General features: G+C 62.7%; 226 protein-coding genes, 1 tRNA gene and 3 pseudogenes (2 of these 230 only partly in view). 111 read left to right on the top strand and 119 right to left on the bottom strand.

The annotated features are described in order from the left end of the window. The 10 genes from NKJ57_RS09445 to NKJ57_RS09400 all read right to left on the bottom strand — a co-directional run. Positions 1–568, bottom strand: partial view of a hypothetical protein gene (locus NKJ57_RS09445; protein ID WP_352513275.1) — the 5' portion only. The gene continues 20 nt to the left of window position 1, outside the view; 568 of the gene's 588 nt are visible here — the first part of the coding sequence; it begins with the start codon at positions 566–568; the stop codon falls past the left edge of the window. 154 nt (positions 569–722) lie between these two features. Continuing rightward, on the bottom strand, positions 723–1,316 hold the full coding sequence (locus NKJ57_RS09440; protein ID WP_352513276.1) for a phage tail protein: 594 nt from the start codon (positions 1,314–1,316) through the stop codon (positions 723–725). Between the two features lie 117 nt (positions 1,317–1,433). Continuing rightward, positions 1,434–2,246: a hypothetical protein gene (locus NKJ57_RS09435; RefSeq protein ID WP_352513277.1), complete on the bottom strand. Its 813-nt coding sequence runs from the start codon at positions 2,244–2,246 to the stop codon at positions 1,434–1,436. A gap of 344 nt (positions 2,247–2,590) precedes the next feature. Then, a complete protein-coding gene (locus NKJ57_RS09430; RefSeq protein ID WP_352513278.1) occupies positions 2,591–4,372 on the bottom strand; it encodes a DNA primase family protein in 1,782 nt (593 codons plus the stop codon). Beyond that, positions 4,372–5,397: a DUF7146 domain-containing protein gene (locus NKJ57_RS09425; RefSeq protein WP_352513280.1), complete on the bottom strand. Its 1,026-nt coding sequence runs from the start codon at positions 5,395–5,397 to the stop codon at positions 4,372–4,374. Before NKJ57_RS09425 ends, NKJ57_RS09430 begins: the two co-directional genes overlap by 1 nt. Positions 5,398–5,627: 230 nt before the next feature. Continuing rightward, positions 5,628–6,323 (bottom strand): DNA-methyltransferase, encoded by a 696-nt coding sequence (locus NKJ57_RS09420; protein ID WP_352513281.1) that lies wholly within the window; start codon positions 6,321–6,323, stop codon positions 5,628–5,630. After that, positions 6,320–6,556 (bottom strand): hypothetical protein, encoded by a 237-nt coding sequence (locus tag NKJ57_RS09415; RefSeq protein ID WP_352513282.1) that lies wholly within the window; start codon positions 6,554–6,556, stop codon positions 6,320–6,322. Before NKJ57_RS09415 ends, NKJ57_RS09420 begins: the two co-directional genes overlap by 4 nt. Continuing rightward, the gene (locus NKJ57_RS09410) at positions 6,549–6,842 is read right to left on the bottom strand and encodes a hypothetical protein (RefSeq protein WP_352513284.1); all 294 of its coding nucleotides are present in this window, start codon (positions 6,840–6,842) and stop codon (positions 6,549–6,551) included. Before NKJ57_RS09410 ends, NKJ57_RS09415 begins: the two co-directional genes overlap by 8 nt. Then, on the bottom strand, positions 6,826–7,068 hold the full coding sequence (locus NKJ57_RS09405) for a hypothetical protein (RefSeq protein ID WP_352513286.1): 243 nt from the start codon (positions 7,066–7,068) through the stop codon (positions 6,826–6,828). Before NKJ57_RS09405 ends, NKJ57_RS09410 begins: the two co-directional genes overlap by 17 nt. Beyond that, the gene (locus NKJ57_RS09400) at positions 7,065–7,304 is read right to left on the bottom strand and encodes a YdaS family helix-turn-helix protein (RefSeq protein ID WP_352513288.1); all 240 of its coding nucleotides are present in this window, start codon (positions 7,302–7,304) and stop codon (positions 7,065–7,067) included. Before NKJ57_RS09400 ends, NKJ57_RS09405 begins: the two co-directional genes overlap by 4 nt. A 73-nt stretch (positions 7,305–7,377) precedes the next feature. Here NKJ57_RS09400 and NKJ57_RS09395 point away from each other — a divergent pair, with 73 nt between their 5' ends. The 8 genes from NKJ57_RS09395 (at position 7,378) to NKJ57_RS09360 (ending at position 14,226) form a co-directional block, all read left to right on the top strand. After that, positions 7,378–8,076 carry an XRE family transcriptional regulator gene (locus NKJ57_RS09395; RefSeq protein ID WP_352513289.1) on the top strand — a complete coding sequence of 233 codons (699 nt, stop codon included), beginning with the start codon at positions 7,378–7,380 and terminating at the stop codon, positions 8,074–8,076. Positions 8,077–8,483: 407 nt separating this feature from the next. Continuing rightward, entirely contained in the window at positions 8,484–9,383 is a 900-nt protein-coding gene (locus NKJ57_RS09390; protein ID WP_352513291.1) for an AbiTii domain-containing protein, read from the top strand. A gap of 34 nt (positions 9,384–9,417) precedes the next feature. Next, positions 9,418–9,849: a hypothetical protein gene (locus NKJ57_RS09385; RefSeq protein WP_352513293.1), complete on the top strand. Its 432-nt coding sequence runs from the start codon at positions 9,418–9,420 to the stop codon at positions 9,847–9,849. A 14-nt stretch (positions 9,850–9,863) separates the two neighbouring features. Continuing rightward, positions 9,864–10,349 (top strand): hypothetical protein, encoded by a 486-nt coding sequence (locus tag NKJ57_RS09380; protein WP_352513294.1) that lies wholly within the window; start codon positions 9,864–9,866, stop codon positions 10,347–10,349. Between the two features lie 638 nt (positions 10,350–10,987). After that, entirely contained in the window at positions 10,988–11,350 is a 363-nt protein-coding gene (locus NKJ57_RS09375) for a calcium-binding protein (RefSeq protein WP_352513295.1), read from the top strand. 93 nt (positions 11,351–11,443) lie between these two features. Beyond that, positions 11,444–12,205 (top strand): thermonuclease family protein, encoded by a 762-nt coding sequence (locus NKJ57_RS09370; RefSeq protein ID WP_352513296.1) that lies wholly within the window; start codon positions 11,444–11,446, stop codon positions 12,203–12,205. A gap of 16 nt (positions 12,206–12,221) precedes the next feature. Further along, positions 12,222–13,304, top strand: coding sequence for a DUF4238 domain-containing protein (locus NKJ57_RS09365; protein ID WP_352513298.1), 1,083 nt, complete (start codon positions 12,222–12,224; stop codon positions 13,302–13,304). 319 nt (positions 13,305–13,623) lie between these two features. Further along, the gene (locus tag NKJ57_RS09360) at positions 13,624–14,226 is read left to right on the top strand and encodes a tetratricopeptide repeat protein (protein WP_352573685.1); all 603 of its coding nucleotides are present in this window, start codon (positions 13,624–13,626) and stop codon (positions 14,224–14,226) included. Here the strand turns inward: NKJ57_RS09360 and NKJ57_RS09355 are convergent. The 3 genes from NKJ57_RS09355 to NKJ57_RS09345 are packed head-to-tail and all read right to left on the bottom strand — an operon-like array spanning position 14,124 to position 17,765. Further along, positions 14,124–15,308: an acyltransferase family protein gene (locus tag NKJ57_RS09355; RefSeq protein ID WP_352513300.1), complete on the bottom strand. Its 1,185-nt coding sequence runs from the start codon at positions 15,306–15,308 to the stop codon at positions 14,124–14,126. The genes NKJ57_RS09360 and NKJ57_RS09355 overlap by 103 nt on opposite strands. Positions 15,309–15,342: 34 nt before the next feature. Further along, positions 15,343–16,206, bottom strand: coding sequence for a plasmid partitioning protein RepB C-terminal domain-containing protein (locus NKJ57_RS09350; protein WP_352513302.1), 864 nt, complete (start codon positions 16,204–16,206; stop codon positions 15,343–15,345). Then, positions 16,203–17,765 carry a recombinase family protein gene (locus tag NKJ57_RS09345; protein WP_352513304.1) on the bottom strand — a complete coding sequence of 521 codons (1,563 nt, stop codon included), beginning with the start codon at positions 17,763–17,765 and terminating at the stop codon, positions 16,203–16,205. Before NKJ57_RS09345 ends, NKJ57_RS09350 begins: the two co-directional genes overlap by 4 nt. A gap of 194 nt (positions 17,766–17,959) precedes the next feature. On the opposite strand from NKJ57_RS09345, the gene NKJ57_RS09340 reads away from it, so the two are divergent. Beyond that, positions 17,960–18,277, top strand: coding sequence for a YMGG-like glycine zipper-containing protein (locus tag NKJ57_RS09340; RefSeq protein WP_352513306.1), 318 nt, complete (start codon positions 17,960–17,962; stop codon positions 18,275–18,277). Positions 18,278–18,387: 110 nt separating this feature from the next. Here NKJ57_RS09340 and NKJ57_RS09335 read toward each other — a convergent pair whose 3' ends face one another. The 3 genes from NKJ57_RS09335 to NKJ57_RS09325 all read right to left on the bottom strand — a co-directional run bounded on the left by NKJ57_RS09335 (position 18,388) and on the right by NKJ57_RS09325 (position 20,232). Further along, positions 18,388–18,948 carry a GreA/GreB family elongation factor gene (locus tag NKJ57_RS09335; RefSeq protein WP_352513308.1) on the bottom strand — a complete coding sequence of 187 codons (561 nt, stop codon included), beginning with the start codon at positions 18,946–18,948 and terminating at the stop codon, positions 18,388–18,390. A 162-nt stretch (positions 18,949–19,110) separates the two neighbouring features. Further along, positions 19,111–19,575, bottom strand: coding sequence for a nucleoside diphosphate kinase regulator (rnk, locus tag NKJ57_RS09330; RefSeq protein ID WP_352513310.1), 465 nt, complete (start codon positions 19,573–19,575; stop codon positions 19,111–19,113). A gap of 405 nt (positions 19,576–19,980) precedes the next feature. Next, positions 19,981–20,232 (bottom strand): hypothetical protein, encoded by a 252-nt coding sequence (locus NKJ57_RS09325; protein WP_502902060.1) that lies wholly within the window; start codon positions 20,230–20,232, stop codon positions 19,981–19,983. A gap of 167 nt (positions 20,233–20,399) precedes the next feature. Between NKJ57_RS09325 and NKJ57_RS09320 the strand changes: the two genes are divergently transcribed. The 11 genes from NKJ57_RS09320 (at position 20,400) to NKJ57_RS09270 (ending at position 31,940) form a co-directional block, all read left to right on the top strand. Beyond that, positions 20,400–20,558: a hypothetical protein gene (locus NKJ57_RS09320; RefSeq protein ID WP_352513312.1), complete on the top strand. Its 159-nt coding sequence runs from the start codon at positions 20,400–20,402 to the stop codon at positions 20,556–20,558. A gap of 121 nt (positions 20,559–20,679) precedes the next feature. Then, on the top strand, positions 20,680–21,099 hold the full coding sequence (locus NKJ57_RS09315; protein ID WP_352513313.1) for a hypothetical protein: 420 nt from the start codon (positions 20,680–20,682) through the stop codon (positions 21,097–21,099). A gap of 11 nt (positions 21,100–21,110) precedes the next feature. Then, positions 21,111–21,779, top strand: coding sequence for a hypothetical protein (locus NKJ57_RS09310; protein ID WP_352513314.1), 669 nt, complete (start codon positions 21,111–21,113; stop codon positions 21,777–21,779). Between the two features lie 226 nt (positions 21,780–22,005). Next, entirely contained in the window at positions 22,006–23,088 is a 1,083-nt protein-coding gene (locus NKJ57_RS09305; protein WP_352513315.1) for a tyrosine-type recombinase/integrase, read from the top strand. Positions 23,089–23,133: 45 nt separating this feature from the next. Continuing rightward, a tRNA-Gln gene (locus NKJ57_RS09300) sits at positions 23,134–23,207 on the top strand. Between the two features lie 9 nt (positions 23,208–23,216). Further along, the gene (locus tag NKJ57_RS09295; RefSeq protein WP_031193778.1) at positions 23,217–23,843 is read left to right on the top strand and encodes a hypothetical protein; all 627 of its coding nucleotides are present in this window, start codon (positions 23,217–23,219) and stop codon (positions 23,841–23,843) included. Positions 23,844–24,247: 404 nt separating this feature from the next. Further along, positions 24,248–24,781 carry a hypothetical protein gene (locus tag NKJ57_RS09290; protein ID WP_352513316.1) on the top strand — a complete coding sequence of 178 codons (534 nt, stop codon included), beginning with the start codon at positions 24,248–24,250 and terminating at the stop codon, positions 24,779–24,781. A 259-nt stretch (positions 24,782–25,040) separates the two neighbouring features. Then, positions 25,041–28,382, top strand: coding sequence for a M10 family metallopeptidase C-terminal domain-containing protein (locus NKJ57_RS09285; protein ID WP_352513318.1), 3,342 nt, complete (start codon positions 25,041–25,043; stop codon positions 28,380–28,382). A gap of 72 nt (positions 28,383–28,454) precedes the next feature. Continuing rightward, positions 28,455–28,862, top strand: coding sequence for a hypothetical protein (locus NKJ57_RS09280; RefSeq protein WP_352513320.1), 408 nt, complete (start codon positions 28,455–28,457; stop codon positions 28,860–28,862). Positions 28,863–28,896: 34 nt separating this feature from the next. Then, entirely contained in the window at positions 28,897–30,633 is a 1,737-nt protein-coding gene (locus NKJ57_RS09275) for a type I secretion system permease/ATPase (protein ID WP_352513322.1), read from the top strand. Continuing rightward, positions 30,630–31,940: an HlyD family type I secretion periplasmic adaptor subunit gene (locus tag NKJ57_RS09270; RefSeq protein WP_352513324.1), complete on the top strand. Its 1,311-nt coding sequence runs from the start codon at positions 30,630–30,632 to the stop codon at positions 31,938–31,940. The genes NKJ57_RS09275 and NKJ57_RS09270 overlap by 4 nt, the downstream gene beginning before the upstream one ends. 63 nt (positions 31,941–32,003) lie before the next feature. Here the strand turns inward: NKJ57_RS09270 and NKJ57_RS09265 are convergent, their stop codons facing one another. The 3 genes from NKJ57_RS09265 to NKJ57_RS09255 all read right to left on the bottom strand — a co-directional run bounded on the left by NKJ57_RS09265 (position 32,004) and on the right by NKJ57_RS09255 (position 34,428). Beyond that, a complete protein-coding gene (locus NKJ57_RS09265; RefSeq protein WP_023672552.1) occupies positions 32,004–33,437 on the bottom strand; it encodes an aldehyde dehydrogenase family protein in 1,434 nt (477 codons plus the stop codon). Between the two features lie 122 nt (positions 33,438–33,559). Next, positions 33,560–33,943: an ACT domain-containing protein gene (locus NKJ57_RS09260; protein WP_023700600.1), complete on the bottom strand. Its 384-nt coding sequence runs from the start codon at positions 33,941–33,943 to the stop codon at positions 33,560–33,562. Positions 33,944–33,966: 23 nt separating this feature from the next. Beyond that, positions 33,967–34,428, bottom strand: a complete 462-nt coding sequence (locus NKJ57_RS09255) for a GNAT family N-acetyltransferase (RefSeq protein ID WP_023672550.1) — start codon at positions 34,426–34,428, stop codon at positions 33,967–33,969. 393 nt (positions 34,429–34,821) lie between these two features. On the opposite strand from NKJ57_RS09255, the gene NKJ57_RS09250 reads away from it, so the two are divergent. After that, complete coding sequence (locus tag NKJ57_RS09250) at positions 34,822–35,856, top strand: YeiH family protein (RefSeq protein WP_502902062.1); 1,035 nt, start codon at positions 34,822–34,824, stop codon at positions 35,854–35,856. Here the strand turns inward: NKJ57_RS09250 and msrC are convergent. Then, complete coding sequence (msrC, locus tag NKJ57_RS09245; RefSeq protein WP_023689662.1) at positions 35,853–36,350, bottom strand: free L-methionine (R)-S-oxide reductase MsrC; 498 nt, start codon at positions 36,348–36,350, stop codon at positions 35,853–35,855. The genes NKJ57_RS09250 and msrC overlap by 4 nt on opposite strands. Positions 36,351–36,533: 183 nt before the next feature. Here msrC and NKJ57_RS09240 point away from each other — a divergent pair, with 183 nt between their 5' ends. The 7 genes from NKJ57_RS09240 to NKJ57_RS09210 all read left to right on the top strand — a co-directional run bounded on the left by NKJ57_RS09240 (position 36,534) and on the right by NKJ57_RS09210 (position 44,139). Further along, positions 36,534–37,430 carry a GlxA family transcriptional regulator gene (locus NKJ57_RS09240; protein WP_352513339.1) on the top strand — a complete coding sequence of 299 codons (897 nt, stop codon included), beginning with the start codon at positions 36,534–36,536 and terminating at the stop codon, positions 37,428–37,430. A 302-nt stretch (positions 37,431–37,732) separates the two neighbouring features. Then, complete coding sequence (locus NKJ57_RS09235; RefSeq protein WP_352513327.1) at positions 37,733–39,037, top strand: M24 family metallopeptidase; 1,305 nt, start codon at positions 37,733–37,735, stop codon at positions 39,035–39,037. Between the two features lie 382 nt (positions 39,038–39,419). Continuing rightward, positions 39,420–40,097 (top strand): isochorismatase family protein, encoded by a 678-nt coding sequence (locus NKJ57_RS09230; protein ID WP_023821142.1) that lies wholly within the window; start codon positions 39,420–39,422, stop codon positions 40,095–40,097. A gap of 3 nt (positions 40,098–40,100) precedes the next feature. After that, entirely contained in the window at positions 40,101–41,087 is a 987-nt protein-coding gene (locus NKJ57_RS09225; RefSeq protein ID WP_352513329.1) for an alpha/beta hydrolase, read from the top strand. A gap of 413 nt (positions 41,088–41,500) precedes the next feature. After that, entirely contained in the window at positions 41,501–43,141 is a 1,641-nt protein-coding gene (locus NKJ57_RS09220) for an ABC transporter substrate-binding protein (RefSeq protein ID WP_352573683.1), read from the top strand. A gap of 173 nt (positions 43,142–43,314) precedes the next feature. After that, complete coding sequence (locus NKJ57_RS09215) at positions 43,315–43,719, top strand: hypothetical protein (RefSeq protein ID WP_023742726.1); 405 nt, start codon at positions 43,315–43,317, stop codon at positions 43,717–43,719. Positions 43,720–43,785: 66 nt separating this feature from the next. Continuing rightward, positions 43,786–44,139 carry a tetratricopeptide repeat protein gene (locus NKJ57_RS09210; protein WP_488377242.1) on the top strand — a complete coding sequence of 118 codons (354 nt, stop codon included), beginning with the start codon at positions 43,786–43,788 and terminating at the stop codon, positions 44,137–44,139. 38 nt (positions 44,140–44,177) lie between these two features. Here NKJ57_RS09210 and NKJ57_RS09205 read toward each other — a convergent pair whose 3' ends face one another. The 3 genes from NKJ57_RS09205 to NKJ57_RS09195 all read right to left on the bottom strand — a co-directional run bounded on the left by NKJ57_RS09205 (position 44,178) and on the right by NKJ57_RS09195 (position 45,981). Continuing rightward, positions 44,178–44,831 carry a hypothetical protein gene (locus NKJ57_RS09205; RefSeq protein ID WP_352510751.1) on the bottom strand — a complete coding sequence of 218 codons (654 nt, stop codon included), beginning with the start codon at positions 44,829–44,831 and terminating at the stop codon, positions 44,178–44,180. Beyond that, complete coding sequence (locus tag NKJ57_RS09200; protein ID WP_352510752.1) at positions 44,828–45,046, bottom strand: hypothetical protein; 219 nt, start codon at positions 45,044–45,046, stop codon at positions 44,828–44,830. The genes NKJ57_RS09205 and NKJ57_RS09200 overlap by 4 nt, the downstream gene beginning before the upstream one ends. Positions 45,047–45,123: 77 nt before the next feature. Next, positions 45,124–45,981, bottom strand: coding sequence for a hypothetical protein (locus NKJ57_RS09195; RefSeq protein WP_023672536.1), 858 nt, complete (start codon positions 45,979–45,981; stop codon positions 45,124–45,126). Positions 45,982–46,125: 144 nt separating this feature from the next. Between NKJ57_RS09195 and NKJ57_RS09190 the strand changes: the two genes are divergently transcribed. Genes NKJ57_RS09190 through NKJ57_RS09160 form a run of 7 tightly spaced genes read left to right on the top strand, consistent with a single transcriptional unit; the run spans position 46,126 to position 52,446 of the window. After that, positions 46,126–46,758 (top strand): DUF4129 domain-containing protein, encoded by a 633-nt coding sequence (locus NKJ57_RS09190; protein WP_352510753.1) that lies wholly within the window; start codon positions 46,126–46,128, stop codon positions 46,756–46,758. After that, positions 46,755–47,960, top strand: coding sequence for a DUF4350 domain-containing protein (locus tag NKJ57_RS09185; RefSeq protein ID WP_352510754.1), 1,206 nt, complete (start codon positions 46,755–46,757; stop codon positions 47,958–47,960). The genes NKJ57_RS09190 and NKJ57_RS09185 overlap by 4 nt, the downstream gene beginning before the upstream one ends. Next, on the top strand, positions 47,947–48,903 hold the full coding sequence (locus NKJ57_RS09180) for an AAA family ATPase (RefSeq protein WP_352510755.1): 957 nt from the start codon (positions 47,947–47,949) through the stop codon (positions 48,901–48,903). Before NKJ57_RS09185 ends, NKJ57_RS09180 begins: the two co-directional genes overlap by 14 nt. Beyond that, on the top strand, positions 48,900–50,210 hold the full coding sequence (locus NKJ57_RS09175; RefSeq protein ID WP_352510756.1) for a DUF58 domain-containing protein: 1,311 nt from the start codon (positions 48,900–48,902) through the stop codon (positions 50,208–50,210). The genes NKJ57_RS09180 and NKJ57_RS09175 overlap by 4 nt, the downstream gene beginning before the upstream one ends. After that, positions 50,207–51,226, top strand: a complete 1,020-nt coding sequence (locus NKJ57_RS09170) for a stage II sporulation protein M (RefSeq protein ID WP_023694395.1) — start codon at positions 50,207–50,209, stop codon at positions 51,224–51,226. Before NKJ57_RS09175 ends, NKJ57_RS09170 begins: the two co-directional genes overlap by 4 nt. Next, positions 51,213–52,079, top strand: a complete 867-nt coding sequence (locus NKJ57_RS09165) for an RDD family protein (protein ID WP_352510757.1) — start codon at positions 51,213–51,215, stop codon at positions 52,077–52,079. The genes NKJ57_RS09170 and NKJ57_RS09165 overlap by 14 nt, the downstream gene beginning before the upstream one ends. Before the next feature lie 13 nt (positions 52,080–52,092). Next, positions 52,093–52,446 (top strand): hypothetical protein, encoded by a 354-nt coding sequence (locus tag NKJ57_RS09160; protein WP_023724873.1) that lies wholly within the window; start codon positions 52,093–52,095, stop codon positions 52,444–52,446. Between the two features lie 8 nt (positions 52,447–52,454). Here the strand turns inward: NKJ57_RS09160 and NKJ57_RS09155 are convergent, their stop codons facing one another. Further along, positions 52,455–53,141: a D-lyxose/D-mannose family sugar isomerase gene (locus tag NKJ57_RS09155; protein ID WP_352510758.1), complete on the bottom strand. Its 687-nt coding sequence runs from the start codon at positions 53,139–53,141 to the stop codon at positions 52,455–52,457. A 150-nt stretch (positions 53,142–53,291) separates the two neighbouring features. Between NKJ57_RS09155 and NKJ57_RS09150 the strand changes: the two genes are divergently transcribed. From NKJ57_RS09150 to NKJ57_RS09140, 3 genes are all read left to right on the top strand, one after another. Then, the gene (locus NKJ57_RS09150; protein ID WP_352510759.1) at positions 53,292–54,350 is read left to right on the top strand and encodes a D-TA family PLP-dependent enzyme; all 1,059 of its coding nucleotides are present in this window, start codon (positions 53,292–53,294) and stop codon (positions 54,348–54,350) included. Between the two features lie 104 nt (positions 54,351–54,454). Next, positions 54,455–54,724 carry a type II toxin-antitoxin system RelE/ParE family toxin gene (locus NKJ57_RS09145; protein WP_502904793.1) on the top strand — a complete coding sequence of 90 codons (270 nt, stop codon included), beginning with the start codon at positions 54,455–54,457 and terminating at the stop codon, positions 54,722–54,724. Further along, a complete protein-coding gene (locus NKJ57_RS09140) occupies positions 54,717–55,013 on the top strand; it encodes an addiction module antidote protein (protein ID WP_023672893.1) in 297 nt (98 codons plus the stop codon). Before NKJ57_RS09145 ends, NKJ57_RS09140 begins: the two co-directional genes overlap by 8 nt. 47 nt (positions 55,014–55,060) lie before the next feature. On the opposite strand, the gene NKJ57_RS09135 is transcribed toward NKJ57_RS09140, so the two are convergent. From NKJ57_RS09135 to hutI, 10 genes are all read right to left on the bottom strand, one after another. Beyond that, positions 55,061–56,692, bottom strand: a complete 1,632-nt coding sequence (locus tag NKJ57_RS09135; RefSeq protein ID WP_352510760.1) for a tetratricopeptide repeat-containing sulfotransferase family protein — start codon at positions 56,690–56,692, stop codon at positions 55,061–55,063. Between the two features lie 35 nt (positions 56,693–56,727). Next, positions 56,728–57,399 (bottom strand): outer membrane protein, encoded by a 672-nt coding sequence (locus NKJ57_RS09130; protein ID WP_352510761.1) that lies wholly within the window; start codon positions 57,397–57,399, stop codon positions 56,728–56,730. 191 nt (positions 57,400–57,590) lie between these two features. Next, a complete protein-coding gene (locus NKJ57_RS09125) occupies positions 57,591–58,352 on the bottom strand; it encodes a heme ABC transporter permease (protein ID WP_023715243.1) in 762 nt (253 codons plus the stop codon). Positions 58,353–58,523: 171 nt separating this feature from the next. Further along, a complete protein-coding gene (locus NKJ57_RS09120) occupies positions 58,524–60,296 on the bottom strand; it encodes a glucan ABC transporter ATP-binding protein/ permease (RefSeq protein WP_023672897.1) in 1,773 nt (590 codons plus the stop codon). A 343-nt stretch (positions 60,297–60,639) separates the two neighbouring features. Then, positions 60,640–69,219, bottom strand: a complete 8,580-nt coding sequence (locus tag NKJ57_RS09115) for a glycoside hydrolase family 94 protein (RefSeq protein WP_352510762.1) — start codon at positions 69,217–69,219, stop codon at positions 60,640–60,642. Positions 69,220–69,532: 313 nt separating this feature from the next. Next, positions 69,533–70,111, bottom strand: coding sequence for a HutD/Ves family protein (locus tag NKJ57_RS09110; RefSeq protein ID WP_023715241.1), 579 nt, complete (start codon positions 70,109–70,111; stop codon positions 69,533–69,535). A gap of 12 nt (positions 70,112–70,123) precedes the next feature. After that, on the bottom strand, positions 70,124–71,794 hold the full coding sequence (gene hutU, locus NKJ57_RS09105) for a urocanate hydratase (RefSeq protein WP_352510763.1): 1,671 nt from the start codon (positions 71,792–71,794) through the stop codon (positions 70,124–70,126). 28 nt (positions 71,795–71,822) lie between these two features. Further along, positions 71,823–72,635, bottom strand: coding sequence for an N-formylglutamate deformylase (gene hutG, locus NKJ57_RS09100; protein ID WP_352510764.1), 813 nt, complete (start codon positions 72,633–72,635; stop codon positions 71,823–71,825). 1 nt (position 72,636) lies between these two features. Continuing rightward, positions 72,637–74,175, bottom strand: a complete 1,539-nt coding sequence (gene hutH, locus NKJ57_RS09095; RefSeq protein WP_352510765.1) for a histidine ammonia-lyase — start codon at positions 74,173–74,175, stop codon at positions 72,637–72,639. Further along, on the bottom strand, positions 74,172–75,434 hold the full coding sequence (gene hutI / locus NKJ57_RS09090) for an imidazolonepropionase (protein ID WP_352510766.1): 1,263 nt from the start codon (positions 75,432–75,434) through the stop codon (positions 74,172–74,174). Before hutI ends, hutH begins: the two co-directional genes overlap by 4 nt. Before the next feature lie 88 nt (positions 75,435–75,522). On the opposite strand from hutI, the gene NKJ57_RS09085 reads away from it, so the two are divergent. Both NKJ57_RS09085 and hutC read left to right on the top strand, forming a co-directional pair. Then, entirely contained in the window at positions 75,523–76,875 is a 1,353-nt protein-coding gene (locus NKJ57_RS09085) for a formimidoylglutamate deiminase (RefSeq protein WP_352510767.1), read from the top strand. Then, on the top strand, positions 76,872–77,612 hold the full coding sequence (hutC, locus tag NKJ57_RS09080) for a histidine utilization transcriptional repressor HutC (RefSeq protein WP_023724862.1): 741 nt from the start codon (positions 76,872–76,874) through the stop codon (positions 77,610–77,612). The genes NKJ57_RS09085 and hutC overlap by 4 nt, the downstream gene beginning before the upstream one ends. 171 nt (positions 77,613–77,783) lie before the next feature. On the opposite strand, the gene NKJ57_RS09075 is transcribed toward hutC, so the two are convergent. Next, positions 77,784–78,128, bottom strand: coding sequence for a RidA family protein (locus NKJ57_RS09075; protein ID WP_023672906.1), 345 nt, complete (start codon positions 78,126–78,128; stop codon positions 77,784–77,786). Between the two features lie 207 nt (positions 78,129–78,335). Here NKJ57_RS09075 and NKJ57_RS09070 point away from each other — a divergent pair, with 207 nt between their 5' ends. Then, the gene (locus NKJ57_RS09070; RefSeq protein WP_352510768.1) at positions 78,336–78,674 is read left to right on the top strand and encodes a protein tyrosine phosphatase family protein; all 339 of its coding nucleotides are present in this window, start codon (positions 78,336–78,338) and stop codon (positions 78,672–78,674) included. Positions 78,675–78,897: 223 nt separating this feature from the next. Here NKJ57_RS09070 and NKJ57_RS09065 read toward each other — a convergent pair whose 3' ends face one another. Then, positions 78,898–79,365, bottom strand: a complete 468-nt coding sequence (locus tag NKJ57_RS09065; RefSeq protein ID WP_352510769.1) for an Lrp/AsnC family transcriptional regulator — start codon at positions 79,363–79,365, stop codon at positions 78,898–78,900. A gap of 138 nt (positions 79,366–79,503) precedes the next feature. On the opposite strand from NKJ57_RS09065, the gene hppD reads away from it, so the two are divergent. Continuing rightward, the gene (hppD, locus tag NKJ57_RS09060) at positions 79,504–80,619 is read left to right on the top strand and encodes a 4-hydroxyphenylpyruvate dioxygenase (RefSeq protein ID WP_352510770.1); all 1,116 of its coding nucleotides are present in this window, start codon (positions 79,504–79,506) and stop codon (positions 80,617–80,619) included. Between the two features lie 57 nt (positions 80,620–80,676). After that, a complete protein-coding gene (locus NKJ57_RS09055) occupies positions 80,677–80,877 on the top strand; it encodes a type II toxin-antitoxin system Phd/YefM family antitoxin (RefSeq protein WP_352510771.1) in 201 nt (66 codons plus the stop codon). Between the two features lie 25 nt (positions 80,878–80,902). On the opposite strand, the gene NKJ57_RS09050 is transcribed toward NKJ57_RS09055, so the two are convergent. From NKJ57_RS09050 to hmgA, 5 genes are read right to left on the bottom strand one after another with little or no spacing between them, the layout of a single operon-like run. Further along, positions 80,903–81,439: a DinB family protein gene (locus NKJ57_RS09050; protein ID WP_352510772.1), complete on the bottom strand. Its 537-nt coding sequence runs from the start codon at positions 81,437–81,439 to the stop codon at positions 80,903–80,905. Beyond that, positions 81,436–81,732, bottom strand: coding sequence for a hypothetical protein (locus tag NKJ57_RS09045; protein ID WP_352510773.1), 297 nt, complete (start codon positions 81,730–81,732; stop codon positions 81,436–81,438). Before NKJ57_RS09045 ends, NKJ57_RS09050 begins: the two co-directional genes overlap by 4 nt. Positions 81,733–81,744: 12 nt before the next feature. Then, positions 81,745–82,758 (bottom strand): fumarylacetoacetate hydrolase family protein, encoded by a 1,014-nt coding sequence (locus NKJ57_RS09040; RefSeq protein ID WP_352510774.1) that lies wholly within the window; start codon positions 82,756–82,758, stop codon positions 81,745–81,747. Beyond that, entirely contained in the window at positions 82,755–83,642 is an 888-nt protein-coding gene (locus NKJ57_RS09035; protein WP_352510775.1) for an MBL fold metallo-hydrolase, read from the bottom strand. Before NKJ57_RS09035 ends, NKJ57_RS09040 begins: the two co-directional genes overlap by 4 nt. Positions 83,643–83,652: 10 nt before the next feature. After that, the gene (gene hmgA / locus NKJ57_RS09030; protein WP_352510776.1) at positions 83,653–84,966 is read right to left on the bottom strand and encodes a homogentisate 1,2-dioxygenase; all 1,314 of its coding nucleotides are present in this window, start codon (positions 84,964–84,966) and stop codon (positions 83,653–83,655) included. 122 nt (positions 84,967–85,088) lie between these two features. Here hmgA and NKJ57_RS09025 point away from each other — a divergent pair, with 122 nt between their 5' ends. Continuing rightward, positions 85,089–85,523 (top strand): MarR family winged helix-turn-helix transcriptional regulator, encoded by a 435-nt coding sequence (locus tag NKJ57_RS09025; RefSeq protein ID WP_031203942.1) that lies wholly within the window; start codon positions 85,089–85,091, stop codon positions 85,521–85,523. Positions 85,524–85,749: 226 nt separating this feature from the next. Here NKJ57_RS09025 and tdh read toward each other — a convergent pair whose 3' ends face one another. Both tdh and NKJ57_RS09015 read right to left on the bottom strand, forming a co-directional pair. Beyond that, complete coding sequence (tdh, locus tag NKJ57_RS09020; RefSeq protein WP_352510777.1) at positions 85,750–86,784, bottom strand: L-threonine 3-dehydrogenase; 1,035 nt, start codon at positions 86,782–86,784, stop codon at positions 85,750–85,752. Between the two features lie 44 nt (positions 86,785–86,828). Next, positions 86,829–88,016, bottom strand: coding sequence for a glycine C-acetyltransferase (locus NKJ57_RS09015; RefSeq protein ID WP_352510778.1), 1,188 nt, complete (start codon positions 88,014–88,016; stop codon positions 86,829–86,831). Between the two features lie 309 nt (positions 88,017–88,325). On the opposite strand from NKJ57_RS09015, the gene NKJ57_RS09010 reads away from it, so the two are divergent. Next, on the top strand, positions 88,326–90,392 hold the full coding sequence (locus NKJ57_RS09010) for a putative bifunctional diguanylate cyclase/phosphodiesterase (protein WP_023682927.1): 2,067 nt from the start codon (positions 88,326–88,328) through the stop codon (positions 90,390–90,392). Between the two features lie 21 nt (positions 90,393–90,413). Here the strand turns inward: NKJ57_RS09010 and NKJ57_RS09005 are convergent, their stop codons facing one another. Continuing rightward, positions 90,414–90,818, bottom strand: a complete 405-nt coding sequence (locus NKJ57_RS09005) for a MarR family winged helix-turn-helix transcriptional regulator (protein ID WP_023672921.1) — start codon at positions 90,816–90,818, stop codon at positions 90,414–90,416. A 192-nt stretch (positions 90,819–91,010) separates the two neighbouring features. Between NKJ57_RS09005 and NKJ57_RS09000 the strand changes: the two genes are divergently transcribed. Further along, the gene (locus tag NKJ57_RS09000; RefSeq protein ID WP_352510779.1) at positions 91,011–91,418 is read left to right on the top strand and encodes a hypothetical protein; all 408 of its coding nucleotides are present in this window, start codon (positions 91,011–91,013) and stop codon (positions 91,416–91,418) included. A gap of 220 nt (positions 91,419–91,638) precedes the next feature. Here NKJ57_RS09000 and NKJ57_RS08995 read toward each other — a convergent pair whose 3' ends face one another. Then, positions 91,639–93,684 (bottom strand): oxidoreductase, encoded by a 2,046-nt coding sequence (locus tag NKJ57_RS08995; RefSeq protein ID WP_023835128.1) that lies wholly within the window; start codon positions 93,682–93,684, stop codon positions 91,639–91,641. A 140-nt stretch (positions 93,685–93,824) separates the two neighbouring features. Here NKJ57_RS08995 and queF point away from each other — a divergent pair, with 140 nt between their 5' ends. Continuing rightward, positions 93,825–94,286, top strand: coding sequence for a preQ(1) synthase (gene queF / locus NKJ57_RS08990; protein ID WP_352510780.1), 462 nt, complete (start codon positions 93,825–93,827; stop codon positions 94,284–94,286). A gap of 219 nt (positions 94,287–94,505) precedes the next feature. Here the strand turns inward: queF and NKJ57_RS08985 are convergent, their stop codons facing one another. From NKJ57_RS08985 to NKJ57_RS08970, 4 genes are all read right to left on the bottom strand, one after another. Continuing rightward, entirely contained in the window at positions 94,506–95,117 is a 612-nt protein-coding gene (locus NKJ57_RS08985) for a hypothetical protein (RefSeq protein WP_023682932.1), read from the bottom strand. A gap of 4 nt (positions 95,118–95,121) precedes the next feature. Continuing rightward, positions 95,122–95,601, bottom strand: coding sequence for a DUF3828 domain-containing protein (locus NKJ57_RS08980; protein WP_023671589.1), 480 nt, complete (start codon positions 95,599–95,601; stop codon positions 95,122–95,124). A gap of 93 nt (positions 95,602–95,694) precedes the next feature. Next, positions 95,695–97,344 carry an ABC transporter substrate-binding protein gene (locus NKJ57_RS08975; protein WP_023734228.1) on the bottom strand — a complete coding sequence of 550 codons (1,650 nt, stop codon included), beginning with the start codon at positions 97,342–97,344 and terminating at the stop codon, positions 95,695–95,697. A 62-nt stretch (positions 97,345–97,406) separates the two neighbouring features. Next, positions 97,407–98,957, bottom strand: a complete 1,551-nt coding sequence (locus NKJ57_RS08970) for a trimethylamine methyltransferase family protein (RefSeq protein ID WP_352510781.1) — start codon at positions 98,955–98,957, stop codon at positions 97,407–97,409. Between the two features lie 89 nt (positions 98,958–99,046). On the opposite strand from NKJ57_RS08970, the gene NKJ57_RS08965 reads away from it, so the two are divergent. Beyond that, complete coding sequence (locus tag NKJ57_RS08965; protein ID WP_023671586.1) at positions 99,047–99,949, top strand: LysR substrate-binding domain-containing protein; 903 nt, start codon at positions 99,047–99,049, stop codon at positions 99,947–99,949. A gap of 274 nt (positions 99,950–100,223) precedes the next feature. After that, positions 100,224–102,077 (top strand): DNA mismatch repair endonuclease MutL, encoded by a 1,854-nt coding sequence (gene mutL, locus NKJ57_RS08960; protein WP_023739251.1) that lies wholly within the window; start codon positions 100,224–100,226, stop codon positions 102,075–102,077. A 56-nt stretch (positions 102,078–102,133) separates the two neighbouring features. On the opposite strand, the gene NKJ57_RS08955 is transcribed toward mutL, so the two are convergent. After that, on the bottom strand, positions 102,134–102,865 hold the full coding sequence (locus NKJ57_RS08955; RefSeq protein ID WP_352510782.1) for a hypothetical protein: 732 nt from the start codon (positions 102,863–102,865) through the stop codon (positions 102,134–102,136). A gap of 107 nt (positions 102,866–102,972) precedes the next feature. Further along, a complete protein-coding gene (locus tag NKJ57_RS08950) occupies positions 102,973–103,866 on the bottom strand; it encodes a DMT family transporter (protein ID WP_352510783.1) in 894 nt (297 codons plus the stop codon). 113 nt (positions 103,867–103,979) lie between these two features. On the opposite strand from NKJ57_RS08950, the gene NKJ57_RS08945 reads away from it, so the two are divergent. Beyond that, complete coding sequence (locus tag NKJ57_RS08945; RefSeq protein ID WP_352510931.1) at positions 103,980–104,885, top strand: LysR family transcriptional regulator; 906 nt, start codon at positions 103,980–103,982, stop codon at positions 104,883–104,885. Between the two features lie 17 nt (positions 104,886–104,902). Here NKJ57_RS08945 and NKJ57_RS08940 read toward each other — a convergent pair whose 3' ends face one another. Further along, positions 104,903–105,508 carry a hypothetical protein gene (locus tag NKJ57_RS08940; RefSeq protein WP_352510784.1) on the bottom strand — a complete coding sequence of 202 codons (606 nt, stop codon included), beginning with the start codon at positions 105,506–105,508 and terminating at the stop codon, positions 104,903–104,905. 113 nt (positions 105,509–105,621) lie between these two features. Here NKJ57_RS08940 and NKJ57_RS08935 point away from each other — a divergent pair, with 113 nt between their 5' ends. Beyond that, positions 105,622–105,855 (top strand): DUF2093 domain-containing protein, encoded by a 234-nt coding sequence (locus tag NKJ57_RS08935; RefSeq protein WP_023671580.1) that lies wholly within the window; start codon positions 105,622–105,624, stop codon positions 105,853–105,855. 60 nt (positions 105,856–105,915) lie between these two features. Here NKJ57_RS08935 and NKJ57_RS08930 read toward each other — a convergent pair whose 3' ends face one another. The 8 genes from NKJ57_RS08930 to epmA form a co-directional block, all read right to left on the bottom strand. Further along, the gene (locus NKJ57_RS08930; protein ID WP_155922435.1) at positions 105,916–106,398 is read right to left on the bottom strand and encodes a PM0630 family protein; all 483 of its coding nucleotides are present in this window, start codon (positions 106,396–106,398) and stop codon (positions 105,916–105,918) included. A gap of 89 nt (positions 106,399–106,487) precedes the next feature. Next, positions 106,488–107,516 carry a tetraacyldisaccharide 4'-kinase gene (gene lpxK, locus NKJ57_RS08925; RefSeq protein ID WP_023742950.1) on the bottom strand — a complete coding sequence of 343 codons (1,029 nt, stop codon included), beginning with the start codon at positions 107,514–107,516 and terminating at the stop codon, positions 106,488–106,490. After that, positions 107,517–108,833 (bottom strand): lipid IV(A) 3-deoxy-D-manno-octulosonic acid transferase, encoded by a 1,317-nt coding sequence (gene waaA / locus NKJ57_RS08920; RefSeq protein ID WP_023689593.1) that lies wholly within the window; start codon positions 108,831–108,833, stop codon positions 107,517–107,519. After that, the gene (locus NKJ57_RS08915) at positions 108,830–109,618 is read right to left on the bottom strand and encodes a lysophospholipid acyltransferase family protein (RefSeq protein WP_023682942.1); all 789 of its coding nucleotides are present in this window, start codon (positions 109,616–109,618) and stop codon (positions 108,830–108,832) included. Before NKJ57_RS08915 ends, waaA begins: the two co-directional genes overlap by 4 nt. 5 nt (positions 109,619–109,623) lie before the next feature. Continuing rightward, positions 109,624–109,869 carry a DUF4170 domain-containing protein gene (locus tag NKJ57_RS08910; RefSeq protein WP_023682943.1) on the bottom strand — a complete coding sequence of 82 codons (246 nt, stop codon included), beginning with the start codon at positions 109,867–109,869 and terminating at the stop codon, positions 109,624–109,626. Positions 109,870–109,937: 68 nt separating this feature from the next. After that, positions 109,938–110,744, bottom strand: coding sequence for a 3'(2'),5'-bisphosphate nucleotidase CysQ (locus NKJ57_RS08905; RefSeq protein WP_352510785.1), 807 nt, complete (start codon positions 110,742–110,744; stop codon positions 109,938–109,940). Continuing rightward, positions 110,731–112,074, bottom strand: coding sequence for a TldD/PmbA family protein (locus tag NKJ57_RS08900; RefSeq protein WP_352510786.1), 1,344 nt, complete (start codon positions 112,072–112,074; stop codon positions 110,731–110,733). Before NKJ57_RS08900 ends, NKJ57_RS08905 begins: the two co-directional genes overlap by 14 nt. A 199-nt stretch (positions 112,075–112,273) precedes the next feature. Further along, a complete protein-coding gene (gene epmA / locus NKJ57_RS08895; RefSeq protein ID WP_023697667.1) occupies positions 112,274–113,320 on the bottom strand; it encodes an EF-P lysine aminoacylase EpmA in 1,047 nt (348 codons plus the stop codon). Between the two features lie 129 nt (positions 113,321–113,449). Between epmA and efp the strand changes: the two genes are divergently transcribed. The 3 genes from efp (at position 113,450) to NKJ57_RS08880 (ending at position 116,433) form a co-directional block, all read left to right on the top strand. Continuing rightward, on the top strand, positions 113,450–114,019 hold the full coding sequence (gene efp, locus NKJ57_RS08890; protein ID WP_023682947.1) for an elongation factor P: 570 nt from the start codon (positions 113,450–113,452) through the stop codon (positions 114,017–114,019). Between the two features lie 71 nt (positions 114,020–114,090). After that, positions 114,091–115,551, top strand: coding sequence for a phospholipase D-like domain-containing protein (locus tag NKJ57_RS08885; protein ID WP_352510787.1), 1,461 nt, complete (start codon positions 114,091–114,093; stop codon positions 115,549–115,551). A gap of 81 nt (positions 115,552–115,632) precedes the next feature. Beyond that, positions 115,633–116,433, top strand: coding sequence for an endonuclease/exonuclease/phosphatase family protein (locus NKJ57_RS08880; protein ID WP_023671569.1), 801 nt, complete (start codon positions 115,633–115,635; stop codon positions 116,431–116,433). 1 nt (position 116,434) lies between these two features. On the opposite strand, the gene NKJ57_RS08875 is transcribed toward NKJ57_RS08880, so the two are convergent. The 5 genes from NKJ57_RS08875 to NKJ57_RS08855 all read right to left on the bottom strand — a co-directional run bounded on the left by NKJ57_RS08875 (position 116,435) and on the right by NKJ57_RS08855 (position 122,756). After that, a complete protein-coding gene (locus NKJ57_RS08875) occupies positions 116,435–118,402 on the bottom strand; it encodes a glycoside hydrolase family 127 protein (RefSeq protein ID WP_352510788.1) in 1,968 nt (655 codons plus the stop codon). A gap of 37 nt (positions 118,403–118,439) precedes the next feature. Beyond that, positions 118,440–119,297, bottom strand: coding sequence for a carbohydrate ABC transporter permease (locus NKJ57_RS08870; RefSeq protein WP_023682951.1), 858 nt, complete (start codon positions 119,295–119,297; stop codon positions 118,440–118,442). Beyond that, positions 119,297–120,217, bottom strand: a complete 921-nt coding sequence (locus NKJ57_RS08865; RefSeq protein WP_352510789.1) for a carbohydrate ABC transporter permease — start codon at positions 120,215–120,217, stop codon at positions 119,297–119,299. Before NKJ57_RS08865 ends, NKJ57_RS08870 begins: the two co-directional genes overlap by 1 nt. 175 nt (positions 120,218–120,392) lie before the next feature. Further along, entirely contained in the window at positions 120,393–121,634 is a 1,242-nt protein-coding gene (locus NKJ57_RS08860) for an ABC transporter substrate-binding protein (RefSeq protein WP_023821164.1), read from the bottom strand. Positions 121,635–121,697: 63 nt separating this feature from the next. After that, complete coding sequence (locus tag NKJ57_RS08855; RefSeq protein WP_352510790.1) at positions 121,698–122,756, bottom strand: LacI family DNA-binding transcriptional regulator; 1,059 nt, start codon at positions 122,754–122,756, stop codon at positions 121,698–121,700. A gap of 265 nt (positions 122,757–123,021) precedes the next feature. Here NKJ57_RS08855 and NKJ57_RS08850 point away from each other — a divergent pair, with 265 nt between their 5' ends. Beyond that, positions 123,022–125,166: a nuclease-related domain-containing protein gene (locus tag NKJ57_RS08850; protein WP_352510791.1), complete on the top strand. Its 2,145-nt coding sequence runs from the start codon at positions 123,022–123,024 to the stop codon at positions 125,164–125,166. 216 nt (positions 125,167–125,382) lie between these two features. Here the strand turns inward: NKJ57_RS08850 and NKJ57_RS08845 are convergent, their stop codons facing one another. After that, on the bottom strand, positions 125,383–125,544 hold the full coding sequence (locus NKJ57_RS08845; RefSeq protein WP_352510792.1) for a hypothetical protein: 162 nt from the start codon (positions 125,542–125,544) through the stop codon (positions 125,383–125,385). A 216-nt stretch (positions 125,545–125,760) separates the two neighbouring features. Next, positions 125,761–126,654, bottom strand: coding sequence for a LysR family transcriptional regulator (locus NKJ57_RS08840; protein WP_352510793.1), 894 nt, complete (start codon positions 126,652–126,654; stop codon positions 125,761–125,763). Positions 126,655–126,801: 147 nt separating this feature from the next. Between NKJ57_RS08840 and NKJ57_RS08835 the strand changes: the two genes are divergently transcribed. From NKJ57_RS08835 to NKJ57_RS08790, 10 genes are all read left to right on the top strand, one after another. Beyond that, positions 126,802–127,992 carry an MFS transporter gene (locus tag NKJ57_RS08835; RefSeq protein WP_352510794.1) on the top strand — a complete coding sequence of 397 codons (1,191 nt, stop codon included), beginning with the start codon at positions 126,802–126,804 and terminating at the stop codon, positions 127,990–127,992. Further along, positions 127,989–128,459, top strand: a complete 471-nt coding sequence (locus NKJ57_RS08830; protein ID WP_352460531.1) for a cyclophilin-like fold protein — start codon at positions 127,989–127,991, stop codon at positions 128,457–128,459. The genes NKJ57_RS08835 and NKJ57_RS08830 overlap by 4 nt, the downstream gene beginning before the upstream one ends. A 19-nt stretch (positions 128,460–128,478) precedes the next feature. After that, positions 128,479–128,874: a (R)-mandelonitrile lyase gene (locus NKJ57_RS08825; protein WP_352497283.1), complete on the top strand. Its 396-nt coding sequence runs from the start codon at positions 128,479–128,481 to the stop codon at positions 128,872–128,874. Between the two features lie 25 nt (positions 128,875–128,899). Then, entirely contained in the window at positions 128,900–129,916 is a 1,017-nt protein-coding gene (locus NKJ57_RS08820) for a zinc-dependent alcohol dehydrogenase family protein (RefSeq protein WP_352510795.1), read from the top strand. Between the two features lie 56 nt (positions 129,917–129,972). Then, positions 129,973–130,407, top strand: a complete 435-nt coding sequence (locus NKJ57_RS08815) for a lipocalin-like domain-containing protein (RefSeq protein WP_352510796.1) — start codon at positions 129,973–129,975, stop codon at positions 130,405–130,407. A gap of 29 nt (positions 130,408–130,436) precedes the next feature. Further along, positions 130,437–131,618 (top strand): arabinose transporter, encoded by a 1,182-nt coding sequence (locus tag NKJ57_RS08810; RefSeq protein ID WP_352510797.1) that lies wholly within the window; start codon positions 130,437–130,439, stop codon positions 131,616–131,618. A 308-nt stretch (positions 131,619–131,926) separates the two neighbouring features. After that, on the top strand, positions 131,927–136,015 hold the full coding sequence (locus NKJ57_RS08805) for a Pls/PosA family non-ribosomal peptide synthetase (protein ID WP_352510798.1): 4,089 nt from the start codon (positions 131,927–131,929) through the stop codon (positions 136,013–136,015). Next, positions 136,015–136,473: a GNAT family N-acetyltransferase gene (locus NKJ57_RS08800; protein WP_352510799.1), complete on the top strand. Its 459-nt coding sequence runs from the start codon at positions 136,015–136,017 to the stop codon at positions 136,471–136,473. The genes NKJ57_RS08805 and NKJ57_RS08800 overlap by 1 nt, the downstream gene beginning before the upstream one ends. Next, positions 136,470–137,138, top strand: coding sequence for a 4'-phosphopantetheinyl transferase family protein (locus tag NKJ57_RS08795; protein WP_031198138.1), 669 nt, complete (start codon positions 136,470–136,472; stop codon positions 137,136–137,138). Before NKJ57_RS08800 ends, NKJ57_RS08795 begins: the two co-directional genes overlap by 4 nt. Positions 137,139–137,251: 113 nt before the next feature. Beyond that, positions 137,252–137,788 (top strand): dihydrofolate reductase family protein, encoded by a 537-nt coding sequence (locus NKJ57_RS08790; protein ID WP_023697685.1) that lies wholly within the window; start codon positions 137,252–137,254, stop codon positions 137,786–137,788. A 167-nt stretch (positions 137,789–137,955) separates the two neighbouring features. Here NKJ57_RS08790 and NKJ57_RS08785 read toward each other — a convergent pair whose 3' ends face one another. The 5 genes from NKJ57_RS08785 to NKJ57_RS08765 form a co-directional block, all read right to left on the bottom strand. After that, a complete protein-coding gene (locus tag NKJ57_RS08785) occupies positions 137,956–138,816 on the bottom strand; it encodes a patatin-like phospholipase family protein (protein ID WP_352510800.1) in 861 nt (286 codons plus the stop codon). Next, positions 138,813–140,189: a M16 family metallopeptidase gene (locus NKJ57_RS08780; RefSeq protein WP_352510801.1), complete on the bottom strand. Its 1,377-nt coding sequence runs from the start codon at positions 140,187–140,189 to the stop codon at positions 138,813–138,815. Before NKJ57_RS08780 ends, NKJ57_RS08785 begins: the two co-directional genes overlap by 4 nt. Positions 140,190–140,377: 188 nt before the next feature. Next, a complete protein-coding gene (locus NKJ57_RS08775; protein ID WP_023750501.1) occupies positions 140,378–141,733 on the bottom strand; it encodes a M16 family metallopeptidase in 1,356 nt (451 codons plus the stop codon). Between the two features lie 96 nt (positions 141,734–141,829). Further along, complete coding sequence (rsmD, locus tag NKJ57_RS08770; RefSeq protein ID WP_023697689.1) at positions 141,830–142,384, bottom strand: 16S rRNA (guanine(966)-N(2))-methyltransferase RsmD; 555 nt, start codon at positions 142,382–142,384, stop codon at positions 141,830–141,832. 47 nt (positions 142,385–142,431) lie between these two features. Then, entirely contained in the window at positions 142,432–144,615 is a 2,184-nt protein-coding gene (locus tag NKJ57_RS08765) for a pseudouridine synthase (RefSeq protein ID WP_352510802.1), read from the bottom strand. Positions 144,616–144,795: 180 nt separating this feature from the next. Here NKJ57_RS08765 and NKJ57_RS08760 point away from each other — a divergent pair, with 180 nt between their 5' ends. Next, positions 144,796–145,248, top strand: a complete 453-nt coding sequence (locus NKJ57_RS08760) for a nucleoside deaminase (protein ID WP_023694762.1) — start codon at positions 144,796–144,798, stop codon at positions 145,246–145,248. Between the two features lie 28 nt (positions 145,249–145,276). Here the strand turns inward: NKJ57_RS08760 and NKJ57_RS08755 are convergent, their stop codons facing one another. From NKJ57_RS08755 to NKJ57_RS08745, 3 genes are all read right to left on the bottom strand, one after another. After that, positions 145,277–145,960, bottom strand: coding sequence for a hypothetical protein (locus NKJ57_RS08755; protein WP_023682973.1), 684 nt, complete (start codon positions 145,958–145,960; stop codon positions 145,277–145,279). Positions 145,961–146,161: 201 nt separating this feature from the next. Then, positions 146,162–149,140, bottom strand: a complete 2,979-nt coding sequence (gene ileS / locus NKJ57_RS08750) for an isoleucine--tRNA ligase (RefSeq protein ID WP_352510803.1) — start codon at positions 149,138–149,140, stop codon at positions 146,162–146,164. A 232-nt stretch (positions 149,141–149,372) separates the two neighbouring features. Next, complete coding sequence (locus NKJ57_RS08745; protein ID WP_352510804.1) at positions 149,373–150,179, bottom strand: MipA/OmpV family protein; 807 nt, start codon at positions 150,177–150,179, stop codon at positions 149,373–149,375. Between the two features lie 208 nt (positions 150,180–150,387). On the opposite strand from NKJ57_RS08745, the gene NKJ57_RS08740 reads away from it, so the two are divergent. Further along, entirely contained in the window at positions 150,388–150,942 is a 555-nt protein-coding gene (locus tag NKJ57_RS08740) for an HdeD family acid-resistance protein (protein ID WP_023671535.1), read from the top strand. 29 nt (positions 150,943–150,971) lie between these two features. Here the strand turns inward: NKJ57_RS08740 and NKJ57_RS08735 are convergent, their stop codons facing one another. Both NKJ57_RS08735 and NKJ57_RS08730 read right to left on the bottom strand, forming a co-directional pair. Then, positions 150,972–151,955 carry a bifunctional riboflavin kinase/FAD synthetase gene (locus NKJ57_RS08735; protein ID WP_352510805.1) on the bottom strand — a complete coding sequence of 328 codons (984 nt, stop codon included), beginning with the start codon at positions 151,953–151,955 and terminating at the stop codon, positions 150,972–150,974. A gap of 9 nt (positions 151,956–151,964) precedes the next feature. Next, entirely contained in the window at positions 151,965–152,825 is an 861-nt protein-coding gene (locus NKJ57_RS08730) for a TIGR01459 family HAD-type hydrolase (RefSeq protein WP_023747747.1), read from the bottom strand. Between the two features lie 335 nt (positions 152,826–153,160). On the opposite strand from NKJ57_RS08730, the gene NKJ57_RS08725 reads away from it, so the two are divergent. The 4 genes from NKJ57_RS08725 (at position 153,161) to NKJ57_RS08710 (ending at position 158,694) form a co-directional block, all read left to right on the top strand. Further along, positions 153,161–155,056, top strand: a complete 1,896-nt coding sequence (locus NKJ57_RS08725; RefSeq protein ID WP_023739211.1) for a TadE/TadG family type IV pilus assembly protein — start codon at positions 153,161–153,163, stop codon at positions 155,054–155,056. A 196-nt stretch (positions 155,057–155,252) separates the two neighbouring features. Next, entirely contained in the window at positions 155,253–157,226 is a 1,974-nt protein-coding gene (locus NKJ57_RS08720; RefSeq protein WP_352510806.1) for a pilus assembly protein TadG-related protein, read from the top strand. 158 nt (positions 157,227–157,384) lie between these two features. Continuing rightward, positions 157,385–158,017, top strand: a complete 633-nt coding sequence (locus tag NKJ57_RS08715; protein WP_352510807.1) for a LysE family translocator — start codon at positions 157,385–157,387, stop codon at positions 158,015–158,017. Between the two features lie 242 nt (positions 158,018–158,259). Then, positions 158,260–158,694, top strand: coding sequence for a CAP domain-containing protein (locus NKJ57_RS08710; RefSeq protein ID WP_023700638.1), 435 nt, complete (start codon positions 158,260–158,262; stop codon positions 158,692–158,694). 29 nt (positions 158,695–158,723) lie between these two features. Here NKJ57_RS08710 and NKJ57_RS08705 read toward each other — a convergent pair whose 3' ends face one another. From NKJ57_RS08705 to NKJ57_RS08685, 5 genes and pseudogenes are all read right to left on the bottom strand, one after another. Then, the gene (locus NKJ57_RS08705; protein WP_352510808.1) at positions 158,724–161,342 is read right to left on the bottom strand and encodes an EAL domain-containing protein; all 2,619 of its coding nucleotides are present in this window, start codon (positions 161,340–161,342) and stop codon (positions 158,724–158,726) included. A gap of 334 nt (positions 161,343–161,676) precedes the next feature. Further along, positions 161,677–163,212 (bottom strand): DHA2 family efflux MFS transporter permease subunit, encoded by a 1,536-nt coding sequence (locus tag NKJ57_RS08700; protein WP_023671527.1) that lies wholly within the window; start codon positions 163,210–163,212, stop codon positions 161,677–161,679. Between the two features lie 347 nt (positions 163,213–163,559). Then, positions 163,560–164,753, bottom strand: a complete 1,194-nt coding sequence (locus NKJ57_RS08695) for an HlyD family secretion protein (protein WP_352510809.1) — start codon at positions 164,751–164,753, stop codon at positions 163,560–163,562. After that, entirely contained in the window at positions 164,750–165,220 is a 471-nt protein-coding gene (locus NKJ57_RS08690) for a MarR family winged helix-turn-helix transcriptional regulator (RefSeq protein ID WP_023705728.1), read from the bottom strand. The genes NKJ57_RS08695 and NKJ57_RS08690 overlap by 4 nt, the downstream gene beginning before the upstream one ends. Positions 165,221–165,346: 126 nt before the next feature. Continuing rightward, positions 165,347–165,555 (bottom strand): annotated as a pseudogene (locus NKJ57_RS08685) (iron chelate uptake ABC transporter family permease subunit); the annotation flags it as partial. 129 nt (positions 165,556–165,684) lie between these two features. Between NKJ57_RS08685 and NKJ57_RS08680 the strand changes: the two are divergent. Beyond that, positions 165,685–166,515, top strand: coding sequence for an AraC family transcriptional regulator (locus tag NKJ57_RS08680; RefSeq protein WP_023835101.1), 831 nt, complete (start codon positions 165,685–165,687; stop codon positions 166,513–166,515). A 6-nt stretch (positions 166,516–166,521) separates the two neighbouring features. Here the strand turns inward: NKJ57_RS08680 and NKJ57_RS08675 are convergent, their stop codons facing one another. Then, positions 166,522–167,457: a bifunctional helix-turn-helix transcriptional regulator/GNAT family N-acetyltransferase gene (locus tag NKJ57_RS08675; RefSeq protein WP_352510810.1), complete on the bottom strand. Its 936-nt coding sequence runs from the start codon at positions 167,455–167,457 to the stop codon at positions 166,522–166,524. A 79-nt stretch (positions 167,458–167,536) separates the two neighbouring features. Continuing rightward, on the bottom strand, positions 167,537–168,724 hold the full coding sequence (locus NKJ57_RS08670; protein ID WP_352510811.1) for an MFS transporter: 1,188 nt from the start codon (positions 168,722–168,724) through the stop codon (positions 167,537–167,539). Between the two features lie 170 nt (positions 168,725–168,894). On the opposite strand from NKJ57_RS08670, the gene NKJ57_RS08665 reads away from it, so the two are divergent. Beyond that, the gene (locus NKJ57_RS08665; protein ID WP_352460578.1) at positions 168,895–169,521 is read left to right on the top strand and encodes a TetR/AcrR family transcriptional regulator; all 627 of its coding nucleotides are present in this window, start codon (positions 168,895–168,897) and stop codon (positions 169,519–169,521) included. Here the strand turns inward: NKJ57_RS08665 and NKJ57_RS08660 are convergent. Continuing rightward, positions 169,518–170,387 carry a hypothetical protein gene (locus tag NKJ57_RS08660; protein ID WP_023824503.1) on the bottom strand — a complete coding sequence of 290 codons (870 nt, stop codon included), beginning with the start codon at positions 170,385–170,387 and terminating at the stop codon, positions 169,518–169,520. The two genes, NKJ57_RS08665 and NKJ57_RS08660, sit on opposite strands and share 4 nt — an antisense overlap. Positions 170,388–170,470: 83 nt before the next feature. On the opposite strand from NKJ57_RS08660, the gene NKJ57_RS08655 reads away from it, so the two are divergent. From NKJ57_RS08655 to groL, 3 genes are all read left to right on the top strand, one after another. Continuing rightward, positions 170,471–171,268, top strand: a complete 798-nt coding sequence (locus NKJ57_RS08655) for a class I SAM-dependent methyltransferase (RefSeq protein WP_352510812.1) — start codon at positions 170,471–170,473, stop codon at positions 171,266–171,268. Positions 171,269–171,452: 184 nt separating this feature from the next. Beyond that, positions 171,453–171,749: a co-chaperone GroES gene (gene groES / locus NKJ57_RS08650; protein ID WP_006203049.1), complete on the top strand. Its 297-nt coding sequence runs from the start codon at positions 171,453–171,455 to the stop codon at positions 171,747–171,749. 63 nt (positions 171,750–171,812) lie between these two features. Further along, entirely contained in the window at positions 171,813–173,468 is a 1,656-nt protein-coding gene (gene groL / locus NKJ57_RS08645) for a chaperonin GroEL (RefSeq protein WP_023709705.1), read from the top strand. Positions 173,469–173,540: 72 nt separating this feature from the next. Here groL and NKJ57_RS08640 read toward each other — a convergent pair whose 3' ends face one another. Then, positions 173,541–174,149, bottom strand: a complete 609-nt coding sequence (locus NKJ57_RS08640) for a TetR/AcrR family transcriptional regulator (RefSeq protein ID WP_023684303.1) — start codon at positions 174,147–174,149, stop codon at positions 173,541–173,543. A gap of 102 nt (positions 174,150–174,251) precedes the next feature. Between NKJ57_RS08640 and NKJ57_RS08635 the strand changes: the two genes are divergently transcribed. Genes NKJ57_RS08635 through NKJ57_RS08625 form a run of 3 tightly spaced genes read left to right on the top strand, consistent with a single transcriptional unit; the run spans position 174,252 to position 176,152 of the window. Then, entirely contained in the window at positions 174,252–175,262 is a 1,011-nt protein-coding gene (locus NKJ57_RS08635) for a zinc-dependent alcohol dehydrogenase family protein (RefSeq protein ID WP_023743977.1), read from the top strand. A 41-nt stretch (positions 175,263–175,303) separates the two neighbouring features. Beyond that, positions 175,304–175,750, top strand: a complete 447-nt coding sequence (locus NKJ57_RS08630) for an OsmC family peroxiredoxin (RefSeq protein ID WP_023689922.1) — start codon at positions 175,304–175,306, stop codon at positions 175,748–175,750. Between the two features lie 15 nt (positions 175,751–175,765). After that, positions 175,766–176,152: a nuclear transport factor 2 family protein gene (locus tag NKJ57_RS08625; protein WP_352510813.1), complete on the top strand. Its 387-nt coding sequence runs from the start codon at positions 175,766–175,768 to the stop codon at positions 176,150–176,152. 76 nt (positions 176,153–176,228) lie between these two features. Here NKJ57_RS08625 and NKJ57_RS08620 read toward each other — a convergent pair. Beyond that, positions 176,229–176,743 (bottom strand): annotated as a pseudogene (locus tag NKJ57_RS08620) (OsmC family protein). A 56-nt stretch (positions 176,744–176,799) separates the two neighbouring features. Then, complete coding sequence (locus tag NKJ57_RS08615) at positions 176,800–177,225, bottom strand: GFA family protein (protein ID WP_023715197.1); 426 nt, start codon at positions 177,223–177,225, stop codon at positions 176,800–176,802. A gap of 182 nt (positions 177,226–177,407) precedes the next feature. Here NKJ57_RS08615 and NKJ57_RS08610 point away from each other — a divergent pair, with 182 nt between their 5' ends. Both NKJ57_RS08610 and NKJ57_RS08605 read left to right on the top strand, forming a co-directional pair. After that, on the top strand, positions 177,408–178,112 hold the full coding sequence (locus tag NKJ57_RS08610) for a cupin domain-containing protein (protein WP_352510814.1): 705 nt from the start codon (positions 177,408–177,410) through the stop codon (positions 178,110–178,112). A gap of 16 nt (positions 178,113–178,128) precedes the next feature. Next, complete coding sequence (locus NKJ57_RS08605) at positions 178,129–178,401, top strand: helix-turn-helix domain-containing protein (RefSeq protein WP_352510932.1); 273 nt, start codon at positions 178,129–178,131, stop codon at positions 178,399–178,401. Between the two features lie 23 nt (positions 178,402–178,424). On the opposite strand, the gene NKJ57_RS08600 is transcribed toward NKJ57_RS08605, so the two are convergent. From NKJ57_RS08600 to NKJ57_RS08565, 8 genes are all read right to left on the bottom strand, one after another. Next, positions 178,425–179,036 carry a LysE family translocator gene (locus tag NKJ57_RS08600; RefSeq protein WP_023689918.1) on the bottom strand — a complete coding sequence of 204 codons (612 nt, stop codon included), beginning with the start codon at positions 179,034–179,036 and terminating at the stop codon, positions 178,425–178,427. Positions 179,037–179,105: 69 nt separating this feature from the next. After that, on the bottom strand, positions 179,106–179,438 hold the full coding sequence (locus NKJ57_RS08595) for a YkgJ family cysteine cluster protein (RefSeq protein ID WP_023671506.1): 333 nt from the start codon (positions 179,436–179,438) through the stop codon (positions 179,106–179,108). A 52-nt stretch (positions 179,439–179,490) separates the two neighbouring features. Next, positions 179,491–179,655, bottom strand: coding sequence for a hypothetical protein (locus tag NKJ57_RS08590; RefSeq protein WP_023671505.1), 165 nt, complete (start codon positions 179,653–179,655; stop codon positions 179,491–179,493). Between the two features lies 1 nt (position 179,656). Next, on the bottom strand, positions 179,657–180,064 hold the full coding sequence (locus NKJ57_RS08585; RefSeq protein WP_023671504.1) for a hypothetical protein: 408 nt from the start codon (positions 180,062–180,064) through the stop codon (positions 179,657–179,659). Continuing rightward, on the bottom strand, positions 180,064–180,288 hold the full coding sequence (locus NKJ57_RS08580) for a hypothetical protein (RefSeq protein WP_023689917.1): 225 nt from the start codon (positions 180,286–180,288) through the stop codon (positions 180,064–180,066). Before NKJ57_RS08580 ends, NKJ57_RS08585 begins: the two co-directional genes overlap by 1 nt. A 293-nt stretch (positions 180,289–180,581) precedes the next feature. Further along, positions 180,582–180,791: a cold-shock protein gene (locus NKJ57_RS08575; protein ID WP_023671502.1), complete on the bottom strand. Its 210-nt coding sequence runs from the start codon at positions 180,789–180,791 to the stop codon at positions 180,582–180,584. A 466-nt stretch (positions 180,792–181,257) separates the two neighbouring features. Continuing rightward, on the bottom strand, positions 181,258–181,530 hold the full coding sequence (locus NKJ57_RS08570) for a YciI family protein (protein ID WP_352573690.1): 273 nt from the start codon (positions 181,528–181,530) through the stop codon (positions 181,258–181,260). Between the two features lie 87 nt (positions 181,531–181,617). Next, on the bottom strand, positions 181,618–182,271 hold the full coding sequence (locus NKJ57_RS08565; RefSeq protein ID WP_352510815.1) for a glutathione S-transferase family protein: 654 nt from the start codon (positions 182,269–182,271) through the stop codon (positions 181,618–181,620). 171 nt (positions 182,272–182,442) lie between these two features. Here NKJ57_RS08565 and NKJ57_RS08560 point away from each other — a divergent pair, with 171 nt between their 5' ends. Next, the gene (locus NKJ57_RS08560; protein WP_023671498.1) at positions 182,443–182,622 is read left to right on the top strand and encodes a CsbD family protein; all 180 of its coding nucleotides are present in this window, start codon (positions 182,443–182,445) and stop codon (positions 182,620–182,622) included. A gap of 50 nt (positions 182,623–182,672) precedes the next feature. Here NKJ57_RS08560 and NKJ57_RS08555 read toward each other — a convergent pair whose 3' ends face one another. Next, positions 182,673–183,797, bottom strand: coding sequence for a metallophosphoesterase (locus NKJ57_RS08555; RefSeq protein WP_352510816.1), 1,125 nt, complete (start codon positions 183,795–183,797; stop codon positions 182,673–182,675). Positions 183,798–183,928: 131 nt separating this feature from the next. On the opposite strand from NKJ57_RS08555, the gene NKJ57_RS08550 reads away from it, so the two are divergent. Continuing rightward, positions 183,929–184,522 (top strand): hypothetical protein, encoded by a 594-nt coding sequence (locus NKJ57_RS08550; protein WP_352510817.1) that lies wholly within the window; start codon positions 183,929–183,931, stop codon positions 184,520–184,522. Positions 184,523–184,540: 18 nt separating this feature from the next. Here NKJ57_RS08550 and NKJ57_RS08545 read toward each other — a convergent pair whose 3' ends face one another. Then, the gene (locus tag NKJ57_RS08545) at positions 184,541–185,227 is read right to left on the bottom strand and encodes a TetR/AcrR family transcriptional regulator (RefSeq protein WP_352510818.1); all 687 of its coding nucleotides are present in this window, start codon (positions 185,225–185,227) and stop codon (positions 184,541–184,543) included. Between the two features lie 85 nt (positions 185,228–185,312). Between NKJ57_RS08545 and NKJ57_RS08540 the strand changes: the two genes are divergently transcribed. The 6 genes from NKJ57_RS08540 to NKJ57_RS08515 all read left to right on the top strand — a co-directional run bounded on the left by NKJ57_RS08540 (position 185,313) and on the right by NKJ57_RS08515 (position 191,252). Continuing rightward, positions 185,313–186,074, top strand: coding sequence for an NIPSNAP family protein (locus tag NKJ57_RS08540; protein ID WP_031194063.1), 762 nt, complete (start codon positions 185,313–185,315; stop codon positions 186,072–186,074). Positions 186,075–186,201: 127 nt separating this feature from the next. Beyond that, positions 186,202–186,963, top strand: coding sequence for an SDR family NAD(P)-dependent oxidoreductase (locus NKJ57_RS08535; RefSeq protein ID WP_027049688.1), 762 nt, complete (start codon positions 186,202–186,204; stop codon positions 186,961–186,963). A gap of 103 nt (positions 186,964–187,066) precedes the next feature. After that, entirely contained in the window at positions 187,067–188,053 is a 987-nt protein-coding gene (locus NKJ57_RS08530; protein WP_023697719.1) for a glycosyltransferase family 10 domain-containing protein, read from the top strand. Between the two features lie 577 nt (positions 188,054–188,630). Continuing rightward, positions 188,631–190,028, top strand: coding sequence for a class II fumarate hydratase (gene fumC, locus NKJ57_RS08525; protein WP_023697720.1), 1,398 nt, complete (start codon positions 188,631–188,633; stop codon positions 190,026–190,028). A 255-nt stretch (positions 190,029–190,283) separates the two neighbouring features. Continuing rightward, positions 190,284–190,706 (top strand): DoxX family protein, encoded by a 423-nt coding sequence (locus tag NKJ57_RS08520; protein WP_023697721.1) that lies wholly within the window; start codon positions 190,284–190,286, stop codon positions 190,704–190,706. Between the two features lie 138 nt (positions 190,707–190,844). Further along, positions 190,845–191,252 carry a DoxX family protein gene (locus NKJ57_RS08515; protein ID WP_023734272.1) on the top strand — a complete coding sequence of 136 codons (408 nt, stop codon included), beginning with the start codon at positions 190,845–190,847 and terminating at the stop codon, positions 191,250–191,252. 256 nt (positions 191,253–191,508) lie between these two features. Here the strand turns inward: NKJ57_RS08515 and ppx are convergent, their stop codons facing one another. After that, a complete protein-coding gene (ppx, locus tag NKJ57_RS08510; RefSeq protein WP_023697723.1) occupies positions 191,509–193,041 on the bottom strand; it encodes an exopolyphosphatase in 1,533 nt (510 codons plus the stop codon). Continuing rightward, positions 193,041–195,233 (bottom strand): RNA degradosome polyphosphate kinase, encoded by a 2,193-nt coding sequence (locus NKJ57_RS08505; protein ID WP_023700662.1) that lies wholly within the window; start codon positions 195,231–195,233, stop codon positions 193,041–193,043. Before NKJ57_RS08505 ends, ppx begins: the two co-directional genes overlap by 1 nt. Positions 195,234–195,466: 233 nt before the next feature. On the opposite strand from NKJ57_RS08505, the gene NKJ57_RS08500 reads away from it, so the two are divergent. Together NKJ57_RS08500 and NKJ57_RS08495 are read left to right on the top strand one after the other, a co-directional pair. Next, entirely contained in the window at positions 195,467–195,712 is a 246-nt protein-coding gene (locus tag NKJ57_RS08500) for a zinc-finger domain-containing protein (protein WP_023705697.1), read from the top strand. Between the two features lie 19 nt (positions 195,713–195,731). Next, entirely contained in the window at positions 195,732–196,970 is a 1,239-nt protein-coding gene (locus NKJ57_RS08495; RefSeq protein WP_352510819.1) for an FAD-dependent monooxygenase, read from the top strand. Between the two features lie 219 nt (positions 196,971–197,189). On the opposite strand, the gene NKJ57_RS08490 is transcribed toward NKJ57_RS08495, so the two are convergent. The 6 genes from NKJ57_RS08490 to NKJ57_RS08465 form a co-directional block, all read right to left on the bottom strand. Then, complete coding sequence (locus NKJ57_RS08490; protein WP_352510820.1) at positions 197,190–197,855, bottom strand: TIGR02117 family protein; 666 nt, start codon at positions 197,853–197,855, stop codon at positions 197,190–197,192. A 105-nt stretch (positions 197,856–197,960) separates the two neighbouring features. After that, positions 197,961–198,764, bottom strand: a complete 804-nt coding sequence (locus tag NKJ57_RS08485; protein WP_023671483.1) for an amino acid ABC transporter ATP-binding protein — start codon at positions 198,762–198,764, stop codon at positions 197,961–197,963. Positions 198,765–198,848: 84 nt separating this feature from the next. After that, on the bottom strand, positions 198,849–200,006 hold the full coding sequence (locus tag NKJ57_RS08480) for an amino acid ABC transporter permease (protein ID WP_023684325.1): 1,158 nt from the start codon (positions 200,004–200,006) through the stop codon (positions 198,849–198,851). 4 nt (positions 200,007–200,010) lie between these two features. Further along, a complete protein-coding gene (locus tag NKJ57_RS08475; RefSeq protein WP_023684326.1) occupies positions 200,011–201,198 on the bottom strand; it encodes an amino acid ABC transporter permease in 1,188 nt (395 codons plus the stop codon). A 62-nt stretch (positions 201,199–201,260) separates the two neighbouring features. After that, a complete protein-coding gene (locus NKJ57_RS08470) occupies positions 201,261–202,289 on the bottom strand; it encodes an amino acid ABC transporter substrate-binding protein (RefSeq protein ID WP_023684327.1) in 1,029 nt (342 codons plus the stop codon). Between the two features lie 89 nt (positions 202,290–202,378). Then, positions 202,379–202,570 carry a hypothetical protein gene (locus tag NKJ57_RS08465; RefSeq protein WP_023684328.1) on the bottom strand — a complete coding sequence of 64 codons (192 nt, stop codon included), beginning with the start codon at positions 202,568–202,570 and terminating at the stop codon, positions 202,379–202,381. 178 nt (positions 202,571–202,748) lie between these two features. Between NKJ57_RS08465 and NKJ57_RS08460 the strand changes: the two genes are divergently transcribed. The 5 genes from NKJ57_RS08460 to NKJ57_RS08440 all read left to right on the top strand — a co-directional run bounded on the left by NKJ57_RS08460 (position 202,749) and on the right by NKJ57_RS08440 (position 206,966). Continuing rightward, on the top strand, positions 202,749–203,918 hold the full coding sequence (locus tag NKJ57_RS08460) for a cystathionine beta-lyase (RefSeq protein ID WP_023824488.1): 1,170 nt from the start codon (positions 202,749–202,751) through the stop codon (positions 203,916–203,918). Positions 203,919–204,143: 225 nt separating this feature from the next. After that, positions 204,144–205,232 (top strand): HPP family protein, encoded by a 1,089-nt coding sequence (locus NKJ57_RS08455; protein ID WP_023727878.1) that lies wholly within the window; start codon positions 204,144–204,146, stop codon positions 205,230–205,232. Between the two features lie 103 nt (positions 205,233–205,335). Next, on the top strand, positions 205,336–206,004 hold the full coding sequence (locus NKJ57_RS08450) for an RNA polymerase sigma factor (protein ID WP_050588467.1): 669 nt from the start codon (positions 205,336–205,338) through the stop codon (positions 206,002–206,004). 115 nt (positions 206,005–206,119) lie between these two features. After that, on the top strand, positions 206,120–206,644 hold the full coding sequence (locus tag NKJ57_RS08445; RefSeq protein ID WP_023697729.1) for a DUF4142 domain-containing protein: 525 nt from the start codon (positions 206,120–206,122) through the stop codon (positions 206,642–206,644). A gap of 10 nt (positions 206,645–206,654) precedes the next feature. Continuing rightward, the gene (locus NKJ57_RS08440) at positions 206,655–206,966 is read left to right on the top strand and encodes a cupredoxin domain-containing protein (protein WP_023743015.1); all 312 of its coding nucleotides are present in this window, start codon (positions 206,655–206,657) and stop codon (positions 206,964–206,966) included. Here NKJ57_RS08440 and NKJ57_RS08435 read toward each other — a convergent pair. After that, positions 206,942–207,826, bottom strand: coding sequence for a crotonase/enoyl-CoA hydratase family protein (locus NKJ57_RS08435; RefSeq protein ID WP_023743016.1), 885 nt, complete (start codon positions 207,824–207,826; stop codon positions 206,942–206,944). The genes NKJ57_RS08440 and NKJ57_RS08435 overlap by 25 nt on opposite strands. 83 nt (positions 207,827–207,909) lie before the next feature. On the opposite strand from NKJ57_RS08435, the gene NKJ57_RS08430 reads away from it, so the two are divergent. Then, positions 207,910–208,500 carry a TetR/AcrR family transcriptional regulator gene (locus tag NKJ57_RS08430; protein ID WP_352510821.1) on the top strand — a complete coding sequence of 197 codons (591 nt, stop codon included), beginning with the start codon at positions 207,910–207,912 and terminating at the stop codon, positions 208,498–208,500. A gap of 99 nt (positions 208,501–208,599) precedes the next feature. Here the strand turns inward: NKJ57_RS08430 and NKJ57_RS08425 are convergent, their stop codons facing one another. Together NKJ57_RS08425 and NKJ57_RS08420 are read right to left on the bottom strand one after the other, a co-directional pair. Then, positions 208,600–209,826 carry an anion transporter gene (locus NKJ57_RS08425; protein ID WP_031246522.1) on the bottom strand — a complete coding sequence of 409 codons (1,227 nt, stop codon included), beginning with the start codon at positions 209,824–209,826 and terminating at the stop codon, positions 208,600–208,602. A gap of 765 nt (positions 209,827–210,591) precedes the next feature. Continuing rightward, the gene (locus NKJ57_RS08420; protein WP_023671471.1) at positions 210,592–210,828 is read right to left on the bottom strand and encodes a hypothetical protein; all 237 of its coding nucleotides are present in this window, start codon (positions 210,826–210,828) and stop codon (positions 210,592–210,594) included. A gap of 274 nt (positions 210,829–211,102) precedes the next feature. On the opposite strand from NKJ57_RS08420, the gene NKJ57_RS08415 reads away from it, so the two are divergent. The 5 genes from NKJ57_RS08415 (at position 211,103) to NKJ57_RS08395 (ending at position 213,895) form a co-directional block, all read left to right on the top strand. Next, positions 211,103–211,429: a hypothetical protein gene (locus NKJ57_RS08415; protein ID WP_023712723.1), complete on the top strand. Its 327-nt coding sequence runs from the start codon at positions 211,103–211,105 to the stop codon at positions 211,427–211,429. A 594-nt stretch (positions 211,430–212,023) separates the two neighbouring features. Beyond that, a complete protein-coding gene (locus NKJ57_RS08410) occupies positions 212,024–212,191 on the top strand; it encodes a Thivi_2564 family membrane protein (protein ID WP_023689889.1) in 168 nt (55 codons plus the stop codon). A 13-nt stretch (positions 212,192–212,204) separates the two neighbouring features. After that, the gene (locus NKJ57_RS08405) at positions 212,205–212,498 is read left to right on the top strand and encodes a hypothetical protein (RefSeq protein WP_352510822.1); all 294 of its coding nucleotides are present in this window, start codon (positions 212,205–212,207) and stop codon (positions 212,496–212,498) included. Between the two features lie 160 nt (positions 212,499–212,658). After that, a complete protein-coding gene (locus tag NKJ57_RS08400; protein ID WP_023705683.1) occupies positions 212,659–213,129 on the top strand; it encodes a GFA family protein in 471 nt (156 codons plus the stop codon). Positions 213,130–213,700: 571 nt separating this feature from the next. Further along, complete coding sequence (locus NKJ57_RS08395) at positions 213,701–213,895, top strand: hypothetical protein (RefSeq protein ID WP_352510823.1); 195 nt, start codon at positions 213,701–213,703, stop codon at positions 213,893–213,895. Between the two features lie 83 nt (positions 213,896–213,978). Here the strand turns inward: NKJ57_RS08395 and waaF are convergent, their stop codons facing one another. Beyond that, positions 213,979–215,001 carry a lipopolysaccharide heptosyltransferase II gene (waaF, locus tag NKJ57_RS08390; RefSeq protein ID WP_023824483.1) on the bottom strand — a complete coding sequence of 341 codons (1,023 nt, stop codon included), beginning with the start codon at positions 214,999–215,001 and terminating at the stop codon, positions 213,979–213,981. After that, the gene (locus NKJ57_RS08385; RefSeq protein ID WP_023808296.1) at positions 214,998–215,939 is read right to left on the bottom strand and encodes a glycosyltransferase; all 942 of its coding nucleotides are present in this window, start codon (positions 215,937–215,939) and stop codon (positions 214,998–215,000) included. The genes waaF and NKJ57_RS08385 overlap by 4 nt, the downstream gene beginning before the upstream one ends. Positions 215,940–216,288: 349 nt before the next feature. Here NKJ57_RS08385 and NKJ57_RS08380 point away from each other — a divergent pair, with 349 nt between their 5' ends. Then, the gene (locus NKJ57_RS08380; protein ID WP_352510824.1) at positions 216,289–217,269 is read left to right on the top strand and encodes a glycosyltransferase family 25 protein; all 981 of its coding nucleotides are present in this window, start codon (positions 216,289–216,291) and stop codon (positions 217,267–217,269) included. 19 nt (positions 217,270–217,288) lie between these two features. Here NKJ57_RS08380 and msrA read toward each other — a convergent pair whose 3' ends face one another. The 5 genes from msrA to NKJ57_RS08355 form a co-directional block, all read right to left on the bottom strand. Then, positions 217,289–217,807: a peptide-methionine (S)-S-oxide reductase MsrA gene (gene msrA, locus NKJ57_RS08375; RefSeq protein WP_352510825.1), complete on the bottom strand. Its 519-nt coding sequence runs from the start codon at positions 217,805–217,807 to the stop codon at positions 217,289–217,291. A 1-nt stretch (position 217,808) separates the two neighbouring features. After that, complete coding sequence (locus NKJ57_RS08370; protein ID WP_352510826.1) at positions 217,809–218,015, bottom strand: hypothetical protein; 207 nt, start codon at positions 218,013–218,015, stop codon at positions 217,809–217,811. A gap of 189 nt (positions 218,016–218,204) precedes the next feature. After that, complete coding sequence (locus tag NKJ57_RS08365; RefSeq protein WP_502902022.1) at positions 218,205–218,960, bottom strand: terminase large subunit domain-containing protein; 756 nt, start codon at positions 218,958–218,960, stop codon at positions 218,205–218,207. Continuing rightward, positions 218,860–219,246, bottom strand: a complete 387-nt coding sequence (locus NKJ57_RS08360; RefSeq protein WP_352510827.1) for a hypothetical protein — start codon at positions 219,244–219,246, stop codon at positions 218,860–218,862. The genes NKJ57_RS08365 and NKJ57_RS08360 overlap by 101 nt, the downstream gene beginning before the upstream one ends. Further along, complete coding sequence (locus NKJ57_RS08355; protein ID WP_352510828.1) at positions 219,239–219,646, bottom strand: hypothetical protein; 408 nt, start codon at positions 219,644–219,646, stop codon at positions 219,239–219,241. Before NKJ57_RS08355 ends, NKJ57_RS08360 begins: the two co-directional genes overlap by 8 nt. A 519-nt stretch (positions 219,647–220,165) precedes the next feature. Between NKJ57_RS08355 and NKJ57_RS08350 the strand changes: the two genes are divergently transcribed. After that, entirely contained in the window at positions 220,166–220,483 is a 318-nt protein-coding gene (locus NKJ57_RS08350) for a transposase (RefSeq protein ID WP_352573680.1), read from the top strand. Next, positions 220,480–221,087, top strand: a pseudogene (locus tag NKJ57_RS08345) (IS1595 family transposase). Before NKJ57_RS08350 ends, NKJ57_RS08345 begins: the two are co-directional and overlap by 4 nt. A gap of 44 nt (positions 221,088–221,131) precedes the next feature. Here the strand turns inward: NKJ57_RS08345 and NKJ57_RS08340 are convergent. Then, on the bottom strand, positions 221,132–221,500 hold the full coding sequence (locus NKJ57_RS08340; protein ID WP_023749530.1) for a hypothetical protein: 369 nt from the start codon (positions 221,498–221,500) through the stop codon (positions 221,132–221,134). Positions 221,501–221,513: 13 nt separating this feature from the next. Beyond that, on the bottom strand, positions 221,514–221,972 hold the full coding sequence (locus tag NKJ57_RS08335) for a Panacea domain-containing protein (protein ID WP_023819037.1): 459 nt from the start codon (positions 221,970–221,972) through the stop codon (positions 221,514–221,516). A gap of 200 nt (positions 221,973–222,172) precedes the next feature. Here NKJ57_RS08335 and NKJ57_RS08330 point away from each other — a divergent pair, with 200 nt between their 5' ends. From NKJ57_RS08330 to NKJ57_RS08305, 6 genes are all read left to right on the top strand, one after another. Next, positions 222,173–222,700 (top strand): hypothetical protein, encoded by a 528-nt coding sequence (locus NKJ57_RS08330; RefSeq protein WP_023740019.1) that lies wholly within the window; start codon positions 222,173–222,175, stop codon positions 222,698–222,700. Between the two features lie 195 nt (positions 222,701–222,895). After that, entirely contained in the window at positions 222,896–223,711 is an 816-nt protein-coding gene (locus NKJ57_RS08325; RefSeq protein WP_352510829.1) for a class I SAM-dependent methyltransferase, read from the top strand. Between the two features lie 248 nt (positions 223,712–223,959). Next, complete coding sequence (locus tag NKJ57_RS08320) at positions 223,960–224,403, top strand: Ros/MucR family transcriptional regulator (protein ID WP_023671447.1); 444 nt, start codon at positions 223,960–223,962, stop codon at positions 224,401–224,403. Positions 224,404–224,445: 42 nt separating this feature from the next. Continuing rightward, positions 224,446–224,640, top strand: a complete 195-nt coding sequence (locus NKJ57_RS08315; RefSeq protein ID WP_023689866.1) for a hypothetical protein — start codon at positions 224,446–224,448, stop codon at positions 224,638–224,640. A 136-nt stretch (positions 224,641–224,776) separates the two neighbouring features. Beyond that, the gene (locus NKJ57_RS08310) at positions 224,777–225,046 is read left to right on the top strand and encodes a hypothetical protein (protein ID WP_352510830.1); all 270 of its coding nucleotides are present in this window, start codon (positions 224,777–224,779) and stop codon (positions 225,044–225,046) included. 94 nt (positions 225,047–225,140) lie between these two features. After that, positions 225,141–225,446, top strand: a complete 306-nt coding sequence (locus NKJ57_RS08305) for a hypothetical protein (protein ID WP_023671444.1) — start codon at positions 225,141–225,143, stop codon at positions 225,444–225,446. Positions 225,447–225,468: 22 nt separating this feature from the next. Here the strand turns inward: NKJ57_RS08305 and NKJ57_RS08300 are convergent, their stop codons facing one another. Beyond that, positions 225,469–225,715 carry the 3' portion of a DoxX family protein gene (locus tag NKJ57_RS08300; RefSeq protein ID WP_352510831.1) on the bottom strand. 167 nt of this gene lie beyond the right edge of the window, so only the last 247 of its 414 coding nucleotides appear in the window; its start codon lies off the right edge, out of view — the gene reads right to left on this strand; it ends in the stop codon at positions 225,469–225,471.

Below are 225,715 nucleotides of genomic sequence, written 5' to 3'. Positions count from 1 at the left end.
GCGCCTCGTCGTGCTCCGCCGCATTCTCGACGATGCCGGCCAGGCGATTGGCAATCTCGCTGTTCATCTCGAATGCGATATCGCGCAACAGAACACGCAGCCCGTGCGAGCCTTCCCGCGAAACAGCCATGGCCATCTCGTCGGCTTTGTTCTGAAGGCGGGCGATGCTGGACTGAATCTCACGCCCGCAGACGATCAGGGCTTCGCGCATGCGGTCCGCGCGAACCAGTTGGCCAATGTGTTCCTGACGCCGAAGCTTCTCGCGCCCGACTTTCAGCCAAGCTTCCTGGCGAAGGGCCTCGTCGCGAGATGTGCTGGAATTTTCCGGCTGAGATGACGGGACATCCTTGCGGGCCGCCGCAATCTTCTCAGAGCTGGCGAACTCGCCGCGGTAGTGATCGTAGTGCGCCAGCGAGAACCGTATGATCCGGTCTCGACCGTCGCGCTCGACGGGTAGCCCGTGCTCCTCGACCAGCCGGCGGACCAGTTTCGTCACCGCCTGCTTTGTGACGCCGTCGCGCGCTGCAACATCGGCCGGCGATGCCATCACGATCTCTTCGGGCGGCATCCAGACAACTTCCTTTACGTCGCTGACAACCCTGACAACCCAACTTTTTCAGTGGTGCGACTGGCGGAAATCCGGGGGCCGCTCTGCCCGTTCGGGGTTGAAAGGCGGGTACGGTCCCTAAATGGTCGGCAGGCTGGCTCGCGCGTCGCTGCGATCAGTTGAAGAAGCCGGGCAGCATGAACGTGATCTCATGCATCACACGAGGCGGCAGCTCGCGGTTGGCAAACGATCTGAACTCTTGCGCGGTGTCGCCCTTGACCATCTCCGCTGGGATGATGACGCCCGAATTCATGAACGATACCGGACGTCCCCACCTAGTCGACGACCTGTCCGGTGCATAAACATGGCCGCCAAGACCTTTGGCTGTCACACGCTCAGGAAATCGCCCTGCCTTCGTGAAATCTCCCGAAAACAGTTTGCGATGGCCGAAGGGCGACGCCGACACGCCCGAGCGTGTCTCGCGCGGCTTGAAGTATTTCAGCGAGATGTCGCCGCCCTGCGTACGCATGGCATAGTCGAGCTTGCCATAGTTGGCACGGGTGACCTTTATCGCCCGTCTGATGGTTCGGTACGGCAAGCCGGTCTGGCCGGCCAGCGTGCGCGTCAGATTGGTGCGCAGCCGGTCGCCAACGTGATTGATGGCCCGGCGCAAGGCTTCGCTGCGCTGCGTCTCGCTCAAACGCCCAAGAGCGTTGTCCATGCGCCTGAGCCCGGAGAGATCGGCCCACCTGATTTGCAGGTCGGCCACACATGCCTCCAGAAAGCGAAAGCCCCGGTCGCGTGAGCGCCGGGGCCAGTTCTTTTTTACCGTGTTCAGGTCTATGTCAACCTTCTGCCGCACGTCAACAAGCGGACGCTGTTTTTTTCATCCGGCTCTCGCGGCCGCGTCAACGATGGCGACACCGGGCCGGTCCATCTCGAGCCAAGGGGTCATGGTGCGATCGGAATAGGTCAGCCGATGGCCGGTCAATTGCATGGCGACAGCCGCCTCCAGCCTTCGCAACGCCGCCACCCAGATCTGATAGTCGAGCCGGCCGAGAATATCGCCGCTGGGATCGACCGAGAGTTCGTATTTGCGATAGGCGCCCTTCAGAGGCCGTTGCGAGCGCGGGTTGAAGCCGTCGATCTCCAGATCGTAGACGCGCCCGTCACCGTGAGCGATCCGCTGCATGACGAACCAGGCCGGCTTGCCGCCACGCTCGGCCATCCTGACCCTGGATGGCTCAGCCTGATGGTCGGGCTCGCGACCCAGAATGGCGGTGCCGACCACAAGGCTGATCATGCCTTCGACGCGCTGCTGCCGCGACCTCGCGCGGTAGCGCGCAACGGTGTTATCGACAGCCATGCGCGCCAGGCCGTTGGTCTCAGGCCAGTCGGCCAGCGCGTTCCACCCATCCGGAATGGCGACATCGCATTGCGAAAGCCCGGCCACCGCTCGCCCGATCGCCACCGCATCGTCGTGCGGCTCGCCCTGCTCGATCCAGATGTTCTCTGCGTCGGCCCGCCCTCGGTCGATCAGCGTACCCAGTTCGGCATAGCGCGTGATCTTGCCCCAGGCCGAGGCCTCAAGCGTGCGCCAGGCCGAATTGGCGTTGTCCAGCCCGTCCACCCCACCGCCTTTTGGAAGTTCATGCACAAACGCCCAGGTGAGCAATTCCTCAATGGTCATTGTCCTCATTTGCTCATCCTCTTCTTCAGCAGTTTGCACCAGTTTTGCAGGAGTTTGACGATAGTTTGGATAGAGATATTTCCTTGTGTTATCAGGTCGTTGGCAGGGGTGTGCAGGAGTTGCGGGAGTTTAGCCGCGCCCTAGACACAAAAAAGACCATCCCCTCGCCCCGTCTCCCACCCCTATAGGCGTGGGCAAACTGGTGCGAACTAACGCAAGCCGTTGTTTCCAAAATACTTTCTCCTAAAAACAGACTGCCGCAAACTGTCGCAATCTGTCGCAACTGGTGCATTTCGGGCGACACGCACGGCTGTTTGCAGGCGACTGCGGACCGGCCGAAGGGGTTGCGGGGCTTACCGTGCATCGGCATCACCGGAATTGCCGCCAAGGCTGCCTTGCCTCGACGTCGGCACATCGACCAGCCTCGCCCCGCGATAGGTGACGATGCGGCCGTCGATGCGGTCGTATTTCTTCTTCATGATCAGGCCGAAGGCGGTCAGCGTGATCGGCTTGCCGCCCTCGTCGATCGTGAAGTCGACATAGGCCTGATAGAACTCTTTCGCGGTCACCTGCGCCGTGCTGTCGGGCACGACGCAGCGGGCGCAGAAGGCCGAGGTGCGGTCCATCTCGTCGCGATACTCCTGCGTCTTCGCCCGCACTGCATCGGGAATGACCAGGCCCTCGCGCAGGAAAATCATCACGCCTTCGATCAGCCAGTTCAGTATGCCAGGATATTCCGGCACGAACTCGGCCACGACCTCCTCGAATTCGCGCTGGTCTGCCTCGGCGATGATCTTCGACCAGTGCACCACCGCCATACGCCGCCAGATGCCGTTGTCGGTGCCGGCGATGCGCGGATAGCCATTGCCCGACATGTGCCCGGTGAAAACCGGCTTAAAATCGAAATAGCCTTCGAAGAGATCGCGCACGGTGAAATGCTCGCCGCCGGTCAGGTCCTTAACCAGGTTCTCGCGCAGATCCTCGCCTTCAGGCAATTCCTTGACGCGCAGGAAGCGGCGGCCATAAAGGCGCGCCATGTCGGGGTTGGCAGCGCCGCCGGCCTTGCCCTCGCCGATGAAGGATTCCGACGGCAAGGTGACCGCCACTTCGCCGAGCAAACGGCACAGCGTTTCCATGTAGACGGACTTGCCGTTGGCGCCCTTGCCATAGTGGAAGAACAGGCGCTGTACCGTCAGCCCGACAAGGCCGAGCCCCGACGCCACCTGTACCATGCGGCGCACCTCGTCGACCGGCAGCTTGTCGCGCACGAAGGCATCCCATTTCGGACAGCGCGCGTTTGGATCATAGTCGACCGGGATGCGCTGCGTGATCATGTCCTGGCGACGGTGGCCGGGCAGCACCTTCAACTCGGCATCCGCAATGGTGATGAACTCGGAAATATCTTCGCGATTGTCATCAGGGTCGTCGAAGGCCGGGTTACGCACCGACTTCAGCAGGCGGCGAAAGCAGAGCGTATGACCGGCAAGAGCGACCTTCAGCGGATCCGCGTTGAACTCGTCTGGACCGCGCTGGATGTGCGGCGCCGCGCAAGCCAGCATCGCCTCCAAGCGGCCCTTATTCTTCGACGACACGGCGTGGTTCATGCGCCGGCTGACACGCCTGGCCAGGTTGGCATTGGCGGCCTCGGCCATGCGTGCCAGCCGCTGCTGCCCCTTGGTGCGGTCCTCCTCGGGTATCTTCAGAGCCTCGAGCCCGCGTTCGACCGCCTGCATTTCCGCCGGTGTGTGATCGATGAATTCGATCTCTAACGCGATGCGGCCGCCGACATTCTGCGCCACCGCCAGCGCGCGCGGCTCGCCGGTGTCGATATCCCAATGCGTGCCGGTCCAGACCGCATAGGCTGCCCGCCGCGCCTTGGATTGCGCGCGCACCAGAAGATCCTCGCCGAAATGCGCGAGCAGGCGCTCGGCATTGTCGGTGTCGGAGTGATCGAGCCCGGCACAGGCCTTGACGATCTTGAGATCGACCTTGCTGCCGCGCCGCGGCGCCGTGCTAGGCTCGCCATCCTCCAGCCCGGCCTCGGGCCTGGGCAAACCAGCCGCTTCGGCCTGGCGTGTCGCTTCCGCAAGCAACGCGGCCACTTCGTCCGGCATGGCTGGTTTGCGAGCGCCCATCAGGCCACCGCCTCGGCCGCCATCCCGGCAAAATCGGATCCGGAGCGCGGCCAGATGATGGGAATAATGCGGCCCGGCCTCCCATGCCGAGCCCGGGCGCGTGCCATGGCTGCCGCCGTCATCACCCTTTCGGAATCGCCGTCGGCAAGCAAAACCAGCTCGCCGATATGATCGGCTACCCACATGGCATCATCGGCTTGCGGTTCCGACCTGGGAGTGGGTCCGGCGACCATCACCGGTCGCGCGACGCCCTTTGCGTCCAATTTCAGTAGCGTTGGATGAGCAAAGCGCGATGACGGCTCGGCGGGCCCGGCGAGGTTGCCGAGGTCGCCGGCAGCGAAATAGAAGGTGTCGCGGCGCCACCCTTCCCAATTGGCGAAGGCAGCGCCGTTTTCGATGCCTTCGCCGCCCACCCAACGGGACGCAGCCGAAGGATGGCCGAAGATCGGGATCAGCCCCCCTTTCTTGGACCCGCGCATTTTCTTCGACGGCAGCATCGCGTCGGTGTGCGGATCGAAAAGCAGCGGCCGGAACTTGGGCGGCTGCAGCAGGTCGATCCAGGTGATGTGGCAGCCGATGACCGCGAGGTCGGGGCCGACGAAGGGAGCGACCATCGCAGGGCCGGCATGCAACGCCTGCGCCCGGCCTCGCTCATCATCGCCGTGCCAGTAGGGCAAATTCGACGCGTGGCGCAGCCAGCGCGAGGCGCCGATCCGACCGCAGCCACGGGCCTCAAGATAGTCGATAACCGGCTGTCCGAACCGGCCGACAGCTGCGGCCGCGCGAAGGATGGCGCGCGCTTTCTGTCGCTCCTGTTCGCGGAATTCGATTTGTCGCCCGGAGCGTTCGGCCGCGTGCGCCTGGTTCGCCAACCGGCGCTGTTCCAGGCGTTGACGGCGGGCGGCGCGCTTGTCGGGCGCTTCCCAGTCCGTCTCATTCGGCATCGGCCGGGCTAGAACAATCGAGCAAGCCTCCAGGAAGGCCTCGCGCCGATGCAGGTCCAGCCCCTCGCAATGGGCGGCCATGCCGATGCCGTCCTGGCCGCCAATGGCGCCGGCGCGGCAGTTCCATTTGTTCTTAGCGGTGTTGAAGGCAAAGGTGTCGGTGCCGCCGCAATGCGGGCATGGCTGGGGGTGCTCATGGCGGTGGCCCGTGAAGCAAAGGCCGAGACGCTTCGCGGCATCTTCGATCGACACAGCGCGGGCATCCTCGACGAAGAGTTCGGTGGCGCCATTGCTCTGCAGGAGGTGCTCGCTCAAAACAGCGACTCCTGTTTTGGGTCAGCAGGCCGATGCACGAACATATCCGGCTGGGCGTACGCCTTACGAATTCGTTCACACGCGATTTCGAAATAGCCGGCGTCGATTTCGATGCCGATGAATGGGCGGCCTTGCTTGACACAGGCTACGCCAGTCGTGCCCGACCCCATAAAGGGATCTAGCACCGTCCCTTGGGGCAAAAAGGTCAGGCACCATATCATAAGCTCGACGGGTTTTTGCGTGGGGTGGACCTTGCCGTCCTGAAGCGCTTTAGCGCGGGGGTATGTAAAAATTCGAGCCGCTCGATTTTCGTTCACCCACGCGAACTCGCAATCGGCAAGCGAGAAGCCGCGTTGACCCTTATCCCAGACCAACCACCGCATGGATGGAGGGAGATAGTCCGTAAAATAATTGCCGCCCCAGATGATCTGCCTAGGCGCTATCTTCCGAATCTCTTCGAAGGTGCTGCGGTCGGGCCGTTCCTTGTCGCATTCAGGGGCGTCGTAAGATTTCCAACCGTTCTTGTCCGAACCGCCCTTCCCGTCCCCTTTGCCCTTCAGAAGCCCGCCATAGTCGATGCCATAAGGCGGATCGGTGAGAACGCCGGCAACATTCGGCAGTTGGCGCATCACCGTGAGGCAGTCGCCTAAGATCAAGCGGCAAGCACCTATGATCACCTCCCGGTGGTTCATTCGAAGTCTTTTCCGATCCCTTCACCGCCGCGAGAGAAGATGCCTTCAGCCTCTGCCATCGCCCTCACCTGCCTGGCCGACAAGCCGAGCCGCTGTCGCACCTGGTCGCTCGTCTGGCCCATTTCGAACAGCATCCGCACGCCTTCGGCCTGCATCGGCAGCGGCAGCTTGAACAGCCGCACCGGGTCGATGCTGGCGGGTGAGCCAAAACCTGTTCTGACCGAATTAGGCATCGTGGAGGCTCCCTGTTTCAGTGCTGGTCCCGTGAAACATTGCGCAGCCGTTGGCGCTTGCGGCCCGGCTTCTTGGCGGCAGGTAGAAGGCGCGAAAGGAGAGCTTCAGCCAGTCGCAGACAGCAATGACCTTAGGCGCCGAGACGCTCTGGCCGTTGCAGATGCGCGAGAGGTCCGAGGCGCTCACCCCGATGTCGGCGGCGCACACGCGCCAGCCGCGCCCATCCTCTTCCAGCCGGGCGCGCAGCAGCTTGCCCAGTTCGCGATAATCATAGCCGGCGAGCATGCCTGGCCTCCCTTTTGTGAAACAGCGCCGGCTCCTCGCCGATCCAGGCGCACAGCGCGAGGAACTGCTCGGGGCCGGGATCGCCGCCGCGTGCGGCGCGGATGACGGCGTCGATTTCGACATCGGCTTCCCTGGCGACGCGCGTGGCCGATTTGCCGCGATGGATGCGCCGCGCTTCGAGGAACAGCGCGAACAAGGTGAAGTCGACCGCCGAGGCATGGCTCATGGCGCCGCCCCTTCGCCGGTCCCGGCTTGGGAGGGTGCGGGACCGGCGAGCCGCGCGCCGTAGAGGTCCGGGCGCTGCTGGTGGCGGGAAATGCCTGTGACTCGTTCGAAATCGAGCACCCGCTCCGCCGGCACCCGCTTCCAGGAATAAAAGGCCTGGTGGCGAATGCCGAGATAGGACGCAAGAATGCCCAGCCCGCCAACCTTGGCGGCTCCATCTCTGACGATGTCGATCATGGCGCAATGGTAGGCATTACCTACCTACAATGTCAACAGGTAAGCGCTTGTAAAAAAGTAAGCAACGGTTACTATGCCCGGCATGATCTCGATCCAGAACGATGCAAGCACGCTCGGGCAACGCCTACGCCAGGCCCGCGAAGCCGCAGGGCTGACGCAGGACGACGTCGCCAGCCATTTCAGAATCAAACGCGTCTCTGTCACGCAATGGGAGGCCGACACCACGCGGCCTAACATCACGCGGCTGCCGGAACTGGCAACATTGCTCAACACCGAGGTTTCATGGCTGCTGGAGGCCGCGGGCGCGGCGCCGGTGGCGCGCGAACCGAAGCCGCGCGCGAGCCGGATCATCCCCGGCGACGAACTGGTCGGCGGGCGAGATCTGCCGATCTATGCCGCGGCGATGGGCGGCGAAGGTCATATGATCGTGACCTTCGAGGCGATCGACTGGGTCAAGCGGCCGGCGGTGCTGCAGAACGTAAGGGGCGGCTACGGCATCCTCGTGCGCGGCGAGTCGATGATCCCCGCCTACTGGCCGGGCGACACGGCCCTGGTGAACCCGCATTTGCAGCCCGCGCGCGATTGCGACGCGGTGTTCTTCCACACCCCGCCCAAGGAACGCGGCGACGAGGAAGCCATCATCAAGCGGCTGGTCGGGATGAACGACCGCGAATGGACGCTGGAGCAGTATCGGCCGGCGAAGACGTTTGCGGAGAGCCGGGTTGACTGGCCGATCTGCCACCGGGTGGTGGGTAAGTATAACGCGCGGTAGTTTGCACGCCGCAGGGGACTCGGGGTCCACCGCCCCCGGAAAAGTCGTCATCTGCAGAGTTTTTGTAAACCGGAGGTCGGCGGTTCGATTCCGTCCGGGGGCACCAGTAAAATCAAATAGTTAGATACATAGTTCGGACACTCCTGAATAACCAAAAATCCCTCGGGGTAACGGCTAGGGTAAACTGTGGTGGTGGCTAGCAGCACGTGGAGCTATGGCCAAACCTCGAATTCCGGACTTGATGCGATAGTCCGGTTTTTCGACAGCTCCTCGGGAGCTTGTGAAAGCTCCAACCTAAATTGCCCCTCTCGGATGCGGTGGATGACGGGTCCAGCACCGTAGATGGAAATGCATGGTTGCACTCCCTAAATCTAGAGCGCAAAGAGTTGCGATTAGGGGGCGAACGAATGGCCGGCTTGGTCGAGGAAATCCAGCGAGATGCGCTCAATCCGAATATCCCGGTTTCCAACCTTCTCCGGAAAGTGAAGGTGGCAGCCGCGAAGTTGAAGCTCGACAAAGTAGAAGATTGGGTGGAGCATGAACTAAACGGCTATGGGGGTGTTGAACTCCCGGACTACAGAATACTCTACGGTCGCCCACAGGCGTTCAATCCCTATAACGGTTGGATTCCGATCATTATGGACAACCAAAAAGACAACGACCTTATGTCTAGGTGTGAAACGAGACAGTCCCTTTCGTCGCTTGAGGACACGATTTCTCGTTCGACCGGACATGTTGAGATGCCTTACTCGCCGGATATGATAAGCTCTTTGAATAGGGACATGAGTGTCAAATTTGGACGCATGGCTGTTCATCTCTCAATTAGCCAAGTTCAAAGTGTAGTGGATTCTGTGAGAAATCTCATCCTTGACTGGGCAATCGGTCTGGAGAAAGCAGGAATTTCCGGCGAAGGCTTCTCATTCAACGATAGTGAACGGACTTTGGCGAAAGAGGCGGCAGTGACGTACAACATAAACTCCATAGGAACTTTCGCTGGCAACATGGGCACGGGAAATACGGCTGGTGACATTAGTGTCACGGTCTCTTCAACGAGCCAGATTTTGGAGATCGTTCGCAAGATTCGGGAATCGGTGTCTGATCTAGAGAGGGCCGGCGCTGACGTGCCGAGCTTAAGCAGGGCTCTAGAATCGATCGAGGGTGAGGTCACGAACGAAAGGCGAAACGGCGGACGTTTAAAGGCACTTCTCTCCGATGCACGCGAAGCGCTTGTAGGGGCGGCAGGGAATCTGACAGCCGAGGGTGCTATGTCCCTAATTGCGACCGCATTCAAGCTACTCGGATCGTAAGACTTCCGAGAGAAATTTTGGAGGGGGATATAGAGTGGCTGACGACAAAGAGGACGTGCACGAGGCAACGCATTCCCAAGACGTCGAACGGTCGATAACACTTGGTCTATCGGCAGCGAGTTTTGCCGGCATTCTTGCTGCTTACGCCGGTCCGAGTTTTGACGGGTACGCTTACTACGCAACCGTGTGCTTTTGCATCGTCATGCCAGTGACTCTGACAGTGTTCTTTATCGTCCATCCCGCCAGCAAGGAGCTACAGCTGGCTGACTACGCTCCGCAAGTAACAGCCGGTTCCGTTATTATATGCGCTCTTCTGACGGTGATTGGCTTCGGCCTTCTTGTTGCCCACCTTGCTTGGGGACTGGGCGTTTTTTTCGTCGCTTGGTCGGTAGTTGCACCTGTGGTCATCGTTCTCTCTTGTGTGGCCGTACGCGCTATCATTGAGATGGCTCGTTCGAGCAAATAGCAGGATAGATAGAGATGGTAATTGCTGAAATAGCAACCGGTTACAGTGCTCTTACAACCGCCTACGAGATGGCGAAGGGGCTGAAGAATATTGATGACAGGGTCAAACTCAATGCGGCAGTGATTGACCTGCAAGAGACCATTTTGACCGCGCAGCAAGCAACCGCAGGCGCACGCGATACCATCCGCGAGTTGGAAGCGATCATCGCTTCATATGAGAATTGGGACGCAATTGCGGAGCGCTACCAATTGCGGGATTTCGGCGGCGGGACTTTCGCGTATGACCTTCGCGCCGACCAAACAAACGGCGAGCCGCAGCACCGGATATGCGCCAACTGCTATCAAAAGAGACAGCGGTCGATCCTGCAATTTCTTTATCGAGATAGCGGCCAGGACCATTACAAGTGCCATAGTTGCAGTTCCGAATTTTCGTTTGGCCACGCTCGCGAAGTGGACAGATCGAATCGAGCAGCGGATGATTGGTCGCCGTTCGATCGATAGCTTTGCGGCGAATCTGGAGACCGGAAAACGGTTCGGCGTAGATGGATTGCACTCCGAGAACGGTGCTGACCGGGCTGGAGACGTACTGGCGCAAGGCCGAACTCACCCCTGCGATTACCCTATCCGCAACTCTCGGTGCTAACGGGACCGTTGGTTGTTGCATTCATTGCAAAATTCGCCTGCTGTTTGCTGAGCTAGCGTCTGTTTGAATGTTTGCTGCTCCGTGACTTAGGTTTTTGGCGCGCCGCAGCGTCCCTTAAGAATTGCAATCTCCGTTTCGTGGTCGCCTCCTGACATCGAAGACACGGGCACGCCTATGAGAAAAACCCCCAAGGCGTCGCCGGTCGCGGCCTTGTTTTGCTGGTTTGAAATGACGGCCAACCGCTCTCTGTCAGCCTGCGTACACGGGCCGGCGTTCGGAACTCCTGCGATCCTCTCAGGAGGCGTCGCACACCCTGCCACGCCAGCGAACATCGACATCAATAAGACAAATCGCTTCACAGTTGCCGCCCCAAATTTATTGTTTGCCCATCGGCAACATTGCGTAGTGGAAGACCGCGTGCAAGCCCGTTCGTCGGCAGATTCGACAACAAAATTCAAAAGGTGCATGATCTGGTTGGGTGTCGGGGGATACTTTCATGTATTGGCGTTTGTTTTCGACCGCTACAATTGCAGTGCTAGTTTCGGGATGCGCTGCCGACTATTTGAACCATTACGATACGGTGACACTCGCGGCCGGCGACTCGAACCACGCCAACCAGCTTTTGCAAACCGTCGATCCATTCAATCCGAACAGCCAAAACACGCACATTGAGAGTGACGGCGCGCGGGTTGTAGCAGTCGTCCAGCGCTATCGAGGTACGGCCCCGAGCGGTGGCGGCGACTTGGATTGTGCGGGTGGAAAGGGGAATAGGCCGGTCGTAGTTGGCCCGGTGACGATCAACGGCGCTGATCCTAACAAATTGGACGGCGATCACGACGGTATCGGCTGCGAGAACTGAAAAATGGTAGAGCGATCTCGCTATGAGAACCGGTCCGACAAATGGCGAAAGCGAACCGGAGCGAGGGGGTATCGCCAGAACCGGTTCGCAGGCATGCCTTTGCGCGTGATCTTCGTGACGGTAGCTGCGGCTGCGGCATTGGCGACGCAGTTCGTTATGCAGCACAGCGGCTCATTGCCTGAGATCAACCTACAGAACCTGACCAAGCCGAGTCCCGCGCCGATAACCGGGATGGCTTCGGTTATCGACGGCGACACGATTGAGGTGCACGGCCAACGCATCCGTTTCAACGGAATCGACGCGCCGGAGAGCCGCCAATATTGCGACGATGCAAAGGGCTTCGAGTATCCCTGCGGTCGGCGGTCTGCCGATGCGCTGGACAGCTTCCTAGCCGCCTCCAGGCCGGTTCAATGCTCTTTCGTTACATGGGATCGTTATGGCCGCTACGTGGGCGATTGCCGGCGCGCGGACGGCTCAGGGGTGGCAGAATGGATGGTCGAGCGCGGTCAAGCGCTCGATTGGCCGAAATACAGCAACGGTGCGTATGCCTCGCAACAGGCGAAGGCCAAGGGGTCAAAGGTCGGCTTGTGGGTAGGATCGTTTCAGCCGCCGTGGGACTGGCGAGCACAGCACAGCGACGACGGGCAAACAACGTCGGCACCGCTATTTGCTCTCGGCAGCGACACCAACGGCTGCCTTATCAAAGGGAACATTTCAGCAGAAGGCGAGCGCATCTATCACGTGCCTGGGCAGAAATATTACAGCGCCACCAAAATCACTGAAGCCAAAGGCGAACGATGGTTCTGCTCAGAAGCAGACGCCGTGGCGGCTGGGTGGCGGCGATCAAAGCGATAGCCCGACAGATGGGAATTTGAGCACGGCGGGCAGCTGCACCGCCAGTTCGCTTGATTTGCCCCCTTTTTCCTGCAACTCACCCAACTTCACAACCAGCCCCAAGCTTTGCACCATGAGCCGACCGAAGAAACAGCACTTTGTTCCCCGTTTCTACCTTGCAAATTTTGTCGACCCGGAGGGGAAAGTGTGGACCTACGACAAGCGCGAAGGGAGCGCCCGCGCCGATCGCGCTGAGAATACGGCCGCAGAGACGAATTTTTATTCAATCAAAGGCCTCGATGGAGAATACAACGATCAGCTTGAAGAATGGCTTGGCAAGGTCGAGTCCGCCGCCGCGCCCTTATACCCGAAATTGCTGAGAGGAGAGACACTAAAAGGGCAAGAGCGCTTCGATTTCTCATTGTTTGTCGCGACTCTGTACACACGAAGTCCCGCAATGCTGAATGCTACTGCACGCCTTTATGGAGATATGATCCAGGCTGTTGGAAACGTGGGTTTTAGCGACCGCGGGCGGCTAGATGAAACCTTGGATAGGATGGAAGCAGAGCGAGGGGAAAAGAAAACCACCAAAGAAGAACGTGAGAAACTCTTTGAATTTTTCAATGACAAGACTCGATACACGATGTCGGTTGATAGACGCGCCGGCCTAATGTCGATTTCAGCCGCTGCTCCGTTGACCGATATCCTGAACGATATGAGCTGGATTGTAGTCGAACCAATGCGCCAACTTCTAATCACGAGCGATAGCCCAGTTGTGAGAATTACCCCAACAGAGTACGTGCACCGTTCCTATGGCGACGGAGGATTTGCGCACAAAAAAGCGTTTGTGACCCTCCCGCTTGCCCCCACTAGAATGCTCGAAATGTATTGGGGGGAACAGCGCTCTCCAGGCGTCCAACCAGCGCCGAAGGAACGGGGGAGGCTCTATAATCGCCAGCGGGCTCACTTTTCTGAGCGCTACTTGTATTCTAGCAGGCAGGACGCCGGTATCCTGCGACTAGGCGCCAAACACAAAGCTGCGGGTTTGCGAATTGACGTGGGTCACCCAGGCAAGCGAGTCCCGATCGAAATCAAGCGTAAGTTGGACGGCAGAAGCTAGACGGAGGGCCGCTCCGCCGAGCAGGCCGAAATCACCCTTGCGATTACCCTAGCCGCAGCCATCGGTACTGCGGGGATCGCTGATCGTTGCATTCATTGGGAGTTCGCCCACTGTTTGCCGGGCCGGCGTCTGTTTGGATATTTGATGCTCAATGCGGAGCAAGCTCACTATTGCTTGAGCGTGGGTTCGCGAGCAGCGACCAAGCATCGCGATGGGGATCCAGCCAGCCTGCTCCCCGCCCAATTAAGATCCCCATTTTGTCGTAATCAGGCAGGAACCGCCTAAATGGCGGCCGCCGCACGAACCGCAATTGGCTTGGATGACGGCGACTGGCCATGCGCTGCTCGGAATGGCGCTGATTCTCAAGCGGCAATACGAGTTGGCAGCCTCCCATTTGGAACGAGCCATCAGCCTAAACCCCGCCAATGCCACTGCGATGGCATACCATGCAGAGTTGTTTCTTCGAAACGGTGATTTCGCGCTAGCGCTCAAGACGATGGATGAGTTGCTTCAACGCGATCCAATTCCGGCGACATGGCACTGGGAAATCCGAGGCATGGCTCTGCTAATGCTGCGACAATATCAGGAAGCAATCTTGGCGTTTTCCCGGCAGGCCCACCCGTTTTGGTACATTCATGGCTATCTGGCGATGTGCCAGGCACGCCTTGGGCATCTAGGTGAGGCGAAGGCTGAGATAGAGAAGCTGCGACAAGAATATCCGGGCCCTGCTGCGGCATTGGCTGTCGCTTCGTCGCGCGAGAGAAGGCGTGACCCAGTTCTAGGTGGAGTCAGTTCGAGGAGATCGGCTGGCTTCGCGCCCTACTCCGCCGGCGTTCTCTCCAGCGCGGGCGCGGCCTTTCGGCCAAAGCGCTGGACGACGAAGCGGCCCGCCTTCTGGCCGGGGACCTCGATCAGAGTGTAGGTGATCCAGGACAGCAAGGTCACCGTCGGCAGCACCACGGCAAAGACGATCGCGAAGCGCAGCGGCGCCGCCAGCTCGTTTCGGTATTCGCTGATGACGAAGGCCGCGACGGGCTGCAGCACCAGCAGATGAATTAGGTAGATGCTGAAGGAAAGCTCTCCCATCAGATGAAAGAACCGGTTGCTGAGCGTCACGGCGATCGCCCGCGCCAGCGTTCCCGCCTTTCCCGGCAGCATGCGGTAGAGAACCAAGGCAAAGAAGCCCGCCACCAGCGCTTCGCGCACCAGGAGCTTGCCCAGCCCGTAGTCGCCGCCAAAGGGCAGCGCCGCCAAAAGCATGGCCAATGCCAGATAGAGGAACGGCCTCGGCTGGGTTTGATGCACAACGCCCGCCAGCAGCATCCCGCATAGGAATATCTGCATCTTCAGCGCCAGAAAGGACGGCATCGGAAAATGGACCGACAACAGCCGCATCGCAAACACGATGGCGCAGCCGACGGCCGCGACCAGGATGGCGGTCGTGATCCAGTCCAGCCTGCGCACCAGCAGCATGACGGCCGGGAACACGGCATAAAACTGCATCTCCAGCCCCAAGCTCCAGTCGGGCAGCGGCGTGCGGTAGGCGAGGTTCGGCACCAGTCCGAACAGGAAGGTGAGATGGGCAACGATGTTCTTCAGGCTGCCGTCGAGATAGCGTTCTGGCGCCTGCTGCGATCTCGAGAGGAAATCGTCGATGATGATCCTGCAATCGTAGAGATAGGGGCCAAGCGCCAGCGCCAGGAAAAGCATGACGTAGAACAGCGGCGCGATCCGGAAATAGCGACGCGTCCAGAATTTCAACCAAGTTTCCGGCCTTTGCCAGGGCTCCTTGTCTTGGCGCAGCTGATAGTGGAACACCATCAGGAAGCCGGACAGCATGATGAACAGGTCGACGCCAAGATCCGGCTCGCCGACGATGGGAACCTGCCAGCCGGTCAGAAGCAGGCAGTGCCCGACCAGCACCCAGATCGCCGCAAGCGCGCGAAGCCCGTCCAGGCATTCGATGCGCGATGACCTGATGATGCTGGATTCATAGCTAGCCATGCTGCACTGCAGCATGGCGCTTGCGGAGCAATTGTCAACCCGCCGAGAGATGACGAATTGCCATTGGCGGCGCGCGATTTTTGAAGCCATTGTCTCGGAAGTCGAGCAACTTCTGAAATACCTCGAGTTGCCCGCCGAAATTGCGCGCTAGATACCGCACCATCTTGGGGCTGTTCAGCAGTCGGTCAAAATAGCTTGTAGCGGCGATCAGGTTGAGCATTCTTGCACCGTAGGTGTTGGCAGCGTTCAGATAGTCACGGCTGACCTTGGCAAGGTCGGTTTCCATAGAAGCCATTTGCGAAGGGGAAATACCGTCGAATTGCTTTCTGTCAGCCGATGGACTGGTGAGAAGCGACAGTGGTGTGAGCGCGATCAAGACCCTGGCGCTTCGAAATTGCACGCTGTCCAACGCTATCATGAGCCGAACAATTTCAATCTGCCGGCTCGGTACTGCCTCTCGTAACAAGGCGAAGATCTTCAAAGGCGCGCCAAAATCTTTCATGAGTTCGAGAACTTCGACGCAGATACCTCCGATAAGTTGCGGCTCGGTGCTAGGGGGAAACGTGTTTGGCTGTTTTTCAGCAGCACCGGCATCCGCCTCGCCGCATGGCGCCCTTTGCGTCAACATCGAAGGTAGCGTTGCAAAACCATCCGCCTGCAGCAACGCTCGAAACTCAGCGTCGCGCAAGATCTCGTGAAGGGCAGTGACGGCGCTTTCCATTTGTTGATGGACCGCGCCGGCTTCCTTGATGAAATCCTGCATATCGTCCGATTTGCGCTTGTAGGTCTGCAAGAAGGCAGGGCCAAGCAGCGGGTTCAATGGTCCCTGCAAATCGTCCGTCAGTCGGCTGGCGTGCCGGTTCGTTTGGACGAGGCGGCGAAGTTCAGGCTTCTTCATCTTAAGGCACCTGCCGATATCGGCTCGCGTCTTGCCATCTCCACCACAGGAACAAGCGAAGAGAAGAGGAAGGCATTAAGGCGCACGCCATTTTCGGCCTTCAGCGCGCCGCAGGCAGACTGAGCTTCATGGGCGGGCGCAATCAGGAAGTCGCGAATACTCTGATTGTCGGCCTCCATTCTGATCAAAATCGTCATGTCCGGCCCGATGAGACCCCGCTTCCAGAATGGCCAGCGCGGATATCCGCCGACCATAACCCGGTATTGCGCAATCCAGATGGCCACGGAGAATTCTTGATTGACACGCATAAGCTTTGTTCGGGGATCGTACAGCGCCGACCCACCAACCCTGCCGATGCCCGATATCAAGCTCTCGATCGTTTGCTGCCGGATCTGCTCGAGCCGCCTGCTGATGTCGAGTTTCCGAAAATTCGCCGACCCATCGTATCCGATTAACTGGTAGGCCGCTTTCATGCTTCCAAATCGGTGCATGTAAATGTTGGCTGAACGGCATCCGGGGGCGGCGTCAATAATTGGGCTCGACAGCTTCCCCCGCTCTTTCAGAAGCCTGGTAAGATCGGCCAGCAGTTCCTGATCAGGCGTGAGGTAAGTGCGCGCCTTCTTGATGGCTTGCGCGCGATCAAACAGCGCCCGAGCTACAAGCGGTTCGATAACATTGTCAGCACGGATAAACGCGCTCGGCGGATTCCTTGTGCGGTTGTCCAGAAGCCGATGGGATATCCGGTTCCATACACTGTTGCCGATATATTTCTCGCTGGCCAGGATCGTGCTTACGCACGCTCTCGTCCATGGCCGGCCAAACTCGGTGACCAGGCCGCGCGCGTTTAGAGCAGACGCAATTTCGACGTCCGTCTTTCCCTTTTTCGCGAACTGGTTGAATATCCATCGGACGGTCGAAACTTCACTTTTAGGCCCGGGAACGAGAATGACGCGGTCGCTGGCCAGACCTTTTCGCTCATTGCGATGAAGCATTGCCTTCGGAGTTCCATAGCCGTCGACAAGAAGACGTCTGAGGCCGAAACCGGCGCGACCTCCTCCGCTGAAACCCAGTTTGACTATGCGGCTTTGGCCAGCAAAGACCCGGTTTGACAGCATGCGGCTGTACTCTGCTGCCATGCTGCGCTTGATGGCCTTCAGCACGTCGGAGCCGATACTCCCATCGTTCACGAACAGTTCCGCGCAGAACTCGATCCGCACTCCGGCTCTTTGGCATCGGTATTCATAAGAGGCGCTTTCATCGGTATTCTGAAAGCGTCCCCATCGGCTGACGTCATAGACCACGACTGTTTCGAAATCGGCCTGCCGGCTTTCGATATCTTCGATCAGCCGCCTCAAACCCGGGCGCCCCCAGATGTTGAGCCCGCTTCGGCCAGGATCTTCATATGTGGCAACGATCTCGTATCCCATGACCTCGGCATAGCTGCGGATGGCGTCCCTCTGATTGTCGATGGAGTAGACCTGCCTGTCAGTCGACATGCGCAAATACTGGGCAGCGCGAGCCCTTCGCCTGTCAAAGTCCGGCTCCGCTGCTTTGTCCATCGCCTCGCACCATGGTATTGACCCATCAGTAAAGGCCGGCGCCGCCTGCGATTTGGTTAGGGAAACCTGTCCACTTGTCTTGAGTGACCGGCGACACATTTCGTGAGAAGTCACGCCGCCGTTTGGCCGCAATGCGCCAGCAACTGGCAACCATTCGCTCCAATCCGCGTTTGGGGCTTCAAAGGAGTTCCAAGATGATGATCAGACAAGCCATTGCCGCCGTGCTCATGACTGCCGCTCTGGCAGGCTGCGCGACCCAGACTGAACAGCAGCAGAGGGCGACCACGGGCGCCCTCATCGGCGGCGGCGTTGGTGCCCTCGCCGGTCAGGCGCTGGGTGGCAACACCGAAAGCACGGTCGTCGGCGCCGCCGGCGGCGCCCTGCTCGGCGCCGTCATCGGCCAGTCAACCACGCCACAGCGCCGCGGCGAACAGCTTTGCCGCTACCAGGACCGCCGCGGCCGCATCTACACCGCACCCTGCGACGACCGGTACTACAACAACGACTATTGATCGGTGGACAGGTGGGGATCATTCGATCCCCTCCCCTACACATCCGATTTCAGAAGTGGGCAAAGCTTGTCGCTACGGCCGTTGGCCTCACTGGGCACATCAGGGGTTTCTCAGGCGGCTGATGGACCCGGGTCGTCGAACCCGGTGTCGAAAGCCGCGATGACTTGCTTTGCCGCTGTGTCTTGCGCCTTATCGGAACGATGGACGACGCGCAGAACCGGTCCGTCCGGTCGACACGAACCCGCAGCACTCCCCGCCAACTTCAGTCTCTCGCGCCTTGCGGCTTCTGGCTGATAGACCACTTCATGCACAGTCAGCGTTTCAAGGCCACCGTCCTTTGTTGGAATGGATATGGACTGACCTTCGGCCAGACCAAGCAGCGCAAGGCCGCGCGGATTGGTGATCGGCAAAAGCATGCCAACCAGACCGCGCATCTCGTCATGGGCGACGATGCGGGTTTCGGCAGGGCCGTCGTTCACCCGATAGGCCACGCGGGTACTGAGTGTCACCACGTTTGGCGGGATGTCTTCCCGAAACATTACAACTGCGCTCGAAATCTTCCGTTGAAGTATAGCCGAAAAGGCATCGCCGCGGGCAGATTGGCGCTCCTGCATCACTTCAAGAATGGTGTAGTCCTTGGTGGTCAGATGGCAGCTATCGATAGTGAGCATGGCGCGTCTCCAGCCGGCCCTGTGCAAAGGGATCCGGCATCAAGCAATTGATCGGGTGTGGAAAGTTACCCCTGTGCCGGGCCATGATAGGCCGGCGCAGGGGTCACACTCCCGCGATGAGGCTGCCCGCGTGATTGAAGAGACGGAGGGAAACGCCCATGTCTAGACGCCCTCAGCAATTGTCGAAGACGCTGGCGCGCGCCGATCGGCGACATCGCCTTCCGGAGCGGGCTGGCTCACGTCAAGCACCAACAATTCGTGCCGGCGCCCGGCCCGGGCGGCCCACATGATCGACTGCCCAGCCGAAAGACCGATCAGGGCTGTGCCAATCGGCGTGAGGATCGAAACCTTGCCTTCGGAAATGTCCGCATCGCCAGGGAAAACCAGCGTGACCGTTTTCCGATCGCCGGTGTCGGGCTTGAAGGTCACAGTCGAACCCATACGGACGGTGCCGGCCGAGACCCAGCCATGGGCGACGATGCGCGCGCGCTCGAGTTCGGCGAGCAGCTCATCTGCTGCCTCAGGATTTCGGGCCGCAACGGCGTTAGCGAGGGCCGACAAACGTGCGTGATCCGACTGGGAGATGCGGATGTTCGGCTTGCGCCGGGTTTTCTTGATGTTTTGCATTTGAGAGCTCATGTTTCTGCCTCGCGTCGGGACCCGCCAGGGGTCGTCGACGGTTGTCAGTGCGACGGAAATTTATTGCGGAATGCGCCGATGCTGCAGGGACTGATGCGACCCCGCGCCAATTTCAAATGTCTTTTTAAATATTGACCCCTCGGCTCGGGGCGCATGGCAGCCGAGCCGGGGGTTACGATCCCGCTATGGGGCAAACCCGGAAAAGAAAATCGCGACGGATTTTGGCGACGGTGCTCATACAGCCATAGTTGGGAAATCAATCTACGAAGTCAAGCTGCATCCCGGCGGCCCCTGCACTACAGTGAAGCTCCCGCCTAGTATGCCACTTCGAGATGCGAGAGCATCATTGACCACCGGCGCAATCACTCAGCGTGAGTTTCTCGCGACCCGGAATCAGCAAGCCATCGCCAATTCGGCTTCGAGTGCCGGGACTGCTCCGTTCGCATAGAGAATGACGGCGTCCTCGAATTCACCGGTCGATGGATCCCCGGTTCGGCTGAAAGCAACCACTCCGGCAGAACTCGCCGCCAGTTTCTCGGCCAGGCGGAGAGCGTGCTCCACGCTTTGCACCTCTACGACTTCTCCCGATGTGATCGCCCCTTTGGGCGTCACCTTAAAACTCTGAACCACAAAATACGTGACCAACGCCGCCTCCTTTGCGCGTCAATCTGACTCACTGTGGGGAACAAAACAAGTACAAACAGCAGGCGCGACTGCGACAAATCACAAGCCACCACACTCCTTTCTTACCTACCGTACTTGACAATGTAGGTAGGCACTACCTACCATATCAGCATCTAGGAGACCAGGCGATGTCAGCGATTGAAAAGCAGCTGCGTCAGCAGATCGGGATGTCCCGACAAGCAGAGTATCAGCACCGCCGCTACGGGCGTGAAGCGACGCGCCTTGAGGCTGCGGCCTTCGCCGCAGCCCTGCTGTTCTGCGCCGCCATCACCATCGGTCTTGTCTGAAACGTCCAAACACAAGGAGTCCGCTTTGTTTTCATCCAACCGACCTTCGCCTCAGACCCGCCGCGATCTTCCGGAGACGGCTGTCGATACTCACCCGCGCTGCCTGGAAATGGCGGAAGCCATGCGCGACCTGTTTGCGGTCGCTGGTGGGGTTAGGCCGGAAGACCTCGTGCGGGCCGGCTTCACGACCGCAGAGATCATCGAGTTCCGCGACAGCGCCGCAAATATGGCAGCACTCGCCAGCACCAAGCAGATCACCGTTCGGCCCGATCTCCTGGAGGATATGATCGAGAAAGCCCGGCATGCGGCGCCGAACCGTCCGCCGCTGCCTGGCGATGCGCAGCCTACCCAGAGCCTGTTGCAGGTCTGGGGCGAATATTGCGCCTCGCGCGGCGCCCTGCTTCTCGATCCGTGGTCCGGCCAGCGGGAACGCTGCATTTCGGTGCTGGCGGGCTATCTCGACCGCCTGCCGATCTTCCCGACAATCAGGGCCAACGTCATCAAAGCGGTAGAGGCGGCCATGCCGCAGGTGCACCAATGAGGGCGGTCGGCATGGCCAACCGACCCTCCACTATTCCAACATTCAAGCCTGATGGTTCGGCTTTCGATCTTCTGGATCCGAAGGCATCGGACATCAGCTTCGCGGACATGGCAAACACGCTTTCAAAGCTGGCGCGTTTCAACGGCCTCTATCGCTGCCCGGCCTACCCTGTGGCGCAGCATTGCGTGATGGGTGCCGACGCGATGTTTCGAGAAACAGGCGACGGCGTAGCTGCCGGCTATTTCCTGCTGCATGACGGACACGAATACGTTCTGGGCGACTTCACCAGGCCGGCTGTCGACCTGATCCAGCATCACATCGGCAAGCTTGCCTCAGACGCCGGACTGGATGGCGATGATTTCGTCCAGCGACTGGCCCATCGTGCCATCGCCTCGGTAAAGCGCAGCATCGACGACGCGATCTATCAGGCTGCGGACCTGCCCGACATCGAGTCCGTGCCGACCTACTCCCAAAAAATCCGCGATATGGACGATCGAATGCTGATCGCTGAAGCCGCCGCTCTGTTCGGTGCACGGCCCGACAGCGCCTGCCTGCCACGCATATCGCTGCCGCCGCCGAAGCTCGTCGGGGCGATAGAGCCCTGGGGCGCCATGAAGGCGGAACTCGCTTTCCTCGACCGCCTGCAGCGGTATCTCGGAATATTGGCGAGGCCCACCTGAATGCATGAACGAACCGTTTCTCTACCACCCAGACGCATGCTCTCGGCGGCAGAGGCCGCCGAGTATTGCGGCGGCAAGTCGGTGGAATGGTTGAAGTCGCATGTACGGGTTGCGCCGACCAGGATCGGCAGCCTGGTGCGCTATGATGTGCGGGCGCTTGACAAGTGGTTGGACAGCCGGAACGCTTCGGCGCCGGCGAGTGGGGATGATTGGTTGGGGTTGCTCGATGAGGATTAAGATTACAGGGCTCAAGCGCTACAAGGATCGGCTGGGCATCGAGCGGATCTATCACCGCAAGAGCGGCACGCCGATCGACACCAGACTGACCGGGCAGGCGCTGGCCGCGGAGGTCGATCGGCTCGACAAGCTGCACGCGCCAAAGACGGTCGCCAGTGGGACGCTCGGCGCCCTGCTCGAAAGCTACAAGAAATCGCCGAAGTTCACGGACCTCGCGCCCCGTACCCGCTCCGACTATCAGCAGTACATGGACCATCTGAAGCCGATCGCAGCCACCCCGCTGTCGCTGATCGATACGGCCTTCATGGCCAAGCTTCGCGACAAGACGGTCAAAAAGCGGCGCGGCGCCTTCACCAATCACATGATGGCGATGCTCTCCTCGGCGTTCAAGCACGGCAAGGAATACGGGCTGGTGCCGTCGAACCCCTGCCTCGAGCTTGAGAAGGCCAAGATCGCCGCCGACAGGCGCAAGGAAAACCGGCCTTGGACCAGGACAGAGCGTATCAATGTGCTCGCGGCGGCACCGCTTCATTACAAGGTGCCGATCGCCCTGGCACGCTTTCTCGGCATGCGCCGGGGCGACATTCTGCGCCTGCCACGCATGGCGTATCGCGACGGCTACATCTCCTTCCGCGCCTCGAAGAACGGCAAGCTGATGAAGCTGCCGGCGCTCGGCGAATTGAAACGGATCCTCGACGAGGCGCTGCAAGCTTGGCCGGTCGCCGAAATCGACGTCACGATGCTTTACCTCAATTCGCAACGCAAACCATGGACCGAGATGGGTTTCTCCGCCTCGATCGGCAAATTCTTCGACCAGTGCGTCTCGCGCGGCCTGGCCAGCAAAGGCCTGACCATGCACGGCCTGCGCCATTCCGTGGCCACAGACCTGCGCGAGCTGGGCTACCGGCTGGAGGACATCAAGAACTTCCTCGGCCAGGAGACCGTCGAGATGGCCGAGCATTATTCTTCGAGCGCAGACGTCTCAGGGGTCTTGATCGACATGGCGAATGTGATACAAGCCAGCCCGAAACGAGAACGAGTTCTGTCTAACTCGCGCAGGAAAAGTGTCTAACGGCTTTTCCCTCGTTCGGCCAAAGCCTTGGAAAACAAGGCTTTTTGGGGAATAGGTTAACGGTAGACCCACGGACTCTGACTCCGTTAGTCCTGGTTCGAATCCAGGTTCCCCAGCCAAGGCACGTCATGCCCACTGACAGCCAGTACATCCTCGAACGCATCCGCCAGGGATGCGTGGAGTTGTCCGACGACGAGTTCGCCATCGACAGGCTGGCAAAATATGTCGGCAACGGGAGAATCCGCTGGCATGTCGAGTTCCGTGGGCATCGCATCGAGCTGACAACCGGCCAGATCAAGAAGCAGCCTACCTTTCGCAGGAAAATCCTCGAACAGGCTGGCGTGCTGCCGCCGCAGCGTACCGGTGCCGACTACCGGCGATGGGCACTCGATCTGAGGCGAAATGCCATCGAGCTTCCCTGGCGCGACAGGCCGGTCGATGCGGGTTTTGCCATCGACCGGCTGACCAGCCATGGGGATGGGCGCTGGACGGTGGAATACCAGGGCAAGGCGATAAAGTTCACGACGACCAAACTGCGCCGGCAACTCAGTTTCCGCAAACGCATGCTGGCCAAGGCCAAGGTGCTGCCGCCCGAATTGGCGCCGGCTGCCTATCGCAAGTGGATGGACTCGCTCATGCAAAACGCCACAGAGGCGGTACCGCAGGCCGGCGAAGCTTCGGCGACGGAGAAGAGTTGGCTTGACGACCTGCCGGAGCTGGCCGGCTGGGAAGATGAAGCGCCGCCCGAGAATTGATTGGGTTCCAATGATCATGAAATCGGGCGATGCTTCTCCGGAACTGCGCGATTGGGCAGCGGACGTTCTGGGAATACAGACCGATATCCAAATGCCGGCCAAAACCGCCCAGCGATAACCCTCCCGCCAAGCCTCATATTTCCCCGGCAGGAACTTGGACGCCGCCCAGGCCAGCGGCCGGCGCCGCTCATTCAAGAGCTTGCCTGAGGAGGCGCCGGCCAGGCGGGCATTGGGGTACCCGCCGATGCTACATTAGCATTCGCGCATAGATTCGGTATGGCGCGAACACGGAAGGACGGCTGCCTTCACAGCAGCATTCCGCAATTTTTCCCAAGACCCCGAACCCGCAACGCTGCGATGGTTGAACGCCCAGTGTTTCGGCGCGGCTTGCCCTGGAGACAATCATGACGACGTTTCTCACCGCTCTCGCATCCGAAGGCCCGCCAGCCGACCGGGCGAAAGACATGGACTTCTATGGCTGGTTGATCGGCAGCTGGGACATGGAGACACTCCACCACCGCAACGAGGGCACAATTCAGAAATGGGATGGCGAGTGTCACTTTGGTTGGGTGCTCGAAGGCCGCGCCATTCAGGACATCTGGATCAGGCCCACGCGCCCTGCCCCGTCCACCATGTATGGCACGACCTTGCGCGTCTTCGATCCCGGGATCGGTGGCTGGCACATCATCTGGAGTGATCCGCTCAACCAGGACTATTCGCGCCAGATCGGGCGGGCCGAAGGCAAGGACATCGTCCAGATCGGCGAGGACTCGCGCGGGCTGCAGGCCCGGTGGCGGTTCACCGAGATCACCGCCGACAGCTTTCACTGGATCGGCGAGGAGAGACGAGCGGAGAGCGACCCCTGGCGCGTGACATATGAACATTTCGCGCGCCGGACGGGTTCCTCTAGTGCCCCAGCACCTTGCAAGCTGGGCTAGGTTGGCGAAGTATGGACATAGCCTAGCGCCACCACGATCGACAACAAACGAGTATCTCAAACCCGCCGGTACAAGCGCGCCCAAGAACCTTCACATGTACTGAGCGCGAACAGAGGCTAGACAAGCGAAGATTCCAATAGCATTGTTGGCACTGGGACGGGGCTCGACCGGCAAGCGCAAACGATGCTTGTCGGTGGTTGGCAACTGCTAAACCATACAGCCGTAATTGCCACGGCTGCGAGACCAAGGAGTCCCAAGGATGCCGAACCCAAGCCAAACCAGCGATCAATGGTGGGTCAACGACCAGACGCCGGACAACCCGTACGGCAAAAGCGAAGATTACGGGGCCTTTCTCACCTACCTTGGAGCGCTGGACCGGTCGATAACGCCGGCGATCGCGGCGGGAACGCTGAGGATCAATGTCTCCGAGCTCAATGACCATCCCGAATACAAGGCCGCCGCGATCGGCGCCTTGCAGATGTGGGCCAGTGTCACCCCTTTGAAGTTCGAAATCGTCGACAATGCACCATACAACAGCGCAACGGACTGGATGCAGGTTGTCAGCCCCGAACTGGGCGAAGAGGACGACGGCAGCGCCTATTCCAACGACCGCTATGTCAGCATCGGCCAGCGTTTCCACGACACCGAGGTCAACAAGACGGATATTGGCGGCTATGTCTTCGATTCCTTCATCCATGAATTCGGTCATGAGTTCGGGCTGAACCACCCCGGGCTCTACAATTACAGCGGCCCCGGCGGCGTACAGATCAATTATCTGAACAATGCGACCTGGACCTACGACCGTCAGCAATACAGCGTCATGTCCTATTTCGACGGGATCGATGTCGGTGAAACCAGCCGCTGGTCGGCGTCAACGCCGATGATGGCCGACATCGAGGCGGTCATCCGCCGCTTTTTCTCGACCGTCGACGAGAACGGCGTGCGCACCTATCAGCATATCGATCTCAACACGGGCGACAACGTCTACGGCTTCGGCAGTGCCGTGGACGGCTACCGGCTGACCTCGTCGGGCATGCAGCACGATATCGGTTTTGTCATCCATGACACCGGCGGAACCGACACGATAGACTTCTCCGGCTCGACGGCCGGCACGATCCTCGATTTGCGCGCCGGACAGTTCTCCAGCGTCAACGGCCACAGCAACAATGTGTCGATCTTTGCCGGGCACAACGCCGATGGCACCGATTATTACATCGAGAACGGCATCGGCAGCAGCTATGATGACGTCCTGATCGGCAATGACGGAGCCAACGTGCTGGATGGCCGCGGCGGCGGCGACCGCATGGCCGGCAATGGCGGCGACGACACCTACTTCGTCGATTCTCTCGACGACATCGTGCGCGAGGAAGCGAATGGCGGGAATGACACGGTCGTTCTGCTGAACCGGAACTTGAATATCCGGAAAATCGCCAACGTCGAACACATCATCTACGCCGACGAGTCGACACTCCAGCCTGGAGACGGCGGCACCGAAACCGCACCGACCATCGGCGACAACACGATGACCAGCGTCATCTTCGGCGACAATGGCAACAATACGCTCGACGGCGGCGCCGGCGACGACACGATCTTCGGCCAAGGCGGCGATGATCTCATCATCGGCGGCCGCGACTCGCTCGCCAGCCGCGACATCAACAACACCATCGATGTCGCCGACCTTCCAGACCAGACCGAGAGCGACGACGGCAATGACACGCTCTATGGCGGCCGCGGCAACGATACGATCCTCGGCGGCCAGGGCAATGACATCCTCGACGGCGGCGACGGCGACGATACGCTGAGCGGCCAGGATGGCGTCGATATATTCAGGGGCGGCGCCGGCGTCGACACGGTAGACTTCAGCAAGGAGAGCCCCTTCCAACTGCTCGTCAATCTCGAGACGAACGTTGCCAATGGCGGCACCGCCACCGGCGACACCTTCTACAGCATCGAGAACCTGATCGGCTCCGATGACCGCATCGACCGTTTCATCGGTACGTCGGCGGCAAATCATTTCTGGGGCCGGGGCGGCGGCGACTATTTCAACGGCGGCGGCGGCAACGACATACTGGATGGCGGCAATGACGGCGACATCCTGTACGGTGAAGCCGGCAACGACACGATCATCGGCGGCGCCGGCCAGGACTATCTGGATGGCGGCGCCGGCATTGATACGGTCGTCTACGAAGGCAGTTCCGCCGGCGTGACGATCGACCTCGCCAATGGCACGGCCAATGGCGGCGACGGCGATGGCCCGGTGCAGATCGTCGGGCGCGGCACCGTTATCCGGCACGACATCCTGGTCGGATTCGAAAACGCCGTCGGGTCGTTCTTCGACGACCATCTCATCGGCAACGCCCAGGCCAACAAACTTTCCGGCGGCGCCGGCAACGACACGCTGACCGGCGGTGGCGGCGCCGATATATTGAATGGCGGCGCCGGCAGCGACACGGCGGACTACGCCGACGCGGCCAGCGGGCAAAACCTCAAACTGGGTGGCGGCAAATCCGGCGGCGACACCTATATCTCGATCGAAAATCTGGCTGGCTCGGGCTTCAACGATCACCTGACCGGCGATGGCGCGGCCAATGTGCTGACCGGCCAGGGCGGCGCCGACAAGATCGACGGCGGCGGCGGCGATGACACCCTGCTTGGCGATTTCGCTTATCAGGGCGATGCTCCGCCACGCCCGGGCATGGGCACCGGCTACGCCACGCTCGGACCGGACGCTACCAACAATTCGGTCTCGACCGCCTTCGACATCTCGAACAACTTCTCGCTGACCGCCGACCCCGACATCTTCGATTCGACGACCACCCTTCACACCACCGTCAATGCCACCGGAAACGGCTTGGGCGGATATTACAGCATCAACCTGGCGGCCGGCACGATCATCACTATCGACATCGATGGCATTGCCGACCCCAATGTCCATGACAGCATCGTCAGGGTGCTGGACAGCGATGGCAATATCGTCGCCCAGAACGACGATGGCGGCAACGACCCCGGCTCCAACAACGGCCGCGATTCGAGCACCAGCTTCATCGTTCAGGAAACCGGAACCTACTATATTGTGGAGGGCGAATGGTCGGACTCCGCTCCTGGCGATGGCTGGGTGGAATCCGTGCCGGAGGGCTCGACTTACAAGCTGAACGTATCGGTCGAATTCCCGCCGGCACCAGCTCAGCCGGGCGTTGCGGGCGCCGATACGCTCAATGGCGGCGGCGGCAGCGACCTTTTGGATGGCGGGCTGGCTGCCGATACGCTGACCGGCGGCGCCGGCGACGACTATTTCCGCTTCTCGACAGAACTCGGGAACGGCAATATCGACTGGATCAAGGACTTCAAGGTCGCCGACGATACGATCCTGCTGGACAACCTCATCTTTGCCAGCGTTGGCGGCGACGGCGCCCTCGCTTTGGGCTCATTCTACAAGAGCGCAGCCGGTGTTGCTCATGATGCCGACGACCGCATCATCTACGACACCGACAGTGGAATATTGTCTTACGACGCCGATGGTTCCGGACAGGGAGCAGCCGTTCAGTTTGCACACCTGAACACAAATCTGGATCTTTCGGCTGCAGACTTCATTGTCATCTAACGCGTTGCCGGGAGGGGTGCCGTCAGGCTCCCCTCCCGCATACCCCAGCGCAGTGAAAAGGGAGAGGACGCGATGACCGACCGCCGCACAGTGTTAATGGCCGCCGGAGTTGCGGCAGTCGCCGCGGCCACCGGGGCGGCGGCAGCGCAATCGCCAGATATTCGCGCAACCAATATTCGCGGCGCCGTCACCTTTGTGGGCGGCAAGGCTATCCCGGAAGGTCATCTCGAGATCTATCTTGAGGATCCCGCCATTCAGGACAGTGGGCGACGCCGCGCCGCCAAAACCAGCCTCAAGAGCGAGGGCGGCTCAAAGACGATAGAATTTTCCTTGCCCCTGCCCGCAAGCTCGACCGCTTCACCAACGCTGCAGGTCGTTGCGCGCCTGGAGCGTGCGGACGGCTGGCTGGTGGCGCGGGGCAGCGCGCAGTTCCAGGCCGGCTTGCCCGTCCATGTCACACTCAAGGCAGTTATCTATTGAAGGACGAGATGCCATATCCTGATTGCGAGCCTGCATGCAGCTGACGCCATCGACGCCGCTTACGCTGGTCGGAATCCTGGCGTCCTTTCGACGTGCGTTTTCGGGCATCGTCCTGATGAGCGGGGTCGTCAACGTGCTGACCCTGACCGGCTCGTTCTTCATGTTGCAAGTCTATGACCGCGTCGTTCCGGGTCGCAGCGTGCCGACGCTGGTCGGCCTGGCGGTGCTTGCGGGAACATTGTTCGTGTTTCAGGGAGTGCTGGAGCTGATCCGCTCTCGCCTCATGGTGCGGCTGGGACAGGGGCTGGACGCAAAGCTGAGCCCGTCGGTCTATTCGGCGTTGATGCGCCTGCCGCTGCGCGCCAAGCCTTCCGGCGACGGGCTGCAACCCCTACGGGATCTCGATCAGGTCCGCTCCTTTATCGGCAGTGCCGGACCGACCGCTTTGTTCGACCTGCCATGGATGCCGCTCTATATCGGCATCTGTTTCATTTTTCATTTCTGGATCGGCGTTACCGCGCTTGCCGGCGCCGTTGTCCTGTTTGCACTGACGCTTCTGGCCGAGTTCCGGACCCGCGGCCCGACAAGGATCGCCGGACAGCACGCGGCCGTCCGCAGCACGTTGGCCGAGGCGACAAGGCGCAATGCCGAAGCCATGCAGGCCATGGGTTTTGGCGGGCGTATGGCCGAGCGGTGGTCTGCCGTCAATGCCGAGTACCTGAACGCCCATGCGGCAGCCAGCGATGTCGCGGGAACGCTTGGCACGATTTCCAAGATCCTGCGGTTGATGCTGCAATCGGCAATGCTGGCGATCGGCGCTTATCTGGTCATCAAGCAAGAGGCGACCGGCGGCATCATGATCGCAAGCTCGATCATGATGGGCAGGGCGCTGGCTCCGATCGAACTGGCGATAGCGCATTGGAAGGGTTTCATTTCAGCGCGGCAAAGCTGGGCACGCCTGAAGCAGCTTCTGTCCGCGCTGCCGGAAGGCGCAACCGGCGTGACCCTGCCCGCGCCTGTCAGCGCGCTGGCGGTCGAGAATGTCAGTGTCGCGCCGCCGGGCGAACGCACGCCGGTGGTGTGGGATGCAAGTTTTTCACTGGCCAGGGGAGCGGGCCTGGGGGTCATCGGCCCGAGTGCTTCCGGCAAATCATCGCTGGTGCGTACGCTTGCAGGTGTCTGGCTGCCGGCGCGCGGCGCCGTGCGGCTGGACGGCGCGACGCTTGACCAGTGGCCGGCCGACGAGCTGGGTAAACATATCGGCTATCTGCCGCAGGATGTGCAGTTGTTCGACGGCACGATTGCGCAGAACATCGCCCGCTTCGACCCGGATGCGTCGTCCGACATGGTGCTTGCGGCAGCCAAGGCCGCCGGCGTGCATGATCTCGTCGTGCATCTGGCCGACGGTTACGACACGAAGGTTGGCGAAGCCGGCGCCTCGCTGTCGGCAGGGCAACGGCAGCGTGTCGCCCTTGCCCGCTCTCTTTATGGCGATCCGTTCATGGTCATCCTGGACGAGCCGAATTCCAATCTCGACTCGGAGGGTGAAGTGGCCTTGTCCGCAGCGATCCAGGGCATCAGGGAACGCGGCGGCATCGTTATCGTCGTCGCGCACCGGTCCAGTGTGCTGGCCAATGTCGATACGGTGCTGGTGATGGCCAATGGCCATGTGCAGGCCTTCGGTCCGAAGGACGAGGTGCTGAACAAGGTCTTTCGATCCGCCGCGCCGCTCAAGGTCGTTGCCGCCACGGAGAGAGGCGTTCCGGCATGAGCGAGGACATATCCGCTTTGCATCATCGGCAGGTCCGCCGCTATCTCGTGGCCGGCGTTGCTACCTGTCTGCTGCTTGTCGGCGGTGTCGGCGGCCTGGCGGCAGTGACCAGGATGTCGGGTGCGGTGATCGCAGCCGGCCGGCTGGTGGTCGATTCCAATGTAAAGAAGATTCAGCATCCGACGGGCGGCGTGGTCGGCGAGATCAGGGTGCGTGAAGGCGACCGGGTCAAGGCGGGCGATATTCTGGTGCGGCTGGATGAAACGACAACACGCGCCAATCTGGCGATCGTCTCAAAAGGTCTGGATGAGTTTTATGCACGGTTGGCGCGCCTGGAGGCGGAGCGTGACGGCAAGGACACGATCAGCTTTCCGGACGTTTTGACATCGCGGCGCGACGAAGCCGGTGTCGCCGCATCGATGGCCGGAGAACAATCGCTGTTCGATTTCCGGCACCAGGCGCGGTCTGGCCAGCGATCGCAATTGCGCGAACGGATCGCGCAGTTGAAGCAGGAGAGTGCCGGCCTGACCGAGCAGCTGCAGGCGAAACGCCGCGAGATCGAGCTGATCCAGATCGAGCTGGAAGGTGTGCGGTCGCTCTGGCATCGCAAGCTGATAGGAATCGACCGCATGACGTCGCTGGAACGGGACGCGGTGCGGCTCGAAGGCGAGCATGGCCAGTTGACCGCGGGAATTGCCCAGGTGAAAGGCAAGGCGTCCGAGATCGAACTGCAGATCATCCAGATCGACCAGGATCTTCGCAGCGAGGTCGCGACCGATTTACGCGATACCCAGGGAAAGATCTCCGAGTTCGTCGAACGCAAGGTAGCGGCCGAGGACCAGTTGAAGCGCATCGATCTGCGCAGCCCGCAGGATGGCGTGGTGCTGCAGTTGGCGGTGCATACGATCGGCGGGGTCATCACCCCCGGCGAACAGGTGATGCAGATCGTACCGGTGACGGACGACCTGACCGTTGAAGCGCATATCGCACCGCAGGATATCGACCAGGTGACGATGGGCCAGAATGCGATTTTGCGCCTGTCGGCGTTCAATCGGCAAACCACGCCGGAGCTGACCGGGACGCTGTCGCGGATCTCGGCCGATCTCACCGTCGAAGAGCGCACCGGAGCAGCCTTCTATGTGGCGCGGGTGACGCTGCCGAAAACGGAGGTCGCCAAGCTGCGCGGGCTGGCGCTGGCGCCGGGCATGCCGGCCGAGGTGTTCTTCCCGACGGGCGACCGGACGATGCTTTCCTATCTGGTGAAGCCGCTGTCGGATCAGATCCAGAAAGCTTTCCGGGAAGAGTGAAGCCGCACGTTTGAGAGCTGAAGCCTCGGGACCGGCTGGTTGCCGGTCCCCAAGGGGTAGCCCCTACTCCGCCGCCTCGTAGCCTGCGATGCCCTTGATCTCGAGGAAATCCTCGAGGCCGTATTCGGCGTATTCGCGACCGTTGCCGGATTGCTTGTAGCCGCCGAAGGGCAGGCCGGCGTCCCATTGGGGATAGTTGATGTAGACGTTGCCGGTGCGCATGCGGGCGGCGACTTCGCGGGCCTTCTGAATGTCCTTGGCCTGAATGTAGGAGGCCAGGCCATAGACGGTGTCGTTAGCGGTGCCGATCGCCTCTTCCACTGTGTCGTAAGGCATGATCGCCAGCACCGGTCCGAAGATTTCCTCGCGTGCGATGCGCATGTCGGGCGTGACATCGCCGAACACGGTCGGGCGGACATAGTAGCCGCGGTTGAGTTCGGCCGGACGGCCGGGGCCACCGGCAACGAGCGTCGCGCCTTCATCTATGCCGGCCTGGATCAGGTCCTGGATCTTGTCGAACTGGATCTGGCTGACCACCGGGCCGAGCTTGGTACCGGCCGCATCGGCCGGGCCGACGGTCAATTTTTCGGCCGCCGTCTTGGCGTAGCCGGTCGCCTCATCATGGCGGTCGCGCGGCACGAACATGCGGGTTGGCGCGTTGCAGGACTGGCCTGAGTTGCTGAAGCAGCCGGCGACGCCCTTGCTCACCGCCTTTTCAAGATCGACATCGGGAAACAGGATGTTGGCCGACTTGCCGCCGAGTTCCTGATGCACGCGCTTGACCGTCTCGGCGGCCGCCTTGGCAACCAGGATGCCGGCGCGGGTCGAACCGGTGAACGACATCATGTCGACATCGGGATGGCTGGACAGCGCCTGGCCGACGCCCGGGCCGTCGCCATTGACGAGGTTGAAGGCGCCCTTGGGAACGCCGGCCTCGTCGATGATTTCGGCAAAGATGATGGCGTCGAGCGGCGCGATTTCCGAGGGCTTCAGCACCATGGTGCAGCCGGCGGCGAGCGCAGGACCGACCTTGCAGGTGATCTGGTTCAGCGGCCAGTTCCACGGCGTGATCAGGCCGACGACCCCGATCGGCTCCTTGACGATCAGCGACGAGCCCTTGACTTGGCGAAATTCGAACGACTTCAGCACCTCGGCCATCTTCCGCAGATGTGCCAGGCCGATGCCGACCTGGCTGTCGAGTGCCATCTGGCGCGGCGCGCCCATCTCGCGCGATACGGCCAGCGCCAGATCGGCGCTGCGCTTCTTGTAGACCTCGATTATGCGGTTGAGGATATCCAGGCGCTCCTCGACCGAAGTGAAGCCGAATGTCTCAAAGGCGCGCTTGGCGGCCGCAACCGCCTTGTCGACATCGGCCTTTGAGCCGAGCGAAATCTGCGCGAAAGCATCTTCGTTTGACGGGTCGATGACGTCGAGTGTGCTGGGCACGACAGGATCGACCCACACGCCGTCGATATAGAACTGCAGATTGTGTGACACGGGCTTCTCCTCGGGGGATTTCTGAATTGATGGGGGGCGATCGCCGGATCGTCGTATCGGTTCAGGAATAGCGATGGGGCAAGAGCGATGTCAAACGCAAGGGCGGGCGATTGAGCCTACGGCTACAGAAGCGTGTGCCCCGCCGCGACCAGAAGCCCCCTTGCCGCGGCTTCATCCTTGGCTTTGACGAGCAGATGGTCACCATCGAAGGTGGATACCAGAAAAATGCCGAGTTCGTTTTCCGACAATGGTTTTATCACCGACAGGACGATGCCTGTTTCGTCGAAGGCAAAGGGACCTTGGAGTTTCAGGGCGACCCAGTCCCTGTCATGCTTCACCCCGTCCGGCACCCGATCCTGCAGGCAGACAACCGAAAGCTCGTCGTCGGTCCTGGTAATGCTGACGAAGCCCGGCCCGTCCGCCCAGCCGGGAATGCTGTCTTTTGCTTCGAGGCGCGAAACGGCATACCGCCCCGAGAGCGGCTTCAACCGGACCCTGACTGCCATCCGATCCTCCCTGTTATCGGCCATTACCCCAGTTTCTTGCTCATATAGACCGTGATGCCGTTCATGAACGGCTCCTCCCGGTCGATCGTATAGCCATGCCGTTTGTACAACAACACATTGGCCATGAAGGCGCCATTGGTCAGCAGGCGCAGCTCGAAGCAACTGGCCTCCAGCGCCTTCTGCTCCGCCCGTTCCAGCAGCAGCCGGCCGATTCCCCTGCCCTGCGCCTCTGGCGCGACGCAGACATTCTCGATCCAGAGATGATCGTCGGCCAGCATGGTCTCGATCATGCCGACGATGCGGCCATTTTCGATGGCGAGATCGAACGGATGTTCGGCGACCGCCTTGTCATAGTCGGCGCGCATCGGCAGCGGCTCGCGGCCGATCAGAGGCACCCATTTGGCATAGGCGGCACGCACAATGTCCTTGATGGCAGCAGCGTCCGCCGGTTGGGCCGGCCGAAACAGGATGGAAGAATTGGACATGGCAAAGGCTCCAGACATGAAAACCCCGCCGGCAGACATCGCGGGCGGGGCTGGAACGAACGAACCGATTTAGTGTGCCGGTCTTTGTCGTCGCGCCTTGCCGCTCCGCACTGTGCAGAGGCGACGTCGCTGGGCGATGGCGAGCGAGAAAATGGACATGACGCCACGCTGGAGTGCAAGACGCAGAGCGTCAAGCTGCATAACCGAGCCAGTCATTACGTTGCATGGCACAGGCAAGATTGAAGGCATTGCCGACCGTTCGCAAAAATCGATCATTCCAACAAGAACAATTCGTTGGAAAGATCGATTCTGGAATGACATTCTCCTGAGGTACTTGCCCGGAGAATTGCATTGTCTTCCGCCGCCCAGCTAGCGAACGACATTCCGATCAGCATGATTTCCGCCGACCTGGCCGTGGGCCGGAAGCGGCTCGGTTCCGTGTGGAATGGCGTCATCCCCGGGATCGTGCTGGTGGCGATGATTACGGGGGTGGCCTTCTCGGCCCATAATGTCTCCGGCTTCGCGCTGTTCAGCCCGATGATCCTCGCCGTCGTCGCCGGCATGATCTATTCCAACGTGCTCGGCACGCCCGCCCACGCCAAGGCCGGCATTGCATTCTCGCAGAAGCGCCTGCTGCGCTTTGCCATCGTGCTGCTCGGCTTTCAGCTGACGCTCGGCCAGGTCGTCTCCATCGGCGCCGGCGGCGTCGGCATCGTGGCGCTGACCCTTGGAGCGACCTTCGTCTTCACCATTACGCTTGGCCGGCTGATCGGCGTCGACGCCAAGCTGGCGCAGCTGATTGCCGCCGGCACCTCGATCTGCGGCGCTTCGGCGATCGTTGCCACCAACATCGTCACCGATGCGCGCGACGAGGACGTCACTTATGCCGTCGCCTCGATCACGCTGTTCGGCACCGTCGCCATGCTCGGCTTTCCGCTGCTGGCGCCGGTGCTCGGCCTCGACCAGCACGCATTCGGCCTGTGGGCCGGCGCCTCGATCCACGAGGTGGCACAGGTCATCGGCGCCGGCCTCCAGAACGGCGCCCAGTCCGGCGAGATCGCCACCGTCGCCAAGCTGACCCGCGTCGCCCTGCTGGCGCCGATGGTGATCGCGCTCGGCCTGATGGCGCGCCGCAAGAGCAATGGCGATCGCCCAAGCGACCAATCCGGTGCGCGGCCGCCGATACCGTGGTTCGTCGCCGCTTTCGTCGCCGTCGTGGCGCTGAACAGCCTGGTTGCCGTGCCGGCCGAAGTGAAGTCGGCCATGGCGTTCGCCACCACCATCATGCTGACCATGGGGCTCGCCGCCATGGGTCTGCAGGCCAACATTTCGCAACTGCGCTCGCGCGGCCTTCGCCCGCTGGCGCTCGCCTTCTGCGCCTTCCTGTTCATCGGAGGCTTCAGCCTGATGCTGGTGAAGTTCGCCTAGTCCTCGAACGAACTCGCCGCGACATAGATCGCGGCCAGCGCTTCGATGCCGGCCTGGTCGTCCTTGTCGAAGCGGCCGGGCGTCGGGCTGTCGAGGTCGATCAGGCCGAAGACGCCGTCATTGTCCCTCAGCAGCACGACGAGTTCCGAGCGCGAGTCAGCGTCGCAGGCGATGTGGCCGGCAAATTCATGCACGTCCTTGACCAGCATCGACATTTCGAGATCGATCGCGGTGCCGCACACGCCCTTGCCGACGGCGATGCGCACGCAGGCGGGTTTGCCCTGGAACGGTCCAAGCACCAGCTCCTCGTCGGACGCCAGGAAATAGAAGCCGGCCCAGTTGAGATCGGGCACCATCTGGAAGATCAGCGCCGATGTGTTGGCGGCGTTGGCGACGGAGTCGCTCTCGCCTTCCAGCAGCGCCTTCAACTGGGTGGCCAGTTCGCGGTAGAAAGCCGGCTTGTCGGTGCTGTCGATGGTCTGGGCCGCAAACATGGCGTCGTCTCCATTGCCGGCGGGCCAAAAAGCCCGCTACATTTCCTGTCTGCCACCAATGACGCTCCCGGGAAATACACAATTGTGAATACCGACCGTGCCAGCCAAACACACGACCGGGCGCAACCCGCAGCGAGCGAAGGTCCCCTCACCTTCGCCGTGCTGGTCTTTCCCGGCTTTCCGATGATGGCGTTCAGTTCGGTGATCGAGCCATTGCGCGCCGCCAACGTGCTGGCCAAACGCGATTGTTACCGCTGGGTGATCGTCGGCGCCGACCAGGGAACGGTCGAGGCGTCCAACGGGGTTGTCATACAACCGGGATTCTCAGCGTTCGGCGCGCCGAAGGTCGACCGCATCGTCGTCTGCTCGGGCGGCAATGCGGACTTGCTTGTCGCGGACGATGCGGTTGCCTGGATCCGCAGGAGCCTGCGCACCGGCGCTCACATAGGCGCGGTGGCCGACGCCGCCTTCTTCCTCGCCAGGGCCGGCCTGCTCGACGGCCATGCCTGCACCTTGCACTGGACCAGCCAGGCGGCATTCACCGAGGCCTTCCCGGATATCGAGCTCCGGCGAGATCTCTACGTCATCGACCGCAAGCGCTTCACCTCGGCCGGTGGCGTCGGCAGCCTCGACATGATGCTGGAGATCATCACCAACGATTATGGCGGCGAGCTCGCGGCGGGCGTTGCCGAATGGTTCGTGCACAGCCCCTTGCGCTCGAGCGTCGACCGCAAGCTGATGCCGCTGCGCCTGCGCACCGGCGTCCAGAACGAACTGGTGCTGTCGGCCATCGCCATCATGGAGGATGCGGTGGAAGAGCGGCTTGGGATGACCGAGTTGGCGGCAAGGCTCGGCGTCTCCTCCGACAAGCTGGAGCGTAATTTCCGCAGCGAGCTCAGCATCTCGCCCAATGGATATTACCGACGCCTCCGGCTGCGGCGCGCCGCCGACCTTTTGGCCCATTCGACGCTGATGGTGCGAGACGTGGCGCTGGCCTGCGGCTTTGCGTCCATGTCAAGTTTTGCCCGAGCGTTTCGCGAGGAGCATGGGCACGCGCCGAAGGCGATGCGGCGGCATTAGGGACGCTTATCGGCCACGCCGAGTTCCCGCCCACCCCCCTCTGCCCTGCCGGGCATCTCCCCCGCAAGGGGGGAGATTGGGAGCTCGGCGGTTTTCGCAAATCACCAACGCTGGGGTGCTGACGCGGCCAGCGAAGCTGCTAATCTCCCCCCTTGCGGGGGAGATGGCCGGCAGGCCAGAGGGGGGTGTGACGGATCGTTGCCGAACGACTTCTACTGCGGCATTTCGCACGACATCTGCGGATTCTCGCACAGACATTCTGCGGTTCGTAGCTATGTTCAGGCCTTCAGGAGGCGCACCCAATGAGCATCGTCGTTTTCGACCCCGACAGCACCGTGGATGTGGATTTCAAGGACCGCATGCGCCACCCGGTCGCGGCTGACTCCGCCGGCGGCATGTGGCTGTCGGACACCGAGCCGTCCTTCATCGATGCCGACGCCTTGCGCAAAGGGCGGCTGGCGAAACTGCGCGGCTGGATGCGCGAGGCGGGCTATGGGGGCGTCGTTTTGTTCGACCCCTACAACCAGCGCTACGCCACCGGCTCGCGCAACATGTTCGGCTATTTCCTGCGCAACTCAACGCGCTATTTCTTCATCCCGACCGACGGGCCGATCGTGCTGTTCGAGTACCCGCAGAGCTACCATGTCTCGATGGTGCTCGACACGATCGACGAGGCGCGGTCGTCCAAGCTGGTGTGGTCTTCGGTGTCGGGCCGTGACGACGAGACCGCCGGTCCCTTCGCCGACGAGATCGCCGAGCTTTTGAAGAAGCACGGCGGCGGCTCGATGAAGCTCGGGCTCGACCGCTGCAGCCATTTGCAGGCGCTGGCGCTGGAAAAGCGCGGCTGCGACGTCAGGGATTGCCAGGGCGAAATCCTGGCTGTGCGAGCCGTGAAGACACCTGAGGAAGTAAAATGCCTGCAGGTGTCGATGGCCGGCGCGGAAGCCGCTGTTTATGCCGTGCGCGAGGCGATCAAGCCCGGCGTCTCCGAAAACGATCTGTTCGCCATCATGTATGGCGAGGTGATCCGCCAGGGCGGCGAGTTCATCGAGACGAGGCTCCTCACCTCGGGACAGCGCACCAATCCCTGGTTCAACGAGGCCAGCGGCCGCAAGATCCGGCCGGGCGAGCTTCTGGCGCTCGATACGGACACGATCGGCTGCTATGGCTATTATTCCGATTTTTCGCGCACCTTCCGCTGCGGGCCGGGCAAGCCGACCGACTATCAGAAATCGCTTTACCGCATGGCACACGACCAGGTTCAGCACAACATTTCGATCGTCAGGCCGGGCATGGCTTTTCGCGAGATCGCCGAAAAGGCGTGGAAAATCCCGGACCGCTTCGTCGACCAGCGCTATACCTCGGTGATGCACGGCGTCGGCATGCATGGCGAGACGCCGTTCATAGCGCACGCCATGGACTATGAAACCTACGGCCGCGACGGTGTTGTCGTGCCCGGCATGGTGGTGAGCGTGGAAAGCTATATCGGCGAGAAAGGCGGCCGCGAGGGCGTCAAGCTGGAGGACGAGATCCTGATCACCGACACCGGCACCGAGCTTCTGTCGCGCTTTCCCTACGAGGATGAGTTTCTGGAGAAGCAGGTTTGATGGTCGTTTCGCATCCCTTGGCAACCAGCGTGAACGCCAATCCCGTCGTCATCCTAGGGCGAAGCAAGGAGCGCAGCGACGCGGCGCAGACCCTAGGATCCATGCCGGGACTCCTCCGCGCCGCAACGGAGCAAGTTCTGCTCCGCCGCATTCCTTGGCCAATGTCACGGCATGGACTCCAGAGCGCCGCAAGTGTGCAGATCCTGCACAGTTGCACTCCACGGTCGACGTCACGGAATGGATCCCAGGGTCTCCGCGACGCCGCTGCGCGGCTGCTTCGCCCTGGGATGACGAAGTTCGGAGGACGCCGACCAATCTTCATCGCTTGCGCTGCCCTTGCGAGAAGAACGGCGGCGGCGGTCGCGAACCCAGGCCCGTCCACATGAAAAGCCCCATCTCGATCAAACGCGGCACGGTCGCCGCGGCGTTCATCGACCTCCAGGAAGAGCATCGGCAGGACAAGCGCTATCTGGTCGAAGGTTTTGGCGAGGTGCTTGCCAACGTCCAGCGCCTGCAGGCGGCGGCGCGGCGCAACTTCGTGCCGCTGTATCACTGGGCCTATATCGTCGATACCGCCAAGGCGCGTCCGTTCCATCCGCTCGACGCCGACGGCAAGTCTGCCTTTTCCGACAAGACCGATCCGCTGACGGAGATTTGCCATGAGGTGGCGCCCGCGGCCGGCGAGACGATGCTGGTCAAGACGCAGGCCAGCGCCTTCGGCGCCGGACCTGGCGCAACCGAACTCAAGGCGCGCGGCATCGAATGGCTGATCGTCGCCGGCGTCTGGACCGAGGCCTGCATCGACGCCACCGTGAAGGACGCGGTCGCATCCGGCTTTCGTGTGCTTCTGGTCAAGGATGCCTGCGGCAGCGGCAGTGCCGCCATGCACCAGACCGCCATCCTCAACCTTGCCAACCGGCTCTATGGCGGCGCCGTCACCAACACGATAGACGCGTGCCGGCTGATGGCGGGCGACACCGTCGATGCATGGCGGGTCGAGGGCTCGGTGCCGCTGCGCTTCACCTTTGAAAACGCCGAACGGCTCTACGGCGAGCTCTGAGAGATGGGCACGGTCCACAAGCTCAAGATCGCCAGGCGGGGGAAATACGCCACCCTGCTCGATCCGGCGCTGTGGGAGTATATCGACCTGGTCAATGACTGGTTCCCGCCAGAAATCGCCGAACTTCCGATCGCCGAGCAAAGGTCGGTCTATGATGCGATGTGCCGCGCCTTCCATCAGGGTTATCCCAAAGGGGTTTCGGCCAGCGGCGGCATCATCGCCGCCGATGCAGGGCACGCCATCCCGATCCGCTACTATCGGATGGCGGGCAAGCCCCTGCGCGCCGTCATCGTCTACTATCATGGCGGCGGCTTTGTGCTTGGCGGGCTCGACAGCCATGACGACATCTGCGCCGAGATCTGCGCCGGCACCGGTTTCGACGTTGTCTCGGCCGACTACCGGTTGGCGCCGGAACATCCCCACCCGGCCGCCTTCGACGACGCGCTGACCGTGTTCGAATGGGCGGCGGTGACAACGGACCTGCCGATCGTGCTCGTCGGCGAAAGCGCCGGCGGCAACCTTGCCGCCGCGGTCGCGCACGCGTCTCGCCGCCACCTGCGCCGGGCGGCCGGCCAGGTGCTGATCTATCCCGGCCTCGGCGGCGACGAGAGTGCCGGCTCCTATGTCGAACATGCCGAGGCACCGTTGCTGACGCTGCGCGACATCGCGTTCTACCGCACCATTCGCGCTGCCCCGGCACAGTCGCCCGACGACCCGACTTTTTCTCCGCTGAAAGACAACGACTTCTCCGGCCTGCCGCCGACTGTCATCATCACTGCCCAGTGCGATCCGCTGTCGTCGGACGGCGAGACCTATCGCGACCGTGTCGTTGCCGCCGGCGGCCGCGCCTGGTGGTATGAGGAGAACCGCCTCGTGCACAGTTTTCTGCGCGCCCGCAAAAATGTTCCGCGCGCCGGCGAGGCGTTCGTGTGCACGCTTGCAGCCATCGCCGCCGTCGCCGTGCTCGGCAAGAAGGACTGGCCGTATTGAGGCGGCGAAGCGCTGATCTCCCCCTCGTGGGGGTTGAGGAGTGGTCCGCGTAGCGGATGGAAAGCCAATTGCTTGGCTTTCCGAACGACGAAAGCCGGCAGGCCAGAGGGGGGCGCGAAGGATCGCGGCCCTTCAGTATCCTAAATCAACGCAACGATTATCTGTGAAGATACTCCAGTCGGCAGACGGGATGGCGGGACAGCGCCCCCCTCTGTCCTGCCGGACATCTCCCCCACAAGGGGGGAGATTGGCCGTCTACCTCTGCGGAGTGGCGCACAAGAATTGCGGAAATGAGAACATTTCCCGGGATCGGCCCGCTTTATCATCACCTGCTCAGGCAACGGCGCCCGATGATCGCATCCGCCCCCAGCGGAGGCGGACCGTCGGGGCGCCCGACAAAAGAGGGAACAACGATGAAATTCATGCTGACCGACCGCAATTTGCACCCGCAGGCGAAGCCCGTTGCCGATGATTTCAGGAAAGGCGGCGTCAACCGGCGCGAATATCTCGCCATCATGGCCGGCTTCGGCGTCAGCGCGGCCGGAGCACTGGCATTGGGCGGCCTCAGCGCGTCGCCCGCCCGGGCAGAGGAGCCGAAGCGCGGCGGCACCTTGCGCGTCGCCATGAACGTCAAGGGTTTCAAGGATCCGCGCACCTTCGACGGTGTCGAGATGTCCAATGTGGCGCGCCACTGCAACGAATATCTGGTGCGCTGGAACCGCGACTTCACCTTCGAGCCGTGGCTGCTCGAAAGCTGGGAAACCAGCGACGACGCCAAGACGCTGACGCTGCATGTGCGCAAGGGCATCGCCTGGTCGAATGGCGACACCTTCAACGCCGACGACGTCATCCACAATCTCACCCGCTGGTGCGATGCTTCCGTCGCCGGCAACTCGGTCGCCGCGCGCATGGGTGCGCTGATCAATGCCGACACCAAGAAACCGGTCGACGGCGGCATCGAGAAGGTCGACGACTTCACCGTCAAACTCAATCTGCCGAAGCCCGACATTTCCCTGATCGCCGGTATGGCCGACTATCCGGCTTTGATCATGCACCGCTCCTATGAGGGCGGCGACGATCCGATGAAGGCGCTGGCGATCACCACCGGACCCTGCGAACTGGTCAGCTGGAATGACGAGACAAGTGCTGAGGTGAAGCGCAAGGACAAGCCCTGGTGGAAAGGCGACTTCCATCTCGATGGCATCAAATGGGTCGATTACGGCTCCGACCCCAACGCCATGCTGTCGGCGTTCGAATCCGGTGAGATCGACACCGACCACGAAACCGCGTCCGACGCCGTGTCGCAGACCGAGCAGATGGGCTTGCTGAATTCCGAGATCGCCACCGGATCGACCATCGTTGCCCGTTTCAATGTCGGCAACGCACCCTATGACGACGTCAAGGTGCGCCGCGCCGCCCAGCTTGCCGTCGACAATTCCGCCGTGCTGGCGCTCGGCCTCGGCGGCCGCGGCAAGCCCGCCGACAACCACCATGTCGGTCCGATGCATCCGGAGTACGCCGATATCGGTCCGGCCAAGCGAGATATGGATCAGGCGAAGAAACTGCTCGCCGAGGCCGGCAAGGCCGACCACGAATTCGAGCTCATCTCGGTCGATGTCGAATGGCAAAAAAGCACCGGCGATGCGATCGCCGCGCAGATGCGCGAGGCCGGCCTGAAGATCAAGCGCACCGTGCTGCCGGCGGCGACCTTCTGGAACGACTGGAGCAAATACCCCTTCTCCACCACCGAATGGCTGGGCCGCCCGCTCGGCGTCCAGGTGCTGGCGCTCGCCTATAAATCGGGCGCCGCCTGGAACGAAAGCGCTTACGCCAACAAAGAGTTCGACGAACTCCTCGACAAGGCGCTGGCAACGCCGGATGCTGCCCAGCGCAAGGAGATCATGGCCAAGATCGAGCAGAATCTGCGCGATGCCGGCATCATCATCCAGCCCTACTGGCGCTCGGTCTACCGCACCTACCGCAAGGGCGTGCAAGGCTGCGAACAGCACCAGTCGCTGGAACAGCATTTTGAGAAGGTGTGGCTGGAGGGGTGATCCTTCGGGGACGCCGCATACCGGCTGGCACCTGAGCGGTATGTCGCTCAGGTAGATACCTGCAGCGCACTCCGAGCATTTACGACGGTGTCTGTCTTGACGCGGCGACCGTGGATCGGTCTGGTGTGTCGACGAGGCGCCGCTGTGGGCTCGCGTCATTCCGGAGAATACACATGCGCGCCCGTTGGGCTTTCATTCTTGCACCCATTATTCCGGCGATCCTGCCCGGCTACAATTGGCATGCGAACCACCCTGAGACGGGGCCGTTGTCGGGCTTCATCTTCGTAACCCTTGTTTTCTATGTTGTGGAGGCGGTGGTAGGAATTCCGGCCTTCTATGTCCTGACCCGACGGCGCTGGCAGTTTTTTTGGGTATACGTCGTCGTTGGCTTTCTGGCAGTTTTTGTTCCAGCGTTTGTCTTCGGCCTCAGTAAGTGGAGTCCTCCATTGGGAATCGGCGGAGTTCTCTATGCATGCTCCTTCATAGGGATACTCGGTGGCGCTACAGGGCTGATCTTCTGGCTTTTGGTGCGCCCAGACAAGGACCCTGTCGAACAGATTGCTTCGCACTTTACCTAGGTCAGCACCCCAAGATTGAGTTCAAGGCCTGATACACTTTGGCCGCGATATTTTGCACGAGAACGCATGGACCACTTCGACCTCGGCACCTATCGCCGTCCAATCTCCACCGCCTCGGCCGAGACGCAGCGCTGGTTCGATATCGGGCTGAACTGGTGCTACGGCTTCAACCATGAGGAAGGCATAAAGTGCTTCGAGAAGGCGCTGGAGACAGATCCTGATTGCGCCTTCGTGCATTGGGGCATCGCCTCTGCCGCCGGGCCTTTTTACAACCTCACCTGGAACGAGCACGGCAAGGACGAGGCAGACCGTGCGGCCAAACGCTGCTTCGACCATGTCCAGCTCGCGCGGGATGTGGCGATCACCTCGTCGTGCCTGTGTCGGACGAGCGCGGAGGCGGGGCCAAGCTGTTGTCACTGAAATCCCCGCCGCCCGACCAGCCGAGTTGGCTTCGCCTTCTAAGAGAAAATCTCCGCCAGTTCGTCTACGCTGGTGCCTTCCCTAACCTGGCGCAGTTCAACATAGGCGACCGCAATGGCCACCGATGCCACCGTGGACACGACCGTCGCGATAAGGACGCTTCCGATAGCGCCGAAAATCAGGGCGACCGTCGAGAGGCCGCTGAAGAAAGCGAAAATCAGGCCGATCAGCAAGGCAAACATCATCTGGAAGGCAAGCGCCGCCAAACACAGGATCAGAAAGACACCGAACATCGGCCAGCGGCTGCCCTTTGTCAGAGCACGGCTGCGCGACATCGCGCCAAACATGCCAAGCCGCTCCTGCATCAGCACCGGCACGGAAACCGATATGCCGAGCAGCCACCTGATGCCGGCAACGAGCAACACCACGAAGGCAATGATCGCTCCGAAGATCGGCACCAACATTCCGGCGATGCCCATCACGATGAGGCCAAGGATCATGGCCAAAAAGACAATCAGCCCCACCCCCAGCGTCGGGAATATGCTGCGCAAGGCTATCTGGATGCAGTCGCCGATCGCCGGGCGCTTGCCGTTCAGGTCCTCTACCGTCGCTTGCACCAGCGAGGACTGGAACAACAGCGCGCAAACGAAATAGATCAGGCTTAAAACGAGCGATAAGAACGAGCTGCTCATAATGACCCACTTCGCGCCGAGTGGAGGTGCGGCGATGTAGCCGTTGGGGCCGCCATTCCAGTGGTCGACAGATTGAGCGCAACTGCTGGGAGGACCAGGAAAAGCGCCGCCAAAGCAATCATCAGACCGGGATTGCGGTCGATCACGGCGAAGGTGTTGTTGAAAACCCTGCCGATCTGGAACTTCTCAAGCCGCGCCGACGCCGTCGATGCCACGATTACCCCTTCCGGCCCGAGCTAGATCCCGGCCAATCGCGCCAACATGACTGGCTGTTCTCGGGCCAAAACCTTCGTTACGAGAAGATCTCCGCCAGTTCGTCGACGCTGGTGCCTTCCCTGACCTGGCGCAGCTCGACATAGGTGACGGCAATCGCCACCGAAATCACCGCCGAAACGATTGTCGACAGCAGGCTGCTTCCGATGGCAGCGGCAATGAGACCGGTCGTGCTGATCCCGCCGCTCGCAATAGCAGCCTGAAACAGCAAGGTGAAAACCACTTGTAGCCCTATCGCAACAATGCCGAGGACCAGAAACAGCGCGAATATCCGCCAGCGGCTTCCCTTCGTCAGCGCCCTGCTTCGCGAAATCGAGGCGAAGACGCCAGGCCTTTCCTGAACTGCGACGGGCACAGCCACCGATATGCTGATCAGCCACATGGCTATGGGGATGAGCGACAGAAGTGCAATCACACCGCCGACGATGGGGATGGCCATGGTGATGACCGTTAATATCATCGCCACCAGAAACATTGCCACGATGATCACAAGACCAATTCCGAGCGTGGGGAGGAAGCTGCGCAGGGCTATCTGAATGCAATCGCCAATCGACGGGCGCTTGCCGTTCAAATCTTCGATTGTCGCTCGTACCAGCGCCGCCTGCGCCAGAAAGGCCAAGATCAGGAGCACCAGGCCGGCAATCATCGAAACGGCACCATAGCCCGCCATAGCCGATTGCTCGAAGCTCGCCCCAGGTACTGCTATCTTTGCAATCTGTCTAAAGCTCCAGATGTTGTACAGCAGCGCAGGCAGCGTCGAAAAAAGGCCGACGATGGCGGCAAGTGGGACGAAGCTGCGTCCGATTACCGAAAACGTATTGCTGAAAGCCCTGCCGACGCTGAACCGTTCCGGCCGCTCGCTCGCGATTGACGTCATGTTACATTCCCCCCGACTAATGGATACCCCAAATCAGAAAGTATAAATCACCGATATTGATACTTGCGGTTGCCGCCGCTTGCAATTGCCTTGGCGTATTGCCAGTGTCGGCCCGCGAACCGCAGGTTGCATGGGGGCGAAAAGGTGACTGCTGCACAGCCGGACGCTGCGCAAGCCGAATGGCTGGCCAAACTGCACAAGCAGTTGCTGTCGGACGATTCGATCCAGTTCGACCTGCCGGCCTACGTACAGCCCAAGACGCCTGAGTGGCTAAAGCCGCTGGTCGAATTCCTGGCACAGCTCGGCCCTTACATGATCTATCTGTTCTGGGGGGCCGTGATCACAGGTGCCGCAATCATTCTGCTGCTGATTTTCCTTGAGGTGAAAGGCGTCGCCTGGCGCCTGCCCTGGTGGCGCCAAAAGAGCGTGACCGAGGCGGAAGCGACATGGCACCCCGACGTTGGCGCCGCGCAGGTCCTGCTGTCGGAAGCCGATGCGCTGGCCGCCCGGGGCGAGTATGACGAGGCGGTGCATCTCCTGCTGCGCCGCAGCGTTGCCGACATTGCCGGCCGCCTGCCCGACTTCCTGCGCCCGTCGCTGACCGCGCGCGATATCGCGGGAGCGGCGTCGCTGCCAACGCGGGCGCGTGGCGCCTTTACCCAGATCGCGCGCATCGTCGAGGCGGCGTTGTTCGCGCGCCGGCCGGTCGGGCCCGAGGGCTGGCAGGAGGCGCGCAGCGCCTATGAGCGATTCGTCTTCAGGGATGCCTGGACGTGAGTGACGCGACAGCCGACATCGCCCAGCAGGAGCCGTTCAGCCGCAGGACGCTGTTCTGGGGCATTTTCGCCAGCCTGCTCGCGGCCGCAGGCTTCTTCCTGTTGTCCACCTATGCGCCCGACTTTCGCCAGCCGAGCGTCGGTGGCGCAACCCCGCTGTCGAAGAGCGGCATCGGCTATGCCGGTCTGGCGCAATGGCTGAAGCTGACCGGCGAAGCGCCCGACATGGCGCGGTCCGACAGCGATCTCGAGACCGAAATGCTGCTGATCGTCACCATTTCACCCGACAGCGACCCGGATGCGCTTGCCAACATCATCAAGCTTCGAAAGGGCCTGGATACGCTGTTCGTTCTGCCCAAATGGGCGACCTTGCCGCTGTTCCAGCATGAGGGCTGGGAGATGAAGATCCAGCGACTGCCGGATGTGGTGGTCAACGACTGGCTCGGCCGCATCGCCAAGGCCAAGCTCGGCGAAGGTGAGACCACGGTCAAGCAACTCGACGTCTCAGGGCAAGTGGTCAGCGTTCCCGACCAGTTGCAATGGGTGGCCGACGAACACCCGCTGATTGCCGCCGGCAACGGCAAGGCCGTGCTGACCGAGATCGAAGACGAGCGGTTCTACATTCTGACGGACCCCGATCTCATCAATAACGCTGGCTTGAAATATCCCGACAAGGCGGCGGCGGCGCTCAAGCTGATCGAGCTCCTCCAGCCCGAAAAGGGTGCCGTCATGTTCGACCTGACGCTGCATGGCGTCGGGCGAAAATACGATCTCGCCAAGCTTCTGGTCGAGCCGCCCTTCCTGGCGCTGACGCTGACCATCCTGGCGGCGGCGGCACTTGCCTTCCTGCATGGCCTTGGCCGGTTCGGGCCGCCGCGGGCCGATCAGCGCGCCATCGCCTTCGGCAAGCGCGCGCTGGTCGATACCACGGCGATGCTGTTGCGCCGCGCTGGCCGGCTGGAGGAACTGGGCGACCGCTATGGAGCACTGGCACGCGTGCGCGCCGGCGCGCTGCTCGGCGCGCCGCACGGTTTGCAGGGCGAAGCGCTCGACCGCTGGCTCGATTCCCGCGACAAGGACGAAGCCGGCGGTTTCACGACCCGCCTGCAAGCTGCGAACGCGGCAAAGACCCTGACACAAATGCATGATGCAGCCGAAAAGCTGCACGACTGGACGGCAAGGAGGCTCGGTGAACGTCGATGATGTGAAGGCCCTGGCGACACAGATCAGGGAAGAGGTGGCCAAGGCCATCACCGGGCAACACGATACGGTCGATCTGATGCTGACGGCATTGTTCGCCGGCGGGCATATATTGCTCGAAGGACCGCCGGGCACGGCCAAGACGATGACGGCGCGCTGCTTTGCCCAGGCGCTGGGGGTCGCCTATGGCCGTATCCAGTTCACGCCCGACCTGATGCCCGGCGATATCGTCGGTTCCAACATCTACAATTTCCAGACCGGGCAATTCACGCTGACGCGCGGCCCGATCTTCTGCGACCTTTTGCTCGCCGACGAAATCAACCGCACGCCGCCCAAGACCCAGGCCGCCCTTTTGGAGGCGATGCAGGAACATGCCGTCACCTTCGACGGCACCACCCATGCGCTCGGCCAGAATTTCATGGTGGTGGCGACGCAGAACCCGATCGAGCATCAGGGCGTCTATCCCCTGCCCGAGGCCCAGCTCGACCGTTTCCTGTTCAAGCACCGGGTGAGCTACCCCGGCGCGCAAGAGGAAAAGGCGATCATCATCCACCATGGCGGCGGCACCGCCTCGCACGATATCAAGCAATACGGCATCACCGCCCAGGCCGACCGCAAGACGCTGGAAAAGGCGTTGGCGACCGTCGGCGAGGTCACGCTTGTCGACGACGTCGTGGACTATATCGCAAGGCTGGTGCGGGCCACGCGCGCCAGCCCCGATCTGGAAGTCGGTGCCAGCCCGCGTGCGGGCGCCATGCTGGCGAGAGCCGCACGCGCCCGGGCAGCGCTCGACGGGCGCGCCTATGTCATCCCCGACGACGTCAAGGCGCTTGCGGTGCCGGCGCTGCGCCATCGCGTGATCCTGTCGCCGGCGGCGCAGATCGACGGCCGCCTGGTCGAGCAGATCGTCACCGACTTGGTCGACCAGACGGAAGCGCCACGTTGATCTATCCGAGCGGCCGGTTAGTCTGGGCAGGTGCGGCATGTGCAATACCGGCCTTCCTGATCGCGCTCGCGCTGCCGTCGCTGTGGTATCTCGGCCTGTTGTGGATCTGCGTGCTGCTTGCTTTCCTGGCCGTGGACGCGGCCGCCGGGCGCGGACGCGCTTCCCTGGATGCCAGCATCCATGCCCCGCCGCAAGTCAGCGTCGGCGGCAAGTTCACCGTCCATGTCACCGCCGGGCTCAGGGGACGGTCGCGCGCGGTGCAGGCGCGCCTCGGCCATGACGAGCGGCTGGCCCCGCTGGGCGGCACCGGCGGCGCATGGACCGCCGAGGCCGGCAGCGCATCGCTCGATCTCAATTTTCAGGCGCTGCGGCGCGGCATTGCCAGGTTCGACCGCTTGTGGGTGCGCTGGCCCGGGCCGTTCGGCTTGGTCTGGAACCAGGTCGTACTGCCAATGGACAACAAGGTCGCGATACTGCCCGATATCCGCAGCGCCCGCGACGAGGCAATCACGCTTCTACAGCGCCAGTCGCTGCCCGACGGCCATGCGCAACGCCGCGCCGGCCAGGGCCGCGAGTTCGAGGCGCTGAAGGACTACCAGCCCGGCATGGGCCGGCGGATGATCGACTGGAAGCGCAGCGCCCGCCACGGCAGGCTTCTGGCGCGCGAGTTCCGCATCGAGGAGAACAACAACATCGTGCTGGCCATCGATAGCGGCCGGCTGATGTGCGAGCCCGTCGACGGCGTGCCGAAGGTGGACCGTGCCGTCACCGCCGCCTTGCTGTCGGCGTTCATCGCACTGAAGGGCGGTGACATGGTCTCGCTGTTCGGCTTCGACGCGCGGCCGCGCGTTTCCAGCGGCGCCGTGCGCGGCTCCGCCAGCTTCGCCATGATCCAGAAGCGGGCGGCGGAAATCGACTATTCCACCGAAGAGACCAATTTCACCCTGGCGCTGACGACGCTGGCGGCGCGGCTCGACCGGCGTTCGCTGGTGATCATCTTCACCGACTTCGTCGATCCGATCAGCGCCGAACTGATGCTGCGCACCGTCGGCCGGCTCACCGAACGGCATCTGGTGCTGTTCATGATGATGAAGGATGTCGAACTGGAGACACTGGCCGACATGCCGCCGGACGCACCGGAGGATGTGGCGCGCTCCGTCGTCGCCGGCGGGCTGCTGCGCGAAAGGCAGGTCGTCATCGGCAGGCTCAGGCTGCTCGGCGCGCATGTCATCGAAGCCGACCATCAGAGGCTCGGGCCGGCGCTGGTCGAGCGCTATCTCGAGCTCAAGCGAGAGGATCTGTTGTGAACGCGCTGGTCGGCAAGGATGCGGTGCGCCAGTCGCTGGCGAGCTTCCGTTCGGAGCGCGAGGCCGACTGGAAGGCGTTCGAGGCGCTGCTTGCCCGGGTCGAGAAACGTGCGCCACGCACGCTATCGGAAGACGAACTGCTGTCGCTGCCGCTGCTCTACCGCTCGGCGCTGTCCTCGCTTTCGGTGGCGCGGGCGACGTCGCTCGACAATGCGCTGGTCAGCTATCTCGAAGCGCTTTGCCTGCGCGGCTACTTCTACCTCTATGGCGCACGTCGCGGCTTGCGGCAGCGCATCGGCGACTTCTTCCTGCATGACTGGCCGCATGCCATTCGCGATTTGTGGCGCGAGACCTTGCTGTCGGTCGTCCTGACCTTTGTCGGCGCCGGCGCCGGCTACTGGCTGGTGGCCAAAGACAAGGGCTGGTTCGACGCCATCATTCCGCCGAGCCTGGCCGGCGGGCGCAACCCGGACGCCTCAGTCGAAGTCCTGCGACAGGTGCTTTATGACGGCGCCGACAGCAATTTCCTGTCGGGCTTCGCCGCCTATCTGTTCACGCACAATGTCCAGGTGGCGATCCTGGCCTTCGCGCTGGGCTTTGCCTTCGCGGTGCCGAGCGTGCTCTTGATCCTGATGAATGGCTGCCTGCTTGGCGCGATGTTCCAGATCTACGTCGCCAAGGGGCTTGGGCTGGAGCTGGGCGGATGGCTGTCCATCCATGGCACCACCGAGATGTTCGCGATCGCCTTGGCGGGCGCCGCCGGCATGCGCATCGGCACGCGCATCGCCTTCCCCGGCGAACTGACGCGGATGACGGCTGCTGCCGATGCCGGGCGCGTGGCCGCCACCACCATGGTCGGGGTGACGATCATGCTTTTGTTTGCCGGCCTGCTCGAAGGCATCGGCAGGCAGGTGATCACCAGCGACGTGACACGCTATGCCATTGGCGGCGTCATGCTGACGCTGTGGCTTTGCTATTTCTATGTGTTCAGGGTGGTGCGGCATGGCGACCGCTAGGCGCGCTGCCGTCTCGACGATACGGCCGCTGATCACGCCGGAAGGGGTCGATCTCCGGATCAAGCTCGCCGATGCCGGCACCCGCGCCGCCGCCTTCCTGCTCGACTTTGTCATCATCATCGTCACGGCGATCGTGATCTCGATCGTTGCACTGTTCGGGCTGGCCGGCCTCAAAGGCGAAGGCGCGCAGCCGCTGTTCATCGTCTGGATCATCCTGATCTTCTTCCTGCGCAACGCCTATTTCATCGTCTTCGAAGCCGGCCGCCGCGCCGCCACGCCCGGCAAACGGATGCTCGGCATCCGGGTGGCGTCGCGCAGCGGCGCCGGCCTGTCAGTCGATCAGGTCATTGCCCGCAACCTGATGCGCGAGATCGAGATCTTCCTGCCGCTGTCGATCATCCTCGGCCGCAGCGAGATGGGGCTCGCCGACACGCTGACGACGATCTTCGGACTGGTGTGGACGCTGCTGTTTGCGCTCTTCCCGCTGTTCAACCGCGACCGCATGCGCATCGGCGACCTTTTGGCCGGAACGTGGGTTGTCGAGGCGCCGAAACTGGCGCTGGTCGAAGACCTGTCGCAACGCCAGGACACCACCACCCGCGCATTCCGCTTCACCCAGGCGCAGCTCGATGCCTATGGCATCGCCGAACTGCACAAGCTGGAGGAAGTGCTGCGCCGCGACGACTATTTCGCGCTGAAAGCCGTGGCCGAAACGATCGGACGCAAGATCGGCATGACGATCGAGCCGGTCGATTCCAGGGCCTTCCTCACCGCCTATTACGGCGATCTGCGGGCACAGCTTGAGCGGAAGCTTTTGCTCGGCACCCGCAAGGCAGATAAGTATCAGCTGTAGATCGGAGTTCGGGATGCCGGCTCAAGTTAGCGAAGCGGAAAAAGCCAGAATAGAACGCGCCATTCAGGCGGCAGTCTCCGGATCCTGGAAGGAATTTGCAGAACTCACCGACGAACCGTTTCTAAACGATGCATCGATGAGGAAGCAATTCGGAGATTCTTCTTCCCGACTTCAGCAAGCCGATGGAAATTGGGAAATGACGTCAGGCATAGGTATCGTGCCTGACGGCAGCGCGCGCCTGATCACAGTCTTGAGCAAGGCGCCGCCCACGGTGGATATTGTCCTGACGCTGCACAGCACGAGCGATCGGGATGACAGCACGATCAGCATCTGGACGTTCTTTCAGCAGCTGAATTGGGGCGATTAGGCCCTCGCCTACCCCACCCACTTCTCATAGTCGGACACCAGCAGGTGCACCGGCGCGACATCCTCGTCGATGTTGGAGAAGCGGCCGATCGGCTCGCGGAAGACGTTGTCGGTGAGATCGTCATTGACGGTCGAGACCTCACCGATCAGCACATCCTTGCCCTCGGCCCAGAAGGCGTGCCAGACGCCGGGCAGCAGCGTCACGCTCTGGCCCGGGTCGAGCTTCAGGAGCCCGCCTGCCGGCAACCTGTGGATGGTGCCGTCGACCGGCACCGTCACTTCGGCCTTCGGATCGATGCCGCCGTCGCGATCGTGCATGAACAGTTCCAGCACGAGCTTGCCGCCGCCGCGGTTGATGATGTCCTCGGCCTTGATGTTGTGGCGGTGCATCGGCGACAGCTGATCTTTGCGCGAGATCATGATCTTCTCGGCATAAAGCATGCCCATGCCCTTCTTCATGTCGGCATAGACGCCGTTGCGAACGGTGAACAGGAACAGGCCGAGTTCGTCGAATTTTTCCTGGCCGTAATCGGTGATGTCCCAACCGAGCCGCGAGGTGAAAATGGCGGCGGAGTCGGCCTTGCGCTCCTTCATCTCTTCCGGGCTCCAGTAGGCGAAGGGCGGCATGATGTAGCCGAACGAGCGGATGAAGGCGTCTGCATCGCGGATGATGTCGTTGACGGTGGAGCGTTTCATGATCGTGATCCCTTCGCGTCGCGTTCCCTGGAGTTATCTGAAGCGCATAGCCGAACAGCGCTGCGGTGTCGACGCAAACTGCGTGCTGGCCCCATGACATCCGTGCGGATCGGGGCCATAAGTCAGCCAGATTTCCCAGGGTGATATTTCATGCAAGGCATAGACGACCTCGACACGCCGGCGATCCTCATCGACGCAGCCCGCGCCGAAGCCAACATCGCACGAGCGCAGGCGCATGCCGACCGCCACGGGCTGAAACTCAGGCCGCACATCAAGACGCACAAGCTGCCTTATTGGGCGAAGAAGCAGGTGGCGGCCGGCGCGGTCGGCATCACCTGCCAGAAGATCGGCGAAGCCGAGGTGATGGCCGATGCCGGGCTGACCGATATTTTCCTGCCCTACAACATCCTTGGCCGCGCCAAGCTGGAGCGGCTCAAGGCCCTGCATGGCCGTGTGACACTGTCAGTGACGGCCGACAGCCTCGAAACGCTGGAGGGGCTCGCCGCCACCTTCACCGATGCAGGGCACCCCCTGCCCGTCCTGGTCGAATGCGACACCGGCATGGGCCGTTGTGGTGTGCAAAGCGCCGCCGAGGCGCTGGCAATGGCGAAGTTGATCGACCAAGCCAAGGGGCTCACCTTCGGCGGGCTGATGACCTACCCCGCGGCCGGCCGCGCCGCCGAGGCTGAATCGTGGCTGGCCGGCGCCAAACAAACGCTCGCGGCCTCGGGTCTCGCCTGTGAACGCATCTCCAGCGGCGGCACGCCTGACATGTGGCGCTCGGGCGAGGACAGCGTGGTGACCGAATACCGCCCCGGCACCTACATCTACCTCGACCGCTACCAGGTCGCCAAAGGCGTCGGCACGCTCGACGATTGTGCGCTGACGGTGCTCGCCACCGTGGTCAGCCATCCGACGCCGGCCCGCGCCATCCTGGACAGCGGCAGCAAGGCGCTGTCCAGCGACACGCTGGGGCTCGCCGATTTTGGCGAGCTGCTCGGCATGCCCGGCGCCCGCGTCGCCAGCTTGAGCGAGGAACATGGCACGGTCACGCTTGGAAATGGTGCGAAGCTTCGCATTGGCGAGCGCGTGCGCGTGGTGCCTGATCATTGCTGCGTCGTGACCAACCTGTTCGACCAGGTGCATCTGATCGACGGTGACAAGGTGCTGGAAACGCTGAAGGTGGAAGCGCGTGGGCGGATGGGGTGAGGCTTTTCGTTTTGGAGGCTCGCCCTATTTCGACATTGACGAATTGTAATTTATAACTTACTAGTCCTCATGGCAATCCTGAAGCAGACAGCCACCTTTCGGAGGTGGCACCAAAAGCTGAAAGACGGAAGAGCCAAGGCGGCAATTGCCGTTCGGCTGCACGTTTGATTGTAGGAAATCCCGGCGACGTGGCCCCAGTGGGTGAATGCATCAGTGAATTGCGCATTCACTATGGGCCCGGCTATCGCGTTTATTTTCACAAGCGCGGTGAAACGGTCATCCTGCTCCTGTGCGGCGGGGATAAAAGTTCACAAGAAACCGACATACGGACAGCAAAGCGCCTGGCCGTAGAATGGAGTGACGACAATGGTTGAAAAAATCTATGATTTCGATCCCGCCGAAATGCTCGATTCCGATACGGCAATCGAGGCGTTTCTGGCAGAGGCAATGGAAACCGGAGACGCCAAATTCGTCGCGTCCGCCCTCGGTGTCGTTGCCCGCGCCAAGGGGATGAGCAACATTGCCAGAAAGACCGGCTTGGCTCGCGAGCATCTTTATACCTCGCTCAGCGAAAACGGTAATCCTACGCTGGAAACCACACTGGCGGTCATGAAAGCATTCGGCTTTCATTTGGCCCCAAAGCACGATGCAACTCAGGTCTAATCTACGCCAGCGCGCGTCGAGCGCGAGGTTGTTCGGGCCAACTGAAATCAGGACTGATAAACCGGACCCAGCGCCGCCTTCAGCGGATCCAGCGCGTCGCCATACAGCTTCCAGCGCTCGACCGAGGATGAATAGATCGGCTGGCGCACCTGCCAGCGGCTCGGCGTCCGCACTGTGCGCTCGGTCTCGTTGAAACGCAGGCAGGCATCGTCCCACTCGATGCCGAGGAATCCGATCAATCCGCGGGCGCGATTTTCGAAATCGGCGACCGTTTCTTCGTAGGGCATGTCGTGGATATCCAGCGGGATGACCTTGGCCCAATGGCGCATCAGGCGGTCATACTGCCGGTAATACTGCCCAAGCTTGGTCAGATCGGCATTATAGCCGTGCGCCTCGGAAAAATTATGCATGAAACAGGACGCGCAATTGTCCATCGGGTCACGCCGGCAATGGATGATGCGGGCATTCGGCAAGATCAGGCTGATGAAGGCCAGCAGCTCGAAATTATGCGGCATCTTGTCGACGACAAGCCGCACCGTGTTGTTGCGCTTTTTGAGATCGTCGAGATATTTCGATCCAAGCTCCTTGGCCTTGGCTGCAGTGAGCGCCGCCATGGCCTTGGTGAAAATGGCTGGGTCGAGCTTGTCGAACCCAAGTTCGCCGGCAAGTGAACGAATGGTCGACAACTCCCCGGCGCCATGGATATCGCGATGACTGGCGCATATCTGCTCGGTCAGCGTCGTTCCCGACCGTGGCATGCCGACGATGAAGACCGGGCGTCTGGATGGATTTCCCAAATTGGCTCGCGCCTCGAAGAAGCCGGCGTCGAAAGTGTCGATGAAGCTGTCGTAAAGCTGGGTGTGCCGGTCGATGTCGAAATCATTGCCGGAAATCGCCTTGGCCCTCGCGAAATGGCGGATGGCCGGGCTATACTCGCGCTGATCGTTGAGCATCTTGCCGGCGGCGTGGTGCAGCACTACCCGCTCGCGATCGGTGGTTGTCGGCAATTCCAGGCGTTTCAGCACCAAAGGCAACGTCGGATCGTCCTTGACCGCCCGGCGCGCAAGCGCCATTCCAGCCAGCGCCTCGACATGGCCCGGGTCGATGGCAAGGGCCTTGCTGAAGCATTCGACCGCCTCGGCCGGCCGGCCAATGTCGGTGAGCAAATCGCCCATACCGGCAAGTGCCATCACCGACTGGCCGTCGATAGCCAGCGCCTGGCGATAGAACCCTTCGGCAATGTCGCCCTCGAGCTGGCTGCGGTAGGAGCGGCCGAGATTGCACAGCGCTTCGATGAGCCCTCCGTCGAGCTCGATCGCCTTTCTCAGATGTCTGCGCGCCTTGTCGACGTTGCCGGTGACATTGTAGGCATTGCCGAGATTGTTGCGGAAGATGGCGTTGTCCGGTTCGAGCTTGACCGCCCTTTCCATATAGGCAATGGCGGCGTCATGATGCTCGGCCTCGATGGCGAGCGTGCCCATCAGGTTCAGCGCCATGGCATTTTTGGGCTGCGTGCGAAGCACCGTCTGGTAGCAGAACTCGGCCTCGCGAAAACGCTTGCGCCGTTGCAGGTCGATGCCGCGCTGCAATGTCTTTTCCGCCGGCTCACCGGCGGTCGGCAGCGAGGCTGGGATCATTACCGGCAGGCCCAGGGGTTGCCGGCGTGGCAAGAGCGGCATCCGTCAAATCCCGGTCGCGGCCTGCGACGAACCAATCAGAACTTCAGGGTTACGCCAAGCTGGAGATTGTGGGAGTACAATTTGGCGTTCTCGTATGTGCCGCCGCCATCATTGTCGTCTAGATCCACGCTTGTCACGGCCTTAAAGCGGTAACCGAAATCGAGGTCGACATTCTGCGTTACCGCGTAGGTAACACCGGCGCCCACCTGGCCGGCGAAACCCCAGCCGCCAGGCCCGTATCCAAAGGCGTGGCCATCAAAGTGAGTATCGGCGGTAACATAGGCCGCGCCGACACCGCCGCCGACATAGAGTTTGGCATCACCAAAATGCGCAACATCGGCCCAGACGTTGGCGAGAAGATAGGTGGCCGACAGATTGCCGGAAGCCGGATAGTTGCCGACGCCCGTGTAGCTGTATTCGCTTGCCTTGTAGCGCGCGTAGGACAGTTCGCCTTCGACACGAAACACATCGTTGATGCGCCGACCGACAGCGCCGCCGATTACGAACCCGCTATCAAGATCGACTGAATAGCCAGTACCATTGTAGTCCGTTTTCACATGGTTCGGGAAACTGGCGCCGCCGAAGAGCGTGACGTACCAGAGATCCTCCGCCCTCGGAACGTCGACAATCGCGTCGGCGGCGTAGGCCGAACTCCAACCAAGCACCAATGCCGTTGTCGACACACCAGCCAGTAGAAGCAGTTTCATCGTCGATTCCCTCGTGGCCTTCCAGCTACTTGCTCGCCTGGGTTGGAGCTGTCAATAAGCAGACGCAGTCAGGGCACTCTTTCAGCAATCCTCGTTGCTATACAGCAACATAGCAGCATATTCTAATTTAGACGGAGACAGGCAAAGGCTGCTGTTCGGTTGTCATTCGAGTGGCCGGAAAAGAGAACCGCCTAGTCGCGTTGCTCTGCCTGCCGCGCCGCGATGCGCCGCATGGCGATCACTCGCCGACGGCGGATTTCGGTGCGCATCGCCGTCAAATGCAGCGCGAAGAACAGCACGGTGAAGCCGAGCGCCATCACCAGCAGCGGCCATAGCAGGCTGGGATCGATCGTCGGTCCGCCGAGCCGGAACACCGAGGCCGGCTGGTGCAGCGTGTTCCACCAGTCGACCGAGAATTTGATGATCGGGATGTTGATGAAGCCGACGAGCGTGATGATGGCGGCGGCCCAGGCGGCGCGGCTGGCGTCATCCAGCGCACGCGTCAGCGCGATGATGCCGAGATACATCAGGAACAGGATGAAGACCGAGGTCAGGCGGGCGTCCCAGACCCACCAGGTGCCCCACATCGGCTTGCCCCAGATCGAGCCGGTGACCAGCGCAAGCGCGGTGAAGGTGGCGCCGATCGGGGCTGCCGACTTCAGCGCGACATCGGCCAAGGGATGGCGCCAGACCAGCGTGCCGAGCGCGGCGACGGCCATCACCGTGTAGCACATCATGGCGAGCCAGGCGAAAGGCACGTGGATATACATGATGCGCACCGTGATGCCCTGCTGGAAATCCTCAGGCGCGGCAAAGCTCATATAGAGACCGATGGCGAGCAGGATCGCGGCGATCGACGCCAGCCACGGCACCAGCCTATCGGCCAGCCCGACAAAGCGCGTGGGGTTGGCGAGGTCGGTCCAGCCGGCGAGGCGTGAGGAGGTGTCGCTCATAGGTCTAGATAGACCGGCGGCGCGTTCGGGGCAATCGAGGGAGTGTCGCAGTCTTATTTACCCTCCCCCTCGTGGGGAGGGTCGCTGCGAAGCAGCGGGGTGGGTGGTGGGACACTACCCCCACCCGGACCCTACGGGTCCGACCTCCCCACAAGGGGGAGGTAAAAAAGCTTACGCCGCTTCGATATTCACGGTGCGGCTGAGGCGGCGGACTTCCTCGTCGTTGAGCAGGCCGCCGGCGCGCAGCAGGCTGGCGAAACGGCCATTGCGCAGCGACAGTTCGGCGAAGCCGCCCATCTCGACCACCTTGCCCTTGTCCATGAACACGACCAGGTCGGCGTCGCGGACGGTGGTCAGGCGGTGGGCGATGATGAAGGTGGTGCGGTTGCGCCTCAGTTCGTCGATGGCTTCCTTGACGCGGTCCTCGGTCTCGACATCGAGCGCGCTGGTCGCCTCGTCGAGCACCAGGATCGGTGCGTCCTTGAGCACGGCGCGAGCAATGGCGATGCGCTGACGCTCGCCGCCCGAAAGCTGGCCGCCGCGCTCGCCGACGACGGTGTCGTAACCGGCGCTCTTGGCCAGGATGAAATCCTGCGCGGCAGCCGCATTGGCCGCGGCGTGAACCTCGTCATAAGTCGCCTCGGCACGACCGACGCGGATGTTGTCCTCGATCGAGCGGTTGAGCAGGCCGGCATCCTGGAAGACGGTGGCGATCGAATGACGCAGCGACTTGCGGGTCACCGTGCGGGTGTCGATGCCGTCGATCAGGATACGGCCATGAGACGGCGAGAAGACGCGCTGCAAGAGGTTGATCAGCGTCGTCTTGCCGGCGCCTGTCGGGCCGACGATGGCAACCGTCTGCCCGGCCTGGACCTCGAAGGAAACGTCGTCGACGCCCTGCCTCGAATTGGCAAACTCGAAGCCGACATTCTCGAAGCGGACATGGCCGGTGACGTTGGTGAGGTCGCGCAAGCCGTCCGGCTCGGCGGAGTCGGCGGCCGAATCCTCGAGGTGATAGAAGTCCTCGAGCTTGGCGCGGGCTTCGGAAATCTGGTTGGCGAAAGCCGACATCTGGTCGAGGCGGGCAATCAGCAGCGTGGCAAAGCCGGTGAAGGCGATGACGTCGCCGATCTTGAGCTGGCCATGGGTGACCAGATAGGCGCCGATCAAAAGCACAACCATCATCGAAATGGTCGACGACAGGCGGTGCAACGCATTGGCCATCGCCCACCAGTCGAGCACCGGGTTCTGCGCGTCGAGCAGGTTCTTGACATAGCGGCGCAGCGTATCGGCCTCGTGGCCGAGACGGTTGTAGCTCTGCAGCACGGCCACATTGCTGACCGAGTCGGTCACATGCGCGAACACCTGATGGTAGTGGCGCTCCACGGCGGCCTGGCCCGCCTTGGTGCGCTTCATCACAAGCCGGCCGATGCCGACATAGAGAACGCCCAGCGCCATCAGTACCAGCGACATGCGCAGATCCATGCTTATCGCGGTCGGGATCAGCAGAGCCAGCGCAACCGCCGTCGACAGATGCTGGCGCATGAATTCAAGCCACAGGCTGAACAGCGTCTCGACGGCGCGCAGCAGCGTGTGCAGCGCGTTGGAGGTGCCGCGCTGGTGGTGCCATGCGAGCGGCATGGTGATCACGCGCTCGAACGACTGGCACAGCACCTCGCTGCGACGCTTGTGGGCAAAACGGTCGGCGCCGCGCGCCACCAGCACGAAGGCGACGATGTTAAAGGCGCCGAGACCGGCCCACAGCGCGAGCGTCGAAAACACCGAACCCTTATCGGAGATGGCGTCGATCACCCGGCCGAACATGATCGGCTCGAGGATGGCGATAATGGCGAGCGCGACATTCGCACCGCAGATAAACGCAACGCGCTTCCTGTCGGCTGCGAGATAACCCAGCGCTCTCCAGTAGATTTGCAGAAGTGACACTTCAGCTACTCCGCCAAAAACATTATTGTGCACCGCACCATTTCTTGACACGTACCGGTTAACGGGTCGCAAAACAATGCCCGTCTACCTCTTCCGTTCCCATTCTGCGAACAAAAGATGACGACGTTGCGAAATCTGCCGTGATCACCTAACGGTTTGAGATAAAAGGTGAAATGTCAGTCTTGCGGCAAAATCATGGCAGCAGCTGGCCCTGCCACATTTTTAGTCACTGCACGCTTGGACCGCCGTTATCGGGAAGGCACGCCGTTCTGCGCCAGGAGCATGCCGAAGTAGAAAACGCGCGCCTCGAAAGGCGCGCGTCAATAACCTGAAGCCTTTGATTTTACGAGGGTATCTTGACGACCACCTCGGTCTTGTCGCCGGCTTTCGGCTGAAAACCGGAAGATTTTGTCTTGGTTCCATTGACTTCGAGCGAGATGGATTTGGCCTTTTTGTCGCGGATGACGCGAACCTTGATCTCCGACCCCAGCATCTTCAGCGTGGCAGAATAGCCGTCCCAATGGCTGGGCAGTTTCGGCCGGAACGTGATCTGCTTGCCCCGCCGCTCAATGCCCAGAATGCCTTCGACCGCAGCACGGTAGAGCCATCCCGCTGAGCCCGTATACCAGGTCCAGCCGCCGCGACCGCCCTTGTCCTCACCGGAATAGATGTCGGCGGCGACGACGTACGGCTCGACGCGATAATGCTCGGCCGATGCATCGTCGAGCGCATGGTTGACCGGGTTCAGCATCGAGAAGCAGCGATAGGCATCGTCGGTGCGGCCCATTTCGGCGAGCGCGATCACGAACCAGGTCGCCGCATGGGTGTACTGGCCGCCGTTCTCGCGCACGCCCGGCGGATAACTCTTGATGTAACCAGGGTCCTTTCTCGTGTTCTGGAAGGCCGGGGTAAACAGTTTGACGATCTTGAGCTTGTCGTCGACCAGCAGGTTCGTCGCCTGCTGCATCGCCGTGGTCGAGCGCGCGGGGTCGCCCTCGCCGGAGAGCACGCTCCACGACTGCGCGATGGAGTCGATCTTGCACTCGTCCGAATTGTGCGAGCCAAGCGGCGTGCCGTCATCGTAGCTGCCGCGGCGATACCACTGGCCGTCCCAGGCGGTGCTTTCCAGCGCCCGCTTCAGCACATCGGCGTGTTTTGTCCAGGCCTGCGCCCGCTTGGTGTCGCCCTGCCCCTTGGCCACGGTGGTAAAGTCGCCCAGCGTCTTCAAAAGGAACCAGCCGAGCCAGACACTCTCCCCCTTGCCGGCTTCGCCGACGCGGTTCATGCCGTCGTTCCAGTCGCCGCCGAGGATCAGCGGCAGCCCGGCCGGGCTGCTGCGCTTGACCGCAAGGTCGAGCGCGCGCGCGCAATGGTCGTAAAGCGAAGCGCTCGTCTTGGAGATTTCCGGCGTGAAGAAGGCGTCGTGCTCGCCCTCGCCCAACACCTGCCCGTCGATGAAAGGCAGCTGCTCCTTCAGGATCCCTGTATCGCCGGTCACCTCGATGTAGCGATTGGTGGCATGCGCCAGCCAGACCACATCGTCGGAGATCATAGTGCGCACGCCGGCGTCGGTGCGCGGCAACCACCAATGCTGGACGTCGCCTTCGGGGAACTGCCGGCGCGCCGCATTGAGGATCTGGTTGCGCGCCAGTTTCGGATCATGCGCAAGCAGGGCCAGCGTGTCCTGTAGCTGGTCGCGGAAGCCGAAGGCGCCGCTTGCCTGATAAAAGGCCGAGCGGGCGCGGATGCGGCAGGCCAGGCTCTGATAGGGCAGCCAGTGATTGACCATGGCGTCGAGCGCCTTGTCGGGCGTCTCGACCTGGATGGTGTCGAGGAAGCCGCGCCAGACGCGTTCATTATCGGCCAGCCGCTGGTCGAAATCCTTGCCCGAATGGGTCTGCACCAACGCGCTCGCTTCGGCTGATGTAGCGGCGTCGCCAAGCAGCCAGACCAGCGTGACGTCGCCGCCGGCAGGGATGTCGATGTCGCTGGCGACAGCTGCGCACGGATCGTCGCCGGCCTCGACGCGGCCCGATAGGCCGGCGCCGCTGACGACAGTGTGCGGGAAGGCGCTGGTGCCCTGCCTGCCGATGAACTCGCCACGATCGGCTGTCACCGAATGCACCGGACCGGTGGCGGCCAGGAAGGCCACCCGGTCGCCGAAATCGAGACCGTAGGGGTTTTGCGCCAGAAGCGCGCCGGTCGCTGGATCCCTGGACGGGATGATGGTCGCAGCCGTGCTCGAGCGATGGCTGCCGAGAACCCATTCGGCATAGGCATAGATGCGCAGCCGCGCCGGCGCCGAGCCCGAGTTCTGGATGCGCAGCCGCGTGATCTTCACTGGATCGACGGGATCGACGACGTGCGTCAGATCCATTGACAGCGGGCCGCGTTTGGATCGGAAGGTCGAGAAGCCCTGGCCGTGCCATGTCTCATAGGTCATCGAGGGATCGCGGACCACGGCAGCCAGCGGCGAGAATGCCTTGCCGCTGGCCTGATCGTAGATGTAGATGCCCTCGCCCGGCCGGTTGGTGACCGGATCGTTCGACCATGGCGTCAGTTGGTAATCGCGGCTGTTGCGGCTCCAGGTGAAGGCAGCGCCTTCGGCCGAGACATGGAATCCGAACGAGGCGTTCGAGACGACGTTGATCCAGGGCTGCGGAGTCGTGCGCCGGCCGGTGAGACGCGTGACATAGTGACGGCCATCGCCTTCGAAACCGCCGAAGCCGTTCCACTGGCTGAGGCCGCTGCCGTCGGCGCTGCTGTCGGACGCGGCATGGTATGCAGGCGCCGCCGGCACCGGCAGAGACGGCTCGCGCAGTGACGCGGGGGCCGCCGGCTGCAGGCCATCGCGTGCTTGCAAGGCTGCCGCCTCGGCGCGTTCGATCTGGTCGAAGATGGTGCCGTTGCGCGTGTGCAGAACCACGCGGGCAACCGCCAGCAGCGTCTTGTACGTCGCCTCGTCCATCAGGTCGCGGCGCACGGCGAAGATGTGCTGGCGCGGCCCGAGTTCCTTGCCGCGCAGGCGGCTGTTTTCGCACAGCGTTTCGACCGCGCGCTGCAGGTCCTGGACATAGGACGATGCCTGCTCGTTGACGACCACGAAGTCGATCATCATGCCGCGGGCGCGCATATACTCCTGGAAGCGCAGCGCCTGGGCGACAATTTCGAGGTCGGCCACGTCGCCGATGCGGACCAGGAAGATCGGGAAATCGCCCGAAATGCTGGTCGGCCACAGGCTGGACTGCTTGCCCAGCCCCGAAGCGATGGATTCGCCGGGCAGGCGCAGGAACGGATCGGGATAGATCAGGAAGCGCGCCAGCTTCTGCACGTTGGCGGCGTCGGTCAGGCTGAGACCAAGATGGCGGGTCTGCACCTGCGAACGCGTCCAGGCAAGCATCGCCTGGCGAGCAAAACTTTCGGGATGGTCGAGCCTGGCGATGGCCTCGTCCAGTTCGGCGCGGTTGGCGCCGACGGCGGTCCAGAAGGTCAGCGATATCTTCTTGTTGGCCGGCACCCGCACCTGGCGGCGCAGGGCCGCTACCGGATCGAGGGTGAAGCCGTGGTGACCGCCAAGCTTGGCGCCGGGATCGAAGGCCGCCGCTTCCGCGATGGTACGGCCACGGCCGATGAAGGCACGGCGGTCGGTTTCGGCCTCGGCATCGCGCGCCGACCCGGACGGATCGGTGACGAAATGCACCATGGTGACGTCAGGCTCGTTCTTCTCGCGCTTGCGCCTGGTGGCAAAGATGGCGCCGTTATTGGCAGCGATCTCGGTCTCGATAAACATTTTCGAGAACGCAGGATGGGCATTGTCGGAGGCTTCGTTGCCCAGCACCAGCTCGGCAAAGGAGGTCACCTCGATATGCCGGTCAGTGGCGCCGTCGTTGTAGAGCGTGACGCGCCGTCCCTCGCCATTGCCTTCCGAGATGACGATGCATTCGACCTCCGAACGAAGCGAGCCCACTGTTTTGACGAAGCTCGCCTTGTCGTCGGAAAACAGCGTCTGCACTCTCTCGCCGGTCGCCTGCTTCGGCTCCGCGGTGGCCGACCACCAGTCGCCGCTGCCGGCGTCGCGCAGGAAGATGTAGGAGCCGAGCCGGTCTTCGGTCGGGTCGGGCTGCCAACGGGTGACGGCGAGTTCGCCCCAGCGGCTGTAACCGGAACCGGTGGCCGAGACCATGACGGAGTAGCGGCCATTGGACATGACGCTGGTGGCGCGCAACGCCCTCAGCGGGTCGAGGACGATGCGCGAATCCGGGCTCTCGACCTCGGTCTCGTCCTTCGAGCGCTCGTCGGCTTCGGTCCTGACCGTGGCGGTCGGGATGTCGCGCGGCGCCCTCTCCTGCAGCAGGAGTTCGGCAGACTCGATCACCGGATCGCTGTGGAAGCGGTCGCGCAGCCGGCCCTCGAAGATGGCGTCGGCAACGGCGGCGATCGACATGCCGGAGTGATGCGCCATGTAGTTCAGGACAACAGCGTGGTCGGTGCCTTCCGGCACGCGCTGCGGCGTGAAGTCGACGGCGTCGTAAAAGCCATGCCGGCCGAGAGCGCCGATGGAGCGCAGCCTAGCCAGATTCTGGACGGATTCGCGCGGTGTGAACTGCGCCGCGAGGATCGTGGCGTAAGGGGCGATCACCGTGTTCTGGCCAAGGCCGCGCTTGAGGCCAAGTCCGGGCACGCCGAAATTGGTATACTGGTAGGTCAGTTCGCGGTCGCGGGCATTGTAGGCCGCTTCCGAAATGCCCCAGGGCACGTTCTTCGAACGCGCGTACTGGATCTGACGCTTGATGATCAGCTTGCTGGTCTGGTTGAGGATCGAGCCTTGCGGTTCCTTCATCACCAGTGGCGGCATCAGATACTCGAACATCGAGCCCGACCAGGACATCAGCGCACCCTGGAAGCCGATCTCGACGATCGGCCTTCCAAGCCGGAACCAATGCTCCGTCGGCAGGTCACCCTTGGCGATGGCGAACAGGCTGGTCAGCCGCGCCTCGGAGGCGAGCAGATCGTAGCAGCTCTCATCGAGCTGGTGCTCCTCGACCCGGTAGCCGATCGAGAGCAGTTTGCGCTCCTGACGCATCAGGAAAGAGAAATCCATCTCGAAGGCATAGCGGCGGCAGCGTTCGCGCAGCGCCAGCAGCTTGGCGCGCAAGGCTTCGACGGCGTTTTCGTCGCTGTGCGAGTCATGCACATGCGCCTCGCAGGTCGCTTCCAGCCGTGCCGCCCAGTCGGCGATAATGTCGCTGCGCTGCGATCCGGCCTCGGTGTGGATGGCGGTGGCGAGCTTGCGGATCTCGCCGGCAAGCACGGCCAGGTTAATGGTGCGGATCGAGGCCATCTCCGGCTGCGCCTTGATGGTCATGACGGCGCGCCGCATGCCATCGAGGCGATCGGCCAGACGCTGGCGCAACGGCCGCAGTTGCCGGCGGTCGTCAGGCAATTCCTCGAGGCTCTCGTCGAGGATACTCACCGTGTCGAGGACGCCTTCGAAATCGCCCTGCAGGTGAACGGACGGGGCTTCCGCCCACTCGGCACAGGCCGCCGCCACCGCGACCAGATGTCCGGCCAGATTGCCGCTGTCGACGGCCGAGATGTAGAGCGGATAGAGCGGCTTGAGCGTCGTGGTGTCGTACCAGTTGAAGAGGTGGCCGCGGTTGCGCGGCATGCTCTCGATGGTCGTCATCGTGGCGTCGATGCGAGTGATGGCGTCGGAGAGCGCAATCCAGCCGAAATCGCGTGCCGACACCACCGACAGCAGGTAGACGCCGATATTGGTCGGCGACGTCCGCGGCGCCACAACCGGCGCCGGGCTTTCCTGGAAATTGTCGGGCGGCAGATTGTGGTGCTCGGCCGTGACGAAGGTTTCGAAATAATGCCAGGTGCGGCGCGCCACGGTGCGCAGCGCGTGGATGTCGGCTTGCGATATGCGCAGGCGGTCCTCGGTCTCGGCCGAGCGGCTGATCCAGCAGGCAACCGCCGGCGAACCGATCCAGAACAGAGCGAAGAAGAAGGCGACGAAGGCACCGGTGGAATCGGCCAGCACGGGGATAGCGAGACCGACGACGCCGATGATCACGGCGCCATACATCATGCTGTAATAGGAGCCGATATCGTTGTCGCCGCCCTTGTGCGCCTGCGACGCGGTGCGCCATTCCAGCAGGTTCTGGCGGCTGACGAACAGGCGGTAGAGCGTGCGCACGATGGCGTCGCCCATCATCCAGGCATTGTGCGCCATCAACAGCACTTTCAGCGCCACAAGGGCCGTGCCGAAGACGGTGTCGTGCGCCAGTGCGGAGAAATGGCCGCGCGGCGTCTGGTCGCCGCTCTTGGGCAGGATGGCGTTGACGACATCGAAGGTCGGCGCCATGAACAGCGACAGGATCAGCAGCGCCTGCCACTGCGCGGCCTGCGTGAAGGGCAGCAGCGTCCAGCCGGCGATCGCCGCCATCACCCAGAAGATCGGGGTCAGCGAGCGGCGCAGATTGTCGACCATCTTCCAGCGCGACAGCGCCGGCACGCCGGAACGCGGCGAGAAGATGAAGCGCAGCAGCTGCCAGTCGCCGCGCGCCCAGCGGTGGTGGCGCGAGGCGTCGACCGAGTAGCGGGTAGGATAGTCCTCGACCAGTTCGACGTCGGTGACAAGTGCTGCGCGCGCCAGCGCACCTTCGAGCAGATCGTGGCTGAGGACGGTGTTTTCCTCGATGCGGCCCTGCAGCGCCGCCTCGAAAGCGTCGACGTGATAAAGGCCCTTGCCGGTGAAGGAGCCGTCGCTGAAGACGTCCTGGTAGAGATCCGAGACGGCAAAGACGTAAGGATCGAGACCGCTGTTGGACGAGAAGACGCGCTGGAAGAAAGAAGCGTCGTCGCCGCTGGTGAGCGAGGCTGTGATGCGCGGCTGCAGAATGGTGTAGCCGGCGGTAACGACGCGCTTTGTCGCGTCAAAATGCGGGCGGTTGAGCGGATGGGCGAGCTTGCCGACCAGTGACGACACGGCGTCGCGCGTGGTGCGCGTGTCGGCGTCGAGCGTCATGACATAGACGACCTTTTCCGGCAGCGGCACGTCGAGCGGCAGGAAGGTGGTGTCGCTGTCGCCGCGCAAGAGAAGGTTCAGCTCATGCAGCTTGCCGCGCTTGCGCTCCCAGCCCATCCAGGCGCCCTGCGCCTGGTTGTAGAGCCGGCGGCGATGCAGGATATAGAAACGCGGCGCGCCTTCCGAGGGATAACGGGCATTGAGCCTGGCGATCTCGTCGCTCGCATATTGCAGGATCTCGATGTCGGCGGCGTCGATCTCGGTCTTGGAATCCGGCCAGTCGGACAGCAGCGCGAAATGGATTTCTTCGGCCGTGTTGGCGAGGTGATGCACCTCGATGTTGCGGATGTTTTCCTCGACATCATCGCGCGAGCCGATCAGCGACGGCACCACGACCAAGGTGCGTGATGCCGCCGGAATGCCGTGCTTGTAGTCATAGCCGACGAGCCGCGTCGGCTTCAGGAACAGTGAAACAACGGTGTTGAAGAAGGCGAGCGCGCCTTCGCTGGCAGGCACCGCAAACAGCGCCAGCATCAGCGTGATGGATTCCACCGACAGGCCGAGATGGGCAAGCGCATTGCCGGAGACAACCAGCAGTAGCACCGTCAGCAGGAAGACCGGCACAACGATGCCGAGCCAGCCCGTGGCGGTGAAGGCGCGCTTGAAGGTCACATGGAAGGGCGGCCGATAGCCGATCGCCTTTTCCAGATCCGGCCGGCGCGGGCCGACCAGGAAGAAGCCGACATCGGTATGCATGGCCGGATCGGCTGATGCATCCGGCACGCCGGAGGCATCGGTGACCCCGGGAACATGGCTGGCCAGCTCGATGGCCTTTTCGGCGACACGGAATTCGGACAGGTCGGAGCGCCGCGCCAGTTGCTCGATCGACGTGCGGTACTGGTCGCGCGAAAAGAAATCGAGCGCGGCGAAATCGGTGCGCTCGCGCAACAGCGTGTCGATGCGGCTGACGCCCTCGAACCACACCGTCCAGTCGACGTCGTTGATGAGGCGCAGGCCGCGGATGATGTTGCCGGTGGTGACATTGCCGCTGGACAGCGTGCGATGCTCGGAAATGATGATTTCCTCGGCGTCGGAGCCGGTTTTCTCGAGCTCGACCTCCAGCCATTCCAGCGCCCTGCCGGCATTCTGCGAGCCGTCGCGCAGGCGGTAGAGCAACTGGGTGGCGAAGGTGGTGTCCTGCGCATGCGCGCCGTAGCCCGACAGGATCTTCCGGCGGTCTGCATTGTCGTCGGTCGCCAGCACGCGGTCGGCGACCTCGTTGGCGATATGGCGCATCTGCCTGGTGCGGTCGACGCGCACGGCGATGCGGCGCAGATTCTCGATCAAAACGAAGCGCAGCAGCGACGGCAGCGCCCACAATTCGCCGATCTTGAGCGGCTCGACCGACTGAAAACCCTCGACGATGGATTTGAACATGGTCGCCGAAACCGAACTGTCGGAATGGGCGACATAGCTCCAGGCCAGGGCCAGCGCGCGCGGCACCGCGGCGCGGTTGGCCACTTCCAGGGTCGGCAACTGCCGGTAGAAACGACGCGGCAGGTCGCGCTTCACCTGAAAAATGGTCTCCTCGACGAGATAATTGTTGTCGAGCAGCCATTGCGCGGCAGGCGTGATGGTTTCGCCCTTGGCCTGGGCGGCATTGGTCGAGCGGTAGACTTCGAGGATTTTCTTGGCGCTGTCGCGGATGCGGGCCTGGAAATCGAACTGCGTCAGGCCGAACAGGTCCTTGATGTCGCCCTTGGCGAGGCTTTCGCCCAGCGCGCGCAGCCGCTCTTCGGGCAGGAAATTGGAGCGTATCGGCTCTTCGGTGATGACCGGGAAGCCGGCGCTGGACTTTTCGATATGGGCAGGATTTGTCTGGATATTCATTGAAAATTCCGCATGGGGGACGCGATGCGGCGCCACCGCCACGGCAATGTCCCTAAAACCGATTCAAATGCAATTGGTTGCATGATTACACTGGCCGAAAGTTTTGCTTCTCACCACGCCAGAGGCGTTATCCCTTCGACATTTTAAGTGGGGCTTTCGACAACTCAAGGACGAGCACCCCTGCCCTCCCGTCCGCCTTGGAACGACGGAAGGATTCGGGCTTTTTCGTGATCCAGACAACAGCTTACGCCAGATTTCTCCGGCGTGCGATCATGTTTGGCAACAGGCGTTAATCGTTGTGCTGGCGGTGCGGCTAGCCCAGGCTGGCTATCCGGACGACGAACACGATCGTCGGCCGCACCGGTTCAAGCCGCAGCTTCGCGGCCTGCGGTCCGAGCAACAGCGTGTCGCGAGGTCCAAGGCGCGACGATGTCGCGCCGGTCACGCCGACCTCACCGTCGAACGGCAGGATCAGGGTCATAGCGCTGGTCGGCCGGGTATCGGTCGGAACCGAGATCACCAGGCGCTCGACCGTGTGCATGGCCCGCCCGCGGCGGGTCATGACGTTGAGGTCGGTGATCGGACCGGAGATCAGCGCCGCCGAGGTCGGCACATCGGCCGGGAAGGACAGCGGGGCGGAAGCCGCCGTCACTTCGGCCGGCGGCCGGCCAGCAATGTCGAGGACGATGCCCTCGCCTTCCAGCACGGCCAGCGTGCGGTCGACGCCGGCAAAGCCCGAGAACGGCCCGCTATCCTCGACTCGCGCCATCGAAACGCGCCAGTCGAAATCGTCCAGGCCGGCGCCGTCCGGCGAGACGGCGATCTCGGTGGTCGTGCCGCCGCCATTCTTCCACGGCATGACCCGGTAGTCGGCGGCCCGTAGGATGCGCATCATTTAAGCCAATCAGCCTAAAATACCGGGCAGATTGAGCTGGTGCTCCTTCGCGCACTCGATGGCGATGTCGTAGCCGGCATCGGCGTGGCGCATGACGCCTGTCGCCGGATCGTTCCACAACACGCGCTCCAGGCGCCTTGCGGCGTCCGGCGTGCCGTCGGCGACGATGACCATGCCGGCATGCTGCGAGAAGCCCATGCCGACGCCGCCGCCATGATGCAGCGACACCCAGGTCGCGCCCGACGCGGTGTTGAGCAACGCATTGAGCAGCGGCCAGTCGGAGACGGCGTCGGAGCCGTCCTTCATCGCTTCCGTCTCGCGGTTCGGCGAAGCGACCGAGCCGGAATCGAGGTGGTCGCGGCCGATGACGACGGGCGCCTTGAGTTCGCCCCTGGCCACCATCTCGTTGAAGGCGAGGCCCAGCCTGTGGCGGTCGCCGAGGCCGACCCAGCAGATGCGCGCCGGCAGGCCCTGGAAGGCGATGCGCTCACGTGCCATGTCCAGCCAGTTGTGCAGATGGGTGTTGCCAGGGGTGAGTTCGCGCACCTTGGCGTCGGTCTTGTAGATGTCCTCGGGATCGCCCGAAAGGGCGGCCCAGCGGAACGGGCCGATGCCCCGGCAGAACAGCGGCCTTATATAGGCCGGCACGAAGCCCGGGAAGGCAAAGGCGTTCTCGAAGCCTTCGTCCTTGGCGACCTGGCGGATGTTGTTGCCATAGTCGAGCGTCGGCACGCCGGCATTCCAGAAATCCACCATCGCCTCGACATGCTCGCGCATCGAGGCGCGGGCGGCCTTCTCGACAGCCTTGGGATCGGAGACGCGCTTCTCGCGCCACTCAGCCATCGTCCAGCCCTTGGGCAGATAGCCGTTGATCGGGTCATGCGCCGAGGTCTGGTCGGTGACCATGTCGGGGCGGATGCCCCGCTTGAACATTTCCGGCACGATGTCGGCCGCATTGCCGAGCAGGCCGACCGACTTCGCCTCGCCGGCATTGGTCCAGCGCTCGATCATTTCCATCGCTTCGTCGAGCGTCTCGGCCTTCTCGTCGACATAGCGGGTGCGCAGCCGGAAATCGATCGAGTCCGGATTGCATTCGATGGCCAGGCAGCAAGCGCCGGCCATGACGGCGGCAAGCGGCTGGGCGCCGCCCATGCCGCCGAGGCCGCCGGTCAGGATCCATTTGCCCCTAAGATTGCCATTGTGGTGCTGGCGTCCGGCCTCGACGAAGGTCTCATAAGTGCCCTGCACGATGCCTTGCGTGCCGATGTAGATCCAGGAGCCGGCCGTCATCTGGCCGTACATCATCAGGCCTTTTTTATCGAGCTCGTTGAATTTGTCCCAGGTCGCCCAATGCGGCACCAGGTTGGAGTTGGCGATCAGCACGCGCGGCGCATCGGTGTGCGTCCGGAAGACGCCGACCGGCTTGCCGGACTGGACCAGCAGCGTCTCGTCTTCATTGAGGGTCTTCAACGAGGCGACGATGCTGTCGAAATCGTTCCAGGTGCGCGCGGCCCGGCCGATGCCGCCATAGACGACGAGCTCATTGGGGTTTTCGGCGACATCGGGATCGAGGTTGTTCATCAGCATGCGCAGCGGCGCTTCGGTCGTCCAGTATTTGGCGTTGAGCTTGTCGCCGCGGGGCGCGCGCACTTCGCGGATGTTGTGGCGAGGATTATTCATCATTGTCCCTTTGGAGTAAGGCGGCGTCTCAGCGCCCGGCCCAGTCAATGGCGGATTGGAGGATTTTCGTCAGTATGGCGCGCATCGGCGCGGCGAACTCGGCATCATAAGGCACCGGCCAATTGTCCGGTTCGCCCTTGCCCTCGGGCTCGCGCAAATAGCCGCGATCGGCAAGTTCCATCTGCAGCGCATGGTAGCCGCCTTGCGGATTGCCGAAATAGCGGGTGATCCAGCCACCCTTGAAACGGCCGTTGATGACATTGCTTTCACCGCTCTCGGCCATGATCTGGCCAACCAGCGCCTGCAGCGTAGGATCCGCGGTCTGGCCGTCATTGGTGCCGAGATTGAACACCGGCAGCGTGCCGTAGAACAGGCGCGGCAGCACCGACCGGATCGAGTGGCAATCGTAAATGACGACCTTCTCATGCAGGCCGCGCAGCCTGACGGCCTGGGCCGCCAGCATTTCATGGTAAGGCACGAAATACGCTATGCGGCGTTGGTCTATCTCCGACGGCGTCGGTTCCGCGCCGGGCAGATACAGCGGATCGCCGTCGAAGGTCTCGGTCGGGCATAGCGTCGTTGTCGTCTGCCCGGGATAGAGCGAGGCGCCGGAAGGATCGCGGTTGACGTCGATGACGGTGCGCGAGATCGACGTATGCACAATCGTCGCGCCAAGGCCGGCGGCGAAATCGTAGAGATTGTCGATCCACCAGTCGCAATCGCGGCGGCCGTGCCAGGGCGAGACCAGCCGATTGTCGATGCCGGCGAGATCGATACCCGTGTGCGGGATCGACACCAACAGGGGTGCCGTGCCTTCGGTCACTGTCAGCCAGTCGGTCATGTCAGACTCCCGAGATCGAAGGCAATGTCACCGCGCTCGCAGCCTTGATGGCAGCGCCGCTGCGCACCATGGCGATGGCTTTTTCCATGTCAGGGTGGAAATGCCGGTCATTGTCGAGATGCGGCACCTCGGCGCGGACCAGCTTGCGAACCGCTTCCAGAGCTGCACTCGACGCCAGCGGCGCATGGAAATCGCAGCCTTGCGCGGCGGCCAAGAGTTCGATGCCGATGACGGCCGTGGCGTTTTCGATCATGCCGATCAGCCGGCGAGCGCCGTGTGCGGCCATCGAGACATGGTCTTCCTGGTTGGCCGAGGTCGGGATGGAATCGACACTTGCCGGATAGGCCTTCTGCTTGTTCTCAGAGACGAGCGCCGCCGCCGTCACCTGCGGGATCATGAAGCCGGAGTTCAGGCCGGGCTTCGGCGTCAGGAAGGCCGGCATGCCGGACAGCGCGGGGTCTACCAGCATGGCGATGCGGCGCTCCGACAGCGAGCCGATCTCGCAGACGGCAAGCGCGATCATGTCGGCGGCGAAAGCCACCGGCTCGGCGTGGAAATTGCCGCCTGAAAGCGCAGTATCGTCCTCGGCGAAGATCAGCGGATTGTCGGTGACGCCATTGGCCTCGGTGCCGAGCGTATCGGCGGCCTGGCGCAGCACGCTGAGCGCCGCACCCATCACCTGCGGCTGGCAGCGCAGGCAGTACGGATCCTGCACGCGCTCATCGCCGACGCGGTGCGATTCACGGATGGCGCTGCCGGACATCAGATTGCGCAGCGCTGCCGCCGTCTCGATCTGGCCCGGGTGTTTTCTGAGGAGATGGATGCGCGGATCGAAGGGTGCATCCGAGCCCTTGGCAGCGTCGGTCGACAGCGCCCCGGCGACCAGCGCCGACTGATACAGCACTTCGGCCTCGAACAGAGCGGCCAGCGCGTAGGCGGTGGAAAACTGCGTGCCGTTGAGCAGCGCCAGACCTTCCTTGGCGCCGAGCGTCACGGGCTCCAGGCCGTGCGAGACGAAAGCGACCTTGGCCGGGAAGCGGCCATGCGGTGTAAAGCATTCGCCGACGCCGATCATCACCGCCGTCATGTGCGACAGCGGCGCGAGATCTCCGGAGGCGCCGACCGAGCCCTGCGCCGGCACGACGGGGATGACGTCGTTGGCCAGCATCGCTTCCAGCAATTCGATGGTTTGCGGCCGCACGCCCGACGCGCCCTGCGCCAGGCTGGCCAGCTTCAGCGCCATCATCAACCGAACCACAGCGACCGGCATCGGCTCGCCGACGCCGGCGGCATGCGACAAAACGATGTTGCGTTGCAGGGTCTCTAGATCCTCGGCCGGAATGCGGACGCTGGCCAGTTTGCCAAAGCCGGTGTTGATGCCGTAGACCGGCTCACCCTTGGCGACGATGCGGGCGACAGCCTCGGCGCTGGCCTTGATCTTCGGACGGCAGGCAGCGTCGAGCTTCGGCACGGCGCCACGATAGATAGCGCGCCAGTCGGCCAGCGTCGCATTGCCGGGCTTCAGGTTAAGTTCGGTCATTGTCCTCTCCAGATGCGGGCATGGAGCGGGTTGAAGCCCATGCGGTAGACGAGTTCGGCCGGACGCTCGATGTCCCAGATCGCCAGGTCGGCGGATTTCCCTGCTTCAAGCGTGCCGGTCTGGCCGAGCAATCCCAGCGCACGGGCAGCCTCGCGAGTGGTGCCGGCCAGGCACTCCTCGACGGTCAGGCCGAAAAGCGTCGCGGCCATGTTCATGGTCAGAAGCAGCGAGGTCAGCGGCGACGTCCCGGGATTGTTGTCGGTGGCGACCGCCATCTTGACGCCGTGCTGGCGAAACAGGCCGATCGGCGGCTTCCTGGTTTCGCGGATGAAATAGTAGGCGCCGGGTAGGATCGTCGCCACGGTGCCGGCCTTGGCCATGGCTGCGGCACCTGCTTCATCGGTGTATTCGAGATGGTCGGCCGACAGCGCGCCATAGCGGGCGGCGAGTTCGGCGCCATGCAGGTTCGACAGCTGGTCGGCATGGAGCTTTACCGGCAGGCCAAGCGCCTTGGCCTTGTCGAACACGCGGGCGATTTGCTCCGGCGAGAAGGCAATGCCTTCGCAGAACCCATCAACGGCATCCGCCAGGCCCTCGACGGCGATGGCGGGCAGAATATTGTCGACGATATTGTCGATGTATTCGTCCTTGTCGCGATAGGGCTCCGACGGCACGGAAAGATCGCCCAGATTCTGCGGTAGTGTGTGTGCGCCGAGAAAAGTGGTGACCACGGACACATCCCGCATTGTGCCCAGCCGCCGCGCCGCACGTAGCGACCATCTCTCATGCATATGGCTAAGGCCGTAGCCCGACTTGATTTCGACGGTCGTCACGCCCTCGGCAATCAAAGCGTCGAGGCGCGGCAGGCTCTGCCGGACCAATTCATCCTCGTGCGCTGCACGCGTGGCTTTGACCGTCGAGACGATGCCACCGCCGGCTCTGGCGACCTCTTCATAGGTGGCGCCGGCCAGCCGCATCTCGAACTCGTTGGCACGGTTGCCGGCATGGATGAGATGGGTGTGGCAGTCGATCAGGCCGGGCGTGATCCAGCGGCCTTCGCAATCGGTAGTCTCGCCGCCCTGAGCCAACGCTGACGGCATGTCGGCTTCCGGACCGGCATAGACGATGACGCCGTCACGGGCGACGATCGCGCCCTTTTCGACGAGGCCCAGTCCGGCATCGCCTTCGGCCATGGTTGCCAGGCGCGCATTGCGCCAAAGCTGAAGGCCCCGTGCCCGGCTTTTGTTCTGTGCCGCCATCATCTTTTTCCGTTGCTTGGATGGCGATTATGTATATACATATTGAAACGCACTGCAAGTGCATTGTTCATGGAACGCGGAGAAAAACGTGACGGCGATCTTTGCGGAACAGGCGCTGCTGGCCGATGGCTGGCACGACAAGGTGCGGATTTCGTTGAACGATAGTCGCATCACGGCAGTCGAGCCGGGCTCTTCGCAGCAAGCCGACGACGAACGCCACGCCATTCTGGTCCCCGGCATGCCGAACCTGCACAGCCACGCCTTCCAGCGCGGCATGGCCGGGCTTGCCGAACTGCGCGGTCCCTCCGCCGACAGCTTCTGGAGCTGGCGCGAGGTGATGTACCGCTTTGCGCTGTCGATGACGCCGGACCAGGTCGAGGCGGTCGCCGCACAGCTTTACGTCGAGATGCTGGAGGCCGGATTCTCGCGCGTCGGCGAATTTCATTATCTCCACCACGATCGCGACGGAAAACCCTATGCCAACCTTGCCGAGATGGCCGAACGTATTGCCGCGGCCGCCGGCGAAACCGGGATCGGCCTGACGCTGCTGCCGGTGTTTTATGCCCATTCCTCCTTCGGCGGCGCTGCGCCCAATGAAGGCCAGCGGCGATTCATCAACGATGTAAATCGGTTCGAACGCTTGCTTGAGAAAAGCCGCGAATCGGTTCGTGCGTTGAATCAGGCTGTCGTCGGCGTCGCCCCGCACAGCCTGCGCGCCGCGACGCCGGAGGAACTCAGCGCTGTTGCCGCCATTGCGCCGGACGGACCGATCCACATCCACGTCGCCGAGCAGGTGAAGGAGGCCGAGGATTGCCTGGCGTGGTCGGGTGCGCGACCGGTCGAATGGCTGCTCGCCAATGCCGGGATCGACAAGCGTTGGTGCCTGATCCACGCCACCCACATGACCGAGGCTGAGACAACCGGCATGGCCAGAAGCGGCGCCATTGCCGGGCTTTGCCCGATCACCGAGGCCAATCTCGGCGACGGCACCTTTTCAGCACCTCTGTTCATCGAACATGGCGGCCGCTTCGGCGTCGGCTCGGATTCCAACGTGCTGATCGGCCTGCCGGATGAATTGCGCCAGCTCGAATATTCGCAGCGCCTCGCACACCGCGCCCGCAATGTGCTGGCGGTGGCCGGCGGCTCGACCGGGCGGGCTCTGTTCGACGCCGCCCTCGATGGCGGCAGCACCGCACTCGGCGCCGGCCCGTCGCGGATCGCCGCCGGCGCCGCGGCTGATTTCGTCTCCCTCGACGAAAACCATCCTTCGCTGGCCGGAAAAAGTGGCGATGCGATCCTCGACGCCTGGATCTTTGCCAATGGCGGCAAGGTCGATTGCGTCTGGGTGCACGGAAAAAAACAAGTCAGCGGCGGCCGGCATGCAGCGCGTGAGACGATCGCCGAGCGCTTTCGCCATGTGATGACGGCGCTTTCGGCATGAGCATATCAGAGACAGCGGCGGTGGAAGGCGGCGGTTCGCTGCACCAGCGCATCCTGTCCGACATCAGCGAGAAAATAATGTCCGGCGCCTGGGCGCCGGGTCACCGCATCCCGTTCGAGCACGAGTTGACGGCCGAATACAATTGCTCGCGCATGACGGTGAACAAGGCGCTGTCGCAACTGGCCAAGGCCGGGCTGATCGAGCGCCGCCGCCGTTCGGGCAGCTTTGTCCGCCAGCCGCAGTCGCAGGCCGCGGTGCTGGAAATCCACGACATCAGGATCGAGGTTGAGTCGCTTGGCCTGGCTTATCGTTACGAGCGCTTGGCGCGGCAGAAAAGGCGCAGCAGCGCCGAGGATCGCGCCTTGCTGGAACTGGACGCAGCCGGACAGGTGCTGGCGCTTGAATGCCGGCATTTTGCCGGCAAGCGGCCGTTCGCGCACGAACAGCGGCTGATCAATCTCGCCGCCGTCGCGGAAGCCGCCGAGGAGGAGTTTCTCGACATCGCCCCCGGCCCTTGGCTGATTGGCCGCGTGCCATGGAGCGAGGCAGAGCACCGTATCCGCGCGGTCGCGGCAGACAGACATATTGCCGAAGCGCTCGACATCGCAACCGGCGCGCCCTGCCTGGTGGTCGAGCGCCGAACCTGGAGCGCCGAGCACCCGGTGACGCAGGTGAGGTTCACCTACGCCGCGGAGAGCCACACGTTGGTGGCGAGGTTCAGGCCTTCGCAGGGGTGATTACCCTCCCCCTCGAGGGGAGGGTCGCGGAGCAAGTGCCGCAAAAGGCGGCACTGGTGACGCGGGGTGGGGTCGGTGCAGCCTCGCCGACCCCACCCCGTCTCGCAGTCTCCGCTTCGCTTCGACTACTCGCCGACCCTCCCCTCGAGGGGGAGGGTAAGGCGCCGCGCTCTAAATCGCCGCCGTAACAATAATCTCGACAGTGTATTCCGGCCCTGCAAGCTTGGCCTCACCCGTGGCGCGGGCGGGCGTGTTGCCTTGCGGGACCCACTTGTCCCATTCCTTGTTCATCTCGGCGAAGGTGCCCATATCGGCCAGCCAGATGATCGCCTGCAGGATCTTGGTCTTGTCGGTGCCGGCCTTGGCCAGCAGTTCGTCGATAGATGCGAGGATCGACCTGGTCTGTTCGCCAACGCTGGCGCCGGGCGTTCCGACCTGGCCGGCGAGATAGACGGTGTTGCCGTGGATGACGATCTGGCTCATGCGCGGGCCAACATCGATGCGACGAATGCTCATGGGATGGTTCCTTCGTTTGTCGGTGCGCCTGTTTAGAGTCGCTGCCGCCTCCGGGCAAGGCCAACAGCGCGAAACCTCTTGAGCCTGGGTTGGATCTTGGGCCGCAAATGTCTATCTGCGCCGAGGGATTTCTTTCCGGCGCGGATTGCCGACCTCGTGTGAGAGTGGCAAGACATTGCGCCAAACCAGATTGCGAGGATGAGAGCCATGGAATATCGCGAAATGAGCGAGGACTATTCGGTCTCGGGCCAGATCCAGCCCGAAGACGCCGCCGCCATCAAGGAAGCCGGCTTCAAGAGCGTGATCTGCAACCGGCCGGATGACGAGCAGCCCGGCCAACCCTCAGCCGACAGCGTCAAGGCGGCGGTCGAAGCCGCGGGGCTGGCCTTCCGCTACATCCCGGTGATCAGCGGCCAGATCACGGCCGAGAATGTCGAGGACCAGGCCGAGGCGCTTGACGCGCTTGAGGGACCGGTGTTTGCTTATTGCCGCTCCGGCGCGCGCTGCACCAACCTCTACGGGCTGATTCAGCAGTCCAAGGGGTGAGCATCTGAGGCGCTGGCGATCCCTCACCCCCCCTCTGTCCTGCCGGACATCATCTCCCCCGCAAGGGGGGAGATCGGATGTCGCCTTCGCTTTTCGCCAATCGCCGACGTTGCAGGATGAGCGCTATCGACAAAGCTGCTGATCTCCCTCCTTGCGGGGGAGATGGCCGGCAGGCCAGAGGGGGGTGCTGTCCCGCCGACGTATCAACTGAAACTCTCTCAAACTAGATCGGCAGCGCGCCGGTCTCCTTCAGCGTCTCCAACACGATCGCCGTCTTCACATGCTGCACGGATTCGTGCGGCAGGAGCACGCCGTTGACGAATTCCGACAATGATTTGAGATCGGGGGTCACCACTTTCAAGATGTAGTCCATCTCACCGGTCAGCGCGTGCGCCTCCTGCACTTCCGGCAGCCGCGCCAGCAATTCGCCGAAGCGCCGCGCATTGTCGCGGTTGTGGGTGGCGAGCGTCACCGAGATGACGTTGACCAGCGAGAATCCAAGCTTGTCGCGGTCGAGCACGGCGCGATAGCCCTTGATGAAGCCGTCTTCCTCCAGCCGCTGGCGGCGGCGCGAGCACTGCGATGCCGACAGGTTCACCCTCTCGGACAGATCGTTGTTGGTAAGCCGCGCGTCCCCCTGCAAAAGAGCCATTATCTTGCGGTCGAACTGGTCGATGCGCACGTCATTCATGGATTCACCTCCAATCATGCATGAACTACGCACGAGATGATCATTTCAAGCGTTTGAATGCAAGCACCGTGCGGCCGCTTCGCGCTATGATTGATATGTTGTGGTCCGATGCGGCCACCATCCGTTTGGAGGAATGCCATGGGTCCCTTCCCGCACGACGCCCCGCCCGCAAAGATCAGCAAGGAAAACCCCGCCGGCACCGACGGTTTCGAGTTCGTCGAGTTCGCGCATGCGGAGCCGCAGAAGCTCGCCGAACTGTTCACCCGCATGGGCTATGTCGCGGTGGCCAAGCACCGCAGGAAAGACATCACCGTCTGGCGCCAGGGCGACATCAACTATGTCGTCAATGCCGAGCCCGGCTCGCACGCGATGAAGTTCGTCGACAAGCACGGCCCCTGCGCCGCCTCGATGGCCTGGCGCGTGGTCGATGCAAAGCATGCGTTCGAGCATGCGGTATCGAAAGGCGCCACGCCCTACGACGGCAACGACAAGGCGCTCGACGTGCCGGCCGTTGTCGGCATTGGCGGCTCGCTGCTCTATTTCATCGAAGCCTATGGCAAGAAGGGCCCGGCCTATGATGCCGAGTTCGAGTGGCTGGGCGAACGCGACCCGCGGCCGCAAGGCGTCGGCTTCTATTTCCTCGACCACCTCACCCACAATGTCTATCGCGGCCAGATGGACAAATGGTGGGACTTTTATCGCGAATTGTTCGGCTTCAAGCAGATCCATTTCTTCGACATCGACGGCAAGATCACCGGCCTCGTCAGCCGCGCCATCACCTCGCCCTGCGGCAAGATCCGTATCCCGCTGAACGAGTCCAAGGACGACACCAGCCAGATCGCCGAGTATCTGAAGAAGTACAATGGCGAAGGCATCCAGCATATCGCCGTCGGGACCGACGACATCTACGCCGCCACCGACAAGCTTGCCGACAATGGGCTGAAGTTCATGCCCGGTCCGCCGGAGACCTACTACGACATGTCGTACAACAGGGTGAACGGGCATGACGAGCCGATCGAGCGGATGAAGAAGCACGGCATCCTGATCGACGGTGAAGGCGTGGTCGACGGCGGCATGACCAAGATCCTGCTGCAGATATTCTCCAAAACCGTGATCGGCCCGATCTTCTTCGAATTCATCCAGAGGAAGGGCGACGAAGGTTTTGGCGAAGGCAATTTCCGCGCGCTGTTCGAGTCGATCGAGCAGGACCAGATCAAGCGCGGCGTGATCAAGGTCGACGGCAAGGCGGCCTGAACCCCCGTTTGCGGCTCGATGGGCCTTGATCTAAGTTTCGATAAAAGGGGTCAAGCCGTGAACGTCTCCATAACCGAAGCAAAGGCCAAACTAACGGAACTCGTCGGCCGCGCGGAGGCCGGCGAGGAGATAGTCATCACTCATCACGGCAAGATCGCGGCGCGGCTCGTGCCACCAGTTCGAGAAGACTTGTTGTCGCGCATAGGTGCCCTGAAGGGCAAGATTTGGATTTCTGACGTTCGACAAACTCGGCCCTGAATGGAACGAGTACACCAGATAAAGGTCAGAGGCCCAACCGCTCGACCTCTTCTTTCCTCACCTTCAAATCATAATCGAGCAAAAACTCGTCCAGCTGCGGCGGCGCGACCGAGCTGCCCGAGAGCATCGCGTGAACCTGGCCGCGATGGTGGATGTCGTGCAGGAAGACATGGGCGAGAATGTCGCCGATCTTTTCGGGGATCATGCCGTCCTCGCGCCGGTCCGTGATGACCTGACGGTCGAGATCCGCCTCCGACAGCTTCTCGCAAAAGGCGATCAGGCGCCAGTCGGCCGCGACCTGAGCGGCAAACAGCGCCTGCGGCACATCGAACGGCACGTAGTCGTCATAAGCGGCCGCACCGACGCCGCCTTCTTCGAGAAAATCGAGATAGAGATGATCGACCGCGAGGATGTGGTTGAGCGTCGCCTTGATCGACGGGAAGAAGCTTGTGCGCTCGGCTTCGAATTCGCCGGGCTTCAGCGCAAGCACGGCGCGATAGAGCCGGTCGTTCGACCAGAGATTGTTGCCGGCCATGCGGCTGAAATGCTCTAGCAGGGTCACGCGTTCATTCGTCTGATCAGGCCAATGCCAGCCGCCATCACCGCGAAGCCGGCGACAACGATCAGCAGCAGCCGGTTCATGCGCCGCCGCATCGCCTGCGTCTCCTCGTCCCGCGCCACATTGGTGTTGGTGATGGTGTGGAACATCATCGACTTGCGCGGGTAGCCACTGCGGTTGGTCAGATCGGGCGAGCGCGCCTCGATGCGGTAGCTCAGCCGGATCGCCTGGATGAAGACCACCAGAATGGCCAGCGCCCAGACGCCGGCCAGCAGGTAGAACGCCTCTCCCGTCACTATTGCCCCCTCTTATGCCTGGGACTTCTCGACCTTCTGCTCGATGGCGCCGAAGATCGAGTTTCCGCTTTTATTCTTCATCTCGATACGCACCGTATCGCCAAAGCGTAGGAACGGCGTCTTGGGCTCGCCAGACTCAATGGTCTCGATCATGCGCAGTTCAGCGATGCAGGAATAGCCGGCGCCGCCGGCCGCCACCGGTTTGCCCGGCCCGCCATCCAGCTTGTTGGAGACGGTGCCGGAACCGATGATGGTGCCGGCAACCAGCGGCCGTGTCTTTGCGGCATGGGCAATCAGCGCCGGGAAGTCGAAGGTCATGTCGACGCCGGCATTGGCACGGCCGAACGGCTTGCCGTTGACGTCGGCGAGCAGAGGCAGGTTGACCTTGCCGCCATCCCAGGCGTCGCCGAGTTCGTCCGGCGTCACCGCCACCGGCGAAAAAGCCGAGGACGGCTTCGACTGGAAGAAGCCAAACCCCTTGGCGAGCTCGGGTCCGGTGAGCGCGCGCAGCGTCACATCATTGACCAGCATGACCAGCCGGATGGCGGCGCGCGCCTGGTCGAGGCTGGCGCCCATCGGCACGTCGTCGACGATGACGGCAACTTCCGCCTCCATGTCGATGCCGAAGGCTTCGTCCGCCGCGCGGATCGGATCGCGCGGCGCGATAAAGGAATCCGAGCCGCCCTGGTAGATCAGCGGATCGGTCCAGAAGCTTGCCGGCATCTCGGCGCCGCGGGCTTTGCGCACCAGCTCGACATGGTTCACATAGGCTGAACCATCGGCCCATTGATAGGCGCGCGGCAGCGGCGATTGGGCGTCATGCTCATGGAAGCGTGCCGACGGCACCGCATTGTTCTCCAGCGATTCGGCGATCGTCGCCAGGTGCGGCGAAATCCGCTGCCAGTCGTCGAGTGCGGCCTGCAGCGTGCGCGCCAGGAACGAGGCGTCGGTGAAGCGCGTCAGGTCGCGCGAGACGACGACAAGCTTTCCGTCGCGCGTCCCGTCCCTCAATGTGGCAAGCTTCATGCGGTTTCCTCTCCTGATGCGGCTTTGGCGCCGTCTAAGTTCACAACAAGGCCGTCGCGGGCAATCGTCAAGTCACCCACCCACGATTTCCTAACAGCAGCCTCCCAGTCGGCCTCGCCGATCTCGGGATCATCGGCCGGAATGAGGTGGTTGAGCACCAGCCTCTTCACCCCGGCATCGCTGGCGATGCGGCCTGCCTGCTCGGCAAATGAGTGGCTGGCAAGCAGATGCTCTTTCAGCCGCGCGCCATTGCCGGTCCTGGCGACCAGCCGCTCGATGCCTTCTTCCAGCATGGCCTCATGGACGAGAATGTCGGCATTTCGGGCAAAGCCTGCGAGCGGCGGAAAGAAGGCTGTGTCGGCCGAGAACACGACGCTATTCGCACCATGCTCGAAGCGCAGCGCGAAACAGTCGGTCACCGGCGGATGGTCGACGCGCAGTGCCGAGACCTTCAGGCCGCGCTGCGCAAAAATCTCGCCCTCGCCGAATTCCACGATCGAAACCATTTCGCGAATGTCCGGCCTGCCCTCATCGACGATGCGAATTTCGATGTCGAACTCGATCGCCTGGCAGAAACGGCGCCAGTATTGGCCGGTGCCGGGCGGTCCGAACAGCGTCACCGGGCTGGCGAGCCCGGCGGTCCAGGCGGTGTGGAGCAACGGGCCCAGTTCCAGCACATGGTCGGAATGCAGATGGGTGATGAAGACCAGGTCGAGCGCCTTCAGGCTGACGGCGGAATCGACCAGGCCGCGTGTGACGCCGAGCCCGCAATCGACGACGATGGTTCGCCCGCCCAGTTCCAGCAGCGACGAACTCGGCCACGGCCCGCCCGGCCGCAGCGCAGGGCCGCCCTTGGAGCCGAGAAGCACCAGCCGGTCGTTCATTGGGCTGATCTCAAGACCAGTCGCCCTCCGGCGTGCCGTTGAAACGCATCTTCAGATCGGTCCAGCAATCGATGTAATTGTCCTGCCTCGTTTCAAGCTCGGCGCCGTAGCGGGTGAGCATTTGCGGGAATCGGGTCTCGAACATGAAGGCCATGGTGTTGTCGAGCTTGACCGGTTTCAGCTCCGAGCGCGAGGCCTTTTCGAAGCCAGGCGCGTCTGGGCCGTGGGCCAGCATCAGATTGTGCAGGCTGATGCCGCCCGGGACAAAACCTTCTTCCTTGGCGTCGTACTGGCCGTGGATCAGGCCCATGAACTCGCTCATGATGTTTCGGTGGTACCAGGGCGGGCGGAACGTATCCTCCGCCACCAGCCAGCGCGGCGGGAAGATGACGAAGTCGATGTTGGCGGTGCCCTCCTCGCCGCTCGGCGCCGTCAGCACGGTGAAGATCGACGGATCGGGATGGTCGAACAGGATGGCGCCGACCGGAGAAAACGTCGCCAGATCATATTTGTAGGGCGCATAGTTGCCGTGCCAGGCGACGACGTCGAGCGGCGAATGGCCGATCTCGGTGACGTTGAAATTGCCGCACCATTTCACCGTCAGCCGGCACGGCGTCTCCTTCTCCTCGAACCAGGCGCTGGGCGTCTTGAAGTCGCGTGGGTTGGCCAGGCAGTTGGCGCCGATCGGGCCGCGGTCCGGCAGCGTCAGCTTGGCGCCGTAGTTTTCGCAGATATAGCCGCGCACTTCCTTGTCGATGAGCTCGACCTTGAACACCAGCCCGCGCGGCAGCACGGCGATCTCGCCGGGCCGCAGCTCGATGACACCCATCTCGGTGACGAAGCGCAAGGTGCCGACCTGGGGGACGATCAGCAACTCGCCATCGGCATTGAAGAAATGATCGTCGACCATCGATCGGTTGGCGACATAGACATGCGCGGCCATGCCGCTTTGGCCCAGCACATCTCCGGCAGTGGTGATGGTGCGCATGCCGGCGATGAAGTCGGTCGGCTCACTCGGCATCGGCACCGGGCTCCAGCGATACTGCCCGAGCGCCAGTTCGTGGTCGCCGACATTGGGGGCGGTCTTCCACAAGGGATAGCTCACCGCCTTGAAGCGGCCGGTGTGTTTTACGCTCGGCCGGATGCGATAGAGCCAGGAGCGCTCATTGGTGCCGCGCGGCGCGGTGAAGGGCGAGCCCGAGAGCTGTTCGGCATAGAGCCCGTAAGCCGGCCGTTGCGGCGAGTTCCGCCCCTGCGGCAGCGAGCCGGGCAGCGTCTCGGTTTCGAAGTCGTTGCCGAAGCCCGGCATGTAGGAAAAGCTCATCCGATCCTCCCTGAACCCGGCCCCGCGAAGCGCTGCTTGCCGGCGATGTTGACCAAACTGGTTTCATTTGTAACCATCGAAAATGTAACTATCAACGGGCGAATGCCGCATCCATGGTGCAGATGGAAATCCTCGAACTCGAAAGCTTCCTGCCCTATCGGCTCTACCGGCTGGCCGACGCCGTCAGCCGCGAATTTTCAAAAATCTACCGCGACCGCCACGGCCTGACGCGGCCGGAATGGCGCACGCTGTCAGGGCTCGGACAGCGCGGCACCATGACGGCGACAGCGCTTGGCGAACAGTCGGCCATGCACAAGACCAAGGTGTCGCGCGCCGTGGCCGAGCTCGAGCGGCGACGCTGGCTGGTACGCACAACCGACGAGAATGATCGACGTGTAGAGCATCTGGCGCTGACGAAGGCGGGGCTGGCGGCCTATGGCGAAATGGTGCCGCTGGCGAAGGCGTTTGAACGGGAGTTGCTGGAGAGGCTGAGCACAGAGGAGCGGACAGCGATTGTGAGCGGCGTGGCGGCGCTGGAGGGAGCGTTGGGTGAATAAAGAATCTGCTCCGCCGTGATCCCTCACACCCCCCTCTGTCCTGCCGGACATCTCCCCCGCAAGGGGGGAGATCAGATGTCGCGAAGGCTTTCGCCAATCTCCAATGTTGCAGAGGTTGGCGAGCCGTCAAAGCTGCCAATCTCCCTCCTTGCGGGGGAGATGGCCGGCAGGCCAGAGGGGGGTGCCTCGCGCCGACATTTCCAGCGGATAGCGCTCAGCCGCACCCTCACCAATCCATCACCACCTTACCCGAACTGCCGCTCCTCATCGCATCGAACCCCGCCTGAAAATCATCGATACCGATCCGATGCGTGATCAGGCCGCTGACATCCAGCGGGCCTTGCACCAAGGCGATCATCTTGTACCAAGTCTCGAACATCTCGCGGCCGTAAATGCCCTTCAAGTGCAGCATCTTGAAGATGACCTTGTTCCAGTCGATCTCAAAGCCGGTCGGCGCGATGCCCAGAATGGCGATCTTGCCGCCATTGTTCATGGTGTCGATCATGTCGCGAAAGGCGGGCGCGGCGCCCGACATTTCCAGGCCGACATCAAAACCTTCGGTCATGCCGAGCGCCGGCATGACATCCCTAAGCTTTTCCTTCGAGGCGTCGACGACATGCTGGACGCCGAGCTTTTTGGCCAGCGCCAGCCGCACCGGGTTGATGTCGGTGATGACGACTTTTCGCGCGCCCACACATTGCGCCACCAGCGCGCCCATGATGCCGATCGGACCGGCGCCGGTGACCAGCACGTCCTCGCCGACCAGATCGAAGGACAGAGCGGTGTGGACCGCATTGCCCAAGGGATCGAAGATCGCGGCGATCTCGTCGGGCACATCGCCGGGGATGGGCACGACATTGTGCTGCGGGACCGCCAGATACTCACCGAAGGCGCCGGGACGGTTGACGCCGAGGCCGAGCGTGTTGCGGCACAGATGGCCCCTGCCCGCGCGGCAGTTACGGCAATGGCCGCAAACGATGTGGCCTTCGCCGGAGACGCGCTGGCCGACCTTGTATTCGGTGACCGCAGCACCAAAGTCGGCAACCGTGCCGACGAATTCATGGCCGGTCACCATCGGCACCGGCACCGTCTTCTGCGCCCACTGGTCCCAATTGTAGATGTGCACGTCGGTGCCGCAGATCGCCGTCTTCTTTACCTTGATCAGCACGTCGTTGGGGCCGATCTCCGGCACCGGCACCTCTTCCATCCAGATGCCCGGTTCGGCCTTGGCCTTCACCAGCGCCTTCATCATGTTCGACATGCTTTTGCCCCTTGAATCCCTTGATCCGGAATCGCTTTTGGCGATCAGGAAATGACGCCCAATTCCTTGCCGACCGCCGCGAATGCCGCCACGGCGCGGTCGATGTCGGCGGTGGAATGCGCCGCCGACATCTGGGTGCGGATGCGCGCTTGGCCTTTCGGCACCACCGGGAACGAAAAGCCGATGACATAGATGCCGCGCTTCAGCATGCGCACCCCCATTTCCTGCGCCAGGCTTGCATCGCCCAGCATCACCGGGATGATCGGGTGATCGGCGCCGGCCAACGTGAAGCCGAGCTTGCCCATCTCGGACCGGAAGCGCGCCGCATTGGCATAGAGGCGCTTGCGCAAGGCGTCGCCATTTCGGATCAGCTCGAACACCTTGATCGAGGCGCCGGCGATCGCCGGCATCAGCGTGTTGGAGAAGAGATAGGGCCGCGAGCGCTGGCGCAGCCAGTCGACCACCTGGCTTTTGCCCGAGGTGTAGCCGCCCGACGCGCCGCCCAGCGCCTTGCCGAGCGTGCCGGTGATGACGTCCACCCTGCCCTCGACGCCGCAATGCTCGGCCGAGCCGCGGCCGTTTTTGCCGACGAAGCCGACGGCATGGCTGTCGTCGACCATCACCATGGCGTCGTATTTGTCGGCGAGGTCGCAGACGCCTTTCAGATTGGCGATGATGCCGTCCATGGAGAACACGCCGTCGGTGGCGATCAGCCGGAAGCGGCTGTCTTTCGCCTCCTTCAGCCGGGCTTCGAGATCGGCCATGTCGTTGTTGGCGTAGCGGAAACGCTTGGCCTTCGACAGTCGCACGCCGTCGATGATCGAGGCATGGTTCAGCGCATCGGAAATGATCGCATCCTCCTCGCCGAGCAGTGTCTCGAACAGGCCGCCATTGGCGTCGAAGCAGGAGCCGTAAAGGATGGTGTCGTCCATGCCGAGGAATGATGAAATCGTTGATTCAAGCTGCTTGTGCTCTTCCTGCGTGCCGCAGATGAAACGCACCGAAGCCATGCCGTAGCCATAGCGGTCCAGCGCGCCTTTGGCTGCGTTACGCAATTCGGCGCTGTCGGCGAGGCCGAGATAGTTGTTGGCGCAGAAGTTCAGCACCTTGTCGCCGCCGACTTCGATCTCAGCCGACTGGGTCGAGGTGATCACCCGCTCGGATTTGTAGAGCCCGGCGGATTTCAGCCCTTGCAGTTCGTTGTCGATATGGGAGAGGAATGCCGCGCTCATGATCAAGTCCTGTTGAGATTGGCGCGACTGTCGCGCTACGCGCACTAAAAATCCATCGCAAAAGCGACCGTTTCGGTGGCACGGCGGGCTCAACCCTGGCGCGATCCGATCGCATGGCCAGCATGCTGGAGTAGCAGGCACGCGAATACGGCCGTGCCGCGAAAGAACATGATAACCATTTCAGCAGCTTTCGTTTTCTGCGGAAGCAACAGTTCCGCCGGCTTCCAAACCTGTTAACCCTTTCAAGGCAATGGTGTTCTTGCCACGAATCGGTGGCAGAAATCCGTCGACCGAGGGGTCACCTAGAATATGTCGCAGCAGCCGGCGCAAACCGTCTCGGGCAAACTCATCCTGCTGATCAAGAGCGGCTACTGGCTGGCGCTGCTGATCATCGCCGCCATGGTGATGGCTTCCTTCATCCTGCTGCAGCAGATGATGGCGGCGCAACAGCACAACCATACTCTGCTCGACATCGTCAGCACCCAGAAGGCGCTGTCGCAGCGCATCGTCTTTTTGACCAGCGCAACCGGCTCCGCCGCGCGTGACAAGCAGCCGGCCCTGGTTGCCGCGCTGAAACAGGCGACCGCCGAGTTCGAGGCGAACTACGACCTGCTCCTCAAACAGACGGGAGCCGACCCGCTGTCGCCGGCATTGTCCGACCCAAAGTCGATCGAGAGCGTCCTTTACGGCAAGCCGTTCCACCTCGACTATTTCTCGGTCGGGCTGGTCGCCAATGGCGAAAGGCTGATCTCGTCCTTCGAATCCCAGCTCTCCGGCAATGCCGCCTACAAGGGCGGCGGCGAGCGCGTCAATCTCGATGCTTCCGTCGCCAATGCGACGCTGTCGGGTTATGCCGCGCTCGGCCAACGCATCGCCGCATTCGCAGACGAGCGGTCGGAAAAGCTCCTCGATCTCCATCGCACCTTGTTCTACGCCACCATCGGCGTCATCGTCCTGGTGGCGCTTTTCATCTTCCGGCCGATGTCGAAGGCGATCCTGCGCAAGACGCACGAGCTTGTCGATGCCCGCAACTCGATGGCCTTCATCGCCGTACATGACGGGCTGACCGGCCTGCACAACCGCACCTTCCTGACCGACCACTTCGAAACGCTGATCAAGGGCGCGCATCGCCGGCGCGAGAGGCTGGCGGTCATCCAGCTCGACCTCGACCGGTTCAAGCAGATCAACGACACACTCGGCCACGCCGCCGGCGACTATGTGCTGGTCGTCACCGCGCAGCGCATGCGCGATTCCTGCCGTGCGTCGGATCTCTGCGCGCGCCTTGGCGGCGACGAATTCGTGATGATCCTCAATGGCGCCGGCGGCCCCGAGGACATCAACATGCTGGCCCGGCGCATCCTGGAGGAGATCAACGAGCCGATTACCTTCCAGGGCACGACCATCCTTCCAGGGGCCAGCGCCGGCATTGCCGTCTATCCCATCGACGCCGACAATGCCGAGGATCTGCTCGTCCACGCCGACCTCGCGCTCTATTCCGCCAAAAAGCTCGGCGGCGGCAGCTTCTCGTTCTTCTCCGAGGAACTCAGGCGCGAGCTAGACTACCGCAAGCAACTCGAGCACGACATCAAGGTCGCGATTTCGGAGAACGCCTTCCAAGTCTATTTCCAGCCGCAGGTGTCGCTGAGCAACGGCGCCATCAGCGGCATCGAGGCGCTGGTGCGCTGGAAGCATGCCGAGCGCGGCATGATTGCGCCGGGCGAGTTCATTCCGGTCGCCGAAAAATGCGGCTTCATGCCCGAGATCGGCCGCATCGTCTTTACCAAGGCGATCGAGCAAGCAGCCGAATGGGATCGCGCCGGCATCGCTTTCGGCCGGCTTGCCGTCAACGTGTCCGGCACCGAGCTGCGCGAACCCGACTTCGACCGCTTCCTGTTCGCGACGCTGGAAAAGGCCGGCCTTGCTCCGCAGAAACTGTCGCTGGAAATCGTCGAATCCGTCATTCTCGACGACGAGAAGACGGGCATCGCGGCGAAGCTGCGCCACATCCGCGCTGCCGGCGTCCATCTTGAGCTCGACGATTTCGGCACCGGCTATGCCTCGCTCAGCCACGTCAATCCCAACGAGATCGACCGGCTGAAGATCGACCGCCGCTTCGTCCAGAACATCAACGAGAATGGCGACAACACCAAGATCGTGCGCGCCATCACCGAGCTGGCGCGCGGTCTCGGCATTTCGATCGTCGCCGAGGGCGCGGAAACCGAAGCCGAACTCGATTCGCTGATGGCAATCGGCTGCGATCAGGTGCAGGGCTATTCCATCGCCTTCCCGATGCCGCAGGACAAAGCGCGCGAATGGCTGCTGGCGCGCAGCCCGAAGAAAGCCAAGCTGAAGGTGCTTCAGGGCAATTTAGCCTAGACTATTGCCCACCGGTGCCGGTCATTTGGCCGGCGCGACATTCGCCCGCAATGCCGCCAGCACCTCGGCGAACTCCGCCAGCCTGTCGTCCGGCAATCCCGCGCGCAGCCGCTTGTCGAAGATGAGAGCCGCCGCCCGCAGCTTCAGGAACATCGTTTCGCCCGCCTGCGTCAGCTCGACCAGATGAACCCGGCGGTTGTCCGGATCGCGGCGGCGCGTCAGCAAGCCTTGCGCCTCCATGGCGTTGAGATGGTGGGTGAGCGTGGCGCCCTGGATGCCGATCATGCCGGCAAGTTCGCGCTGGTTGGCAAGCTCGCTCGACTTGACCGAAAGCAAGGTCAGCCACACCGGCAGCGTGCCGCCGGCCTCGACCAAAGCGGCGTCAAAGGCCTGCGCCACCAGCTTGGAGGTGCGCGCGAGATTCATGCCGATTGGCGGACGGTCAAAGGGAGTCATGCGCCGACAGTAGAACAAGGCGCCGAGCGATGGAACGCGGCATTATACATTGACATCGAACCATTTGATACCTAACTATCATGCGTGTCGATCTACCGAGTTCGTATCATCCTGCATTCGACAGGGATCCGAGGACGGGCGGCGGGCAAGGAGGAAGCGGTCATGCAATATGTCTACATCGTCATTATCGGCCTTCACGTCATGGCCGGTGTGTTCTGGGCCGGCACCACCATCACGCTTGCCCGCGACCCCGAGATCAGGGCGGAGCGCTTTATCGGACCGCAAATGGGCTCGGCCGGCATGGTGTTCGTGACCGGCGCCCTGCTCTGGTATTTCTTCCACGGCGCCTATTTCGGCTCGATGGAAATGGTGCTGGCGCTAGGCATCCTGGCCGCCTTCGCCGCTGCCGGCGTTCTCAGCGTCGTCGTCCGCAAGACCAGCCGGCAGCTTGCCGGCGCGGACGTCGCAACGGAAGCGGCGCTGCGCACCAAAATGGCCCGCGGCGAGCGCATCGCCGCCTGGCTGCTGGTGCTCACCGTGCTTTGCATGGCGACCGCCAGGATGATTTGAGCCCTGCCGCACGTCGCCTCCCGGTTGAAGACCATTCCGCATCGTGCGTCGCCTGGCTCTCGGCTGGTGGCGTACGCGGCGCGCAGTTCGGACGGATGTGCAAGGTGGCTCTCCGCACAGAGGTTTGGCTGCGCGCCACCCATCACTTTGATCGATCGAGTTGCGCCCGCCGGAAGGGTGAGATCGAGCTTTGGAACAAGCCGTAGGCCGGCTTGTAGGCTCAAACCCGCAAGCCGAACCTGATGCCGTCATAGATGGCGGCATGGATGTTGCGCGAGGCGACTGCATCGCCGATGCGCAACAGCACGAAGCCGCCTTCGGGATTGCGTGAAGGAAAAATATCGCCGCCGCCGACCAGCCGCTCATAGTCGACCGCGCCACCATTCTTCGACAGCGGTTTCAGCTGGAGATAGAGATCGTCGAGCGGCGCCGTGCCGTGCTCGACCACCACCTGGTCGACCCGCCTCTCGCCGCGCCAGCCGTCGGCAAAGTCGGAGGCGAGTTCGGCGACCAGCTGGTTGCCCTCGCGCCGTACCGAGCGCAGCCTGGTGTTGATGGTGATGGTGACGCCCTTCTCCTGGAAGGCGCGCATATAGGGCACGTGGTTCATGCCGCCCATTTCGGGGGCGAAGAAGCGCTCCGGCGAAACCAGCTCCAGCTTCGAACCGGCATTGGCGATCAGCTCCGCCGCGCCCATGCCCTGATGGCCGCCATTGTCGTCGAAGAGCAGCACGTTCTCCGCCGGCTTGACGCTGCCGGCCATGATGTCCCAGCTCGACGTGACGAGATTGTCGCCTGATGTCAGCGGCGGGTTCTGCGGCAGGCCGCCGGTGGCGATCACCACCACATCGGGCGACAGCGCCAGCACATCGTCCTGCTCGGCCCATGTATCGTAGCGGATCCCGACGCCGAGCCGGTCGAGTTCGGCCAGCCGCCAGTCGATGATGCCGATCAGTTCCTTGCGGCGCGGGTTCTGCGTCGCGAGCCGGACCTGGCCGCCGGCCTGACCGGAGGCTTCAAGCACCGTGACATGATGGCCACGTTCGGCCATGACGCGAGCTGCCTCGAGCCCGCCAGCGCCAGCGCCAACGACGACGACGTTCCGCCTGGGCCCTTCGGTCTTCAGGATGATATGCGGAATCTCGGCCTCGCGGCCGGTCGCGGCATTGTGGACGCACAGCGCCTCGCCGCCTTCATAGATACGATCGAGGCAATAGGTGGCGCCGACGCAAGGCCGGATCTCGTGCTCGCGACCTTCCATGACCTTCTTGATGATGTGCGGGTCGGCGATATGGGCGCGGGTCATGCCGACCATGTCGAGCTTGCCGGTCGCGATGGCGTGGCGCGCCGTGGCGACATCGGAAATCCGCGCCGCATGGAAGGTCGGGAACTTCGTTGCCGCCCTCACCTCGCCGGCGAAATCGAGATGCGGCGAAGAGCGCATGCCGGTCACCGGGATAACCTTGGTGAGCGCCGCGTCGCTTTCGATCGAGCCGCGGATGATGTTCAGGAAATCGACCTTGCCAGAATTGGCTAGCCGTCTCGCGATCTCGACGCCCTCGGCCTTCGACAGGCCTTTGTCAAAGTCCTCATCGGCGACCATGCGGATGCCGACGATGAACTTTTCACCGACGGCAGCCCGCACGGCATCCAGCACCATGTCGGTGAAGCGCAGCCGGTTGTCGAGCGAACCGCCGAACTCGTCGTCGCGATGGTTTGTGGCCGGCGACCAGAAGCCGTCCATCAGATGGCCGTAGGATTCGAACTCGATGCCGTCGAGGCCGGCCGCCTGGCAGCGCTGCGCAGCGGACGCATAGTCGGCCACGATGCGCTCGATGTCCCAGTCCTCGATAGTTTTCGGAAACGCGCGGTGCGCCGGCTCACGCACCGGCGAGGCCGACAGCACCGGCAGCCAGTCGGCCTTGTTCCAGCCGGTGCGGCGACCAAGATGGGTGATCTGGATCATCACCTTGCAGTCATGCTCGTGGCAGGCGTCCGCCAGTTCGGCCAGCCACGGCACGATGCGGTCGTCATAGACATGCAGATTGCCAAAGGCGGCCGGGCTGTCGCGCGAGACGATCGCCGAGCCCGCCGTCATGGTCAGCGCCATGCCGCCCTTGGCCTTTTCGGCATGGTAGAGCCGGTAGCGCTGTTTCGGCATGCCGTCCTCTGAATAGGCCGGCTCGTGGCTGGTCGACATCACCCTGTTCTTCAGCGTCAGGTGTTTGAGCTGGTAAGGCTGGAGAAGCGGGTCGTTGCTGGTCATCATCTTCCTGCCATTCCAGTTTGTGTCGGAGCAGCGCGCGCTGCTCCAGTTCTTGTCTTAAGCATCGAATTTATCCGAAAATCGCTGCACACTTTTCGATCCGATGCTAATGAGCGCGGAAAATCCCCAGGAAAACCGCGATGATCGATACCAAAACCCTCACCCAGCTCGGCGCCCACGTCGAGACGCCACAGAGCCCGGAAACCGCGTTCCTGGAGACCGTGCCGTTCCAGCGCGGCGACGGACCGCCGGCGATCGTGCGCTTCACCTGCCCGGAATTCACCTCGCTCTGCCCGGTAACCGGACAGCCGGATTTCGCTCATATCGTCATCGATTACGCACCCGATGCCACGCTCGTGGAATCGAAGTCGCTCAAACTGTTCATGACCTCGTTTCGCAACCATGGCGCTTTCCATGAAGACTGCACGGTGATGATCGGCCGCCGCATTGTGGCGGCAACGAAGCCGCTGTGGTTGCGCATAGGCGGCTATTGGTATCCGCGCGGCGGCATTCCGATCGACGTCTTCTGGCAGACCGGCGCTCCGCCCGAAGGCGCCTGGTTGCCCGACACCGGCGTTGCCCCCTATCGCGGAAGGGGCTGAAGCTATTTTGCGGAACTTTAGCGGGACAGCGCCCCCCTCTGTCCTGCCGGACATCTCCCCCACACGGGGGGAGATTGGCCGCTACGCCGGCTTTAGCTAATCTCAAATGATGCGGAGCGGGCGAGACGTTGGAACTGCTGATCTCCCCACCCGTGGGGGAGATGTCCGGCAGGACAGAGAGGGGCGCGAAGGATCGCAGGCGCTGATCCTCAATCAACATTATTCGCACTGGTACTGGCTGAGCGCCCATTCACCGGTCACCGAAAGCAGATCGGATATCTTCCAGTCGCCGTCGACCTTCCTGAACTTCCATTCAAGGCGATGTGGATTGCCGGCGACGACGAAGGCGACAATGACCTTGGCCTGGTCGCCATTGATCGCTTCGAGCGTCTTCAGGCTCTTATCGATCTCGGTCTTGTCATAGTCGGCATTGTCGAGCGCCATGTTGGGGTCGAGACATTCTCCCTGCCCGGATGTGCGCAACGCGTCGCTCTTGTCGAGAACGGTTTTTGCCGGGTCGATGAAGTGGCTGCGCTGCGCCGGATCGATCTCCAGTCCCACCTGATCGTAAAATGGCCGCACCACCGCCGTCGGGGATCCCGGCAGAATGGGTGCGGCCGGTGGGGCGTCGGCCGGCGGCCACCCAACCGGCGGTGTCGCCGGTTCCACCGCTGTCCCGGGTGGATTTGCGGGCGGTGCTGCGCCGGCCGGTGCCGTCACGGCCGGCGCATTGGCTGGCGGCGGGCCCAACAGGCCTTGTGCTGCGGCTGCGCTCATACCCACCGACAGCACGCACATGGGCGACAGCGCCAAGGCAAGACGGCGGAGCACGGGATCACTCCGGCGCTTTGTCGGGCATGCATTCCAGCGCGCTCAGCGTCCAGCTGCTGGTCTTGGAGGTGATGTCGGCTACCTTCCATTTGCCGTCGATTTTCTTCAGCGACCACAGCATTTCGCGTTTGGAATCATCGCCTTCCGCAAAAAGGCTGAAGGTGGCGGTGACTTCGGCCGTATCGCCATTGACGGTCTCGGCCAGCTTCAATGTCTTGGCAATCGACTTCTGGTCGAAATCCTGCGCGTCGAGGCCGGGATCGAAGTCGAGGCAGGCGACTTCGTCGGGCTTGTTCTTCGTTGCCTGGTCGTTGAGATCGAACAGCTTGGTCACCGGCTCGGTGAAGCGGTCGCGGTACTTTGCATCTCCCTCGAATTTCACCTCGGGCAGATAAAAGAACTTCACGGCGTTGGAAGCCGGCCCGGCCAGCACCGTCGCAGGCAAGGCAATCGAAAAGACAGCGGCAAGCACTATCGGTTTCATGCAGGATCTCCGGACGTTTGGCGGCAAGGCGGCAATACCAGACATCCTGCATATCGGCTTTTTTGCGGCTCATGAAGCCCCGGCTGCACCGTCTCAGCCATCCAGCCAGACGTTCTGCAGGTCCATCTCGAAGGTCTGGTGGACGCCGTAGTTCTTCACCTTCTTGTTCATGTGGCTGTAGAGCTTCTGCCAGAAGGGTTGAATGATGACGCCGGAATCCTGCAGGATCTGCTCGACATCCTTCATCACCTCACGCCGTTTCTCCACGTCGATCAGCGACAGCGCCTGCTTCAGCTTGGCGTCGAAGTCCGGGTTGGAATAGGCCGATTCATTCCAGGCTTCGCCGGTGCGATAGCCAAGCGCCAGCACCTGGACGCCAAGCGGGCGCATGTACCAGATGGTCATCGAATAGGGATACTTCGTCCAGTCGTTCCAGAAGGTCGAGCCCGGCAGCACCGTGCGCTTCACCTTGATGCCGGCGTCGCGCAGCTGGCCCGCAATCGCGTCGCCGGTGTTCTTCTGCCAATCGTCCTCGACGGTGATCAGCTCGTGCTCGAAATCGGCCTGCCCTGCGTCCGCCATCAGCTTCTTGGCGCCGGCCGCGTCGCGCGTCTTCTTGGGCAGCGCGAAATATTCAGGATGGATAGGGCTGACATGGTGGTTTTCACCGACCGTCCCTCGCCCGGCATAGCCGAGTTCCAGCACCGCATTGTTGTCGACCGCCATCTGCAGCGCGTTGCGCACCCGCTGGTCGTCATAGGGCTTGTGGGTAACGTTCGTGCGGGCAACCAGCGTGGTTGCCGTCGCAACCTCGGACTTCTCCAGCCCCATCTTATCCAGGATGTCGATGAAGTCGGCCGGCGTCTCGAAATTGAGGTCTATCTCGCCGGATTCGAAGGCGTTGATCGAAGCGTTGAAGTCGGTGCCGTAGTCGATGAACTCGACGCTGTCGAGCGGCGCTTCACCACCCCACCACTTGCCGTTTTCACGACGCTTGACCACCGCCTTCTGGCCGACATCGTAGGAGACCAGTTCGAACGGGCCCGTGCCGATCGGCTTCTTGACCGGGTCGGCGCCTTCGGCGTCGAAATTGCGGTGGACGACGAGCGCGGGATAATCGGTGAGGTTCGGGATCAGCGAAATGTCGGGCGCGCTGAGCGTCAGCTTGACCGTATTGTCGTCGACCTTGGCGATCGCGCCTTCCCTAGCCTTGCCCGACTTTTCGTCGATCAGCCCGCCGACGCGAGCGGCCATGGAGTTGCCGGCGACCTTCTTCTCGCACCAGCGGGTAACATTGAAGACCACGTCATCGGCGTTGAAAGCATCGCCATTGTTCCAGGTGATGCCCTTGCGCACATGCAACGTGTATTCCGTGGCGTCGTCATTGATGTCCCAGCTTTCGAGCAGCACTGGCTCGAAGGTGAATTCCCTGGTGTAGCGGACCAGCGGCTCCAGCCAGCAGCGCGAGATGTTGGCGAGTTCCACCCAGTCATAGGTGCGCGGATCTTTTTGGGCCTTGACCGACATCGATATGTGCAGCGTGCCGCCCTTCTTCGGCTCCTCGGCAAAAGCCTGTCCCGGCGCGGCAAGGCCGATCATGCCGTAGGCCAGCGCCGTCGATGCGCCGAACGCACTTGCCAATGCTAGAAACTCGCGCCGGTCCATGCGGCCAGCACGCGTCTCTTGCGCCAGCGCCTCGATGGCGGTTGGCACGCGATCGCCATTGCTTTTGAAAAGTGTCATGTCTTTCTCCCTTGCGGTTCCCATCGGGTCTTCGCCCGTTTATCAACTCATTCGTCGTTCTCTTAGCTAACGCTGTCGGGCAGCCTCTCTTCGCGCTGCGCGATAAAGTCCCTGAGGCCCTCGGCAATGCCCTCATCGAGCTTCGGCTCTTCATAGTCGGCCAGCATGTTGCGGGCTTTCTCGCGGCCGCGCGTATCGTGATCCTTCGCCCCTCCGGCCTTCCATTGTTCGTAGGAGTTGAAGTCCATGATGGTGGGTATGAAGAATGCCGACTCGTAATGATCGAGCGTGTGCTGGGTGCCGAGGAAATGGCCCTGCGGCCCGACCTCGCGGATCGCCGCCATGGCCTCCTTGAAGTCGTCGAACGGCAGGCCGCCGGCATATTTGTACCAGCCGACAAGCTGCTCGCAGTCGGTGGCGAATTTCGAATAGCCGCAGGTCAGCCCGGCCTCCAACCAGCCGGCGGAGTGCCAAATATAATTGGCGCCGGCGAGGATGGCGGCATGCATCAGCATGTTGGATTCATAGCCGGCCTGGGCGTCGTTGAGCTTGGAGCCGACATGGAAGCCGGAGGTTCGCCAGGGCAGTTTGTATTTCCGCGCCAGCGCGCCCATCAGATACATCATCTGGGCGGCTTCCGGTGTGCCGCCCATCGGCGCGCCGGTCTTCATGTCGACCGTCACCATGAACTGGCCGTAGATTTGCGGCGAACCAGGACGCAGCAGCTGGGTGAAAGCGACACCGGCCAATGCTTCGGCATTGACCTGCGCCACCGCGCCGACGGCCGAGGCCGAAGTCGATGCGCCGCACAGCGCAAAGGGCGCCAGGATCAGCGGCTGATTGCTGCGCGCGTAGACCTTCATCGCGTCCAGCATGGTGGCGTCCCACACCAGCGGCGAGTTGCAGTTGGTGATCGACACCAGGACCGGGTTGTCGCGGACGAACTCCTCGCCGAAGACGATGCCCGCCATCGCCATCGTGTCTTCGGCGCGATCTTTGGAAGTAACGATGCCCATGAACGGCTTGTCGGAGTGCTTCAGCGCCGAATGGATGATGTGGAGATGCCGTTTCGGCACCGCGATCTCCATCGGCTCGCAGATGATTGAACTCGACGAATGCAGCGCCGGGGCCATGTAGGCGAGCTTGTGAAAATTGTTGAGGTCTTCAAGCGTGCCATAACGCCGGTTGTTGTCGAGGTCGCGCACGTAAGGCGCGCCATACATCGGCGCGAAGATGGAGTTCTTGCCGCCGACGCTCACGGTGCGCTCGGGATTGCGCGCATTGAGGGTGAACTCGGACGGAACCTTCGCGACCAGTTCCATCAGCAGGCCGCGGTCGATGCGGACGCGTGTCTCGGACACGTCGGCGCCCGCCGCCTTCCACATGGCGATCGCCTCGTCGTCGCGGAACTCGCAACCGACCTCTTCGAGGATGGCGAGTGACTCCTGGTGGATCAGTTCCACCGCCTCGTCCGGGACCATCTGGTAGGTGGGAATCTCGCGGACCAGCGTCGGGAACGAGGTGACGGGGGCGCTCCTCAGCGCCTTGCGTCCGAGGCGACCGCCGCCGCGGCGGTGGGTTTGCTCGGTCAGTTCAGTGGCCGGTGCGTTCATGGAGCCTCCTCATTCCGTCCAACCAAGTTAGCGAGAGGAAATATGGATGTGATGCTGGAAAATCCTGATCTCTTGTATAAGCTCAGCTTATGCGAAGCCTGCGCCACCTCCTGCCCTCGGCCGGCAGCCTGATCGTCTTCGAGGCGGCGGGCCGGCTGTCGAGCTTCACCGCTGCCGGGCGCGAGCTCGGCATGACGCAGGCCGCCGTCTCTTATGCGGTGCGCGGGTTGGAGGAACAGCTTAGCGCGCAGCTGTTCCAGCGCCGCCACCGCCAGGTCGTCCTGACAGAAGCGGGCGAACGCTTCCATGCCGACGTCTCGCTCGGTCTGTCGCATATCCGCAAATCGGCCGAGGATCTGCGCCTGCAGGCGAGCGGCGGCCATGTCACGCTGGCGGCGTCGACCGCCTTCGGCTCGTTCTGGATGATGCCGCGCCTGCAGCAGTTCCGCGACGAACTGCCGGGCATCGACTTGCGCATCCAGACCGCCGACCGTGATCTCGACATCATCGCCGAGGGCATCCCGCTCGCCGTTCGCGGCGGCGAACCGCGCGACTGGGCCGATTATCATTCGCTGCCGCTGGCGGACGAGGAGATTTTTCCGGTGGTTGGCGCCAGCTATCTCGCGAAATTCGGCATGCCAAGGAGCGTCGCGGAGCTGGCGACGCATCGCCTGATCCACCTCGAGGAGCCCTACCGCGAGGCGGCTAGCTGGGACGAATGGTTCCAGTCTGCGGGCGGCAGGCTCGACAACACCGCGCGCGGCCTGCGCATCAACGATTACGGCCTAGTGATCCAGGGCGTCATGGAGGGCCAGGGCATCGCGCTCGGCTGGCGGCATCTGGCCGAACGGCTCCTGGCGTCGGGGCTGCTGGTGCCGGTGACCGACCATGTGCTGAGAACCGGCAAGGCGTTCTATGTGGTTTGGCCGAAGAACCGGGAGTTGAGCGAGAATGCGCGGAAAGTCAGGGACTGGCTGGCGGCGCAGGCTTGAAATCGGTTGCAGCGTAGTCACTATCGCGGAGTTCCTTCACACCCCCCTCTGTCCTGCCGGACATCTCCCCCCCAAGGGGGGAGATTGGCAGTTCATATGTCGCGTCACCCTTCAAGCATTGAAGATTGGCGAAAGCCGTCGTGACATCTGATCTCCCTCCTTGCGGGGGAGATGGCCGGCAGGCCAGAGGGGGGTGCTGTCCCGCTGGCGTCTCCAATGTCCGGCATTCATTGAAGCCTTCCGCACACCCTTCGAATCCGCCTATAATACCCCCATGCCCATTCGCCAGCTTTCCGAAACGATGATCAACCAGATCGCCGCCGGCGAAGTCATCGAGCGTCCGGCGAGCGTGGTGAAGGAACTGGTCGAAAACGCGCTCGACGCCGGCGCCTCCCGCGTCGAGGTCGTCACTGCCGGCGGCGGGCTGAACCTGATCCGCGTCACCGATGACGGCTCCGGTATCCCCGAACAGGAACTGGCGCTGGCCATTGCGCGCCACTGCACCTCGAAACTTGCCGACAACATTCGCGATATCCGCTCGCTCGGGTTCCGTGGCGAGGCATTGCCGTCGATTGGTTCGGTGTCGCGACTGTCGGTTCGCTCGCGCACGGCCGCAGGCGACGCTGCAGCCGAGATCGCCATCGAAGGCGGCCGCGTTTCGGCGGTCAAACCGGCGGCGGCCAACCGCGGCACCACCGTCGAGGTGCGCGACCTGTTCTTCGCCACGCCGGCCCGGCTCAAATTCATGAAGGGCGAGCGCGCCGAAAGCTCCGCCACCAGCGACGTGCTCAAGCGCATCGCTATCGCCTTCCCCGCCGTGCGCTTTACGCTCGCCGGCTCGGACCGCTCGACGCTGGAATTGCCGGCGACCGACGACACGGCGGAAGGCAGCCTGCGCCGCGTCGCGCAAGTCATGGGCGCCGAGTTTCCCGACAATTCCATCGCTATCGACGCCAGCCGGGACGGCGTGCACCTGACCGGCCACGTCTCGATCCCGTCCTTCACCCGCGCCAACGCGTTGCAGCAATATGCCTATGTCAACGGCCGGCCAGTGCGCGACAAGCTGATTGCCGGCGCCATTCGCGGCGCTTTCGCCGATGTGCTGCCGCGCGACCGGCACGCGGTGACCGTGCTGTTCCTGACGCTCGATCCGGCGACCGTCGACGTCAACGTCCACCCAGCCAAGGCCGATGTGCGCTTTCGCGACCCCGGCCTGGTGCGCGGGCTGATCGTCGGCGCCATTCGCGAGGCGCTGGCCAATGCCGGCATCCGCGCCGCCACCAGCGGGGCCGCCGGGATGGTGGCGGCGTTCCGGCCGGGAGCCGCCTCCTACGCCCATGCGGGTCCTGCCAACGGTCATCGCAGTTATGACGCGGCCTACCGGGCCTCGGGCTTTTCGGGCTTTGACCGCTCGCCACAGCGGCCGCTGGATATGGGATTTGACGGCGCCGGCTTCCGCGAAAACGACCAGGCTGCATTCGACGCCGGTCCGCTCGCCAGCGCCGATGCGCGTGCCGGCTTAGCCGAGCCGGCCGAGACGCTGCTCGGCACCGCGCTGGGCGCCGCCCGCGCGCAGGTGCACGAGAACTACATCGTCGCCCAGACCAGGGATTCGCTTGTCATCGTCGACCAGCACGCGGCGCATGAGCGGCTGGTCTACGAGGCGCTGAAGAATGCCCTGCACTCGCGCGCGGTGCCCTCGCAGATGCTGCTTCTGCCGGAGATCGTCGACCTGCCGGAGGAGGACGCCGAGCGGCTGGCCATGCATTCCGAAACGCTGGCCCGGTTCGGCCTCGCCATTGAGCGTTTCGGTCCCGGCGCGGTGGCGGTGCGCGAGACGCCGTCGATGCTCGGCGAAACCAATGTCCAGCAATTGGTGCGTGATCTTGCCGACGAGATCGCCGACAACGACACGATCGAGACGCTGAAGGAACGACTGGACAAGATCGCCGCGACTATGGCCTGCCACGGCTCGGTCCGCTCCGGCCGCCTGCTCAAGCCTGAGGAGATGAACGCGCTGCTGCGCCAGATGGAAGCAACGCCGGGCTCCGGCACCTGCAACCACGGCCGCCCGACCTATATCGAACTCAAGCTCGCCGACATAGAGCGGCTGTTTGGGCGGCGGTGAGCACAAGCCAGGTCAGGCCACACGCTCAATTCACCAACAGGCGATAATCCTTGAACCTATGAGAGAAAACGTAATCCCGTGAGTAACCAGGCGCTACCGCCGCGAAAATTCACGGAGATTGTCTCGAAGCTTCTCCCAACCTGTTTTTGAACATTCATGTAGATGGGAGTCATCAGCATGCCGGCATCGCAATCGTCGTCATCGAAAGCGATCTCCTGAACGACCTTCTTTTTCTTCTTATCGATGACCCGCAGCTTATTCATGCAGACGAGAAAGCCCGCTTTCTCGTAGACCCCGGCAAATCTGTGGGTTGCTGTCTGCGCCCAGAAGGGAATCTCGACGGTGCCGTCAACCTTCGCCTCACCGGTATCGTCGAGGCTTGCGACCTTCTTCAGCGTGATCGGGAACTTGTCCGAGCCCTTGCTCCAAGTCCCTGTTGCGCCGCTTTCGCCAAGGTCGAGAGAAAACGGACATCCGGTGGTGCCAACGGGCGTTTTCGATCCCATGACCAGCACCCGGTCGAACTCCCTGTCGTCCGCAATCTCGCAAAGGAAGACGCTGGTGCCACTGATCTTGCCGTACACCGCTATCGGGCTTTGCTTCGCGTCGTAGAAATAGCTTCCTTCGACCGTAATCCCGCTGCCGAAACTGCCATATCTCTGCAGTGACAGATGGACTGGATTAGGCCCGATGGACCCTTCGTAGTTTTCGACCTGGTACCAGCCAGCGACGGCTTTCCCGGTCAGCAGCAAAACGCAAAAGATTGCCGATATGAACAGTTTTCCCATTCCATCCCCCAGCCAGGCAACTCACCATAACGGTCCTTCCTCCGGGTGTCTGCAGCTGGCGGATACGGCTCCCGGTTTGAGTCCGGAAACGGTTCCAACTTTTTGTTTTAACGCTTCAAATTCACCACGATGACGCCGCCGAGCGCCAGCGCGCCGCCGAGGAGACCGAGCAGTGTCGGCACTTCGCCCAGCCAGAAGAAGCCGATCAGGGCCGACATGGGCGAGACCAGATAGAGGAAGTTCGAGGCGCGCGCTGCCGGAAGACGCGACAGTGCGGTTGCCCAGGCGGCATAGGCGATCAGGCTGGGCACGATGCCAAGAAAGATCACGGCGCCGATACCGGCCGTGTTGGCGACCGCGGCCTGCGCAAAGCCGCTCGGCAGAAAGGGTGCCAGGCAAAGCGCGCCAAGGATCATGTTCGAGGCCGAAATGGTCAGCGGGTGATGGCGGGCAAAGAGCGGCTTCTGGACGATCGTGTTGACGGCCGAGCACAGCGCGGAGCCAAGAACCAGCAGCGCGCCGGTGTCGAAACTCAAGCCATTGCCGTCAGCCACAGCGATGATGCCGATGCCGGCGAAAGAAATCGCCGTGCCGAACCAGGCCCAGCTTGAGAAGCGCTCGCCGAGCAATGCCATTGCCAGGATGGCGGTGAAGATCGGGCTGACATTGATGATGAAACCGGCGGCACCCGCCGAAACCGTCAATTCGCCGAAATTGAGCATGACAGTGTAGAGCGCGACGAAGATGGCGCCGCCAAAGACCAGGCGCCACACTTCGTCGAGCCTCGGCAGCGCCGGGCGCTTGACGGCAAGACAGATCGCCGCCGGCACCGCGGCAATGGCAAAGCGCAGCGCACCGAGTTCCAGCGGCCCGAATGCGGCGAGGCCGGCACGGATCGCCGGAAAGGCCGAGGCCCAGCCAACCACCGTCAACGCCACGGCGATGGCCGCCGTGGTGTCCATCCGCTGTGTCGGATTCGACGTGCTGGTCGTTGCGCTCATCTGCCTGTCCTCGGGTTCCCAGAGTATTGAAAGGCAGAAAGCGCCTTTTCGGCGCGGTTGACAAACGATCAAATCGAGGATCACCTGTGACTGTGGATCACAGCTCAGACACAATGGTGCCGCTCGAGACCCTGCGCGCCTTCGATGCGGCGGCGCGAACGGGGAGCTTTTCGGCCGCGGCCGAGAAGCTCAACATCACCCACGGCGCCGTCAGCCGGCAGATCGCCAAGCTGGAAGACTGGCTGGGCCTGAAAGTGTTCGACCGCGGCGCGCGCGGCGTCTCGCTGACCATCGAGGGCAACCGCCTGCATCTGCGCACGGCGGAAGCCTTTGCGCTGATCTCCAGCCATTCCGACCGCTGGGTCGAGCCGCGCGGAACCGCCGTGGTGCGGCTGACCTCGATACCCTCCGTCAGCGGGCTGTGGCTGATGCCACGCATGGCGGCGCTGGAGAACAATCCCACCAAGCTGCGCATCGTCCTCGACGTCGACATCCGCCAGGCCGACCTTGCCGATGAAGGCATCGACCTGTCGGTCCGCTGCGGCCGCGGCGGCATTCCGGGCCGCATCTCGGTGAAGCTGTTCGAGGAACATGTCTTTCCCGTCGCCGCGCCCGGCCTTGCCCACGAGATCGGTCGCGGCGACCCGGCCCGGCTGCTCAAATTTCCGCTGATCAACGATTCCGACGCTTCGGGGTGGCGTGCCTGGTTTGCCGCGCAAGGGATGGACTACCGCCCGCGCCCGCAGGATCGCCGCTTCGAGGACTACAATCTGGTGCTCGACGCCGCAGCTTACGGGCTCGGCATCGCGCTGGCGCGGCCACCGCTGAGCGGACACCAGTTGGAGGCAGGCCGCATCGTCGCCGTTGACGAGCGCACGGCGCTGAACCCGGTGTCGTACTGGCTCGACCGGCCGCTGGGGCGGCCACGCACGGCTGCCGCCGAACTTTCACGCCGTATCGCTGTCGAGGCGGGGCTGGCGATGGACAAGATGGAAGCATTCCTCGAAGCCGAGCGATAGCGGCGATCGTTCGGTGCTCAGCGAAGCACCAGCAGGGCTAGCCCGACAATGGCGACGGCCAGAAACCCGGTTGCCAGCGCCATCAGACCGACACGCGTCTGCCGTCGGCCTTGCGGCTGGGCCGCATCATTCGGCCCAGACGTCGCCTGCTCCCGCTTCATTGGCATATCGGTGGTGGCAGCGCGGCGCTGCGGCGAAACCACGGGTGCGAGAAGCGCAAACCAGGGCAGTCCTGCGGGCTTTGCGGCAGCGCCATCTTCGGCCTTGGCCGACGGCAGCGGCAGACCGCGCTGTGCATCGTCGTTGGCTGGCGTCGCCTTGCCTATCGCAGCCGCTATTGGCCCGGAAACGTCGGGCGCCTCGACGCCAGGTTCAGCAAGGGCCAGATAGGCTTGCAGGACCTCGGCAGAACCCGTCTGCTGCCCCTTTGCGGTGGCTGCGGACAACAGCGCCTGCAGCGCCGGCGCCGCTGCCGGCTGCAAAGGCGCGCCGGATGGCGTCGGCGGCTGCACCAGCGCCTTTATAAGTGCTGCTTTCGCCGGATCGGCCTTCGCCGACGGCACCGCTGCCAATATCATGGCCTCGCGCAGCAGCGCAGTCAGGCGGGCGGATGAAATGTCCATGCCGGTCCCATAAGAATGGTTTGGAGCCGACAATAGCGCCTCAGCATTGCGTCAAGCTTGACCTTGCCGGCAATTTATGGCGATGAAATCAGCATGAACTCTGGCACCACCCCATGATGAACCGCTTCGAAGGCCCTGGCGGCAAGGAAGCCCGGATCCGCTATCTCGACGGCGACTTCCAGGTCACCAGCCCCGGCGCATTCGTGCGCTGCGCTGTGACCGGTGAGAGCATTCCGCTGGACGAGCTCAAATATTGGAGCGTCGCCAGGCAGGAGCCCTATGTCAGCGCCGCCGCCTCGCTGCGCCGCGAGATCGAAACGCATCCGGACCTGCGCAGCCGGGGCTAGATCGGCACACCGGAAAGCAAGGCTCACCGTCGATCTGATTTTCCTGGAACGCCTGCAGGACTATGGCTTTGAGGATGCCGGCGCGTTTTCGACCGAAAAGTCGAATTTATGAACAAGCCGATCTCCGACAAGCACTTTGATGGAATACGGCCCGATCGGATCACCCTCGGCCATGCACCACCCATGCGAGATCCATCCGTCCTGCGGTTTGTAGAACATGGTGGTCTCGGAGACCCTTCGATCGCCCGATAGCTTGCTCAAGCTGTATTCGTTTCCGTCGATACCACCCCACTGCCTGGGCTCCGCGGGAAGCGCGAACACCTCGGTGACCGATACCAGTCTGTCGCCTTGCGCCAGACGTACGCGCCATTCAAAGCAGGCGCTATCGGGGATAAGCGGTACAATGTTTGAGGGCCGAACGTGGGTAGCACCGTCCGCTTCGGTGACCGAGACCAGAAATTCGCTGTCGGTCGCGGTGGGTGCCTGCGCCGAAGATGGGTTCGCCATCGCCACAAGAACAAAGCCCACAAAGAGTGCCCGCAACCTAACCATTCCACCCCCCGCGCTGAAGCCGGTCTGACTTATAATTGTGATAAGCGGCGAGAAATATCCTGTGTCAACGCGGGAGCGCCCTACCCTCGCAGCCGGCGCTGTCTCCAGGCATCCAGCGTCTCATCGATGATCCGCTCCGGCACATTGTCGAGCTCGAACGTGGCGTCTATCTCCAGCACGTCGAGTTGACCAAGGAATTCAGCCGAGGCTGCGCCATGGCGCAGCCGGGCTGCGTCCTTGGCGGTGGTCACGAGGCCCAGTCCCTCACGGCGCGCGGTTGCCGCCAGTTCGGCGAGTTCGTCGGGGGCATAAAAATGATGGTCCGGAAACGACCGGCTCAGCGCCACTTCCGCGCCCGTGCCGCGCAGCGTCTCGAAGAATTTTTCGGGATGGCCGATGCCGGCAAAGGCGAGGAACCGCCGGCCGGCGAACCGCTCCTTGCCGCCCGGTTCAGCATGCGCCTCGAAGATCGGCCGGCCGGCGCGCGCCGCCTGGCGCACGACCTGGTCGGCGGCGGTGCCCTCGCCCATCTTCAACAGCCCATCGGTGAACACCAGTTGGTCGACGACGTTGGCGCGCAGCGGCCCACCCGGAATGACGCGGCCATTGCCGATGCCGTAGCGGGCGTCGACGACGACCAGCGCATAATCAATATGGATGCGCGCGCTCTGAAAACCGTCATCCATGATCAGGAAATCGCAGCCATGGGCTTCCATGAGCAGCTTGGCGCCGGCGGCGCGGTTCGGGCTTACCGCAACCGGCGCATGCTCGGCCAGAAGCAGCGGCTCGTCGCCGACATGCTTGGCGGCGTCGTGACTGGCATCGACGACATGCGGCTGCGCAAACGAGCCGCCATGGCCGCGCGACAGGAATCCGGGATTGAGCTGCATGCGCCTGGCCTGCTTGGCCAGCGCGATGGCGACCGGCGTCTTGCCGCTGCCGCCGACGGTGAAGTTGCCGACGCAAAGCACTGGCGCGTCGATCTTTTCACGTACCGCCCGATGCATGCGGCGGCCGGCGACGATGCCATAGACGGCTGATAGCGGCGACAGCGCAAAGACCCGCCAGTCCGGCGCTTCCCACCAGAAAGGTGGTGCTTCCGACGCCACCTATCGCCCGTCGGCGCCCTTCAGGCGCGACTTGACGATCAATGGCTGGATATAAGGCTCGAGCGACTTCAGCGTGTGCGCCAGCGCACCGCGCATCTGGTCGACTGTGGCGGCACCGGCCGCCATCATCTCGTGGCGCGCAACTTCATTGCTCAGCAGGAAATTGACGGCGCCGGCCAGCATGTCGCGGTCGCGCACCAGCTTGGCGCCGCCGCTGTCGAGCAGGCGCTGATAGGCCTCGCGAAAATTCTGGACGTTGCGGCCGGCCAGCACAGCGGTGTCGAGCATGGCCGGCTCCAGCGGATTCTGGCCGCCTTCCGAGGTCAGCGAGCGGCCGACAAAGGCGATTTCCGTCAGCCGGAGATAAAGCCCCATCTCGCCGATCGTATCGCCGAGCAGGATATCGCTGTCGGCGGTGATCCGGTCGCCCTTGCTGCGCCGCGCCAGCTTCAGGCCCATGCCGGAAATCTGTGCGGCCAGCGCTTCGGCGCGGTCGGGATGACGCGGGACGATGATCGTCAGCAGCCCATGGTGGCGCTTGTAGAGCGTGGCGTGGACTTCCGCCGCGACCACCTCCTCGCCGTCATGGGTCGAAATTGCCGCCCAGGTCGGGCGGCCGGCGATCTGGCGCTTCAGCGTCGCCAGCGCCCGTTCGTCGACCGGCGGCGGCAAGGTGTCGACCTTGAGGTTGCCGGACACGGTGACCGGCCGGGCGCCAAGCGCGCGAAACCGTTCGCCGTCGACATCCGACTGGGCAACGACGTGTGCGAGGTTCTCGAACAGCGCCTCGGCGATGTTGGCGCGCTTCTTCCAGGATTTGAACGAACGGTCGGAGAGCCGGCCGTTGACCAGCACCTGCGGCACGTGGCGGGCGCCGAGCTCGAGGATCGTCATCGGCCATATCTCGGATTCGGCGATGATAGCCAGGTCCGGCCGCCAGTGATCGAGAAAGCGGCTGACGGCCGGCTTGAGGTCGAGCGGAACATATTGGTGGATGATGCGGTCGCCCAGCCGTTCGTCGGCAACCTGCGCCGAGGTCACTGTTCCCGTCGTCAGCACGATGTTGACACCGTAGTCGAGGATGCTTTGCACCAGCGGCACGACCGCAAGGGTCTCGCCGACGCTTGCCGCATGGATCCAGATCACCGGCCCTTCGGGGCGCGGCCGCCCGGCAACGCCGTAGCGCTCACGGCTGCGGCTGCGGTCTTCCTTGCCCTGCGATGTGCGCCAGGCGACATAGGGACCCATCAGCGGATAGGCGGCTGCACCGGCAAGGCGGTAGGCCGCCAGGAAGGCGCGCGCCCAGCCGACGCTCATGGCCTGCCGTCCACGAGCCGATAGGCCTCGGCGGTTGCGGCATTGAGCGCGGCCGTGACTTCCTGGCGCTTGCGCTCCATCTCGGCCTCGTCGGCATTGGCCGGCACGAAAACCGGCGTTCCGATGACGATCGAGGAGCGGCCGAACGGCAGGTTGATGGTGGTCTTGTCCCAGCTCCTTTCCAGCACCTTGCGGCGGCTGGTGGCGATGGCGGCAGGCATGATCGGCCGGCCGGAAAGGCGTGCCAGCAGAACGATACCAAGCCCCGCGTCGCGCGGCGTGCCGTGGGGAATGTCGGCGATCATGGCGACGTTCTTGCCGGCGACGAGTGACTTTTTCAGGGCAATTAGCGCCTTGGCGCCGCCCTTGTCGAGATGCTTCGTGCTTTCACGCCCGCCGGAGCCGCGCACCGCCTCGATGCCGAATTTTTCGATCATCAGCGCGTTGAGTTCGGCGTCGGCGCTGCGCGAGACCATGGCGACCAGCGGCCGTCCCTTGGGATAATAGGCTGGGGTCAGCAGATGCTGGCCATGCCAGAGCGCGATGATGCCGGGTTCGAATTCGGCGTAGTCGCCGCCTGAAAATTTAGCCGAGCCTTCGACCACGCGGTTGGTCAGGCGCACCAGGCGGACGAACTGGGCGAGCAGGCTGACGATCATGCTCTTGACGATTCGCGACTGCGCCAACGGCTCGCGGATCTTGCGCCAGAATGTCTTCGAACTGCCGCCGCGTCTTCTTCGGACCGCGGCGCCGGTGGGCTGCCCTTTCACCGCTTCATGCTCCATCGCTGTCAACCGGCGGCCTTGCTTTCAGGGTCGAGCAGCCGGTGCAGATGGACGACGAAATAGCGCATATGGGCATTGTCCACGCTGGCTTGCGCCTTTGCCTTCCACGCGGTGTGCGCGGTTTGATAGTCCGGATAAACGCCAACGATGTCGAGCGCGTCGAGATCGCGGAACTCGGTGCCTCCCAGCTTCTTCAGCTCGCCGCCGAACACCAGGTGCAAAAGCTGTTTCTTTCCGTCTTCCGCGGCCATTTCGGTCCTTCACATATTGTGAGTTTGCGACAGGTCTAGCCCAAAGCTGCCGACTTTGGAACCTTCGATCACGCTTCCGTATCGGCAATGACGCCGGCAAGCACGGTCAGCAACTGCCCGCTGCCGGCGACCAGCGCGCCGTGACGGATGATCTCCCCGGCATAAAGCGGCGCGCGGCCATGGCCGTCGAGCACGGCGCCGCCAGCCTCGCGCAAGATGAGATCGGCGGCGGCGATATCCCAGTCATGCGCGTTGGGCTTGACGAAGGTTGCGTCGAGCGTGCCGTTGGCGACCATCGCCAGCCGGTAGGCGAGAGAGGGAATGTGCGCCGCCCGCCGCACCCGGCCCTGCCATTGCGCCGGCATCAGGTCGATCAACTGCTTCAGCCCGCCGATCTCGACCGTCTTACCCAGGCCGCGCACGGCAATCGGCTTGCCGTTGCGGAAAGCTCCATGGCCAGGCAGCGCCCAATAGGTTTCGCCCTTGGCCGGACATTCGAGCACACCGGTGAGCGTGCGGCCATTCTCGACCACCGCGACGCTGACGCACCACGAGCGCAGGCCTTCGAGGAAGCCGCGGGTGCCGTCTATGGGGTCGACGACAAAGGTGCGCCGCGCCAGAAGCCGCGCCGGATCGTCAGTCGTTTCCTCTGATAGCCAGCCATAGTCCGGCCGCGCCGCAAGCAGGGTCTCGCGCAAATAGGCGTCCGCCGCGTGGTCGGCTTCGCTGACCGGCGAGGTGCCGCCCTTCATCCACACTTGCGGGTTCTTGCCGAAATAGCGCATGGCGATCGCGCCCGCCTCGCGGGCGACGTCGCGCAGCAGATCGAGGTCGTCCGAGGCCCCGGCCGATATGACCGGGTCACGCTCCGGCAAGGGTCATTCCTTCGATCAGCAGCGTCGGTGCGGCGGTGCCGAAATCGCGGTCAAGATCGCTCGCCGGCACCATGTTGAGGAACATCGTCTTCAAATTGGAGGCGATGGTCACCTCGGCCACCGGATAGGCAAGCTCACCATTGTCGATCCAGAAGCCGGATGCGCCACGGCTGTATTCGCCGGTCACCATGTCGACGCCCTGGCCGAACACTTCGGTGACATAAAAGCCGGATTTCAGCGACCTGATCAGGTCTTCCGGCGTCCTGTCGCCCGGCTCGATGGCGAGATTGGTCGAAGACGGCGATACCGACGAGCCGCTGCGCGCGCCGCGTCCGTTGGTGGTCAGCCCCAATTCCCGCGCGGCGGACGTCGACAGGAACCAGTGCTTCAGCACGCCGTTCTCGACCATCAACAGCTTTTCGCCCTCGACGCCTTCGCCGTCGAACGGGCGCGAGGCCTGACCGCGACGCCGCAGCGGTTCGTCGGTGACGGTGATGGCAGCCGACGCAACCTGCTTGCCCATCATCTCGCGCAAAAAACTGGTCTTGCGCGCCACCGAAGCGCCGTTGATGGCGCCGGCGAGATGGCCGGCAATGCCGCGCGCGACGCGCGGATCGAACACCACGTTGACCGGACCGGTCGCCGCCTTGCGGGCGCCGAGGCGGCGCACGGCGCGCTCGCCGGCCTTGCGGCCGATCAGCTCCGGCGCGTCGAGATCGGAAAAATGCTGGTTCGAGGAGTATTCGTAGTCGCGCTCCATGCCGGTGCCCTCACCCGCAATCACGCTGGCCGAACGCGAAAAGCGCGACGCGACATAGTGGCCGACGAAGCCGTCCGACGTGGCAAGCACCAGCCCGCCGAGGCCTGCGCTGGCGCCGCTGCCGGCCGAATTGGTGACACCCTTGACTGCAAGGGCCGCTTCCTCGGCGGCAAGGGCCGATTCCTTCAACTGATCGGCCGAAACCTCGGTGGCGTCGAACAGATCGAGGTCGCGCACCTTGCCAACCAGCAAAGCCGGATCGGCGAGACCCTGATAGGGGTCCTCGGGCGAGACTTTGGCCATGGCCACGGCGCGCTCGGCCAATGCCTTGGGGTCCGATGCCGCCGTCGCCGAGACGCTCGCCACCCGGTTGCCGACGAAGACGCGCAGCGAGACATCGTCGCCCTCGGACGCCTCAGTGTTCTCGACCTTGCCCAGCCGCACCGACACGCCGATCGAGCGACCGCGCACGGCAACCGCGTCGGCGGCGTCGGCGCCGGCCCGCTTGGCAGCCTCGACCAGTGCCGCGACGCGGTCGGTCAATTTCGCTGCCTCTGATGTATCGGTCATGCGCGTGGTCCTGGCTGAAGCCGCGCCGGGCGGTAGCGGCTGTTGCACCATCTATTGTCCCAATGCGGCTTGTGCAATGGCGCACGGGCAATTGTCCCGCTGCGGCATAGCGCCCAAGCGGCCCGCAAAGCCCATCCGCGGCGGCCGCCACAGACGCGCGGCTTGACCGGTTTGTGAGTTTAACCAAGGCCGATTTCCGTCAAGGAGTGGCGACCGGCGTCCAGATCACGTCATCGATCCTCGTCGCGCCCGTTGCCAGCATCACCAGCCGGTCGAAGCCGAGCGCCGAGCCGCTGGCTTGCGGCATGATGGCGAGGGCGGCGAGAAAATCCTCATCCAGCGGATAGCGCTCGCCATAGACGCGCTCCTTCTCGTCCATCTCGGCGGCAAAGCGCCGGCGCTGCTCGGCCGGATCGGTCAGTTCGCCAAAAGCATTGGCGAGCTCGACGCCGCAGCAATAGAGCTCGAAGCGCTCGGCCACGCGCTGGTCCTCCGCGCTCGGCCGGGCGAGCGCCGCTTCCGAGATCGGATAGCCGTACAAGATGGTGGCCCGCCCCTGCCCCAGCACCGGTTCGACCTTCTCGACCATTACCCGGCTGAACAAATCGGCCCAGTTGTCATCGTCGGCCGTGCGCAGGCCGGCCTTGACCAGAGCATCATGGAGTGCGGCGCGGTCTGTGCCGCCATCGGCAGAAACGGTGGCAAGAAGATCGATGCCGGCGTAACGCGCAAAAGCTTCCGCCACGCTCACGCGTTCCGGTTCGGCGAACGGATCGGCCTCGCGGCCGCGAAAGCGGAAGGTTTTGGCGCCGGCCCGCTCGGCTGCCAGCTTCAGCAGTTCGGCGCAATCGGCCATCAGGCTGTCATAGGTTTCGCCGACCCGATACCATTCCAGCATGGTGAATTCGGGATGGTGCAAGGGGCCGCGCTCGCGGTTGCGCCAGACGGCGCCCAGGCTGAAGATGCGCCGCTCACCGGCGGCCAGCAGCTTCTTGCAGGCGAACTCCGGCGAGGTGTGGAGATAAAGCGGCCGGCGCGCGCCGTCGGCGCCGATCGCCTCGGTGGCGAAGGCTGAGAGATGCGCCTCGTTGCCGGGCGAAATCTGCAATGCCGCCGTCTCGACCTCGATGAAGTCGCGCTCGCCAAACCAGCCGCGCATGGCGGCAGCTATGGCGTTGCGGGCCATCAGCCGCGGCCGGCGGTCGGCGTGAACATCCGGCGTCCACCAGGGCGAAGCGCCAGTCATGGGTTTGCAGGGCAACGGAATTGCTGACAGGGCTGGCGGTTCGGGCCAAGATGCGCTACGGCGACGGCTCTCGCAGCCGATTTGCGCCGAACGATCGTTTCAGGCCAACGAAGTCTAGGATTGAAAACCGTGGTGAAGGTCATCGCCAGTTCGCTCCGTAAAGGCAATGTCGTCGACAAGGACGGCAAGCTTTACGTGATCCTCTTTGCCGAAAACATCCACCCTGGCAAGGGTACGCCGGTCACCCAGCTCGACATGCGCCGCATCTCCGACGGGGTGAAGGTTTCGGAGCGCTACCGCACCACCGAGCAGGTCGAGCGCGCCTATGTCGAGGAGCGCGAGCACACCTTCCTCTACGCCGACGCCGAGGGGTATCACTTCATGAACCCGGAAAGCTACGACCAGGTCGCGGTGCCGGAAAGCGTGGTCGGCGACATGGCGCCCTACCTGCTCGAAGGCATGGCGGTGCAGATTTCGCAGTTCAACGGCATCGCCATAGCCCTGGTGCTGCCGCAGCGCGCTACTTTCGAAGTGGTCGAGACGGAGCCGACGACCAAAGGCCAGACGGCGTCCTCGTCATACAAGCCGGCCGTGCTTTCCAACGGCGTGCGCACGCTGGTGCCGCCGCACATCGCGCCGGGTACCCGCGTGGTGGTGATGACGGCCGATGGCGCTTATGTGGAGCGGGCGAAGGACTGAGGCGCGAGCGCCTCCGTCCTGGTTGATCCGTTGCATTGCCTTCTGCGGTCGCTGGCTCGATAGTCCTGCCGATGTGGCAGACCTTTGTGACCTACTGGCCTCTGATCCTTGTGATCATTCCGATGCTGATGGCCGCCATCGGCATCGTCCACGCAATCATGACCAAGGAAGACGTGCGCGCCGCCACCGGCTGGGTCGGCGTGATGATCTTGTCGCCGTTCCTTGGCGCGATCATCTATGCCATTGCCGGCATCAACCGCATCCGCCGCGCCACGATCAGCGCCATGCGGCCCGTCGCCGGTGAAGCCGAGACAGCCAAACACGACCACGACATTGCGCTCGAAACACTCATCTCAGCCGAATTCGGCCAGCGCTTTGCCGGCCTGAAGACGCTAGGCGACAGGGTGGCGCGGCGCGCACTGACGTCGGCAAACGCGATCACGATCCTCAGGACCGGCGACGAAGCTTACGCAGCAATGTGCCGGGCGATAGACAGCGCACAGCGCAGCATTCTGCTCGAGACCTACATCTTCGACAATGACGAGATCGGACGACGTTTTGTGGAATCGCTGGCCGGCGCGGTCCGGCGCGGCGTGACGGTTCGCGTGCTGATCGATGCGGTCGGCGTGCGCTATTCCGTGCCCAGCATCCTTGGGACACTCCGGGAAGCCGGCGTCACCGTCGATCTGTTCAACGGCAACATCGTCATGGGCCTGAGACTTCCCTATGCGAATTTGAGGACGCACAGGAAAATCCTGATCGTCGACGGCGCGGTGGCATTCACCGGAGGCATAAACATCCGCAAGGGGTTCTCGGCTGAATTCGCTGGCACTGCCAGCTCGGCGGATACGCATTTCCAGGTCACGGGGCCGGTCGTGGCCGACCTGTTCGCGGTTGCCGCCGAGGACTGGCGTTTTGCCGGCAACGAGGCGCTCAAGGACGAGGTCTGGCACGTGGCAAAGCCCTCGCCGCCTCCCGGTCAGCCGATCCTGGTGCGGGCGGTGGCGTCGGGGCCGGATGCCAGCATCGAAACCAACCACAAGCTGCTGATGGGCGCATTTTCCGTCGCCCGCAAATCGATCCGCATCATGTCGCCCTATTTCCTGCCGGACCGGGAATTTGTCAGCGCGCTGGTCACGGCTGCCCGGCGCGGCGTCGAGATCGACATCGTCGTGCCCGCGGTCAACAATCTCTTCCTGGTCGGCCGCGCCATGACGGCGCAATACGACCAGGTGCTGAAGCACTATTGCCGCGTCTGGCGTCATGAAGGGTCATTCGACCATTCGAAGCTGTTGTCGGTCGATGGCGTGTGGGCCTATGTCGGCTCTTCCAACCTCGACGCCCGGTCGCTGCGGCTGAATTTCGAAATCGACCTGGAGGTGCTGGATACCGGCTTTGCCGCCGAGATCGAAGGGCGCATCGGAGCGGCAATCGCTTCCGCCAAACCCGTCACACTCGCAACCTTGAAAGCGCGGCCATTTCTCATCCGGGTTTTTGACCGGTTGTTATGGCTGGGATCGCCCTATCTCTAATGCATACCGCCTCGAAGTGGTCCCGGTTGTGAGAGAACGATATGCATAGAACAAAGAATCAGGACATCGAATAGCAGGCCTATGGACATAAACGGACGCAGCCTTCCTGAAACAGTGCTCCTGTCGATCCGCGGCAGGAAAGCGCGCAAGGCGAACGCGACGCCGCGCAAGCACATTGAAGGCGCCCAGATGGTGGTCGCCTCCTACAACGTCCACAAATGCATCGGCACCGACCGCAGGTTCGACCCCGAACGGACCGCCCGCGTCATCCGCGAGATCGGCCCCGACGTCATCGCGCTGCAGGAGGCCGACAACCGCTTCGGCGACCGCGCCGGGCTGCTCGACCTTGCCCGGATCGAACACGAAACAGGGCTTGTGCCGGTGCCGGTTTCCGGAAGCGGCAAGGGCCATGGCTGGCGCGGCAATGTGCTTTTGTTCAAGCGCGGCACCGTGCGCGACGTCCATCAGATCAAGCTTCCGGGACTGGAGCCCCGCGGCGCGCTGGTTGCCGAGATCGACCTCGACGAAACGCGCACTCTGCGCGTCATCGCCGCGCATCTCGGCCTGTTGCGCCGCTCGCGTTCGGAGCAGGCCCGCGTCGTGCTCGACATCATGAGCAACCAGGATGAAAGGCCGACCTTGCTGCTCGGCGACCTCAACGAATGGCGGCTGGGCAACCGCTCGGCGCTCAAGACGCTGCACGCCACCTTTGGTTTCACGCCGGCGGCGGTGCCGACTTTCCCCTCAGGCCTGCCGGTGCTGGCGCTCGACCGGATCATGGCCAACCGGCACGGCATGGTATCGTCGGTGGAAGCCCATGACACGCCGCTGTCGCGGGTTGCGTCGGATCATTTGCCGCTGACGGCGTTTGTCAGCCTCTAACTCATCCGTCCCGCAGCCATACCAGCATCTCACCGGGTTCACGGTTGTCCCAGGCAAAGTACGGGACGGCGGTGATTTTCGTTTCGCTCACCGCGGGCGGATCGGTGCGATAGAGCCCGGTTTCCCAGTTTTCCTGGGCTTCCTTGCTGGCAAGTGCCGAAAGCGTGACGATGCCGCCGAGCAGGTTCGGCTCGGCATGCGCCTCGATTTTTGCCGTTCGCGGCAGAGCGATCCGATGCAACTGGCCGGGATTGTCGGTCTCCTCGACGCAATAGATCAGCGGACCGCGCGCAAGTGCGACGCGGCCGATGTCCTGACGCACCTCCGGATTGGCGAACAGACGGGCGATCGACATTTCGAGATCGAGTTCGACCCGGTCGCCCTGGCGCCACTCGCGCCGGATCGCGGCATAGCCGTCGCTGGTGATGCCGTCCAGATCGACCGCGGCGCCGTTGATCTTGAGCGCCGCCTTGCCGCACCAGGAGGGGACGCGCAGGTGCAAGGTGAACTCGACCGGCGCTTCGGCTTCGATCCGGATCGAGACCGCGCCATCCCAAGGATAATTGCTGGTCTGAATCAGACTGACCGCCCGGTTCGATATATCGAAGCGCGCGGTGCTGTCGCCGTAGAGATGAACGGCCAGCGCATCATCCGACAGGGAGTAGAAATAGCTGCCGATGGAGGCGACCATGCGGCCGATATTGGGCGGGCAACAGGGGCAGCGATGCCATTTCCAGCGATTGTGCCTGCCCCGGCTCTCCAACGGGTTCTCGTAGAAGAACAGCGAGCCGTCGAGCGACAGGCCGGAGATCGAGCCGTTGTAGAGTGCCCGCTCCATCATGTCGGCGTAGCGGGCGTTGGGACCCATGCCGAGCATGCGGCTGGCCCAGAACACGAGGCCGACCGAGGCACAGGTCTCGGCATAGGCGGTTTCGTTGGGCAGGTCGTAGTCGCTGGTAAAGCCCTCATTGTGCGCCGATGGCCCGAGGCCGCCGGTGACATAGAGGTTCTTGGTGGTGAGATCGTTCCAGAGCCGGTCGAGCGCTACCCTGAGCGTATCGTCGCCATATTCGGTGGCGATGTCGGCCATGCCGGAATAGAGGTACATCGCCCTGACCGCATGGCCGACGACCTTGTCCTGCTCGCGCACCGGCTTGTGCGACTGGTTGTACTCATAAGTCTTGAAATGATAGGCCTTCGGGTCGGCGCCGCGCGCACGCGCCTCCTCGTCGAAATAATGCGGCTGTTGCCCGCGCTGGTCGATGAAATACCTGGCCAGGTCCATGTATTTCTGCTCGCCGGTCGCCCGCGCCAGCTTGACCAGCGCCAGCTCGATCTCCTCATGGCCGCAATAGCCCTTCTTCTTGCCCGGCTCCGGACCGAAGGTGTCGGCGATATGGTCGACGTAGCGGCACATGATATCCAGCAGCTTGCGCTTGCCGGTGGCCTGGTAGTAGGCGACCGCGCCTTCGATCAGATGGCCGGCGCAATAGAGCTCGTGGCAATCGCGCAGATTGGTCCAGCGCTTGCCGGGCTGGATGCGCTGGTACCAGCTGGAGAGATAACCGTCTTCCTGCTGCAGTCTGCCGTAGAGGTCGATGACGGCATCGATCTTCTTCTCGAGCGCCGCGTTCTTGCGCCGGTAGAGCGAATAGGCCGCGGTCTCGATGGTCTTGCCCCAATCGGAGTCCCAGAACATCTGCGTCGTCACCGTCGAGCCGGTGAAGCCGGGGCTGGCAGCCTCGTCGGGCGACGGCGAATGGAACGGAATGACGACGCCCGGCGAGGGCCGGTCCGGGTCGATCTGCTCCAGCATGCGCGCCTCGACGCAGCGCTCGTAGAGGATGTCGGCGGTGCGCGACGCCACGGCATCGACACGGTTGCCCCAGAAGCCGCGGACATCGACCTGCGGCACCGGCAGTGGGCGGAAGGCGAGTTTGCCGGGCTTGGCGGATGGTTGAACGGTCATCGTGTCACTCCGTTGGATATTGGTCATTCACGGCGGGTCATTTCACCGCGCCGGCCATCAGGCCGCGGATGTAGAAGCGCTGCAGCAACAGGAAGAGCACCAGGCACGGCACCATCATCACTGTGACGCCCGCCTGCACGGCGCCCCAGTCGATGGCGCCGAAGCGGCCCGACTGAAGTGCGGTCATCATGATCGGCAGCGTGAATTTGGACTGGTCGGTCATCAGCACCAGGGCGGCCAGGAATTCGTTCCAGGCGCCGAGGAAGGCAAACAGCGCGATGGTGACGATGCCCGGCCAGACCAGCGGCAGCATCACCTTGAGCAGCATGGTGACGTTGTTGGCGCCGTCCATGCGCGCGGCCTCCTCGATCTCGCGCGGCACCGCGTCGAAGGCGTTGCGCATCATGAAGATCGAGAACGGCAATTGCAGCGTGGTGTAGACCAGGACCAGCCCGGTCAGCGTGTTGTGCAGGCCGACCTTGGTCAGCACCAGGAAGATCGGCGTCAGGATGGACTGGAAGGGGATCATGATCGTCGACAGGATGACGATGAAGAGCACATCCTTCATCGGAAAGCGGAAGCGCGAAAAGCCATAGCCGGCCAGCACGCTGACGACGACCGACAGGATCACCGTCATCGAGGCGACATAGAGGCTGTTTTGCGCCGGCAGCCAGAGGCCGTCGCCAAAGGTGTCGAGCGTGCGATAGTTCTCGACCGAGAAGCCGGTCGTCGGCCACGGCGGCAGCGGCGGCTGGCGCGCCTCCTGCGCCGGCTTGAAGGTCGACAGCACGGCCCAGACGATCGGCGCGATGAACAGCACTGAGGCGATCATGCCGGTCGAATGCTCGGCGATCCTGAGCCAGAGGCGGCTGCTGCGGCTTCTTGCCTGCGCCATCAGTCGATGCCCTCCGGCTTGCGCAGCAGCCACAGCTGAACCAGGCTGAGCGCCACCAGTATGGCCAGCAGGATCATCGACAGTGCTGCGCCATAGCCGAGCTTGAACGAGACGAAGGACTGGTTGAAAATCCAGTACACGGCGGTCAGCGTCTGGTTGCGCGGGCCGCCACGCAGGATGATGTAGAACTGGTCGAAGGCGAGGATCGAGCCGGCGATCGACAGGATCAGCGCCAGCGCCAGCGTGCGGCGCATCAGCGGCAGGGTGATGGCGCGAAAGCGCGCGAACGGCCCTGCCCCGTCGATCATCGCCGCTTCCTGCAGATCGGTCGGGATCGACTGCAGGCCGGTCATCAGGATGATCATGGTGAAGCCCGCGACCTTCCAGACGACCATGGCGATGATCGACCAGAAGGCCGGCTGGAACGTCGCCAGGAGGTTGAACTTTTTCGCCGTCAGGCCGAAATCGTAGGCGGCCGGGCTGAACAGGCCGGAATCGACATTGAGCAGCCACGACCACAGCAGGCTGGCCGAGGCGAAGCCGACGACCGCCGGCATGAAGAAGGATGTCCGGTAAAAGCCGGTCAGCCGCCTGGGCTTTTCGATGAACAGCGCCAGCGGAAAGGCGACGGCGAAGATCACGATGGTGACGATCACGGTGTAGTAGGCGGTGAAGCTCAGCGCGTTCCAGAAGCGGTTGTCGCGCAGGATCGCCCGGTAATTGTCGAAGCCGATGTAAAAATGCTCGCCCATCAGCGGCCAGTTGTGCAGCGACATCCACGCCGTCATGCCGAGCGGGATGATGAAGAATACGACGACCAGCGCCACCGCCGGCGCGACATAGAGCAGGCCGATCCACTGCCGGCGGCCGGCACCGACCAGTTTTCTGGCGCGTGGCGGGGTGGTGGTGGTGGCGGTCATACGTGGGCTCCGGGTGCGGTGATCCCCCTCCCCCTCGAGGGGAGGGTCCGGCCGCAGGCCGGGGGTGGGGTCCTCCGCGCAGTGCGCCGACGAAAAAGAACGTCGAGCACTGCCGGAACGACCCCACCCGGACCTGCGGTCCGACCTCCCCTCGAGGGGGAGGTAGGGGCGGCGCTTACTTTTGCGGCGCCTGGTCGATGATCGACTGCATGGTCTCCTGTGCATTGGCGATGGCGCCATCGACGTCGTCGCCGAAGACGACCTCGTTGATCATCTGCGTCCACGGACCGTTGGCCGAGTTGATCAGGTCGTTGAACACCACGGAATAGGGCGTGCGGCCCTTGGCCATGGCTTCGGCGGCGATCTGGTAGCGCGGATCGAGATCCTTCAGCGCCTCCTTGGCGATGTCGCCGCGCACCGGCAGGCTGCCGTATTTGGCCAGGATGGTCTGGCCTTCGAGCGAATAGGCGAAGTCGAGAAACTCCTTCACCACGGCGAGCTTCTTGGTGCCCTTGGTGACGACGAAATTGTCGCCGCCGGCAAACGAAGACCAGCCGCTGTCCTTGCCCGGCAGGAAGGTGACGCCATAGTCGATATCCGGATATTGCGTGTTGAGCGCGCCGATGGCGAAGGCGCCGGACGGCGAAATGCCGATATTGCCGGTGGCGAAGGCGGCAAAGAAATTGGCGCCGGTGTCGGTCTGCGCGCCGGCCGGCACCAGGTCCTTCTTGACCATCGAGCGGTAGAGGTCGATGGCGCCGCGCAGCTGCGGGCTGTCGAGCGTCGCCTTCGAGCCGTCCTCGGAGAGGATGTCGCCGCCCGAGGCCCAGATCAGCGGCGTGAAGGTGAAGATGTTGCAGCCGCCGCAATTGCCGGAGAAGTAGAAGCCCTTGATGTCGCCGCCAAGCGCGTTGACCTTTTCGGCATCGGCCTCGATCTCGGCCCAGTTGGCCGGCCCCTTGTCGGGATCGAGCCCCGCCTGCTTGAACAGTTTCTTATTCCAGATCAGCACCGAGGCGTCGGCCGAGAACGGCAGCCCGTAAATGTGGTCCTTGTAGGTGCCGGTCTTGACATGCGCCGGCGACAGGCTGGCGAAATAGGGCAGCGATTTCGCCCAGTCGGTGATGTCTTCGAGCTGGCCGGCGGCAGCAAAGGACGGCGTGTAGATCAGGTCGAGCGACAGCGCGTCGGGCGCCGTGCCGCCGGCGGCGGCGGCGCCATATTTCGGGATGATCTCGGCATTGGGAATGATGTCCAGCTTGACCTGGTTCTCATGGCCCTTGTTGAAGGCATCGACGATGCGCGGCATGAAGTTCGAGCCGTCGGCGCGAACCCAGATGTTGGCGGTGTCGGCGGCCATTGCAGGCAAGGCAATGATGCTCGCGGCGAGCGCAAACCCGGTAATCACGGTCTTCATGGTTTTCCTCCTCATGGTTTTGTTCTCCTCCCTGTTGCGGCGCAGATCGCGCCGCGCGTTCTCCTAGCCGTCCGGCGGACGGCCGCAAGACTGACGCACCACCAGCCGGCACGGCAGTTTTCGAATGCCCGGCGCGGCCGGTTGGCCGCCGACGAGCGAAAGCAGTGTGAGGCCGGCCTCGCGGCCGAGCGCTGCCAGGTTCATGTCGACCGAGGTCAGCGGCGGGCGGGTCGCCTCGGCCACGATCTCCCAATTGTCGAAGCCGACGACGCCGACATCGCCAGGCACGTCTAAGCCTCGCTCGCGCAGCGCATCGATGACGCCGCGCGCGATCTGGTCGTTGCCGCAGAACACGGCGTCGGGTCTCGCTCCCTTCTTGTTGAAGAGCGTTGGGCCGTCGAACAGCTTTCCGACGGCTTCATGCCCCCAGGCTTCCGACCACGAGCCGAGCAAGGGCTCGGTGACCGGCAGGCCGTGGGCGGCCAGCACATCGCGAAAAGCCTGTGCCCGCTCATTCACCACGGCAAAACTGGCGGGACCGCTGACATGGGCGATGCGCCGACGCCCGAGCCGGCAAAAATGCTCGACCGCCAGCCGCGCCCCGCCGGCATCGTCGGAGACGAAGGCGACGGCATCGGGATCGGGCTGGCTGAAAGCGTAGATCACCGGCACGCCGAGATTGGCGAGGTCGACCGGCAAGTGGCGGTCGATGCGCTTGCCGCTGGCGATGATGCCGTCGATGCGCTTGTCCAGCATCGCCTCGACATGGAGCTGCGCCAGCCGCGGGTCGTCCTCGACATTGCACAGGAACACCGAGACGCCGGCATCGACCAGCGCATCGGAAATGCCCGACATGACCGGCAGCGAAAAGCGGCCATAGGTATCGTTGGTCAACAGGCCCACGGTAAAGGAGCGGCGCCGCAGCAGGCTCTGCGCCAGGCTGTTGGGGCGAAAGCCCAGACGCTGCGCCGTCTCGCGAATGCGCTGCCGCGTCTCGGCCGTCATCCGCCCCTGCCCGTTCAGCCCCTTCGACGCCGTGGCCACACTGACACCAGCCATCGCCGCGACTTCGCGCAGGGTGACGGGTTGTTTGGCGGGCGGTGGCGAGGTGTCGGAGGGCATTGGTCGGGTGTCGGTCCTCGGTTTGAGAAAAGGTTTTCTCTTATTGGGCCGGAGCTGTCGAGGTTGGAGATCGACGGGCGCTAACGAGTTTGGGAAAAGGTTTTCTCAGACGGAGATTAGGATGAGAATTTGGGGATGGCAAGGGGGGTTGGAGTGTGCGGGGAGAGGACTACCGCTGCTGTTTACCTCTTCCGGTATGTGCCTGTTTGATTCATATTGCTGGATGCCAAAGTCCGACCCCAGATCCGCTCGACCCGAAGCTCAGGTGTTCGCCGATCTTCAGACGCTCTGTACGTCGGTCGGCTACATCCATGCAGTTGCTTACTTCTGTTGGCGCGATAATCTGATTCGATACAGTGGACCCCACGTAGTCGCGAAAGATTTTGATCATCAGCATTCTCGCGACAGGCTTCTTAGGACCGAGATTTCAACCTTAATTGGCTTGATGTTTCAGAAGCCAATTGACCCATCGATACCTGAGCCAGAGCTCATACAGGACTATGTTGCGCGTTCGGAGACGCTGCTCGACGAGCTTCACCAAGCTCTGATGAAACCCTGGTTCGAAGGGTGGGACTTCGAATCTGGCAAGATGCTGGAACGCGATCCGTTCGCGAACGCAGCTGCATTACGCGAACCCATCTTCTATGGGGGTGAGTCAGCCTACAACTTCCAATACCGCGACTTAGCGCGTCTGAAATACCGTCCAGACAATGACTGGCTGGAGGCGAACAAGGGATTTCATATCGATGAAGCCTGCCAAATCGCCGAAGCGCTCGGAAGGTTGCAATCCGAGCGCCAGATCGAATGGTTTAAGTCACTTAGAATGCAACCGCCTGACAAATGGACTATGCTTCCCGCCTTCACGTTCACTACCCAAGACGCGGTACGCGCTTCCGGAAACGATATGGAGCGGGTCGAGTCATTCCTTGAGGCATTCAGTTGCGGACCGGATGAGGGTAACGCGTCATTCACCGCCCTCAACGAATTTAATATCACCAACTCAACGCCGATACTCAAGACGGCGCACGGATCGTATATCCTGCTTCAGGATTACAGCTTACTCGAAGCGGTTTACGAAACCCCATTCTTCTGGATGGCTGCCGACAAAAGCTACTCGCCGACGGCGCTTGTTAATCGTGGCAGATTTACGGAGAGCTTCGTTGCGAATCGGCTGGAAGCGGTCTTCGGCACCGACCGCGTCTTGCGGAATGTCGACATATATAAGGGCAAGAACCGTCTATCTGAGGCTGATGCCCTCGTCCTCTACGGCGACCGCGCAATTGTGGTTCAGGCGAAGTCAAAACGACTAACCATTGAGGCACGGAAGGGTAATGACCTTCAATTGAAGGATGATTTTAAGAAAGCAGTTCAAGACGCATACGGCCAAGCCTTACTCTGCGCCGAAGCGCTAACGAATGACGGTTTTAGGTTTGTTTCCTCAGCTGGCGCTGACATCGCGATAAACCACAAGCCCCGAACCGTGTTCCCGATCTGCGTCGTGTCGGATCACTATCCAGCTCTCGCGTTCCAAGCCCGTCAGTTTCTCAAGGCGAATGTCACCGAAATAATCCAACTTCCGTTAGTTACGGACGTGTTCGCTATCGATGTATTCGCGGAGATGCTGAATACGCCACTACATTTCCTCAACTATCTCGCATTGCGAGCGCGTTTCGGCGACAAGCTGACGGTTTCGCATGAGCTTACTGCGCTTGGCTACCACCTGAAGCACAATCTATGGTTGGACGCTCAATACGATATGGTCGACTTGGGCGACGATTTCACGACGGATCTCGATATCGCCATGTTGGCTCGACGAGTCGGCATCCCGGGCAAAAGGACGCCCAGCGGCATCCTGACACGATTTGATCGCCTGACGATAGGCAGACTGCTGGACGAGATTGAGAAAGCAGCATCTCCCCAATTGACCGGCCTGGGCTTGCTACTCATGCAACTCAGTTCGAAAGCCGCGACGTTCCTTAGCGCAGGCATTGATCGAATCGTGGCAGACGCGGAACGCGACGGAAAGAACCACGATATCTCGGTGCCCGCCGAAGCTAGTGGTTCAGGGATAACCATCCACTCCAATGACTTTCCAGAATATGCTGCTCGCGAGCGCCTATCTGTTCACTGCAGGATGCGAAAATACGACACAAAGGCCGACGCTTGGTATGGCCTTCTGCTTAGTCCTGGTAGCGGTGGGATACGCGGTGCACTAGTGTTGGAGGAGCCTTGGCAGCCAGATGCCAAAATGGACGCTGTCATGGCTACTTGGCAGAGGCGACCGCCCATTCCCATTTCTCAGTTGGTCGCACGACCGAGCAAAATCGGTAGAAACGAGCCGTGCCCGTGCGGCAGCGGGCAAAAATACAAGAAGTGTTGCCTTGATGCGGAGAGGCCCAAAGCCCTTTAGACCAAACGAATGGCAACTCAGACTGCGCCAGCTCACTCGCCAGCGTCCAGAAGTCGCTCGCTTGGCGTAGGGTTGCAACTCACTGTCTTCGCAGCCCAGGGCGTCAAGAGTGGGAGTATCGGGTTCGGACCGGCTATTCCTCTTCTTCAATATCGTCGTCTACCATACCGTCTACTTTGACGAACTCGAACCAATCCTCGTCCTTTGCCTTGAAAGCTACGCCAAACTGTTTGGCCATTGGAAACAAAGACTTGTAACTTTTTTTTCGCCGAGATCAATCAAATCACCGACCTTCGCCTGTTTGGACAGGTGGGCGAGCTCAAAGGTCTCTTTCACCGCACCCCGCATATTGGCGGCCGTCGCGGTCGCTTCGATCACGAAAGGGCTCGCTGTATGGGGGTCAATCGTGGCGATGCACTGAAGGGCCCAACGACGTCCGTGTCGGAAGCCTTCGCAATGAACCTCGATTGTATTCCCTCTATCAGGGCCAACCCAAAATCGATTTCGTGCCGACCGTATGGACATGGACTACGATATCGCCGGGCAGAACCTGCCATTTACCAAGGCCAACTTCATGATCCAAACAGTCTCGGGTCAGATGCGATGGCGGAGCGCGTCGATGATCACCGCCATTGCGGGGGAGAGCTGTCGCCTGCTTGGATAGTAGAGGTGATAGCCGGCAAATGGCGGGCTCCAGTCGTCAAGCACGAGCCTGAGGCGTCCATCGGCGATGTGGTGGCTGACGAGGTTTTCCGGGACATAGGCGATCCCGAAACCGCTTGTCGCAGCCTCGATCATGGGAATGGACGAATTGAAGGTGAGTTTGCCTTCCACCCGCACACGAAGGTCGCGGCCGTCCCTGGCGAATTCCCACGCATACAGTCCGCCGAACGTCGCCTGCCGCATATTGATGCAGTCATGATCAACCAGGTCCTGGGGCGCGGTCGGAACCGGATGGCGGGAAAAATAGTCCGGCGAAGCCACGGCCACGAGCCTCCAATCCGGCCCGATGCGCACTGCGATCATATCCCTGTCGATGCTCTCGCCGAGCCGCACACCTGCGTCGAAGCGCTCCTCCACAATGTTCTTCATGCCGTTGTCGCTGTAGAGCTCGACGCGCACGTCGGGATTGTCGTTGAGCAAGGGCTGGAGCTTCGGCCAGACGGTCGTCTGGAGCGCATGGTCGGACAGTGTGATGCGGACCGTTCCGGAGGGCTTGTCGCGAAAGGCCACCAGGCTTGCGAGGTCGGATTCGATTTCCTCGAAGCGGGGAACGAGAGATTGGAAAAGTCGCTCGCCGGCCTCGGTCGGAGAGACGCTCCGCGTCGTACGCGTCAGCAGGCGGACGCCAAGACGAGCTTCAAGCTCCTTGATTGTCGAACTCAGGGTCGACTGCGAGGTTCCGAGCTTTGCCGCCGCCCTGGTGAAACTGCGCTCCCGGGCGACCGCCACGAACCAGAGCAGATCCTTCATGCCATCGCGCTGCATAGGGCACCTCCCATCGGACATTCATATCATGAGCAGATAAGTCCATGCGGATTGCTTAGTCTACTTAAATGGGTTCCCCTGCAATATCTTCTGGCAGCGACGGGAATTTGCGGCTGATCCGTCCGGCGCTTTGCCAGGATGCCAATCATGGAAACCACATACGACACAAGGCTTGTTGAAAACCGCGCCGCATGGGGCGCGGTGTTGTCGATGGCGCTATGTGTTTTCGTGCTCATCGCATCGGAATTCATGCCGGTCAGCCTGCTGTCGCCGCTAGCGGCCGATCTCGGCATCACCGAGGGCCGGGCGGGACAGGCGATCTCGATTTCGGGCGCTTTCGCCGTCGTGACCAGCCTGCTGGTCGCCGGCCTCACGCGCCACATCGACCGCCGACTGGTCGTGACCGGCTTCACCCTCCTCCTCATCGTGTCCGGTCTGGCTGTCACCTTCGCGCCGAACTACGCGTTGCTCATGGTCGGCCGGGCGCTGCTCGGCATCGCGATCGGCGGGTTCTGGTCGATGTCGACCGCGATCGTCATGCGCCTCGTGCCGCAAGACATGGTTCCGAAGGGTCTCGCCATGCTGAACGCCGGCAATGCCATTGCGGCCACCATCGCCGCGCCGCTGGGCAGTTTTCTCGGCGCCTATGTCGGCTGGCGCGGCGCTTTCTTCCTCGTCGTGCCGTTTGGTCTCCTGGCGCTGGCCTGGCAGTGGACAAGCCTGCCGCCGCTGCCGCCGCGCCGGAGGAAGCGTGCCGGCAATCCGCTGGCGCTGCTCGGCCGTCTTCCCGTTGCCACCGGCATGGCGTCGATCATGATGCTGTTCATGGGTCAGTTCGCGCTCTTCACCTATCTGCGGCCCTTCCTCGAGAACGTCACCCGGCTCGATATCGCCGCCCTCTCGGCGGTCTTGCTGGCGATGGGGCTGGCCGGGGTGCTCGGCACATGGTGCGTCGGCCGGCTTCTGCGCACGCGTCTGTTCAGCATCCTCACCGTCATCCCGCTGGTCATGGCTGCGCTGGCCGCCGCGCTCATCGCCTTCGGTGCACTCCCGGGTCCCACAGCGCTGCTGCTCGTTGCCTGGGGCTTCTTCGGCATGGCCGCGCCGGTTGGTTGGGGCACGTGGCTCAGCCGAACCTTGCCGAACGACGCGGAGGCCGGCGGCGGGTTGCAGGTAGCCGTGATCCAGCTCGCCATCACCGGCGGCGCGGCGATCGGCGGCACGCTGTTCGATACGGTCGGCTGGTGGGCACCGTTCACTCTGGGCGCGCTGCTGCTCTGCGGATCGGCGCTCGCCGCCCTCGCCGCAGCGCATATGGCCCGGAGGTCTTTGCCATGACGATCGAACGTGCGCCGCTCAGCCGCCGGACATTGCTCGGCGTCGCGCTCGCGGTGGCGGCCCTGCCTCGCACAGCCGCCAGCCAGGAAAGCCAATCTCCCGTCAGCCAGGAGCCCACCGAAATGAAGATCAGGATGGTTTTCAACGGCCGCATCATGACCGCCACGCTCTACGACAATCCCTCGGCGCGCGACTTCTTCTCCATGCTGCCGCTCGACCTCGAGATCGATGACTACGCCCATAACGAGAAGATCGCCTATCTGCCACGCAAGCTGACCGAGGAGGGAAGCGGCCCGTTCGCCGACGAGCAGCCCTATGACCTGTGCTATTTCATGCCCTGGGGCAACCTGGCCATGTTTTACGCCGACTACCGCCATCCCGGGCTGATCAGGCTTGGCCGCTTCGACGAGGGCGAGCAGGCCCTGCACATTCGCGGCAAATTCCCGCTTCGCATCGAGCGCATTTGAGGACGCAAAGGAGATCACCATGGACATTCTTCGCGCCGGCACCAGGCCTTCCGGCAAGGGACCGCCTGACTGGTTCACCGGAACGGTGCGGATCGATCCGCTCTTCAACCCCTTCGACGCCGAGCGGGTTCAAGGCGCACAGGTGACCTTCGAGCCCGGCGCCCGCACCGCCTGGCACACGCATCCGCTCGGCCAGACGCTGATCGTCGTCTCCGGCCTGGGCCGCGTGCAGCGCGAAGGTGGCCCGGTCGAGGAAATCCATCCGGGCGACGTCGTCTGGTTCGCGCCCGGCGAAAAGCACTGGCACGGCGCGTCGCCTCAGACCGCCATGACCCACATCGCCCTCCAGGAGGTCAAGGACGGCAAGGTCGTGGACTGGCTGGAACATGTCAGCGACGCCGACTACGGCACCTGATCTTCTCCCCTCGAAAGGAACCAACATGCTTGCAACCGTTCTTCACAAACCGGGCGACATACGCTGCGAGGAAATCGCCGATCCGAAAATCATGCGGCCGACGGACGCCATCATCAAGCTGTCGGCAAGCTGCATCTGCGGCTCGGACCTGTGGCCTTATCGCGGGCTGCAGCCGGTCGCCGGGCCGATGCATATGGGCCACGAATATTGCGGCATCGTCGTCGAGGTCGGCGCAGAGGTGCGCACCGTCCGTCCCGGCCAGTTCGTCGTCGGGTCGTTCTGCCTCTCCGACAATACCTGCCCGCATTGCCGCTTCGGCTTCCAGTCGTCTTGTGTGCAGCGCGAGTTCATGTCGGGCGCGCAGGCGCCTTACGCCCGTGTACCGTTGGCGGATGGCACACTGGTCGCCACCGCCGAAGTGCCGCCGGCCGAACTCATCCCTGACCTGCTGGCGGTGTCCGATGTGCTCGGCACCGGCTGGTATGCGGCCGACGCAGCCGAGGTCCGCGAAGGATCGACGGTGGTGGTGGTCGGCGATGGTGCGGTCGGCCTGATGGGCGTGCTTGCGGCCAAGGCGATGGGCGCCGAGCGCATCATCGCCATGAGCCGGCACGCCAGCCGCCAAAAACTCGCCCGCGAGTTCGGCGCCACCGACATCGTCGCCGAGCGCGGCGAGGAAGGCGTGGCCCTCATCAAGGAACTCACCAAGGGCGTCGGCGCGGACTCCGTGCTGGAATGCGTCGGCACGGGAGAATCCTTCGACCAGGCGCTGGCCTGCTCCCGCCCCGGCGGCACCATCGGCTATGTCGGCGTGCCGCATGGCGTGAACTTCGACGGCCAAAAACTATTCTTCGGCCAGAAACGCATGCTGGGCGGCCCGGCGCCGGTGCGCCGCTTCCTGCCCGACCTGATGGACCGTGTGCTGCAAGGTCGGATCAAGCCCGGCAAGGTCTTCGACCTCAAGCTGCCGCTGGCCGAGGTCGCTGAAGGCTACCGCGCCATGGACGAGCGTCGCGCCATCAAGGTCATGCTTTCGGTGTGAGCAAAGATCGAGGACCGCCTGTGCGTACCCACAACTCAGAAAAGGAACAACGACATATGACTATGAGATTGAAGATTGCCGCGCTTGCGCTTGCGCTTTCGGTCGCCACGCCGGCTTTCTCGCAAGAATCCGCGATCATCGGCGCATGGCGCATGATTTCGCTCGAGGCCGGCGCCGAGGGAAACCTCAAGCCCGTGTCCTATTCCGGCCAGGTCATCTTCACCGAGGCCGGCACCCTCTCTGTGCAGGCGCAGAACCCCGACCCCAAGGCGCCGGACACGCCTTACACGGCGAATGGCTACGAAGCCTATTACGGGCCGGTCGCCATCAACGACCAGGACAAGACCTTCGTCATCACGATCGAGTCCTCCCTGGTCCGCAACCTTGTCGGCAAGAGCATGAAACGCAAATTCGAGGTCTCGGGCAACAAACTGGTCCTCACGCCTGACAACCCGGCCGAAGGCTGGCGCGTAACCTACGAACGCTACTGATCCGAACAGTTGGGTTACCGAAGGCCAAAATGGCGCGGATGTCAGACCGAAATGGCGTCATCGCGGAACTGGTGCCAATCATGGCGGCTGTCTTCGCCGGCTTCCTGCTGATCGGACTGGCGCTACCCGTCCTGCCGCTGCATCTTCACCTGCAGCTCGGCTTCGGCCCCTTCGCAGTCGGGCTGGTGACGGGCAGCCAGTTCGTCGCCTCGATGCTGTCGCGCATCGGGGCTGGAAACTATGCCGATGGACGCGGCGGCAAGCGCGCCGTCGTCGTCGGCCTCATTGCCGCTGCCCTTGCCGGGTTATTTTACCTCGGCTCGCTGGCATTGCTCGACCGGCCGGTAGCGTCCGCATCGGCGCTGTTCGCCGGACGGGCGGTACTGGGCGCGTCCGAGAGCTTCATCATAACCGGCGGCGTCGCCTGGGGCCTCTCCGTTGCGGGCGGACAGAACTCCGGAAAAGTCATAGCCTGGGTGGGCACGGCGATGTTTGCGGCGCTCGCGCTAGGGGCGCCGGCCGGATCTGCGCTTTATGCAGCGAGCGGTTTCACCGCGATCGCACTCGCGACGATCATCCTGCCGCTGGCGACGCTGCTTGCCATCCTGCCGATGCGCGGCACCAGCGCTGTCGCGAGCAGCGCGCCGCAATCATGGAGGAGCGTGGCGAAAGCGGTCTGGCTTCCTGGCGTCGGAGCTGCTTTCAGCAGCCTCGGCTATGGTGCTATTCTGGGCTTCGGCGCCCTGCTCTTCGCCGAGCGGGGCTGGCAGCCGGTCTGGCTTCCTTTCACGGCCTATGCTGCGTCGCTGATCGTGGCAAGGCTGTGCTTCGGCCACCTGCCCGACAGGCTTGGGGGCGCACGCGTCGCTGTGATCTTCGTTGTGGTCGAGGCGGCAGGGCTGATGCTGGTCTGGCTTGCGACCGGGCCTGTTGTCGCCGCGATCGGAGCGGGCCTGACTGGCCTCGGCTACTCGCTGGTCTATCCCGGTCTCGGCGCCGAGGCCGTAAGCCGTCTTCCGTCGCGCAGCCGCGGCCTGGCCATGGGACTCTACACCGTCTTCCTCGACGTGGCGCTCGGCTTCGGCAGTCCGGCGCTCGGCCTGGTCGCCGCGTCGACCGGGCTGCAATTCGTCTTCTTGGCCGTCGCGGCGGCGACGCTTCCGGCGTTGGGCATCGCTCTGCTGCTGGGTCGCCGTAGCGCTCCAAGATAGACAGCTCGCCGGCGTCGTCCGCATGAGGTTCGCTCATATTCTGTTTCCGGGTTGCCACCAACGCTGAAGCCCTCCCCCGCAAGGTGCAGCGAGCGGCCGGCCAAGCTCCCCGCCCAGACACACTCCAGAAACAAAATTCAACAGTTCGGAAAAACCGGCGAAAAGATCGGGTGGCATAAGCTTCCCCGTCGGGATTCCGGGCACTTCCTTTTTGGAAGCCCTCCACCAACAAAATCGCAGCGGCGGCGCAGTGCCTCCTCCAGCGGCGGCACGAACAGCCGGGCGATGCCCGGCGAGGACGAGAAAGTATGGACATGGACTACGATATCGCCGAACTGGACAGCGACGCGGCAACACCGATCGGCGGCCTGCCAGGCATCGATGCGCTGGCACGGATCGCTCGCGGCCCGACAAGGAACGGCCAGGTCCTGACGGGCGCCGACTTTGCCCGGCAGCCGGGTGAGCGGCTCGATACGGTGTTCGAGCAGCTCGCCGTAACGTTTGCCGCACTGCCGGCGGTGATCTCCGAAGGGCGCGTGTGGACCTATCAGGAGCTGAACAGCCGCGCCAACCAGTTCGCCCGCATGCTGATCAAGCACGGCGTGCGGCCGGGCCACCGGGTCGGGCTCATTCTCGACCGATCGGCGGAAACCTATGTCGCGTTGCTGGCGGTGATGAAGGCGGGGGCTGCCTTCGTGCCGCTGGCCACCGCGTTTCCGCAGGAGCGGATGGCGCTGATCATCGAAGACGCCGCCGTCAGCATGATCGTCACCATCGCCGCCTATGCGTCGCGCGCCGGTCAACTGCCCGTTCCGCATGTGCTGATCGACAGCGCCGCCGCCGAGATTTCCGCGCAGTCGCCCGCGCCGCTGAAGCCGCAGGCGGCCGACGACATTTGCTACATCCTCTATACCTCGGGCACCACTGGCAAGCCCAAGGGCGTGGTCATCACGCACCAGAGCTTCGTCAATTTCATACACGTCGCGGCCGCCTCCTACGGCTACCGGCCGGGCGACCGGGCGTATCAGGGCATGACCATTGCCTTCGACTTTTCCTCCGAAGAGATCTGGGTGCCGTTCGTCGCCGGCGCGACGGTGGTGCCGGCACCTGGCCAGATGCCGCTGGTGGGCGAGGAACTGGCGGATTTCCTGCGCCTCCATGACATCACCTGCATGGCCTGCAGCCCGACATTGTTGTCATCGATGACATCGGACGTTCCCAGCCTGCGCACGCTTTTGGTGGGCGGCGAGGCCTGCCCGCACAATCTGGTGGTGCGCTGGTCGAAGCCGGGCCGGCAGATCCTCAACACCTACGGGCCGACCGAGGCGACCGTCACCGCAACGATGGGGGCGCTGACGCCGGACCGTCCCGTCACAATCGGCGCGCCGTTGCCGACTTACTCGATCGTCATTCTCGACGCTTCGCTGCCGCAACTTGCCGAGCCCGGTGAACTGGGCGAGATCGGCATTGCCGGCATCGGGCTCGCCGTCGGTTATCTGAACCGGCCGGACCTGACCGACCAGAAATTCATCGCCGATTTCGTCGGCCTGCCGAACAACCCGTCGCAGCGCATCTACCGCACCGGCGATCTTGGCCGGATCAACGATAGCGGCGAGATCGAGTATGCCGGGCGCATCGACACGCAGGTGAAGATTCGCGGATATCGCATCGAACTCGGCGAGATCGAGGCGGTGCTGCTCGACCAGCCCGAGATCGCCCAGGCCGCCGTGACCACCTGGGAGATCGAGCCCGGCCGCGTCGAACTCGTTGCCTATTACGCGCTTAAAACCGGTGTAGCGGCGGTTTCCCGTGCGGATCTCGCCCAGACGATGAAGCGGCGGCTGCCCGACTACATGGTGCCCGCCTATCTGGAGGAACTGCCTGCCATCCCGATGACCGTCTCCAACAAGGTAGACCTGCGCCAGCTGCCGAAGCCGACGAGCATCCGGCTTTCGGCCGATCGCACGATGGTGCCGCCCGCCAATGAGGACGAGCGTTTCCTGGCGGAAGCGCTGGCCACGGTGCTGAAATTCGACGCGGTGTCGGTCGAGGATCACTTCTTCGACGATCTCGGCGCCAACTCCTTGCTGATGGCGCATTTCTGCGCGCGCGTGCGCACCAGGAAGGCATGGGCGACGACGTCGATGCGCGACATCTATCTCTATCCCACAGTGGCGCGCCTGGCGCTGCATCTGGGGGTAGCGGAGGAGATGACGACGGCAACCAACGAGCCGGTCCTCACCCGCCGGGCCTCGAATTTCGCCTACTGGACCTGCGGCGCGGCGCAGCTTTCGTTCTACGGCCTCTACAGCTACGTGGCGCTCTGGGCGATCAATGACGGCCTCAACTGGATGTATGACGCGCTCGACGATCCGCTGCAGCTCTATATCCGGTGCGTGGCGCTCTCGGCCGCCGTGTTCTTCGGCATGTCGGGCTTTGCAGTCCTGGCGAAATGGGTGCTCATCGGCCGCTGGAAGGCCGAGGCGTTTCCGATCTGGGGCGTGCGCTACTTCCGCTTCTGGGTGGTCAAGACGTTGATCCGCACCGCACCCGTCGTGCTGTTCCGCGGCAGCCCGCTCTACAGCCTCTATCTGCAGCTGCTCGGCACCAAACTCGGGAAAAACGCCGTCATCGAATCGAAGTCCGTGCCCGTCTGCACGGATCTTATTTCCATCGGCGCCAACACCATCCTGCGCAAGGAATCGATGATCCTCGGCTTCAGGGCCCAGTCCGGTTATATCCACACCGGGCCGCTGACCATCGGCCGCGATGCCTTCGTCGGCGTCGGCTCCACGCTCGACATCGACACCAGGATCGGCAACGGCGCCCAGCTCGGCCATTCGTCCTCGCTGCATCGCGGGCAAAGCATTCCCGACGGCGAGCACTGGCATGGATCGCCGGCGGTGCCGACCACGGCGGACTATTGCAAGGTGCGCAATGTCAATCCTTACCAGGTCCGGCGCTTCCTCTATGAAGCGCTGCAGCTGGTCGGCCTGTTTGGCCTCGTCACCCCGCTGCCGCTCCTGTTCCACAGCTACTGGGAATATGTCGGCGACGACTATCAGGAGACGATCGGCCTTGTCGCAATCGGCACCACGGTCACGCTTTTCGGCTATATCGCGGCGGCTTTCCTGGCAGCGACGCTGGTGCCGCGCCTGACCAGCCTCATCTTGAAGCCGGGCCGCACCTACACGCTTTACGGTTTCCGCTACTGGCTGCAGACCGTCGCCGAATTCGCCAGCAATTCCCGCGTGCTCGGGCTCCTGGCCGGCGACAGCTCGGCCATCGTGCACTACATGCGCGCCATCGGCTGGAACCTAAACAGAGTGGTGCAGACCGGCTCCAATTTCGGCTCCAACCAGCAGCACGAAAATCCGCTTCTGTGCGAGATCGGCACCGAGACCATGGTCTCGGACGGGCTGTTCATGATCAACATGCACAAATCCGCCTCGGCCTTCAGGCTCGAGCCGACGCGCATCGGCGAACGCAACTATCTCGGCAACAACATCTATTATCCGCCGGACGGCCGCACCGGCGACAACGTGCTGCTCGGCACCAAGGTGATGATCCCCATCGACGGGCCGGTGCGCCAGAATGTCGGCCTTCTCGGTTCGCCTGCCTTTGAAATCCCGCGCATGGTGAACCGCGACAAGGAGCTTATCGCCGGCGTCGACGAGACCGACCGGCGCCGGCGCATCCCGCACAAGAACCGGCACAATCTGGTGACCATCCTTTTGTTCCTGGCAACGCAATGGGTCATGCTGTTCGTCACGCTGGCGATCTGGGACCGGGCGCTGAACTACTATACGGAATGGGCGGAGGTCGCCCTGTTCGCCGCTGTGCTTTTGACCTCGGCGATCACCATTCCGTTCTACATTCTGGTCGAGCGGGCAAGCCTTGGCTTTAGCCGGCTGAAGCCGCAGATGACGACGATCTACGACGTCGCCTTCTGGCGCCACGAACGCCACTGGAAGCTGGCGGATTCGCCGATCGTGCGCCTGTTCGCCGGCACGCCGTTCCGGCCGATGATCCTGCGCCTGCTCGGCGTCAAGGTCGGCAGCCGGGTCTATGATGGCGGCAGCAACCTGACCGAGCGCTCGCTGGTCGAGATCGGCGACGACGTCACGCTCAACGAGGGCTGCGTCATTCAGGCCCACTCGCTGGAAGAAGGCGCGTTCAAGTCCGATTTCATCCGCATCGGCGATGGTTGCACGCTCGGACCTTCCGCCTTTGTCCACTACGGCGTAGTGATGGGCAAAGGCTCGATGGTCGACGCGGACTCCTTCGTGATGAAGGGCGAAGAGCTGGAGCCCAACTCGATCTGGCGGGGCAACCCGGCCAAGCTGCATCGCTTCGTCGAGCCGGTGCCGGAGGATAGCGTCAAGGCAACGGCTTGATGGGCGCAGACGTCCGTCTCGTTTCGCTGACTGCGGCCAACCGGGCCTTGGTCGCGGCCCTGCAACTGGCCGCGGATCAGATCGATTTTGTCGCCAGCAATGCGGAGTCGCTGGACGAAGCCGAAACCGACGGGGACGCACGGCCGCGCGTCGTCATGGCAGGGGATCGCGTCGTCGGTTTCCTGATGTACGAGGAGCCGGAGGACGACGACGAGGCGCGGATCTACCGCTTCATGATCGATCGCGTCCATCAGGGCCAAGGCTACGGCAAGGCCGCTTTGCGCGAAGTGCTGGATGAAATCATGCGGCTCGGCCACATCAGCCACGTTTCGATCTGCTACGAACCTGGGAATGAAGCGGCACGCCGCCTCTATCGCGCTGCCGGTTTCGTCGAAGAAGGGCCCGACGAGGACGGGGAAATGATCGCCGACCTCGCTCTGCGGGGCGGCCAGCCATGACGCGCCCGCTCGATGCCGGTGGCAGCCTGTCGGCGCAGTTGCTGGCGGCGATGGCCGCCATGGCACCGGCCGGCGTTCAGATCGGATGCCGCACGATCCGCGAAGGCGATGAGAACCATTTGCTGCCGCAGGAAGCACGCTCCATCCCGTCACGCCTGCCGCTGATGCGGCGGGCGAGTGGCGCGGCGCGGTGGATCGCGCACGAGCTGCTGGCGGATATGGGCTTGAACGACGTCGCTATCCTCCGCGGCTCCTCCGGCGCACCGGTATGGCCTCATGGAGTAACGGGGTCGCTGGCTCACGACGACGAGATAGCCGTGGCGGCCGTCGCGCCGCTCTCCCACGTCGCCTCGCTCGGCATCGATATCGAGCCCGCTTTGCCCCTGCCCGACGACATCTTCGCGCTGGTTGCAGTCCCCGCTGACCGGATCGACGCAACCGACCCGTATCTTGCCGGTCGCATCCTTTTTGCCGCCAAGGAAGCTGTCTACAAGGCCGCCTACCCGCTTGATGGCGAAGTGCTGGGCTATGAGGACATCACCGTCGATCTCGACGCAAGCGACGCTGTGACGAAGACGGGCCGCAGAGCGAGACTGGTTTACTGCGTTGCTCCGTGTGTGGTCGTTCTGGCGTTTGTCGATGGTGTCCGAAGCGCCCCCCTTTAAGCGCGATGGGCCAGCGCCCGACAGCAACGCCTGCTCAACAAAGCGCTTTTTTTTCGCAGAGCGGTCGCAAAAGGCTCACACGGTTCGTCCTTTGACAGAAGAAGGAGAGCGCCATGAGAAACCTTATTATCACCGAGTTCATCAGCATCGATGGCATCGCCGAGGTCGAGAAGCTGCCCAGCGTGACCTGGAACGATGAGATGCAAAGGTTCAAGGAGGACGAGCTTGCCGACAGCGGGGCCATGCTTCTGGGGCGCACGACCTACGAGATTTTTGCCGGCTCTTGGCCCAAGGAAACCGGAGACTTCGCCGACCGGTTCAATGCGCTGCCGAAATATGTCGCGTCGACAAGCCCGAAGGCACTCGACTGGAAACCGGCCGAGTTGCTGAAGGGTGTGTTGCCGGAAGCGGTTCGGGCGCTGAAGCAAGGCAGCGGCGGCAACATCTATGTGCATGGCAGCCTGAGCGTCGCGCGGGAATTGCTGCGCCATGGTCTGGTCGATCGCGTCAGGCTGCTGAGCTACCCTGGCTCCGTCGGGGAGGGCAAGAAGCTGTTCCCGCCCGATATGCCGGTGGCGTTGGAGCCGATCTCGACCGTACAGTTCAGCAATGGCGTGGTGGCGCTGGAATATGCGGCTGGGAGGGTGTGAGACGCTGGTGGGTAATCTCCCCTTGAGGGGAGATGTCGCCGAAGGCGACAGAGGCGGTCGGTCCGTCCTGACGCAACCTCCTATCGACCGTAGGAGGTCGAGCTTCACGCGAGACGACCCCCTCTGGTCCGCCGGCCATCTCCCCCTCGAGGGGGGAGATCGGCAGCTCACCCTGCTTTCTTCCCCCGCTTGCCCTTGGCATGCGCCTCGACCACTCTTTCCACCTCGCGCTTCAGTTGGTCCTTGACCTCCTGCGTCTCGGCCAGCAGCGTGTCGATCTTCATGAAATCGAGCACGCGGTATTTTGACACTGGCGGGCGGATCAGTATGTCGGGGGGGCGCTGGTTCAGCTTGTGGGCGATGATCGACTGCATCATCAATTGCGTGGCGCCGTACATCAGATCGACGGTGGTCGGGTGCTTGCGCTCGGCCTCGCTCGGCGCACCGACGACGTCGATCGCGATGATGATGTCGGCGGCGTCTTCGATGAGGTCGAACGGCACCGGATTGTAGATGCCGCCGTCGATCAGCACGCGGTCGTCGCGCGTCACCGGGCGGAACACGGCGGGAATGGCAGCCGAGGCGGCGAGCGCCGAATGCAGGTCGCCCTCGTCGAAGACGGCCAGCTTGTGACCGAAATAGTCCGTCGCCGTCACCTTGAGCGGGATCATCAGCTCGGCGAAGGTTTCCGGGATGGCTTCCGGCAGGAACGCCTTCAAGATGCGCTCTATGTTGAACTGGCTGACGCGGATGCCGCCCTGCATCGCCTCGGCGATGGTGCCGGGACGCGAGCGCCACATGCGCGCCGCCACCTCGGCGCGGCGGCCGAGGATCGAGCGGGCGTAGTCCTCGATGTCCTTTCCGCTCATGCCCGAGGCCATGCCGGCGCCCATGATGGCGCCGATCGAGGAGCCGGCGATGGCCACGGGCTTGATGCCGAGCTCGTCCAGCGCCTCGACGATGTGGATATGGGCGAGGCCGCGCGCGCCGCCGCCGCCAAAGGCGATACCGAAAGTCGGACCTGTCATTTGGCCTCCAGCTTCGGCCCGATGCTCATAATCGCGGGCGCCGGCGTCAGCAGCTTCTTCGCCGCTGCCTTGACCTGATCGAGCGTCACGCCGTTGATGAGCGCCGCGCGGCGCTGCACGTAGTCGATGCCGAGATTGTCGAGCTGCAATTCCACCAGGGTCGCGGCAATGGCGCTGGAAGAATCCAGATTGCTGATAGCATAGGAGCCGACCATGTATTTCTTGGTCGCGTCCAGCTCGGCCTCGGTCGGCCCCTCCTGCGCCATCTTCTTGACCACCTCCTTGACGATGGCGAGCGTCTCGGCGGCGCGGTCGGAACGCGTCGCCGTGGTGATGATCAGCGCATTGGAATGCTGGTGGTCGACCAGGTTGGAATCGACGGAGTAGGCCAAGCCGCGCTTTTCCCGCACCTCGTCATAGAGGCGCGAGGTGAAGGTGCCGCCGCCGAGAATCTGGTTCATCAGCACCGCGGGGAAGAAATCCGGCGCATCGCGCTTCACACCGGGGTAGGCAAACTGCAGCGAGGTCTGCGGCAGGTCGTAGTCGACCTCGAGCTGCTGGCCGAGCTTCAGCTCGGTATCGGCAACCGGTTGCAGCACCTGCTTTTCCGGCAGATCGCCGAAGACCTCATCGAGCTTCCGTTTCAGCGTCGCGGCATCTATGTCGCCGACCACCGCAACATGCAGGCCGCTGCGGGCGAAATTGGCCTTGTGGAAGGCAGCCAGATCCGCTGCCGTGATGGTGGCGATGCTGTCCTTGGTGCCCTGGTCGGGCCTGGAATACGGATGGTCGCCATAGATGGCGCGCAGCCATTTGGTTTGCGCGACGGTGTTGGGGTCACGCTCATTGGCGATGATGCCGGACAGGATGTGGGCGCGGATACGGTCGATCGGCGCCTGGTCGAAGCGCGGGCTGGTGACCGCCAGCCTGAGCAGGTCGAAGGCCGCATCCTTCTGCTCGGCCAGCATCCGCATCGCGCCATAGGTGCCGTCGCGCGCCGCTTCGAAGCCCATTTCGGCGCCGGCATCGTCAAGCTTGATCTGGAAGGCCTCGCTGTCGAGGTCGCCGGCGCCCTCGTCGAATAGGCCGGTCATCAGATTGACCAGCCCTTCCCGCCCCGCCGGATCCTGCGTCGAGCCGCCATCGAACACGAAGCGGATGGCGACGATCGGAATGGAGTGGTCCTCGACCAGCCAGGCGTTGACGCCTTTCGATGAGGTCACCGGCTGAATGTCCATCGCGTGCGCGGCAAGCGCCGGCAGGATGAGGAAGAAGATGCCGAGGAACAGTGTGGCGAAGACGTGGAGAACCGCGATGCGCCTATGAGTAATCGCATCAGGCCATTGATCGCCAAGGTCAGCTCCGCCCCTCATCGCGCTGCCGGGCACTTCTCCCCGTATAGTGACGGGGAGAAGGGGTCTCGCCGCGACGCTGGCGCTCTTCTTACGACGCTGATGGTTGGCGAAATCGACGATGACAGCGCCCCTCTCCCCGTCACTATAGGGGGAGAGGATGCCGGCAGGCAGGTGAGGGGCAGCGCTAACGCTCAATCTCGTCATCATCAATTCCCCGCCTGTTGCTGCGGCAAGAGATAGCCGGTCGTCGTACGATCGAGCAGCAGATAGCGTGCGGCGACCGCCTTGATCTCATCGGCGGTGACCTTGCGAATGCGGTCCGGCCATTCCTCGATATCCCTGACGTTGCCGCCGGTGGCGAGCTCGGCGCCGTAGAGATTGGCCATCTCGTCCTGCTTGTCGCGGGCGAAGATCATGGCCCTGATATAGCGGGCCTTGGCCTTCTCCAGCTCATCGGCGGTGACGCCGTCCTTGACGATGCGGGCGATCTCGGCGTCGACGGCCGCCTCGACGTCGCTCAGCTTGGCGTCGCCGCGCGGCGCGCCATAGACGGTGAAATTGGTGGCGTCGAGCATCGTACCCTGGAAGAAGGCGCCGGTCGCCGATGCGATGCCTTGCTTGACCACGAGTTGCTGGTAGAGCCTGCTGCGGCTGCCGCCGCCAAGGATCTCTCCCAGCAGGTCGAGCGCCTCGGCCTCGCCGGGTTTTGCCGTGTGGTAGGACGGAACCACCCATTGCGTCGAAAAGCTCGGCACCGAAACGCGCCCATCGGTGAGCGTCACCGTGCGCTTGGTGTTCTGCTCCGGCTCGACCGGGCGGATGCGCGGGGGCAGGTCGGGACCGCGCGCGACCTTGCCATAGGTTTTTTCGGCCAGCGCCTTCACGACCTCCGGCTCGACATCGCCGGCCACGATCAGCACCGCATTATTGGGGCGGTAGTATTTGTCATAGAAGGCAACCGCATCGGTGCGGTTCAACTGCTCCATCTCCTGCATCCAGCCGATCACCGGAATGCGGTAGGGCTGGTTCTGCCAGAGCGTCGCGTCGACCTCTTCGTCGAGCACCGCCTGCGGATTGCTGTCGATGCGCGCGCGGCGCTCTTCCAGGATCACGTCGCGCTCGGTCTTGATGACCTCGTCGGTCAAGATGAGGTTGCGCATGCGATCGGCCTCGAAGCTCATCATCTCACCAAGTGCCGAGGGCGCCACCGTCTCGTGGAAGGCAGTGTAGTCATATGAGGTGAAGGCGTTGTTGGAGCCGCCGATGGCCGATATGGCGCGGTCGAACTCGCCCGCGGCGTGGTTGGTCGTGGCCTTGAACATCAGGTGTTCGAAGAAGTGCGCTATGCCGGACTTGCCTGGCGGCTCGTCGGCGCTGCCGATCTTGTACCACACCATATGGGTGACGATGGGGGCGCGATGATCGGGAATGACCACCACCTCCATGCCATTGTCGAGCAGGAAGTTGGCCACCTTGCCATCATCCGCGGCCAGGGCCGGGCCGGCCATGGTCAGCGCGGTGGCGAGCAAGGCCCTCCGCAGCCATTCAGTATGAGATGTCATTGATGGCTCCGGTTGTTATCGCGCGACGATAGGCAAGGTCAGCCGCGGAGGCAAAGTGAATTGTGCGTCATTTTGAAGGCGCCGATCGCCACACCCTTACGCAAGCTCGATGAACCGGACCACCGTCTCGCCGTAGTTTCGTTCATCAACCACCGAGAATTCCGGCCCAATCTCGAAGGGCGCCGAGGCGGCTTCCTCGATCACGCAGAGCGCGCCGGGCAGCAACCAGCCGCCATCCCTGGCCGAGCGCAGGGCGCGCTCGCCAAGGCCCTTGCCATAGGGCGGATCGGCGAAGACCAGGCCGAATGCCGCAAGCGTACCGGCCTCACCCAGGGCGGTCGCGTCGCGGCGGAAGATCTTGGTGCGGCCGGTAAGGCCAAAAGCTTCGACATTGGTGCGGATCAGGCCGCGCCCTTCGGCCGATTCTTCGATAAAGACGCCATAGGAAGCGCCGCGCGACAGCGCTTCGAGGCCGAGAGCGCCGGTGCCGGCGAAAAGGTCGAGCACACGCGCGCCGTCGAGCTTGTCGGCAAAGCGGTGCGCCAACACGTTGAAGACGGCCTCGCGGGCGCGGTCGGTCGTCGGGCGGATGGCATGGTCGCGCGGCGTCGCCAGCGGACGCCCGCGAAATTGGCCGCCGACGATTCTCATTTATGCCCGGGTCTCATTTAAGGCCGGATCTCATTTAAGTCCCGGCATCATCTGGTCCTCGGGCCCTTGGGACCGTTGCGTGGCCGCTCGCCGCCCCGACCGCCATCCGGACGCTCGCCACCCGGCTTGCCGAACGGCTTGGCTCCGCCCGGCTTGCCATCGGACGGCTTGCCATAGGACGGCTTGAACGACGCCTTGCGCGCCTTGGCCTCGGCCGCCTTGGCGGCATCGGCTTCCGCCCTGCCCTTGCCGATCGGACGCGCGCCCGGCGCCATCCAGACATTAGCCTTGCGCTGGCCCGGCGGATCGATCGGCCGCTGCTCGCGCTCGGGCTTCTTGCCGCCGCGCGGTTTGTCACCAAAGGCGCCGCGCGGCTTGTCGCCGAAGCCTCCACGGGGCTTGTCGCCAAAATCGCCGCGCGGCTTTTCGCGAAACTCGCTGCGCGGCTTGTCCGAAAACTCGCTGCGCTCGGGTCTCGGGCCGCGTTCGCCAAAGCTCTTTTCCGGCCTCGCGCCCCTTTCGGGACTGGTCGACAGCTTGCCGAGCGCTTCGTCGCGGCTGCCTTCGCGGCGCTTGCGGTTCTTGATAAGACCGCCCTCGCCGATCGGCCGATGGTCACCCTCGCGGGTGACTTTCGGCCGTTCCGGCTCCGCGTCACGCTCTCGCCGCACCGGCTGGTTGGAAAACGGCTTGATGATCTCGGCGTCGAAATTGGCGCCGGATTCCTCGACCAGTCGCTCGCCGAGCTGGTCGCGCAAGACGCGGCCCTTGATCTCCAGCACATGGCCTTCGGCGAGATCGTCGAGCTGGAACGGTCCGTAGGAGATGCGGATCAGCCGCGTCACGTCGAGGCCGAGCGATCCAAGGATGTTCTTCACTTCGCGGTTCTTGCCTTCGCGCAGGCCGATCGTCAGCCACGCGTTGGTGCCTTGTTCACGATCGAGCGTCGCTTCGATGGCGCCGTAGAAGACGCCGTCGACGGCAATGCCTTCACGCAGGCCTGCGAGCATGCTTTCCTCGACCTTGCCATGAACGCGCACGCGGTAACGGCGCAGCCAGCCAGTGGCAGGCAGTTCGAGCACGCGCGACAGACCGCCATCGTTGGTGAGCAGCAGCAGGCCTTCGGTGTTGATGTCGAGGCGGCCGATGGTCATCAGCCGTGGCAATTCGGCCGGCAGCACGTCGAACACGGTCTTGCGGCCCTCGGGGTCGCGGTTGGTGGTAACGACGCCGGCAGGCTTGTGAAACAGGAACAGGCGGGTGCGCTCGATCGGCGGGATCTCCATGCCGTCGAGATGGATGATGTCGCCCGGCATGACGTTGAAGGCCGGCGAGGTCAAAGCCCGGTTGTTGACCTTGACACGGCCCGCCGCGATCAGGTCTTCGGCGTCGCGGCGCGACGCCAGGCCGGCGCGGGCCAACCGCTTGGCGATACGCTCGCCGGCTTCTTCCGCATCTGCCGGACGCGGGCGCGGCTTGAAGGCGCCGCCAGATGCTTGCGGCCGGTCACCACCGAAATCGCGCTTGGGGCGATCGCTGAAGTCACGCTTGGGACGATCTCCGGCGTCGCGCTGCGGGCGATCGCCAAAATCGCGCTTTGGCCGGTCAAAACGCTTTTCGCCCTCGGCGGAAGCAGGCCGATCGCCACGCGGTGCGTAGGGCTTGCGAGGCCCTTCACGCTTTTCGAAAGGCTTGCCTTCGGGACGCGGCCCCTTGCTGAACGGCCGATCGCCGCCCTTGAAATCGCGCTTTGGCCGCTCGCCATCGGCCGCAACCGGCCGATCGCCGCGCGGTGCATAAGGCTTGCGCGGCCCCTCGCGCTTTTCATACGGCTTGCGTTCACCCTCGGCCGCCATAGGGCGATCCCCACGCGGCGCATAGGGTTTGCGCGGCCCTTCGCGCTTTTCATACGGCTTGCGCTCGCCTTCGGCTGCCATCGGCCGGTCACCGCGTGGTGCATATGGCTTGCGCGGTCCCTCGCGCTTTTCGAAAGGCTTGCCTTCGGGACGAGGACCCTTGCTGAATGGCCGGTCGCCACTTTTGAAATCGCGCTTGGGCCGCTCGCCCTCAGCCGCTGCCGGCCGGGCGCCGCGCGGCGAATAGGGTTTCTTGGCCCCGAAGGAGGGTTTGCCGCTTTTGCCGGCGGCGCCATCGCGGCGCGGCCCCGCGGCTCCAGGGCCGCTTTTGCCCGGGCCTTTGTGGCGCGGAGATTTCTTGTCGTTGTCGTCCATGTGGCCTTTGCCTTGTTGCGCTGCTACAGCGTGGCGCATCCTTTCGGGCGCGCAAAGGACGCTATAGCACTTTGATTTGGCGCATGATCATTTCCGAAAATCTGTTCCGATATTCGGGTTGACGCGCTCCATAACAGGATCACCGCCAAGTGGCGAGGAGATAATCGGAATGGAAACCGCGTGAAGCGGCCGGATTTCATGGCGCTGGCGCTGAAAGAGGCGCAAGCCGCCGCCTTGCGCGGAGAAGTTCCGGTTGGCGCCGTCATCGCCAGCGGCGACACGGTGGTGGCATCCGCCGGTAACCGCACCCGCGAACTTGCCGATCCGACGGCGCATGCCGAAATGCTGGCCATCCGCGCGGCCTGCCAAACGCTCTCCAGCGAGCGGCTGACCGGTCACGACCTCTATGTGACGCTGGAACCCTGCGCCATGTGCGCAGGCGCCATTTCCTTCGCCAGGCTGCGCCGGCTCTATTTCGGCGCGGCCGACGAGAAGGGCGGCGCGGTGGTCAACGGCGTGCGCTTCTTCGCTTCGCCGACCTGCCACCATACGCCCGACATCTATCCGGGCATGGCCGAGGCCGACGCGGCGCTGCTGCTCAGGGAATTCTTTCGGGAAAGACGCGAAACGTAGAGCCTTCAGCTACCGAAGGCGACGGTTCCTACCAGGAGGGCAGCCAGTCGAAGAGCCCGCCGCTCTTGCCCTTGGCGGCCGCTTCCTTCTTGAGGCGGCGTTCCTTCTTGTATTCATCCTCGCCGAGTTCGCCCTGCGGCGCCGTGTCGGAGGCAGCCCGATAGGCCAGAGGCGGCTCGCTCAGATATCTGCGAGTGTTGGGATCGCCCTGCTTTTGCTCTGCGGTGCGGCGCTGGATCTCGGCGGCGCGGCCCTTGTCTGAATCCTTCGGCGACCAGGCCGGCGGGTGGCTTGAGCCCGAATCCGCCAGCGCCTTCTTCACGGAAGCCGGATCGGTCTGCACGTCGTCGACGATCCCCGACTGATAGGACGGGTCGTCCTGGTGGGCAGTGGCGTCGGCACGCAGGCGGGCGCGGCGCTGCTCGGGCGATTCGGGCCAATCGGTGCTCGCCGTTTCGATGCTTTCCTGAGGCGGCGGCAGCACTTCCTTCTGCCCCGGCGCCGGCTTTACCAGCTCCGGACGCGGCCTGTAGTCGATCTGTTCCTTGTGCTTGGGCGTGATGGCGAAGGCGCCGGAAAGGTCGCCGGCAAGCTGCTCGCCAGCCGTCTTGTCGGTGCCGTAGGTCGGCGAACCCATGCAGCCGGACAGAGCGAGGCCGGACGCGACAAGCGGCGCCAGCAGCGCAACGCGCACGGAAGTTCTGTCGATCATGCCAAAAAGTCCCACTCTAGACAGCCTCTCGATCGTCACCGGCCAAAGGCCCCGGTCCCCATCGTCCACGCTCTTGCGACGGAATTCCGGCGACAATTTGTCTTCCGGAGTTTCGCGTGTTTATCTCAACCACTCGTTAAGGGCAACGCGCGGGCGCTTTTCACCCGCCCGCCGTGGCATTTGTGCACCGGCTTTGAGCACTCACAAACGTCCCAGAGCCTTGAGTTCATGCAGCACGGCGGCATCGCGGGCAGACACGTCGGGGAATTCCACGTCCTGCCCGACATCGGCGGTATAGCGCCACGAACGCGCGCATTTGACCAAGCCGCGGTCCTCGGCCTTTTCGACCACCACCGCGACACCTTTGACATCGTCGAGCGCAAAGGCGCCTTCCGGCGCCTTACCGTGGGCGATGACGAGATCGCTGGTGATCGCCATTTCGGCCATGTCGACATCGGCGATCGCGGCTTCAAGCGCGGCATCGTCGAGGGCCACGACCGGCACGGCTTCCAGCGAGGCACCGATGACCTTCTGAGCGCGTGCGATCTCGAGCGCGCCGGTGACGACTCGGCGGACCTGCCGCACCTTGCGCCATTTTTCCGCCAGTGCCTCGTTCTTCCAGTCGGACGGAATGTCGGGGAACTGGTCGAGATGCAGGGAGACAGCATCCGGATGACGGTCGAGCCAGGCTTCTTCCGTGGTGAAGGGCAGCATCGGCGCCAGCCATTTCACCAGGCAGTCGAAGAGGTGGCGCACCACTTGCACCGAGGCCTTGCGCTTCACGCTGGCGGGTCCCTCGCAATAGAGCGCGTCCTTCCTGATGTCGAAATAGAAGGCCGACAGCTCGACCACCATGAAGTCGAGCAAAGTGCGGGTGATGCGTTTGAACTCGAACGCGTCGTAGCCCGAGCGCACGACCTCATCGAGCTCGGCCAGCCGATGCAGCATCAGCCGCTCCAGTTCCGGCATCTTGTCCAGCGGCACCTCCTCGCCATCGTCATGGGCGAGCGTGCCCAGCATCCAGCGGATGGTGTTGCGGAGCTTGCGGTAGGCATCGATGTTGGTCTGCAGCACGTTCTTGCCGAGACGCTGGTCTTCCCAATAGTCGGTCGTCACCACCCACAGACGCAGAATGTCGGCGCCGGACTGCTTGATGACGTCTTGCGGCACGACGGTGTTGCCGAGCGATTTCGACATCTTTCGCCCCTCCTCATCCATGGTGAAGCCATGGGTGACGACGGTGTCGTAAGGTGCCCTGCCCCTGGTGCCGCAGCTTTCGAGCAGCGAGGAGTGGAACCAGCCGCGATGCTGGTCGGAGCCTTCGAGATAGACGTCGGCCGGCCATTTGAGGTCCGGACGGTCTTCCAGCGTGAAAACATGCGTCGAGCCCGAATCGAACCAGACGTCAAGGATGTCCATCACCTGCTTCCATTTGGAGGCCTCGTGATTGCCGAGGAAACGCTCCTTGGCGCCGGCAGCGAACCAGGCGTCGGCGCCTTCCCTCTCGAATGCGTCCATGATGCGCTGGTTGACGGCTTCGTCCTTCAGCACATTGCCGTCCTCGTCGGCAAAGACGGCGATCGGCACGCCCCAGGCGCGCTGGCGCGACAAGACCCAATCCGGGCGTTCCTCGATCATGGCGCGGATACGGTTCTGGCCGGCCGCCGGCACGAAGCGTGTGTCGTCGATCGCCTTCAGCGCACGGCTGCGCAGCGTCGTGCCGTCGCCGAGGTCCTTGTCCATATAGACGAACCATTGCGGCGTGTTGCGGAAGATGATCGGCTTCTTCGACCGCCATGAATGCGGATAGGAATGCTTCAGCCGGCCGCGCGCAAACAGCGCGTTGCGCTTGATCAGTTCGTCGATAACCGCCTGGTTGGCATTGCCCTTCTTGCCGTTGTCGTCGATGACGCGCGCGGCGCCACCTTCGCGATCCGGGCCAAAACCCGGCGCGTCCCTGGTGAAGAAGCCGGCATCATCTACAGTGAAGGGGATGGCAGGGTCGATGCCACGTGCGCGCAAATCCGATGCCGCATCCATCCAGGCATCAAAGTCCTCGCGGCCATGGCCGGGCGCGGTGTGGACGAAACCGGTACCGGCATCGTCGGTGACATGGTCCCCGGCAAGCATGGGTACGGCGAATTCGTAACCACCGCCGAGACCTTTGAAGGGATGTGAAAGTGTAAGGCTTCCAAGCTCTTCGACCGAAACGCTGCGAAGCCGATTCAAGGTGACCTTGGCCTTGGCCGAGGAGTCTTCGGCAAGCGCATCTGCAAAGATCAGCTTCTCACCGGGCTGTGGACCGAACGAATTTTCGGCTGCGGTAACTTCATAAAGGCCGTAGCCGATCCGTGACGAATAGTTGACGGCACGGTTGCCGGGGATCGTCCACGGGGTTGTCGTCCAGATGACGACGTGGGCCTCCAGCAAATCCTGGAGCGCCTTCTTCCAACCATCGCCAGGGCCGTCGACGAAAGGACCCGAGCCGGTGTAGCGATCCGGGTCGACGGGAAATTTCACCCAGATCGTGTCGGACTCATAGTCCTGGTATTCGATCTCGGCCTCGGCCAGTGCGGTGCGCTCGACCACGCTCCACATCACCGGCTTGGAGCCGCGATAGAGCTGACCGGACATGGCGAACTTCAACAACTCCCCGGCGATGCGCGACTCCGAGTGGAAAGCCATCGTCGTATAGGGGTTCTTGAAATCGCCGACGACGCCGAGCCGCTGGAACTCGCCGCCCTGCACCGTGATCCAGTTCGCGGCGAAGTCGCGGCATTCCTTGCGGAACTCGTTGACCGGCACCTCGTCCTTGTTCTTGCCCTTGGCGCGGTACTGTTCCTCGATCTTCCATTCGATCGGCAGGCCGTGGCAGTCCCAGCCGGGCACGTAATTGGAGTCATAGCCGCGCATCTGGAACGAACGGGTGATGACGTCCTTGAGGATCTTGTTCAGCGCGTGGCCGATATGGATGTTGCCATTGGCGTAGGGTGGGCCGTCATGCAGCACGTATTTTTCGCGGCCGGCGGCCGCCTCGCGCAGCTTGGCGTAAAGGTCCATATCCTGCCAGCGCTTGACCAGCAGCGGCTCTTTTTCAGGCAAGCCGGCGCGCATCGGGAAATCCGTCTGCGGCAGATAAAGCGTCTTGGAATAGTCGATCGTTTCAACAGTGTCGGTCATTGGTCTGCCATATGCATTGCCCGGCGGGCGTAAAAGCTCGGGCGTGAACTATCATGATTGGAAAAGCGCGAGGGGGCGCGCAAAACTCCCGGCGGCTCCGGCGGCGCTCAGGCCGCCCGGAACACCGGGCCTGTAATTCGTATCGTCAGCGCGCGAAGGCGTGAAAAGCTCGTCATTGCCGGGCTTTTAGCCGAGAAAGCTGCAGGAATAAAGCGTCTCTTGTTCGATTCACTTACATCGCGAAGTCGAAGCGATAGGTGGTCGAGACGCCGACCGTGAACTGGTTACGGTCGCCGCGCTCCTTGACCAGGCTGGAATCGGCGGCCGGGCCCATCAGGCGCGCATATTCGCCGAACAGGCTGGCGGTCATCGGATCGGTCACCTTCCAGGTGATGGCGCCACCAAGGCCGGTCGATTTCAGGCCGCCGCCAGGATGGTATTCGCTCAGGCCCGAGGCCGCAGCCTCCTTGGCGTTGACACCATAATAAGAGTCGAAATAGCCCGACGAGGCAAAGGACACGCGTGGTCCGCCCGAAATTCTGACAGTCGGCGTCACGTCGTAGAAAGCATCGGCGGCGATGTCGGCGACAAAGCCATCATGGGCACGAATGCCATGGCGCAGTTCGGCGCGGGCGCGCAGCCAGTCCGTCGGATAGATTTCGAAGAAGCCGCCGACCTCACCGCCCCAGCGCACCGGGTCGAGGCCCTTGAGCTCATCCTTGCTGTCGCGGGAAAACAGGAATTTTCCGGTCAGGCCGGCGCGGACGCCGCCATCGTCGACCAGCGCCAGCGAGATGTTGTCGTTGCGCGAGCTAAAGCGCGCGGCCGGGCCGGCCTTGCCCAGCGAGATGATCGGCGATGCGCTGAGCAGATAGCTGTTGGAGCCCTCGAATTTCGGCGCGACCATGCCGGTGGCGCCAAGCGTCAGATACCAGTCGCCCGAGAGCCAGCCGGAAGTACCCTCGCCCGCATTTGCCACAGTGGGCGCACCCAGCATGATCGCCGCCACAACCGCAGACATTTTCCTGACCGGACTCATGGTCACTCCACTAACACAACACAGCCGCGCCCTGCCCCAGCTTTGACGGCCGTTTGGTAAAATTTGATTTAAATCCGAGACAGAGATCGCGGCTTGCCCATTCGGAGCTGCCCGGCATCGCTGGACGGGTGCCGACGCCGGGATTAACCTCAGCGACGACGACAAGCCAGGCGATCTTTGATGCAAGTGACTTTGAGGAGATGCAGCAATGACCCTGCACGGTGATACCCTGAAAGATGCGATCGGCCGGACACGGGACAAATGGGGGTGGTTCGTCGCGCTCGGCGTGCTGCTGCTCATCTTCGGCGGCATTGCCTTCGGCAATCTGTTCATCGCCACCGTCGCCTCGGTCTATGTCGTGGGCTGGTTGATGCTGATGGCCGGCATCATCGAGATCGTGCATGCCTTCGGCGTGAAGACCTGGAGTCGCTTCTTCTATTGGCTGCTCAGCGGTCTACTTTATGCCGTTGCCGGTTTCTTTGCCTTCGACAATCCGCTGCTGGCCTCGACGGTGCTGACCTTGCTGCTGGCGGTGGCGCTGGTCGCTTCAGGCGCGCTCAGGGCCTGGGTCGGCTATAGCCACCGACCGGAAAAGGGCTGGGGCTGGGTCGTCGCGGCGGGCCTGATCAGCGTGCTGGCGGGGCTGACCATCGCCATGGGCTGGCCGGTCAACAGCCTGTGGGTGCTCGGCCTGTTCCTGGCCATCGACCTGATCTTCCAGGGCTGGAGCTTCATCGCTCTCGGACTGGCGTTGAAGAAGTAGGGGCTTGAAGAGGTAAGCGGCCGGAAGGCTCAAAAAGCGATGGCGCCGTCCAGATCCGAAAGCGGCCTGACGCCGGCCAGCAGCGCGCGCGCCTCCGCCTCGTCGCGCTTCATTTGTGCCATCAGCCCATCGAGCCCATCGAACTTCACCTCGGGACGCAAAAAGCCGAAGAACGATACGTCGCAGATCTCGCCATAGAGATCGCCGGCAAAGTCGAAGACGAAGGTTTCGAGCAGCGGCGCGCCATTGTCGTCGACAGTCGGGCGACGCCCGAAGCTGGCGACACCATCATGCAGCGTGCCGTCGGCGCGGCGAAAGCGGACGGCATAAATCCCTTCCTTCAGAGTTGTTTCCGGCGAAAGCCTCATGTTGGCTGTCGGGAAGCCGAGCGTGCGGCCGAGCTGCTGGCCGCCGATCACTTCGCTTTCGACGGTGAAGCGGTAGCCGAGCAGGCCTGCGGCCTCGGCGACCTCTCCCTCGCAGAGCAGCTCGCGGATACGGCTCGACGACACCACCTCGGCGCCCTCGTCGCGAAAGGCGTCGACCAGGGTGACGCCGAAACCATGGCGCTCGCCTGCCGCCATCAGAAACGCAGGACCGCCCTGCCGGTCCTTGCCGAAGTGAAAATCGAAGCCGGTGACGGCATGGGTGATGCCGAGGTTCGTCTCCAGCACATCGGTCACGAAAGCCTCGGCCGACAGGCCGGCAAAGGCGCGCGTGAACGGCTGTTCGACGAGTGCGGCAAAGCCCAGATGCGACAGCAGCCGCGCCTTCATCGGCGGCGGCGTCAAAACGAACAGCGGCATATCGGGCCTGAACACCTTGCGCGGATGCGGCTCGAAGCTCAGCACTAGCGCCGGCACGCCGCGCCGCCCGGCTTCGGCAAGCGCGCGATCGAGCACCGCCTGGTGGCCGCTATGGACGCCGTCGAAATTGCCGATCGCCACCACGCCGCCGCGCAAATGCGGCGGCAGCGGCGCGGATGCTGAAATGTGTTCGAAAGCTGCGCTCATGCAGCAACCCTACCGCAGTCTCGGAATGACGGCGACCGGCCGGTAGCCGTGCATTTGCAGAAAGGCTGCAAGCCTGGCAGGGTCCGGCTGCATGGCATCGCCGTAGTCGCGCGCGTGAATGCCGCCCGACACGTAAAGCACGTCGATGCCGTTGTCGGCGGCGCCCTTGACGTCGGTCATCATGCCGTCGCCGATGGCCAGCACCTCGGAGCGCTCGACGTCGCGGCCGAGAAGCACGGCAACCTCCCGCAGCGCCACGTCATAGACCGGCGCATAGGGTTTTCCGGCGATCAGCGTGCGGCCGCCAAGCTGGGCATAGTCGCGCGCCAAGGCGCCGGCGCACCAGATCATGCGCTCGCCGCGTTCGACCACGATGTCGGGATTGGCGCAGATGAAAGGCAAGTTCCTGGCGCGCAGTCGGCGCAGCAGATCGGCGTAATCCTCAGGCGTTTCCACCTCGTCGTCGAACAGCCCGGTGCAGACCACGCCGGAAGCCTCGAACTCCTCGACGAGCTCGACGTCGAGACCGTCATAGAGGGTGAAGTCGCGGTCGGCGCCGATATGGAAGACTGTTCGCGGGCCTTCGGCGATAAGGTCTCGGGTCACATCGCCCGAGGTGACCACGCGATCGTAGGCGGCAGCGGGAACGCCGATCGCATTCATCTGCGCCACCACATCGGCATTGCGGCGCGGCGAATTGGTGATCAGGACGACCGGGACCTTCGCCGCACGCGCGGCGGCGAGCGCTTCGGCAGCCGCCGGAAAATGCCATTCGCCATTGTGGATCACCCCCCAGACATCGCACAGGATGGCCGAGTAGGCGCCCGACAAATCCGCGAGCGAGCCGATGATCTCAGGCGAATCCGCCATGCCGTTTTCCTGCTGTGACGATCATTGCGAGAGCTGCAGCGACGGTCCGCCGCAACCGGCCCCGCATTAACCGAAGCGTTTCATCCTGTCACCAGCTTTTCGGCACTTGCGAGGCTGTTGCGCAACGGGCTGATCGAAGGTTGCAACAGGCAGGAACCACCCTTCTCCGAGCTTCGGTCGATCGAAACAATGTCGCACCGCTGATCACCAGGGCCGAGTGGTTAACGAGCCTTGAAAAGATGGGCCGATGTTGAATGTATTTCAGCAACCTGAAATTTAACGATTTTGTGGGCATCTTCGGACCGATATTGGGTCCTGGCAGGGGTGCTGAAGGCATGATCCGCAGATTTCTGAACGACAGACGCGGCAACTATGCCTTGATGACAGTGATCACCATGGTGCCCTTGATGGGCGCGCTGGCGCTTGCAATCGACTACACCGATCTCCTGCGCCAGAAGCAGAACATGCTGAACGCGCTGGATGCCGCCGGGATTGCCACGGCACAGCAGATCGTCACCGGGGCGACCGACACGGCAGTCAAGGCCTATGCGAAGGATTTCTTCGAAGCCAATCTCGGAAAGGTCAGCTCGGCCAATACGGCCCTGACGGTGACGCTGCCCAACAACAACGCAGGTGGCGGCACGCTGAAGCTGTGCGCCAGTTTGACGTTCCACCCCTATTTCCTGCCGGTGGCGGCCATGCTGATCGGAAGAACGTCCACCGATGCCAAAACCTCCGCGTGCTCCGAGATCCGCCTCAAGAACACGCTGGAAGTGTCTCTCGTGCTCGACAATTCCGGCTCCATGAGCATCAACGGCTCCGGCACCGGCCAGCCGCGAATAGATTTGCTCAAAAAGGCCGCTACCGAGCTTGTCAATACGATGGCGCTCCAGGCCGCACAAATGAGGCAGGTCACCAGGCCGGTGCAGTTCTCGCTGGTCCCGTTTTCCGCCTCGGTCAATGTTGGCCCAGCCAACAAGGACGCAACCTGGATGGATACGACCGGCATTTCGCCAATCCATCACGAGAACTTTGATTGGCAGTTCATGTACAAGAACGCGTCGTCTGGTTATGACTCGAATAAATACATTGAAAAGGTCGGCAGTGCTTACTGGAAGCGCGGCAGTGGCTGGGGCACCGGGCAATACGGCCAAAATACCACGGCGACGCGGTTCAGTCTCTTTGCAAACGACATGAAGGCCACGACCTGTACGAAAAAGAACTCGAACGGCAGTTGCAAGACCTCTGTGACCGCCCAATACGAAGCCTGGAAGGGCTGCGTGGAGGCGAGGCCGTATCCCTATAATGACGACGACACGTCGCCGACCACTGGCACGCCCGCCACCATGTTCGTGCCGATGTTCGCGCCGGACGAAGCTGGCAATTTCTGGACCGACACCACTCGCACCAGCACATCGACCTGGGGTTACGCCAACAATTGGTGGATCGATTATTCCGACACGCTGACTGTCACCAAACGCCAGGCGGATATGCGAAAGTATTTTCTGACAAAGCCCTGGGACGCATCGAGTACTGCGGCCGATGATGGGCCCAATTCGGCATGCACGACCGCCGCGATCACGCCGTTGCAGGACATAACCACCACCGACGGCAAGAAAATCCTGACGGATGCCATCAATGCCATGGCCCCGACGGGCAACACCAACGTGCCGGAAGGGCTGGCCTGGGGCTGGCGGACGGTGTCGAGCAACGAGCCATTCACAGAAGGCCGGCCGAACACTGAAAGGGGCAACGACAAAGTCGTCATCGTGCTGACCGACGGCGCCAACACCTACAGCATCGGCCCCACAAACGACATGACCAGCAGCTATGCTAAGGACGGATCGACCTACGCCGCCTATGGTTATACCGGCCCGAAAACGGGGGAAACCGCGACCCGCCTTTTCGTCAACACGACCGTCCCCAAGACAACTTATACGGCGGCCAACTACACAACCGCGCTTGACCAGCAGATGCAAACGCTTTGCACCAATGCGAAGAATTCGAACATTCTCTTGATGACGGTCTCGCTTGACCTGGTTACCACCAAGCCGGCGGAAAAGACCGCCATAGACGCGCTCAAGAAATGCTCCTCGGATTCGCGCTTCCGCAAGGATCCGACCGACCCGAGCAAACCGGCGAAGCTGTATTGGAACGCGACCGGCGCCACCTTGTCGCAAAGTTTCAAGGAAATCGCCGACGAACTGTCGAACCTGCGCATCGTCAGCTGATCGGCGCGATCTTTCGAACACGGCGCTCCGCCTCGGCGGGGCGTTTTGTTGCGGCGTTGCTCACGTGTCCGTGCATTTGGTTAGCGCCTGGTGAAGCGCTATCCGCGCAATCGAGCAGTTTCCCAAACCCATCCTTCAACGTTTTGTGAAACTGTGGCGGCATTGAAGAATCCGCAGGCGGGGCCGCTTACATCACATGCGTGAACTCTGGCGCACATTCCGGCGTGACTTCTGGCGTGACCGCCGCGGCAATTACGCTCTGATGACCGTTGTGGCGATGGTGCCACTGATGGGCGGAGTGGCAATGGCTGTCGACTACACCGGCGTGGTCAGCGAGAAGCAGAGGGTGGTCAACGCGCTCGACGCCGCCAACTTCGCCACAGCGCGCCGGCTGGTGGAAGGCGCCACCGACGACCAGTTGCGGGCCTATGCGCTCGACTTCTTCAAGGCAAACCTCAACGACGTCAATCCCGCCGATACGACGCTCAGCGTTACGCTGCCCAGCAGCACGACCGGCGGCGGCATCGTCAAGCTGTGCGCCAGCCTGGTCTACAAGCCCTATTTTCTGCCGGCAGCGGCGATGCTGATCGGCAGGACGTCGGAAAACGTCACGTACTCCGTGTGTTCGCAAGTCCGGCTGAAGAACACGCTGGAAGTGGCCATGGTGCTCGACAATTCGGGGTCGATGTCGAACACGGGCACGGGTGCCGGACAAAAGCGCATCGACCTTCTCAAGCAAGCCGCCAAGCAGCTCGTCGACACGCTTGCCTTGCAGGCCGCGATGATCAAGCAGATCGACAAGCCGGTCCAGTTCAGCCTTGTGCCGTTCGCCGCCTCGGTCAATGTCGGCGCCAGCAACGACAACGCGTCATGGATCGACGCCTACGGGCTGTCGCCCATCCACAACGAGAATTTCGCCTGGTCGACGCTTAACGCAGCCGACAAATATGCCCAGAAGATCGGCGGCATCTGGTACAAGAAAGGCACTGGCTGGGGTGAGCAGGAGGGGCAGATGCTGACCCGCTTCTCGCTCTACCGCGACATGAAGGTGGTCACCAGCCACGAGCGCATCGTCGGCAGCAAACGCGTGGTCTGCGACAAATATCGTGCCAATCATACATGCTCGGACAGCCACAACGAATACGACTACAACGACACATACGGACCGTTCGCCAGCTGGCAGGGCTGCGTCGAGGTCCGTCCCTACCCCTATAATGTCACCGACGCGCCGGCCTCCGGCGGACCGAACAACACCGGCACCGGCGTCGGCGATCCCGCGACCATGTTCGTGCCGATGTTCGCGCCGGACGAGCCGGGCAATCATTGGTACATAACGCAGGACCCCGACGAGGTGGCCCCCAAGACCTATGGCGCGGCCAACAGCTGGTGGAACGACGATCCGGCGAGCACCACCGGCAAGACTAGGCAGTCCAACATGGCCAAGTATTTCCAGCCACGGCCGATGAACGCGCCGGTGCTGGGGACGGGTGCCGGTCCGAATTACAGCTGCACCACCACGCCGATCACACCGCTGACCGACGTCGCCAACGCCGCCGGGCTGACCAAGATCAAGGCTGCGATCGACCTGATGGCGCCCAACGGCAACACCAATGTGCCGGAAGGCATGGCCTGGGGCTGGCGCACCGTCTCCAGCACGGAGCCTTTCACAGGAGGACGTCCTGAGACGGAACGAGGCAATGACAAGGTGGTCATCGTGCTCACCGACGGCGAGAACACCTATTCGACGGTGAGTTCCGACCCCGCCGGCAACAAGTCGACCTATGCCGGTTATGGCTATACCGGCGTCGGCTACAACGGCACTGCGGTCACCCGCCTGTTCGGCGGCACGTCGAGCGCCATCGGCCAGCTCAACTATTCGTCGAGCAACTACACCGCCGCGCTCAACGAGCAGATGGCGACGCTGTGCAACAACGCCAAGGCGGCCAACATCATGGTGATGACGGTGGCGCTCGACATGTCGACGACCGACGCCGGCGACAAGAGCGCGATGGAGGCACTGAAGACGTGCTCGTCGGACTCTCGCTTCCGCAAGGATCCGACCGACCCGAGCAAGCCTGCAAAACTGTTCTGGAACGCGACCGGCGCCACGCTGTCCGACAATTTCAAGGAAATCGCCAACGAGCTCTCGAACCTGCGCGTGGTGAGCTGAGGGTTGAAGCTGCTGATCTTCCCCACCTTGCGGGGGAAATTGGCGGCTTCGCCGCTTTCGCCAATTTTCGACGCTGGGGCAAAGTCTCCGGCCATCATGCTCTTGCGGTGAGTCAAAACGCGTGGTGGGTATCGTCACCGCTTCCCGGAGATTGCCCCGTGCCCGAAACCGCCAACCATCTCGCCTTCGCGCTGGTCTGCCTGGGCATGGTGCTGACGCCCGGGCCAAACATGATCTACCTGATCTCGCGCTCGCTGTCGCAAGGCCCCAAGGCCGGGCTGATCTCGCTCGGCGGCGTGGCGGTCGGCTTTCTGTTCTATGTCGTGTCGGCTGCGCTGGGCATCACCGCGCTGCTGCTTGCCGTGCCGTTTGCCTATGACGCACTGCGCATTGCCGGCGCGCTCTATCTGCTATGGCTCGCCTGGCAAGCGGTGCGGCCCGGCGGGCGCTCACCATTCCAGGTGCGCGAACTGCCGAAGGACAGGCCCCGCAAGCTGTTCGCCATGGGTCTAATGACCAATCTCCTCAATCCCAAGGTGGCGGTGCTTTATCTGTCGCTGCTGCCGCAGTTCATCTCGCTGGGCAACGGCCATGTGCTGTCGCAGCTTCTGGTGCTCGGCGCCACGCAGATCTCGATCAGCCTGACCGCCAATGCCATCATCGCGGTAACGGCCGGTTCGATCGCCACCTTTCTTGCCGGACGGCCGCTATGGATGGTCATCCAGCGCTGGATGATGGGCACGGTGCTTGCCGCGCTGGCGCTTAAAATGGCGACCGACGCGCAACGCTGATCGGACGCAACGCGCCGAGACTACATCGGCCGCCAACCTTCCCATTCGAATCGGCCGGCCGAACCTGCACGGAGGCCCGCGATTGAGATTTTCGCGGCCCTGCCCGGCAAAAGCCATGATCGCCGCTAAGTCAGGCAGGCATGACAATGATCTGCACCACCAATCACCCGCTCGCGCAAACCCGCTCTGGCGCAGCAAGTCCAAAACCAAACAGGCGCCTACTGCTGATCGGCCTTGCAGCCATGGCCGGCCTCGCTGCTTGCAGCACGGTCTCGGTGCCGACCGGCGAAGGCGCCGGTGTCTCGTCCTCCGCCACCGCGACGCTGGCCGGCATCCGAGCTTCGGCCGGACTGCCGGCGCTGGTGCCGGACGCCCAGCTCGAGCAGGCCGCTCGGCAGCAGGCCGGCTATATGGCCTCACGCGAACGCATGAGCCACACGACTGGCTGGGGAAAGGATTTCGCGTCGCGGATGAAGGACAATGGCGTGCGGGGCGCCGCCGCCGAGAACATCGCGGAGGGCCGCTTCGACCAGCAGAAACTGTTCGACATCTGGATGCATTCGGCCGGCCACCGCCGCAACATGCTCGATCCGGATTTCAGCCGCTTCGGCCTCGCCTATGTACGCGACGGACGCGACAGCGCCATCCGCTACTGGAGCCTGGTGCTCGGAAAATAGCAGCCAGCGGTTACGGCGCGAGCCAGCCGTCAGCCTTTCGCGATCAGCTCGCCGATATCCCCAGCCGACAGGGGTTTGCTGAAATAATTGCCCTGCACCTCGTCACAATTGTTCTTGCGCAGGAAGGCGACCTGGTCTTCCGTTTCGACACCTTCGGCCAGCACCCGAAGGTTCAACTTCTGCCCCAGGGAAATCACGGCGCCAGTGACCGCCTGATCGTTCTCGTCGGTCGCGAGATCGTTGATGAAGGACTTGTCGATCTTCAGCCGCGCCACCGGAAACGTCTTGAGGGCGCTGAGACTGGAATAGCCTGTTCCGAAATCGTCGATCGATATCTGCACGCCGAGCTTTTGCAGTCCGTTCATCGTTGCGACCGCCAGCTCGAAATCCTGCATGATCAGGCTTTCCGTCACTTCGAGCTCGAGATACCTCGCCTCCAGGCCGCTTTCCTTCAACGCGTTGACGACGCGGTCGATCAGGTTCTTCTCCCGGAACTGCCGCGCCGACACGTTGACGCAGACGGTTACGGGCGACAGACCGGCGCGCTGCCAGGCTTTGTTCTGCCGGCAGGCTTCGTGCAGGATCCAGTCGCCGAGCGGCACGATCAGCCCGGTCTCCTCGGCGGTCGGGATGAACATCGCCGGCGAAACCAGGCCTCGCGTCGGGTGGTTCCAGCGCACCAGCGCTTCGACGGCGAAAACCTGCCCCGATCGCAGATCCACCTGTGGCTGATAGTGCAGAGCGAATTCCGACCGGGCGAGCGCGTTTCGCAATTCCTCCTGAAGCAGGAATTTTTCATGTGCCGTTGAGTTGAACTCCGGGGCATAGAACTGGAAATTGTCGCGGCCGAATTCCTTGGCGCGATACATGGCGGCGTCGGCATTGGCCAACAGCGTATCCGGGCTGGTCCCGTCCTTCGGGTAATTTGCGATGCCGATGCTGGCCGTCGTTCTCAGCCGATGCTCTCCGACAAGAACCGGTTCCGCGATCGCATCCCTGATCGTCTGCAGGGTTTCCGAGACCACATCGACATTGGTGGTTTGGTCGAACAGGACGATGACAAATTCGTCGCCGCCAAGCCGCACGACGGTGTCGGTGGCCTTCACGCATCCAACCAAACGGCTGGCGACGGTCTTGAGGAGTTCGTCGCCGGCATTGTGGCCAAGCGTATCGTTCACCAGTTTGAAATTGTCGAGATCGATGAACACCACCGTCATCCAGCGATTGTATCGCTGCGCGTAGAGGACCGCCTGGGAAAGCCGATCCTCCAGCAAAGCGCGATTGGGCAGCCCGGTCAACGCATCATGGTTGGCCATGAAGTGGATCTGGTCTTCCGCCAGTTTGCGCTCGATCGCGATGCCGGCAATGTGTGTGGTGAATTCGATCAGGCGGGTCTCGGCATGGGTGGGCTCGCGCACGGTCATCGAATACATGGCAAAGGCGCCCAACACGACGCCCCGATGCGACAGGATCGGGGTGGACCAGCACGAACGATAGCCATGGGGTGCCGCCAGTTCGCGGTAATCGTCCCAAAGCGGATCCTGCAGAATATCGGTAACAATGACCGGTTCCCGCCGGTAGATGGCGGTTCCGCAGGATCCCACCTTGGGACCGATGGCCGCCCCATCGATGGCGCTCGTATAGGCTTTCGCCAGGCCCGGCGCCGCACCGTGACGCAAATGAATGCCGTCCTTGTCGAGCAGCAGGACGGAACCGAATATCCCCTCCAACTGAGCCTCGACGAAGCGCATGAGGCGGTCGAGCACGTCCTCCAGCGGCGCGCTCGTGGCAATCATTTCGAGGATCTGCGCCTGCCCGCTGCGAAGGACATCCGCCTGTTTGCGTGCGGTGATGTCGTGGGCGATGCCAACCAGGCCGAAGATTTCATTTTGGCGATTGCGCAACGGCACCTTCGTCGACGAAAGCCATTTGCCGTTCCCCGACGCATCGACGACAAACTCTTCCGCGTCGATCATCGGTTGTCCGCTCTTGAGCAGGCGCTGCTCGACCAGGCGAAATTTCCGCGCAACTTCCGGGGGGTGGAGATCAAAATCGGTCAAACCGATCATGTCGCTGGTCTTGTTGCGGCCACTATCGGTCGCAAGGGCGCTGTTGACCACGACGAAACGGCTTTGCGTATCCTTGACCCAGAGATAATCGGGCACCCAGTCGATCAGCGCCTGCAGCGAAATGCGCTCGTCGACGATCTGCCGATTGGCGAGGAGTTCAGTGATGTCCTCATGCGTGGCGATCCAACTGCCATCGGGCATGGGCTGGTTACGGATCTGGATTGTGCGACCATCGACAAGTTTGGCGGTCCAGAGCCGCGAAGCCTTGCCCGAATTGATCGAGCGAGCCGTTGCGAGATAGGTGTCGGCGGCCGTCGCCGCCGTGCCGGCGGCGACGCGGCGTTCGACTATTTCGCTCAGTGTCACGCCAGGCCGCAATTCCTCGGGCGCAATGCGGTAGATTTCCGCATAGCGCCGGTTGCTCAGGATCAGCCGTTCATCGGCATCGAAAAAGCAGATGCCTTGCGAAATATTCTCGATCGCAGTCTCGAAGCGCAGGGTCTGCCCTTCGAGACCCGCAATGGTCGTGCGAAGTTCTCCCTCGAGCGTATCGTAGGAAACGTCAGCCAGTCTTGCCAATGCGGCTACGCCCACCGGCCCGCGCGCCCCGACGGATCTTCTGGATGACTTCGTGACCAAACAGACCTCCTCCGGTTTGGCACCTGAAACAAGAAAGGGCCTCTGTCGTGCCAGACGAAAGTCGACTGACAATGTTACAGATGTGCTAATTCAAGATGAACTGTAACGGAATTGGAGGCGTCAGCAACCAGATACCAAAGGTGCAAATGTCATTTCAAATCAACTTCCAACGGCTCATTATCGATATTCTTTTGCACACGCGGGCTTTGACGATCATCCGAGCAACAAATCATCAGGGGCAACCAGCTTGCTGCCAGCGCTACCGGCGCCCGCCTCAATCCATATGCGCGGCAGGAGCGGCCGCGCCGGCCGGAGCGGTCTTCGGCTTGCGCAGCAGGAAGACAAACGGAATGGCAACCAGCGTCATCACCATCAGCAGTTTGAAGTCGTTGACGTAGGAGATCATCATCGCCTGGATGTTGACCATGCGGTCCACCTGCGAAAGTGCCGTCGGATCGCCGCCTGCTGCCGCCGGCGAGGCCGCCCACAAATTGGGGTTGAACGGGTTGATGAAAGCCGACAGTTCGGTGTGATTGACCTGCGTGTTGCGCACCATGAGAACCGTCACCACCGACACACCGATCGACGAACCGAGATTTCGAACCAGGCTGAACAGGGCCGTGGCGTCGGTGCGGAAGCGCACGTCGAGCGTGGCGAAGGCCACCGTGGACAGCGGCACGAACACCATGCCCATGCCCAGGCCCTGGATGACGCCGGAGCTGAGGATCAGCCAATTGTCCATCTGCGGCGTGAAGGAGGACATGGTGTAGAGCGACTGCGCGGTGAGCAGAAAGCCGATGACGACGAGGATGCGGGCGTCGATCCTGCTCATGAGCCGTCCAACGACAAGCATCGAAATCATCGTGCCGACACCGCGCGGCCCCAGGACGACGCCGATGGTGACGGTCGGATAGCCGAAGATGGTCGACAGCATCGGCGGCAGCAGCGACATCGAGGCCAGGATCAGCACGCCCATGACGAAGATGAAGGCCAGGCCGGTGACGAAATTGCGGTCGAGGAAGATCTTGGGGTCGATGAAAGGACGTTCCGCCGTCAGTGTATGGATGATGAAAACCCAGAAGCCGGTGATCGAAAGAGCAAGCTCGATCCAGATTTCGACCGAGGAAAACCAGTCGACCTCGCCGCCGCGGTCGAGCAGCAGCTGCAGTGCGCCGACGCCGAGCGAAATCATGGCGAAACCGAAGAAATCGAAGCTGCGGATCCGCCGGGCAACGACCGGCAAATAGGCTGCCATGCCGAGGAAGGCGATGATGCCGACCGGCAAATTGATGAAGAACACCCAGCGCCAGTTGAAATTCTCGGTCAGCCAACCGCCCAGCGTCGGACCCAGGATCGGCCCCAGCATGATGCCGGCGCCCCAGATGGCCATCGCCTGGCCGTGGCGTTCCCTGGGGTTGATGTCGAGCAGGAAGGTCTGCGACAGCGGCACGATGGCGGCGCCGAACACGCCCTGCATCAGCCGGAAGAACACTATGCTCTCCAGGCTCCAGGCAATACCGCACAGCATCGAGAACACGGTGAAGCCGACAACCGCCGCCAGGAACAGTTCCTTGCGGCCGAAGCGGTCGGCCAGCCAGCCGGTCACCGGCGTCATGATGGCAGCGGCAACGATGTAGGAGGTCAACACCCAATTGATGTTGTCGGGCGAGGCGCCGAGGTCGCCGGTCATGGTCGGCAGCGCGACATTGGCGATCGTGGTGTCGAGCGCCTGCATGACGGTCGCCAGCATCAGCGCCACGGTGATCAAGCCGCGATGCGGCACTTCCTTGAAAGGTTCTGGTGTGGTCATGATGCGGAACTTCCGACAGGTAACAAAAACGTGTACACTAGGTTTCCGGGCGGCGAGGCCTTCTCTGGTGAAGAGACCCTCATCGCGGTGGGACGCGATCTATCGATGTGGGGGTTACATCGATCGAAGGTCTCGACACATCAGGCGCTTGCCGCCCGGAAATCCAAGGTCCGAAGACGGCGCCGAAGTGGTCCAGGTTCTGGGCAGGCCGCGATGCGGCCCGGTCCAATCCACCCCTCGTTCAACCTGCCGTCGGACCGATCCTGTCATCTCAACTTCACCTCGCCTGCGGCGGGCGTTCTGCCGGGCCGTGTTCCTGCTTTTCGAGATCACGGTCCATTCACAGTCTATTGTGCTTCGCCTGCGGTGGCGTGGCCGAAGATAGCGGGGAAGCCGCGGGCAACGCCGGTATCCACCGTAACCGAGGCGCTCATGCCGGTGCGCAGCGCCATTTTGGCGTCGGCATCGGTCAGCTCCAGGCGCACCGGAATGCGCTGCGTGACCTTGACCCAGTTGCCGGTCGCGTTTTGAGCTGGCAGCAGCGAAAACTCCGCGCCGGTGCCGGCGCCGATCGCCTTGACGGTGGCCTCGAAAGTTCTGCCCGGATAGGTGTCGACGACGACCTCGGCCTTCTGGCCAGGCTTCATGTGGGTAAGCTGGGTTTCCTTGAAATTGGCATCGATCCAGGTGTCGCCGGTCTCGACCAACGCAAACAGCGGCGTGCCGGAACCGACATACTGGCCGACCTTGAACGAGGAGGCCTGGCTGATGACGCCGTCGGCCGGCGCCTTGACCGTGGTCTGCGCCAGATCGTAGGCGGCCTTGTCGCGCGCGGCGAGTGCGGCCATCACCGTCGGATGCTTGTCGGTCTCGATATCGGGATTGCCGGCGAGAGCCGCCTTGGCGCTGATGATGCCTTGCTCGGCAACGGCCAGTTGCTGCCTTGCCTTGTCGAGATCGTTCTTGGCCTCGTCCAGCGACGATTTGGCGTTGATGCCCTTCTGGGCAAGGTCGGCGGCGCGGTCATACTGCGACTGCGCGTAGTCGACCTGGCTGGCATCAGACTTTTCCTGCGCCAGTGCCTGGCTGTAGGCGGCGCGCAGCTGTTCGATTCCGACGCGTGCGACTGCGACCGCCGCGTCGGCCTGGGCTAACGCGATCCGGTAGGGCTCGGGGTCGATGGCAAACAGCACATCGCCCTGCTTGACCTGCTGATTGTCCGAGATGCCGACCTGAACGATGCGGCCGGCGGTGTCCGAGGCGATCGACACCTTGGCCTGCTGCAAATTGGCGTTCTCGGTTTCCTGATAGCGGCCGCCGGTCACCCAGACATAACCGCCACCAATGGCCAGCGCGGCCGGCAGGGCGACTATCAGCAGCAAGCGGCCGAGGCGGCGCTTCTTGACCGGAGCCGGAGCGGGTTGTACCGGGGGAGCCACCGCGACAGGTGCTGCGGCCGGCTGTGCAGGCGCTTCGGCGGCCGGCTTTGCCGGCGTCTCGATCTTGGTTACATTCTCGTCTAGCTTGGCTGCCGCGTTCATGCTGCTGCCCCTTCCGTACTCTTCAAGGACGACGTCTCGCCGTCCGCCAGGTTTTGCACGATGGTGTCCAGCGCCCGGATAAGGACGCGGCGGTCGTCCGGCGAAACGCCGACCAGCGATTCCTCATAAACTTCGCCAGCAAGGCTTTTGACCTCGGCATAGGCCGCGTTCGCCTTGGCTGTCGGGAAGATCATACGCACGCGCCGGTCAGTTGCGTCGGAGCGCCGCTCGATCCAGCCGCCCTCCTCCATCCGGTCGACGAGGCGTGAAACGCTGATCGGCTCGATTTCGAGAAGTTCGGCGAGGCGAGCCTGGGCGACGCCCGCCTCCTTGGCAACGCGAACCAGAAGCCGCCATTGCGCCGAGGAAAGGCCAAGTCCGCTGGCGCGCGCCTCGAAGCGCTTGCGCATAAGGCGCTGCACGTCGTGGATCAAAAAGCCCAATCTATCTATGCCGTCGGAAACCATGAGCGGTATATATTATAAGCGTGCTTACCATTCAAGGCGCCGCATTGCACCAGAGCCGAAAAAGAGGGATGGCAGCCATGCAGATGCGGTCATGGCACAGTCAATGACGGTTGCGGATGACCTCCCGACCGTGACGTGAATTGCCGTCGAGAACGCCGCGAGGAGAAAGGTCGTCTTGCGCGTCCTCGCCACCGGCACACCTAGGCTTTCGGCGGCATTTTCGCCGGCGGGGAAGGCATCGAGCCGGCGGTGGTTCCACAGGGCATAGGCAAGGATGGTGCCCGCACCCAGCGCGCCTGGATATTGTCCCAGCGAGCCAGGCCGAGGCCGCCCAGCAGCGGCTTTCCACGATGGTGACCTGCCACAGTCGACCAGCGCCCTTCGATTTTACGACAGGCGCAATTTCGATCAAACTGGCCTCGCAAAAAGCCGGCAGCATGGAGTGGCCAAATGAGAGGAGACTCATGAACCCGACCGAGAAAGCGCTGTGGTTTGTCGAGAGCCATTTGCCGGAAGCGATCTCGCTTGAGGATGTCGCGCAAAGCAGCGGCGTCTCGCGCTTTCATGTGACGCGCGCCTTTGGCGCCGCCACCGGCCGTTCGGTGATGGGCTATATGCGCGCGCGCCGGCTGACCGAAGCGGCGCGCAAGCTGGCTTCCGGCGCGCCCGACATCCTCGCTGTCGCGCTCGATGCCGGCTACGCCTCGCACGAAGCCTTCACCCGCGCCTTCCGCGATCAGTTCGGCACGACGCCGGAACTGGTGCGCGCGCAGGGCAGCCTCAGCAATCTCGACCTGGTGGAGCCGATCCTGATGGACCAGTCCTTCCTCGCCTCACTGCCGCCGCCGCGCTTCGAGACCGGCCGTCCCTTCCTCATTGCCGGCCTCGGCGAGCGCTACAGCTGCGAGACCAGCGCGGCCATTCCGATGCAGTGGCAGCGCTTCGGTCCCTTTATCGGCAACATCCCGGGCGAGACCGGCGACGTCGCCTATGGCGTCTGCGTCAATGGCGACGATGCCGGCAATTTCGACTATATCGCCGGGGTCGAAGTTTCGGATTTCTCGGACCTGCCGAAGGAGCTTTCGCGGGTGCGGGTGCCGGCGCAGAAATACGCTGTGTTCACCCATGCCGAGCACATCTCCACCATCCGCCGCACCGTCAACACGATCTGGAACAAATGGCTGCCGGCCTCGGGGCACGATATAGCCGACGGCCCCGAATTCGAGCGCTACGGCCCGGAGTTCGATCCGCGCAGCGGCAATGGCGGGCTGGAGATATGGGTCCCGGTGGCCTGAACGCCGCTACAACTCCAGGTTCCAGTTCTGGCCGACCAGATCCTTGCCGAAGGCGTGATGGCGCTCTTCGTCCACCAGCCTGAAGCCGGCACTCTCGTAGATGTGGCGGGCGGCGGTCAGGATGTCGTTGGTCCATAGGGTCAGCGTCTTGTAGCCCTTAGCACGAGCAAAGCCGATGCACTCCTGAACCAGCCGCTTGCCGATGCCGAGGCCGCGCTCCGATGGTTCGACATAGAGCAGGCGCAGCTTCGCCACCGCGTCGGATTTGCGCACGACGAATACCGAGCCGACCACCTCCCCTTGCCGTTCGGCAATCCAGCTGCGTTCCCATTCTGGATCGAAGGATTTTACGAAGGCGCCGAGGATTTCGGCGACCAGCGCCTCGTAGGTTTCGTCCCAGCCATAGTCCTGTGCGTAGATCTGTCCTTGGCGGCGCACCACCCAGCCGATGTCGCCGACCTGCAAGGGGCGCAGCATATACGGCACTTTGGACTCCGGGCTGTCGCCCAGGAGTTGCTGCACCGTCTGCATGGCCTTGACCAGCCGGTCCTGTTCGGCAGCAGGAAGCCGCTCCAGCAAGGCCGCGACCTGGTCGTGCGAAGCCCGGTTCAGCGGCGCGAAGGCCTGCCGCCCCACCGGCGTCAGCGTGATCGACGACTGCCGCGCATCCGACGCCAGCGGCGCGCGCGCAATCAGCTGCAGGTGCTCGAACTTCTTCAGGAGCCGGCTGACATAACCGGCGTCGAGGCCGAGATCGCGGATGAGATCGCTGGCGGTCAGGCCATCGCGATGCGCCAGTTCGTAGAGCACCCGCGCCTCGGTCAGCGAGAAGGCGCTTTTCAGCAGGCCTTCGTCGAGCAGACCTATCTGGCGGGTGTAGAAGCGGTTGAAAGCCCGCACCGCGTCGATGCGTTCCTTGCCGGGTTGATGATGGATCGTCATGGGAAGCCTCCTGCCCATCAACGATCGGTCATTTATTTGACTTAGTCAAGTATCGAGGAGATGCTCCCCCGGTCGTGTCTCAGGCGATGGCGCGGCGGCGCCGTGCGATCAGGACGAACAGGCCGAGCAGCACGACGCTGGCCGCCGCACTGGCGGCGGCAAATTCCGGCACCGGGCGAAAATCCTTGCCGTCGATCAGCAGCGATGCCGCGACCGGGCCGATCGCCAGACCGAAAAGCTGGGCCGCCGGCACCAGAAGCACGGCCGTGCGCGTCTCGTCGGCGGTGATCGCCAGCCGGATCTGATAGGGCACGATGAACAGAAGGATGAAGCCCATGATCAAGGCCGCGACCCAGAAAACCGTCAGGCCGGGGCTGCCGGCGAGCACCACGGAACTGGCGACGGCGACCACGCCGATCGCCACGATGGCGAAGCGGTAGTCGATACGCGCCTCGAAGACGGTAGCCGTCATTGCGCCCAGCACCTGCAATGCGAGGTTGGCCGAGACGATCAGGCCGACGGTGCGGCCATCGATGCCGTATTGTGCGCCAAGTGGCTCGAGAAACGCCCAGACCGAGCCGAAGAACATGAAGTAGCAGAAGACGCTCAGCAAAGCGGCAAGCGAAGGAACGGTCAGCACATTGCTGAACTGTTCCTCCTTGGGCAGGTCGGCATAGCTATCCGGGACGATGAAGGCGACGGCCACCGAGGCGATGCAGACGACGGCAAGAACGATGAAGCCGCCCGCCGATCCGGCGGCGGGGATGACGTAAAGCGCCAGCAGCAGGGCAAGGGCGCATTGCGCCAGGGTCTGAAGGGTGACGAAGAAGCCGCCGATGCGCTCGGCCCGGCGTGAACGGGCGATCAGTTCCGTGGCGACCGCCACCAGCCCACCCTCGGCGAGGCCTGCCACCGCGCGGGCGGCAATCAGCGAGGTCGAGGTCAGCGCATAGGCGGTCGCCCCGTTCGCCAGCGCCAGCAAGAGCAGAAGGACGGCACTTTTCAAGCGCATATTGTGGGCGGACAGCATCATGGCGATGGCCGCCGATCCGATGCCGATGGCGATCATCTCCGCCGTGGCGACCAGCGCGAGTTCGTCACCGCTGACATGCCCTTCGGTGTAGAGCGCGCCGAGAAGCACCGGTTGCAGCCCGAGAATGAGCAGGCCGACCGAGCCGATCCACAATGCCGAGGCGAGTTGCGCCCCAGTGGGGTTGCCGACCAGCCAGTCGCCGTTCCCGGCATCCGCGTTACCAGCAGAAGTCACGGTCGCCTCCCAACGTCCTTGCCTGACGGCAAAAAAACTGACAGTCTGTCAGCATTTAGAAACTGATACTCGATCATGTTCGTTTGTCAATCAGTAGCGGGACTTGGCACCAACAAGGCTGGGGATGGTCTTGGCGATCGAATGGTCTGGGCGATCGAGAGGATGGCGGCATGAACGAAGCAGTGCAGATGACGACCGAACCGAGGCGCAGGCCCAAACAGGAGCGCAGCCGCGAGCGCATCGACGCCATCCTGTCGACGACCATGCGGCTGATCGGAGAGAAAGGCATCGACGCCGTCACCATGAAGGAAGTCGGCGCACAGGCCGGCGGGCCGATCGCCACCGTCTATCATTACTTCCCCAACAAGTCGGCGATCCTGGCGATGCTCTACGAGCGATTCTCCGAAGTGAGCCGCGCCCGGCTTGCCGCGATCGTTGCCGACGTCGGCGGGCTGAGCGACGTTATCGCTGCGGCCGACCGGCTGCTCGACGACTACTATGAGCGCGTCGCCGGCGACCCCGCCATTCAGGACCTGCAAAACGCCATCCAGGCTGACAAGGCGCTGAAGAATCTCGACATCGCCGAAACCCGGCGCCAGGCGACGATGTTCTGCGACCATGTCGGCCCCTTTCTCGCGCCAGAGCGACGCAATGAGTTCGGCCGTATGGTTTTCCTGATCTTCCAGCTGGCCGGCGGCGTCGTGCGCATGGCGCTGACCCAGGACCAGGAGGAAAGCCGCCACACCATCGAGGACTACCGGTCGATCATCCATACGCAGTTGGGACTGTTTCTCTAGCGCCCGATTCGACCCCGTCCGGTCTGGTGGATGAGGTTTTCGAAGCCGTCGGCCAGGTTGGCTGTGCCGGCGGCAACAATCTTCGACAGGTTCCTGGCGCGACCTGGGGTCTTGTTGGCATCGAGCAGCACGGCCCTGCCCTCATGCACGACAAAGTCGAATTTGCCATAGTCGAAGCCCAGCTTCCGACGCAAGGCGCGCAGTTCGTCGGGAACCGCAACCGGCTCCCGGCGGACGGTGTCGTCGCCCTTGACCAGGCGCTGCGGCGAGACATAGCGGGTGCAGCGCTCCCGATCGCCGCAGAATATCCAGAACCGCGCCGCAAACCCGTCGGGCTCGATTTCGGGAATGAATTTTTCCACGATCAGGTCGGCACGCCTGAAAATCTCCGGCGCCACATCGGCCAGCGAGGCATGCACCTGATAACGGTCGAAGGTCTGCGCGCCCGGGAAAGGCACTGCCTTGCCGGCGCGAACGGATTTTCGGTTGAGCTGCTCCTCGGGCGTCCCCCAATGATTGAGGTTGCTCTTGACGATGACCTGGCCGCTCCAGTTGGCACCCTCCTCGAGGATCGCACCGCTGATGCGGCGCTTGGAAATGTCGGTCGCACCAAGATTGAGACAAATCGGAAATCCGCGCGCGTAGTCGACATAGTCCGATGGCGTCACTGTCGCGTCGACATGCAGGACGGCAATATCGGCGTTATGACTTGCCGAGGGTCCACGCATGATCTGCACGGAGTGACCGCGCCGTTTCAACTCCGCCAGGACGTCGAACAGCATGTAGGGGCTGTCCTGGCGCAGCAGGAGGCCCCGCCGGCTCTGGAAGCGGTCAAATTCATGCGTTATGACGGCAATGCGGGCCATGGCCTTTCCATGCATGAGGCAACTCGCAAGGCAACCAACAGCCTGGAAGGAAATATGTCCAGCCTTTCCCCAAACCGTTCCGCATGACTGAGCATTGGGACGCAATTCGCCGTCACTGGCGGCTTCTCGGGTCGCCGCTGTGTCCGCCCCCGGAAGCTGTCGCCGCCTATGAGCGCGAACTTAGCCTGCAATCAGTCGATGTGGTGCTGCTCGGGGTCACGCCGGAGCTTGCCGGCCTCGGAAGGACCATGCTCGCGATCGACGAGTCCACTGCCATGATATCGGGCATCTGGCCGGGCGATACCGCCTCACGCAAGGCGGTGATCGGCAACTGGCTGGAGTTGCCGCTGGGCGACGAAAGCGCCGGGGCGGTGATCGGCGACGGCTGCCTGTCGGCGCTGGACTCCTCGGTTGCACGGCAGGCGCTGCTTGCCGAGATCGCGCGTGTGCTGAAGTCCGGTGGGCGGGCTGCATTGCGCGCCTATGCAAGTCCTCAGCTACAGGATGATCTGCAGGAGGTCCGGGCGCTGACGCTTTCCGGTGGTGTCGCGACCTTCCACGAACTCAAATGGCGCATTGCCATGGCTTGTGCAGGCAGCGATCCCAACCGCGCCATTCCGGTGCGGGCGATCCTCGATGCCTTCGATGCGCTGTTTGCCGACCGGGAGGCCCTTGCCGCGACGACCGGATGGGAGGTGCCGGTCATCGGCACCATCGATGTCTATGCGAATTCGCAGACTGTCTACAGTTTCGCCCCGGCGGCGACGCTGGTCGAAGAGGCGAGCCGGTTTTTTGGCCGTGTCCGCCTCGCACCGACAGGGGGTTATGGGCTGGCGGAACGATGCCCGCTTCTGGTGCTTAAATCGCCGCGGCGCCGGTAGGGTCTGCCGTCGGATCGCGGCACGGCTCCAATTGGCACAATTGTGCTCACCGTTCGCCTTGACTCTCGAAAGCCACGCGCTTATTTCAGCGCACGTTAGCACTCTCCCCAGGTGAGTGCTAACGCACATCCGGCACCGCCGGATCGAGGAACAGCTCTCACCGTTCTCATTCGAGGAAGAAAAAATGGCAAAGTCGAAGTTCCGCCCGCTTCATGACCGCGTGGTCGTACGCCGGGTCGAATCCGAATCCAAGACCGCCGGCGGGATCATCATCCCGGATACGGCAAAGGAAAAGCCGCAGGAAGGCGAGATCATCGCCGTCGGCTCCGGCGCTCGCGACGAAGCCGGCAAGCTGGTCCCGCTGGACGTCAAGGCCGGCGACCGCATCCTGTTCGGCAAGTGGTCGGGCACCGAAGTCAAGCTCAATGGCGAAGACCTTCTGATCATGAAGGAATCCGACATTATGGGCATCATCGGCTGATCATCGGCCTCACCGTCAACTAATTTCGGGCTTGATCGCAAGCCCCCTGCCAGGAGCTAAAAAATGGCTGCTAAAGACGTAAAATTCTCCCGCGACGCCCGCGAGCGCATGCTGCGCGGCGTCAACATCCTCGCCGACGCAGTGAAGGTCACGCTCGGCCCCAAAGGCCGCAACGTCGTCATCGACAAGTCGTTCGGCGCACCGCGCATCACCAAGGACGGCGTCACCGTCGCCAAGGAAATCGAGCTTGAAGACAAGTTCGAAAACATGGGCGCGCAGATGGTCCGCGAAGTTGCTTCGAAGACCAACGACATCGCCGGCGACGGCACCACGACCGCGACCGTTCTGGCGCAGTCGATCGTCCAGGAAGGCCACAAGGCCGTTGCCGCCGGCATGAACCCGATGGATCTGAAGCGCGGCATCGATCTGGCCGTCACCGAAGTCGTCGCGGCTCTCGGCAAGGCTGCCAAGAAGATCAAGACCTCCGAGGAAGTTGCCCAGGTCGGCACGATCTCGGCCAATGGCGACGAGTCGGTCGGCGCCATGATCGCCGAAGCGATGCAGAAGGTCGGCAATGAAGGCGTCATCACGGTTGAGGAAGCCAAGACCGCCGAGACCGAGCTGGAAGTCGTCGAAGGCATGCAGTTCGACCGGGGCTATCTCTCGCCCTACTTCGTCACCAACGCCGACAAGATGGTTGCCGAGCTCGAGGACGTCTACATCCTCCTGCACGAGAAGAAGCTGTCCAACCTCCAGGCCATGCTGCCGGTTCTCGAAGCCGTCGTGCAGACCTCCAAGCCGCTTCTTATCATCTCGGAAGACGTCGAAGGCGAGGCTCTGGCCACGCTGGTCGTCAACAAGCTGCGCGGCGGCCTGAAGATCGCCGCCGTCAAGGCGCCGGGCTTCGGTGATCGCCGCAAGGCCATGCTGGAAGACATCGCCATCCTCACCGGTGGCCAGGTCATCTCGGAAGACCTCGGCATCAAGCTCGAGAATGTCGGCCTCAACATGCTCGGCCGCGCCAAGAAGGTGTCGATCTCCAAGGAGAACACCACCATCGTCGACGGCGCCGGCAAGAAGGCCGAGATCCAGGGCCGCGTTGCCCAGATCAAGCAGCAGATCGAAGAGACCACGTCGGACTACGACAAGGAGAAGCTGCAGGAACGTCTGGCGAAGCTCGCCGGCGGCGTTGCGGTGATCCGTGTCGGCGGCGCGACGGAAGTCGAAGTCAAGGAAAAGAAGGACCGCGTCGATGACGCCCTCAACGCGACCCGCGCGGCCGTGGAAGAAGGCATCGTTGCAGGCGGCGGCGTCGCACTGCTGCGCGCTTCGGCCAACATCAAGGTCACCGGCGTCAATGCCGACCAGGCTGCCGGAATCAACATCGTTCGCCGTGCACTGCAGGCTCCGGCCCGTCAGATCGCTTCGAACGCAGGTGCTGAAGCTTCGATCGTTGCCGGCAAGATCCTCGACAACAAGGGCGCGACCTACGGCTACAACGCCCAGACCGGCGAGTATGGCGACATGATCGCCATGGGCATCGTCGACCCGGTCAAGGTCGTTCGCACCGCTCTCCAGGACGCGGCTTCGGTCGCCGGCCTGCTCGTCACCACCGAAGCCATGATCGCGGAGGCTCCCAAGAAGGAGTCGGCTGGCGGCGGCATGCCTGGCGGCATGGGCGGCGGCGGCATGGGCGGCATGGGCGGCATGGATTTCTAATCCAAGCTATCCGGCTTATGCATACGGAAAGGGCGCCGAGAGGCGCCCTTTTTTGTTTTGGAAAGCGGATGGTTAGGCGGCGCTGTCCGCCTGCCGCGCAACCTTGCCTGCAAGCACCGCCTGCTCGACAAGTGCCGCCACCTCGTCGGCCACCACCAGCACCGGTGCACGGTCGCGGGTGGCCCGCGCAATCACCATAAGCCCTTCCAGCGACGATTCGATCAGCAGCGCCAAAGCGTGCGCGCGGCGTTCGGGCACCCCTGCCCTGACGAAGGCCTGTCGCAGCAAGCCGATCCATTGCTCGAAAGCCGATCGGCAGAGTTCCGCCAGTTCCGGCACATCGGTGGGTGAATCCAGCACCACCGGCGCGATGGGGCAACCCAGCGAAAAATCATTGTCCTCCAGCATGCGCCCGACCGACTGGTAGATGTGATGGACGGCCACTGCAGGATCGCTTTCGGCTGCCAGTGCTTCGCCCAGCCTTTTCGTGACGTCGGCAACGCTGTTGCGCGTCACCTCGATGACCAGTTGGTCCTTGCCGCCCGGGAAATGAAAATAGAGCGAGCCGCGCGGCGCCCCGCTGGCGCCCAGAATGTCGTTGAGCGAGGTGCCGTGATAGCCGCGCTGCCTGAGCAACAGGCCTGTGGTCTCGAGTATGCGGGTGCGGGTGTCGTTGGCCATGTCAACCTCTGTCAGCAGTGACGCATTATAGGCCTCGCCAAGAATATGACAATCGGTCTATATAATATGTGGATCAGTCTATATACTATTAAGGAGAGTGACATGCGCAGCTACCGGCTCGAAGGGTTTGGTGGAACCGAATCCCTGGCGATGCGCGACGAGGCGCGGACGGAACCGAAACCGCATGAGATCGTGGTGCGAGTCCGCGCCGCCTCGCTCAATCGGCGCGACACGATGATCCTTGGCGGCACCTATCCGTTGCCGGCGCGGCAAGGCATCGTGCCGCTGAGCGACGGCGCCGGTGACGTCGTCGCAATCGGCGATGCCGTCACCCGTTTTGCCGTCGGCGACCGCGTCACCGGCAGCTACTTCGCCCGCTGGATCGATGGCCGCATCAATGCCGGTCTGATCGACCAGCTCGGCTGTACGCTGGACGGCATGCTGACTGAGTTTGCCGTGCTCGACGAACAATGGGCGGCGCGACTGCCCGATCATCTGAGCTGGCACGAAGCGGCGACGCTGACCTGCGCCGGCGTGACGGCCTGGAACGCGGTGACCGGGACCCGGATTCCGAAGCCTGGTCAATGGGTTCTCACCATCGGTTCGGGTGGCGTTTCGCTGTTTGCTCTGCAGTTCGCCAAGTTGCTCGGCTGCCGGGTTGTCGCCATCACATCGCGCGCGGAGAAGGCCGACAGGCTGCGGGCGCTGGGCGCCGACCTCGTTGTCTCCAGCACCGACATACCGGAATGGGGCGGCTGGGCGCGCGAGCAGACAGGCGGCATCGACCTCGTCGTCGAAACCGGCGGCCCGGCCACCTTCGCGCAGTCGCTGATTGCCAGCACGCTTTATGGACACATCGTGCTGCTGACGCTGCAGGACGCCAGTGGCAGATCGATCGAGATGCCGGCAGCGCTTTATCAGCGCAGCCTCGCCACCATCAGCCGCCTGTTCGTCGGCAGCCGCAGCAATCTCGAGGCCATGCTGCGCGCCGTGTCGCAGCATCGCCTCAAGCCCGTTATCGACAGGGTCTTCCCCTTTGCCGAAGCCCCCGAAGCGTACCGCCACTTCCGGCAGGGCGACGTGTTCGGGAAGGTTGTCATCGACTGCGCCTGACCCAATTGCCCGCTTTTCAACCCCGAACCAGGAGAACGACCATGACCATCCGTGAAGCTTCCGCAGAATGGCAAGGCACGCTGAAGGAAGGCGGCGGCCGTCTGCGGCTTGGCAGCGGCGTCTTCGAAGGCGCCTATTCCTTTCCGTCGCGGTTCGAGAACGGTCCGGGCACCAATCCCGAAGAGCTGATCGGGGCAGCACATGCCGGCTGCTTCTCGATGGCGCTGACCTTCATCCTCGGCCAGGAAGGCCACGTCGCCCGCACCATCCGCACCGTCGCCAAGGTGCATCTCGGCGCGACCGCCGCCGGGCCGACGATCACCCGCATCGAGCTCGAAACGGAGGCGGAGGTCACGGATCTCGCCGAAGACGAGTTCGAACGCCTGGCGCAGTCGGCCAAGGCGACTTGCCTCGTCTCGCGCGCCTTGGCCGGCGTGCCTCAGATCACCCTGAAGGCCGTGCTGGTCAAAGCCGTCAAAGATCAATGAAACCGGGAGAATATGATGAAACAGGAGCTTATCATGGACGCAGCCGGGAATGATTTGTCCCGGCAGACGGCCGAGATCATGCGTCGCTTCAACGATGTGTTCCAGTTGCACGATCCGTCCGCGCTTGCCGAGTTGGTGGCCCGGGATTGCGTTATCGAAAACACCGTGCCGGCGCCGGACGGCGCCCGCCATGCCGGCAAAGAGGCATGCATTGACCTATGGTCGGCGATCGCCACCCAGCCTGGCACGCGCTTCGACCTCGAGGAGACATTCGTCGCCGGCGAACGGGCGACGATCCGCTGGCGCTACTTCATGGCCGACGGCAACTCCATCCGCGGCGTCAACCTGATGCGTGTCGCGGACGGGCTGATCGTCGAGGCGATGGGTTACGTCAAGGGATAGAAGCGTTGCCCGATACGGCACTCCCGTTCCCAGCCCGGAATCTCGCTCAAGTCGAGTTTCCGGGCCGGTTTTCTGGTCACTTGATGACGCGGTGCAGCTTCACCGTGGTGCTGGGACTGTTCTGGATGGTCTGGAAGATAACGCAATAGCGATCCGTGAGTTCGAGCAGTTGGTCGAGCTGACTTTGGGGAGCGTCGGTGTCGATGTCGAACCGCAAGCGGATTTCCTTGAAGCCGACTGGAACACCCGCAGTCACGCCGAGCGTGCCGCGAAGATCGACGTCACCTTCCGCGGAAACTTCGGCGGACCTGATCGGAATTTCGAGCACGGCCGCGGCCGCGCGCATCGAGACACCGGCGCATGCGATCAGCGCCTCCAGCAGCATGTCGCCGGAGCACAGTTCCTGGCCGCTGCCCCCGGCCATCGGTGGATGCCGGCAAGCGCCAGTCCGCGTCCGGTCTCGACCTTGCACGTCACGGTGGACGCGTCGGCGACACCCTTGGCTTTCAAGGTGAGGAACGCGGCCTTTGCATCCCTGCGATAGAGATCCTTGATCGGCTCCTGCGTGGCGCGAAATGTTGCGATTTCCATGAACAATCTCCCGTCTTGAATTGTCGTTGTCAAAAATGGCGAGCAGTGGCCGGGCCTTATTCCGGCACCGCGATGCCGGAGCCGCCGAGTTCAGCCGGAAAGTCCCTCAGCTTGGGCAGCCCGTCCTTCATCGGCAGCACGGTCTCAGCGTAGTTGACGTGAACCCCAGGCGTGAATTTCACGCCTGGTATCGTTGCCGCATAGACATCGACCAGGCCGAGCGGCGGATGAACGGTCATCAGATGACCACCGCATTTCGTGCAGAACTGGCGATCGCTCATTTCGGTCTTCTCGAACCCGGACAGGAACTCCGCGCCCCCGGTGACCTTGACGTTCTGAGGCTTCCACAGCGTGAATGCGTTCACGGGAGACGCCGACCACGATCGACAAGAACCGCAATGGCAATAGCCCATTGCCTCGGCGGCTCCGTGCACTTCGATTTCCACTGCGCCGCAAAAACACCCGCCCTTATGTACCGTCATGACTTTTGTCCCTGGTTGGTTTCGACAGCACTCAGCGCCCACTCTCGGCAGCGCTTGAGCACAGGTGCAGGTTTAGGAGTTCTGGCCGCGAACTGAATGATACGGCGTCCGCCTCGCTTGACAGCGCGTCCGGAACTCGAAAGGGATGGCTCACCGGCTAGCCGGGTGCGGGACGAAACGGAATGGCCGGGGATGCTCTGTCTGACCTGTTGAGGACGGTACGCCTTACCGGCGCGACGTTTTTTGACATTGAGGGCCACGAGCCGTGGGCCGTCTGCTCGCCGGCGCCATCGTCCATCCTGCCAAAGATCCTGCCCGGTGCGGACCATCTGATCTCCTACCATGTGGTAACGGCCGGTCGCTGCTTCGCGCGCATCGTCGGCCAGGAAGCGATCGCGCTGGAGGCCGGCGAAGTCGTCGTCTTCACCAGGAGCGACCCGCACATTAGGTCCAGCAATCCGGCGCTGCGCGCCGATCCGCCGAAAGCCGACGTTCTCGACATCGCAACAGCCGGCCGGATGCCGTTTTACATCAACTGCGCCGGCGACGGCGCGACCTCGGCCAGGCTGGTTTGCGGCTATCTCGCCTGTGATGCACAGCCATTCAATCCCCTGCTCGAGGCTTTGCCGCCGGTGATCAAGGCCGGAGATGCCAAAGGCGATGGCGGCTGGCTCAGCCAGTTCATCAACCTGGCTGTCACGGAGGTGGCGCAAAAGCGCGCAGGCAGTGAAACGGTGCTCACCAAACTGAGCGAACTGATGTTTGTCGACGTGTTGCGCCGTTACTTGGAATCGCTGCCGCCACAAACCACGGGATGGCTGGCTGGCCTGCGCGATCCGCACCTGGCGAGGGCACTGGCGCTGATCCAGCGACCGGCCGGCACATAACTGGACGGTCGAGGCGCTGGCGAAGGACTCCGCGCTGTCGCGCAGCGTGCTCGCCGAACGCTTCACCAGGCTGGTCGGCATGCCGCCAATGCATTATCTCGCCAAATGGCGCATGCAGATCGCCTCGGAGCTGCTCAGCGCCGGCTCCAGCAACATGGCCAGCATCGCCGCTGAAATCGGCTACGAATCCGAGGCAGCGTTCAGCCGCGCCTTCAAGAAGATGATCGGCCTTCCGCCCTCGGCCTGGCGTCTAGGCATCCGGACCGGATCCGGAACCGACGAAGAGTAGGCCGAGGCCTGGCAGCTCCTGTTCTATCGATCAGCCAGCGCCAGCTTGGCGCCGAGCATGACAAAGGCGCCGGCGAAGGTGCGGCGCATCCAGGTCAGCACCATCGGCCGCGACACGACATGGCTGCGGATCGAGGCCGCAAAGATGCCGTAAGCGACGAAGACGACGAAGGTCAGCAGCATGAAGACGCTCGAGAGTTCGAGCATCTTGGCAAATGCGTTCGGTTCGGTCGTGCTGACGAATTGCGGCAGGAAGGCAAAGAAGAAGATCGACAGCTTCGGGTTCAGGATGTTGATCAGGATACCGGAGGTGATGACCTTGGCTGCCGAGCGGGGTGCCGCGTTTTCATCGACGCTCAGGCCGCCCTTCTCCTTCAGCGTGTTCCAGGCCATGTAGAGGAGATAGGCGACGCCGAGATATTTCAGCGTCTCGAAGGCGACAGCACTTGTGTGCAGCAGCGCCGCCAGGCCGGTGATGGCGGCGGCCATATGCGGGATGATGCCAAGCGTGCAGCCGAATGCAGCAGTGATCGAGGCGCGCGCGCCTCGCGAAAGCCCGGCGCTCAGCGTGTAGAGAACGCCGGTGCCGGGCGAAGCCACGACGATCAGCGACGTCAACAGGAATTCGATGCTCATGGTTCCTCCAACGCCCTGCCCGTGGTGGAAGCTATCGGGGGATGTGGGATCAGGCAAGGTGGGCGTCGGCTAGATCGTTGGCATCCCGTGCGCCTTGCGCGCCATCAGGCAATCGTCGCCGCCAGGCATGCAGGCGTGGCAGACGTCCGGGCGGATCTCGTAGATGCCGCAGGCTGTGTGCTTGCCGATCTCGCCCGTAAGCGCCGAACAGCGCACGCCCTCGCAGCGCATCCCGGACAGGTCGGCGGACACGAACTTTTCCGGAATCCGGTCAAGTTGCGCATCGTCCTCGGTCGAGAAGCGCGGCCATTCGGCCGAGTAGGAACAGCAGGCGCCGCAGCTCTGGCAATCGAAAACCGGCTGGTCGTCCTGTTTTGACGACCGGATATCCCTGGCGGCCAACGCGACCAGCCCAGGTGCTGCGAGATTGCGATCGGCTTGGTGCGGCAAGGCGCTATTTCTTCTTGCCTGCCTTGCCCTTGGGCGTGGCGGCTGGCGCCTCGAACAGATCGGTTGCCGACGGTTCGGCGGCCTTCGGCGCGGCAGCGGGCTTGGCCTGCTTTGCAGTGGCAGCAGCCGGCGCTGCCGGCTGGTCCTTGGTGGAAAACTTTATGGCCATGTCAGTCCTCGTCGGAAAAGCGGGATGATGGTGCGCGCGGATTGCGCAAGCGGCCGATCAGCGCCGAGACCGCTGTGATGTTCATTTCCTCGGGCGACCAGTTCCTCGCCTCGGCAATGTGGTGCGCCGCCAGTTCGCGATGCGTGCTGCCGCTATAGGCGGCATCCTGGTAGGTCACGCGCTCCTGGGTCTTTTTGTCCTCGCGGACATATTCGACCAGATAGTTCGGAGCTTCGGCACGGCCGCGCACGCCGACGCGCACCTGGGCATCGCCATGCGCGCGCTTGCAGCGCTCGAGCTTTTCCAGCACACGGCGGACATATTCGACCGGCTTGTCCAGGCCCGGGACCATGGACGCGATGGTCGCATCGGCATCGATCGGCGTGGGCGGTACGCGCTTGGTGGCCATCAGCGTTTGCCTGCCCGCTTTGGCAGCGCCGCAAGGACTGCGGCCGCTGCCATGTCGTCGGCTTCCTTTTCCTTGCGCAGTTCGCGCAAGCGCGCGGTCTTGGCTTCGCGCGCCTCGCTGACGGCATCACGCTCGGACAGGATGCGGTTGAGTGACATCGACTGGGTTTGCGTCTTGCTGAACAGCGAGCCGGCCTGGTCGGCGGTCTTGGATTGAGTGGTCAAAACTTTCTCCTGTCGGGAGCCTGGTGCCGATAGAGCGAGAGCGGTCTTCGGTCACGACCAATGCGATACGGCAGCGGGGCAATATGGGCGGTTCAGATTGCTGGATCGTCCCTTAGCACGTTCCGGCCGGCGTGCGGCGCACTTTTAGCGGCATGACGCACAAAATGAAAAAGGCCAGGCACCGCCTGACCTTCCATGAAAGCGCCGCGCATCCAGTTGGATGCGCAAGGCGCTCCTTTCAGCCTTTCATCGGTGCCAGTACATCCGTGGTCACCGGAAGGCCGAATTCCTTATCAGGCCGCCTTCAACTGGTCGGCGGACATCTTGCCCGACTTGTTGTCGCGGGTCATCTCGTAGCCGAGCTTCTGACCCTCGACGATGTCACGCATGCCGGCGCGCTCTACGGCCGAGATGTGGACAAAAACGTCGGCGGAGCCGTCGTCAGGCTGAATAAAACCAAAACCTTTGGTGGCGTTGAACCATTTCACTGTGCCGGTGGCCATGAAGAACCCTTTCCCTGGCAAATATTCGTTCACCATCGTGCGACTGCACAACAGCGTTTTGTCTCGATTTTTGATGGGGAAGTTCGTCAAAGGCGCGCATGCATGCGCGGATAACAAAAGTCGGTCAAACAAATATCGACATGTTTCTTATAGACTTCTTTTAGCGCCGAGTCAATGTCTGGTTTGGCCGCAGCCCAAATTCAACCTCAGGATGCCTGAGGCATAAGCCTCAACTGACGAGGTGGCGGAGCGCAAGGCGTTCCCAAAAAAATATTCCAGCCCCGGAACCAATCGCAAGCCGGCGCATTTCCGTGGTGTCAGCAATTCAGAGAGCAATCTCGGTAATGCTGGCAAAAGGACGCTTCCCGCACATTAAACGGTGCGAGAGGCGTTCTTGTATGTGCCGTTGTCTGACACAATTCCCAAGGGAAAACCGTTTCACACTTTTCCTTAAACTTACGCTCGCCTACAGGATCGCGCTGATCAGCGGCAGGATTTCGTAGCGGAAACCACGGCCGGAGTTCGACACCGGATCGCCGTCGGTGACCGCTCTTGCCTCGGCTTCGCTGCCGACACGCAGGATCAGCAGACCCCAAGGGCCGGCCGGGTCGGCGACCGGCCCGGCCAGGATCATGGTGCCCTCGGCAAGCTTGCCGCGCAGATAGTCGGCATGCCGGCCCATCAACTCCCTCTCCTCCTCCGTCAGGGTGAAGGCGAAGTCCGGCCGAGGCGGGATCAGCCGGCAGTGGAAGATTGTTGGCGCGGTAGTCTAACGCGGTCCATCATTGCCGGCCATCGGTCACTCACCGTGATGTCATTGGTGGTCCTATTCGTCCGGGCCGGGTTCCGGCCAAGTCTCCTTCGCCGCTTCCGCATACCAGTGCCGCATCGCCGGCGTTGCCAACACGGCGTCGACATAGGCGCGCGTGTCGGGCGCCAGTTCGCCGCCATATGTGTCGAAGCGGGTGACGACAGGTGCATACATGGCATCGGCCGCGGTGAAATGACCGAACAGGAAGGGGCCGCCCTTGCCGTATTCTTCCCGGCACTGGCGCCAGATCGTTTCGATGCGCGCGCGCTGCATTTCGCCTTCGGCGTCGAGCGGCTTGTGGGCCTTCGGCCGGCGCAAATTCATCGGCCAGCCATAGCGCACCTCGCGAAAGCCGGAATGCATCTCGGTCGCCACCGAGCGAGCCAAGGCGCGGGCGCCGATATCGTGCGGCCAAAGTTTTTTCTCAGGAAACAGGTCGGCCAGATATTCAAGGATGGCAAGGGTTTCCCAGACGATCCTGCCATTGTGATTCAACACTGGCACCAGGCCGGTCGGCGACACTTTCGCCAGATTGGCAAAAGTCTCGGGCGTGCGCAGGCGCACGAAACCTTCCTCGAACGGGATCTCCAGATGCTTCATCGCCACCCATGGCCTCAGCGACCAGGACGAAAAGCACTTGTTGGCGATGATGAGCGTAAATTCAGCCAAGGCGGTCTCCCCAAAATTTCGTCACACTAGTCACACGATACGACGCGGCAAAGCGTTTCGGCGACCATATAAGCGACCAGATGCGACGATGATCGCCGCCCAGGGAACCTAAGCCAAGCCGGCCCGTTTGCCTCCTGCGAATGAATCCCCGGAATCCCAGGAGATGCAAAGATGGTGAACAAGGATCAGGTTGCCGGCGTGGCCAAGCAGGTCAAGGGCTCGGTCAAGGAGGCCGGCGGCAAGGCGACCGGCAACAGGCAGACCCAGGCCGAAGGCACGGCCGACAAGACCGCCGGCAAGGTGCAGAAGGTCTATGGCGACGTGAAGGACAAGATCAAAAAGGCGCTCTGATTCGATCTTGCAGGCAATGAGGAAGGCGGCTCAAGGCCGCCTTTTTCTTGTCAGAGGCTGAGGCTCTTGCTGAAGGCGCTGGTGAACTTGACCCCGCCCCGGTCGCCCGCCGCCTCGCCCAGCACCACGTCCATGCCGTCCCCGGTTACCCTCACCAGCGCGAAGCCACCCATATAGGCAGCCTTCGGCTTGAACAGGTCGAGGCCATCGCTTTCGTAGATCATAGGCACTTCGTGCTGATGGCCATGGAAGATGGCGATGACATTGTAGCCCTTCAGCGCCGCCAGCAGCGCCTGGCGGTCGGCCTCGCTCCACCAGTGCGGCGCGCCTGCGCCGTCATCGTCATAGGTGCGCTTGGCCGGGTCCCAGCGCTCGACCGAGAAAGTGTCCCAGCCATAGTGCTGGAACAGGATGACGGGACGGCCATCCGCAGCGTAGGTCGTCAGATCCTGCTTCAGCCACGGCAGGCTGCTCACCGCGCCGTGGCCGGTGTCGCCGGCAAACCGGTGGGTCTGGACGAGATGCAGGCCGCCCCAGTCCCAGGAATAGCAGTCGGTGTCGATATCGTATTCGGTGGCCGGCACCGGGGGCTTGAAGAACACGCCGGGGCGATGGTTGACCTCGACATAGTCGCGCAATTCGCGCCGGTACCAGTTGACGTGCGGCGGCGAGCCGTTCTGGTCGAGATCGTGATTGCCGAGGCCGACATAGACCGGCATGTGCACGCGATCGGGACCGACGCCCTGTTGATAGGGCTGGCTGAACTGCAACAGTTGCGTGCCTTCGCTGGGCTCGGTGATCTGGCCGCCGCCATCGTCGGTGATGTCGCCGCCGACAACGAGGCCGAGCGGCGCATCGATGCGGCCGCCGGCCGAACGCAGGCGGGTTGCAACGCCATCGATCTCGACTGGCCATTGCCGGCCGGCCAAGCCATTGAGGACAGCGACATTGCGCAACAGCGCGGCATCGGTCTTGCCTTCCTCCAGGCAGTTGGGGCTGAGGCCGCTCGACATGCGGCAGGCATGGACATCGGCGATGAACAGAAAGGTGGCGTCGATGGGCTGGATGCGCTTGCCGGTCTGGCCAAGCGCGGCGCGCGGCAGCATGCCAGCCATGGCAAGGCCGGCTGCCTGTGCGAGGAAATTGCGACGGGAGAGGACGAGCTTGCGATTCATGACCTGAAATTCAGCACAGCCGGCGCCCCACCGTCCAGTTGCCAGGAATGGCAGGTCGACACGGCACTGAGGCTCTGGCATTTCTTGGGTCATGCTGGCGCGCAGCAAATACAAGCAGAGGGGAGGATTTCATGAGAGCCGTTTCGATAGGCGTGGTGCTGGCTGGGTTGCTGCCGGCGGCTGCGGTGCATGCCGCCGATTGTGTCGACGCAAAATCGGCCAAGGCCGGCTTCGTTCTGGAAATGCCCGGCGTCCGCAGCGAGTTTCGGCCGGTGGCCGGCGGCATGGTCTCCGTTGCCAACACCTACGAATCGCAATCGCCGCAGACACAGTTCCTGTTTGCCGGCCTGGTCGAAGTGTTTCGCGACAGCGATACCGGACGGGTGGCGACGATCCCGTTTTCCGATCTGCGAAAACTGTTTCCGCTGAAGACGGGAGCCAAGAGCACGATCGAATTCGTCGAGTTGTCGCCGAACAAGCAGCCGAAGAGCACCAAGACACTGAGCCTGGTCGTCAAGGGCAAGGAGACGTTCAGCGTCGGCGGCTGCAAATACAACGTGCTGGCCGTCACGGAGACCTTCAAGAACGGCGCCGGCGAGACGCTGGACACATTCACCGCGCTTTATGCTCCCGATCTGCAAGCGTCTCTCGCCCGGCGCTACGACGAAGGGACCAGCGCGGAAGCGGTGAACGGTTACGAGACGATCAAGCCGCTTTCCAACTAGAACAGCGCAGTTCCGGCCTCAAGGTTTTCCCGGCCGCAGCAGGATCCTGCGACGCCGCTTCGCTCTGCTCGGGAATGGCGGCGTTGAGCTGCCCTGAAGTTCGGCCAGGCAATCGCGCAGCACGCTGGCATCCTGTGCCGCCTTGGCCATCGACATGGCGCCGGAATAGGCGGCGATGGCGAGTGCCGCAAAGCGCTCGGGGTCGGTGCCCTGCTCCCTCCCCGACTGCTGGTCGGCTCGCACCTTGTCGGCAACCGCCTGACGCCATCCGGCAAAGATATCGTCCAGAGCGGCGCGGAAATCCGGGTCAGCGAGCGACAGTTCATGCGCCAGATTGTTGAGCGGACAGCCGCGCACGAAGCCTTGCTGCTCAAGCTCGGTCGCCACCGCCTCGAACACCGCGCGCACGCCTTCGCGCGCCGAGCCTGCCGCCCGTACAGGGTTGATCCAGGTTTGATCGAGGGCCGCTGCCACGCGCTCCTCGATCACCGCCAGAGCGAGCGCCTTCTTCGTCGGGAAATGATGATGCAGCGCGCCGCCGCTGACGCCTGCGGTCGTCATCAGCTCGCCAAGGGCGGATGCATGATAGCCACGCGCCTGGAACGACGCTTCGGCGATATCGAGCACCTTGTTGCGCAGCCCTTCGGGATCGTTGGTGCGTTTTCGCGGCGGCCCTTTCGGAGCCCGAGCAATCTCTGCTGACATTTGCCAACGATAGCAGATTGACAAAACAGGACAACCGGTCTGTTTTATAAACCGGATGATCATCCTGTTTTTTGGAGACGACACAATGACCGTACCCCTGAATGCGCCTGCGGCGGCAAAACTGCTCGCTTCGCCTGTCGTCGAGTTGCGGCAGTACACGCTGAAGCCGGGCCGGCGCGAGACGCTGATCGACATCTTCGACAGTCGGTTCATCGAAGGCCAGGAACACGCCGGCATGACCATCATCGGACAGTTCCGCGACCTCGACCGCCCCGACATGTTCGTCTGGCTGCGCGGCTTCGATGGCATGGAAGCGCGGAAGCAGGCGCTCACCGCCTTCTATGACGGGCCGGTGTGGACGGCGCACCGCGACGCCGCCAATGCGACGATGATCGATTCCGACGATGTACTGCTCTTGAAGCCGGCATCGCCAGGCGCCGGCTTCGATCTGTCAGGCTCGCAGCGAGGCGCCATGCCGGCGGATGGAAAGTTGAGCGCAGACAACCGCTTGACCGGTGTTGTTGTCATCCAGATTCATCATCTGCGGTCTGGCGCCGAAGCCGATTTCGCCGGCAATTTCGAAACGGACGCCGTTCCGGTCCTTATCGGCGCCGGCGGACGGTTGCTTGGCGCCTTCATCACCGAGCACGCCGAAAACAGCTTTCCCCGCCTGCCGGTGCGCTTGAGCGAAAACGTCTTTATCGCGGTGACGGGTTTCGACAGTCCCGAGGCGCATGCCAGTTACGAAGCCGCAGTTGCCGCTTCGCCCCAATGGCAAGCGGCCGATGTGACGTGGCGGACCGAAACCTTGCGCCTGACGCCGACGTCGCAGTCGCTGCTGCGGTAACCGGATCGGCACGCGGCCAACCGAAGTTCATACTGAGCGATAGGCCGGCGGCTTGACCGCCCTCGCCGATCGGCATTGCTTCGTGACGCGGGCAACAGCGAGAGCATTCGATGCGACTTGGCCTTCAATGAGACTTTCTGGCAAGCGAGCACTGGTGACCGGCGGCTCGGACGGCATCGGCCTGGCCATATCGGAAGCTTTCTTGCGCGAGGGCGCCGACGTGCTGATCATCGGCCGCGACACCAGCAAGCTCGAGACCGCCCGCGAGACACTTGCGGCGGCGGGCAACGTCGGCACCCAGTCGGCCGATCTCTCGACCTCTTCCGGCATCGATGCCGTGGTCGATCGCGCGAAAGCAACCGGCCCACTCGACATCCTCGTCAACAATGCCGGCGTCGCTTATCTGGTGCCTTTCGAGACCGTCACCGAGCACCAATTCCAGCAATCCTTCGCGCTCAATGTGACGGCGGCGTTCTTCCTTACCCAGCGGCTGCTGCCGCATCTCGGCGCCAACACCTCCGTCATCAACATCTCGTCCTACTTCGCCGACAAGATGATCCCGAAGCGGCCGTCGAGCCTGTATTCCTTGTCCAAGGGCGCGCTGAATTCGCTGACCAAGTCGCTGGCCTTCGAGCTTGGTCCGCGCGGCATCAGGGTCAATGCGATTGCGCCCGGCACGGTCGACACCGCCATGCGGCGCAAGTCGATCGACAACCTGCCGGCGGCAGCGCAGGCCGAGCTGAAAACCTATGTCGAGCGCAGCTACCCGCTCGGCCGCATCGGCCAGACCAGCGATCTTGCCGGCATCGCCGTCTATCTGGCCAGCGACGAGGCGGCGTGGACCAGCGGCGGCATTTTCGCGATCGATGGCGGGTATACGGCGGGGTGACCGTTTGGACGGCCCTCTGCCTCGAACAAGCGGAGCACTTGACCAAACTTCCGATACCGCGTCTGTCTGCAGATTGAGCAATGCTTCAGACATTCGTGGTGCCATGCCGTCTATCGATCCACTGATCCTCTTCTACACAACGTTCTTCAGCAAACCCGTCGATATCGCGTCGATACAGTGCGAAATGCCCGGGCGGTGGACACTGGACAAACGACGGATTTCCGAGGCCGCGGCAGTGGTCTTCCATATTCCGAACTTTCGCGAAGTTGGCGATGCCTACAAATACCCTGGTCAATATTGGGTCGCCTGGTCGATGGAATGCGGCCAAAACTACAAGCGACTTGCCGACCCCAAAATCATGCGGCACTTCGATATCATCATGACGCATGAATCCCGGTCCGATGTCTGGGTACCCTACCTTCCGCGTGCGGTGTGGTGGAAAGATGCGCTGGCCAGACCAATCGTGCCGAAAACGGAAGAAGCGCCGGTCGCACTCTTCCAGTCGGCCGGCCTGAATTATAGCGGCCGTGTCGATTTGGCGAACGAACTGGCGCGCCACATCAAGATCGATTCTTATGGCCGATATCGCAACAACCGATCGGTCTCTGGCCCCGATCTGGGCTCGAAGACCAAGATCGAAACCATTGCGCGGCACAAATTCTGCCTGGCCATGGAGAACTCGATCGAGGCCGACTATGTCACCGAGAAAATCTATGACGCGTTCATGGCGGGCACGGTGCCGATCTACCTTGGCGCTCCCAATGTGGACGAGTTCGTTCCGGAGCACTCCTTTATTGACGCCAGTGCCTTCGCCAGCGCCAGCGATCTTGCAGCCTATCTCCAGCACCTGATCGCAACGCCGCAAGACTACGAGGCTTATTTCGACTGGCGCTCAAAGCCATTGCCCGACAATCTCGTCAAACGGGTGCAATCATTGGAAACACCCGCGTTCAGCAGACTGATGAGCGTCGTGCGCCAGCGTCTGGAGGCGCGGACAAGCACGCCTTCCGGACGGCGAACACTTCCGTTCGGCTATAGATCCTATCTCAGGACAAAGCTGCGCCGTTGGAGGAAAAAGGTTCCGAGCTGACGGTCCGCGATCAGGCGCGCTTTCAGCAAAATACGGAGGACAAAGAGCGTCACTTGCGACGTCGAGACGGCTTCGACCTTGCCGCCATGCATCTTGGAAAACTCCGAGGCCATGTGGAGGCGCTCCCAGGGTGGACTTGAAATTCTCGGCTTCGCGATCCGAAGCTCGATCCGGATGCGATGCCGGATTTTGGACGGAAACTGAACAGAAGGACAAGTGCATAAGCTACCTCATCGCTGCTGTTGCCAGTGAGACGCCGGCACGGATGGTAGTTTGTGTGGCAGAGTCGCTCGTAGGTAGACGTGAATTGCGCATTGCTGATCCTGGCGGAAGTTTGCGTAGAGCAATCCGCCAGCTCGACATGATCTCATCGAGCTAAATCCGCAAGTTTCCGTCCACTTTATGGGATCAAGCCGCACTGAGGAGCAATTTCCTTCACACGAAAGTGGAGGGTGCAGGATCCCGAAGGCCGGCGCTACCGCTTCAACCGATTTACTGCCTGCCGGCCGCAATCTCTGCTTGAAGGCCATTGTGCAACGCGATACGCCGTTGCCGAATTCGATCGTCGGAGAGACAAGTGACCGCTGCCAGGACCAGAACCGAAACCGACACGTTCGGCCCCATCGAGGTTGCCGCCGACCGTTACTGGGGCGCGCAGGCGCAGCGTTCCCTCGGCAATTTCAGGATAGGCTGGGAAAAGCAGCCGGCCTCGATCGTGCGTGCGCTCGGCATCGTCAAGCGAGCGGCGGCGGAAGCCAATATGGAGTTGAAGCGGCTCGATCCGGCAGTCGGCAAGGCGATCATCGAGGCGGCGCAAGAGGTGATCGACGGCAAGCTGAACGATCATTTCCCGCTGGTCGTCTGGCAGACCGGCTCGGGCACGCAGTCCAACATGAACGCCAACGAGGTGATCTCCAACCGGGCGATCGAACTTCTGGGCGGCGTCATGGGCTCGAAGAAGCCGGTGCACCCTAACGACCACGTCAATATGAGCCAGTCGTCGAACGACACCTACCCGACAGCCATGCACATCGCGTGCGCCGAGCGCATCGTGCACGATCTGCTGCCGGCGCTGAAGCATCTCCACGCGGCGCTCGAGGTCAAGACGAAGGCCTTCGCCCACATCATCAAGATCGGCCGCACCCATACGCAGGACGCGACACCCCTCACGCTGGGCCAGGAATTTTCCGGCTACGCCGCGCAGGTGGCCTCTTCGATCAAGCGCATCGAGATGACGCTGCCCGGCCTGCAGGAACTGGCGCAGGGCGGCACCGCCGTCGGCACCGGCCTCAACGCGCCGGTGGGCTTTGCCGAAACGGTGGCGGCGCGCATCGCCGAAATCACCGGCATCGCCTTCGTCACCGCGCCGAACAAGTTCGAGGCGCTCGCCGCGCATGATTCCATGGTGTTCTCGCATGGCGCCATCAACGCGGCGGCCGCCGCCCTCTTCAAGATCGCCAACGACATCCGCTTCCTCGGCTCCGGCCCGCGCTCGGGCCTCGGCGAACTGTCGCTGCCGGAAAACGAGCCGGGTTCCTCGATCATGCCGGGCAAGGTCAACCCGACCCAATGCGAGGCTCTGACGCAGGTCTGCGTGCAGGTGTTCGGCAACAACGCCTCGCTGACCTTCGCCGGCAGCCAGGGCCATTTCGAGCTCAACGTCTACAACCCGCTGATGGCCTACAACTTCCTGCAGTCGGTGCAGTTGTTGGCCGACGCCTCGATCTCCTTCACCGACAATTGCGTCGTCGGCATCGAGGCTCGCGAAGACAACATCAAAGCCGCGCTCGACCGCTCGCTGATGCTGGTGACCGCGCTGGCGCCGACGATCGGGTACGACAATGCCGCCAAGATCGCCAAGACCGCGCACAAGAAGGGCACCACCTTGCGCGAGGAAGCACTGGCCACTGGGCTGGTCAGCGAGGCAGACTACGACCGGCTGGTGCGGCCGGAGGACATGACGCATCCGGGTTAAGCGATTCCAGGGAAAGTGCCTTGCGTTTCCTCGGGAAGCGCGCAGCCCTCTTCTTGGGGATTGCGTCAACTAGAAATCCGAATTTTGTGGCGGGACAATTTGCTCCCGCCGCTGCTGGCCGCGACAAGAATTTTGCGTCGGTCGAACGATCCCGAAATGTACGTCCTGTGAACAATGTGTCGCCGGACTGGCGGCTTTGGTGAACAGTCGGCTTGGTCTATCTGACGGGACATCAACCCTTTTCGGAGAGCCACCATGTCCATCAACACTTCCGCTGCCGGCGCCGGCATCGCGTCCAACAGCTCCACCACCATCCTGCTCGGCCGCATCCTGCTCGCCGCCATCTTCCTGCTTTCCGGCTTCGGCAAGCTCACCGCCATTTCCGGCACCGCCGGCTATTTCGGCGCCATGGGCCTGCCGGTGCCGACCGTAACGGCCATTGTCGTCGGCCTGATCGAATTGCTCGGCGGCCTTGCCGTGCTCGTTGGCTTTCAGACCCGCATCGCCGCCTGGGTGCTCGCGGTCTTCACCATCGCCTCGGCCTTTGTCGCCCATACCGGCTGGGCCGACCAGAACCAGATGATCCATTTCCTGAAGAACGTCGCCATCACCGGCGGCTTCCTGCTGCTGGCTTCCTCAGGCCCTGGCACCTACTCGATCGACGCCAAGCGCGGCTGAGCTTTCCCTTCCCAAGCCTGAAAAAAGCGGCGTGGAATTTTCCACGCCGCTTTTTCGTTGTCTGCCCAAGCGCACGCTCGACCCCTCCCTGCTAGGATCGGTCTCGAAACAGCCGGCGGACAGACATCGGAGATGACCATGCCCCGCGATGCATTGCTTCTGATTTCCCGGCTGCTGCTCGCCGTCCTGCTCGTTCCCTCCGGCTACCACGCGCTCGCCGACATTGCCGGGACGACCGGCTATTTCGCCGGCCTCGGCATGCCATTGCCGACGCTTGCCGCCTGGGGCACCGGGCTGTTCGAGTTGATTGCCGGTCTCTTGATACTGGTCGGCTTTCAGACGCCGGTCGTTGCGATACTTCTTGCCGCTTTCTGCATCGTTGCAGGCTCCATCGGCCACTACGGCCAGGGCGGCGATGACCCGATGCTCACCTTCCTGCACCAGCAGATGCTGATGAAGGATATTGCCATCGCCGGTGGATTCCTGGCGCTAGCCATGGCCGGCGCCGGGGCCTGGTCGATCGACGGGCGCCGCGCCGCGGTCTGATATCGTCAAATATCGTCCCGGTTGAACCATCCGTGCCAGGTCGACCCCCACTCCGTCTCGGCTTCGTCGAGCCACCTCTCCCCCGATCGACGGGGTAGAGGAAGTGCGCGAGCCTATTGCCGCCAACGCTTTCCAACGAGGCTCCCTTCCTTTCCCTCCGGAGGGGGAAGGTGGCGGTGCGAAGCAGCGACGGATTGAGGAAGCCGGTCCTCGAACGCGAGGCCGACGACGACATGGTTTTGCTGTCAGGCCGCGCCTACTTCACCGACACGCTCTGCCCACCCTCGACCGCCAGCACCAGCCGGCGGTTGGTGATCCGCGCCAGTTGCGCCAGCCGTCCGGCCGGGCGTTCGCCGTAAAGATCGGAAAGTGAGGCCGGCAGCACCAGCGCCAACGTGCCATTGCCGCGGTTTTCCCATTTCAGCCGCGGCATGACGCCGGGCATGGCCGCAGTCAGCAGATAGACGACGCGCAGCACCGCCGCCAGGATGCGGGCGCGCTCGAGATAGCGCGGCGTCGCCAGGCCGCGGATTTCCGGCGCCGCATCGTTGAACACGCCTTCGTGGCGGAACAGGCCGACCAGCGCCAGGAAGGCACGGCCGGGGTGATCGACGCCAATGAAGGAGGCGTGGGCAATGATGTTGAGCGACTGCTTGCCGCGATATTCCGGGTGCGCGCGCCAGCCTATATCGGCCAGCAGACAGGCAGCGTGGCGGTAGCGCGCCTCATCCTCCGTCTCGTCGATGCCGAAGGCGGCAAAGGTCTTGTCCGTCCATTCGACAAGCTCATGCGCATGGGTGACCGAGCGCGACCGCAGCCGCGCCAGTTCCTCCGAAGCGGAGACCAGCGGATCGGCCTTCTGCTCGGCAGGGTCGAGCAGCGAATAGAGAAACCCTTCGCGCACGCCCAATGCCGAGACGATGATCTTCGACGGCTGCATCGCCGCCATGATCTCCTGCAGCACGACCGCGCCATAGGGCAGCAGCGAACGGCGGTTCTTCGACACACCTTCGATGCCCTTGACCTTCTCGATCTCGCCTTTCGCCACCTGCTTCAGGAAATTGGCGGCGCTTTCGACACCGATCTCATAGTGGTGCATGACGCCAAGCGGGTAGTTGGTCATTTCCATGTGCAGCCGGGCAAGGTTTCGCCAGGTGCCGCCAACGGCGTAAAAGGGCCGTCCCAGCCCGCCCTTCAACAATTTGGCGCGCGCCAGTTCGTCGCGGGTGATCTTTGCCGCCTGGGCGAGCGAATTCCTGGCCATGTCCTGCAGCCGCAGGCCACCCAGCGGCAGCGTGATGCCGTCGCCGATCGCCTCGCCATTGATGTCGATAAGCTCCAGGCTGCCGCCGCCAAGATCGCCGGCAATGCCATTGGCGGGGTGGAAGCCCGAAATGACGCCAAGCGCTGAATAATGCGCCTCCTGCCGGCCAGTGAGCACGCGGATCTCGGTCTTGAGCACATCCTGGGCGCGGTGGATGAAGTCGGGTCCGTTGATCGCTTCGCGGGCCGCGGCCGTTGCCAGCACAAACATGTGCTCCGCACCCGCCTGGTCGGAGAGCGCGCGGAAACGGCGGAACTCCTCCATCGAGCGCGTCACCGCCTCGGGATCGAGCTTGCCGGTCGAAACGATGCCGCGGCCGAGACCGGCCAGCATCTTTTCGTTAAACAGCAAGGTAGGCGAGCGCGCCAGCCCTTCATAGACGACAAGGCGGATCGAGTTCGAGCCGATGTCGATGATGGACAGCGGCCGGCGATCCTGCAGCCGGCCTTGGGACGTTGAAATCATCAGCCGGTGTTCTTCTTGCGACGCTTGAACTGCGCGATGCGCTTGGGCGCATGCGACTTCAGCGCGTCACCCCGTCCCGACAGGCTCGGATTGGTCATGAAATATTCCTGCGCGTTGAACGGTTCCTCACCCTCCTCCAGCACGACGCGCCGGGAGGTTCCGTCAGCCAATACGTCGAAACTTTGCTGGTTGTCCATGATGTTGCCCAGCATGATCTGGCCAAGGATCTGTTCATGCACCGTCGGATTAGTGATCGGCACCATAGTCTCGACGCGGCGGTCGAGATTGCGTGGCATCAAGTCGGCCGAGGCGATGTAGACGATCGCCTCGTCCGACGGCAGGCCATGGCCGTTGCCGAAGCAGTAGATGCGGCTGTGTTCGAGGAAGCGGCCGACGATCGACTTGACCCTGATGTTTTCCGACAGGCCGGGCACCTGCGGCCGCAGGCAGCAGATGCCCCGCACGACGAGATCGATCTCGACGCCGGCACGGCTGGCGTCATAGAGCGCGTCGATGATGTTGGGATCGACGAGCGCGTTCATCTTCATCCAGATGCGCGCCGGACGGCCAGCCAGCGCGTAGGCGACCTCGTCGGCAATGTGCTTGAGGATACGGCTGCGCAGCGTAAACGGCGAGATGGCGATCCGCATCTCATCGGTCGGCTCGGCGTAGCCGGTGATGAAGTTGAACAGCTGGGCGACATCGCGCGCGATCGTCGGATCGGTGGTGAAGAAGGACAGGTCGGTGTAGATGCGCGCGGTCACCGGATGGTAGTTGCCGGTGCCGAGATGTACATAGTTGCGCAGCTTGCCGTCCTCACGCCGCACCACGAGCGACATTTTCGCATGGGTTTTCAGTTCGAGGAAGCCGAACACGACCTGGACGCCGGCGCGTTCGAGGTCGCGCGCCCAGCGGATGTTGGCTTCCTCGTCGAAGCGCGCCTTGAGCTCGACCAGGGCGGTCACCGACTTGCCGGCCTCGGCCGCGTCGACCAAGGCGCGCACGATCGGGCTGTCGTTGGAGGTGCGGTAGAGCGTCTGCTTGATTGCCACCACCTCCGGGTCGGCCATTGCCTGGCGCAGGAACTGGACCACCACGTCGAAGGATTCATAGGGGTGGTGGACGACGATGTCCTTCTCGCGGATGGCCGCGAAACAATCGCCGCCATGCTCGCGGATGCGCTCGGGAAAGCGCGGATTGTAGGGGGTGAACTTCAGGTCGTCGCGCGGCACGGCGACGATCTCGGAAATCTGGCTGAGCGCCAGCGGGCCGGTCAGAACGCTGATGCGGCTCGAAGAGACGCCAAGCTCGCCGGCGACGAACTCGCGCAACTCGCCGGGCATCGACTTGTCGAATTCGATGCGGATGACCGAACCGCGGCGGCGCCGCTTCAGCGCCGTCTCGAACAGGCGCACGAGATCTTCCGACTCCTCCTCGACCTCGATATCGCTGTCCCGGATGATGCGGAAGGTGCCTGAACCCTTGACCTCATAGCCGGGGAACAGCTTGCCGATATAGAGGCCGACAGCCTCCTCCAACGGAATGAAGCGAACGTGCTGCTTGCGGTCGGGCAGACGGATGAAGCGCTTCAGCGCCACCGGCAGGCGCAGAAGCGCGCTCATCTCCTCGCCATTCTTGCGATGGCGCAATTGCAGCGCCATCGAGAAGCCGAGATTGGGAATGAACGGAAACGGATGCGCCGGGTCGATCGACAGTGGAGTCAGCACCGGGAAAACCTGGTCCTGGAAATGGTCTTCCAGCCAGACTTTTTCATCCTTGGTCAGTGCATCGCGGGTGATGCTCTCAATGCCTTCCTTGTTGAGCAGCAACATCAGCGCCGAAAGGCTGTTCTGCTGGTCCTCCTGCAGCCGCTCGACCTCGCGCAGCAATTGTTCCAGCTGCTGCTCCGGCGTGCGGCCGTCGGGGCTCTTGAGCGCAATGCCTTCGCGCACCTGGCCCGCAAGGCCGGCGACGCGGACCATGAAGAATTCATCGAGATTGGCGGCCGAAATCGACAGGAAACGGACGCGTTCGAGCAGCGGATGGTGCTCGTTCTGTGATTCCTCGAGCACACGCCGGTTGAACTGCAGCCAGGAGAACTCACGGTTGACGAACCGATCGGGGTTGCCGCCCTCGGGGCTCGCCACCTCGACATTGATGAATTCGCTCTGCACCGGCTTCAGTTCGTTCATGGTTCCTGCTCTTCCCCGCCAACCGTCCCTTGGAGCGCCGCTGGACGTGCCATGCCTCTAACACGCTTTTGTGACGCATGGCCCTTCGGCGAAAACCATTCCGATTTCAGGGACATGCACTTAACCGGCTCACCGTATCCTCTGACAGGCTTTTGCGACAGTTTCATTTCATCGATCTTGCAAACAGGCCTGTTATGTTCCAGATGCTTTTCGACGAGATCAAGGAGACGACGATGGCAGGCGGTTCCATTCCCCATTTCCAGAACGATGCGGGCCATCCGGCAATCGACATCGGCGTCAAGGAATTCATGTGCACCGGCGCCAACCCGCCCTTCGACCACCCACATGTGTTCCTCGACATGGGCGACGACAATGAAAAGGTCTGCCCGTATTGCTCGACGCTCTACCGCTATTCGGCGAAGCTGAGGGCGACGGAAACGCTGCCGGCTGGTTGCCTTTATATCGACCAGGCCGCCTGATCCTTCCGCGACAAGCCCGATGGAAGACATCAGGTCCCGGCAGGTCATAATCGCCGGGGCCGGCATCGCCGGGCTGACCGCTGCCCTTGCCTTCGCTGGACGGGGTTATCCGGTAAAGCTTATCGAACAGGCACAGCACCTCGAAGCGGCCGGCGCCGGCATCCAGCTTTCGCCCAACGCAACACGCATTCTTGGAAAACTCGGCGTGCTCGACCGACTGCTGCCCGCAGCGTTGCGGCCGGAAGCGGTCGTGCTCAAGGACGCCGGGACGCTGCGCGAACTGGCGCGGGTACCGCTCGGGCACGCCGCCGAAGCGCGCTGGCAGTCGCCCTATCTTGTCGCCCATCGCGCAGATCTGCAGGCAGCGCTGCTGGGGCAAATGGCCGAACGGCCAGAGATTGAGCTCATCACCGGCGCCCGCGTGACCGGCATCGTCAAAGACGCGCAATATGTCGCCGTGACCGCCGAAGTGGACGGCCGCGAGATCGAGGCACGCGGCAAACTGCTGGTCGGCGCCGACGGCGTCTGGTCGGCGGTCCGGGCGCAACTCGCAGGCGAGGACTTCGTCAAAAGCCGTTTTTCGGGCGAACTCGCCTGGCGGGCTACAATCGCAGCCGACGGTGCGGCCGGAGAAGCCTTTGCCGCGATCGGCGCCGCCGACTGCGTCACCACGTTCCTGCATCCTGGCTTCCACATGGTCGCCTACCCCGTCAGCAAAGGCCAGGCCTTCAATCTCGCCGCCTTCACCAAGGGTGAGCGCATGGCCGAAGGTTGGTCGGGCCATGCCGATCCCGCGATCCTCACGGCTGCCCTGCGCGGCACCGCGCCGGGCCTGACGAAGCTTGTGGCACTGGCCGGCCCATGGACGGCCTTTCCGATCCACACCGTCGAACAGAAGCGGTGGACGAGCCCGCAGGGCGTCGCGCTGATCGGCGACGCCGCGCACGCGATGACGCCGTTTGCCGCGCAGGGCGCGGCAATGGCGATCGAGGATGCCATCACGCTTGCCGACGCTATCGCCGATTTCCCTGGCGATCTGCCCAGAAGTTTTCGAATCTGGGAAAATCTTCGGCGGCCGCGTGTCGCCAAGGCCGCGCGTCGTGGGGCCGTAAACCGCCTCGCCTGGCATGCTGCCGGCCCGGTGGCGATCGCCCGCAATCTGTTCCTGGCCATGCGCTCGCCCGACAAGCTCGCCGCCGACCTCGACTGGCTCTATGGATGGCGAGCGGACACTCGGCAGTCTAGATCGTCGACGTAGCGATCCTTCCCACTCCCCTCTGTCCTGCCGGACATCTCCCACGCAAGGGGGGAGATTGGATGTCGCCGTCGCCTTCGCCAAAATCGCCGGCGTTGCAGCAGGAGCGCGGGCAAAACGGCTGATCTCCCTCTTGCGGGGGAGATGGCCGGCAGGCCAGAGGGGAGTGCTGTCCCGCTGACTTCAAAAGATCCAACACTGTCGCGGTGCGATGAAGGACTGCTAGTTATAAAACCGCATCGACAAGCCCAGCGAGGCCGGCAGCGGGTTCCACCAGCCGGTGCGCAGGCCGGCGGTGCGCAGGCCGGCGGCTGTCCAGGTGTTGCAGCCGACAAGCGCGTTGAAATGGCCGTTCGCCTCGAAGAAGCGGTCGAAGCTGGAATAGGCGGCGTTCTCGATGACGATCGGACCATTCGGCCCTTGCTGGAAACTCGCGTCGATATAGTCGAGCAGCGCTGCAAAACGTTCCTCATCGATGTCGAAACCGGTGACAGCAGGGTGCGGCTCGGCGATGGCCCCGGCGATATCGACATGCATGACCGAGGCGTCCAGTGTCAGCGCCTTGAGGACGGGCACTGTCTTCAGCTGCGACCAGCGAGGCGTCTCCAGATAGAAGGCCCGGCCGCCCCAGCCAAAGACGATGTAGCGCACTTCCGGGGCGTCGACAGGGATGCCGGCAGCGACCAGGAAATGGAAGCGCCGGCGCACCTCGTCATCGACGGGAATGGCGATGTCGGTGTGGATCGGATTCTCCAGCACCAGAATATGGCGCGTGCCCTCACCCGCCGCTGACGCCGGCCACAGCGGACGCGGCACCAGCGTGCCGAGCGTGGCAGCGAGCGCGACCACGATAATCAGCATGGCCACGAAACGCAGGGCTTTTCTCATGCGGCGGCGGCTTTGTGTTTCAATGGAGAAGATCAACCCCGACCCCAGATAGCAAAAGAGCCCGGCCGCATTACGGCAGGGCTCTTTTGCTTCGCATGAAAATGCTCAGTGCAGGATCTGCGACAGAAACAGCTTCGTGCGCTCGTGGCGCGGATGGTCGAAGAACTCGGCCGGCGTGTTCTGTTCGACGATCTGGCCCTGATCCATGAAGATCACCCGGTTGGCGACTTTGCGGGCAAAGCCCATTTCGTGAGTGACGCACAGCATGGTCATGCCTTCCTCGGCCAGGCCCACCATCGTCTCCAGCACTTCCTTGATCATTTCGGGATCGAGCGCCGAGGTCGGCTCATCGAACAGCATGATGCGCGGGTTCATGCACAGCGAACGCGCTATCGCCACGCGCTGCTGCTGGCCGCCCGACAGCTGGCCCGGATATTTGTTGGCCTGTTCGGGGATCTTGACGCGCTTGAGGAAGTGCATGGCGATTTCCTCGGCCTGCTTCTTCGGCGTCTTGCGCACCCAGATCGGCGCCAGCGTGCAGTTCTCCAGGATGGTCAGATGCGGGAACAGGTTGAAGTGCTGGAACACCATGCCGACCTCGCGGCGCACCTCGTCGATCTTCTTGAGATCGTTGGTGAGTTCCTTGCCGTCGACGATGATCTTGCCCTTCTGGTGCTCTTCCAGCCGGTTGATGCAGCGGATCATGGTCGATTTGCCCGAGCCCGAAGGACCGCAGATGACGATGCGCTCGCCGCGCATCACTTTGAGGTTGATGTCCTTCAGCACATGGAACTCGCCATACCATTTGTGCATGCCGATGATGTCGATTGCGACATCGGTGGTCGAGATGTGCATCTTCTTGGCATCGACCTTGATCTCTTCGGCGCTGACGGCGTTTTCTATGACCATGGCAGGTTCCCCTTTTTGTTCTGTCTTTTAGCTATGATGCATGTCGTTGTCCCAAAACCGCTAAACACTTTTGGGCGACATGCATCAACGTTTGTGGCCGGTGTCGAGCCGGCGTTCCGTATACATCGAATAGCGCGACATGCCGAAGCAGAACAGCCAGAAGACGAAGGCAGCGAAAATCAGGCCGGACTTGGTGGTCTGCGGCGTCGCCCAGTTGGGATCGGAGAAGTTCTGCTTGACGACACCGAGTAGGTCGAACATCGAGATGATGATAACCAGGCTTGTGTCTTTCAACATGCCGATGAAGGTGTTGACGATGCCGGGTATGACCAGCTTCAGCGCTTGCGGCAGCACGATCAGGTTCATCTTCTGCCAGTAACCGAGACCAAGCGAATCCGCCCCCTCATACTGGCCCTTGGGGATCGCCTGCAGACCGCCGCGCACCACCTCCGCCATGTAGGCGGCGGCAAACAACGAGAAGCCGATCAGCGCCCTGAGGAACTTGTCGAAGGAAACGCCGGGGGGCAGGAACAGCGGCAGCATGACGCTGGCAAAGAACAGAACGGTGATCAGCGGGATGCCGCGAACGAATTCGATGAAGATGACGCACAGCATCTTGACTATCGGCATCTTCGAGCGCCGACCAAGCGCCAGCACGATGCCGAACGGCAGCGACACTGCAATGCCGACAAAGGCCAGGCTGAGCGTCACCAGCAGGCCGCCCCATAGCTGCGTCTCGACATGCGGCAGGCCGAACATGCCGCCGACCAGCAGCACGAAAGCGACGATCGGCAGCACCAGGAAAAGCAGGATCGCGTTCAGCCCCTTGCGCGGCACGCGCGGGATCAGCAGCGGCACCAGCAGCGCCACGAACAGTATGGCGACCAGGATCGGCCGCCAGCGCTCCTCAATAGGATAGCGGCCGAGCATGAATTGGCCGAACTTGGCGTTGACGAACGCCCAGCAAGCGCCGGACCAGCCATCCGGCTGAACCCCGCCTTGCGCCGCCGTGGCGCATACCGAGCGATCGGACCCTACCCACTGGGCGCTGATGAAGGCCCAGTTGATGATTGGCGGCAGGATCATCACCACCAGTGCGATGCCCAGTACGGTCAGGATGGTGTCGCCCACCGAACCGATCAGGTTCTTGCGGACCCAGGCGATAGGCCCCCGCACGCCGGCCGGCGCCTGTTGCGCCAGTGCCATTTCGGTCCGCACCCAAGCGGTATCATGTTCCTGCATGGCCTTACCTCTCCACCAGCGCCATCCTGGCGTTGACCACATTCATGACCGCCGACGTCACCAGGCTGATGACGAGATAGACGACCATCATGATCAGCACGTTTTCGACCGCCTGCCCCGTCTGGTTGAGCACTGTGCCGGCGGTCGCCGTCAGGTCCGGGTAAGCAATAGCGATGGCCAGCGACGAGTTCTTGGTCAGGTTCAAATACTGGCTGGTCAGCGGCGGGATGACGATGCGCATGGCTTGCGGCACGACGACTAGCCGCAGGATCGATCCCGGCCGCAGCCCCAGAGCGCCAGCCGCTTCCGACTGGCCCTTCGAGACGCCGAGAATGCCGGCACGCACGATCTCGGCGATGAAGGAGGCTGTGTAGCAGGACAGCGCCAGATAGAGCGACAGGAATTCCGGCCCGATGTGGAAACCGCCGGCCAGGTTGAAGGTCGATTGCTTCGGAAAATCGAAGGTCAGGGGAAAGCCGCTCAGCGCATAGGCCAGAATCGGCAGGCCGACGATCAGCGCCAGGGACGTCCAGAATACGGGAAACTGCTGACCGGTCGCCATCTGCCGCTGGCGCGCCGTGCGGGCGACGAACCATGCCATGGCGATGCCGACAAGCAAGGCGACAAAGATCAGCCAGGAGCCATCACCCCAGATTGCACGAGGAAGATAGAAGCCGCGCTGGTTGAGAAACGAGCCGAATGGCAGGTTGATGCTTTCACGCACCACGGGCAAGACCGCCAGCACGCCCGAATACCAGAAGAAGATCACCAGCAGCGGCGGGATGTTGCGGAAAATCTCGACATAGACCGTGCAGATCTTGCGGATCAGCCAGTTGTGCGACAAGCGGCCGATGCCGACGATGAAGCCGATGATGGTTGCGGTGATGATGCCGGCAACGGCGACGATGAGGGTGTTGATCAGCCCGACGACAATGGCTTTGCCATAGGTATCGTCCGAGTTGTAGGGGATGGCGCTGACTGAGATATCGAAGCCGGCACGGCTTTTCAGGTAGCCGAACCCGGAAGAAATGTGCAGGCGCTGCAGATTGTCGATGACGTTGTGGACAATCCACCAGACGCTCGCCACCAGCAAGACGACAACCACCGCCTGGAAGACAACTCCACGGACTTTTGGATCGTTGATGAAGGAACCGCGGCTCGGCTCCTCGCGTAGGACTTCCTGCGACGCCATTGCCCATCCCCTGCAAAGAGAAACCGGAAGGCAGACAATCTGCCTTCCGGATCGCATTTCGATCAGCGGATCGGTGGCGCGTATTGCAGGCCGCCCTTGGTCCACAGCGCATTGATGCCGCGCGCGATCTTCAGCGGGCTGCCGGTGCCGACATTGCGCTCGAACATCTCACCGTAATTGCCGACTGCCTTGACGATGTTGACGACCCAGTCATTGCTAACGCCGAGATCGGTGCCGATCTTGGTTTCGGGTTCCTGGCCGAGCACGCGCTTGATCTCCGGGTTGTCCGAGGTCTTCATCTCGTCGACATTGGCCTGGGTGATGCCCAGTTCCTCTGCCTGCAGCAGCGCGAAATAGGTCCACTTGACAATGTGGTACCACTGGTCGTCCCCCTGGCGCACGGCCGGGCCGAGCGGTTCCTTGGAGATGATCTCGGGCAACACGACATGGTCTGCCGGCGCGCTGAGCGTCAGGCGGATGCCGTAGAGACCCGACTGGTCGGTGGTGTAGACATCGCAACGGCCCGCGTCGTAGGCGGCGTTGACCTCTTCAAGCTTTTCGAAGACGACCGGGTTGTACTCCATCTTGTTCGCCTTGAAGTAGTCGGCGAGGTTGAGCTCGGTCGTGGTGCCGCTCTGCACGCAGACTGCCGCACCCGAAAGCTGCAGCGCCGAATTGACGCCCGGCAGCTTCTTGGCGTTGATCATGAAGCCCTGGCCGTCATAATAGGTGACGCCGACAAAGTTCAGGCCAAGTGCCGTATCGCGATTGATGGTCCAGGTGGTGTTGCGCGACAGGATGTCGACTTCGCCCGACTGCAGTGCGGTGAAGCGCTCCTTGGCGCTGAGCGGCGTGAACTTGACCTTGGTGCCGTCGCCGAAGACGGCGGCCGCGACCGCGCGGCAGAAATCCACATCGATGCCTTTCCATTCACCCTTGTCGTCAGGCGCAGCGAAGCCGGCAAGACCTGTGTTGGTACCGCACTGGATGAAGCCTTTCGCCTTGACGTCGTCGAGCGTGCTCGCCGACGCGGCCGAAGCCATCCATCCAAGCGCAGCGGCGCCGAGAATGCCAATTGCAATGTGTTTCATAACCCACAGACCCTTTTCTGTTTTCAGGTAAACCCTGATCCTCAGGCAAATCCTGATCTTTTCCCGCGTGAACCCGGCTCCCATCCGGCTCATTCCCGGAACCCCGCGTCGTAACCGACGCCCGGCCCCTCCCATTCACGAACTGCATCGAAGGCGATTATCTCTGTGAGGTCAAGGGAAATGACCGTTTCACGACAGCTTTGAAAACCAATTGCCGCAAATGCCTGAATTGCAGACAACAGCATCAGGAAAGCAGCAAGCCCCGCAAATAAAACCGGCAAAGTCCGTCGACGCTAATCCACATCCACTCATGAAATCCGCGGCTCTGGATCGCCGCGCATTCCAGACTATTCATGGGGGAATTGGCCTATGCAAAGGGCACCGCCTGGCGGGCGCCCGCTGTTGCACGGCCAATGCCGCCGCTCTATGGCTAGCGCTTTCACCACAAGGCGAAGAGCAATGGCGACTGACGGCAACGAAATGGGTATCAACACGCGGCTTGCCCATTCGGGCAACAATCCGCACGACTATTTCGGCTTCGTCAATCCGCCAATCGTGCATGCCTCGACCGTGCTCTATCCCAATGCGTCGGCGATGGCGGCGCGCAGCCAGAAATACACCTATGGCACACGCGGCACGCCGACCACCGATGCGTTGGCGCATGCGATCGACGCGCTGGAAGGCTCCGCCGGCACCATAATCGTGCCGTCGGGCCTGGCGGCGGTGACCGTCCCGTTGCTGGCGTTTCTCTCGGCAGGCGATCACATCCTGATTGTCGATTCCGTCTACCATCCGACCCGCAATTTCGCCGACACGATGCTGAAGCGGCTGGGTGTCGAGGTCGAGTATTACGCTCCGCATGCCGGCGCCGGCATCGCCAGCTTAATCAAGCCGAACACCAAAGTCGTGTTTACGGAATCACCGGCCTCCAACACCTTCGAGGTGCAGGACGTTCCGGCGATCGCCAAGGCCGCGCATGAAACGGGCGCCATCGTCATGATGGACAACACCTGGGCAACGCCGCTCTATTTCCGTCCGCTCGACCACGGCGTCGATATCTCGATCCATGCGGCGACGAAATATCCGGCCGGGCATTCGGACGTGCTGCTGGGCACAGTGTCTGCCAATGCCAACTGCTGGAAGCAGCTTTGCGAGACGTTCTACACGATGGGCTGCTGCGCCGGCCCCGACGACGTCTACCAAGTCCTGCGCGGCCTGCGCACGATGGGCGTTCGGCTGGATCACCATCAAAAGAGCGCGCTTGCCATTGCCGTCTGGCTTGAAGGCCAGCCCGGCGTGGCCCGCGTGCTGCACCCGGCGCTTCCCAGCCACCCCGACCACGCGGTGTGGAAGCGCGATTTTTCCGGCTCTAGCGGCATCTTTTCCATCGTGCTCAAAGGCGGCGGCCAGAGACAGCAGCATGCCTTCCTCGATGCGTTGAAAATCTTCGGTCTCGGCTATTCCTGGGGCGGCTATGAGAGCCTCGCCGTGCCGGTCTTCCTCGGCGACCGTACCGTCGCCAAGGGCCCCTATGACGGCCCGCTGATCCGGCTGCAGATCGGACTCGAGGATGTCGAGGACCTCAAGGCCGATATCCTGCGCGGGCTGGAAGCGGCCGCTGCGGCATGACACCAGCAAACTTGCGAAGCTGATTCCGCTGGTCCGCCCAACCCGTTGAAAGGATTGGCGAGCGACTTTCGCAGGCGATCGACGTCGCAAAGCCGCTCATGGGTCGACCAAGCGCAATGTTATTTCCCCAATGCGCGCTTTTTCGGATCGGTTTGACTTTCAAAATCGTCGGTCCAACGCCATTGCAGGCGCTGCGCGCACAATTCCAGCCGGACTGAGCTTGCCATGGCCTTTCGTCTCTTTGTCCCCATTCTCGCCGGCGCGACGCTGCGCGAGCGCCTCATCGCCTGCATCGGGGCGATGATCGGCATTGCGCTGACCGGCGCGATCGGCGCGCTGGTGCTTGGCAATGGCCCGCATGTGCCGCTGCTGGTGGCGCCGATGGGGGCGTCGGCGGTGCTGCTGTTTGCGGTGCCTGCAAGCCCGCTGGCGCAGCCATGGTCGATCATCGGCGGCAATACAATATCGGCGCTGGTCGGCGTGATCGTGGCCCATTTCGTCCATCAGCCCGTTCTCGCCACGGGCATTGCCGTGGCGATGGCGATCGCCGCCATGTCGTTCTCGCGCTGCCTGCATCCGCCGGGCGGAGCCGCCGCACTGACCGCCGTGCTCGGCGGGCCGGCCGTGATCGGTGCGGGCTTCCTGTTTCCGTTCGTGCCGGTGGCGCTGAACTCCATGATGCTGGTCGCGCTCGGCTATGCTTTCCACAGGCTGTCGCGACGCAGCTACCCGCATGTGCCGGCCCCTGCCCCGAAAAGCACGCACGGAACCATCGATCCGCCGGCTCAGGAGCGCATCGGCTTCCGGGCCGAGGACATCGATGCCGCGCTGGCTGCGCTCGACGAGACCTTCGACATCGACCGCAACGATCTCGAACAGCTGCTGCGACAGGTCGAACTGCAAGCGACGATGCGCGCACACCGAACCATGTTGTGCGAGGACATCATGTCCCGCGACGTGATTTCGGTCGATGAACACGCGTCCGCCGATCGGGCGCGTCATCTGCTGCTCGACCACAATATCCGCACGCTGCCGGTTGTCGACAAGGACGCCAGGCTGGTCGGCACCGTTGGATTGAGGGAATTGGCGCGAGCCGACGAAGCCGTCGGAAGCGTTACGTCGACAGCGTCGACCGCCGCCGCCGGTACGCCCGCCATGGCCCTGCTACCGGTGCTCACCGACGGCCGCACCCATGCAGTCATCATCGTGGACGGGGACAGCCGCATCCTTGGCCTGATCACGCAGACCGACCTGCTTGCGGCCACGGCGCGAGTGCAGGCTGCTGACAAGCCGCTGGCGGAAGCAGTATTCTAGGCGCCGTCGGAGCCGGGCGAAAATGGCCGGGAACCTTTTGCCGGCGATGTCATCCAATGTCTTGATCGAGGTTTCGGACGGGGATTGGATCGAGGAACTGGCCATGCCTGCTATATCTGTACCAATGCCCACGGCTGCTTCAAGCGAGATGCTTCTCGTGCGCCGCGCGCTGGCACGCGAAGGCAACGCCTTCTGCATCATCATGAAGACCCATAATCAGCGGCTCTATCGCATCGCTCGCGGGGTGGTGCGCAACGATGCCGAAGCCGAGGACATCGTCCAGGAGGCCTATGTCAGAGCCTTTGCCCATCTCGATGCCTTTCGCGGGGAGTCCTCATTGGCCACCTGGCTGTCGCGCATCGTCATCAACGAGGCGCTCGGCCGTCTGCGCAAAAGGCGGCGGACGGTGGCGAAAAACCCGCAAGCCGAAATCATCCAGTTCCCCCTCAATCCCAGCGACGATCCGGAGCGGACGATGGCGCAGCGGCAGATCCTCGAGTTGGTGGAACGGGCGACCGACAGCCTGCCCGATGTTTATCGGACGGTGTTCGTGGCGCGGGTTATCGAGGGGCTCAGTATCGAGGAGACCGCCGAGCTGCTTGGCGTGCGGCCGGAAACCGTCAAGACAAGGCTACACCGCGCCCGCGCCCTGGTACGCAAGGCACTCGACGACCAGATCGGGCCGGTGCTGCTCGACGCCTTCCCGTTTGCCGGCCGGCGCTGCGACAGGCTGACCAGCGCCGTCATGCAGCGGCTCGGCCTGGAGAGCTGATCATCGGCTGATTTGGCCGATTTCCCCGGGAACGTTTGCCGCCGCTGCGCATCCAATGACCGTCAACTGAAAAACATGGCCCGGCGCGATCCCGCGTCCGGGCGAAGGAGATGCCATGCTTACCCGACACACCGCCGCCCTCGCTGCCTTGCTGCTGCTTGGCGCTGCCCCGCTCGCACAAGCCGCCGACAAGCCGACGGACCCGCAGATCGCCCACATCGCCTACACGGCAGGCGTCATCGATGTGGAAGCCGCCAAGCAGGCGATCAAGAAATCGAAGACCAAGGAGGTCGTGGATTTCGCCAACGACATGGTGCGCGACCACGAAGCGGTCAACGCGCAGGCACTGGAACTGGTAAAGAAGCTGAAGGTGACGCCGGAAGACAACGCAACCAGCCAGGCGCTGACCAAGGCTGCGGCCGAGGAGCGGGCGAAGCTCGCCAAACTCGACGGCGCAGCCTTTGACAAAGCCTATGTCGACAACGAGATCGCCTACCACAAACAGGTCGACGGCGCGCTTGAAACCCTTTTGATCCCATCGGCCAGCAATGCCGAGTTGAAGAGCCTGCTGCAGACCGGCCTGAAGATTTTCCAGGGCCATGAACAGCACGCCGAGCATGTTGCAGGTATGCTGAAGTAAGGACCAGGCCATGTCGAAACGGCTGCTATGGATTGCACTGGCGCTGGTCTTCGGGACCTCACCCGTGCAGGCCGAAACCATCCAGGTCACCATCGACAAGCTTGTCTTTTCGCCGACCACCGTCGAGGCGAAGGTCGGCGACACGATCAAGTGGGTGAACAATGACGTGTTCGCCCACACGGCTACCGTCAAGGGCGGCTGGGAAGTGATGATCCCGCCGAAGTCAACAGCGAGCCTGACCCTGCAGAAGGCGGAAGCGGTCGACTATTTCTGCCGCTTCCACCCCAACATGAAAGGTCATCTGGCCGTGACGGCGCCTTGATCGCGGTCCGCAAGCCCGTCCTGCTGCGTTGAGGCTCGCCTGGCTTCATCCGGCCGGGTGATGTGCGTCCACGAGCCGTGACAGCCCGGCTGGCGGCGTGCGATCCAGGCATCCAGCCCTTCGCGCAGATCAGCGGTCGGAGCCATGCGGGCGAACTGCTCGGCCTCGACAGCCAAGCCATCCGCGATGCTCTGGTTCAGGCCGCGCGCCACTGCTGTGAGGATCGAGGCAATTGCTGCAGGAGAATGCCTGGTCACGCGCCGGGCGAGATCAATTGCGGCGGGCATCAGCTCCTCATGCGGCACCACCTGATTGACGAGGCCGAGTTCGAGGGCGCGCGGCGGCGGGAACCAATCGCCGGTCAACAGCAGCTCGAGCGCCCGCTTGCGCCCTGCCAGCCTCGGAAGCCGCTGCGTGCCGCCGAAAGCAGGCGGCATTGCAAGGTTGATCTCAGGCTTGGCGAACAAGGCGCGGTCGCTGGCGATAGCGAGCGGCACGGCTTCGGTGATCTCGCAGCCGCCGCCGAAGGCGATGCCGTTGACGGCGGCGATGACGGGCTTGCGGAATGCCTCCAGCCTTGCAGTCAGCCGCTGTCCGCGCATGACGAAGTCGCGCAGGGCAACGTCGACGCCGATGGCCACGCTGCCTGAGAATTCAAGGATGTCGGCGCCGGCGGAGAAGGCGCGCGCTCCTGCTCCAGTGAGGATGATGGCGCGGATGGCATCGTCGGTCTCGGCGGCATCGAGGAGCGCAAGCAGGCGATCAATCAGCGCATAGTTCAAGGCGTTGAGCTTTTCCGGCCGATTAAGTGTGAGGATGGCGATCCCGTCGCGGGCCTCGGTGAGCACAAGCTCGGTCATGTCTTTTCCTTCCCTGTGTTTGTCGACCGGAGAGGATCAGGCTTTCGGTTGTATGTATATTCACTAGTCGGTATACTTGCCCTATGAGCGAAGCACCGAACCCCACCCGCAAACGCATTGTCGATGCCGCAACGAAGCTGTTCTATGCCGAGGGGATCGGCCGCGTCAGCGTCGATGCAGTGGCGGAAAAAGCCGGGCTGACCAAGCGCACGCTCTACTATCACTTCAAGAGCAAGGACGATCTGATCGCCGCCTATCTCGACGGTCGCGACCAGCCGAACCTCAAGCAGATGGCCGGCTGGTTCGAGATGGCCGAAGGCGGTGTCGAGCGCAAGGTCGAGGCGATTTTCACCAATCTGGCACGCGTGGCGAAGCACCCGAAATGGAGAGGCTGCGGCTTCCTGCGCACGGCAGCCGAACTCGCTTCCATGCCCGGACACCCGGCCGTTAAAGCGGGGGCGCGGCATAAGCAGAATTTCGAGACCTGGCTGGCCGGCGAACTCTCAGGCCACGGTGTCGACGAGCCGCGGACCCTGGCGCGCGAAATCGTGCTTTTGATGGACGGCGCGTTCTCGATCATGCTGATCCACCGCAACCCCGACTATGTCGAGGCCGCCGGACATGCAGCTGCAACGCTGGTTCGGGCAAGGTCAGGGTCGGCGACTATCCGCTAGAGCGTTCACCGTTTAATGGAGACGGCGAAACACGCTATCTCTTTGTTTTGACGCAATTCCGGACCGAAAAACCGCTTCACACTTTTTCCTGGAATTGCTCTAGAATCCAGCCGCCAGCCATGCCGTGCCGACGGCAAGGGTCAGCAGCGTCAGCGGCAGGCCGACCTTGAAGAAGGCTGAGAAGGACAGCTGCGTGCCGGCCGCCCGCGCCTGTTCGGCGATGATCAGGTTGGCGACCGAGCCAAGCAAGGTGAAGTTGCCGGCCAGCGTCGAACTCATCGCCACCACCAGCCAGGCACGCCCGGGGTTTTCAAGGCCGGGTATGAATGGCCGCAGCGCCAGCACGGCCGGAACATTGCTCATGAAGTTGGAGAGCACCGCGGTGAAGCCCGATAGACGCCAGACGTCGTCCAGCCCGAGGTTCTTGGCCGAGGCGATGATGTCGGGCGTCAGCAGCGTCTTTTCGGCGCCGGCGACAACGATGAACAGGCCGGCGAACATGAACAGCAGCGGGCCGTCGATCTCGCGGTAAATGCGTGCCGGCTTGATGGCGCGGGTGAGCAGCAGGATGGCGCCGCCGATGAGCGCTGCCTTGGCAACCGGAACGCCGGCGAAGAAGGCGATGGCCAGGCCAATGCAGACAACCACCGCCTTCAGCACCTGTCCCGGCAGCATGCGGCCGCGATAGACTTCCGGGTTGAGATCGGCGGTGCGGGCGAATTCGGCGCGGTAGACGATGCGCACGATGACGACGACCGCGACGAGGCCGAAGAGGGCAACCGGCGCCAGGGCGGCCGAAAAGGCTGGGTAGGAAATTCCCGACAGCGCGCCGATGACCATGTTCTGCGGGTTGCCGGTGATGGTGGCGACGCTGCCGCAGTTGGACGCGGTGGCGGTGGCGATCAGATAGGGAATGGGATTGCGGTTGATGACACGGGTAACGTGGACGACGATCGGCGCCATGACCAGGCAGATGGCGTCGTTGACCAGGAACGCCGACAGCACGCCGGTCAACAGCGTCACCATGACCAGCAGCACGAAAGGCGCGTGTGCATGCTCGATAGCGTAGGCGCCAAGCGCCCGGAAGGCGCCGGACACCTTCAGATGCGCCACCACGATCATCATGCCGAGCAGCAGCGTAATGGTGTCGAAATTGATGGCGCGATAGGCATCTTCCATACTGAGTGCGCCGATGGCGATCATCGCCGCACCCCCCAGCAAGGCGATCCCTGCCCGGTCGAGACGGAGGCCTGGAATACGCCCGATTGCGACGCCGGCATAAGTCAGGACAAGGATCAAAAGTGCCGCTGCGCCCATCAATGTCATTGGCAGACATCCTTGTCCAAACGAACCGACGCAGGAACGGACTGTTCCCGCTCAGGCATTTGCCGGGCAGCTTTAACGCCGCTCCAGCAAAGCGAAAGCCTATAACGATCCGAATGCGAAAATCGGTGGGCAAAATCGCGGGTCGACCGATGCCGGGAGCAACCGGAGCTTGATCTTGAGACGGCCGAAATTGGGAATGAGAGACGCGCGGCGGACTGCCGGTGGCCTGAGATTGCCATCCGCGAAACTTCCCCCTCGGGAGGCTCGTGGCTTATGTAATTAAATTCTAATTTAAGCTTTCCGGGTATGGATAGCTTAGCTATATTTCGGCCGTGGGGTTTCAGATGGTCCAGGTTCTTGAGAGGGAATGCCGTGTCTCGGAAAACGAGGCTCTGCTGGCCCGCCCGATGGAATGTCCACAATGCCACGGAACCCGCAAGGTGTTTGTCTGTGCCCGGTGGGCGAGCTCGAACGGCCATTGCTGCCCCGGAGGAACACACCGGCTCAGTTGCCCCGGTCACAGCGTCGCGTGCATGGAGTGCGAAGAGAACCTTGAGCCTATCTGAAAGCGATCGCGACTATTTCCTGTTCGGAAAACGCAAAAAGCCCGCTCCGGCGAACCGGAGCGGGCTTTGCAACCATACGCCAAGAGTACCCTGCTGAGACCAGTACCCTGCCGAGAGCAGACCCGCTTTGCGTTTCCGCCACCGCAATAAATTGGTAGCGGCACTCCAGAAAAGCGATTGTTGGCTAACCGCCGTCGAATTACTCGCCCGACTGGCCGTCGCCAGTCACACTGCTGCCCAGAATTCCAAAGTCCTGAGACTTAGTTCCTTGTCCCGCAGTCAGGAATCCATCCGCATCCAGGCCGCGCCGCAGCAGTTCCCGCACCGCCGCGGACCGGCTTGGCATGCGCTTTTCGAAGCGCCAGTTTTCCAAGGCAGCCAATTCCTCGGCTGTCAGCATGATCTGCAGTCGCTCGGGTCGTTCCAGCTCGGCCATTCGCGCCTCCAACCGTCAAGACCAAAAAATATGGTGAGTTAGTATGTGTCTCAATTGCAGTATAGCTAGGGGTCCCCGTGCAGCGCGTCAAGAGAGGCTGATGGGTGACTCACATACAAGACCAACGATGAGGAAGACACGCCGATAGCACAACCCGCGCAGTCTGCTAACTACTTGATTTACTTGAGAATACTTTATTTTCTTCTTGCCATCTGAAGGTCGTTGGCGCATCTTGACCACGACGGGACAACCGGCTCCTGAAAGGAAGGTTTCCATGCGCTACGGATATTCGGCTCGGCTACGGGAGGATCTCAATTCACGGGTCCTGGGCGCGCTGCGCTCGCGCGGAATGGTCAATATTGCGGTGGTTGCCGAGGACATACGATTGCGTAACCTGGACGAGAACGTCGCCCTTGAAGATGTCGAGCGGCTTGTGATGCAGACGGCCCAACTCTACGGCGCGGTGATGGAGTTGGACGGACTGACCTCCGTCGAGGCGGGGAGATTGACTTCGCTTGCCGACGATAAGCACGAACTGCCTGGCATCGGCAATTCCGACACCACAGGCGGCCAAACCGCTCCCCTGCTGGGATTGTCCTAAGGCGCGACCCGCTCTTTCAATCGACAAAAATCCGCGAGAGAGATTTGGACCGAGCGCAGCGGCGCCTTGAGCGTCCAGACAACGCCTTGTTCCCCAAATTCCAGGGATTCCAATCCCCGCATGTTTGGATGACGTATTCCCCTACCCCAAATTCCCCACCTGCTCGATTTGCCCGTTCCGCGGTAGCTGAGATGCACGTGCGAGGTTTCGGTTCCCGTCGTCCCCTTGGGACGGCAATTGTTCTCCTGCGAAAAGGCGATCACCCGCCGGGCGGCGCCGGATCTCAGGGCTCGCGCAAATGTCGACAACGAAGCGCAACTCAGGCCGTCTTTGTCGGAAGCTCGTCAACCCGAGGCGTTCTCCCGTTAGCCCGCCTGACGCCAGCAACAAGTTGCCTGGAACTGTGTCGCCGATGGCAAACGACAACCATTGCGGCAAACAGGCCCTGATCGGCGTTCAGCTTCAAAGGCCGCGGAACGCTGTTTCGGAGCCTTTACGTTGCGCCGGCGGCTTCGCATCGACAGGAACCAATCAACGGTCAGAGCGTTTGCCGCTGCGTACTCTTTTCAGACATGGCCAATCGGAGTGAGGGACATGGCTTCATCGGCACTTATCGGCATTCTGATCACCTTCCTGGTGATCATCCTGGTGCTCTATCTCATCCAGCGTCTGCCGCTCGATGGCCGCACGAGGCAGATCGCGCAGATCGTTGTCATCATTATCGGCATTATTTCGCTGTTGAAATACCTGGCCATATTTTAGGATAAGGGTCGCCATGACATCCCAAACAATGGCATGGATCATCGGAACGGCGTTGTTTGCAGCAACAAGCACGGCCTACGCCCGACCCGACACGCGTTCGATGACCTGCGAGGAGACGCAGCGCCTGATCCAGAGCCATCACTCGGCGGTGTTGACGACCGGCCGGAATACTTACGATCGCTATGTCCGCCAATACGGCAACGAGTGCGACTGGCCGGAGGTGCCGGTCGCTGCCTCCGTTCCGACACGTGATGGCCAGTGCCGTGTCTATTGGTGCCGGGAACCGGTGTTCGATTTCCCGAACTGACACATCCAGCAGCCTTGCGGCGGTCGTAGCCAGGCGCTGCCGGGTCCAGACAATGCATTGCGCGAGGCGACATGGAACCCTTGCGCTGCGGGTGAATTGATTGTGCGCATGGCGCTGCAAGATGTAGCGGTGTGATGCCCAACCAGATGGAGGAGCGGTCATGCCCAATGATACAAGGCGGAGCGGCAGCTGCCTGTGCGGCGGCATCCAGTTTTCGGTGACGGGAGATCCCTTTCGGATTGGCCTTTGCCATTGCAAGGACTGCCGCAAGGCTAGCGGGTCGGCTTTTTCGGCGTTTGCAGTGTGGCCGCTCGAGGCGTTCGAAACGACGGGTATCGTCAGCAGCTACGGCGACAGAAGTTTTTGTCCCACCTGCGGCGGCCGGGTCCCTTTGGTTCGTGAGAATGAGGTGGAAGTGACGATTGGCAGCCTCGATGAGGTGCCCACCGAAGGGCTGGAGCCCAGCTATGAACTCTGGGTCAATCGCCGTGAGCACTGGTTGCAACGCTTGCCTGCCGCCCGGCAATTCGAGCACGACCGAGTCGATGACGAGCCGACAAACCGGACAGCCGAACCGATTTCTGACGGTGTCGAGACGCCGTCTAGCTTGCCGCAACGCAAGTCGGCCTAGCGCGAGCGGCGCAGACAGCCGGCAGGCAGGAAATTCATTCTCGAAACCGCCCGATGCCGACAGGACCGGGTCCGACAACATTTCACCCGGTAGAAGCCAAACGCAAAAAAGCCCGCCTTGGCGTCAAGCCAAGGCGGGCGGTAGATCATCCGGCCTGCGCTGCCGTGGAACGATGGATTGGCCAAAGCCCTGGGCTGAGACCCATGCCGTTTGTAACCGGCGATTGACTACGGAGCGTCCCCGGTCAGCTGGAATTCGTCTTGTGGTTGCAACGATGCTACGTTTTGTTTGGAAACGAGAGCTTAAGACCACGCAATATCGTTACGTCAACTATGCTGTCCAAGTATGTCGTGGTGTGAACTGAAGGAATCTTCCTGTCTTGTACAAAAGAACGCTTTGTTTATTTTCTTTCCGTCACATAGTGTAGCGAATCTTGAATCCGGATGGGGCGGCTTTCATGCAGCCAGCGCCTTCGCAGGATCGCGGTCCGCACGTGCAATATCCACTTCACGGCAATCTTCATGCAAGCATAGTCAGCACAAAGTTCATGCGCAGACATTGGGGGGCACCGATGGACCAGCCGAGCAAAATGGAGAACCTGCAGTTCGCGCAAGGGATACTGCGGGAGCTTCGGCAGAAAGCCGAAGGCGACGGCGAGAAGCTTCTGACCTACCTCATCGACATGGCCTACCTTGAAGCCAGCGACCGCATCCGTGCCCACTGGGTCGGCAATCACAAGCCCGAAAACCGCAGGGCCAAGGGGTAGTGCCAAGGGGTAAACCCGAAACGGGGCGATGGTTGCCCCCACGGAGCGTTTGATCAGACGCTTGGGGCCGGCGAGGCCACCGGTCAGTTGGCAATACCGGCTGAGAGGTCAGCCAGAACCTCCCTCACCCGAGTTTCGCTGACGCCGCGCGTGTCCTTGACCCAGCTGGGCGTCGAAAGCGGCGGTTCGATAAAGCGAACATGGTTGTTTACGGGCCCATGCACATAGGGGCGATTCAGCCCGTAGATGAGCGCGCATGGGACGTTCAGGGCAGCGGCGGCGTGGGAAATCCCGCCATCAACCCCGAGGAACATGGTTGACGCAGCGATCTGGCACATCGCGTCAGCAATCGACGGGGTCGAGGTGAAGTCGATTGCCTCAGGAATGGCGGCGCGGATTTTTGCGGCACCGGCGTGCTCGCGCGGTCCGCCTACAATCCAGATTGCCCAGCCGCGATCATGATGGTCTCTGGCGATCGAAATGAAGCGCTCGACGGGCCATGAGCGGAAATTCTCAATGTCGGCAGTATAGAGCGCCAGGGCCGGTCGCCCGGCATCGATCTTCTTGTGCTGGCGCCAATCGTCCAACTCGGCCGGATCGACCACAAGCCGGGGCGCCGGCCACTCTGCGCCCGCAGCCGGCTTTTCGCCAAGCGAGGCAATCGAGCAGACCTCCTCGAAGAGCCGCGTCTTGCGGGGTCCGAAGGCCCATAGATGCGCCAACCAGCCGGCGGGGAAGCGATTGAGGAGGCCGAATTGCAACTCCTGCGGATAGCCGATGCGCTCCTCTATTCCGGCCATGAACGCCATCAGCGCCGCCTTGGTGCTGCTGGTCATCAGATAGGCCGTACGGTAATTTTCCTTGCGCAACTCGCCAACCAGGCGGCTGCGCTCGCCAAAACCGGGGCGCTGATGACGCTTGGCAAGCGCCCAGCCCTTCCTGACATGCGGCATCAGGCGCGCCAGCGGCGCTGCAACGGGCGAGGTGACGACATCTATGGGGCGATCAGGAAATCGCGCGGCAATGATCTGGATGGCGGAATGGCAACGGACGAAGTCGCCGACCGCGGGGAAGCCGACGAAGAGGATTGGATCGCCGGTCGTCAAGGAAGCGCTTCGCCGTCAAGGATGCGGGCATAGAGATCCAGATAGCCGCGCGCCGCTTTTTGGATGGGAAATCTCGTCGCGGCCGATTCGCGGCATTGCTGAGGCGTAAGGTCGGCGACGGCCTCGAAAGCGGCCGCAAATTCTTCATCGGTCTCAAAGAAGCGCCCGCTGTCGGCATCGACCGTCTCGGGCAATGCGCCTCGCGTCGTCGTTAGCACCGGAGTGCCGCACAACATGGCTTCGACCGGTGCGTTGCCGAACGGCTCCTCCCAGGCGATGGGGTTGAGGAAGGCTCGCGCTTCGCCGAGAAGGCGAAGCTTCGGCTCGCCGTCAACGATTCCGTGGAAACGGTATCGCCTGCCAAGGCTCTTGAAAAACAACCCTTCGCGGCGGGTCTGACTTCGGCCCAGCAGTTTCCAACGCGAGCCACCGGCGATATCGAGACCGAAATCGAATTTTTTGGCGAGATCGACGGCGCGGTTGAGGCCTTTGCTTGATCGTGCAATGCCGGCGAGAAATAGCAGGCGGTCGCCCTTTGCAGCCGACAAACGATAGGCGTCCACCGGAAAGCCATTGTAGACGAATGTCTCGCGCCCATGCTGGCGGGCATGATTGGCGCTGATAAAGCTCCAGTTCGCAACTGGCATGGGCTGGTCCGGCATAAAGCCGCGCTGCGTATTCAGCGTTGGAAATGGCACCTCGACGGGCCAACTATGGGTGTGGACGATTTGCGTGTCGCGCGGAATGGCTGCCCGGCATTCGGCATCGGTCGAAGCGTGCCGGACTTCGAAGAGCGGGTGGCTGGAGCCAGGGCCAGCGATCACCACGACTTCGTGTCCGAGACGAACCATCTCCGTGGCCAGCCATTCGACCTGACGCTGAATCCCACCGTAACCTCGGCAGGGTATTACGCCCTTCAAAACGAGCGTCACCCGCATTGACCTTGCCTCACAATGCTCTCAAGACGGCCCAGTTGCGTCACGGGCTGGGCATTGTCAAGGTCGCGCCAGAAACGCAAAAAGCCTCGGCGGCCTCGACTGGGTTACGGAATCGTTAATCAGCGCTTGCTACTATGCCGGATGACCAAGAATCTCGGCAATGCGCCCACGACCATCTCCAGGCAACAGCCAAAGACCTCCGCTCTTGGTCGGCTGGCGCCCGCCCTGTTTCCCCTTGTGGTCGTCGCGCTTGGATACATGATCGGCCGGCAATTCTTCGGCTTCTAGGTCGACTCGACTCGTCTACCCGCGCACGGTTAAGCCTCGCGCCTCGCCGGGGATGCAGTCAATGTCCACCCAACCTCCGAAATCAACCGGCGGCACGTACGCCGCTACCCACTGCCCCGCACGTAAGCAAATTTGCAATCACGGGAACGTGATATTCACTGATCACCGGACAAAGGGGGCGCTGATGAGGTGTCTGGTGATCAATCTTGATCGTTGTCGCGATCGGCTGGCGCATGTCGCGTCCGAGTTCGGCCGGATCGGAGTACCATTTGAGCGTGTCTCCGCCATTGATTGCCCCGATTGCTGCTCTGTCGCCAAAAGCCCGCTGAGCGCTGCTGAGGTTTGCTGTTTCCTGAGCCACCGCTCGTGTTGGGAGATCGTTGCGAACGGCGCGGATCAATATGGCGCGGTTTTCGAAGACGACGTCGTTTTCGGCGCTGGCGCCGGCTCGCTGCTTGCTTCCGATCGATGGGTGCCACGCGATGCCGATGTGATCAAGCTGGAAACGCATTTTGCCAAAGTGAGGGTCGAACGCAAGGAAGTCGCTCTCGATGATGGGTTTTCGCTTGCCAGACTTTATGGCCTGCACGCGGGCGCCGCAGGCTATGTCCTCTCCAGATCGGCAGCGCAAAGATTGCTGCGCAGGACCATGCATCTGAGAGGAGAGGTCGACTTCGTTCTTTTTCACCCAGGATTCATGACCTGCTCGCTCAACCGAATCTATCAGATCATGCCGGCGCTTTGCGCACAGCACCATTTTGTTTCGGGACGAGAGCGCTTTCCAAGCCTAGTGCGACGGCCCGGGAGGCGGCCAAAACCGTTTCTCGATCGAATTGTTGGAGAAGCGGTGCGAACCTTCGCCTATCTTCGAAACCAGAGCCTGACCGGAACAAAGAAGATCGAGGCCGTCGCGTTCTCAGACTCTGAGGTCGACGGCAAACCCGTCCACGGCGCGTTCGTCTATGGGGAGCCCGAGCACGGCCACCTCTACGAGGCGGCCGGCATACCGATCGCGCGGAAGAATAGTTCGACCGCCAGATAAGCAGACGATAGCGGCTGCGTTACGAAACAGCCTTTTCGCGGACCGGAAGCTTCCAGCCCGGCCTGACAAAGTGGCAGGTATAGCCGTTGGGGTATTTCTCGAGATAGTCCTGATGCTCTGGCTCCGCCTCCCAGAAATCGCCCGCCGGCGCAAGCTCGGTGACGACCTTGCCCGGCCACAGTCCAGAGGCATCGACATCGGCGATGGTGTCTTCGGCGACGCGCTTCTGCTCGTCGCTGGTGTAGAAGATCGCCGAGCGATAGCTCATTCCGACATCGTTGCCCTGGCGGTTCCTGGTGGTCGGATCGTGGATCTGGAAAAAGGATTCGAGCAATGTGCGAAAGCTGATCCTGGCCGGATCGAAAACGATCTCGATGGCTTCGGCATGGCTGCCGTGGTTGCGATACGTGGCGTTGGGCACATCGCCACCGCTATAGCCGACGCGGGTAGAGATCACGCCGAGATAGCGCCGGATCAAATCCTGCATGCCCCAGAAACAGCCGCCGGCAAGGACTGCACGTTCGGTGGACGTCGCCATATCATACCTCCATTGGATTGCTCCTTAGGTAGGCATTGTCGCTGGCTTCTTCCAGCATCTCAAGTGCATCACTCGTTGCCGGCCGAGCCGAACCGCCGCACGATGACCTCGAAGACGATGTCGGAAAGGCGGCAATGATCGCGGCTCGCTCGTCCGGCGAATAATGTTCGGCGTCATCGATGGTCATGAAGGTGACGTGACGGGTCATGGGGCCTGCCGGATTGATTCGGGATGCCGTGATATGGCTTTGTTCGCGCACGATATTTTTGGGCCGGAGCGCGGCGGGTCTTCCCTTCTCCCCTTGTGGGAGAAGGTGTCGCCGAAGGTGACGGATGAGGGGTGTTCCAGGGAACGCCGACGCCTCACTCCGCTGGAACACCCCTCATCCGTCTCGGCGCTATCGCGCCGATCCACCTTCTCCCACAAGGGGAGGAAGAGCGCGCACCTCACCCGTCAAAAACCGCAGCACCACATCGCTCATGCCAAGCAGCGGCGTGAACGTCACGATGGTGATGCCGCCCGTCGCGTTGGTGCGGGTCAGGCCTTCGGAATAGATATCGAGCGGCGGCTCCTCGTCGAACCAGACGCCGTGCAGGGTTTCGCCCTGCCACTTTTCGCGGCCCTTCTCATAGCTCTTGAACGACAGCACCGATTCATCGGCCTGCACGCCGCCGCCGCCGCCCCAGCGCACCACGATGCTGTCGAGCGCGCCCGGGGCGCCGCGGCCCATGGTCGTGTGCAAAATGGCGTTGGCCGGGATCATGCCGGTGCCCCATGCCGCCTGCTGCTGCGGCGGGCCGACCAGCACGCGCTGCGGGTTGTCTCGCGTGCCCTCGCCGGTCACGCCGGCAGCCCATAGCCTGACGGGGGTGTCGAAGGTCTTGCCCTGCCACCACGCGGGATAGCGGCCGGTGAGATGCATGGCCCATTCGGCGCCGCCGGCCCTGGTCTTGCCCAGCTGGTTGCCGGCCATGAACAGACGTTCCCGGTTCTGCGCGCCGGCGGCGTGAAACTGCGCCTGCCTGGGATAAGGCCGGTAGGCGGCAAGCTGGTTAGTCCTGCGCCTGCGGTCCAGTTCCTGCAGCAGCGCCAGATAGTGGCGGCGCGTCTTCAGGCTGGTCGCCAAACGGCCCGAGGACGGCTTCGAGGCCACGGATGCGGCGGCGGATCTCGTCATCGCTCAGGGCTTCCAGATTGTCAGATGAAACATGCAAATCCTTGGCCAGATCTTTGGGCAGCACCGATTGCACGATCTTCAGATACTGGTCGGGCTTGTCGGCCCGGACCGCGGCAATCACGCCGGCGCCATGGGCGCGGAAATCGGCGCGAACCGCGTCGAGGAAATCATCGCCAAGCGTCTTCTTCGTCCGCTTCGGCTTGGCAGCGGCGGCAGTCGCCTTGCGGCCAAGACGAGAACGCGGCGCCGTCCGGTCAGCCATGATCCGAGATCCCGGCGGGCTCGGCGGTCGCTGCCTGCTTTGCCGGCCTTGCCCGCTTGATCTTGCCGGACTTGCGCCGTGCCGATTTTGGCCCTGACCGTTTTGGGGCGGCCTTGCGGGCTGCATCAGCGGCCGGCGCGTGGCGCTTTCCGGCAGGCACGGCTTTCAGGCTTGCCCTTGCAAGGCCGATCGCCCTTGCGTCGTGCGCGCCGCGCGGAAAACCGAAGCCGCCGACTGCATCGACAGGGCCACCGCGAACCATGCCGATCAGCACGCCCGGCACGACCGGCTCGATGCGGCCGATGCGCGCCTGCGGGGCAGCGCCCTCGAACACGCCAATGGCGCTGACGACCTCGCGGCCGTCATCGTCGGTGATGATGGTGGCATAGCGGTTGGACAAGGGAGGCCTCGCGGATAAGGCAGAATGAACCGAGGATAGCGTTCCTTCACGCCCCCCTCTGTCCTGCCGGACATCTCCCCCTCAAGGGGGGAGATTGGCAGCTCCGGGGTCGCGACCAATTTGCAGCGCTGACGATTGGCGAAAGCAAGGCGGCAGTCCGATCTCCCCCCGTGTGGGGGTTGAGGAGTGGTCCGCGCAGCGGACGGAAAGCCAATTGCTTGGCTTTCCGAACGACGAACGTCCGGCAGGCCAGAGGGGGGTGCTGTCCCGCCGACATCCGATACCGCACGTTGTGGGCATCAGGAAAACAAAACCCGCCTCGTGGGCGGGTCGGTGGCGCAAATCAGCACCATGGACAAATCATAGCAAAGCTGCCCTCACCCGTCAATACCAATAAGAAATAATTCCTAACTGTATACTGGACGTACCAGACGGATTTGCGATAACGAATCCAGGAGTTATCGCAATGTTCGATCTGACCAACGCCATTTACCACGACGCCGACAAGCCCGCGAGCATTTGGAGGCTATCCATTGGCCCCACGGCCCGTTCTGCCCTCATTGCGGCAATGCCAATCCTGAGCGCATTGCCAAACTGGCGGGCAAGTCCACGCGCCCCGGTGTCTACAAATGCAACGAATGCCGTGCGCCGTTCTCTGTCACGGTCGGCACTGTATTCGAGCGTTCCAAGATCGGCCTGCACAAGTGGGTGCTGGCTTCGCATCTGTATGCCTCATCCAAGAAAGGCATGTCCGCTCACCAGCTACACCGTATGCTCGGCGTCACCTACAAGACCGCTTGGTTTATGGCGCACCGCATTCGCGGAAGGAAGACGTGAAGTCTTCCGGGCCGCTTGGCGGCGAAGGCAAGACCGTCGAGGCCGACGAGACCTACATCGGCAAGCGTGAGACGCCTCGCGTTTCAGAGCAGCGCAAGGGCCGCCCCTTCACCAAGAAGGGCAAAGGCGGCGGCGCGCATAAGCGCATTGTGGTTGGTCTGGTCGAGCGCGGCGGCAAAGCCCGTATGTTCCATTTGAACGACGCCACGGCCTCTACCGTGCGCGATGTGCTGGTCCGCAACGTGTCTCGCGACACGACGCTCTATACCGACTCGTCGCGCTCTACACGCGCACTGGCGATGAACATGCATCGCACAAGACGAACAATCACGCCGCTGGCGAATACGTACGCTACGAAGGCGCAGAGACGATCCACTCCAATACGATTGAAGGCGTGTTCTCAGTGTTCAAGCGCGGCATGGTTGGCGTCTACCAGCATTGCGGCGAGGCTCACTTGCACCGCTACCTTGCCGAGTTTGATTTCCGCTACAATCGCCGCACAGCTCTTAAGGTGACTGACACCGAACGCCACGACCAGTTGCTTGCAATGATCGAAGGCAAGCGCCTTACCTATCGGCGGATTGGTGAAGCCGGTCACGCCTAAGCAGAAGGCGCGCCGGTTGATGGCAATTCGAAGTAGTAAGGGCTCTAGCTCGGGGCTTTGAACAGGCCCCGAGCGATCCAGCCCACCAAGCCCACGACAGCCACCGCTGTAGATCCAATAAGAGTGATGACGACCTTATCGTCCAGCTTGAAGGGGCAACTCGGAATTCCCTGTGCGATCAGGATAATCCCTGAGAATGCCGAGAAGACAATTAGGAAGCGGAATGCTTTGTCGGCGTACCCCTGCCTGAGATTTCGGTCGGCCCGCTGGTCAGTCACGCCTTCTTTTAGGCTGTCGATTTGCGTGCGCAGCTTCTCATTTTCCAGCCGCGCCTTCTCAAGCTCGTAAATCGCCTGAGACTCGTCCGTCTCTGCGGGCAACGACTCCACCTCGGCCCTTACCAGGGCCTTCATATCGGCGTCTGGCTTAGCGCTTTTCGGCGAGTCCACTGAAATAGTCCGCAATCACATTGTCTGGAATTACAACGCCGCGACGGCCGGGCTCAAAGACCCTCTCCCAAGGTGTGCCTCGCCGGTGGGTCAGGGATGAGAGCGTTGACGCCGGATAATCCGCATATGCCGCGTAAACTTGCTCCAAAACATCTCGCTCGTTCGGCTCCAAATTCTCGCGTGGGGCGTCAATTGGCTGCGTAACCGGATCAGGCCCCCACGGCGCTAGAGCGCGATACAGAGTGGGGATGACGGGACCAAACTCCCACGCCTGCACCTCGTCGCGGATAAGTGGATGGCGATGAAGAGCCATGTTCCAGCCGTGGGCAAAATAGACCAGCTTTTGAAGCTGCATATTTGAAAGCGCGCGACCGCCATCGCGTCTAGCGCGCTTAATGAACCAATTGGCTATAGCCCGCGAATCAACATATGGCATGGTGCCTCAATATGAGGAGTGCAAGCTAAAAGTCCAATTATTCAGGCTTTTCGGCCTTATTTTCGGACTTTGCGTCTTCTGGTCTGTCTTATGCTTTTCTTCATGGTGCGATCTGGGCGGCGTCTTCAGCATCCGCTGTACCGTCTCGTTGAAGCGTGTATCGTTGGTTTTGTCGCTATCACGGTTGGCTGATTCTTTCATTGGACCCTATCCAGCGAGAAGATTTTGAACGCGCCATCGGCAAGTTAGCCATCAATTGGGCTGCTGCCGAACACGGGTTCGACCACTGCATTTCTATCCTATTTTATGAGAAAGGCGCTAGCTCGCTAGTTACTACATTGCCCCTGAATGCGCGGGCAAAAATCCGATTCTTCCAAAAGGCGATCAAAGCAATACCAGAGCTTGCTGGGGCCGTTCCACGGGCTGAGGAGCTTGCGAACGCTGCCTTCAGAATCCTGGATGATAGAAACTGGTGCATCCACGGGACCGCATCCATGATTGGCGGCACGCTCTTCGAGCAACCCTTCAATCTGTCGCGCTTCGAACGACCAGCCATGGAATCCATAGAACACAAGGAGGTCACCATGGGTTTCATCCATGTGACCAGCGAATCATGCGCCAAACTAACGCTGGCTTTGGCTGTGTTCATGTTCAGGAAGTTCGGTCTGTTCACTGAGAACGAGGTCGAGGATGCGCTTCGCGGTGTCCGCGAAGATATCACCTTCTAGCTCCGCGTCCCTGCCTCTATTTGCGCTTTCAGATCAGTGCCGGCCTGTCGGCTCGAATCATAGGACATTTTCCCATACTTTCTCAAGTATATAATTAGGAACTAATTCCTACTTCGGTCAAAGCCGCGTCTTGGCGCGGCCGCGCATTGCGCAAGGGCAGCATCGATGGGATGCTGCGTCTCGTCGGAGAGCGCAATGAGCAATGTGACCAGTCACTATGGCAGCGGCGGCATCGTCGAGCGCATCCTGTCGGCTGTGCCGGACGCCAGGGCCGGCAGCCTCGCAGCCAAACAACTCTATCCGTTCGATCAGCTTCATGGCCGCGAGCTGATCGCCACGCAGGACCATGCCGCGCGTCTTGCGCCCTCCGCCGGCGATCGGGTTCTGGACATCGGCAGCGGCATTGGCGGCCCGGCCCGGTTCCTTGCCGAGACCTATGGGTGCAGCGTCGACGGCGTCGACCTGACGCAGGCGTTCGTCGTGGCGTCCCGCCGACTGACCGAGTTCTGCGGCCTCGGCGACAAAGTGCGTTTCCATGAGGCCGATGCGACAAGGCTGCCTTTTGCGGACGACACATTCGACGCGGCAATCTGCTTCTATGTCGGCATGAATATTGCTGACAAGGCGGCGGTCATTGGGCAAGCGTGGCGCGTGCTGAAGCCGAAGGCCAGGCTTGTCTGGACCGAGGCGGTGCTGGCGGACGGCGAGCCTCACTATCCCTTGCCTTGGGCGGTGTCGGCTGCGGTCAGCCATCTCGTCGACCGCGAAACCCTGAAGGTCTTGTTTGCTTCAGCCGGATTCCAGGTCGACGACGTCATCGACGAAACCGGCGATCACGTCGAGCTGGCGTTGAAACGGGCAAATTCCGGCATCGTGCCCTCGCCCGCCCAGCAGCAGGCCAATGCGATCGTGCTCGGCGCCGAGTTCGTGCAGCGGCGAAAAAACTACATAACCAGCCTGAGCGAGGGAAAACTCGCGTCAATGGCCATCATCGCTTCCAAGCCGGCCTGAAACAAAAAACCCGCCTCGGCGGCGGGTTGGTGGCGCAAATCACCACCATCGACAAATCATAGCATAGCTGCCCTCACCGGCCAAGATATGTCAGGAAAGAATTCCTACATCGACATCGATCGGAGACTCGGCGATGCTAGCGCTACCACATCCGGCGTCAAGTCATATGCATATGTTCTAAAGTGCCATGCCGTCGGCGGATGTTGTCTGATAACTTGCCCTTTGGCATCAAGGGGGCAAAAGAAGCCATGTCTGAGGACAAAATCCGAAATATAAATCTGACCGCCGACATCGTCGCGGCATTCGTGCGCAACAATTCTGTGCCGCCGGATAGCCTGCCGGCGTTGATCGAGAGCGTCAATGCAGCGCTCGCGGCCGTGGACAATCCCGTTGCTCCGCCGCAACCTGCGCCTGAGCCCGCGGTCAACCGCAAGCGCTCGGTAACGCCGAATTTCATTTACTGCCTCGAGGATGGCAAGAAGTTCAGGTCGCTGCGGCGTCATCTCGGCTCCGCCCATGGCATGACGCCGGAAGCCTATCGCGCCAAATGGGACCTGCCCGGTGACTATCCGATGACGGCGCCCAGCTACGCCGCCAAGCGCTCGGAGCTGGCAAAGGAGTTCGGGCTCGGCATCAGGACACCCGAGGCCCCGGCCGCCAAGGCGCCGGCCAAGAGCAAGACCAAGGCGTAAAGGCACGCCCCCTCCGTGCCGTACGCCTGCTGGAGGACGATCGTGGTGGCCGGAGAGCCCAATGACGTTCGCGTGGAACGTGTCGACCGCCGCCAATGGGCGGTGCTGGTTGCCGAGAATGGCACGGTGACCCAGCATCTGTTCATGGCCCAGGAAGCGGCCGAGGAGTTTGCCGACGGCGAGCGGACAAGGCTCGGCCTTCCCGCCAGGCCGCCGGCGGCGGATCCGCTGGCCTGAACAGTCCTTCAACCGGCTGCAGCATATCGCCGGCACTTGCGGCGGATCACAAGACGCAGCCTTCTACAGGCATCGACCGACTGGTCATTAGCTGGCTCTTATGGAATCATTCCACTCCAACTCGGGGGAGAGCGGGATGGACAAACCAGCCATGGCATCCGTGTTCAGGATGCGGCAAGCGCCAGCCACTGTTTCGGGCGTTCGCAGCGTCGGCCAAGGCCAGGCCGATCCGGTCATCGGCAGAAGGCCGCTCGGCGAGGCGATCCGCTTCGTCATCGACGCCCACCCCCACTACGACATCAGCGGCGTTTCGATCGCCTATGGCGACGGCTCGGCCCCTCGCCTCGGCAGCCGGGTGGTCAAGGCGCTGTGGGCCGAATATGGCCGCCGCTGGATGGAAGAGTAGCGCAGGCCATCGGCCGACGCCTATCGCTTGCATCCGCGTCCGGATCGTAACAGCGGCTCATGCGTTGAGCGTGAGCCAAATGGGAGCAACAGCCATGAACGTCGCCAATCTGCAACTCGAAGGCCTGCTGATGGCCGTCGCTTCGATCAATCAGGTGCTGGTGCGCAAGGGCCTGCTCACGGTCGAGGATATCGACATTGCGCTGCGCAAGGCCGAGGCTATCGAAACCGGCGAGGAGCGGTCCGACGGCATGTCGGAGTCCAACCGAGACGCCGTCAACTTTCCGATCCGACTGCTGGAACTGGCCAATCAATGCCAGCCGGAGGCGGACATGCCGTCCTTCTCGAAACTGGCCCGCATGGTCGGCCAGATGAAGGAACCCTACAACGACCAGATGTGAGGCGGTCTGCCGACGCGGGGCCTCACCCTCGGCCGAGCTTCGATGCCAGCACGCTGCCCGGTCCATGGACGGCGGCGAACAGCAGGCCGGCGGCGAACGGGAAATGGGACATGAAGGCGCCGAACTCGGCCTGGTTGCCGGCCCAGTGCGACGGACCGTGGAAGGCAAAGCCGAGGAAGACCACGTAGACGGCGGCGATCAGGGCGGCCGGCGTGAAGAACGCTCCGGTCAGCAAGGCGATCACCAGCAGCGTTTCGAGGATCGCGGCG

The sequence above is a fragment of the Mesorhizobium sp. M0077 genome, assembly GCF_040322955.1.
In the GTDB taxonomy this organism is placed as follows: Bacteria; Pseudomonadota; Alphaproteobacteria; order Rhizobiales; family Rhizobiaceae; genus Mesorhizobium.
The sequence above is the reverse complement of the archived record's forward strand: the minus strand, read 5'-3'. Positions and strand labels throughout refer to the sequence as shown.

Bases quoted from the DNA above. Each gene is read 5' to 3' on its own strand.
- NKJ57_RS09435 (WP_352513277.1), bottom strand. From the start codon at position 2,246: ATGAGGACAATGACCATTGAGGAATTGCTCACCTGGGCGTTTGTGCAT.
- NKJ57_RS09430 (WP_352513278.1), bottom strand. From the start codon at position 4,372: ATGGGCGCTCGCAAACCAGCCATGCCGGACGAAGTGGCCGCGTTGCTT.
- NKJ57_RS09425 (WP_352513280.1), bottom strand. From the start codon at position 5,397: ATGGCCGCCCATTGCGAGGGGCTGGACCTGCATCGGCGCGAGGCCTTC.
- NKJ57_RS09420 (WP_352513281.1), bottom strand. From the start codon at position 6,323: ATGAACCACCGGGAGGTGATCATAGGTGCTTGCCGCTTGATCTTAGGC.
- NKJ57_RS09415 (WP_352513282.1), bottom strand. From the start codon at position 6,556: ATGCCTAATTCGGTCAGAACAGGTTTTGGCTCACCCGCCAGCATCGAC.
- NKJ57_RS09410 (WP_352513284.1), bottom strand. From the start codon at position 6,842: ATGCTCGCCGGCTATGATTATCGCGAACTGGGCAAGCTGCTGCGCGCC.
- NKJ57_RS09405 (WP_352513286.1), bottom strand. From the start codon at position 7,068: ATGAGCCATGCCTCGGCGGTCGACTTCACCTTGTTCGCGCTGTTCCTC.
- NKJ57_RS09400 (WP_352513288.1), bottom strand. From the start codon at position 7,304: ATGATCGACATCGTCAGAGATGGAGCCGCCAAGGTTGGCGGGCTGGGC.
- NKJ57_RS09395 (WP_352513289.1), top strand. From the start codon at position 7,378: ATGCCCGGCATGATCTCGATCCAGAACGATGCAAGCACGCTCGGGCAA.
- NKJ57_RS09390 (WP_352513291.1), top strand. From the start codon at position 8,484: ATGGCCGGCTTGGTCGAGGAAATCCAGCGAGATGCGCTCAATCCGAAT.
- NKJ57_RS09380 (WP_352513294.1), top strand. From the start codon at position 9,864: ATGGTAATTGCTGAAATAGCAACCGGTTACAGTGCTCTTACAACCGCC.
- NKJ57_RS09375 (WP_352513295.1), top strand. From the start codon at position 10,988: ATGTATTGGCGTTTGTTTTCGACCGCTACAATTGCAGTGCTAGTTTCG.
- NKJ57_RS09370 (WP_352513296.1), top strand. From the start codon at position 11,444: ATGCCTTTGCGCGTGATCTTCGTGACGGTAGCTGCGGCTGCGGCATTG.
- NKJ57_RS09360 (WP_352573685.1), top strand. From the start codon at position 13,624: ATGACGGCGACTGGCCATGCGCTGCTCGGAATGGCGCTGATTCTCAAG.
- NKJ57_RS09355 (WP_352513300.1), bottom strand. From the start codon at position 15,308: ATGGCTAGCTATGAATCCAGCATCATCAGGTCATCGCGCATCGAATGC.
- NKJ57_RS09350 (WP_352513302.1), bottom strand. From the start codon at position 16,206: ATGAAGAAGCCTGAACTTCGCCGCCTCGTCCAAACGAACCGGCACGCC.
- NKJ57_RS09345 (WP_352513304.1), bottom strand. From the start codon at position 17,765: ATGGACAAAGCAGCGGAGCCGGACTTTGACAGGCGAAGGGCTCGCGCT.
- NKJ57_RS09340 (WP_352513306.1), top strand. From the start codon at position 17,960: ATGATGATCAGACAAGCCATTGCCGCCGTGCTCATGACTGCCGCTCTG.
- NKJ57_RS09335 (WP_352513308.1), bottom strand. From the start codon at position 18,948: ATGCTCACTATCGATAGCTGCCATCTGACCACCAAGGACTACACCATT.
- rnk (WP_352513310.1), bottom strand. From the start codon at position 19,575: ATGCAAAACATCAAGAAAACCCGGCGCAAGCCGAACATCCGCATCTCC.
- NKJ57_RS09320 (WP_352513312.1), top strand. From the start codon at position 20,400: ATGTCAGCGATTGAAAAGCAGCTGCGTCAGCAGATCGGGATGTCCCGA.
- NKJ57_RS09315 (WP_352513313.1), top strand. From the start codon at position 20,680: ATGCGCGACCTGTTTGCGGTCGCTGGTGGGGTTAGGCCGGAAGACCTC.
- NKJ57_RS09310 (WP_352513314.1), top strand. From the start codon at position 21,111: ATGGCCAACCGACCCTCCACTATTCCAACATTCAAGCCTGATGGTTCG.
- NKJ57_RS09305 (WP_352513315.1), top strand. From the start codon at position 22,006: ATGAGGATTAAGATTACAGGGCTCAAGCGCTACAAGGATCGGCTGGGC.
- NKJ57_RS09295 (WP_031193778.1), top strand. From the start codon at position 23,217: ATGCCCACTGACAGCCAGTACATCCTCGAACGCATCCGCCAGGGATGC.
- NKJ57_RS09290 (WP_352513316.1), top strand. From the start codon at position 24,248: ATGACGACGTTTCTCACCGCTCTCGCATCCGAAGGCCCGCCAGCCGAC.
- NKJ57_RS09285 (WP_352513318.1), top strand. From the start codon at position 25,041: ATGCCGAACCCAAGCCAAACCAGCGATCAATGGTGGGTCAACGACCAG.
- NKJ57_RS09280 (WP_352513320.1), top strand. From the start codon at position 28,455: ATGACCGACCGCCGCACAGTGTTAATGGCCGCCGGAGTTGCGGCAGTC.
- NKJ57_RS09275 (WP_352513322.1), top strand. From the start codon at position 28,897: ATGCAGCTGACGCCATCGACGCCGCTTACGCTGGTCGGAATCCTGGCG.
- NKJ57_RS09270 (WP_352513324.1), top strand. From the start codon at position 30,630: ATGAGCGAGGACATATCCGCTTTGCATCATCGGCAGGTCCGCCGCTAT.
- NKJ57_RS09260 (WP_023700600.1), bottom strand. From the start codon at position 33,943: ATGGCAGTCAGGGTCCGGTTGAAGCCGCTCTCGGGGCGGTATGCCGTT.
- NKJ57_RS09255 (WP_023672550.1), bottom strand. From the start codon at position 34,428: ATGTCCAATTCTTCCATCCTGTTTCGGCCGGCCCAACCGGCGGACGCT.
- NKJ57_RS09250 (WP_502902062.1), top strand. From the start codon at position 34,822: ATGATTTCCGCCGACCTGGCCGTGGGCCGGAAGCGGCTCGGTTCCGTG.
- msrC (WP_023689662.1), bottom strand. From the start codon at position 36,350: ATGTTTGCGGCCCAGACCATCGACAGCACCGACAAGCCGGCTTTCTAC.
- NKJ57_RS09240 (WP_352513339.1), top strand. From the start codon at position 36,534: ATGATGGCGTTCAGTTCGGTGATCGAGCCATTGCGCGCCGCCAACGTG.
- NKJ57_RS09235 (WP_352513327.1), top strand. From the start codon at position 37,733: ATGAGCATCGTCGTTTTCGACCCCGACAGCACCGTGGATGTGGATTTC.
- NKJ57_RS09230 (WP_023821142.1), top strand. From the start codon at position 39,420: ATGAAAAGCCCCATCTCGATCAAACGCGGCACGGTCGCCGCGGCGTTC.
- NKJ57_RS09225 (WP_352513329.1), top strand. From the start codon at position 40,101: ATGGGCACGGTCCACAAGCTCAAGATCGCCAGGCGGGGGAAATACGCC.
- NKJ57_RS09220 (WP_352573683.1), top strand. From the start codon at position 41,501: ATGAAATTCATGCTGACCGACCGCAATTTGCACCCGCAGGCGAAGCCC.
- NKJ57_RS09215 (WP_023742726.1), top strand. From the start codon at position 43,315: ATGCGCGCCCGTTGGGCTTTCATTCTTGCACCCATTATTCCGGCGATC.
- NKJ57_RS09210 (WP_488377242.1), top strand. From the start codon at position 43,786: ATGGACCACTTCGACCTCGGCACCTATCGCCGTCCAATCTCCACCGCC.
- NKJ57_RS09205 (WP_352510751.1), bottom strand. From the start codon at position 44,831: ATGAGCAGCTCGTTCTTATCGCTCGTTTTAAGCCTGATCTATTTCGTT.
- NKJ57_RS09195 (WP_023672536.1), bottom strand. From the start codon at position 45,981: ATGACGTCAATCGCGAGCGAGCGGCCGGAACGGTTCAGCGTCGGCAGG.
- NKJ57_RS09165 (WP_352510757.1), top strand. From the start codon at position 51,213: ATGGCGACCGCTAGGCGCGCTGCCGTCTCGACGATACGGCCGCTGATC.
- NKJ57_RS09160 (WP_023724873.1), top strand. From the start codon at position 52,093: ATGCCGGCTCAAGTTAGCGAAGCGGAAAAAGCCAGAATAGAACGCGCC.
- NKJ57_RS09155 (WP_352510758.1), bottom strand. From the start codon at position 53,141: ATGAAACGCTCCACCGTCAACGACATCATCCGCGATGCAGACGCCTTC.
- NKJ57_RS09150 (WP_352510759.1), top strand. From the start codon at position 53,292: ATGCAAGGCATAGACGACCTCGACACGCCGGCGATCCTCATCGACGCA.
- NKJ57_RS09140 (WP_023672893.1), top strand. From the start codon at position 54,717: ATGGTTGAAAAAATCTATGATTTCGATCCCGCCGAAATGCTCGATTCC.
- NKJ57_RS09135 (WP_352510760.1), bottom strand. From the start codon at position 56,692: ATGCCGCTCTTGCCACGCCGGCAACCCCTGGGCCTGCCGGTAATGATC.
- NKJ57_RS09130 (WP_352510761.1), bottom strand. From the start codon at position 57,399: ATGAAACTGCTTCTACTGGCTGGTGTGTCGACAACGGCATTGGTGCTT.
- NKJ57_RS09125 (WP_023715243.1), bottom strand. From the start codon at position 58,352: ATGAGCGACACCTCCTCACGCCTCGCCGGCTGGACCGACCTCGCCAAC.
- NKJ57_RS09115 (WP_352510762.1), bottom strand. From the start codon at position 69,219: ATGAATATCCAGACAAATCCTGCCCATATCGAAAAGTCCAGCGCCGGC.
- NKJ57_RS09110 (WP_023715241.1), bottom strand. From the start codon at position 70,111: ATGCGCATCCTACGGGCCGCCGACTACCGGGTCATGCCGTGGAAGAAT.
- hutU (WP_352510763.1), bottom strand. From the start codon at position 71,794: ATGAATAATCCTCGCCACAACATCCGCGAAGTGCGCGCGCCCCGCGGC.
- hutG (WP_352510764.1), bottom strand. From the start codon at position 72,635: ATGACCGACTGGCTGACAGTGACCGAAGGCACGGCACCCCTGTTGGTG.
- hutH (WP_352510765.1), bottom strand. From the start codon at position 74,175: ATGACCGAACTTAACCTGAAGCCCGGCAATGCGACGCTGGCCGACTGG.
- hutI (WP_352510766.1), bottom strand. From the start codon at position 75,434: ATGGCGGCACAGAACAAAAGCCGGGCACGGGGCCTTCAGCTTTGGCGC.
- hutC (WP_023724862.1), top strand. From the start codon at position 76,872: ATGAGCATATCAGAGACAGCGGCGGTGGAAGGCGGCGGTTCGCTGCAC.
- NKJ57_RS09075 (WP_023672906.1), bottom strand. From the start codon at position 78,128: ATGAGCATTCGTCGCATCGATGTTGGCCCGCGCATGAGCCAGATCGTC.
- NKJ57_RS09070 (WP_352510768.1), top strand. From the start codon at position 78,336: ATGGAATATCGCGAAATGAGCGAGGACTATTCGGTCTCGGGCCAGATC.
- NKJ57_RS09065 (WP_352510769.1), bottom strand. From the start codon at position 79,365: ATGAATGACGTGCGCATCGACCAGTTCGACCGCAAGATAATGGCTCTT.
- hppD (WP_352510770.1), top strand. From the start codon at position 79,504: ATGGGTCCCTTCCCGCACGACGCCCCGCCCGCAAAGATCAGCAAGGAA.
- NKJ57_RS09040 (WP_352510774.1), bottom strand. From the start codon at position 82,758: ATGAAGCTTGCCACATTGAGGGACGGGACGCGCGACGGAAAGCTTGTC.
- NKJ57_RS09035 (WP_352510775.1), bottom strand. From the start codon at position 83,642: ATGAACGACCGGCTGGTGCTTCTCGGCTCCAAGGGCGGCCCTGCGCTG.
- hmgA (WP_352510776.1), bottom strand. From the start codon at position 84,966: ATGAGCTTTTCCTACATGCCGGGCTTCGGCAACGACTTCGAAACCGAG.
- NKJ57_RS09025 (WP_031203942.1), top strand. From the start codon at position 85,089: ATGGAAATCCTCGAACTCGAAAGCTTCCTGCCCTATCGGCTCTACCGG.
- tdh (WP_352510777.1), bottom strand. From the start codon at position 86,784: ATGTCGAACATGATGAAGGCGCTGGTGAAGGCCAAGGCCGAACCGGGC.
- NKJ57_RS09015 (WP_352510778.1), bottom strand. From the start codon at position 88,016: ATGAGCGCGGCATTCCTCTCCCATATCGACAACGAACTGCAAGGGCTG.
- NKJ57_RS09010 (WP_023682927.1), top strand. From the start codon at position 88,326: ATGTCGCAGCAGCCGGCGCAAACCGTCTCGGGCAAACTCATCCTGCTG.
- NKJ57_RS09005 (WP_023672921.1), bottom strand. From the start codon at position 90,818: ATGAATCTCGCGCGCACCTCCAAGCTGGTGGCGCAGGCCTTTGACGCC.
- NKJ57_RS09000 (WP_352510779.1), top strand. From the start codon at position 91,011: ATGCAATATGTCTACATCGTCATTATCGGCCTTCACGTCATGGCCGGT.
- NKJ57_RS08995 (WP_023835128.1), bottom strand. From the start codon at position 93,684: ATGACCAGCAACGACCCGCTTCTCCAGCCTTACCAGCTCAAACACCTG.
- queF (WP_352510780.1), top strand. From the start codon at position 93,825: ATGATCGATACCAAAACCCTCACCCAGCTCGGCGCCCACGTCGAGACG.
- NKJ57_RS08980 (WP_023671589.1), bottom strand. From the start codon at position 95,601: ATGAAACCGATAGTGCTTGCCGCTGTCTTTTCGATTGCCTTGCCTGCG.
- NKJ57_RS08975 (WP_023734228.1), bottom strand. From the start codon at position 97,344: ATGACACTTTTCAAAAGCAATGGCGATCGCGTGCCAACCGCCATCGAG.
- NKJ57_RS08970 (WP_352510781.1), bottom strand. From the start codon at position 98,957: ATGAACGCACCGGCCACTGAACTGACCGAGCAAACCCACCGCCGCGGC.
- NKJ57_RS08965 (WP_023671586.1), top strand. From the start codon at position 99,047: ATGCGAAGCCTGCGCCACCTCCTGCCCTCGGCCGGCAGCCTGATCGTC.
- mutL (WP_023739251.1), top strand. From the start codon at position 100,224: ATGCCCATTCGCCAGCTTTCCGAAACGATGATCAACCAGATCGCCGCC.
- NKJ57_RS08955 (WP_352510782.1), bottom strand. From the start codon at position 102,865: ATGGGAAAACTGTTCATATCGGCAATCTTTTGCGTTTTGCTGCTGACC.
- NKJ57_RS08950 (WP_352510783.1), bottom strand. From the start codon at position 103,866: ATGAGCGCAACGACCAGCACGTCGAATCCGACACAGCGGATGGACACC.
- NKJ57_RS08945 (WP_352510931.1), top strand. From the start codon at position 103,980: ATGGTGCCGCTCGAGACCCTGCGCGCCTTCGATGCGGCGGCGCGAACG.
- NKJ57_RS08940 (WP_352510784.1), bottom strand. From the start codon at position 105,508: ATGGACATTTCATCCGCCCGCCTGACTGCGCTGCTGCGCGAGGCCATG.
- NKJ57_RS08935 (WP_023671580.1), top strand. From the start codon at position 105,622: ATGATGAACCGCTTCGAAGGCCCTGGCGGCAAGGAAGCCCGGATCCGC.
- waaA (WP_023689593.1), bottom strand. From the start codon at position 108,833: ATGAGCGTCGGCTGGGCGCGCGCCTTCCTGGCGGCCTACCGCCTTGCC.
- NKJ57_RS08915 (WP_023682942.1), bottom strand. From the start codon at position 109,618: ATGGAGCATGAAGCGGTGAAAGGGCAGCCCACCGGCGCCGCGGTCCGA.
- NKJ57_RS08910 (WP_023682943.1), bottom strand. From the start codon at position 109,869: ATGGCCGCGGAAGACGGAAAGAAACAGCTTTTGCACCTGGTGTTCGGC.
- NKJ57_RS08900 (WP_352510786.1), bottom strand. From the start codon at position 112,074: ATGACCGATACATCAGAGGCAGCGAAATTGACCGACCGCGTCGCGGCA.
- epmA (WP_023697667.1), bottom strand. From the start codon at position 113,320: ATGACTGGCGCTTCGCCCTGGTGGACGCCGGATGTTCACGCCGACCGC.
- NKJ57_RS08885 (WP_352510787.1), top strand. From the start codon at position 114,091: ATGTGGCAGACCTTTGTGACCTACTGGCCTCTGATCCTTGTGATCATT.
- NKJ57_RS08880 (WP_023671569.1), top strand. From the start codon at position 115,633: ATGGACATAAACGGACGCAGCCTTCCTGAAACAGTGCTCCTGTCGATC.
- NKJ57_RS08875 (WP_352510788.1), bottom strand. From the start codon at position 118,402: ATGACCGTTCAACCATCCGCCAAGCCCGGCAAACTCGCCTTCCGCCCA.
- NKJ57_RS08870 (WP_023682951.1), bottom strand. From the start codon at position 119,297: ATGGCGCAGGCAAGAAGCCGCAGCAGCCGCCTCTGGCTCAGGATCGCC.
- NKJ57_RS08865 (WP_352510789.1), bottom strand. From the start codon at position 120,217: ATGACCGCCACCACCACCACCCCGCCACGCGCCAGAAAACTGGTCGGT.
- NKJ57_RS08860 (WP_023821164.1), bottom strand. From the start codon at position 121,634: ATGAAGACCGTGATTACCGGGTTTGCGCTCGCCGCGAGCATCATTGCC.
- NKJ57_RS08855 (WP_352510790.1), bottom strand. From the start codon at position 122,756: ATGCCCTCCGACACCTCGCCACCGCCCGCCAAACAACCCGTCACCCTG.
- NKJ57_RS08840 (WP_352510793.1), bottom strand. From the start codon at position 126,654: ATGCAGCGCGATGGCATGAAGGATCTGCTCTGGTTCGTGGCGGTCGCC.
- NKJ57_RS08835 (WP_352510794.1), top strand. From the start codon at position 126,802: ATGGAAACCACATACGACACAAGGCTTGTTGAAAACCGCGCCGCATGG.
- NKJ57_RS08830 (WP_352460531.1), top strand. From the start codon at position 127,989: ATGACGATCGAACGTGCGCCGCTCAGCCGCCGGACATTGCTCGGCGTC.
- NKJ57_RS08825 (WP_352497283.1), top strand. From the start codon at position 128,479: ATGGACATTCTTCGCGCCGGCACCAGGCCTTCCGGCAAGGGACCGCCT.
- NKJ57_RS08820 (WP_352510795.1), top strand. From the start codon at position 128,900: ATGCTTGCAACCGTTCTTCACAAACCGGGCGACATACGCTGCGAGGAA.
- NKJ57_RS08815 (WP_352510796.1), top strand. From the start codon at position 129,973: ATGACTATGAGATTGAAGATTGCCGCGCTTGCGCTTGCGCTTTCGGTC.
- NKJ57_RS08810 (WP_352510797.1), top strand. From the start codon at position 130,437: ATGGCGCGGATGTCAGACCGAAATGGCGTCATCGCGGAACTGGTGCCA.
- NKJ57_RS08805 (WP_352510798.1), top strand. From the start codon at position 131,927: ATGGACATGGACTACGATATCGCCGAACTGGACAGCGACGCGGCAACA.
- NKJ57_RS08800 (WP_352510799.1), top strand. From the start codon at position 136,015: ATGGGCGCAGACGTCCGTCTCGTTTCGCTGACTGCGGCCAACCGGGCC.
- NKJ57_RS08795 (WP_031198138.1), top strand. From the start codon at position 136,470: ATGACGCGCCCGCTCGATGCCGGTGGCAGCCTGTCGGCGCAGTTGCTG.
- NKJ57_RS08790 (WP_023697685.1), top strand. From the start codon at position 137,252: ATGAGAAACCTTATTATCACCGAGTTCATCAGCATCGATGGCATCGCC.
- NKJ57_RS08785 (WP_352510800.1), bottom strand. From the start codon at position 138,816: ATGACAGGTCCGACTTTCGGTATCGCCTTTGGCGGCGGCGGCGCGCGC.
- NKJ57_RS08780 (WP_352510801.1), bottom strand. From the start codon at position 140,189: ATGAGGGGCGGAGCTGACCTTGGCGATCAATGGCCTGATGCGATTACT.
- NKJ57_RS08775 (WP_023750501.1), bottom strand. From the start codon at position 141,733: ATGACATCTCATACTGAATGGCTGCGGAGGGCCTTGCTCGCCACCGCG.
- rsmD (WP_023697689.1), bottom strand. From the start codon at position 142,384: ATGAGAATCGTCGGCGGCCAATTTCGCGGGCGTCCGCTGGCGACGCCG.
- NKJ57_RS08765 (WP_352510802.1), bottom strand. From the start codon at position 144,615: ATGGACGACAACGACAAGAAATCTCCGCGCCACAAAGGCCCGGGCAAA.
- NKJ57_RS08755 (WP_023682973.1), bottom strand. From the start codon at position 145,960: ATGATCGACAGAACTTCCGTGCGCGTTGCGCTGCTGGCGCCGCTTGTC.
- ileS (WP_352510803.1), bottom strand. From the start codon at position 149,140: ATGACCGACACTGTTGAAACGATCGACTATTCCAAGACGCTTTATCTG.
- NKJ57_RS08745 (WP_352510804.1), bottom strand. From the start codon at position 150,179: ATGAGTCCGGTCAGGAAAATGTCTGCGGTTGTGGCGGCGATCATGCTG.
- NKJ57_RS08740 (WP_023671535.1), top strand. From the start codon at position 150,388: ATGACCCTGCACGGTGATACCCTGAAAGATGCGATCGGCCGGACACGG.
- NKJ57_RS08735 (WP_352510805.1), bottom strand. From the start codon at position 151,955: ATGAGCGCAGCTTTCGAACACATTTCAGCATCCGCGCCGCTGCCGCCG.
- NKJ57_RS08730 (WP_023747747.1), bottom strand. From the start codon at position 152,825: ATGGCGGATTCGCCTGAGATCATCGGCTCGCTCGCGGATTTGTCGGGC.
- NKJ57_RS08725 (WP_023739211.1), top strand. From the start codon at position 153,161: ATGATCCGCAGATTTCTGAACGACAGACGCGGCAACTATGCCTTGATG.
- NKJ57_RS08720 (WP_352510806.1), top strand. From the start codon at position 155,253: ATGCGTGAACTCTGGCGCACATTCCGGCGTGACTTCTGGCGTGACCGC.
- NKJ57_RS08710 (WP_023700638.1), top strand. From the start codon at position 158,260: ATGGCCGGCCTCGCTGCTTGCAGCACGGTCTCGGTGCCGACCGGCGAA.
- NKJ57_RS08700 (WP_023671527.1), bottom strand. From the start codon at position 163,212: ATGACCACACCAGAACCTTTCAAGGAAGTGCCGCATCGCGGCTTGATC.
- NKJ57_RS08695 (WP_352510809.1), bottom strand. From the start codon at position 164,753: ATGAACGCGGCAGCCAAGCTAGACGAGAATGTAACCAAGATCGAGACG.
- NKJ57_RS08690 (WP_023705728.1), bottom strand. From the start codon at position 165,220: ATGGTTTCCGACGGCATAGATAGATTGGGCTTTTTGATCCACGACGTG.
- NKJ57_RS08680 (WP_023835101.1), top strand. From the start codon at position 165,685: ATGAACCCGACCGAGAAAGCGCTGTGGTTTGTCGAGAGCCATTTGCCG.
- NKJ57_RS08675 (WP_352510810.1), bottom strand. From the start codon at position 167,457: ATGACGATCCATCATCAACCCGGCAAGGAACGCATCGACGCGGTGCGG.
- NKJ57_RS08665 (WP_352460578.1), top strand. From the start codon at position 168,895: ATGAACGAAGCAGTGCAGATGACGACCGAACCGAGGCGCAGGCCCAAA.
- NKJ57_RS08660 (WP_023824503.1), bottom strand. From the start codon at position 170,387: ATGGCCCGCATTGCCGTCATAACGCATGAATTTGACCGCTTCCAGAGC.
- NKJ57_RS08655 (WP_352510812.1), top strand. From the start codon at position 170,471: ATGACTGAGCATTGGGACGCAATTCGCCGTCACTGGCGGCTTCTCGGG.
- groES (WP_006203049.1), top strand. From the start codon at position 171,453: ATGGCAAAGTCGAAGTTCCGCCCGCTTCATGACCGCGTGGTCGTACGC.
- groL (WP_023709705.1), top strand. From the start codon at position 171,813: ATGGCTGCTAAAGACGTAAAATTCTCCCGCGACGCCCGCGAGCGCATG.
- NKJ57_RS08640 (WP_023684303.1), bottom strand. From the start codon at position 174,149: ATGGCCAACGACACCCGCACCCGCATACTCGAGACCACAGGCCTGTTG.
- NKJ57_RS08635 (WP_023743977.1), top strand. From the start codon at position 174,252: ATGCGCAGCTACCGGCTCGAAGGGTTTGGTGGAACCGAATCCCTGGCG.
- NKJ57_RS08630 (WP_023689922.1), top strand. From the start codon at position 175,304: ATGACCATCCGTGAAGCTTCCGCAGAATGGCAAGGCACGCTGAAGGAA.
- NKJ57_RS08625 (WP_352510813.1), top strand. From the start codon at position 175,766: ATGAAACAGGAGCTTATCATGGACGCAGCCGGGAATGATTTGTCCCGG.
- NKJ57_RS08615 (WP_023715197.1), bottom strand. From the start codon at position 177,225: ATGACGGTACATAAGGGCGGGTGTTTTTGCGGCGCAGTGGAAATCGAA.
- NKJ57_RS08610 (WP_352510814.1), top strand. From the start codon at position 177,408: ATGGCCGGGGATGCTCTGTCTGACCTGTTGAGGACGGTACGCCTTACC.
- NKJ57_RS08600 (WP_023689918.1), bottom strand. From the start codon at position 179,036: ATGAGCATCGAATTCCTGTTGACGTCGCTGATCGTCGTGGCTTCGCCC.
- NKJ57_RS08590 (WP_023671505.1), bottom strand. From the start codon at position 179,655: ATGGCCATAAAGTTTTCCACCAAGGACCAGCCGGCAGCGCCGGCTGCT.
- NKJ57_RS08585 (WP_023671504.1), bottom strand. From the start codon at position 180,064: ATGGCCACCAAGCGCGTACCGCCCACGCCGATCGATGCCGATGCGACC.
- NKJ57_RS08575 (WP_023671502.1), bottom strand. From the start codon at position 180,791: ATGGCCACCGGCACAGTGAAATGGTTCAACGCCACCAAAGGTTTTGGT.
- NKJ57_RS08560 (WP_023671498.1), top strand. From the start codon at position 182,443: ATGGTGAACAAGGATCAGGTTGCCGGCGTGGCCAAGCAGGTCAAGGGC.
- NKJ57_RS08555 (WP_352510816.1), bottom strand. From the start codon at position 183,797: ATGAATCGCAAGCTCGTCCTCTCCCGTCGCAATTTCCTCGCACAGGCA.
- NKJ57_RS08550 (WP_352510817.1), top strand. From the start codon at position 183,929: ATGAGAGCCGTTTCGATAGGCGTGGTGCTGGCTGGGTTGCTGCCGGCG.
- NKJ57_RS08545 (WP_352510818.1), bottom strand. From the start codon at position 185,227: ATGTCAGCAGAGATTGCTCGGGCTCCGAAAGGGCCGCCGCGAAAACGC.
- NKJ57_RS08540 (WP_031194063.1), top strand. From the start codon at position 185,313: ATGACCGTACCCCTGAATGCGCCTGCGGCGGCAAAACTGCTCGCTTCG.
- NKJ57_RS08535 (WP_027049688.1), top strand. From the start codon at position 186,202: ATGAGACTTTCTGGCAAGCGAGCACTGGTGACCGGCGGCTCGGACGGC.
- NKJ57_RS08530 (WP_023697719.1), top strand. From the start codon at position 187,067: ATGCCGTCTATCGATCCACTGATCCTCTTCTACACAACGTTCTTCAGC.
- NKJ57_RS08520 (WP_023697721.1), top strand. From the start codon at position 190,284: ATGTCCATCAACACTTCCGCTGCCGGCGCCGGCATCGCGTCCAACAGC.
- NKJ57_RS08515 (WP_023734272.1), top strand. From the start codon at position 190,845: ATGCCCCGCGATGCATTGCTTCTGATTTCCCGGCTGCTGCTCGCCGTC.
- ppx (WP_023697723.1), bottom strand. From the start codon at position 193,041: ATGATTTCAACGTCCCAAGGCCGGCTGCAGGATCGCCGGCCGCTGTCC.
- NKJ57_RS08505 (WP_023700662.1), bottom strand. From the start codon at position 195,233: ATGAACGAACTGAAGCCGGTGCAGAGCGAATTCATCAATGTCGAGGTG.
- NKJ57_RS08500 (WP_023705697.1), top strand. From the start codon at position 195,467: ATGGCAGGCGGTTCCATTCCCCATTTCCAGAACGATGCGGGCCATCCG.
- NKJ57_RS08495 (WP_352510819.1), top strand. From the start codon at position 195,732: ATGGAAGACATCAGGTCCCGGCAGGTCATAATCGCCGGGGCCGGCATC.
- NKJ57_RS08490 (WP_352510820.1), bottom strand. From the start codon at position 197,855: ATGAGAAAAGCCCTGCGTTTCGTGGCCATGCTGATTATCGTGGTCGCG.
- NKJ57_RS08485 (WP_023671483.1), bottom strand. From the start codon at position 198,764: ATGGTCATAGAAAACGCCGTCAGCGCCGAAGAGATCAAGGTCGATGCC.
- NKJ57_RS08480 (WP_023684325.1), bottom strand. From the start codon at position 200,006: ATGCAGGAACATGATACCGCTTGGGTGCGGACCGAAATGGCACTGGCG.
- NKJ57_RS08475 (WP_023684326.1), bottom strand. From the start codon at position 201,198: ATGGCGTCGCAGGAAGTCCTACGCGAGGAGCCGAGCCGCGGTTCCTTC.
- NKJ57_RS08470 (WP_023684327.1), bottom strand. From the start codon at position 202,289: ATGAAACACATTGCAATTGGCATTCTCGGCGCCGCTGCGCTTGGATGG.
- NKJ57_RS08460 (WP_023824488.1), top strand. From the start codon at position 202,749: ATGGCGACTGACGGCAACGAAATGGGTATCAACACGCGGCTTGCCCAT.
- NKJ57_RS08455 (WP_023727878.1), top strand. From the start codon at position 204,144: ATGGCCTTTCGTCTCTTTGTCCCCATTCTCGCCGGCGCGACGCTGCGC.
- NKJ57_RS08450 (WP_050588467.1), top strand. From the start codon at position 205,336: ATGCCTGCTATATCTGTACCAATGCCCACGGCTGCTTCAAGCGAGATG.
- NKJ57_RS08445 (WP_023697729.1), top strand. From the start codon at position 206,120: ATGCTTACCCGACACACCGCCGCCCTCGCTGCCTTGCTGCTGCTTGGC.
- NKJ57_RS08440 (WP_023743015.1), top strand. From the start codon at position 206,655: ATGTCGAAACGGCTGCTATGGATTGCACTGGCGCTGGTCTTCGGGACC.
- NKJ57_RS08435 (WP_023743016.1), bottom strand. From the start codon at position 207,826: ATGACCGAGCTTGTGCTCACCGAGGCCCGCGACGGGATCGCCATCCTC.
- NKJ57_RS08430 (WP_352510821.1), top strand. From the start codon at position 207,910: ATGAGCGAAGCACCGAACCCCACCCGCAAACGCATTGTCGATGCCGCA.
- NKJ57_RS08425 (WP_031246522.1), bottom strand. From the start codon at position 209,826: ATGACATTGATGGGCGCAGCGGCACTTTTGATCCTTGTCCTGACTTAT.
- NKJ57_RS08420 (WP_023671471.1), bottom strand. From the start codon at position 210,828: ATGGCCGAGCTGGAACGACCCGAGCGACTGCAGATCATGCTGACAGCC.
- NKJ57_RS08415 (WP_023712723.1), top strand. From the start codon at position 211,103: ATGCGCTACGGATATTCGGCTCGGCTACGGGAGGATCTCAATTCACGG.
- NKJ57_RS08410 (WP_023689889.1), top strand. From the start codon at position 212,024: ATGGCTTCATCGGCACTTATCGGCATTCTGATCACCTTCCTGGTGATC.
- NKJ57_RS08405 (WP_352510822.1), top strand. From the start codon at position 212,205: ATGACATCCCAAACAATGGCATGGATCATCGGAACGGCGTTGTTTGCA.
- NKJ57_RS08400 (WP_023705683.1), top strand. From the start codon at position 212,659: ATGCCCAATGATACAAGGCGGAGCGGCAGCTGCCTGTGCGGCGGCATC.
- NKJ57_RS08395 (WP_352510823.1), top strand. From the start codon at position 213,701: ATGGACCAGCCGAGCAAAATGGAGAACCTGCAGTTCGCGCAAGGGATA.
- NKJ57_RS08385 (WP_023808296.1), bottom strand. From the start codon at position 215,939: ATGCGGGTGACGCTCGTTTTGAAGGGCGTAATACCCTGCCGAGGTTAC.
- NKJ57_RS08380 (WP_352510824.1), top strand. From the start codon at position 216,289: ATGTCCACCCAACCTCCGAAATCAACCGGCGGCACGTACGCCGCTACC.
- msrA (WP_352510825.1), bottom strand. From the start codon at position 217,807: ATGGCGACGTCCACCGAACGTGCAGTCCTTGCCGGCGGCTGTTTCTGG.
- NKJ57_RS08370 (WP_352510826.1), bottom strand. From the start codon at position 218,015: ATGACCCGTCACGTCACCTTCATGACCATCGATGACGCCGAACATTAT.
- NKJ57_RS08360 (WP_352510827.1), bottom strand. From the start codon at position 219,246: ATGGCTGACCGGACGGCGCCGCGTTCTCGTCTTGGCCGCAAGGCGACT.
- NKJ57_RS08340 (WP_023749530.1), bottom strand. From the start codon at position 221,500: ATGAAGGCCCTGGTAAGGGCCGAGGTGGAGTCGTTGCCCGCAGAGACG.
- NKJ57_RS08335 (WP_023819037.1), bottom strand. From the start codon at position 221,972: ATGCCATATGTTGATTCGCGGGCTATAGCCAATTGGTTCATTAAGCGC.
- NKJ57_RS08325 (WP_352510829.1), top strand. From the start codon at position 222,896: ATGAGCAATGTGACCAGTCACTATGGCAGCGGCGGCATCGTCGAGCGC.
- NKJ57_RS08320 (WP_023671447.1), top strand. From the start codon at position 223,960: ATGTCTGAGGACAAAATCCGAAATATAAATCTGACCGCCGACATCGTC.
- NKJ57_RS08310 (WP_352510830.1), top strand. From the start codon at position 224,777: ATGGACAAACCAGCCATGGCATCCGTGTTCAGGATGCGGCAAGCGCCA.
- NKJ57_RS08305 (WP_023671444.1), top strand. From the start codon at position 225,141: ATGAACGTCGCCAATCTGCAACTCGAAGGCCTGCTGATGGCCGTCGCT.